The organism is Pantoea sp. PvP021 (genome assembly GCF_054056055.1).
Window position 1 is genome coordinate 56849 of sequence record NZ_JBSRXX010000007.1, and the last position, 161688, is coordinate 218536.

The 161688-nt window shown below is 56.1% G+C and carries 140 protein-coding genes, 1 tRNA gene, 1 rRNA gene and 1 riboswitch; of the genes, 60 read left to right on the forward strand and 82 right to left on the reverse strand.

Features of this window, described 5'->3' with window-relative positions; translation table 11 throughout:
* Positions 1–700 precede the first annotated feature (700 nt).
* Positions 701–3034, reverse strand: a complete 2334-nt coding sequence (arcB, locus tag ACVKSX_RS17405) for an aerobic respiration two-component sensor histidine kinase ArcB (protein WP_010251930.1) — start codon at positions 3032–3034, stop codon at positions 701–703.
* 889 nt (positions 3035–3923) lie between these two features.
* Between arcB and ACVKSX_RS17410 the strand changes: the two genes are divergently transcribed.
* Both ACVKSX_RS17410 and ACVKSX_RS17415 read left to right on the forward strand, forming a co-directional pair.
* The gene (locus ACVKSX_RS17410; protein WP_124889622.1) at positions 3924–9455 is read left to right on the forward strand and encodes a glutamate synthase-related protein; all 5532 of its coding nucleotides are present in this window, start codon (positions 3924–3926) and stop codon (positions 9453–9455) included.
* A gap of 185 nt (positions 9456–9640) precedes the next feature.
* Complete coding sequence (locus tag ACVKSX_RS17415; protein ID WP_010251935.1) at positions 9641–11398, forward strand: sulfite reductase subunit alpha; 1758 nt, start codon at positions 9641–9643, stop codon at positions 11396–11398.
* A gap of 111 nt (positions 11399–11509) precedes the next feature.
* Here ACVKSX_RS17415 and sspB read toward each other — a convergent pair whose 3' ends face one another.
* From sspB to zapE, 5 genes are all read right to left on the reverse strand, one after another.
* The gene (sspB, locus tag ACVKSX_RS17420) at positions 11510–11995 is read right to left on the reverse strand and encodes a ClpXP protease specificity-enhancing factor (protein ID WP_010251939.1); all 486 of its coding nucleotides are present in this window, start codon (positions 11993–11995) and stop codon (positions 11510–11512) included.
* 3 nt (positions 11996–11998) lie between these two features.
* A complete protein-coding gene (sspA, locus tag ACVKSX_RS17425; RefSeq protein ID WP_009092481.1) occupies positions 11999–12640 on the reverse strand; it encodes a stringent starvation protein SspA in 642 nt (213 codons plus the stop codon).
* A 331-nt stretch (positions 12641–12971) separates the two neighbouring features.
* Positions 12972–13364, reverse strand: coding sequence for a 30S ribosomal protein S9 (gene rpsI, locus ACVKSX_RS17430; RefSeq protein WP_008925401.1), 393 nt, complete (start codon positions 13362–13364; stop codon positions 12972–12974).
* A gap of 15 nt (positions 13365–13379) precedes the next feature.
* Positions 13380–13808 carry a 50S ribosomal protein L13 gene (gene rplM, locus ACVKSX_RS17435; RefSeq protein WP_008925400.1) on the reverse strand — a complete coding sequence of 143 codons (429 nt, stop codon included), beginning with the start codon at positions 13806–13808 and terminating at the stop codon, positions 13380–13382.
* A 227-nt stretch (positions 13809–14035) separates the two neighbouring features.
* Positions 14036–15163, reverse strand: a complete 1128-nt coding sequence (gene zapE / locus ACVKSX_RS17440; protein WP_022625259.1) for a cell division protein ZapE — start codon at positions 15161–15163, stop codon at positions 14036–14038.
* A gap of 178 nt (positions 15164–15341) precedes the next feature.
* Between zapE and zapG the strand changes: the two genes are divergently transcribed.
* The 3 genes from zapG (at position 15342) to degS (ending at position 18378) form a co-directional block, all read left to right on the forward strand.
* Entirely contained in the window at positions 15342–15743 is a 402-nt protein-coding gene (gene zapG, locus ACVKSX_RS17445; protein ID WP_003848291.1) for a Z-ring associated protein ZapG, read from the forward strand.
* A 110-nt stretch (positions 15744–15853) separates the two neighbouring features.
* Complete coding sequence (gene degQ, locus ACVKSX_RS17450) at positions 15854–17227, forward strand: serine endoprotease DegQ (RefSeq protein WP_010251960.1); 1374 nt, start codon at positions 15854–15856, stop codon at positions 17225–17227.
* Between the two features lie 89 nt (positions 17228–17316).
* Complete coding sequence (gene degS, locus ACVKSX_RS17455) at positions 17317–18378, forward strand: outer membrane-stress sensor serine endopeptidase DegS (RefSeq protein WP_010251964.1); 1062 nt, start codon at positions 17317–17319, stop codon at positions 18376–18378.
* A 151-nt stretch (positions 18379–18529) separates the two neighbouring features.
* Here degS and epmA read toward each other — a convergent pair whose 3' ends face one another.
* A complete protein-coding gene (epmA, locus tag ACVKSX_RS17460) occupies positions 18530–19507 on the reverse strand; it encodes an elongation factor P--(R)-beta-lysine ligase (RefSeq protein WP_354439254.1) in 978 nt (325 codons plus the stop codon).
* Between the two features lie 135 nt (positions 19508–19642).
* On the opposite strand from epmA, the gene ACVKSX_RS17465 reads away from it, so the two are divergent.
* Positions 19643–20167 carry a lipocalin family protein gene (locus ACVKSX_RS17465; RefSeq protein WP_010672015.1) on the forward strand — a complete coding sequence of 175 codons (525 nt, stop codon included), beginning with the start codon at positions 19643–19645 and terminating at the stop codon, positions 20165–20167.
* Positions 20168–20222: 55 nt separating this feature from the next.
* Here the strand turns inward: ACVKSX_RS17465 and ACVKSX_RS17470 are convergent, their stop codons facing one another.
* The 3 genes from ACVKSX_RS17470 to efp form a co-directional block, all read right to left on the reverse strand.
* Complete coding sequence (locus ACVKSX_RS17470) at positions 20223–20357, reverse strand: entericidin A/B family lipoprotein (protein ID WP_003848302.1); 135 nt, start codon at positions 20355–20357, stop codon at positions 20223–20225.
* A gap of 102 nt (positions 20358–20459) precedes the next feature.
* Positions 20460–20591, reverse strand: coding sequence for an entericidin A/B family lipoprotein (locus ACVKSX_RS17475; protein ID WP_003848306.1), 132 nt, complete (start codon positions 20589–20591; stop codon positions 20460–20462).
* A 51-nt stretch (positions 20592–20642) separates the two neighbouring features.
* Positions 20643–21209 (reverse strand): elongation factor P, encoded by a 567-nt coding sequence (efp, locus tag ACVKSX_RS17480; RefSeq protein WP_010251979.1) that lies wholly within the window; start codon positions 21207–21209, stop codon positions 20643–20645.
* 43 nt (positions 21210–21252) lie between these two features.
* On the opposite strand from efp, the gene epmB reads away from it, so the two are divergent.
* Positions 21253–22281, forward strand: a complete 1029-nt coding sequence (gene epmB, locus ACVKSX_RS17485) for an EF-P beta-lysylation protein EpmB (RefSeq protein ID WP_033770862.1) — start codon at positions 21253–21255, stop codon at positions 22279–22281.
* 53 nt (positions 22282–22334) lie between these two features.
* Here the strand turns inward: epmB and ACVKSX_RS17490 are convergent, their stop codons facing one another.
* The 5 genes from ACVKSX_RS17490 to ACVKSX_RS17510 all read right to left on the reverse strand — a co-directional run bounded on the left by ACVKSX_RS17490 (position 22335) and on the right by ACVKSX_RS17510 (position 26273).
* Entirely contained in the window at positions 22335–22682 is a 348-nt protein-coding gene (locus ACVKSX_RS17490; RefSeq protein WP_010251983.1) for a DUF4156 domain-containing protein, read from the reverse strand.
* Between the two features lie 303 nt (positions 22683–22985).
* On the reverse strand, positions 22986–23141 hold the full coding sequence (locus ACVKSX_RS17495; protein ID WP_010251985.1) for a YegP family protein: 156 nt from the start codon (positions 23139–23141) through the stop codon (positions 22986–22988).
* A gap of 217 nt (positions 23142–23358) precedes the next feature.
* Positions 23359–25008, reverse strand: a complete 1650-nt coding sequence (gene groL / locus ACVKSX_RS17500) for a chaperonin GroEL (protein ID WP_010251987.1) — start codon at positions 25006–25008, stop codon at positions 23359–23361.
* A gap of 49 nt (positions 25009–25057) precedes the next feature.
* Positions 25058–25351, reverse strand: a complete 294-nt coding sequence (locus ACVKSX_RS17505) for a co-chaperone GroES (protein WP_022625257.1) — start codon at positions 25349–25351, stop codon at positions 25058–25060.
* Positions 25352–25811: 460 nt separating this feature from the next.
* The gene (locus ACVKSX_RS17510) at positions 25812–26273 is read right to left on the reverse strand and encodes an FxsA family protein (protein ID WP_010251992.1); all 462 of its coding nucleotides are present in this window, start codon (positions 26271–26273) and stop codon (positions 25812–25814) included.
* 328 nt (positions 26274–26601) lie between these two features.
* Between ACVKSX_RS17510 and aspA the strand changes: the two genes are divergently transcribed.
* From aspA to ACVKSX_RS17540, 6 genes are all read left to right on the forward strand, one after another.
* Positions 26602–28038: an aspartate ammonia-lyase gene (gene aspA, locus ACVKSX_RS17515; protein WP_010251996.1), complete on the forward strand. Its 1437-nt coding sequence runs from the start codon at positions 26602–26604 to the stop codon at positions 28036–28038.
* 111 nt (positions 28039–28149) lie between these two features.
* Positions 28150–29451, forward strand: a complete 1302-nt coding sequence (locus ACVKSX_RS17520) for an anaerobic C4-dicarboxylate transporter (protein ID WP_010252002.1) — start codon at positions 28150–28152, stop codon at positions 29449–29451.
* 64 nt (positions 29452–29515) lie between these two features.
* Complete coding sequence (gene cutA / locus ACVKSX_RS17525; RefSeq protein WP_354439257.1) at positions 29516–29830, forward strand: divalent cation tolerance protein CutA; 315 nt, start codon at positions 29516–29518, stop codon at positions 29828–29830.
* Positions 29806–31506 carry a protein-disulfide reductase DsbD gene (locus tag ACVKSX_RS17530; RefSeq protein WP_354439258.1) on the forward strand — a complete coding sequence of 567 codons (1701 nt, stop codon included), beginning with the start codon at positions 29806–29808 and terminating at the stop codon, positions 31504–31506. The genes cutA and ACVKSX_RS17530 overlap by 25 nt, the downstream gene beginning before the upstream one ends.
* 63 nt (positions 31507–31569) lie before the next feature.
* Positions 31570–32145, forward strand: coding sequence for a division control transcriptional repressor DicD (dicD, locus tag ACVKSX_RS17535; protein ID WP_010252014.1), 576 nt, complete (start codon positions 31570–31572; stop codon positions 32143–32145).
* A 107-nt stretch (positions 32146–32252) separates the two neighbouring features.
* Positions 32253–32328 (forward strand) — tRNA-Phe (locus ACVKSX_RS17540).
* Between the two features lie 261 nt (positions 32329–32589).
* Here ACVKSX_RS17540 and ACVKSX_RS17545 read toward each other — a convergent pair.
* From ACVKSX_RS17545 to ACVKSX_RS17555, 3 genes are all read right to left on the reverse strand, one after another.
* On the reverse strand, positions 32590–33759 hold the full coding sequence (locus tag ACVKSX_RS17545; RefSeq protein ID WP_010252017.1) for a Gfo/Idh/MocA family protein: 1170 nt from the start codon (positions 33757–33759) through the stop codon (positions 32590–32592).
* Between the two features lie 10 nt (positions 33760–33769).
* Positions 33770–34687, reverse strand: a complete 918-nt coding sequence (locus ACVKSX_RS17550; protein WP_052271185.1) for a TIM barrel protein — start codon at positions 34685–34687, stop codon at positions 33770–33772.
* Positions 34688–34837: 150 nt separating this feature from the next.
* The gene (locus ACVKSX_RS17555; RefSeq protein ID WP_266093884.1) at positions 34838–35863 is read right to left on the reverse strand and encodes a LacI family DNA-binding transcriptional regulator; all 1026 of its coding nucleotides are present in this window, start codon (positions 35861–35863) and stop codon (positions 34838–34840) included.
* A gap of 330 nt (positions 35864–36193) precedes the next feature.
* Here ACVKSX_RS17555 and ACVKSX_RS17560 point away from each other — a divergent pair, with 330 nt between their 5' ends.
* The 4 genes from ACVKSX_RS17560 (at position 36194) to ACVKSX_RS17575 (ending at position 39520) form a co-directional block, all read left to right on the forward strand.
* A complete protein-coding gene (locus ACVKSX_RS17560) occupies positions 36194–37237 on the forward strand; it encodes a Gfo/Idh/MocA family protein (RefSeq protein WP_010672024.1) in 1044 nt (347 codons plus the stop codon).
* A gap of 18 nt (positions 37238–37255) precedes the next feature.
* Complete coding sequence (locus ACVKSX_RS17565) at positions 37256–38134, forward strand: sugar phosphate isomerase/epimerase family protein (RefSeq protein ID WP_354439261.1); 879 nt, start codon at positions 37256–37258, stop codon at positions 38132–38134.
* A gap of 218 nt (positions 38135–38352) precedes the next feature.
* The gene (gene yghU, locus ACVKSX_RS17570) at positions 38353–39216 is read left to right on the forward strand and encodes a glutathione-dependent disulfide-bond oxidoreductase (RefSeq protein ID WP_022625250.1); all 864 of its coding nucleotides are present in this window, start codon (positions 38353–38355) and stop codon (positions 39214–39216) included.
* 10 nt (positions 39217–39226) lie between these two features.
* A complete protein-coding gene (locus ACVKSX_RS17575; protein ID WP_010252030.1) occupies positions 39227–39520 on the forward strand; it encodes a DUF1330 domain-containing protein in 294 nt (97 codons plus the stop codon).
* A gap of 30 nt (positions 39521–39550) precedes the next feature.
* Here ACVKSX_RS17575 and ACVKSX_RS17580 read toward each other — a convergent pair whose 3' ends face one another.
* On the reverse strand, positions 39551–40645 hold the full coding sequence (locus ACVKSX_RS17580; protein WP_354439263.1) for a YncE family protein: 1095 nt from the start codon (positions 40643–40645) through the stop codon (positions 39551–39553).
* A gap of 201 nt (positions 40646–40846) precedes the next feature.
* Positions 40847–41785 carry a LysR family transcriptional regulator gene (locus ACVKSX_RS17585; RefSeq protein WP_022625248.1) on the reverse strand — a complete coding sequence of 313 codons (939 nt, stop codon included), beginning with the start codon at positions 41783–41785 and terminating at the stop codon, positions 40847–40849.
* A gap of 64 nt (positions 41786–41849) precedes the next feature.
* Here ACVKSX_RS17585 and ACVKSX_RS17590 point away from each other — a divergent pair, with 64 nt between their 5' ends.
* Positions 41850–42920, forward strand: coding sequence for a tartrate dehydrogenase (locus ACVKSX_RS17590; protein ID WP_010252034.1), 1071 nt, complete (start codon positions 41850–41852; stop codon positions 42918–42920).
* Position 42921: 1 nt separating this feature from the next.
* Here ACVKSX_RS17590 and ACVKSX_RS17595 read toward each other — a convergent pair whose 3' ends face one another.
* The 4 genes from ACVKSX_RS17595 to ACVKSX_RS17610 form a co-directional block, all read right to left on the reverse strand.
* Positions 42922–44253 carry a glycoside hydrolase family 28 protein gene (locus ACVKSX_RS17595; protein WP_182504686.1) on the reverse strand — a complete coding sequence of 444 codons (1332 nt, stop codon included), beginning with the start codon at positions 44251–44253 and terminating at the stop codon, positions 42922–42924.
* 103 nt (positions 44254–44356) lie between these two features.
* Entirely contained in the window at positions 44357–45172 is an 816-nt protein-coding gene (locus ACVKSX_RS17600) for a carbohydrate ABC transporter permease (protein ID WP_010252038.1), read from the reverse strand.
* On the reverse strand, positions 45172–46044 hold the full coding sequence (locus ACVKSX_RS17605; RefSeq protein ID WP_010252041.1) for a carbohydrate ABC transporter permease: 873 nt from the start codon (positions 46042–46044) through the stop codon (positions 45172–45174). The genes ACVKSX_RS17600 and ACVKSX_RS17605 overlap by 1 nt, the downstream gene beginning before the upstream one ends.
* Before the next feature lie 57 nt (positions 46045–46101).
* Positions 46102–47433 (reverse strand): extracellular solute-binding protein, encoded by a 1332-nt coding sequence (locus ACVKSX_RS17610; RefSeq protein ID WP_010252044.1) that lies wholly within the window; start codon positions 47431–47433, stop codon positions 46102–46104.
* Positions 47434–47983: 550 nt separating this feature from the next.
* On the opposite strand from ACVKSX_RS17610, the gene ACVKSX_RS17615 reads away from it, so the two are divergent.
* Together ACVKSX_RS17615 and ACVKSX_RS17620 are read left to right on the forward strand one after the other, a co-directional pair.
* Entirely contained in the window at positions 47984–48583 is a 600-nt protein-coding gene (locus tag ACVKSX_RS17615; protein WP_045140852.1) for a GNAT family N-acetyltransferase, read from the forward strand.
* Between the two features lie 12 nt (positions 48584–48595).
* Complete coding sequence (locus ACVKSX_RS17620) at positions 48596–49687, forward strand: ABC transporter ATP-binding protein (RefSeq protein ID WP_010252048.1); 1092 nt, start codon at positions 48596–48598, stop codon at positions 49685–49687.
* Between the two features lie 57 nt (positions 49688–49744).
* On the opposite strand, the gene ACVKSX_RS17625 is transcribed toward ACVKSX_RS17620, so the two are convergent.
* Positions 49745–50863: an ROK family transcriptional regulator gene (locus tag ACVKSX_RS17625; protein ID WP_010252050.1), complete on the reverse strand. Its 1119-nt coding sequence runs from the start codon at positions 50861–50863 to the stop codon at positions 49745–49747.
* 40 nt (positions 50864–50903) lie between these two features.
* On the reverse strand, positions 50904–51788 hold the full coding sequence (locus ACVKSX_RS17630; RefSeq protein WP_354439264.1) for a BadF/BadG/BcrA/BcrD ATPase family protein: 885 nt from the start codon (positions 51786–51788) through the stop codon (positions 50904–50906).
* Between the two features lie 270 nt (positions 51789–52058).
* On the opposite strand from ACVKSX_RS17630, the gene ACVKSX_RS17635 reads away from it, so the two are divergent.
* Entirely contained in the window at positions 52059–53216 is a 1158-nt protein-coding gene (locus ACVKSX_RS17635; RefSeq protein WP_010252054.1) for a Gfo/Idh/MocA family protein, read from the forward strand.
* A gap of 205 nt (positions 53217–53421) precedes the next feature.
* Positions 53422–53631: a hypothetical protein gene (locus ACVKSX_RS17640; RefSeq protein ID WP_124889615.1), complete on the forward strand. Its 210-nt coding sequence runs from the start codon at positions 53422–53424 to the stop codon at positions 53629–53631.
* A 323-nt stretch (positions 53632–53954) separates the two neighbouring features.
* Here the strand turns inward: ACVKSX_RS17640 and ACVKSX_RS17645 are convergent, their stop codons facing one another.
* Complete coding sequence (locus ACVKSX_RS17645; RefSeq protein ID WP_354439266.1) at positions 53955–55196, reverse strand: MFS transporter; 1242 nt, start codon at positions 55194–55196, stop codon at positions 53955–53957.
* 400 nt (positions 55197–55596) lie between these two features.
* On the opposite strand from ACVKSX_RS17645, the gene ACVKSX_RS17650 reads away from it, so the two are divergent.
* Together ACVKSX_RS17650 and ACVKSX_RS17655 are read left to right on the forward strand one after the other, a co-directional pair.
* The gene (locus ACVKSX_RS17650; RefSeq protein ID WP_064690593.1) at positions 55597–56196 is read left to right on the forward strand and encodes a hypothetical protein; all 600 of its coding nucleotides are present in this window, start codon (positions 55597–55599) and stop codon (positions 56194–56196) included.
* 275 nt (positions 56197–56471) lie between these two features.
* Positions 56472–58862, forward strand: a complete 2391-nt coding sequence (locus ACVKSX_RS17655) for a glucose/quinate/shikimate family membrane-bound PQQ-dependent dehydrogenase (RefSeq protein ID WP_010252065.1) — start codon at positions 56472–56474, stop codon at positions 58860–58862.
* A gap of 55 nt (positions 58863–58917) precedes the next feature.
* On the opposite strand, the gene ACVKSX_RS17660 is transcribed toward ACVKSX_RS17655, so the two are convergent.
* The 3 genes from ACVKSX_RS17660 to ACVKSX_RS17670 form a co-directional block, all read right to left on the reverse strand.
* Positions 58918–60123, reverse strand: a complete 1206-nt coding sequence (locus tag ACVKSX_RS17660) for an MFS transporter (protein WP_010252067.1) — start codon at positions 60121–60123, stop codon at positions 58918–58920.
* 110 nt (positions 60124–60233) lie between these two features.
* The gene (locus tag ACVKSX_RS17665) at positions 60234–61130 is read right to left on the reverse strand and encodes a LysR family transcriptional regulator (protein WP_010252069.1); all 897 of its coding nucleotides are present in this window, start codon (positions 61128–61130) and stop codon (positions 60234–60236) included.
* A gap of 170 nt (positions 61131–61300) precedes the next feature.
* The gene (locus ACVKSX_RS17670) at positions 61301–61669 is read right to left on the reverse strand and encodes a helix-turn-helix domain-containing protein (RefSeq protein ID WP_009092546.1); all 369 of its coding nucleotides are present in this window, start codon (positions 61667–61669) and stop codon (positions 61301–61303) included.
* A gap of 340 nt (positions 61670–62009) precedes the next feature.
* On the opposite strand from ACVKSX_RS17670, the gene ACVKSX_RS17675 reads away from it, so the two are divergent.
* From ACVKSX_RS17675 to ACVKSX_RS17685, 3 genes are all read left to right on the forward strand, one after another.
* Positions 62010–62669, forward strand: coding sequence for a response regulator (locus ACVKSX_RS17675; protein WP_010252086.1), 660 nt, complete (start codon positions 62010–62012; stop codon positions 62667–62669).
* Positions 62666–64021: a sensor histidine kinase gene (locus tag ACVKSX_RS17680; protein ID WP_010252088.1), complete on the forward strand. Its 1356-nt coding sequence runs from the start codon at positions 62666–62668 to the stop codon at positions 64019–64021. The genes ACVKSX_RS17675 and ACVKSX_RS17680 overlap by 4 nt, the downstream gene beginning before the upstream one ends.
* 279 nt (positions 64022–64300) lie before the next feature.
* Complete coding sequence (locus ACVKSX_RS17685) at positions 64301–65167, forward strand: nucleoside-specific channel-forming protein Tsx (RefSeq protein WP_010252090.1); 867 nt, start codon at positions 64301–64303, stop codon at positions 65165–65167.
* 96 nt (positions 65168–65263) lie between these two features.
* Here the strand turns inward: ACVKSX_RS17685 and yjdN are convergent, their stop codons facing one another.
* Both yjdN and ACVKSX_RS17695 read right to left on the reverse strand, forming a co-directional pair.
* Positions 65264–65701 carry a VOC family metalloprotein YjdN gene (gene yjdN / locus ACVKSX_RS17690; RefSeq protein ID WP_010252091.1) on the reverse strand — a complete coding sequence of 146 codons (438 nt, stop codon included), beginning with the start codon at positions 65699–65701 and terminating at the stop codon, positions 65264–65266.
* Positions 65702–65776: 75 nt separating this feature from the next.
* Positions 65777–66673 carry a LysR family transcriptional regulator gene (locus ACVKSX_RS17695; protein WP_010252093.1) on the reverse strand — a complete coding sequence of 299 codons (897 nt, stop codon included), beginning with the start codon at positions 66671–66673 and terminating at the stop codon, positions 65777–65779.
* Between the two features lie 114 nt (positions 66674–66787).
* Between ACVKSX_RS17695 and ACVKSX_RS17700 the strand changes: the two genes are divergently transcribed.
* From ACVKSX_RS17700 to ACVKSX_RS17715, 4 genes are all read left to right on the forward strand, one after another.
* On the forward strand, positions 66788–68101 hold the full coding sequence (locus ACVKSX_RS17700) for a M20 family metallo-hydrolase (RefSeq protein ID WP_346554397.1): 1314 nt from the start codon (positions 66788–66790) through the stop codon (positions 68099–68101).
* Positions 68098–69540 (forward strand): M20 family metallopeptidase, encoded by a 1443-nt coding sequence (locus tag ACVKSX_RS17705; protein WP_354439271.1) that lies wholly within the window; start codon positions 68098–68100, stop codon positions 69538–69540. Before ACVKSX_RS17700 ends, ACVKSX_RS17705 begins: the two co-directional genes overlap by 4 nt.
* 161 nt (positions 69541–69701) lie before the next feature.
* Complete coding sequence (gene abgT / locus ACVKSX_RS17710; protein WP_010252101.1) at positions 69702–71219, forward strand: p-aminobenzoyl-glutamate transporter; 1518 nt, start codon at positions 69702–69704, stop codon at positions 71217–71219.
* A 182-nt stretch (positions 71220–71401) separates the two neighbouring features.
* Entirely contained in the window at positions 71402–72811 is a 1410-nt protein-coding gene (locus ACVKSX_RS17715; protein ID WP_191921571.1) for an MFS transporter, read from the forward strand.
* A gap of 46 nt (positions 72812–72857) precedes the next feature.
* Here the strand turns inward: ACVKSX_RS17715 and ACVKSX_RS17720 are convergent, their stop codons facing one another.
* The 3 genes from ACVKSX_RS17720 to ACVKSX_RS17730 are packed head-to-tail and all read right to left on the reverse strand — an operon-like array spanning position 72858 to position 76700.
* Positions 72858–74168 carry a c-type cytochrome gene (locus tag ACVKSX_RS17720; protein WP_208002544.1) on the reverse strand — a complete coding sequence of 437 codons (1311 nt, stop codon included), beginning with the start codon at positions 74166–74168 and terminating at the stop codon, positions 72858–72860.
* 10 nt (positions 74169–74178) lie between these two features.
* On the reverse strand, positions 74179–75963 hold the full coding sequence (locus tag ACVKSX_RS17725) for a GMC family oxidoreductase (protein ID WP_154209810.1): 1785 nt from the start codon (positions 75961–75963) through the stop codon (positions 74179–74181).
* Between the two features lie 2 nt (positions 75964–75965).
* Positions 75966–76700 (reverse strand): gluconate 2-dehydrogenase subunit 3 family protein, encoded by a 735-nt coding sequence (locus ACVKSX_RS17730; protein WP_010672043.1) that lies wholly within the window; start codon positions 76698–76700, stop codon positions 75966–75968.
* A gap of 276 nt (positions 76701–76976) precedes the next feature.
* Between ACVKSX_RS17730 and sbmA the strand changes: the two genes are divergently transcribed.
* The 3 genes from sbmA to ACVKSX_RS17745 all read left to right on the forward strand — a co-directional run bounded on the left by sbmA (position 76977) and on the right by ACVKSX_RS17745 (position 79109).
* Positions 76977–78221 carry a peptide antibiotic transporter SbmA gene (sbmA, locus tag ACVKSX_RS17735; RefSeq protein WP_010252115.1) on the forward strand — a complete coding sequence of 415 codons (1245 nt, stop codon included), beginning with the start codon at positions 76977–76979 and terminating at the stop codon, positions 78219–78221.
* A gap of 234 nt (positions 78222–78455) precedes the next feature.
* Positions 78456–78806 carry a type II toxin-antitoxin system RelE/ParE family toxin gene (locus tag ACVKSX_RS17740; RefSeq protein ID WP_010252117.1) on the forward strand — a complete coding sequence of 117 codons (351 nt, stop codon included), beginning with the start codon at positions 78456–78458 and terminating at the stop codon, positions 78804–78806.
* Between the two features lie 3 nt (positions 78807–78809).
* Positions 78810–79109, forward strand: coding sequence for a helix-turn-helix domain-containing protein (locus ACVKSX_RS17745; RefSeq protein WP_010252120.1), 300 nt, complete (start codon positions 78810–78812; stop codon positions 79107–79109).
* A gap of 122 nt (positions 79110–79231) precedes the next feature.
* On the opposite strand, the gene yncE is transcribed toward ACVKSX_RS17745, so the two are convergent.
* The 3 genes from yncE to ACVKSX_RS17760 all read right to left on the reverse strand — a co-directional run bounded on the left by yncE (position 79232) and on the right by ACVKSX_RS17760 (position 82096).
* Complete coding sequence (yncE, locus tag ACVKSX_RS17750; protein ID WP_010252121.1) at positions 79232–80284, reverse strand: 7-bladed beta-propeller protein YncE; 1053 nt, start codon at positions 80282–80284, stop codon at positions 79232–79234.
* Between the two features lie 202 nt (positions 80285–80486).
* The gene (locus tag ACVKSX_RS17755) at positions 80487–80696 is read right to left on the reverse strand and encodes a YdgH/BhsA/McbA family protein (protein WP_009092571.1); all 210 of its coding nucleotides are present in this window, start codon (positions 80694–80696) and stop codon (positions 80487–80489) included.
* Positions 80697–80908: 212 nt separating this feature from the next.
* Positions 80909–82096, reverse strand: coding sequence for an MFS transporter (locus tag ACVKSX_RS17760; protein ID WP_010252123.1), 1188 nt, complete (start codon positions 82094–82096; stop codon positions 80909–80911).
* A 105-nt stretch (positions 82097–82201) separates the two neighbouring features.
* Here ACVKSX_RS17760 and ACVKSX_RS17765 point away from each other — a divergent pair, with 105 nt between their 5' ends.
* The gene (locus ACVKSX_RS17765; RefSeq protein WP_064704971.1) at positions 82202–83167 is read left to right on the forward strand and encodes an AraC family transcriptional regulator; all 966 of its coding nucleotides are present in this window, start codon (positions 82202–82204) and stop codon (positions 83165–83167) included.
* A gap of 22 nt (positions 83168–83189) precedes the next feature.
* On the opposite strand, the gene ACVKSX_RS17770 is transcribed toward ACVKSX_RS17765, so the two are convergent.
* The 6 genes from ACVKSX_RS17770 to gltP form a co-directional block, all read right to left on the reverse strand.
* Positions 83190–84734, reverse strand: coding sequence for a methyl-accepting chemotaxis protein (locus tag ACVKSX_RS17770; protein ID WP_354439276.1), 1545 nt, complete (start codon positions 84732–84734; stop codon positions 83190–83192).
* Positions 84735–84962: 228 nt separating this feature from the next.
* Positions 84963–86417, reverse strand: a complete 1455-nt coding sequence (gene murP / locus ACVKSX_RS17775; protein WP_354439278.1) for a PTS N-acetylmuramic acid transporter subunit IIBC — start codon at positions 86415–86417, stop codon at positions 84963–84965.
* Positions 86417–87328: an N-acetylmuramic acid 6-phosphate etherase gene (gene murQ, locus ACVKSX_RS17780; RefSeq protein WP_089414662.1), complete on the reverse strand. Its 912-nt coding sequence runs from the start codon at positions 87326–87328 to the stop codon at positions 86417–86419. The genes murP and murQ overlap by 1 nt, the downstream gene beginning before the upstream one ends.
* A gap of 839 nt (positions 87329–88167) precedes the next feature.
* On the reverse strand, positions 88168–88542 hold the full coding sequence (locus ACVKSX_RS17785) for a helix-turn-helix domain-containing protein (protein WP_346455516.1): 375 nt from the start codon (positions 88540–88542) through the stop codon (positions 88168–88170).
* 119 nt (positions 88543–88661) lie between these two features.
* On the reverse strand, positions 88662–88937 hold the full coding sequence (locus tag ACVKSX_RS17790; RefSeq protein WP_010252139.1) for a type II toxin-antitoxin system RelE family toxin: 276 nt from the start codon (positions 88935–88937) through the stop codon (positions 88662–88664).
* 217 nt (positions 88938–89154) lie between these two features.
* On the reverse strand, positions 89155–90456 hold the full coding sequence (gene gltP / locus ACVKSX_RS17795; protein ID WP_010252141.1) for a glutamate/aspartate:proton symporter GltP: 1302 nt from the start codon (positions 90454–90456) through the stop codon (positions 89155–89157).
* Positions 90457–91039: 583 nt separating this feature from the next.
* Between gltP and acs the strand changes: the two genes are divergently transcribed.
* The 3 genes from acs to ACVKSX_RS17810 all read left to right on the forward strand — a co-directional run bounded on the left by acs (position 91040) and on the right by ACVKSX_RS17810 (position 95117).
* Complete coding sequence (acs, locus tag ACVKSX_RS17800; protein ID WP_010252142.1) at positions 91040–92995, forward strand: acetate--CoA ligase; 1956 nt, start codon at positions 91040–91042, stop codon at positions 92993–92995.
* A 140-nt stretch (positions 92996–93135) separates the two neighbouring features.
* Entirely contained in the window at positions 93136–93465 is a 330-nt protein-coding gene (locus ACVKSX_RS17805) for a DUF485 domain-containing protein (RefSeq protein WP_010252143.1), read from the forward strand.
* Positions 93462–95117, forward strand: a complete 1656-nt coding sequence (locus tag ACVKSX_RS17810) for a cation acetate symporter (protein ID WP_022625224.1) — start codon at positions 93462–93464, stop codon at positions 95115–95117. The genes ACVKSX_RS17805 and ACVKSX_RS17810 overlap by 4 nt, the downstream gene beginning before the upstream one ends.
* An 82-nt stretch (positions 95118–95199) precedes the next feature.
* Here ACVKSX_RS17810 and ACVKSX_RS17815 read toward each other — a convergent pair whose 3' ends face one another.
* The 3 genes from ACVKSX_RS17815 to ACVKSX_RS17825 all read right to left on the reverse strand — a co-directional run bounded on the left by ACVKSX_RS17815 (position 95200) and on the right by ACVKSX_RS17825 (position 96995).
* Positions 95200–95745 carry a YfaZ family outer membrane protein gene (locus tag ACVKSX_RS17815; RefSeq protein WP_010252147.1) on the reverse strand — a complete coding sequence of 182 codons (546 nt, stop codon included), beginning with the start codon at positions 95743–95745 and terminating at the stop codon, positions 95200–95202.
* 136 nt (positions 95746–95881) lie between these two features.
* On the reverse strand, positions 95882–96577 hold the full coding sequence (locus ACVKSX_RS17820; protein ID WP_010252149.1) for an LrgB family protein: 696 nt from the start codon (positions 96575–96577) through the stop codon (positions 95882–95884).
* Positions 96570–96995 carry a CidA/LrgA family protein gene (locus tag ACVKSX_RS17825; protein ID WP_010672051.1) on the reverse strand — a complete coding sequence of 142 codons (426 nt, stop codon included), beginning with the start codon at positions 96993–96995 and terminating at the stop codon, positions 96570–96572. Before ACVKSX_RS17825 ends, ACVKSX_RS17820 begins: the two co-directional genes overlap by 8 nt.
* A gap of 103 nt (positions 96996–97098) precedes the next feature.
* On the opposite strand from ACVKSX_RS17825, the gene ACVKSX_RS17830 reads away from it, so the two are divergent.
* The gene (locus ACVKSX_RS17830) at positions 97099–98001 is read left to right on the forward strand and encodes a LysR family transcriptional regulator (protein WP_010252153.1); all 903 of its coding nucleotides are present in this window, start codon (positions 97099–97101) and stop codon (positions 97999–98001) included.
* Between the two features lie 44 nt (positions 98002–98045).
* Here the strand turns inward: ACVKSX_RS17830 and ACVKSX_RS17835 are convergent, their stop codons facing one another.
* The 4 genes from ACVKSX_RS17835 to soxR all read right to left on the reverse strand — a co-directional run bounded on the left by ACVKSX_RS17835 (position 98046) and on the right by soxR (position 102739).
* Positions 98046–99695 carry a Na+/H+ antiporter gene (locus ACVKSX_RS17835; protein ID WP_256844435.1) on the reverse strand — a complete coding sequence of 550 codons (1650 nt, stop codon included), beginning with the start codon at positions 99693–99695 and terminating at the stop codon, positions 98046–98048.
* Positions 99696–99840: 145 nt separating this feature from the next.
* The gene (locus tag ACVKSX_RS17840) at positions 99841–101190 is read right to left on the reverse strand and encodes an NCS2 family permease (protein ID WP_022625223.1); all 1350 of its coding nucleotides are present in this window, start codon (positions 101188–101190) and stop codon (positions 99841–99843) included.
* A gap of 358 nt (positions 101191–101548) precedes the next feature.
* The gene (locus ACVKSX_RS17845; protein ID WP_010252159.1) at positions 101549–102214 is read right to left on the reverse strand and encodes a glutathione S-transferase family protein; all 666 of its coding nucleotides are present in this window, start codon (positions 102212–102214) and stop codon (positions 101549–101551) included.
* Between the two features lie 39 nt (positions 102215–102253).
* The gene (gene soxR / locus ACVKSX_RS17850; RefSeq protein WP_010252161.1) at positions 102254–102739 is read right to left on the reverse strand and encodes a redox-sensitive transcriptional activator SoxR; all 486 of its coding nucleotides are present in this window, start codon (positions 102737–102739) and stop codon (positions 102254–102256) included.
* A gap of 100 nt (positions 102740–102839) precedes the next feature.
* On the opposite strand from soxR, the gene soxS reads away from it, so the two are divergent.
* Both soxS and ACVKSX_RS17860 read left to right on the forward strand, forming a co-directional pair.
* Positions 102840–103265 carry a superoxide response transcriptional regulator SoxS gene (gene soxS, locus ACVKSX_RS17855; protein WP_010252163.1) on the forward strand — a complete coding sequence of 142 codons (426 nt, stop codon included), beginning with the start codon at positions 102840–102842 and terminating at the stop codon, positions 103263–103265.
* Positions 103266–103519: 254 nt separating this feature from the next.
* Positions 103520–103801 (forward strand): YjcB family protein, encoded by a 282-nt coding sequence (locus ACVKSX_RS17860; RefSeq protein WP_031591768.1) that lies wholly within the window; start codon positions 103520–103522, stop codon positions 103799–103801.
* Between the two features lie 54 nt (positions 103802–103855).
* Here the strand turns inward: ACVKSX_RS17860 and ACVKSX_RS17865 are convergent, their stop codons facing one another.
* Positions 103856–104806, reverse strand: a complete 951-nt coding sequence (locus ACVKSX_RS17865) for an ATP-grasp fold amidoligase family protein (RefSeq protein WP_010252168.1) — start codon at positions 104804–104806, stop codon at positions 103856–103858.
* Positions 104807–104814: 8 nt separating this feature from the next.
* Entirely contained in the window at positions 104815–106071 is a 1257-nt protein-coding gene (locus ACVKSX_RS17870) for an oligosaccharide flippase family protein (protein ID WP_031591774.1), read from the reverse strand.
* Positions 106072–106596: 525 nt separating this feature from the next.
* Between ACVKSX_RS17870 and ACVKSX_RS17875 the strand changes: the two genes are divergently transcribed.
* Entirely contained in the window at positions 106597–106992 is a 396-nt protein-coding gene (locus ACVKSX_RS17875; protein WP_003855733.1) for a transposase, read from the forward strand.
* A 924-nt stretch (positions 106993–107916) separates the two neighbouring features.
* On the opposite strand, the gene ACVKSX_RS17880 is transcribed toward ACVKSX_RS17875, so the two are convergent.
* Entirely contained in the window at positions 107917–108876 is a 960-nt protein-coding gene (locus tag ACVKSX_RS17880) for a DMT family transporter (RefSeq protein ID WP_223565828.1), read from the reverse strand.
* Positions 108877–108953: 77 nt separating this feature from the next.
* Entirely contained in the window at positions 108954–109781 is an 828-nt protein-coding gene (locus tag ACVKSX_RS17885) for an AraC family transcriptional regulator (protein ID WP_010252176.1), read from the reverse strand.
* 120 nt (positions 109782–109901) lie between these two features.
* On the opposite strand from ACVKSX_RS17885, the gene ACVKSX_RS17890 reads away from it, so the two are divergent.
* Positions 109902–110423: an isochorismatase family protein gene (locus ACVKSX_RS17890; protein WP_033759724.1), complete on the forward strand. Its 522-nt coding sequence runs from the start codon at positions 109902–109904 to the stop codon at positions 110421–110423.
* 71 nt (positions 110424–110494) lie between these two features.
* Here ACVKSX_RS17890 and ssb1 read toward each other — a convergent pair whose 3' ends face one another.
* Positions 110495–111058 (reverse strand): single-stranded DNA-binding protein SSB1, encoded by a 564-nt coding sequence (gene ssb1, locus ACVKSX_RS17895; protein WP_010252180.1) that lies wholly within the window; start codon positions 111056–111058, stop codon positions 110495–110497.
* A 224-nt stretch (positions 111059–111282) separates the two neighbouring features.
* On the opposite strand from ssb1, the gene uvrA reads away from it, so the two are divergent.
* Together uvrA and ACVKSX_RS17905 are read left to right on the forward strand one after the other, a co-directional pair.
* Positions 111283–114111: an excinuclease ABC subunit UvrA gene (uvrA, locus tag ACVKSX_RS17900; protein ID WP_010252182.1), complete on the forward strand. Its 2829-nt coding sequence runs from the start codon at positions 111283–111285 to the stop codon at positions 114109–114111.
* Between the two features lie 233 nt (positions 114112–114344).
* The gene (locus tag ACVKSX_RS17905) at positions 114345–115409 is read left to right on the forward strand and encodes an NAD(P)-dependent alcohol dehydrogenase (protein ID WP_010252184.1); all 1065 of its coding nucleotides are present in this window, start codon (positions 114345–114347) and stop codon (positions 115407–115409) included.
* 52 nt (positions 115410–115461) lie between these two features.
* Here the strand turns inward: ACVKSX_RS17905 and ACVKSX_RS17910 are convergent, their stop codons facing one another.
* The 6 genes from ACVKSX_RS17910 to dnaB form a co-directional block, all read right to left on the reverse strand.
* Positions 115462–115785: an MmcQ/YjbR family DNA-binding protein gene (locus ACVKSX_RS17910; RefSeq protein WP_010252186.1), complete on the reverse strand. Its 324-nt coding sequence runs from the start codon at positions 115783–115785 to the stop codon at positions 115462–115464.
* Positions 115785–116204, reverse strand: coding sequence for a secondary thiamine-phosphate synthase enzyme YjbQ (locus ACVKSX_RS17915; protein WP_010252188.1), 420 nt, complete (start codon positions 116202–116204; stop codon positions 115785–115787). The genes ACVKSX_RS17910 and ACVKSX_RS17915 overlap by 1 nt, the downstream gene beginning before the upstream one ends.
* Before the next feature lie 121 nt (positions 116205–116325).
* Entirely contained in the window at positions 116326–117519 is a 1194-nt protein-coding gene (locus ACVKSX_RS17920) for an amino acid aminotransferase (protein WP_010252191.1), read from the reverse strand.
* Between the two features lie 40 nt (positions 117520–117559).
* Positions 117560–118174 (reverse strand): YitT family protein, encoded by a 615-nt coding sequence (locus tag ACVKSX_RS17925; protein WP_003855751.1) that lies wholly within the window; start codon positions 118172–118174, stop codon positions 117560–117562.
* Between the two features lie 240 nt (positions 118175–118414).
* The gene (locus ACVKSX_RS17930; protein ID WP_010252196.1) at positions 118415–118894 is read right to left on the reverse strand and encodes an Lrp/AsnC family transcriptional regulator; all 480 of its coding nucleotides are present in this window, start codon (positions 118892–118894) and stop codon (positions 118415–118417) included.
* A gap of 130 nt (positions 118895–119024) precedes the next feature.
* Positions 119025–120431 carry a replicative DNA helicase gene (gene dnaB, locus ACVKSX_RS17935; protein ID WP_307381189.1) on the reverse strand — a complete coding sequence of 469 codons (1407 nt, stop codon included), beginning with the start codon at positions 120429–120431 and terminating at the stop codon, positions 119025–119027.
* Positions 120432–120527: 96 nt separating this feature from the next.
* Here dnaB and ACVKSX_RS17940 point away from each other — a divergent pair, with 96 nt between their 5' ends.
* Complete coding sequence (locus ACVKSX_RS17940) at positions 120528–121511, forward strand: quinone oxidoreductase (RefSeq protein ID WP_307381191.1); 984 nt, start codon at positions 120528–120530, stop codon at positions 121509–121511.
* A 211-nt stretch (positions 121512–121722) separates the two neighbouring features.
* On the opposite strand, the gene pspG is transcribed toward ACVKSX_RS17940, so the two are convergent.
* The 3 genes from pspG to ACVKSX_RS17955 form a co-directional block, all read right to left on the reverse strand.
* Positions 121723–121989 (reverse strand): envelope stress response protein PspG, encoded by a 267-nt coding sequence (pspG, locus tag ACVKSX_RS17945; protein WP_010252199.1) that lies wholly within the window; start codon positions 121987–121989, stop codon positions 121723–121725.
* A gap of 179 nt (positions 121990–122168) precedes the next feature.
* Positions 122169–123161, reverse strand: coding sequence for a tRNA dihydrouridine(20/20a) synthase DusA (gene dusA, locus ACVKSX_RS17950; RefSeq protein WP_354439287.1), 993 nt, complete (start codon positions 123159–123161; stop codon positions 122169–122171).
* A 107-nt stretch (positions 123162–123268) separates the two neighbouring features.
* Positions 123269–124516, reverse strand: coding sequence for a conjugal transfer protein TraF (locus tag ACVKSX_RS17955; RefSeq protein WP_182504596.1), 1248 nt, complete (start codon positions 124514–124516; stop codon positions 123269–123271).
* A 449-nt stretch (positions 124517–124965) separates the two neighbouring features.
* Here ACVKSX_RS17955 and zur point away from each other — a divergent pair, with 449 nt between their 5' ends.
* Positions 124966–125487: a zinc uptake transcriptional repressor Zur gene (zur, locus tag ACVKSX_RS17960; RefSeq protein ID WP_010252202.1), complete on the forward strand. Its 522-nt coding sequence runs from the start codon at positions 124966–124968 to the stop codon at positions 125485–125487.
* A gap of 73 nt (positions 125488–125560) precedes the next feature.
* Here zur and ACVKSX_RS17965 read toward each other — a convergent pair whose 3' ends face one another.
* From ACVKSX_RS17965 to ACVKSX_RS17980, 4 genes are all read right to left on the reverse strand, one after another.
* Positions 125561–125773: a CsbD family protein gene (locus ACVKSX_RS17965; RefSeq protein WP_010672212.1), complete on the reverse strand. Its 213-nt coding sequence runs from the start codon at positions 125771–125773 to the stop codon at positions 125561–125563.
* Positions 125774–125940: 167 nt separating this feature from the next.
* Positions 125941–127263, reverse strand: a complete 1323-nt coding sequence (gene dinF / locus ACVKSX_RS17970) for an MATE family efflux transporter DinF (protein ID WP_010672211.1) — start codon at positions 127261–127263, stop codon at positions 125941–125943.
* Between the two features lie 100 nt (positions 127264–127363).
* Entirely contained in the window at positions 127364–127978 is a 615-nt protein-coding gene (lexA, locus tag ACVKSX_RS17975) for a transcriptional repressor LexA (RefSeq protein WP_010252231.1), read from the reverse strand.
* A 105-nt stretch (positions 127979–128083) separates the two neighbouring features.
* Complete coding sequence (locus ACVKSX_RS17980) at positions 128084–128452, reverse strand: diacylglycerol kinase (RefSeq protein WP_010252234.1); 369 nt, start codon at positions 128450–128452, stop codon at positions 128084–128086.
* 128 nt (positions 128453–128580) lie between these two features.
* On the opposite strand from ACVKSX_RS17980, the gene plsB reads away from it, so the two are divergent.
* Positions 128581–131004 carry a glycerol-3-phosphate 1-O-acyltransferase PlsB gene (gene plsB / locus ACVKSX_RS17985; protein WP_010252237.1) on the forward strand — a complete coding sequence of 808 codons (2424 nt, stop codon included), beginning with the start codon at positions 128581–128583 and terminating at the stop codon, positions 131002–131004.
* 63 nt (positions 131005–131067) lie between these two features.
* Here the strand turns inward: plsB and ubiA are convergent, their stop codons facing one another.
* The 4 genes from ubiA to ACVKSX_RS18005 all read right to left on the reverse strand — a co-directional run bounded on the left by ubiA (position 131068) and on the right by ACVKSX_RS18005 (position 133751).
* The gene (ubiA, locus tag ACVKSX_RS17990) at positions 131068–131952 is read right to left on the reverse strand and encodes a 4-hydroxybenzoate octaprenyltransferase (RefSeq protein WP_022625214.1); all 885 of its coding nucleotides are present in this window, start codon (positions 131950–131952) and stop codon (positions 131068–131070) included.
* Positions 131953–131962: 10 nt separating this feature from the next.
* A complete protein-coding gene (ubiC, locus tag ACVKSX_RS17995; protein ID WP_010252243.1) occupies positions 131963–132475 on the reverse strand; it encodes a chorismate lyase in 513 nt (170 codons plus the stop codon).
* 86 nt (positions 132476–132561) lie between these two features.
* Positions 132562–132972 carry a phosphate-starvation-inducible protein PsiE gene (gene psiE, locus ACVKSX_RS18000; RefSeq protein ID WP_010252246.1) on the reverse strand — a complete coding sequence of 137 codons (411 nt, stop codon included), beginning with the start codon at positions 132970–132972 and terminating at the stop codon, positions 132562–132564.
* Positions 132973–133043: 71 nt separating this feature from the next.
* On the reverse strand, positions 133044–133751 hold the full coding sequence (locus ACVKSX_RS18005; protein ID WP_022625213.1) for a UTRA domain-containing protein: 708 nt from the start codon (positions 133749–133751) through the stop codon (positions 133044–133046).
* A 206-nt stretch (positions 133752–133957) separates the two neighbouring features.
* Between ACVKSX_RS18005 and ACVKSX_RS18010 the strand changes: the two genes are divergently transcribed.
* From ACVKSX_RS18010 to ACVKSX_RS18035, 6 genes are all read left to right on the forward strand, one after another.
* On the forward strand, positions 133958–135019 hold the full coding sequence (locus tag ACVKSX_RS18010) for an ABC transporter substrate-binding protein (RefSeq protein WP_010252250.1): 1062 nt from the start codon (positions 133958–133960) through the stop codon (positions 135017–135019).
* Positions 135020–135039: 20 nt separating this feature from the next.
* Positions 135040–135852: an alkaline phosphatase family protein gene (locus ACVKSX_RS18015; RefSeq protein WP_061901858.1), complete on the forward strand. Its 813-nt coding sequence runs from the start codon at positions 135040–135042 to the stop codon at positions 135850–135852.
* Positions 135849–136694, forward strand: a complete 846-nt coding sequence (locus ACVKSX_RS18020; RefSeq protein ID WP_010252254.1) for an ABC transporter permease — start codon at positions 135849–135851, stop codon at positions 136692–136694. Before ACVKSX_RS18015 ends, ACVKSX_RS18020 begins: the two co-directional genes overlap by 4 nt.
* A gap of 11 nt (positions 136695–136705) precedes the next feature.
* Complete coding sequence (locus ACVKSX_RS18025) at positions 136706–137491, forward strand: ABC transporter permease (protein WP_010672205.1); 786 nt, start codon at positions 136706–136708, stop codon at positions 137489–137491.
* Between the two features lie 2 nt (positions 137492–137493).
* Positions 137494–138486 (forward strand): ABC transporter ATP-binding protein, encoded by a 993-nt coding sequence (locus tag ACVKSX_RS18030; protein WP_010252646.1) that lies wholly within the window; start codon positions 137494–137496, stop codon positions 138484–138486.
* A gap of 108 nt (positions 138487–138594) precedes the next feature.
* Complete coding sequence (locus ACVKSX_RS18035) at positions 138595–140220, forward strand: Na/Pi cotransporter family protein (RefSeq protein WP_010672204.1); 1626 nt, start codon at positions 138595–138597, stop codon at positions 140218–140220.
* A 95-nt stretch (positions 140221–140315) separates the two neighbouring features.
* Here ACVKSX_RS18035 and panS read toward each other — a convergent pair whose 3' ends face one another.
* The 3 genes from panS to lysC form a co-directional block, all read right to left on the reverse strand.
* Positions 140316–141233, reverse strand: coding sequence for a ketopantoate/pantoate/pantothenate transporter PanS (panS, locus tag ACVKSX_RS18040; protein WP_010252655.1), 918 nt, complete (start codon positions 141231–141233; stop codon positions 140316–140318).
* Positions 141234–141416: 183 nt separating this feature from the next.
* Positions 141417–142112, reverse strand: coding sequence for an aquaporin Z (aqpZ, locus tag ACVKSX_RS18045; RefSeq protein ID WP_304623069.1), 696 nt, complete (start codon positions 142110–142112; stop codon positions 141417–141419).
* A 238-nt stretch (positions 142113–142350) separates the two neighbouring features.
* A complete protein-coding gene (gene lysC, locus ACVKSX_RS18050) occupies positions 142351–143703 on the reverse strand; it encodes a lysine-sensitive aspartokinase 3 (RefSeq protein ID WP_022625207.1) in 1353 nt (450 codons plus the stop codon).
* Between the two features lie 113 nt (positions 143704–143816).
* Positions 143817–144009: riboswitch (Lysine riboswitch) on the reverse strand.
* 391 nt (positions 144010–144400) lie between these two features.
* Between lysC and pgi the strand changes: the two genes are divergently transcribed.
* The 5 genes from pgi (at position 144401) to ACVKSX_RS18075 (ending at position 150536) form a co-directional block, all read left to right on the forward strand.
* On the forward strand, positions 144401–146047 hold the full coding sequence (gene pgi / locus ACVKSX_RS18055) for a glucose-6-phosphate isomerase (RefSeq protein ID WP_354439293.1): 1647 nt from the start codon (positions 144401–144403) through the stop codon (positions 146045–146047).
* Positions 146048–146612: 565 nt separating this feature from the next.
* Complete coding sequence (gene yjbE, locus ACVKSX_RS18060) at positions 146613–146861, forward strand: exopolysaccharide production protein YjbE (RefSeq protein ID WP_010252668.1); 249 nt, start codon at positions 146613–146615, stop codon at positions 146859–146861.
* A 197-nt stretch (positions 146862–147058) separates the two neighbouring features.
* Complete coding sequence (locus tag ACVKSX_RS18065; protein WP_010672200.1) at positions 147059–147706, forward strand: YjbF family lipoprotein; 648 nt, start codon at positions 147059–147061, stop codon at positions 147704–147706.
* The gene (locus ACVKSX_RS18070; RefSeq protein WP_010252675.1) at positions 147703–148446 is read left to right on the forward strand and encodes a capsule biosynthesis GfcC family protein; all 744 of its coding nucleotides are present in this window, start codon (positions 147703–147705) and stop codon (positions 148444–148446) included. Before ACVKSX_RS18065 ends, ACVKSX_RS18070 begins: the two co-directional genes overlap by 4 nt.
* Positions 148446–150536 carry a YjbH domain-containing protein gene (locus ACVKSX_RS18075; protein ID WP_010672199.1) on the forward strand — a complete coding sequence of 697 codons (2091 nt, stop codon included), beginning with the start codon at positions 148446–148448 and terminating at the stop codon, positions 150534–150536. Before ACVKSX_RS18070 ends, ACVKSX_RS18075 begins: the two co-directional genes overlap by 1 nt.
* A 286-nt stretch (positions 150537–150822) precedes the next feature.
* Here ACVKSX_RS18075 and metH read toward each other — a convergent pair whose 3' ends face one another.
* Entirely contained in the window at positions 150823–154506 is a 3684-nt protein-coding gene (metH, locus tag ACVKSX_RS18080; RefSeq protein ID WP_354439304.1) for a methionine synthase, read from the reverse strand.
* Between the two features lie 194 nt (positions 154507–154700).
* Here metH and iclR point away from each other — a divergent pair, with 194 nt between their 5' ends.
* On the forward strand, positions 154701–155528 hold the full coding sequence (gene iclR, locus ACVKSX_RS18085) for a glyoxylate bypass operon transcriptional repressor IclR (protein WP_010252683.1): 828 nt from the start codon (positions 154701–154703) through the stop codon (positions 155526–155528).
* Here the strand turns inward: iclR and aceK are convergent.
* The 5 genes from aceK to rrf all read right to left on the reverse strand — a co-directional run.
* Complete coding sequence (aceK, locus tag ACVKSX_RS18090) at positions 155503–157251, reverse strand: bifunctional isocitrate dehydrogenase kinase/phosphatase (RefSeq protein WP_354439296.1); 1749 nt, start codon at positions 157249–157251, stop codon at positions 155503–155505. The two genes, iclR and aceK, sit on opposite strands and share 26 nt — an antisense overlap.
* A gap of 62 nt (positions 157252–157313) precedes the next feature.
* Positions 157314–158615 carry an isocitrate lyase gene (gene aceA, locus ACVKSX_RS18095; protein WP_354439298.1) on the reverse strand — a complete coding sequence of 434 codons (1302 nt, stop codon included), beginning with the start codon at positions 158613–158615 and terminating at the stop codon, positions 157314–157316.
* Positions 158616–158632: 17 nt separating this feature from the next.
* Complete coding sequence (gene aceB / locus ACVKSX_RS18100; protein WP_354439300.1) at positions 158633–160231, reverse strand: malate synthase A; 1599 nt, start codon at positions 160229–160231, stop codon at positions 158633–158635.
* 263 nt (positions 160232–160494) lie between these two features.
* The gene (metA, locus tag ACVKSX_RS18105; protein WP_010252696.1) at positions 160495–161424 is read right to left on the reverse strand and encodes a homoserine O-acetyltransferase MetA; all 930 of its coding nucleotides are present in this window, start codon (positions 161422–161424) and stop codon (positions 160495–160497) included.
* 179 nt (positions 161425–161603) lie between these two features.
* A 5S ribosomal RNA gene (gene rrf / locus ACVKSX_RS18110) occupies positions 161604–161688 on the reverse strand; the annotation flags it as partial.

Below are 161688 nucleotides of genomic sequence, written 5' to 3' on the forward strand. Positions count from 1 at the left end.
ATTCATTGCCATTGCTTAGCATCTTTCCAGATAAACACTTAATAATGAGTAATAAGCGCCCGCATGAATCATTTACTATGCTTAACTGTTATTATTTTCTTAATCCTGCCGCGCCCAAAGGTTAATCAGAATTATCGTTATAACGGATAAATAAGCAGCGCTTAATGGCGTCACGGGTTGCCAGAATGGCACTATTTCCTTCCAGTAATAACCCTGATAGCAGAACGACAGAAGGACAAACTTTTAGATTCTTTTTTATCATTCCAAATCGTTTTGGATAATTCGTGTCATTTCAGGCAGCGCGCTTGCAATATCAGCGCGTTAGCCTCACTCAAAAGGCACATGTTAACGGCGGCTCACTTTGGTGCTGCTCAGCCTCAGTTTCCCTGCCCGGCAGCATTAAAACTACACGAAAAAGCGTAAAACTGATTAAAATAGCAGCAACACAGCACAGAAATTAATTCCTTACTTGACTGTGTTGCCAAATTAATGTTTTCTGTATTTAAACGCTGCTCAATATCACATATTTTAATGAATCTTGTCGCATGAGAAGATGAATTTGCTAAGGTGATGACAGTGTTAACCAATACCCTGCGGCTGCATTAATTATTCAAATCATAGCGGCCGCAATGATTTCCCTGGTGTTGGCGCAGTATTTCGCGCACCCCGGCCTCGGCTGGGGTCATTTTTTTCCGGGGTATCACTTATCCTGCTCTGCCACCCAGTCGCGTAATACCTGCACATCGTGTCGCCATTCATGCTTCAGCTCATCAATCCATTCACCCACATTGTCCCACCACGCCGGTAACTCCGGACTCTGAATCTGTTTCGCCAGCATCTGCAAACGCTGCAGCCCGACCGAACCCGCCGCCCCTTTGATTTTGTGCCCCTCTTCAGCAATGCCTTTCTGATCGCGCGCCATCAGATTCGATTCCAGCACCGCAAGGTAGTCCGGCATCATCTTTTCAAACATCGTCAGGCTTTGGGTAATCAGGCTGGGACCAACCAGCTCGATATACTGTTCGAGCATCGCGACATCCAGCAGCATCCGGGTTTTGTCATCGCTGACATCAGCGATCTCCTCTTCCGGTTCTGCCTGATAATCCCAGTACTTTTTAATCATCGCAGTGAGTGCCGGCACTGCCAGCGGTTTGCTGAGCACGTCATCCATTCCCGCATCGAAGTACTCTTTTTTGTCTTTGAGAACATTGGCGGTAAGAGCAACCAGCGGGGGCAGATGCGTTCCCTGGTACTGCTGGCGAATCGCACGTGAGACATCCAGCCCGGTCATATCGGGCAGCTGAATGTCCAGCAGCACCAGGTCAAACTCCAGCGGGTCAAACATCGCCAGCGCCTCGCTGCCGGTCATGGCGACCTCTACACTGCAGCCCAGCTTCTCCAGTACCGAGCGCGCGACAATCACATTGAGCTCAATATCTTCAACCAGCAGCACGTGCAGCGCAGGCAGTGGCAGGCTGTCGTCCACGCCTTCATCCTCCACCTCTTCAGCAATGCGTGGCGCTTTAATCTCTACAGTGAAGCAGGAACCCTGTCCCGGCGCACTGTGCACCCGGATATCACCGCCCATCGCCTGCGCCAGGCGGCGTGATACTGCCAGTCCGATGCCGGTACCGGTAGCCGGTTTACCGCCATGCTGATCTTTGACCTGATAATACATAGCGAAGATCTTGTCCTGCTCCTCCTGACGGATACCCATGCCGGAGTCCTGCACCTCAAAGCGCAGCGTCTCGTCCTGCTCATAGGTTACCCGCACCACGATCTCGCCCTGCTGGGTGAACTTCACGGCGTTACCAATCAGGTTCCACAGAATCTGGCGCAGACGCGTTCCATCGGTCGAGATCATATGCGGCAGCGGCAGTTGCGGCGCGAGCACAAACTTCAGCCCTTTCGGCTGTGCCAGCAGGCCAGAGAGGTTTTCTAAATCGGCCAGGAAACCGGTGAAGTCGAGCGGCTGATTATCCAGCTGTACTTTACGGCGCTCGATTTTGTCCACCTCAATCACATCATTAAAGATGTTGCCCAGCGTGATGGCGGAGACGTGGATGGTTTTGAGATATTTCAGCTGTTCCTGATTGAGGTCGGTGTCCAGCAGGATGCGGCTCAGGCCGACAATGCCATTAAGCGGCGTACGAAGCTCGTGGCTGATCGTAGAGATAAAGGTGGTCTTCTCCCGGCTGGCGTTCTCTAACGCGTCCTGATAGCGCTTACGTTCGGTTATATCGCGACCAAAGCCCATCAATCCGCTGCGCTTACCCACGCGGTCGTAGTAAGGCACTTTACGGATCTCGAAGCAGGCTTTGCGTCCGTCGGGATATTGCAGCCACTGTTCATAGGTCAGCGAGACGTTGTGGCGGAACACCTTTTCGTCCGTTTCCAGCACCTTAGTGGCCGCTTCATCATCATAGATATCGCGCGGCGTCAGGCCAATCAGCTGCTTTTCGCTTTTGCCGGTCAGCAGCTCCATTGCACGGTTGCAGCCGGAGAACTGTTTATCGATGTTGCGATAGAACACCAGGTCAGGCGAGGCATCCAGGAAGGAGCGCAGGAAGGAGGATTGCTGTTCCAGCTCAATCTGTGCCTGCTCACGACGCGTTACCTCTTCACGCAGCTTATCCATCACCTGTTCGCGTGCCAGCTCCGCCTTTTTACGATCGCTGATCTCCTGATTCAGCTGCGTAATGGTCTCTTTCATCTGCTGATTGAGTTCCAGATCGCGGGTACGCATCTCTTCCAGCTTATCCACCAGCCGTGCCAGGCGTTGCCGTGACTCCTCCAGCTGATCGACCACCACCGAGAGGAAATAGACTGCCCAGGGCGTGATCAGCAGCCCGAAGAAGACCGAACGCACCACGTCAATACTCTCGACATGGCCCCGCAGTACCATCGTGACCGCCATCTGGACAATCATCGCCAGCACCACCAGCGCAGACGCCAGCAGCAGCGAGAACCTCACCAGTCCAAGCTTCACCATTAAATCAACGTAGTACTGCGCCAACAGACGAATTTGTTTCATAACAACTCCCTGGAAGAGAAACAGCCTCATAATAGCGCAGTTAACCCGCTGCCGTCGCAGCACGTCGCGTGGAGATAAGGGATCAAATGCGCTTTTATGGTGCAGCAGCCTCGCCGATCGGCGACGTTAAGGACAAAGCGGTTAAAACCCTTGACTGACTGTGCCAAATGAATAATCTGTAAGGCCGCCAGCGAATCACCGATTTCTCTGTACGGCCTTTTTTCAATATCCTGGCAGCGTCCTGTTGCACAGGCACACCCTTTTATATGCATAGCCATTCATCTTTAATGCTGTTTTAAGCATGCCCATGCTGATTAATTTTTCTTATAACCAACCGCGGTTTCATTCAAATAACCGGACATAAGAAAAACAGATACATGCTATGCATCATGGGTGCTGAACAGCATTTAATGCTGCTTAACACCCTGTCACCAGCATGGTGCAGAGATCTGACGCCTGCACTACAGTGAGTCAGTTCACATTTATCGGCCTGTCGCCAGGCACCAGAGTGATACATTTTAAACCTTAAAAAGCATTTAATTCATAGACTTAAGCAGATAAAACGCATGATAATCCCGTCTGACCGCCCTATTTGACCTGATTACGCTTTCCCGATAAGTTGGAAATCCGCTGAAAGCTTTCCAGACGGGCCATTGTCTCGGCATATCTATGCAACAAGAAGACTCCCGCGTGGTTTAAGTCATCTCCTTTAAGAGACCGGAAATCAGAGAGCAGCTCAATTAAGGACGTTTTACCGATGTCTGGAGAGAAATGCTCAGGGCTATGACGCGCGCTCGACAGAGCATGGCGATGAAAATGATAGCGCCCCCGTTGCGCTCAGACCCTGAAACAGTGCAGGTAATGTCAAAGCAGTTTAAGGAGACCCTCAATGTCCACTAAAAAACCTCAATCCTATGGCTTGTATGATCCGACAGCAGGCAGTGACAGCTGTGGTGTAGGTTTCATTACGCGTAAGGACGGCGAGCAGACCCACGAGATTCTGCAGATGGCGCACAGCGCCCTGTGTACGGTGCCTCACCGCGGCGGCATGTCAGCGGAAGGCGTTGGCGACGGCGCGGGGGTCAACGTTGATCTTTCGCTGCAGTTCTTCCGCAAGATTACCGGCCAGCCGCTGGAAGCGGGACGCTTTGGTGTCGGTAACTTCTTTGTGCCGAAAGATGCTGAGCTGCGCGCGAATGCCGAACGTCTGGTGGATGAAACCCTCAGCAGCTTTGGTCTGCCGGTACTTATGAAGCGTGACATGCCGCTCGACAGCAGCGTGACGCGCCCGGCAGCCGCGCAGTTCCAGTTACCGATTCTGCAGTGGATTTTCACTGCGCCACAGGATGTAGTTGATCAGAACGACTTCGAAAAACGCATCTACCGCGCCCTGTTAACCATTGAAGCCCGTGCCTTTACCGAAAGCGAATTTGGCGGCCTCTATCCGCTGTCGCTGTCGTCACGCACGCAGGTGTTCAAAGCCCGTCTGAATTCCAATGAAGTGATCCCTTACTTCAAAGATCTGACCGATCCCGATCATCAGGTGCGCGGGCTGTTTTTCCACACCCGCTTCTCCACTAACACCGATCCCCATACCACGATGGCGCAGCCGTTCCGCCTGATGGCGCACAACGGCGAGCTGAACACTGACCGTAAAAACCGCATCGCTGAGTCCGCGCTGGCACTGGCCCGTGGCAAGACCATCGTGCGGCCTAAAGGCCAGTCCGACAGTTCGCGCCTGGATCAGAGCATCCACAGCCGTCTGATGGAAGATGACCTCGATCTGATCACCGCCGTGGTGTCGATGATGCCGCCCGCCTGGGAAAACGACAGCGCGCTGTCGCCAGAAGTGCGTGACATGCTGGAGTACTTCTCGCTGTATGAAGAGAAGAACGACGGCCCTGCTGCCTTAATCTTTGGTAATGGCGAAGTAATTGGCGCGCGTCTTGATCGTCTGGGTCTGCGTCCCCTGCGTTCAGTGGAAACCGCTGACTATATCGGTGCGATGTCGGAAGCCGGCCAGATCGCCTTCCCACCTGAAAGCGTGTTGCGTCGTGGGCGTATCGAAGCGGGCGGTATGCTCTATTTCGATCACCGTGAAAAACGCAGCTATACCACGCTGCAGGCGCTGGAAAAACTGGCCGCAGAGAAAGATTATTCGGCGTTGCTGCGTGAAGCGCGCGTCGGTCTTGACGATCTGCCCGAGATCCCGGCAGAACAACAGGGTTCACCGCTGCGTTATCGTGGCGATCTGAAAACGTATCAGCGCTTTGTTGCCTACTACTACAACCAGGAAAGCTTCAAGTTTATGATGGACCCGATGCTGAATACCGGCGCAGAGAAGATCTCCGCGATGGGTTACGGCAACGCCATCAACGGCTTATCCGATCATGAAGGCGGCATGGCGCACTACTTCTCTCAGCGCTTTGCGCAGGTCACCAACCCGCCGCTGGATTCTATCCGTGAAGTGGATGGCATGACGTTGCGTGTCGCGCTGGGGGCAAAACCCCATCTGGGCCGCAGCAAAGGCCGTCAGATTGTGGTGCCGACCCCGATTCTCAGCCATCTCGATATGCTGCGTTTACGCGAGCAGACCATCGCACCTTATGCCCGCTTTGAGATGCTCTATGAGCCGGTGATCGGCAAAGATCTGCTGAGCACCACCGCGAACGCGAATGCCCTGGAAAAAGCGATTGATGACCTGGCGCAACAGGTGGTTGATTTTGCCCGTACCCAGGGTGGCATCGCCGTACTTACCGATCGCCATATCTCTTCAAAGCATGCCGCGATCCCGATGCTGCTGGTGGTTTCCGCCATCAACCAGCGCCTGATAAAGGAAGGGTTGCGTCTGGATGTTTCTCTGGTGGTTGAAAGCGGCCAGAGCATCTCGTCGCACCACATTGCCGCCACACTTGGCTTTGGGGCGTCAGCTATCTATCCGCTGGGCGTACAGATGCGCGCAGAGGAGAAATTTGGTGAAGGTGAAGAAGGTAACAAAGCCTTTAAGCGCTATGCCAAAGCGGCTGAAAAAGCACTGATGAAAACCATGGGCAAAGTGGGCCTCTGTACCGTTGAGAGCTACAGCAGCGGTGAGTTCTTTGAGCCTAACTTCCTCAACACCGATGATCCGGTGCTGAAAAAGTATTTCCCGAATATCAAAACGCCGGTGGGCGGCGCAGGCTTCGCGACGATCGCGCAGATGGCCGTTGACTGGCACCAGAGCGCACTGAAGATTCAGGGCGAATCTGAAGTTCCGTTGCTGGGCCTGTTCAAAGAGCGTGCAGAAGGCGCAGGTCACTCCTACGGCACCATCGCCGTGCGGACCTTTATCGATATGACCGAAGAACCGATTCGCTTTGCCGACAAAGCGCGCGAAGAGGACAACTTCATCCGCCTGATGACGCTGGCTAAACTGGATAATGCGTTTGGCATCAAGCCTGAGACCTTTAAAGACAGCAGCTTTGAGCGCATCCCGGATGAGGTGATCAATAATTTCGCGATTACTGCTGATTACCGTCAGTTCTCAAGCCTGATGTATGAAGAGCGTAAACGTCGCCCGGCGGCCCTGCGCGACATCCTGACATTCCCGGCTGACCTGACCCACATCGACAGCGAAGCGGAGTTCCGCCGCAAGCTGGGACGCTACTCGCTGACCAACAACGGCTTTGCCATTCGTGGCATGGAGTGTGAAGCGGTAGATGGCAGCCTGAATCACTTTATGCTGCGTCTGACCGATGCGATTGAAGGACTGAAGCCTGAGAACGAACGCCTGCAGAACCTGTCACGCGCCCTGAAATCCCGCTTCGGCGACGATATTGAAAGCAGCGAAGTGGTGACTGGCGGTCTGAAAGTGACCGCTTACGGTAAAGCGGCCGATTATCTGTCACGTATCTTCACCACCCTGCCCTCACTGCCGCTGAGCGAAGTGCAGCCAGCCTGTGAAATTACCCGTACCTTTGCCTCCGGGGCGATGAGCCACGGTGCGCTGGTGGCTCCCGCTCATGAAGCGGTCGCGCACGGTACCAATATGGTCGGCGGCATGAGTAACTGCGGTGAAGGCGGCGAGCATTACTCCCGTCACGGCACCATTCGTGCCTCACGCATCAAACAGCTGGCTTCGGGCCGTTTTGGCGTCTGGGCTGCCTATCTGGCGGATCCGATGCTGGAAGAGCTGGAGATCAAAATTGGTCAGGGTGCGAAACCTGGTGAAGGCGGCCAGCTACCGGCGGCCAAAGTTACCGTCGAGATTGCTGCCGCGCGTGGCGGTACGCCTGGCGTCGAGCTGGTCTCACCGCCGCCGCATCACGACACCTATTCCATCGAAGATCTGGCGCAGCTGATCCACGACTGCAAAGCCGCGCGGGTGCGGGTTATCGTCAAGCTGGTCTCGTCTGAAGGGATCGGCACCATCGCGGTCGGCGTGGCCAAAGCGGGTGCAGACGTGATTAACGTTGCGGGTAACACCGGTGGTACCGGCGCTGCGTCGGTGACCAGCCTGAAATATACCGGACGCGTGGCCGAAATCGGCATCGCTGAAGTCCACCAGGCGCTGTGCGCCAACGGCCTGCGTGAGAAAGTGCTGCTGCGCTGCTCTGGCGCACAGCAGACCGGCAGCGACGTGGTGAAATCTGCACTGCTTGGCGGCGACAGCTTTGAGTTCGGTACGACGGCGCTGATGATGCTGAAATGCGTGATGGCGAAGAACTGTAACGTTAAGTGCCCGGCTGGCTTAACCACGAATGCCGAAGCGTTTGATGGCGATCCGCGTCAGCTGGCGCAGTATTTCCTCAACGTGGCGCATGAAGTGCGTGAAATCCTGGCGCGTATGGGCCTGCGTTCCCTGCGTGAGGCACGCGGTCGCTCTGACCTGTTGCACCTGATGGATCACCCGCTGGAAGTGGGCAAGCTCGACTTACGCGCCATGCTTACCGTGGTGCCTGAGCTGAAAATCGACAAGCCGGTTTATCTGGAAAAAGATTTTGAGCTGGATGATGTCTGGATTGAGCAACTGAAGCTGTCGCTGGTGGATCAGGGAAATCCTGACGTCACTCTGGGCAACAACATCGTGCTGAATAACCGAAATAAAAGTGTCGGCGGCCAGCTGGCCATCGATATTGAGCGGATGCTGAACCATCAGCTGAGTTCTGAGCAGCTGCAGGCGATGCCTGCCGTAATGACTGACGATCGCGGTCGCCGCTATCTGGCCCCTGAGAGCGTAAAAATTTCCACCACCGGTTCTGCCGGTCAGTCGTTTGGCGCCTTCTGCAACGATGGCATGCAGCTGACCCATTACGGCACCTGTAACGACGGTGTCGGCAAAGGACAGTGTGGCGGCGAACTGATCGTGATGTCGCCTGGCGGCGGCGCGCAGGATGCCGATGGCAACGTGCTGATTGGTAACTTTGCGCTGTTTGGCGCGACAGGCGGACGTCTGTTCGTGCAGGGCCAGGCCGGTGACCGTTTCGCGGTGCGTAACTCCGGTGCCACCGCCGTGGTTGAAGGCGTCGGTGACTTCTGCTGCGAATATATGACCAATGGCGCCATCCTCAACCTGGGCACCTTCGGTAAAGGATTTGGCAACGGCATGAGCGGCGGCTTCGCCTACCAGTACGACCCCTATGGATCGCTGGCCAGCCATGCTGCCGGTGATTCGGTACAGTTCGGCTCGATTGCCGATCAGGATGAGATGGCCCAGGTGCATAAGCAGGCGGTGCTGACCATGCTGAACTGGCATCTGGAGGCGACCAAATCACCGCGTGCCGCCTGGCTGCTGGAGAACTGGGAAACGGAGTGTCACCACTTTGTTTACGTGATGCCGCGCTCGCTGCTGCTCTATCAGGATGGCGGCGAGATTCTGAAAGCCAAGAGCCGCAAAGATCTGCTCGAAGAGCTGTCGACGGCGCTGGCAGGCCATCAGGTGGCGAAGTTTAAAGCCGCATGGCGTCAGGGTAAAACCATCGCCAACGGTGCCGTACCGGCTTATGGCGCGACCGATACGCTGGAGATGTTTGTCCTGCTGAACAACTACACCGTGCTGAGTTTTGCCCAGCAGCTGGCGCTGGGCAAATTACCGAAAGGCACCCCGGTTGAAGATGCGGCAGTTGAAAAAGCAGTCCGTAATCTGTTGATGACGGAAGACTTTTCGCTGATAAGCAAGCTGCAGCGTCATGCCCGTTCCGCTATCGAGAGCTACAGCGATGATGAACTGGCGAGTCTGATTGGTACCAAACGCATGTCAGATTACAAAGCGGCGCTAACGCAACGTAACATCCGCTCCATGGACAGTCTGGCAACCTATGGCTGGATCATGTATCAGGATGCCTGTAACCGGGAAGTGCTGGGCCACCTGCCTGACTTTGAAGAGCTGTTTGCACGTGCGGCATTGCCGGAAATCGCCGCTGCGGTGGGTAAACTCTCCTGACAGTGATACTGATCAGGCTGAACTGAATATTATTAATTGATCATTGCCCGGATTAATCGTTGTACCGGACAGATGCAGCACCGCTCTCCCCTGTCGCACATGATGCGGCGCGGGAAAGCGGAACCGCTTTCACACCGGACAATGCCACTGATGACGGGCGAGAACGGGATTGAGTAAAAGTACCCATGAAAATTCCTTATATTCCAGAAGATGCACCTTTTAATGGCGATCAGAAGTACTGGCTGGCTGGCTTTCTTGCGGGTCTGCACTCCCGTTTGCTGGTATTAGAAGACAAGCAGCAACCCGCCGCGGGCACAAGCGCAGCCGCGACAACGCAACTGCACATTCTTTATGGCTCACAGACCGGCAATGCTGAAGCACTGGCGCAGACCGCAGCGAAATCTGCGCGCGCTAAAGGTCTGGTGCCGGTGGTTCAGGCGCTGGGCGATGTCGATCTCGACGTATTTGCCACCATGCGCCATGTACTGATCGTCACCTCGACCTATGGCGAAGGTGAAATGCCGGACAACGCGCAGCTGTTCTGGGACGCGATCTCTGCCAGTACCGCACCGCGTCTGGAGCAGATGCATTTCGCCGTGCTGGCGATTGGCGATACCGGCTACGATGGCTTCTGTCAGGCGGGTAAATTCATTGATATGCGTCTTGAGCAGTTGGGCGCGAAACGCGTGGTTGATCGTATCGATTGTGATATCGATTTTGAGGAGCCTTCCAGCGAGTGGCTGAACAGCTCAATGCCACAGTTTGCCGCCAGCGCGGGCAGCAGCGGCACCGTGCTGGAAAGCGCGCCTGAAGCGCCAGTCATTCCAGGCAGCAACAAATCCAATCCATACGCCGCCGCGCTGATCACCAACAAGCGTTTGTCAGGCGAGCAGTCAGCCAAAGATATTCGTCATTTCGAGTTCGACCTGTCTGACAGCGGCCTGAAGTATGAAGCGGGCGATGCGCTGGGCGTAATTCCGGTCAACGAGCCGTCGCTGGTCAGCCTGCTGCTGACCCAGCTTAACGCAGACTACGAGACGCCGGTGCCCGGCTTTGATCGCAGCCTTGGCGACCTGCTGACCTATCAGTTTGAGATCTCAGAGCCGTCACGCAAGTTAATCGAATGGGTCGGGCAGAACACCACCAACCAGGAGCTGCGTCATGTGTTACAGCATGATGATAAAGATGCGCTGGGCGTGTGGCTGTGGGGCAAAGATACCCTTGACCTGCTGCAGCTTGAACTGACGCGCACGCTGGCGGTACCCGAGTTTGTCGCGCTGCTGCGTCCGCTGCAGCATCGCGCTTACTCCATTTCATCCAGCTCTAAAGCCCATCCTGACCAGGTGCATCTGACCGTTGCCTCGGTACGCTATCACAGTGGTGGCCGTAATCGCGGTGGCGTCTGCTCAACCTACCTGGCCGAGCGTGTGCGTCGCGGTGAAAAGCCCGCCATCTTTATCTCACCCAATAAATCGTTCCGCGTGCCTGCCAACAACAGCGCACCGCTGATCATGGTGGGACCAGGTACCGGTATCGCACCATTCCGTGCCTTCCTGCAGGAGCGCCAGGCAACCGGCGCGCAGGGGAAAAACTGGCTGTTCTTCGGCGATCAGCATCAGGAACATGACTTTATCTATCAGGATGAATTACTTGCCTGGCGCGATAATGGCTTACTGACGCGTCTGGATCTGGCGTTCTCACGCGATCAGGAGAAGAAGATCTACGTGCAGAGCCGGATGCTTGAACAGGGCGCTGAGTTGTATGCCTGGCTGCAGGAAGGGGCTTACTTCTATGTCTGTGGCGATGCATCGCGTATGGCGAAGGATGTGGATAATGCGCTGTATGAAGTGGTTCGCCAGTTTGGTGGTCTCTCCACCGAGCGCGCTGCTGACTATGTCGATCAGCTGAAGAAAGAGAAGCGCTACCTGCGCGACGTCTATTGATCGCGATGGTTTGCTGAAAAAATCCGGCTTGCGCAGGCAGCCGGATTTTTTTATGGCCGACAGGCAAAAAAATACCCGTCGGATGGACGGGTATTCGCTGTTATGTCACTGCTATTTCACTACGCGCAGTGAAGGTCGTCCACCACGTGGCGGTGGATCGTCATCAGGCGGTGTCTCGTCATCGCTGGCATCGTCAGGACGATCACCATCAATCACCGACATCATAGTCTCTTCCTGACCCTCTGACGCCTCATGCGTGCCCAGCTCGTAGGCCGGTTCCGGTTCAAACATCGTCCCGGCACCGTTTTCACGCGCATAAATTGCCAGAATCGCCGCCATCGGCACGTTAACCTGGCGAGGAACGCCACCAAAGCGGGCGTTGAAGGACACCTGATCGTTTGCCAGATCGAGGTTACCGACAGCACGTGGCGCAATGTTCAGGACAATCTGACCATCGCGCGCATACTCCAGCGGCACCTGCACACCCGGCAGATTAATGTCGACCACCAGATGCGGCGTCAGCTGGTTGTCGAGCAACCAGTCATAAAAAGCGCGCAGCAGATAGGGACGACGTGCAGTAAGTTGCGACATTTCCATACGTTAAGCCCGGGCTTGCAGCCGCATTTCACGTTCAGCTTCGGTTAATGAAGCGAGGAAGGAGTCACGCTCAAATACGCGATTCATGTAACCTTTCAGCTCTTTTGAACCTGAACCGATCAAATCGATACCCATTGACGGCAGACGCCATAACAGCGGAGCCAGATAGCAATCAACCAGGCTGAACTCTTCGCTCATGAAATAAGGCGTACGGCCAAACAGTGGCGCGATAGCCAGCAGCTCTTCACGCAGTTGCTTGCGTGCCGCTTCCGCTTCCTGACCGCTGCTATTCTCTACTTTCCTCATCAGGCTATACCAGTCCTGCTCGATGCGGTGCATCATCAGGCGGCTATCACCACGGGCAACCGGATAAACCGGCATCAGTGGCGGATGCGGGAAGCGCTCATCTAAATATTCCATGATGATGCGTGATTCATACAGCGTCAGCTCACGATCTACCAGCGTCGGTACCGTGCGATACGGATTGAGGTCAATCAGATCCTGCGGCAGGTTATCCATTTCGACCTGCTCGATCTCTACGCTGACACCCTTCTCCGCCAGGACGATACGTACCTGATGGCTGAAAATGTCAGTAGGACCAGAAAACAGCGTCATTACCGAACGTTTGTTGGCAGCGACAGCCATGAAAACCTCCAAGTTTGTTCACAAAAAGATACTGCGAATAGCCAACCACACGGCGACTCACTTGCTTATCGAACTCGCACGCAACCTGGTTAGCTGCGTCACAGATACTGACGCCCCGACAGTGGGGAGGCGCATAACGCACCGGCCTGCGGGCGCAAAGTGACACAGAGTTTACCAGATTTTAGGCTGCTTGTGGGCGTGGAATGAATCTTTGCAGGTAAATTGAGCGCGGCGTTACGGTTTTCGCGGACAGTTTATGGGAAGGCAGAAAATAAAAAACCCGCCGAAGCGGGTTTTTTGAGCCAATTGCCGCAGCCGGAGCTGCAAACAATTAACGCTTGGAGAACTGAGGACGACGACGTGCTTTACGCAGGCCGACTTTCTTACGTTCAACCTGACGCGCATCACGCGTTACGAAGCCAGCTTTACGCAGCTCGCCACGCAGTGATTCGTCGTATTCCATCAGAGCGCGGGTGATACCGTGACGGATCGCACCAGCCTGACCAGAAATACCGCCACCTTTAACAGTGACATAGAGATCGAATTTACCAACCAGGTCCAGCAGCTCAAGCGGCTGACGAACTACCATGCGGGCAGTTTCGCGACCGAAGTACTGTTCCAGAGAACGTTGGTTAATTACGATGTTACCGCTACCCGGCTTAATGAATACGCGAGCGGTAGAGCTTTTGCGGCGACCAGTGCCGTAGTTTTGAGTTTCAGCCATTGCCTTTAATCCCGATTAAATGTCAAGAACTTGCGGTTGCTGTGCCGCATGGGTGTGCTCGTTGCCTGCGTAAACTTTCAGTTTACGGTACATAGCACGACCCAGCGGGCCCTTCGGCAGCATGCCTTTAACCGCGATCTCAATCACACGCTCAGGACGGCGAGCAATCATCTCTTCAAAGGTCGCCTGTTTGATACCACCGATGTGGCCAGTGTGGTGATAGTAGATCTTGTCAGTACGCTTGTTGCCGGTTACAGCAACTTTTTCTGCGTTCAGAACGATGATGTAATCACCCGTATCAACGTGCGGAGTGTATTCCGCTTTATGCTTACCACGCAGACGGCGCGCCAGTTCAGTCGCCAGGCGACCCAAAGTTTTGCCCGTTGCGTCAACTACAAACCAGTCACGTTGGACGGTTTCTGGTTTAGCTGTAAAAGTTTTCATCGAAAAGCTTACCCAAATTAAGTTACACGTTGGTGAAATCCCAAACGCTTAAGTAAACGAATGAGGCTCACACGACCATTTTGACCAGCAAGCCACCCCTTCGGATAGAGTTACTGGAACACAGAGGATTTGGGAAAAAAATCCTTTGCTGTAACGTGGGGTCGCAAGATTATAGAGAAGTCGGTTACAAAAATCGAACCCTATTTCGGTATTTATCCCGATTATTCTCACGGCAGGTGCGGTAAACGCAGATACTCTTCGCTCTGCATCTCCTGAAGTCGCGATAAACAGCGCTGGTATTCAAACTTCAGCCGCGTGCCCTGATAAATCTCGGTCAGTGACGTTTCTGCCGCGACCACCAGCTTCACATGCCGTTCATAGAACTCATCGACCAGTGCCAGGAAACGCCGTGCCTGATCTTCGGTTTTGTAGATCATCACCGGCACGTCATACAGCAGCACACTGTGAAAACGGCGCGACAGCGCAATATAGTCATGCTGGCTGCGCCCTTCGCCACACAGGGTGGTGAAATTAATCGCCAGCACGCCCTCGCTAACGCCCAGCGTCGGCATCTGGCGGTGATTAATTTCCAGAACTGGCGCATCTTCAGGCTGGCTGCCCGACAGCGCTTTAAACATCCGCGCCATTTCAGCGTGCGTCTCTTTGTTCAGCGGAGAGTTCCACAGGTGCGCGGAGGTCAGCGTGCGTAACCGGTAGTCGATACCGGCATCCACATTCATCACATCACAATGACGTTTGATCTGCTCGATGGCAGGCAGGAAGCGCGCGCGCTGCAGACCATTACGATAGAGATCATCAGGCGGAATGTTCGAGGTGGCCACCAGCGCAATGCCGCGTTCAAACAGCGCTTCCATCAGCGTGCCCAGCAGCATCGCATCGGTGATATCGGAGACAAAAAATTCATCAAAACAGAGGATGTCCGTTTCTGCTTTGAATCTGTCCGCAATAATCAGTAACGGATCGCTCTGCCCCTGAAGCTGCGTCAGCTCTTCATGCACCCGCAGCATAAAGCGGTGGAAGTGCAGACGCAGTTTGCGATCGCCAGGAATAGACTGAAAAAAGAGATCCATGACCCAGGTCTTACCGCGACCGACACCGCCCCACATATAGAGTCCACGTACCGGTTGTGGCGTCTCGTTTTTCTCTTTACCGATCAATTTTGACAGGCGACCCAGCAGGCCGGATGTGGCAGGCGCGGCGGATTGTTGCCGGGCAACCAGCGCCTGCTGCAGCGCGTCTAAACGGGTAATCGCTTCACGTTGTACGTCATCGGGCCTGAATTCGCCCTGCGACAGCGCCTGTTCATAGCGTGCAAGCGGAGTTGAGGTTTGCATTGTTGTTTCAAAGTCCCTGAATGGTGTCTGATTCATACCACGGTTGCTGAAAAAAAGGCCGTTCTACACTAAGCCATGCTGCTCCAGAGTTCCACATCCATAAGATTAACGGGTATAGTGACTATTATTGAAATGGTGCAATGCCCTACGGAACAATGGAAATAACACGGGAGTCATTATGACCTGGGAATACGGGCTAATTGGTTTAGTGGTTGGTATTATTGTCGGCGCAGTCGCCATGCGTTTTGGCAACAAAAAGCTGCGTGAGCAGCGCAGCATGCAGTACGAGCTGGAAAAATCGAAAGCGGAGCTGGCGGATTATCGCGAAGAGCTGACCAATCACTTCGCGCAGAGCGCGGAGCTGCTGGACAACATGGCGCGTGATTATCGTCAGCTCTATCAGCACATGGCAAAAGGCTCAAATGACCTGCTGCCGAATCTGCCTGGCCAGAAAAATCCGTTTGCCTATCAGCTGACTGAAGCCGAAGCGGACAACGATCAGGTGCCGGTGCAGATGCCGCGCGACTATTCTGAAGGCGCATCCGGTTTACTGCGTGGCGAGCGCCCTGCCCGCGACTAATCTTTTTGGGGCGCAGCCTGTCTGCGCCCGCTGTTTTTGCGAACCCTGACCGCAAACGACTGTCACACTTATTAATTCCTCCCACCTTTTGCAGCGAGAGCGTTGTAGCAATGAAAAAACAAGCACGCCTGTTTAGCGCATTAGCCCTGAGTATTGGGATGAGCCTTGCCGCCGCGCCAGACGCGATGGCAACGCTGCCAGCACAAATTGCGGGCCAGCCGCTGCCGAGTCTGGCACCGATGCTGGAGAAAGTGCTACCTGCCGTGGTCAGTGTGCATGTGGAAGGCACTGATTCGGGTGCACAGGCTCAGGATATTCCTGAACCGCTGAAGCGTTTTTTTGGTCAGATGCCTGGCGGAAATAGTCAGCCACAGCCGTTTGAAGGTTTAGGTTCTGGCGTGATCATCGATGCCGCGAAAGGCTACGTGCTCACCAACAATCACGTAGTCAACGGTGCGGATAAAATCAACGTACAGCTTGGCGACGGCAGTGAATATGAAGCCAAACTGATTGGCCATGATGAGCAGACCGATATCGCGCTGATTCAGATTCAGGGCGCAAAAAACCTCACGCAGGTGAAAGTCGCGGACTCTGACCAGCTGAAAGTGGGTGATTTCGCGGTGGCGATCGGTAACCCGTTCGGGCTGGGACAGACGGCCACCTCCGGTATTATCTCCGCACTGGGCCGTAGCGGCCTGAACCTGGAAGGGCTGGAAAACTTTATTCAGACCGATGCCGCGATCAACCGTGGCAACTCAGGCGGTGCGCTGGTCAACCTTAATGGTGAACTGATCGGTATCAACACCGCGATTCTCGCCTCCAGCGGCGGTAACATCGGTATCGGCTTTGCTATCCCGAGTGATATGGCGATGAACCTCGCGCAGCAGCTGATTAAATTTGGTGAAGTGAAGCGCGGTCAGCTCGGCATCAAAGGCACTGAAATGACAGCCGATATGGCTAAAGCATTCAATGTCGATGCGCAGCGCGGCGCCTTTGTCTCTGAAGTCTTACCGCAATCTGCCGCGCAGAAAGCGGGCGTGAAGTCAGGCGATATCATTACGTCGATCAACGACAAGCCGATTACCAGCTTCGCTGAGTTGCGCGTGAAAGTAGGAACCACGCCGCCAGGTGAACAGGTTAAACTTGGCCTGCTGCGTGAAGGTAAGCCATTAACGGTTACCGTTACGCTGGAGCAGAGCGCACAGAGCACCGCCAGCGCACAGCTGATGTCACCCGCGCTTCAGGGCGCAACCCTGAGTGATGGACAGACTAAAACCGGTGATAAAGGCGTGAAGGTCGATACCATCGAAAAAGGCACACCGGCTGAACAGGTTGGTCTGCAGAAAGATGATGTGATTATCGGCGTTAACCGCAACCGGGTTCAGACCATTGCAGAAATGCGTAAAATACTGGAAGGGAAACCGCCGGTACTGGCACTGAATGTGGTGCGCGGCGATGAAAGTATCTATCTGTTGTTGAGATAAACCTCGCATTACGGCGGACACAAGCACGTGTGTGTCCGCCGCTCTCATGCTATTCTCCCCTGCGATCTCCCCTGGCGTAATTTAACACCATGTTTCTTAAACTTTTGCGTGCCGTGGTGCTGGGCCTGATTGTGGCGGGTATTTTGCTCGCAGCACTGCCTGCACTGCGTATGGGCAGCGACGCCCTCTATAACCACGAAAATATTACAGACGAAACGCCCTTTAGCTTCAATCAAGGGGTGCGACGCGCCGTGCCTGCCGTTGTGAACGTTTACAATCGTAGCGCTCACGGCAACAACAATCGTGGCATCACGACCCTGGGTTCAGGGGTGATCATGAATGCAAAAGGCTACATCCTTACCAATAAGCATGTGATCAATAATGCCGATCAAATTATCGTGGCGCTGCAGGATGGCCGCTTCTTTGAAGCGACGCTGGTGGGTTCCGATGGCATGACCGATCTGGCGGTACTGAAGATCACGGCTTCCGGCCTGCCCGTTATCCCCATCAATCCAAATCGCCAGGCGCATATCGGGGATGTGGTGATGGCGATCGGCAACCCCTATAACCTCGGTCAGACGGTCACGCAGGGCATTATCAGCGCCACGGGCCGGGTTGGCTTAAGTTCATCAGGCCGACAGAACTTCCTGCAGACCGATGCGTCAATCAATCAGGGTAACTCCGGCGGCGCGCTGATTAACTCGCTAGGCGAGCTGATGGGCATTAACACCCTGACCTTTGATAAAAGTAGTGATGGTGAAACCCCGGAAGGGATTGGTTTCGCCATTCCAACCGTTTTAGCCTCGAAGATCATGGATAAGCTGATTCGTGATGGTCGGGTGATCCGCGGCTATATCGGCATTACCGGGCGTGAGCTGCCGCCGCTGCATGGACAGGGCAGCAATCTGGATCGGGTTCAGGGCATTATTGTCAGCGTGGTCACGCCAGATGGGCCAGCGGATAAAGCCGGGATTCAGGCCAACGATGTGCTGCTCAGCGTTAATGGCAAGCCGGCCATCTCCGCGCAGGAGACCATGGATCAGGTGGCAGAAATTCGCCCGGGTTCAGTGATTGATGTGCAGGTACTGCGAAACGATCAGAAACTGACGCTGCCGGTCACCATTCAGGAGTTTCCTGACAGCAGCAGTTAGCTGAAACCTGTGCCAGGTCAGGGATGGCCCGGCTGATCGCAAAGAAGGCCGCCATCCATGGCGGTCGGCCTCGCCATCCTGGCTCGGACGCTTTGCTCTTCATCCGGGCCAACCCTTCCCCTCTAATCCGCCATCGTTTGTGATTAACCGATTAGCAGCGATCCACCGGAAACGCGATGACATCGCTCAATGACTCCGCTTTCAACGCCAGCATGATCAGGCGATCGATACCCAGTGCGACCCCGGAACAGGCAGGCAGGCCATGCGCCAGCGCATCCAGCAGATATGTATCAATAGGATGCACAGGCAGGCCGCGCGCCGCACGGCGACGGTTATCCTGCTCAAAACGCTGACGCTGCTCACGGCTGTCGGTCAGCTCGCGGAAACCGTTCGCCAGCTCAATGCCTTTGTAATAGACCTCAAAGCGTTCGGCCACGCGGTGATCTTCGGTGCTAATCTCCGCCAGGGCTGCCTGGCTGGCCGGGAAATGATAAACGAAGCAGGGTTTATCCTGACCAATCTTCGGTTCCACACCCAGCATAAACAGCAGCATCAGTAAGGTATCGCGATCCTCTTCTGCACGCGCAAGCTCGCCTTCACCCAGTTTCTCTGCCGCTTCACGCAACTGCGCTTTATCCGCTGACAGCGGATCCAGCTCAAGATGACGGATAAACGCCTGCTGATAGGAGAGCGACTCAGCGCTGTCACACTCCAGCACCTGCTGCATCAGATCGTCGACTTCGTTCATCAGACGGTACATATCATAATGCGGCCGGTACCACTCCAGCATGGTGAATTCCGGGTTGTGGTGACGTCCCGCCTCTTCGTTGCGGAAGCTGCGCGCCATCTGATAGATCGGGCCACTGCCCGCCGCCAGCAGGCGTTTCATATGATATTCCGGGCTGGTCATCAGCCAGAGATCGCGCCCCTGCGCAGCGCCAGGCCCGACAAAACGCGTCTGGAATGGCACCAGATGGATATCGGTAATGGTGGCCTGGCTCATCGCCGGCGTATCCACTTCCAGCACGCCGCGATCGGCAAAGAAACGACGCACTTCTGCTAAAATAGCGGCGCGTTTTAACAAATTGGCGATGGATGCGCTTGGTTGCCAGCTTGCCGTTTCGCTCATGGTGATGACTCCTGATGCAAATTAGGGGGGGAAGTCTACCTGCAATGCCTGCGGCAAACAATCTCGTGCCCGTACTGCCAAAAACAGCGTTTCGGCTTCTATACTTAAGCGGTTAAATCACAAAGGAATCCCACTATGTCTCCATGGAAAACAGTTGTTGCCAGCCTGAGTGCTTTTCTCTCTGTCGCCTGCAGCACTACGCCGCCAAAGAACGTCACGGTCGTAGATAACTTTGACAGCCAGCGCTATCTCGGTCAGTGGTATGAGATCGCCCGCCTTAACCACCCTTTTGAGCGCGGCCTTGAACAGGTAACGGCAAACTACAGCCCGCGTGAAGATGGCGGCCTGAAGGTAATCAACCGTGGCTATAACGTCAAAAAGCAGCGCTGGCAGGAGAGCGTCGGCAAAGCCTACTTCACCGGTGAACCCACGCGGGCTTCTCTGAAAGTCTCTTTCTTCGGCCCCTTCTATGGCGGCTATAACGTGATTGCTCTCGATCCTGACTACCGCTATGCGCTGGTATGTGGACCGAATCGCCACTATCTCTGGATACTGTCACGCACACCACAACTGGAACCGGGCGTAAAAGAGAAACTGGTTGATCAGGCGCGTCGGGATGGTTTCCCGGTTGAAGAGTTAATCTGGGTAAAACAGAAATAGTGCAGAATCTGACAAGCCGGTACGAAAAGCATTTCGTACCGGTTGGAATAACAGGTTACTTCGTGCTGTTCTGAATCGCCTGGCCGCCCGCTTCGACATCTTCACCTACGCCACGCGTTGTATTACAAGCTGTGAGCAGGGAAGAGAGCACCAGTACAGAGAAGATTGCAGCAATACTTTTCTTTAACATAACAATGTCCTTTTTGATGGATGTAAAGTACAGCGCTTTAAGCATAGCCGGATTTCCGGCAGTTGCTGCTGGCGAGACTTTAAAAAGGACAATCAGTTAAGGTCATTTTGCTGCCCGCGAAATGGCACCACCTAAGTGAGAGACATCTTCGCCAAAACCGTGGAATGTGTTGCAGGCGCTTAACGCAGAGGAGACCAGCAACGCGAACGCGATTAGTTTTGCCAGCTTGATCATTTTTTTCTCTCAGACAAGAAAAAGGCGCACCAGAAGATGCGCCTGCGAATCTTATTTCACGCGTGACACGTATTCGCCAGAGCGGGTGTCAACTTTCACCACTTCGCCCTCTTGCACGAACAGTGGCACTTTCACCACGGCACCGGTAGAGAGTTTAGCTGGCTTGCCGCCAGTCCCTGCGGTATCACCTTTCAGGCCTGGATCGGTTTCGATAACTTCAGCTTCGATAAAGTTCGGCGGCTGAACGGCGATTGGACGACCGTTCCACAGCGTAACGATACATTCAGCGTTATCCTGCAGCCATTTCGCTGCATCGCTTACCGTCTTCTCTTCAACCTGGAACTGCTCAAAGCTTTCCGGATGCATGAAGTGGTAGAACTCACCGTCGTTGTACAGGTAGTTCAGGTTGGTATCTACTACGTCAGCGCCTTCGGCGGAGTCGGTAGATTTAAAAGTTTTCTCAACGCGAGAACCCGTCAGCAGGCGACGCATTTTAACGCGCGCGAATGCCTGACCTTTACCCGGTTTAACGAACTCACTGGATTCGATGGCATACGGCTCGCCTTCGAACATGATTTTAAGACCGGGACGGAAATCGTTGCTAGAATAAGTCGCCATGAAGGCCCTCTACGAAAATTGACACTGGTACTAAGCCAAAAAAATGGCACACATTGTAACCCTAAAAACACCTTCCAGAGAAGATTGGTTGCAGCAACTTGCGGATGTTGTCACCGAACCTGATGAATTACTGCGGATTTTAGCCCTTGATCAGCACACTGAGCTGGCTGAAGGTGCGGATGCGCGGCGTCTTTTCGCCTTACGTGTACCGCATGCGTTCATCCGCCGGATGAAAAAAGGCGATGCGCACGACCCGCTGCTGCTTCAGGTACTGACCCGCCGCCAGGAATTCACTGATGCGCCAGGTTATAGCACCGATCCGCTCGATGAACAAAGCAACGTTGTACCTGGATTGCTGCATAAATACCGAAACCGGGCTTTATTGTTGGTAAAAGGCGGCTGCGCCGTCAACTGTCGCTACTGCTTCCGTCGTCATTTCCCCTATCAGGATAATCCCGGCAATAAGCGTAGCTGGCAGGCTGCACTGGACTATATCGCCAATCATCCCGAGCTGGATGAGATCATTTTCTCCGGCGGCGATCCGCTGATGGCGAAAGATCATGAGCTCGCCTGGCTTATCGCCGCGCTGGAACAGATCCCGCATCTGAAACGTCTGCGCATCCACAGCCGTTTACCGGTGGTGATACCGGCGCGCATTACCGATCAGCTCTGTCAGATGCTCAGCGAGACGCATCTGCAGGTGGTGATGGTGACGCACATCAACCATGCGCAGGAGATTGATGATGAGCTGCGTGAGGCGATGAGCAGCCTGAAGCGTGCTGGAGTGACCCTGCTGAATCAGAGCGTCCTGTTGCGTGGCATCAACGATAATGCGCAGACGCTGGCCACCCTGAGCAATGCGCTATTTGATGCCGGCATTCTGCCCTACTATCTGCACGTGCTGGATAAGGTACAGGGTGCGGCGCATTTCTTTGTGTCAGATGACGAGGCCCGCCAGTTGGTGCGTGCATTACTGTCACAGGTCTCCGGCTATCTGGTGCCAAAGCTGGCGCGTGAAATTGGCGGAGAGCCAAGTAAAACACCGTTAGATTTACAGTTACGTCAGGAATAAAAACGGCCAGCAAAAGGCTGGCCGGTTCAATTTGGCAGACTGCCTGATTCACATTATGGGCACTTGTAGACCTGGCCGGTCATTTTGCTGTCGAGTGGCGCAAACGCGGATAACAGGTTCTGCGTCGGACTGGTTGCCCCATAAATCACGTTACCGCCCATCTCCGCTGCGCGATTGCGCAGGTCGTTTGCTGCGCCACGCAGTGCGCTGGTTTCGCCGCCCGCACCGCTCAGCCAGTTGCTCTGTGAGCCGGTAATATTGCCCAGAAGCTGACAGGTATTGCCAGGCTGCTGATCGGTGAACGTCACGCGCTGTCCTGCTGAAGAGAGTTGCGTAGAGCTGCTGCAGCCCGCCAGCAATAACGCGCCAGCCGTCAGTCCGAGCAAGAGGTTAATCCGCATTGTAATCCCCATTTATTATCATCAGAGTCGGGTGGCAGCGTAGCAGAAAAAGGATTTTTCTTTCTGCACATTCATTGCCCTTATCCCGTTATATCGTCTCAATATTTCACGCCGCTTGCAGGCTGGCAAGCGTGCCGATGCTGGTGAATAAAATGAAGCCAGTCGATCAGTCGGCGCAGCCGCAGACAGCGTGACATATCAAGAGGAAAGACGAACGATTGCGCCTTACTTATACTATTTTCCCACCCAAAAGAAAAACCCCCGACCGTTTCCGATCGGGGGTGATGTCAGAGCGTGATGCCCTTAACCGGTGTAGCCATTACGTCGTGCATTTTCGATGCAATCGGCTTTGTTAACGTAGCCCTGACTGGCGGCGCCGGTAATATTGCCGTTGGGCGCCGTTCTTCTCCAGCGCCACTTGTGTGCTTCGTCCTTATAAAATTCCCATTTATCGTGCATTTTAATTTTCCTTAATCTGTTGTTTATCCCTTTCAGAGCGCGCTATTTTGCGCCGGGCTCTAAGTTAGAGCATCCCGCCCTGACTAAACCATGATGCAGAACATAAAAAAAGTTAATGGGTTTTTCCTGCTGCTGCCAGCATTCAGACGCTGAAAAAGAAAAACCCCCGACCGTTTCCGATCGGGGGTTCTTTGATGACTTAAGCAGTCAACGGCAATTACATCATGCCGCCCATACCGCCCATGCCACCCATACCGCCAGCGCCGCCGCCTAAATCAGGTGCGTCACCTTTTGGCAGGTCAGTGACCATACATTCGGTTGTGATCATCAGACCCGCAACAGAGGCCGCGTACTGCAGAGCAGAACGGGTCACTTTGGTTGGATCCAGGATACCGAAGTCGATCATGTTGCCGTACTCTTCAGTCTGCGCGTTGTAACCGTAGTTACCGTCGCCCGCTTTCACGTTGTTAGCGACAACAGATGGCTCTTCACCGGCGTTAGAAACGATCTGACGCAGTGGAGATTCCATCGCGCGCAGCGCAACTTTGATACCGACGTTCTGATCTTCGTTCTGACCACGCAGATCAACCAGCTGTGCTGCCACGCGAACCAGCGCCACACCACCACCAGCAACCACACCTTCTTCAACGGCAGCACGGGTTGCGTGCAGCGCATCTTCAACGCGGGCTTTCTTCTCTTTCATTTCAACTTCAGTTGCTGCGCCTACTTTCAGAACGGCTACGCCGCCTGCCAGTTTCGCTACGCGTTCCTGCAGTTTTTCTTTGTCGTAGTCAGACGTTGCTTCTTCGATCTGCTGACGAATCTGGGTTACACGGCCCTGAATTGTCGCTTCTTCACCCACACCGTCGATGATGGTGGTGGTGTCTTTGTTGATCACAACGCGTTTTGCCTGGCCCAGATCTTCCAGAGCCGCTTTCTCCAGTTCCATACCGATCTCTTCAGAGATTACGGTACCACCGGTCAGGATAGCGATATCCTGCAGCATAGCTTTACGACGGTCGCCGAAGCCTGGTGCTTTAACCGCAGCCACTTTCACGATGCCGCGCATGGTGTTAACCACCAGTGTTGCCAGCGCTTCGCCTTCAACATCTTCCGCGATGATCAGCAGTGGTTTGCCGGCTTTCGCAACGGCTTCCAGCACTGGCAGCATTTCACGGATGTTAGAGATTTTCTTGTCAGCCAGCAGGATGAACGGAGATTCCAGTTCAATCGCACCGGTTTCTGGCTTGTTGATGAAGTAAGGTGACAGGTAGCCGCGATCAAACTGCATACCTTCAACCACATCCAGCTCATCCTGCAGGCCGGTGCCTTCTTCAACGGTGATCACGCCTTCTTTACCCACTTTCTCCATCGCCTGAGCAATCAACTGGCCCACGGTTTCATCGGAGTTAGCAGAGATAGTACCTACCTGCGCAATCGCTTTAGAGTCAGAGCAAGGAACAGACAGCGCTTTCAGTTTCTCAACCGCAGCGATAACAGCCTGGTCAATACCGCGCTTCAGGTCCATCGGGTTCATACCCGCTGCGACCGCTTTCAGGCCTTCGGTGATGATAGACTGTGCCAGTACGGTTGCAGTGGTGGTACCGTCGCCCGCAGCGTCGTTCGCTTTAGAGGCAACTTCTTTCACCATCTGCGCGCCCATGTTCTCGAACTTGTCTTCCAGCTCGATTTCACGTGCAACAGAAACACCATCTTTAGTGATGGTCGGTGCACCAAAAGATTTATCCAGGACTACGTTACGGCCTTTAGGACCCAGGGTAACTTTTACTGCATCTGCCAGTACGTTCACGCCACGCAGCATTTTTACGCGTGCGTCATTACCGAATTTTACGTCTTTAGCTGCCATCTTTAAATATCCCTTAAATTCGTTTCGTTCAGTGAATTACGCGTAAAAATTACGCTTCAACAACGGCCAGAATGTCGCTCTCAGAGATGATAAGCACCTCTTCGTTGTCGATTTTCTCGGTTTTCGCGCCGTAACCTTCGCTGAAGATCACGATGTCGCCAACCTTCACGTCCAGCGGCTTAACGTCGCCACTCTCAAGGATGCGGCCATTGCCGACAGCCAGTACTTCACCACGGGTGGATTTACCGGCTGCGGAACCGGTCAGCACGATGCCGCCAGCTGATTTAGCTTCAACTTCTTTACGCTTGACGATAACGCGATCGTGCAATGGACGAATTTTCATTTGATAGCTCTCCTTTGAGAAGTCCAATCATTCAGTTTTGGGGTTGAACACCGGGCTGCATGGCTTCCGGCCTCGTGACCAGAGAGATAGGGCCGCTGCCACCCACTTTCAAGGGGGCGGACAACAAATTTTTTACCTGTGAGTGATAAGTGATGGCTTTTTGAACAGATGATGGGGCAAATAAAAAACGCAACCCGAGGGTTGCGCCAGCGTGCTGACAAACTCAGTACAGGATGACCCTGGCAGCAACGGCTAAGCTCAGGGCGCAGGAAACAGGGTCAGAAGAGGAAAGCGTCCCGCGCCACGGATGGCGCGGGCCGAGCAGTCATGGATGACGATTTTGCGACTTTCCGATCTGACCCTGTTCCCTGTGCGGCTCCGGTCTCACAGCTGGCCGGGTCAGGTTTTTCAACAATCTCACGCAACCCGAGGGTTGCGCTTTCAAAGGTGACAGCTGCGGTTAACGATCCTTGTGATCGTCATGATGCTCAAGGCGATCGCTGTCTTTACGCTCGAACTCGCCATCCATGGTGTAGCCGCTGTCTGGACCGGCTCCCGGTCCCCGCCAGACGCGCAGATGAGGCATCAGCTTCAGCGTCAGATGTTTCTGCACCGGTGGCAGCAGCAGCAGCAGGCCCAGCAGGTCGGTAAAGAAACCAGGCAGCAGCAGCAGGAAACCGGCGATGATCAGCGACACGCTTTTGATCATCTCATTGGCCGGGCTTTCATTACGTGCCAGCTTCTCCTGCATCAGCATAAAGTTTTTCATGCCCTGATTTTTGACCAGCGAGACGCCGATGCACGAGGTGAAGACCACCAGCAGCATGGTAAGCAGCACGCCCATGACGTGTGCAACCTGAATGAAGAGGGAAATCTCAATCCAGGCCAGAACGAAAAAGACTAATAACGGTATCCAGCGCACCGTACTCTCCTGTAAGTAGGGGCTGAACGGCAGCGTGCCGGTCAGCAGAAAGCGTTCATCCTGAGGATGATAAGAAAAGAGATGGGCACCCGCGCCGCCATTTTCAACCGATCCTGTCAAATTTATCCTGCGGGGTTAATTTTGTAACCAACTTCACATATCGTTAACCAGGCTGCAGCATTAAGTGATCTGCATGCGTGCTTTTCATATGCATCAGAATATGATCGCACACGCCCCTATGAAGACGGATAATATGTCGGCACGGGTACACCACGACAAAATAAACACATCCTTTGTGATGGTTAGCGGCAACAACAAGAAGGTTATCATGGCGAACAACATTCGTATCGAAGAAGACCTGTTAGGTATGCGCGAAGTTCCGGCGGATGCCTATTATGGCGTTCATACTCTGCGTGCGATTGAGAATTTTTATATCAGCAACAGCAAAATCAGCGACATACCTGAATTTGTCCGCGGCATGGTGATGGTAAAAAAAGCGGCGGCGATGGCCAACAAAGAGCTGCAGACCATCCCGCGCAATATTGCCGATACCATCATTAAGGCCTGCGACGAAGTGCTCAACAACGGCCGCTGTATGGACCAGTTCCCCGTGGATGTTTATCAGGGCGGTGCCGGAACCTCGGTCAACATGAACACCAATGAAGTGCTGGCGAACATCGGCCTTGAGCTGATGGGCCACCAGAAAGGGGAATATCAGTACCTCAACCCCAACGATCATGTGAACAAATGCCAGTCCACCAACGACGCTTACCCAACCGGTTTCCGCATCGCGGTCTACAGCTCGCTACTGAAACTGCTTGATGGCATCAGCCAGCTGGCCGAAGGCTTCCAGCACAAAGCCGATGAGTTCCAGACCATCCTGAAAATGGGCCGTACCCAGTTGCAGGATGCCGTGCCGATGACCCTCGGGCAGGAATTTCACGCCTTCAGCGTACTGCTGAACGAAGAGACCAAAAGCATTCTGCGCACCGCGGAACTGCTGCTGGAAGTGAACCTGGGCGCGACCGCCATCGGCACCCGCCTCAACACGCCGGAAGGGTATCAGCACCTGGCGGTACAGCGTCTGGCGGAAGTCAGCAACCTGCCGGTGGTGCCAGCGGAAGATCTGATTGAAGCAACCTCCGACTGTGGCGCCTATGTGATGGTCCATTCATCGCTGAAACGTCTGGCGGTGAAGCTCTCTAAAATCTGTAACGATCTGCGCCTGCTCTCCTCAGGCCCGCGTGCTGGTCTGAATGAAATCAACCTGCCAGAGCTGCAGGCGGGTTCCTCTATCATGCCCGCCAAGGTCAATCCGGTTGTACCGGAGGTGGTAAACCAGGTCTGCTTCAAAGTGATTGGCAACGACATCACCGTGACGATGGCCTCTGAAGCGGGCCAGCTGCAGCTCAACGTGATGGAGCCGGTGATTGGCCAGGCGCTGTTTGAGTCGATCAGCATTCTGACTAACGCCTGCTATAACCTGCTGGAGAAGTGCATCAACGGCATTACCGCCAACCGCGCAGTGTGCGAAGCCTATGTCTTCAACTCGATTGGTATCGTGACTTACCTCAACCCTTACATCGGCCACCACAACGGCGACATCGTCGGTAAAATCTGTGCGGAAACCGGTAAAAGCGTACGTGAAGTCGTGCTGGAGCGCGGCCTGCTGACGGAAAGTGAGCTGGACGATATCTTCTCGGTGCAGAACCTGATGTACCCGGTTTATAAAGCCAAACGTTATACTGATGAAAACGAACAGTAAGGTTTAACCGACGCTGGTTAACCAAAGGCACACCGCGATCAACACGGTGTGCCTTTTTTTTTGTTAAACAGCACACCCGGCTATTACCGGTTTATCTTTCAGGAGTCATTCATGTTTGTGGTTGAGCTGCTTATCGTCTTGATGGCGATCTGGTTGGGCGCACGTCTTGGCGGCATTGGTATCGGGTTCGCAGGCGGAATGGGCGTGCTGATCCTGACGCTGGGATTTGGCATGGCACCCGGCGCTATTCCGTTCGATGTGATTGAAATCATCATGGCGGTGATCGCCGCGATAGCCGCCATGCAGGTGGCAGGCGGCATGGATTATCTGGTGAGTCTGGCGGAACGCCTGCTGCGCCGCCATCCTCGCCACGTTACGCTGCTGGCCCCACTGGTGACCTACCTGATGACGCTGCTGGCCGGTACCGGACATACCGCGTTCTCAACATTACCGGTGATTGCCGAAGTGGCGAAAGAGCAAGGCGTTCGCCCTTCCCGGCCGCTGTCGATTGCGGTAGTGGCTTCGCAGATCGCGATTACCGCATCACCCATTTCAGCCGCAGTGGTTTTCTTCGCCACTTTGCTTGAGCCGCGCGGCGTCAGCTATATCACGCTGCTGGCGATTGCCATCCCCTCGACCATGGTGGGCCTTTTCCTGGCGGCTCTGGTGACTAACTTCTTAGGCCGTGAGCTAAAGGATGATGAGGTTTATCAGGCGCGTCTCGCCAAAGGCGAAGTCACGCTGCGCGGCGCCAGCCTCTACCAGGCAAAACCGGGCGCGAAAAAATCGGTGCTGCTGTTTCTGACGGGCATTGTGGCCGTGGTGCTTTATGCCACTGCGACCAGCGCCAGCGTCGGGCTGATCGTTAATCCGCCACTGCCACGCAATGAAGCGATTGTGGTGTTTATGCTGACCATCGCCACGCTGATCAGCCTGACCTGCAAACTCGACACCAGCGAAATCCTCAGCGCCAGCACCTTTAAGTCCGGCATGAGCGCCTGTATCTGCGTGATGGGCGTCGCCTGGCTGGGCGATACCTTTGTGAAGGCACATCTGGCGGAGATTCAGATGCTGGCGGGCGACACGCTGAAAACCTATCCGTGGATGCTGGCGCTGGTGCTGTTCTTCGCCTCGATGCTGCTCTACTCGCAGGCGGCGACCACCAAAGCGCTGATGCCCGCCGCGCTGCTGCTGGGCGTTACGCCGCTTACTGCCATCGCTTCTTTCGCGGCGGTTTCAGCGCTGTTTGTGCTGCCGACCTACCCGACCCTGCTGGCCGCCGTTGAGATGGATGACACCGGCTCGACCCGTATTGGCAAGTATGTGTTTAACCATGCCTTTATCATTCCCGGCGTGATCGCCATTGCGCTGTCGGTGCTCTCTGGCTTCATTTTTGGCGGATTGCTGCTATAGCGCACGCCTCGTGTTACGGATGGAGCATGCTATCATCGGCGCTCTTTAAAACAGGAGTCACAGGATGAATGCTGTCGTTATCCTCTGCACCACGCCCGATCAGGCCACGGCGGAGCACCTTGCTGGCTTAGCGCTGGAAGCCAGGCTGGTGGCCTGTGTCACACTGCTGCCGGGCGCCACCTCCTGGTATCTCTGGCAGGGAAAAATGGAGCAGAGCAGCGAAGTCCAGATGCTGCTGAAATGCGACAGCGATCATCAGCAGGCGCTGTGTGATCTGCTCAAAGACGCTCACCCTTACGATGTGCCCGAACTGCTGGCGCTGCCGGTTCAATATGGAGACAGTGAATACTTGTCATGGCTGCACGCATCTCTCGCTTAATTACGCTTCTGCTGACGCTGTTTATCGGCCTGCAGGCGCACGCTTCACTCTTTTCAAATCCGGCGACCAGTCGCTTTGTGCCGGTCGATCAGGCCTTTACTTTTGACTTCGACCAGCAGGGCGCGCAGCTCAACCTGCACTGGAAAGTGAAATCGGGTTATTACCTCTATCGCCAGCAGATCCACATCACACCGCAGAACGCGACCATCGCGCCGTTAACGCTGCCGGCTGGTCAGCCGCATGAAGATGAATTCTTCGGCAAAAGTGAAATCTATCCGCAGGATCTGACGCTGCCGGTGACGCTGCAACAGGCGGCCAGCGGCGCCACGCTCAGTGTGACTTATCAGGGCTGTGCCGCCGCCGGATTCTGTTATCCGCCAGAAACGCGCAGCGTTCCGGTAAGTGCGGTGACCGCCAGCAGCGCACCGCCGCCGGTCAGCGCTCAGCCCGCGCCCGCCAGCCCGCTGCCTTTCTCGCCGCTCTGGGCGCTACTGATTGGTATCGGTGTCGCGTTTACGCCCTGCGTACTGCCGATGTATCCGCTGATCTCCGGCATTATCCTTGGCGGACAGCGCCACTATTCGCTGGGCCGGCTGTTCGCGCTGGCGATGGTCTATGTGCAGGGGATGGCGCTGACCTACACGCTGCTGGGAGTGGTCGTCGCGGCAGCGGGCCTGCGCTTCCAGGCCGCGTTGCAGCATCCTTATGTGCTGTTCACGCTCTCACTGCTGTTTATCGTGCTGGCGCTGTCGATGTTCGGCCTGTTTACGCTGCAACTGCCCGCCAGCCTGCAAACCCGCCTGACCCTGTGGAGTAATCGTCAGCAGGGTGGCTCGCTGCCCGGCGTCTTCCTGATGGGGGCGCTGGCGGGTTTGATCTGCTCGCCCTGCACCACGGCCCCGCTCAGCGCCATTCTGCTTTACATCGCGCAGAGCGGAAATCTGTGGGCCGGTGCCGGGACGCTGTGGCTCTATGCGGTCGGAATGGGATTACCGCTGATCGCCGTGACCCTGTTTGGTAACCGGCTGCTGCCAAAAAGCGGCCCGTGGATGCAAACCGTTAAAGAGGGCTTTGGTTTTGTCATCCTGGCGTTGCCGGTCTTCCTGCTGGAGCGGGTGCTGGGCGATGCGTGGGGATTGCGACTCTGGAGCCTGCTCGGCGTGGCGTTCTTTGGCTGGGCGTTCAGCGTCAGCCTGCGCGCCAGCAGCGGTAAGTGGCGCGTAGTGCAGATTATCATGCTGGCCGCTGCGCTGATCAGCGCACGCCCGTTGCAGGACTGGGCCTTTGGCGGATCGGCGCAGCAGCAGGCTGTGGCACCGCTGCCGTTCCATACTATCCAGACGCAGCAGCAGCTTGATAGCGCGCTGCAGCAGGCCCGCGGCCGCATCACCATGGTCGATCTCTACGCTGACTGGTGCGTCGCCTGCAAAGAGTTTGAAAAATATACCTTTAGTGACAGCGCCGTGCGCGATAGCCTGAGTCAGGTACAGCTGCTACAGGCCAACGTCACCGCCAACAACGCCAGTGATAACGCGCTGTTGCAGCACCTTCAGGTGCTGGGCTTACCGACGATTTTGTTCTTTGATGCGCAGGGCCGCGAAATCGCCGGATCGCGCATCACCGGATTTCTCAATGCCGCCGAGTTCCGGGCGCATTTGCAGAAACTTACCCCGTAAACAACACTGGAGTCAGGTCATTGCCCGGTGCATTACCGGGCCTGCATACCAGAGGAGAGTCACTTGCAGCGTGAACAGATACTCGAGCATGCATTGAATGTGCTTGAACAGAACGGCCTCGCCGCCACCCTCTCATTGGAAACCCTGGCGGGATCCGAATTAACCCGTGACCAGCTTCAGCAGTTCTGGCCCGATCGTGACGCCCTGCTCTACGATGCGCTGCGCTATCACGGGCAGCAGATTGATACCTGGCGACGCCAGATCCTGCTGGATGAATCGCTGTCGCCCGACCAGAAGCTGATGGCACGCTATGAGGTCCTGAGTGAGCAGGTCAGCAAAGGACGCTTTCCTGGCTGCCTGTTTATTGCCGCCTGTAGCTTCTACCCGCAGCCCGATCAGCCCATCCATCAACTGGCCGAACAGCAGAAACGCGGCTCATGGCAGTTCACCCACGACATTCTGGTGGAGCAGGCGCTGGACAATCCCAGCATGGTGGCCGATCAGATGGAGCTGATTCTTGAAGGCTGCCTCAGCAAGCTGCTGGTGAAGCGCAATGTGCAGGATGTCGCCACCGCACAGCGGCTGGCGGAGGATGTTTACAGCATCGCGCTATGCCGTAAAAATGGCGCGCTGGCCTGAGGTTTTACCCGCTTTGACTGAAAATCAGGCAATCAGTCACGTTTCCAGGGGTTTTTTAGTGAAAGCCGTTGACGACCCGCGGCCTTTACGGTTTAATGCGCCCCGTTGCCCGAATAGCTCAGTCGGTAGAGCAGGGGATTGAAAATCCCCGTGTCCCTGGTTCGATTCCGGGTTCGGGCACCATATTTAAAGAACCCGCCTCTGGCGGGTTTTTGCTTTTGTGGAACGAACCCGTTATCGAAGGTTCGATACACTCGCCACATCCTGTGGCTCACCCTCCGGGTCGCGCGAAGCCGCGCGATGCAAAAATGCTCCCGGCATTTTTGTCCGGGTTCGGGCACCATATTTAAAGAACCCGCCTCTGGCGGGTTTTTTGCTTTTGTGGAGCGAACCCGTTATCGAAGGTTCGATACACTCGCCACATCCTGCGGCTCACCCTCTGCTTCAGCACGCCACCCACACCGCACCGGCATCCGCCGATTTCACGCACTGCGCGACCCAGCGCACGCCCATTAATCCGGCATGCACGTCGGGATACCAGAAATCCTGCAGGAAATCGGTGTCACGGCGATCGGTGGCATCCATCGCCAGTGCGAAGCGACGATAAAGATTGGACCAGGCTTCAAACAACCCCTCGGTATGCCCTCCGCCAATGCGGTCCTCTTCCAGCGCGCGCGGATTAAGATAGCCCATGCCGCGCTCCAGAATGCGCACTGGCTCGCCCTGCACTTCATAGCGCAACTGGTTCGGCTGCTCATCCCACCACTCCAGACTGGCTTTCGATCCGACGACCCGAATCTTCTGCCCGTGCATCGATCCGGCATTCACCGCCGACGCCCATAACGTGCCGACCGCGCCGTTGTCATACTCCATCATCACAAAGGCGTTATCCTCCAGCGGCGCACGCGACGCGACAAAGCTCTGACGCGAACAGAGCAGACGTGTCACTTTCAGCTGTGGCAACATCGTTTCTGCAATAAATAACGGATGCGTCGCCAGGTCGCCTAACACGTAACTCGGGCCGACAAAGCGCGGATCGACCCGCCAGCGGGTGCTTTCACTCTGCAACTCCACCGCCTCATTATGGAAGCCGTGAGCAAACTGCATGTTAACGATGCGGATCTCACCCAAAGCCCCTTCGGCGATCATTTCCCTGGCCTGATGAACCAGCTGATGCCCGGCGTAACCGTAGGTGACGCCAACAACCTTCTGCTTCTCCCGGCTCAGCTGCTCCAGCTCATCCGCCTCTTCGACCGTAAAACAGAGGGGCTTCTCGCACACCACATGCAGCCCGGCATTAAGCGCCGCGCGGCAAATGGCGAAGTGAGTATTATTAGGCGTGGCGACAGACACCGCCTCAATGCCATCTTCACGCGCGGCTTCCCCGGCGAACAGGCTGGCATAATCGGGATAACAGCGGTCCGGTGCCACACCCAGCGCCTGACCAAACTCACGCCCGCGTGCGGCATCAATATCAAACGCCCCCGCCAGCAGCACAAAGTTTCCGTCACGCTGTGCCGCAGAGCGATGGATATAGCCAATCTGGCTGGTGCCGCCGCCGCCGATCATGCCCCAGCGCAGCGAGCGATTAGCCGCTTTTTTACCGTTAATCATGCTGTTGTCCTCAGAATCCTGTTGATCGGAGATAGTCCAGGCTGGCTTTAACATCCCGCAGACTGGTGTCGGCATGGCGCGGATCACGCTCCTGTTCGATGGTGATCCAGCCCTGATAGTTACGCTCAGTCAGCAGCGTGCGCACCGCCGGATAGTCAATTGCGCCCTGCCCCAGCGGACACATCACCCCCTGCGCGCAGGCAGTGAAAAAGTCGAGTCCGTGAGAGAGGGCGTCTCGCCAGACCCGCTGGTTAACGTCTTTGAAGTGGAGGTAATCGATGCGGGTCCAGTACTGTTGCAGCGAAGCGACCGGATCCATCCCGGCGTAATAGAGATGGCCGGTATCCAGGCATAAACCAGCCACCTGATGCGGAATATCACTGACCAGCCGCGCAAGCTCATCGGCAAACTCAATGCAGCCGCCCGCATGCGGATGGATCACCGGTCGCACGCCATACTCCTGCCAGGCAATCTCACTGAGAATGGTGATGTGTCGCATCATGCGCTGCCAGTCGTCAGCGGAGAGCCGTGGCGCTTTTTCTGACTGACCGGCATATTTCGCCCGCTCCGGATTCCCGAAGTCGATGATCACCAGATAAGGCGCGCTGGCGCCGGGCGTTTTGACGGCGGTTGGCACACTGGCCAGGGTACGGCACAGGTTGTGGGTCAGCGTCACCAGTTCAGGGAAATGCGCTTCACTGACCAAATCATCAAAAATCGTACCCGCCACCAGCGAAAGCTGATGCGCATTAAGCTGCCGGGTCAGTTCGGCTGCATCCGCTGGCAGATAGCCCCAGGGGCCAAGTTCAATACTGGGATAACCAGCCAGAGCGGCTTCAGTCAGGACTTTCTGCCATGGCGGCAGCCAGGGATTAGCGGGATCGTCCACGCCCCAGCTACAGGGCGCATTAGCAATGTGAAAGGTCATGATATCTGCCTGTGCAGTGAGAACTACTGGCAGTATCAAATGAAAATTTCATCTCAGACAACAATGAAAGTTTCATTTTTTGATAGAGATCGCGTTTAAATATTTCTTTATATGATAGGTTTCTATCAAATATCCACTAACCTGCTCTTTCTACAGGTTTTCACGCGTCACGATTTCAAAGGGTACGGTCACCTGCGCAAAATGGTCGCGCTGTTCCATCCGGCTGTTGAGGCAGGTGGCGATCACCGCCGCAGCCATGGCATCAATACGATGGCGCAACATCAGCGTAATGGTGCCATCAATCAGCGCCAGCTCATCGCCGGGCAGCGGACCGTGGCACAGCAGATCGATCTGCCTGCGTCCGCTGTCACGCAGCGCCTGCACCACGCCCTCTATGCCGCCGCAGGGCGCATAAATCATCACCAGATCATCATGGGTGTCCAGCAACTGCCGGGTCGCCTGATAGCCTCCTTCACCCGACTCATGCGTTTTTAACGGTTCCAGTACCCGCTGGCTGATGCCTGACTCGCGCAGGTAAGAGCGGAAACTGATCTCGCTGCTCTCCTGGCAGGTAAAGCGGTGATCGCCCAGCAGCACCCCAACGCATCCCGGCTGACGCAGCAGATGCTGTGCCATCCAGGCCGCCGTACGTCCCGCTTTCTGATTATCAATGCCGATAAACCCCGCGTGCTCACAGGGCGAGAAATCAGAAAAGAGCGCGTAAACCCGCACGCCCAGTCGGGACACATCCTGAATCGCGTGACGAATCAGCGGATGATCCAGCGCCACCAGCGCTATCACATCACTGCGCTGTGCCAGCAGACGCAGCGAGTGCGCCACCGCCTCCACTTCATGAATATCATGCCAGCAAAACTCAGGTTCGCTGCCCTGTGGCTGCTGCACCTTAAGCTGCTGTTTCAGCACCTCGCCCAGCTGCTGATAAAATGAATAACGGGCAGGCAGCAGGATAAAGCTCACGCGAACTGTTGCCGCAGCGAGCGGCGATGTTGTCCGGATGTGTGCCTGCGTCAGGTGATAGCCCAGCTCGCGGGCCGCAGCCAGCACTTTCTGCTCGGTCACGCTGCGCACCGGCGCGCGGCCATTCAGCACCCGATCCACGGTGGCCACGCCCACGCCCGCCGCCTGCGCAATGGCGGTCATCGTCACTTTTGACATTATCCTTCTCCCTGTTTCTGCTCTCTGTAGCGCTGGCTGACGGCTACGCCTTGATATTCTGTTATATGAAACATCAACACTCTATCGCGACCTGGCCATTTCCTCTCATTTATTTGATAGAAAGTCAGCGCCAATCTTGATCGTCCTCGCAAAATGAAACATTCATTTCTTTCTGTATTCTCTTTAAAACGCCCATTTGCTAAAACGGATAAAAATCCTGCGCCGATCGGGTTGATGGGATCACATCATTAAAAGGTTAGAGCGTCGACGGCGGGCTTTCTATAGTGGAGCCCTGAGCAGCACTTGCCTGCACGTACAAAAGGAAAAGTTATGTTCCCTTCAACGCTTCCGGTTCCACGCCTGACCGCTGCCAGCCAGGTACCACAGTTGCGCTGGGGCATTATCGGGCCGGGCTGGATCGCCGACCATTTTGCCCATGCACTGCGCAAGCATACCCACCAGCAGATCACGGCGGTGGCTGCGCGTGACCCGGCAAAAGCACAGGCCTTTGCCGACAAATGGTCAATCAGCCATGCCACGGGCAGTATCGACGTGCTGCTGGCGCGGGAGGATGTTGATGCGGTCTATATCGCTACGCCCCACAACCACCATTTTCCCGATGGTCTGCGCGCGATTGCCGCCGGAAAGCATCTGCTGATTGAAAAGCCGCTGGCGCTGAATGCTCAGCAGGCGACACAGCTTAAACTGGCCGCCGCTGCCGCGAACCTGCTCTGTATGGAGGCGATGTGGTGCAACTTCACACCGAAATATGACGTTATCCGTCAGCTGCTGGAGGATGGCGTGCTCGGCGATGTTCACACCCTGATTGCCGATCATGGCGAGTTTTTCACACCAGACCATCGCATCTTCAACGCCGATCTGGCGGGCGGCCCGATGCTGGATCTGGGCAGCTATCTGGTGGCGCTTAGCGTGTTTGTTGGCGGCGGTGCGCCTGACACGATCGTCGCCCGGGGCCAGCCCGTCCCGGCTGGGCGTGTAAACGGTCAGACGTCGATGCTGTTTACCCATCAGCACGGCATGCATTCGGTGCTGAATACCACCCTGTTCAGCAACACGCCAGGCGGCGCGGTGATCGCCGGACGCGAGGCCACGCTGGAACTGGCGGGCCAGTTCTATGCGCCTGGTAACTTCACCCTGACCTCCAGCGATCGGCGTCATCGCCTGCAGTGGCAGGAGCCTGCCAGCCGCTATGAACAGCTCTGTCATGAAATTAACCATTTCGCCTGGTGTATCGGTCAGAACCGGATCGATTCACCCATCCATTCGCTTGACCAGGCGATTACCACCCTGGCCACGATGGACAACGTCAGGCAGCAGATTGGCGTGACCTTCAATGAAGAACAGCAACCTTAATGTGCCCGGAGCAGAAAGATGAAAATCGCTTTTGATGTGGATGTGATTAAAGATTTAGGCATCACCCGTATGGTTCATCAGGTGGCCGACTGGGGATACAAATATATCGAACAGTCGCCGCATCCGCAGATCAACCCGTTTTATAAACATCCTAAAGCCAGCCGTGAAATCATCACCGAGTATAAGAATGCGTTAAACGCCACCGGGCTGGAGATCTCCTCGTTTATCGTGGTCTATCGCTGGTCCGGCCCGGATGAGCTGCGTCGGCAGGCGGCGGTGAAGAACTGGAAGCGGATGATCGAGATCGCGGTTGAGATGGGTGTGCAGGTGATCAACACCGAGCTCTCCGGCACGCCTAACGAGCCGGAAATCTGTGAAGAGATGTTCTATCGCTCCATGGAAGAGCTGCTGCCAATCATCGAACGTGAAGGCATCCGCGTCGAAATCCAGGCGCATCCATGGGATTTCTGCGAAGAGAACAACGAAACCGTGGATATCGTGAAGTCGTTTCGCAGCGATAACGTGAAGTATGTTTATAGCGCACCACACACTTTCTTTTATGACAAAGGCAAAGGTGATGTGAAACCGATGCTGGAGTATGCCGGTGACGATCTGTCACACATGCTGATCGCCGACACCATGAACCATACAAAACACTGTCGCTACATCGTTAACCCGCCAGGGGTGGATGCCACCATTCACCAGCATGTCGGCGTGGGCGAAGGCGAAGTGGACTTCGACACCCTGTTTAAAACGCTGCGCGACACCGGCTTTGCCACCCGCAGTTATAAAGTCGGCGGTGAACCGATCATCGCGGCGTCTCTGTTTGGCTACCCGGAAAAGATGAAGGTTCAGGCGGTAGAAACCCGCGAACTGATTGAGCGTGAACTGCTGTAACCCTGCCTGCCGTGCAGTCGCTGCTGACTGCACGGCCACCTCCGCTCAGGATAACGAACCACCTGCCTGACACACTTTTATTCACTTTTCTCCTGTGCCGCTGCCCGCCTGACATCAGCCCCCTGCAGCACGGCCTTGCGCAGCCAGCAGAGTTAAACCCCCTTCGCAGCACCTGCTACACTCCAGACCAATACCACACCATAAGGCGAACTTTCATTATGTCGGAAAATGCATATCAGCCCGCAAAAGTCTGGACCTGGGACCCTGAAGCCAAAGGTAACGGCGCTAAAACTAATCGTCCGTTCGCTGGTCCCACCCATGAAAAAGCGTTGCCGGTCGGCAAGCATCCTTTACAGCTCTATTCGCTTGGCACGCCTAACGGCCAGAAGGTGACCATCCTGCTGGAAGAGCTGCTGGCGCTTAACGTCAACGATGCGGAATATGATGCCTGGCTGATCCGTATCGGCGAAGGCGATCAGTTCTCCAGCGGTTTTGTCGACGTAAACCCGAACTCGAAAATCCCGGCGCTGAGCGACCACTCGGCAACGCCGCCGATTCGGGTATTTGAATCGGGCAATATCCTGCTCTATCTGGCGGAGAAGTATGGCTACTTCCTGCCGAAAGATATCGCTGGCCGCACCGAAACCCTGAACTGGCTCTTCTGGTTACAGGGCTCAGCGCCTTACCTGGGCGGTGGTTTCGGTCATTTCTATCACTACGCGCCAGAAAAAATTGAGTACGCCATTAACCGCTTCACGCTGGAAGCGAAGCGTCAGCTCGACGTGCTGGATCGTCAGCTGGCAGATAACCGCTATCTGGCCGGTGATGACTACACCATCGCTGATATCGCCACCTGGCCGTGGTACGGCAACATGGTGCTGAATGACCAGTATGGCGGTGCCGAATTCCTGGATGTGCACTCCTATAAAAATGTGGTGCGCTGGGCGAAAGAGATCGCGCTGCGACCTGCTGTAATTCGTGGCCGCAAGGTCAACCGTGTCATGGGCGACCCGGCCGATCAGCTGCACGAGCGTCATGATGCCGCTGACTTCGATACCAAAACCCAGGATAAAAAAGCTTAAGGAGAGATCTGTGAGTGCATATGTTGTATTTATTCGTGATAACACCCTGAACCAGGACGAAATGGCGATCTATGCCGAGAAAGCGGGCGAGGCTCGCGGCGATCATCAGATCAATCCTCTCGCCTTTTATGGCGAACTTGAAACGCTGGAAGGACAGGAAGCGGAAGGCGTGGTGATTCTGGAATTCGCGAGCCGCGAAGCCGCACATGCCTGGTATGACAGCCCGGAATATCAGGCTGCCAAAGCGCACCGTCTGAAAGGCGCGAACTATCGCGTGGTGCTGGTAGAAGGTGTGGCTAAGTAAAGATGCAGGCGGCAGCGATGCCGCCTTTTCTTATTGCAGTGTGATACACGCCACGCCATCCAGCCCCTGACTGCTGTGATCGTCATTGAAGCCCTGCTTCAGGGTGACGAACAGGGTCTGCCCGTCCGGTGAGACCAGCAGACTGTTGGGGTGGCTATCAAATGACCAGCTGTTTTTCACCTCATAGGTGGTGCCATCCAGCTGCAGCACCTTCTTCGATTCGCGCTGGCTGATATAAATCTCATTGCGCTTGCCATTAAACTTAATCCCCAGTGAGTCGCCCGGATTCAGACGCTTAATGACCTTGCCGCTGCGCTCATCAAACACCAGCGTATTTTTCGCTTTTGAATTATCCGTAACAAACAGGCGACCGGTTGCCGGATCCTCGGCCATATTCAGGAACAGATACTCCTGCCCGTCACCCGCCGTCAGGCGCTGCTCGATTTTGTTATTGCGCGGATTGATCACCAGGATTTCTCCGCTGCCGTTCGCCGCATAAATCCGGTCGCTGACCGGCGAGAAGATGATGCCTGTGACCCACTTCCCGGCATTTTTTATCCGGGTTTTCAGCGTCAGGGTTTTGGCATCAACCACCCAGATCACGCCCGGATCACCCACGCCGCCGACATAGAGCAGCCCGTCATGCAGAAAGATTTCACGCGTGCCATAGGGCATGCCTTTCTCGTTTTTCTCGTCAAACATCAGGCGCTTCAGCACCTTACCGTTATCAGGATCGATTTTAGAGATACCGCCATCCAGCGAGTTGGTGGCGTAGAGTGCGCTGCCGTCAGGCGCACTGATCAGACCAAAGTTTTTCAGGTCGAAGTGTCCCGCGCCGGTGCTCTGCAGCGTGGAAGCATCAAGACGGTAGATCATGCCGCCGCTGATATCTTTAAATCCCTGCGCGCTGGCGACATAGAGGGCATTTTTTGCTGGCAGATAGGCCATTTCGTACAAACCTTCACCCAGCTCGCGCTGAATCAGGTTATCCGGGCTGGAGGGCTGCATCACCACCGGCGCACTGGCATCCACTTTTTTCGCCGGCATCTGGCACGCCGTCAGGCTGAAGGTGGTCACCATCGCCAGTGTAAGTGCCGCTGTACGCGGACTGAACAACGCTTTCATACTTAACTCCCCTATCTGCCTGCTGCTCCCGGCTGGCCACAACGCAGAGGACAGGCAGGAAATAAAAAGAATAAGAATCATACGCAGCCGCTAAAACGCTGTAAACGCAGCGGCATGATGACGCAACCGAATCAGCTTAATGCGGTATGTTTATTGTACGCAGGCGTCTGGCCGCGCCAGAAACTGCCTTTAAAAGCCTGGCTAATCAACCGATTGCAGATTGCTCTGCAGAAACGCCACAAATGCGGTAATACGCGCCGGAAGCTGACGCTGCGCCTGCCAGACCGCAAAAATATCGCCATCCGGTGCCTGCCAGTCGGGTAACACCGGCAGCAGTTCGCCCGTCGCCAGACTGTGCTGCGCATCCCACCAGGAACGCAGCAAGATGCCATGCCCATCCATCGCCAGCCGCATCGCCACTTCGCCATCGTTGGTGATAAGACTGCCGCGCACTTTCTGATTGATGCTCTGTTCGCCGCTGGTCAGTCGCCACAGGGTAAAATCGCTGTCGTGCTGGCGCAGTAAAATGCAGTTGTGTTGTGCCAGATCGCGCACTGTCTCCGGCAGACCGTGCCGGGCGGCATAGGCGGGTGAGCAGCAGAGAATGCGCGGATTGGTACGCAGTTTGCGCGCCACCAGCCGTGAGTCGGGCGGTTCTCCGACGCGGATATCAATATCCATGTGGGCATCAAGAAAATTAAGTGGCTGGCTGCTGAGCTGCAGCGACAGCGAGAGTTCCGGGTGCAGCGCGGCAAAAGCCGAGACGCAGGGCGCAATATGCCGACGGCCAAAGCCAAATGAGGCGTTGATGTTAAGTGTGCCGCGCAGCTGGGCGGTTTCGCCGCTGACCGCCTCTTCCAGCGCCGCCAGCTGATCCAGCAACGGACGCGCACCCGCCAGATATCGGCGCCCTTCCGGCGTCAGCTCCAGTCGTCGCGTGGTGCGGCGCAGGAGTTGCACACCAAGCCGCTGTTCCAGCTGGCTCAGACGTTTGCTGACCGCCGCCAGCGACAGTCCCAGTTCGCGCGCCGCCGCAGTCAGGCTATCCAGCGCAGCCAGGCGAACAAAGAAGGCTAAATCATCGGTGGAGGTGCGGGATTCTCTACTTTTATTCAACACTGGATTGCCTTTCAGGCTCATTATTTCCCCGTAAGCGACAGTTATACTGCGTACACAATTCGAACATCAACCGGAAAGGTACCCTGTGACTGACAAAATTCACTCTGTTGCCGTGATCCCTGGCGACGGCATCGGCAAAGAAGTGATGCCGGAAGGCGTCCGTGTAATGAATGCGGCCGCAGAGAAATTTAACATTCCGCTGCGCTGGGAGTGGTTCGATTACGCCAGTGCCGACTACTGGCAGCAGCATGGCAAAATGTTGCCTGACGACTGGTTTCCACAGCTGAAAACCTTTGATGCAATCTATTTTGGCGCGGTCGGCTGGCCCGATGTGGTGCCCGACCACGTTTCACTGTGGGGCTCGCTGCTGCAGTTCCGCCGGGAGTTCGATCAATATGTGAATCTGCGTCCGGTGCGACTGATGCCAGGCGTCAAAGCGCCGCTGGCGAATCGTCAGCCCGGCGATATCGACTTCTATGTGGTACGCGAAAACACTGAGGGTGAATACTCCAGCGTCGGCGGCACCATGTTCCCCGGCACCGAACGTGAAGTGGTGATTCAGGAGACGGTGATGACGCGCACCGGCGTCGATCGCATCCTGAAGTTTGCCTATCAGCTGGCGCAGAGTCGGCCGAAGAAACACCTGACCTCCGCCACCAAATCGAACGGCATTGCCATCACCATGCCCTACTGGGATAGTCGCGTTGAAGCCATGGCCGGTCAGTTCCCCGAGGTTCGCGTCGATAAGTATCACATCGATATTCTCACCGCTAACTTCGTGCTGCATCCGGACTGGTTTGATGTGGTGGTCGCCAGCAATCTGTTTGGCGATATCCTCTCCGATCTCGGCCCGGCCTGTACCGGCACCATCGGCATCGCCCCTTCGGCCAATATCAATCCGGAAGGCCTGTTCCCCAGCCTGTTTGAACCGGTTCACGGTTCTGCGCCCGATATCGCCGGTAAAGGCGTCGCCAATCCCATCGGACAGATCTGGTGTGGCGCGATGATGCTGGAGCACCTCGGCTACAAAGCGGCAGGTGATGCGGTGTTAGACGCGATTGAACGCACGCTGGCAGCGGGTGAGCACCTGACGCGCGATCTCGGCGGCAGCGCCAGCACCGAACAGCTCGGTATGGCCATCGCCGCCGCGCTGTGATTTAGTCCGGCAACTGCACCACGCACTCGGGGTGCCAGCCTGGCGGTAACGGTTCCGGCCGTATTATCGCCAGGCTGTGCAGTTGCAGGTTCTCCACCCCGCGTGCAAACAGGCCCGGCAGCCCGCCGGGATAGCGCTCTACGCCAAAAGCTTCGCCGGTTTTCGGGTCAAGTTTGTAGGCGTTATCCAGCCCCATGCCGGTCGGGGAGTCCGGGTTACAGGGCGGCCGTACGTCATAGTGTCCCTGTGCAACCGGTGCCACGGTCTGCCGCATCTGCAGCTGGCTGATGACCACATCGCGTATCCAGCCCGGTTCTGCGGCATGCAGGTTAATCGCCCCTTCCGCCACGCCCGTAACGTTACTGAACTGCACCTGCTCTACGATGCCGGGCGTAATGGCGGGATCGCGCCTGCGCACCGAAATATGCAGCGGATCGGCTTTTCCCCAGTGACAGGGCGGCGCATGGTGACAGGCAAAAGTCAGATTACTGAACAGCAGACGCCGCATCGCGCCGCCGTCACGCGACAGAATGCCAATGCCACGGTTGGAATCAAAAATGGTGCAGCCGGTCACCGTGACATCTTCCACATCATCCCAGGTTTCAGTGCCGATTTTAAAGGCGCAGCTGTAGCTACGCAGCAGGCAGTTGGTGATCATAATCTGCCGCGCCGGACGCCGCAGCGCGGCCGGTTTATGGGTGGTTTTGATGCAGATGGCATCATCGGCGGCACTGAGATAGCTATTGCTGACAAACACCGCTTCGCAGCTGTCGATATCGAGCGCATCGGTATTCGGCATGGTCATGGCATTGTCGATGGTGAGGTGGTCGATATGCACATGGCGACAGCTCACCAGATGCACCGTCCACATCGGCGCCTGCACGATGGTAAAAGCGGTCAGCGTTACCTGCTCACAATCTTCAAACACAATGATCCGCGGCCGGTCCGCACGCGGCAGGCGATAGCCCTGCTCGTCACGCTCAGCGGCAAACCAGGCTTCACCGTCACCGTCTATACGGCCGGTGCCGCTGATGGTGATATTGCGCTGGCCCAGCGCATAGAGCAGCACATTGTGGGACTTCTCAGCACAGCTCAGCGCCTGTACCGCCTGGTAATCAGCCAGCCGCTGACTGGCGATCAGCACCGCGCCCGCTTCAAGATGGAGTTCAAAATCAGAGGGCAGATTCAGGCAGCCGCTGCGATAACGCCCGGCAGGCAGGGTCAGACGGCCACCGCCCGCCGCCGCAATCTGATCCATAGCGCGTTGCAGCACGGCCGTGTCCGGGGTTTCGCCATCGGCGACAGGGTGAAAATCAGCAAGGGAAAGGTGCATCATGCGTCTCCCGCAGGATTGAGGAGGAGGAATTGCAGCACGATACGACGCGGCAAACCTTTGTCTGGCCGCCAGTGCGCCGTTTCGTGCGGGCTATCACAGATTACTTCACGGCCCCTTCGGTGACGCCGCTGATGAACTTGCGCTGGAAAATCAGGAACACCACGATCAGCGGCATAATCACAATCATCGCGCCCGCCATCAGCACCGGAATGTCGATGGTGTTTTTGTTCTGGAAAAACATCATGCCAATTGGCAGTGTGCGTAACTCATCCTTGTTGACCAGAATCAGCGGGATCAGGAACTCATTCCAGGTCCAGATAAACAGCAGCAGCCCCAGCGTTGAGAGGGTCGGCCAGATAGCGGGCACCAGAATGCCCCACAGAATTTTGACCCGCGATGCCCCATCCATTACCGCCGCTTCCACCAGTTCTTTCGGCACCTGCTGGAAAGCACTGGCGATCATCAGCGTGGTAAAGGGCAGCGACAGGGCGATTTGCGGCAGGATCAGCGCCAGATAGGTGTTGGTCAGCCCCATCCAGCGCAGCTCGTGATAGAGCGGAATGATAAAGGCTTCACTCGGCAATACCATCCCCAGCGCCAGCATCGCTCCGATGACTTTTTTACCAGGGATTTTCAGCCACGCGAAACCGAACCCGGCCAGAATGCCCAGCAGCACGCTGAACAGCACCACCGGAATCACCACCAGCACCGAGTTGAGGAAGTAGACGTTGAAGTGTCCCTGTTGCCACGCGGTCAGGTAGTTTTTGAAATTCAGCGAGGCGGGCAGCGTGAAGACCCCCTGAAACAGCTCCATCTGGGTTTTGAACGACGTCATCAGCGCCATCAGGAACGGCAGAATCGTCATCAGCGCCACGATCCAGATCAGCGCGCGTGAAATCACCGGCGTGCTTCGCATCAGTAACGCTCCTTTAAGGCCAGATGGATCAGATAGTTAATCCCTAAAACAATGACCATGCTGAACACCGCTACCGACGAGGCGTAGCCAAAGTAGTGCAGATCAAAGCCCTGCTTATACATAAAGATGTTGGTCACCATGGTGGAGGTGCCCGGGCCGCCCTGCGTCATCACATAGACCAGGTCAAAGGCTTTCAGGCTGGCGATCACCGTCAGCAGCAGGGCAATCCGCAGCTCGGGTCGCAGGCCTGGCAGCGTAATGCGCATAAACTTCTGGCGACGCGACGAGCCATCGAGATCGGCCGCTTCCAGCAGTGACGGATCCATGCGCTGCAGGCCCGCCATAAACAGCACCAGACAGAAACCGAAGAAGTACCAGGTGGCGACCAGACCCACGGCGGGCAGCGCCCAGGTAAAATCACCCAGCCAGGAGAGCGCCAGCTGGGGCAATCCGATTGCGCGTAATATCTGGTCGATCGGACCAAACGCCGGGTTATAGAGCCAGCGCCACACCACGCCCAGCACCGCCATCGGCATGATGTAGGGCAGGAAAAAGAGAATGCGCAGCACGCTGCGTTCGCTGTTGTTGCGCGTGTCATACAGAAAGCTGCAGAGCAGCAGGCCGACGCCAATCGGCAACAGGGTATAGAACAGCATCAGGATGGCGTTATTGCCCAGCGCAATCCAGAACACCGGATCGCTGAACATCCGCAGATAGTTGCTGACGCCGCTAAACACCGGCAGCGAGGTGCCGTCCCATTCGGTAAAACTGATGCCCAGCGAGGCCAGTAGCGGGAACAGCAGAAACACCGCATAGACCAGCACCGCAGGCAGAACATAGAGAAAATTACGCCAGCCACTTAAATTCAACATAACTCTACTCGTGGTTCAGAACGAGGCTCAGGCCCGGCTGTTCGCCGGGCCTCCGGCTTAATGCTTCAGTGTTTTCAGGTAACGCTGATAGTTGTTATCAAAATTAACTACCATCTGATCGGGTGTCTGACGGCCCGCCAGCAGCAGCTGAACGTTCTGATTCAGCTCGGCGTTCATGGTGGGTGTCGCCCAGTCCACGTAGTGGCCTAAACCGTCGTAATCATTGAGTGTCAGCCAGACCTGATACGCCTCGGCCAGCAGCGGATTGTCCGCTGGCATTTTCGCCGCTTTGTTGGTGCTGGCAGGCAGGAAGCCCACCTTCAGCCAGCGGTTCGCCATGGCATCAGAGACCATATAGTTGATGAACTTCGCCGCACCTTCCTGCTGGTCTTTGCCTTTGGCAGTGCTGGTGATGGAGAACGCCAGATCGGTACCGCCCACCATCAGCGGTTGCTTCACGCCTTCACCGGCAGGCATCGCGGCAAAGTGAATATCTTTGTTGTCTTTAAACTGGCCGAGATACCAGGTGCCGCTGACCAGGAACGCAGCCTGGCCGTTCTGGAACAGCGTCGCCGCATCGTCGTGACCGATGCCCTGGAAGCCAGGGAAGAAGTACCCTTTGTCGGTCCAGCTCTTCATCATAGAGGCGGCATTGACCAGCTTGCTGTCTTTGAAGGTGCCGCCCACATCGTAAATCAGATTATCCAGCGTCTTGCGGTCGTGGCTCTCAATCTGCGCCTGCCACAGGGTGCTGAGCAGCTGCTGGCCCATGTTGCCATCCAGCAGACCGAGCATCATCGGTGCGGTGCCCTGCTGCTTCAGTTTCGCCATCGCGCTTTCCAGCTCAGCCAGCGTTTTCGGCACGGCAATACCTGCTTTATCCAGCAGCGCTTTGTTGTAATAGAGCCCGACCATCTCGCCCAGGCTGGCGACGCCATAGAGTTTGCCGCTGCCAAACTCGCCGCTGTCTGACCAGCGGTTACGTTTCAGAATCGAGTCCGGGAAGCGTGTGGTCCAGCCGTTGCTGGCGGCGTAGCTGTCGAGCGGCAGCAGCAGCTTATCTTTAACCAGCGAGCCCATATCGCCGCCGCCCTGGTTGACCTGAGCGATCTGCGGGCCATCACCGGCGGTCAGCGCCAGCTTCAGGGGAATACGGGTATCTTCAAAGGAGTGAACCGAGCGGTTAATCACAATGCCGGGATTCTGCTGGGAAAACTCTTTAATCCCTTCATCTACCGCGGCAGTCTGCTCCGGGTAGTTGTAGATATCCCACTCATTCAGGGTAACGGCGGCGTGGGCGGCATGCGAGACGCTGCCCGCCAGCAGGCCCGCTGCCAGCAGCCGACCCACATTGCGAATTCGGAACGAACGAACGGAGGAAACAGACATTATGCTCACCTTCTTCAGACCAGGATCGGCATCCTTTCATCTCACCGCCTGACATCCTGCAGGCTGCAGCCGCACACAAACGCACTCACTCATACTTACTTTAATAAAAAAATAAAGTCAAACAGCCTGCGCGGGGAATTGCAACGCTGTGAGCACGCGCAAATAAACAGCGACATGGCGTGAAATTCAGCACACTGCGCTGGCATTTACGCGATTAACCGTGGCGGTGCGTCGCCAGCTACTTTTTCTGCAGCAGGAGATGCCAGTGCAATCATTGCAAAATAACATCCTGATAAAACATACGAAAATCCTATCACGCTCACACTTTTCCCCTTTCACTGGCCGTGAATCTGCTGCCAGCCGCCACGATCCGGGCGTGTTGGCGATCACAGTTGTGCATCCCGATGCCGGTAAACATTGCCGAAGCGCCCGTGTTAGTGAGATAAGGTAATTATTCTATCTTGAAAACTAAGTCCACTTTCATTAACGTAACTTTTATCTGCGGATCTGTTCAATCCCTGACCGATTCACTCACTCACGAGAATTCACCATGGCGAATCAAGGTGTCATTCGTCCGGCCACCCCGGCGGACTACCCGGCGCTCTACCGCATCTGCCTGGAAACAGCCGATGCAGGTGGCGATGCCCGCGCGCTCTATTCCGATCCTGACTATCCCGGCCAGCGTTTTGCTGTGCCTTATGCGCGTTTCGCGCCTGACTTTGCTTTTGTGCTGGAGCGGGACGGTGAGGTGCAGGGTTATGTGGTCGCCGCGCCCGATACCCGCGCGTTTGAAGCGCAGCTACAGGCCGAATGGTGGCCGCAGCTGCAGGAGAAATATCGTGATCGCAGCGCCAGCGCGCCGCTCGACAGCAAAGTGCTCGACGCAATACGCCATCCTGACCAGGCCGCTGACACGCTGGTGACGCAGTGGCCCGCTCATCTGCATATCAACCTGCTGCCCCCGGCACAGAAAGGCGGCTGGGGTCGCCGGATGATTGAGCATGAGCTGGCGGCGCTGCGCGCTGCCGGTGTCAGCGGTGTCCATCTTGGCGTCAGCCTGCAGAATGAGCAGGTCTGTGCCTTTTATCAGCGCATGGGGTTCACCCCAATCCTGCGCAGCAATGCCATCTACATGGGCCAGTTACTCTGAGTGAGGTAGCCGATGACCAGCCTGCGCTTGCAGAATGTGAAGAAGTCTTATGAACACGTTAATGTCATTCATGGCATCGATCTGACGATCAACAGCGGCGAATTTGTGGTGTTTGTCGGGCCATCCGGCTGCGGCAAATCGACGCTGCTGCGGATGATCGCCGGGCTGGAGGAGATCAGCAGCGGTCAGTTGCTGATTGAGGAGCAGGACATGACGCAGCAGCCCGCCACCGAGCGCGGCATTGCTATGGTGTTTCAGTCTTATGCGCTCTACCCCAACATGACGGTGCGCGGCAACCTGGCCTATCCGCTGGAGGTAATGAAGAAGTCTAAGGCGGAGATCAATGAGGCGATTGCCCGGACGGCCGCCCGCCTGCATCTCACCGAACTGCTCGACCGCCTGCCGCGCGCGCTCTCTGGCGGACAGCGGCAGCGCGTGGCGATTGGCCGGGCAATTATCCGTCATCCGCGTATCTTCCTGTTCGATGAGCCGCTCTCTAACCTCGATGCCGAGCTGCGTTTGCAGATGCGGATTGAGATTGCGCGGCTGCACGCCTCGCTCGGCAACACCATGATTTATGTCACCCACGATCAACTGGAAGCGATGACGCTGGCTGACCGCATCGTCGTGCTGCGTCAGGGCCGCATTGAGCAGGTCGGCGCACCGCTGACGCTCTATCACGACCCGGATAACCTGTTTGTCGCCGGTTTTATCGGCTCGCCAAAAATGAACTTCCTGCGGGCGGAAATCAGCGCCACGGGCGAGGGTGAAGTGCAGCTGCGGGTGCCGGAACTGAAGATTGAGGGGCTGGTGCTGAAAATCGCCGCCGACTGCCGCGAGGGGCAAACCGTGACGCTGGGAATTCGTCCCGAGCATTTTCAGCCTGCCGCGCAGACGCCGGAGGCATTGCGCTTTCACGGCGAGCTGGCCTATGGCGAAATGCTGGGCCACACCAACTATCTCTACCTGGATATCGGGCGTGAAGAGATGCTGGTGGTGGAAGAGCGCGAAGCAACCACGCGCGATCTGGGAACCCAGGTTGAACTGGGCTTTTCTGCCGCGCACTGCCTGCTGTTTGATGAGCAGGGAATGCGCCTGCGCTAAGGGAAGCGCGGAAACAAAAACGGGCGCCGCGGCGCCCGTTTTTATTCGAGGGATAACTCAGGTGACCGGCTCTTCATCGGCCTGCGCCGCCAGCAGATCAAGCAGCCGGTTGACAGCAAAACCCGCCGCGCCCAGCGCCCACATGCGGTTCGACTCAGTCAGGAACTGCAGCGGCGTCATGTGCGGCGTCAGTTTAAGCCGGTAGGCCTGGAAGCTCTGGGTGATGTGATCGAGCAGAATGCGTGACGCCATGTGCGGCTCCATCGCCAGATAAACCACATCCGGATCGTAAGCCACCGACAGGTTCGCCAGTGAAATTCCCAGCTCGCGTCCTGCCTCTTCCAGCACCGCCAGCACCTCGGGTGTTGGCCGCTGATCCAGCGCCTGCAACGTGAGGCCTTCCACCGGTTCCTGCTCAGCAAGCCGTTGCAGAATGGCGCGCGATGAGGCGACATCTTCCAGCAGACGCAGTGAGCCGTCGCCCACCAGCCCGTTGCCAATCTCCCCCGCCTTGCCGTGACGACCGCGGTAGAGCTGACGATTCAGGATGATGCCCGCCCCGATCCCTTTGCCGTAGGTGGCGATCACCGCCGACTGCGCGTTGCCGAGCTGACCAAACACCAGCGCCGCCATTGCCATGGCGTTGGCGTCATTCTCGATAAACACCGGCAGCGAAAAACGCTCTTCCAGCAGGCGCGCAATCGGGACGTTGTCCCAGTCGAGCACTTTGGATCGGATACAGTAGCCGTTTTCGGCATCGACCAGTCCCGACAGGGCCAGGCCAATGGCGCCCACCCGCTTCTCCTCAACGCCGCGCAGGAATTTCGCCAGCGCATCGCCGAGCTGGCGCGGCGTCAGCGTGCCTTTCGGCATCTGCTGCTCGCCCAGCAGATTGCCGCTGAGATCGGTCATGACGATCAGGTTGCGTTCCGCATTGAGCTGAATGCCAATCACGCTGGCGCGATCGGGATTGAGCCCAAGCAGCGTTTTTGGCCGCCCCATCGACACGCGACGCAGCCCCAGCTCCTGCACGATTTCCTGCGCCAGCAGGCGATTAGTCGCCTGCGACACGGTCGACATGCTCAGTCCGCTACGAACTTTCAGGTCTGACTGGCTGATCGGCGCATTTTCAACAATCAACCGCAGAATGCGCGCGGTTACGTTGGGAGCGGTCATAAATTCCTCGGGTTATCCGGCTGAGGATGCTCAGCCAGCTTCAGATCGGTAATCGGGCAGGCGTCAGCTGCTGCGCCAGTATCAGCGCCCCGCTCAGGGCATCGCCCTGCGGCGTCACCAGCAGGGTCTGAATATCGTCATCCAGCCAGCGCTGAATCGGCGTGGCCAGTCCCCCCATCAGCGCCACGGGTCCGCTGCTCAGGGCAGTCAGACGGCGGACCATCAGGCCGATATCGGCTGCGGTCTGATGCAGCAGATCCTGTGCATGACCATCGCCCGCGTCGGCGGCCGCAAAAATCTGTGGCACCACGCGAGCCCAGTCTGCAGGCGTCGCTGAGCGCGTCCAGAGCAGCATGGTTTCCGGGCCGTGGTCGAACTGCGCCATCAGCTGCCGGGTAAGAGCGCTCGGGGTAATAATCGCTTCATGGGCCAGCAGCGCCAGCCGCAGCGCACGACGGCCCAGCTCAGCGCCCGATCCCTGGTCAGACAAGGCAAAGCCCCAGCCGCCAAGCAGCGTAAACTGTTCGCCATCCCACGCGGCTCCCTGACTGCCGGTGCCGATAATAAAGACGGCGCCAGGTGCGCCGCCATGGGCGCCCGCACAGGCGATCTCCACATCGCTGACCACCTGTAACGCCGCGCAGGCAGGTTGCCAGCTGGCGAGCCGCGCCTGTACCGAGGTGACGTTCGCACCGGCTAATCCGGCCACCAGCGCGGTTTGCGTCAGCGCCTCCGGGGCTAATCCCGCCTGTGACAATACCCGTTCGATCAGCTGCCCGACGCAGGTCAGTGCCGCGTCATAGTCTGACCAGACGTTGGCAGGCCCGCCGGTGGCTTCAGCCAGGATGCGACCCTGCAGGTCGGTTAACCGCGCGCGACACTGTGTACCGCCGCCATCAATGCCCAGAAGATAGTGTGGTTGCACGCGCTTCCTTCCCTGATTAAGGGTTATAGCCATAATGAGCGAACGATAGGATAAAAAAACTTAAATCGCAATAACAAATAAATATAGCAAAATCATATCTGAATTTTCTTCTTATTTTACACCATCATAACAAAAAGCCCCTCGCAAAACGCGCAGTGCGTTATTGACATTAGTTTTTCTGTCGTAATAAGTTGGTGGTCAGATTATCAACAGGCGCGCCCGATCACAGGCGGGCTATGCATCATGCGATTTCAGGAGCAGGGGTTTAACATGAAAGTAGGCATTATCGGTCTCGGCTTTCGACTGTCCCACGTGATCAAAGAGTTCAGCAAAGCCGACGACGCCTTTTCGGTAGTGGGTTATTACGATCCGGCACCCGCCGGACTGCCTAATCTGCACAGCTTTGGTATCGCGCCCGGCCAGGCCTTTGCGTCAATCGATGCTCTGCTGGAACATGGCGGAATGGATGTCGTGCTGGTTGGCTCTCCCAACTTTCTGCATCTGGAGCATGTGGGTCAGGCGCTGGCAGCGGGTTACACGGTGTTTACCGAAAAGCCGGTGGTGATCAATGAAGAGCAGACCATGGAGATGGCGAAGCTGGTACGTCAGTATGGCGAAGCGCGCATTCTGGTCGGCCTGGTACTGCGCTATTCCCCGCTCTATCACGATCTGCTGGCGGCACGCGATGCGGGTCAGTTGGGTGAGATCACCTCGATTGAGGCGACAGAACATATCAAGCCTTATCACGGCGCATTCTTTCAGCGCGACTGGCGCCGTCTGGAGAAATATGCCGGTCCGTACATTCTGGAAAAATGCTGTCACGACATCGATCTCTATCAGGGGCTGTTGCAGGAGCGCCCGATCCGCGTCGCCAGCTTTGGTGGCCGGAAATCCTTTACTCCCGCTCATGCGCCGCAGGGAGCTATCACCGCTGACTCAGAACTTTATCACGTGAAGCCCAGCGGCTGGTCGAGCACCGATGCGGTGTTCGACAGCGATGCCGATATTGTCGACTACCAGACTGCCCTGATTGAGTACGAAGGCGGCGCGACGCTGGCCTTCCACGCCAATCTGAATGTGCCGGATGAGTTCCGCCGTTTCTGTGTCATGGGCACCGACGGCATGGCGGAAGGCGACTTCGTGCGCAACTACTTCCGCGTACACAACGCGCGCAGCGGCGAGAAAGAGGTCGATACCGCCTACAGCGGCAATGCGTATGATGGCCATTACGGCGCAGATGCGTTGATGGCTGAAGAGATCGTTAAACATATTAAACAGGGAACACCGCTGAAAGTTTCAGTAGTGGACGCGCTGGAAGCGGGCCTCACGGCAATTAAAATCGATGAGGCTCGTAAAACCCGCAGCGTAGTGGACATGCGTGAAAGCTGGCTAACATTTGACGCCAACCTGGGAAAAACCGGGGCCTGATGGCCCCAGCCTGCGGGTCGGCCTCCCCCTCTGACCCCAGGATTTTAATGGCAGTATGACTGGTAACTTCCTGTACTGGCCTTCGGGCCAGTGACAATATTGAGGTTGAGCTGGCTCGGGAAACCGTTGCCAGCGACAACTCAACCGCCCCCTCTCCAGCCCTCTTCTCCGAAGGCGTATTTGATTAAGCTGAAGGCAGCTCTTAATGAAGGTTTTTTTCATTCCGGGCGCAGACCGAGGGGCGCTGGCAGTGAAGATACTCATACAGCAGCAGCATTCCTACCGGGTTATCCTCCAGATTTTCGAAATCAACGTGAGTTTTTTCCAGAAGATATTTTCTCAGGGCGCTAACCGGGATGTTTTTATGGGAAGCCAGCGCCCGGCACAGCTGCGCCACGATCTCGCACTTTACTGAATACGGCACATCAGGATTATAAATTTCCGGAATGGAGTGAGTCTGATTCATAACGGTACCCTCTATAAGCGCTTAAGCTGACTGAGGAGGCCACAGGCCTGCCGATGAGAGATAAGTTATAGCAAGGAACGCGTTTTCGTGTAAATCAGGAACGTTTTGAAAGGCGTCACGGAGCTTTGCGTTCGTCCGGTTTGCGTTTCAGTCAGAGGCAACTTACATACTCACAGCGAATGGATGGCGCTTTTGCGTTTTTGCGCAAGGCTCATGCTCCCTGAACCTGCACACAATTCTACAACCGCATCTGCCTTACCAGCATCGGTTGTTCAAACCGGATCCACCTCATTCTCCAGCTTCTGACGCCGTCGCAGATGCGGAAACAACTTCATCCACAGCGCCACCACCACCAGCGTACCGATGCCGCCAATCGCCGCCGCCGGTGCCGCACCCATCCAGGCCGCCAGCAACCCCGACTCAAACTCGCCCAGCTGATTCGACGTATTAATGAAAATCGCGTTAACCGCATTCACCCGACCGCGCATGGTATCCGGCGTATCCAGCTGCACCAGCGCACCCCGGATCACCATACTCACCATATCAAAGCCACCCAATGCACAGAGCGCCACCAGCGACAGCCATAACTGCGTGGAAAGCGCGAACACCAGCGTCGCAACGCCAAAGCCCGCCACCGAGCCAAACATAATCATCCCGACATGCTTCTCCAGCTTGTGACGGCTCAGCCAGATGCCCACCAGCAATGCTCCCACCGACGGCGCGCCGCGCAACATCCCCAACCCCCACGGTCCGGTATGCAGAATATCTTTGGCAAAAATCGGCAGCAGCGCCGTTGCCCCGCCCAAAAGCACCGCAAACAGATCGAGCGAAATTACCCCAAGCACATCTTTGCGCTCACGGATAAAGTGAATCCCGGCAAAAAGATTCTTCATATTCATCGGCAGACGAGCCTGCACCGGGCGTTCATAACGCAACAGACTCACCAGCGCCAGCGAAACCAGATAAAATAGCCCGGAAGCGCCATACACCACATGCGGCCCGGCGACATAAAGCAGCCCGCCAATCGTCGGCCCAACGATAACCGCTGCCTGACCGCCCACGGAGTTCATCGCCATCGCACGCGCCAGAATTGAAGGCGGCACCAGCGACGGCAGCATCGAAGACATCGCAGGCCACTCCAGCGCTTTCGCCACCGCAATCATAAACACCAGCCCCCACAACGCGGTCTTATCGGGGGTATGGAATAAGGTAAGCACCACTAATGCCAGCAGTGCGGCAAATTCCACCAACTGACCCAACAGCACGATCCGCCGCCGGTCATATTGATCCGCCAGATGACCCGCTGGCAGCGCCAGCAACACCGACGGCAGAAACTGCATTAAGCCAATCATCCCTAACGCCATTGCGCTGTTGGTCAGCGCATAGATCTGCCAGCTGATTGCGACCGAGAACATCTGAAAACCAAATGATGAGCAGGTACGCGCCACCCAGAAGGCGACAAATGTCCGATGTCGCCACAGCGACTCTTCCGCTGCCGATGCCATAAATCCCATGTCTTATCCCAAATCAGGTGAGGAAACCCGCGTCGTTGCGCGGTGTTATTGGTGTGGTGATTGTCGGCTTCACGATAGCAGACCGGATGCGAGCAGAAGGCCTGCGGCTCCAGCTCTGCCTCCCTGCGCGATAAGCAGCGTCCCTGTCCGGCCGAGGCGCGTCAGACCCCTCATGATTATTACCAGCCTATTGGTCCCGACTATTGAATATATTCCAGCACATCATCAGACGCCAAAGGAATTATCGTTTCTTTGCTAACAGGTTTATTTACTTTCTCAGGCAACAAAAGGATGATTTGGATTAAGCATGTGATCTATATTTATTCACGCGTTTAGAAAAATGCGACTTTTTATATGCTTAATTAACAACAAATCCTTTCTATTGAATTTCATAGAGATAATGAAAAACAGTTTATATAACCCTTATGTTACTGAACCAATCCATCACGTTAAGCGTAATGTCACTGGCATTTGCTATAGCGTGCCTTATCTTCAGCAAAACCAGGATAGCGGCAATATACTTAATACAAACAACATTATTTCATTACACAATCAAATTGCTACTGAAGCAGCATTAATGGTTGTGCCGGTGGAAGATATTCGATTACGGGGAATGATCGCGGTTCCGGATGCCTATACGCATTTACAAAATGCGCGTGTCCGGATTGGAATTAATTATTCCAGTCTGGCAGCACACAGTACGTCACTGCTTGAATTAACAAAGAAATTTGATTTCTGGCTTTATGATTTTGCGCCACTGGGTGCAGACTGGCGACTGCTGGAATCATTTCCTTTTTCAGGAATTGTTTTAACCGAATCTTTCTTTAATGATAATTATGAGAAGTTTACCTTTCCCTTTTTTATGGCGACGTTTCGTGAAAAAGGGGCAGAGGTAATCGTACGAAGTCATACGCCGCCCTTAACCGCTGAGCAGTTTGCTGAGATAAATATCAGCGGCTGGCAACAGCAACGCTCGGACGGCGATCTTATTAGCTGCTGATTCACAAATCCTGCCTTCCGGCGTTAAGGGCACACGGCGGTGCGCTTAACGTCCTTTAATCCCCCATAAAATGTCGTTTTATTCCAGTTGTTAAGCGGTTTAAGCCAAAAAAATCAAACCTCGATCTGATTTTGCTATAACATTTAACACAAAGGGATCGTCTGTCTTAACGGAAGAGATACTTCAGAACACCCTAATCATTTGTACTTGATAACTGGAAACAGCCTATCTGGTTGTTTTCGTGTGTTTTATGGCAACGAAACGAGGTCGATATTATGGGGAAAAACTCCTCATCTTTTGGCGTAATTCGTTTCCTGACGGTGCTGTTCGCAGTGCTGACGGGCGCGTTTATGCTGATTGGCGGTGGCTGGTTAGCCGCCATTGGTGGTTCCTGGTATTACGTTTTTGGCGGTGTGGTGATGCTTATCACCGCTTATCTGCTTTCCCGTCGTAAAAGCACTGCGCTGGTTCTTTATGCGCTGCTGCTGATCGGCACCCTAATCTGGGGTGTATGGGAAGTGGGCACCGACTTCTGGGCACTGGCACCACGCACCGATGTGCTGGTGATCTTCGGTGTCTGGCTGATCCTGCCGTTTGTTTATCGCAGCTTCAACGCGGGCAGCAAAGCCGCGCTGGGTACCATGGCTGTGGCGCTGATTGCCAGTGCCATTGTGCTGGCCTATGCGGTATTCAACGATCCGCAGGTCATCAACGGGTCAGTACCAGAAACCGCTGACAACGCCCCGCAGGCTGCGCCGCTGAGCAACATCCCGGACGCTGACTGGCCCGCTTATGCGCGTGATCAGCAGGGAACCCGTTTCTCTCCGCTGAAGCAGATTAATCATCAGAACGTGAAAGAGTTGCAGGTTGCCTGGCAGTTCCAGACTGGCGACATGAAAACCCCTAACGATCCGGGTGAAATTACCGACGAAGTCACGCCGATTAAAATCCGCGACACGCTTTATCTCTGTTCGCCACACCAGATCCTGTTTGCACTGGATGCGGCCACCGGTAAGCAGAAGTGGAAATTTGATCCGGGCATGAAGGTCAACCCGACCTTCCAGCACGTGACCTGTCGCGGTGTTTCTTACCACGAAGTGCCGGCAGCCGCCGATGCAGCGAACACTCAGCCTGCGCTGTGTTCACGTCGTATCTATCTGCCGGTCAACGATGGTCGTCTGTTTGCACTGGACGCAGAGACCGGCGAACGCTGCCCGGCATTTGGCGTCAACGGCGAGCTGGATCTGCAACACAAACAGCCTGTCACCACTGCGGGTCAGTATGAGCCGACCTCACCGCCGGTGATTACTAACACCACCATCGTGATGGCGGGTGCGGTTACCGATAACTACTCAACCCGCGAGCCGTCAGGCGTGATTCGTGGCTTTGATGTGAATACCGGCAAACTGCTGTGGGTGTTTGATCCAGGCGCAAAAGATCCTAATGCCATTCCGGCTGATGAACACACCTTCACCATGAACTCTCCGAACTCATGGGCACCGGCAGTTTACGATCCGAAACTGGATACCGTTTACCTGCCGATGGGCGTGAGCACACCGGATATCTGGGGCGGTAACCGCACACCAGAGCAGGAGCGTTATGCGAGCAGCGTGCTGGCCCTGAACGCCACCACCGGTAAGCTGGTCTGGTCTTATCAGACTGTGCATCACGATCTGTGGGATATGGACCTGCCGTCGCAGCCTACGCTGGCTGACATCACCGACAAAGATGGCAACACCGTACCGGTTGTCTACGCGCCAGCGAAAACCGGCAACATCTTTGTACTGGATCGCCGTACCGGCAAGCCAGTCGTGCCTGCGCCAGAAACGCCAGTGCCACAGGGTGCTGCTAAAGGCGATCACGTTGCCGCCACTCAGCCCTACTCTGAGCTGACCTTCCGTCCGAAACAGAATCTCACGGACAAGGATATGTGGGGCGCAACGATGTTTGACCAGCTGGTGTGCCGCGTGATCTTCAAGCGCCTGCGCTATGAAGGTCCGTTCACCCCGCCATCTGAGCAGGGTACGCTGGTGTTCCCGGGTAACCTCGGTATGTTCGAATGGGGCGGCATCGCAGTCGATCCTCATCGTCAGATCGCGATTGCTAACCCAATGGCGCTGCCGTTTGTCTCTAAGCTGATTCCACGTGGCCCAGGCAACCCGATTGAGCCGCCGAAAGGCGCTGAAGGTGGTTCAGGTACCGAAACCGGTATTCAGCCTCAGTATGGCGTGCCGTATGGCGTCGAGCTGAACCCGTTCCTGTCACCGTTTGGTCTGCCATGCAAACAGCCTGCCTGGGGTTACATCTCCGCGGTGGATCTGAAGACCAACAACGTGGTGTGGAAACAGCGTATCGGTACCGTTCGCGATAGCGCACCGGTTCCGCTGCCGTTCAAAATGGGTATGCCGATGCTGGGTGGTCCTATCACCACCGCAGGTAAGGTGTTCTTCATTGGTGCGACTGCAGATAACTACCTGCGTGCTTTCAGCACTGATACCGGCGAACTGTTATGGCAGGCACGTCTGCCAGCAGGCGGCCAGGCGACACCAATGACCTATGAAGTGGATGGCAAGCAGTACGTTGTCATCGCGGCAGGGGGTCACGGCTCGTTTGGTACCAGGCTGGGCGATTATGTCATTGCCTACGCGCTGCCAGACCAGAAGTAATTCACGCAGCTGTGAATAAACTAAGGCGGACTCCGGTCCGCCTTTTTTGATCGCGCTACTTTTTCATCCCACGCCAGTTGAGCCAGGCGCAAAACAGCATCACCACGCAGGTTGCCAGAAACACCGGCCGCATCCCGAATGCACCGCCCACCAGCCCACCGAACAGCGGCCCGCTGACCTGGCCGATATATTGTGCCGATGTCGAATATCCCAGCATCCGCCCAACCTGTGAGCCCGGCACGTTATGACGAATAATCGCCGTGATGCACGGCATCAACCCGCCCAGCGCCATCCCCATCAGAAAACGCAGCAGCACCAGTTGCCAGGCCGCCGTGATAAATGCCTGGGGTATCAGCAGCAGCCCGCTAACGACTAAACCGCCGGTCAGCACCCGCCAGTGCCCTACCCGATCGGCCAGCCGACCCAGTCGTGGTGCCGCCAGGACCGTGCCCAGCGCCGCCGCGGACATCACCAGTCCGGCTATCAGGGTGATCTGGTGGTCGCCCTGCACAAACTCGCCCACGTAAAGCGTAATAATCGGCTCAATCGACATGCTGGCGAAGATCAGCAACATGCCAGAGAGCCACATCAGCCGTATCAGGCTGTGATTAACCGGCCCGGCTTCAGGATGCGGTTGCTGGCTGGCGCGCGATGTCGCGGGAGCACGTGGCTGCTCTTTGAGTAAAAAGGTAGTGGCGAGGAAGGCGAGAAAAATCACGGCGCCGGTCAGCCAGAAAGTCTGACGAATCCCGATCAGTGGCGGTAGCACACCGCCCAGCAGCGGTCCGACCACGTTGCCGGCCATAATGCCGGAAGACAACACCCCCAGCGCCCAGCCAGTCTGCGCTTTCGGCGTTTGTGCCGCCACCAGAATGGTCGATCCCGATGCGTAGCCGCCCAGCAGCCCCGCCAGCAGGCGCAGCGCCACCAGTTGCCACGGCGCGGTCGCCATGCCAATCAGCGACATCGCAATCGCCATCCCGAGACTGGCCCGAATCAGCATCAGCTTACGACCATAGCGGTCAGCCAGCCTGCCCCACAACGGCGCAGTCAGTGCGGCGCTGAAAAAGGTCGCGCCGTAGGCAAGGCCGGACCAGCGGGCGATAGCGGCAGGCTGCTCAACGCCGAGTTGCTGCACATAGAGCGGCAGGAACGGCAGCAGCAGCGTCATCGCCACGATAGTGGTAAAGGAGCCGACGACGCAGACCCCTAAGTTACGTCGCCAGTGCTGAAACTCTGCAGTTTCGGGTGACTGTTGCATGATGATATCCGGTGAGTGAACAGGGATACAGGCTAACCGGCGTAGCGGAGTAACAACAGTCGCGGCGGGATAGTTACTCTGTGGCGCTGATTGTTGTCAGCAGGCAACAATCAGCCTGTATTCAGCGCCGCAACCAGGGCATCGCACAGCAGCGTTACGGGCGACGCCGGTTCAGGCGTGTCGTGCAGCAGCAGATAACTTTGCAGACGATCCATCTGCCACTCCGGCAGCAGTTGCTGAATATCCCCGCGCGCCATCGCCTCCTGGGCCATGTAGGAGGGCAGATAGGCGATGCCGCTCCCTGCCAGTGCCGCATTGAGCAGCGCCATACTGTTATTGGCGCGAAAACGGCTGCGTACATCCAGTGCCAGCCGCTGTTTATCACGGCGGAACGGCAGTGCGGCGGTGTGCGCCGGACCATGAAACAGCAGCAGGTCGTGCCGTGGCAGCATCTCAGGATGCGTGATGGCGGGTCGCTGCGCCAGGTAGGCAGGCGCGGCATAGAGCCCCCACTCGATTTCGCTCAGTACCCGAAAATTGCCCTGCTGTGGCGATCGGGATCGGATCACAATCGCCAGATCCGCCTGATCATCCAGCCGATCGTGACTGCGATCGGTCAGATCAAGATCGACATTGATATGCAGATGCCGACGCAGAAAGCGATTAAGAACAGGGACTACGCACTGGCAGCCGAACGTGACGGGTGCCTGCAGCCTGACATGGCCGGCGGGCTGCTGATGCACCTGCTGTACAAAGGCTTCGGCGCGCTGCACTTCGGCCAGCATCCGCACACAGTAGGGATAGTACGCCTGGCCCAGCTCGGTCAGCGCCAGCCGCCGGGTGGTGCGTTGCAGCAGCCGGATACCGAGCCGCAGCTCCAGACGGGCGATCTCCCGGCTGACATGGGATTTGGACAAGCCGAGTGCGCGTGCCGCCTCACTGAAACTCTGTAATTCCACAACCCGTGCAAATACCAACATGGCGGTTAAATTCGCGCCGTTTTCCATGTTTCCCGACTCCGACAGTAAAGGGATGCTGGCAACAAACTAACACGTTCGGGCGGGGTCACTGTGGCTGATGGGTAAAAAAAGGCGAGGCGAAGAACAAGTGGAGAGAAGCGCAAAGCGCGGGCCGACCTTCCCGTCCGCAGGCTGTGACGGGAAGGTCTTATCAGGCATCAGCTGGCCATCGCCAGAGGGAATAGCAGCCGATCCGGCTCGACGCGACGCTGACGGCGCAACTGGCCAGGCGTCACCATAAAGTAGTTTTTAAACGTGCGGGTATAGGCCTGCTGGGTATCAAAGCCATAGTTCATCGCCACCTGCAGTATCGCTTCGTTGCTGCTCAGCAACGTGAGCGCAGACTCGGTTAAACGGCGCTGACGGATATATTCTGCCAGTGAAAAGCCGGTATGCTGGCGAAACAGCCGTTGCAGATGCCAGCGCGAATAGCCCGAGCGGCGCGCCACCTCATCCAGATGCAGATCGTGTCCTAAGTTGTTCTCAATCCAGTCCAGCAAACTCCGAATAAACTCGCGCTGATTCATGGTTCCTCCTGTTGATGCTGATGTGCAGTGGAGCCACTCTACCCGCTAAAATTTATCCCTTAATTAGCAGAAAATTAGCGCAGAATTAGCAACGGCTGAAACGGAAGCGGGATCGCGCGGCCAGCGGGGCTTTAGTGTGAAGTATGACGGCAGAAGTCCGCCAAAATAATCCGTGCTGTGGCAAGGCGGCAAATGCGCGAGTCCCCAGTCACTGACATCAGTCAGTGACTGGGGTGAGCAAAAGCAGCCAACGCCGCCACAGCGCGAAGTATGACGGCGGATAATTCTGGCCTAACAATTGGTGAGTAAACTCCCCTCATCTTTCTGAAGGAGATCAGCCATGCGCGTGTTACTGGTTGAAGATGATGAAATGATCGGCGCGAACCTGCAGCAGGCATTGGAGGGGGCGGGCTGGTCGGTGGACTGGGTGCGTGATGGCATCTATGCCCAGAATGCCTGGAGCGAAGGCGGCTACAGCTGCGTGCTGCTCGATCTCGGCTTACCGCGCGATGATGGCCTGCAGGTACTGCGCCGGGCGCGCGGGCGTGGCGACGCCACGCCGGTGCTGATTCTTACCGCACGCGACACGGTGGCGCAGCGGATTCAGGGACTCGACAGCGGCGCTGACGACTACCTGCTTAAACCGTTCGATTTACAGGAAGTCATGGCCCGGATGCGCGCGATTACCCGACGCAGCCACGGCGCAGCAGACTCAGTGCTGGGCAGCGGCGATGTGCAGCTGGATATGATGACCCGCGAAGTGCTCTACAAAGGACAGCGCGAGCAGCTTACGGCGCGCGAATATGCCCTGCTCTACGCCCTGCTGGAGCGGCCAGGCGCTATTCTGTCGCGCGAGCAGCTGGAAAATCGCATCTATGGCTGGGGCGATGAAGTCAGCAGCAACGCGGTGGATGTCCTGATCCACGGGATGCGCCGCAAGCTGGATAACGACGTGATCCGCAACGTGCGCGGGCTGGGCTGGCGGGTACCGGCAATATGAAACCCTTCACCTTTATGCGTTCATTACGCAACAAATTACTCTCTACGCTGCTGATTATTCATCTGCTGATGATCGGCGGCGTCACCTGGTATTTCTTCAGCTGCTACGGCGATATGGTCGGCACCATGAAGGACGATCAGCTGGCAAAAATCGCTGATGCCTGGTCCACTAATAAACAGATGCCCGCCCTGATGCCGATGCTTATTGCGCCTGACAAGGCGAAGAGCGCCTTTGTGGTGCAACTGTGGGACGATCGGGGTCAGTTACGGGCCAGCTCATGGCCGGAGCTGCAGGCTCCGCTGCAAAATCAACGGGGCTATCGCGACGTGCATGTGGGTCAGTGCGACGACTGCGAATGGCGCATCTATACCCGGCCCGGCTTACCTGGCAGCGAGATAAAAACTATCCAGGTGATGCACAACCTCAGCTACATGAAGGCATTGATGGTCAAGCGGGCGCTGTCAGCGATCATTCCGTTGATCCTGATGATGCCGCTTTCACTGCTGGTGATCTGGCTGGTGGTGCGCAAGATCACCCGGGATCTGCAGGTCGCTTCGCGTCAGATTGCCGCGCAGGAGACGCATCATCCGCACAATGTCTCACCCGAAGGCTTGCCGGATGAGATCCTGCCGCTGGTGGCCGCCTACAACTCGCTGCTGAGTAAGCTGCGTGAGGCCTGGTCGTCGCAGCGTCAGTTCCTGGAAGATGCGGCGCATGAGCTGCGCACGCCGGTAACGGCGGTGACCTTGCAGCTGGAAAATCTGCGTCAGCACATCCAGCCAGGCGAAGCGAGCCGACAGTTCAGCCAGCTGGAAGCGGGCGTCACACGCACCCGTCATCTGGTCACGCAGTTACTCAATGTCTCGCGTCAGGATGACCAGAGCGTGGTCGCCAGCGTCGAGCATATCGAACTGGACGATCTGCTGAAAGAGAGCATTGAGCAGCTGATGGTAGTGGCAGATAAACGCGGCATCGATATCGGCTTTAATGGCTCCACGCAGTATCGTCTGCAGGCCAGCCGTTCCGAGCTGCGCAGCCTGTTCGACAATCTGATTGGTAACGCCATGTTGCACACGCCGGAGGGCAGCCTGGTCGATGTGCTGCTGCATCGGGTCGCAGGTAAAACAGTGGTCGATATTGTCGATAACGGGCCAGGCATGCCGGAATCCTTTATCGAACGCGCGTTTGACCGTTTTACCCGTTCGCCTGACGTTAAAGCCCAGGGCAGCGGACTGGGATTATCCATTGTGCGCAACGTCGCACAGAAGCATCAGATTCACGTCGCCCTTTCCAATTGCCTGACGCCACAGGGTGCCATTTGTGGTTTGCAGGTTCGCGTCACCCTTCCCTGATCCCGCCCGTTTGATCACGAACCAGACAACGTAAACGGTTGCCTGGTTCCGTTCGATCCTGGTCATTATTGTGAAGTGCATCACATTTTAGCTGAATTGTAATGCAACACTTTTTGACAAACGTGAGCAAAATCTATTTTCTATCGATCTGTTACAGGCACGCTACGCGGGCTGAAGAACTGGCTGTTATTTGCTGTGAAACCCTCATTCCCATCAAGGGACCGATTTCTCTCTGACTGCGTCTGCTGTGCGGCGGTCAAAAGCATGTGGCTGATAATAATGAAATTTAAAACGTTGATAGCAGGTGCCGTGCTGGCATGTTCATTGAGTGGCGCTGCGCAGGCCGCTGAAAGCGATCCGCAGTATGTCTCCGACTGGTGGCATCAGAGCGTTAACGTGGTAGGCAGCTACCACACCCGTTTCGGACCGCAGTTTAACAACGACGTTTATCTGGAATATGAAGCGTTTGCGAAAAAGGACTGGTTCGATTTTTATGGCTACCTCGACCTGACCAACTTCTTCGGCGCAGGCAACAGCAACGCCAACGGCATTTTTGATCACGGTTCACCGATGTTTATGGAGATTGAGCCGCGCTTCTCTATCGACAAACTGACCGGCACCAGCCTGGCGTTTGGTCCGTTCAAAGAGTGGTATTTCGCTAACAACTACATCTACGACATGGGCCGCAACAGCGATAGCCGCCAGAACACCTGGTATATGGGTCTGGGCACCGATATCGATACGCACAGCGATGTCGGCCTGTCGCTGAACGTCTACGCCAAATATCAGTGGGAAAACTACGGTGCGGCGAATGAAAACAGCTGGGATGGCTATCGCTTCAAGGTGAAATACTTTGTGCCAATCACCACGCTGTGGGGCGGTAATCTGGGCTATGTGGGCTTCACCAACTTCGACTGGGGTTCCGATCTCCGCGATAAAGGCGGTTCATCACGCACCAGCAACTCAATCGCCTCCAGTCACATTCTGTCACTGGGTTACGATCACTGGCACTTCTCTGCGGTGGCGCGTTACTTCCACAACGGCGGACAGTGGGCGGATGGTCAGGAACTGAACTTCGGCAACGGGCCGTTTGAAGTGAAATCGACTGGCTGGGGTTACTACCTGGTGGCGGGTTATAACTTCTGATTACGTGCGGCGGCCTGAATAGCGCCGCCGCGCATTAATCCGGGCAGTTGCCATTAATTAATACGGCGCCGCAAATTACGACGCCGGCTGGCCCGATTATTCCTGCGGCTTCTCGACGTTGATGCGCCATGGAATGTTGAACTTATCAATGAACATCGCGAATCCGTTCGACCAGAACGTCTCCTGCCACTCAGTTGTCACCTTACCGCCTGCCGACAGTTTCTCAAACCAGGCTTTACCCTTTTCGACATCGGTAGTTGAGAGACTGACCGCGTAACCGGCATGCTCAGACGCTGGCGGCTGATCGGTGTTGCCATCGCTCAGCATCAGCTCACCGTCACCAATACGCAGCTGGGCATGCATGATCTTTTCTGGCGGCTGCGGCGCGGCAGACTGATCGCCGACCTGCTCACCCTGATCCGGCATATCACCGAATTTCATTTTAGAGAGCAACTCTCCCCCGGTCGCCTGCAGGTAAAAGTCGATAGCCTCTTCGCAACGGCCATAGAGAAACAGATAAGGACTGACTTGCATCGTAACCTCTATATTTGTCGGGTGGATTTTTTTCAGTACCTTAACAGTGTAGACGATCGACTTTACTCGCTGATTTTACTGGCAATAACGGCGAAAGAGTTGTGCCATATAACTGCTCATTGGGGTCAGCGTCGTGTCTTTGCGCTGGATCAGATAGAAGATCGCTTTCGGCAGGGGTTCGTCGAGCGTCAGCGCCACCAGCGACCGACCCAGAATCGGGTCGTCAATGACGTCGACCGACAGAATACTGATGAAATCGCTTTGCGCGACCAGGCTGGTGCAGGCCATAAAGGTTTCACAGGTCACCACAATTTTCGGGGCCATGCCGCGCTCGCCAAACAGATCGTGCAACAAGCGGTAGTAACTGCCTTTAGGCGTTGGCATCGTCCAGTCCGCCTGCTGTAACTCCGCCAGAGAACGCGCCTTTTCCAGCGGATGGCCTTTGCGCACCACCACCTTGTACTCGCGCTCCATCATCCGCTCATACATCAGCTCCTGATCGAGATGGCTCTGATCGTAGGTATTAATGGTGAAATCGAGCGCGCCCTGGCGCAGTTCATGCACCATCGACACCAGCTGGCCTTCGACGATGCGCACCTTCACCAGCGGGTATTCGCGATGAAACTGGTTAATCACCTGCGGCATAATGGTGCGCGCCACGCTGCCACCGACGCCGATATTCACCTGACCGCCACCCAGTCCCAGCCGCTGCTGGATATCCTCTTCGGCGACCCGCAGTTCTGCCAGCACCAGGCTGGCATGCCGAAAAAAGTTATCACCGATATCGGTTAACACCACGCCCTGCTGACGGCGGATAAACAGCTTTGCCCCCAGCTCGCGCTCCAGTTCCTGAATCGCTTTGGTTAACGCCGGTTGTGACAGCCCGGAAAGACGGCTTGCCGCCCGGATACTGCCCTGTCGCGCCACGTCAACGAAGGCGCGCAGCTGATGGAGCTTGAGATTGGCAGACATAATTTTGCGATAACCGTTGTTTATCAGTCACAAGATATTCGCATCTTATGCCGGTCAATACCATTGTGTAGATTCGGAGCAATGCATAAAAAATCAACAACGAGGAGAGAGCCGATGAACCCCCTTTCAGACCACGTCAGCGCCCGGCTGCCACAGCTGCAACAGTGGCGTCGCGACTTCCATCACTATGCCGAATCGGGCTGGCTGGAGTTCCGCACCGCCACCTTCGTCGCTGAAGAGCTGCATAAGCTCGGTTATCAACTGAAGCTGGGCCGTGAGGTCATCGACGCCGACGCGCGGATGGGCTTGCCCGACGAGGCGGTGCTGAAGCAGCAGGAAGCGCGCGCGCTGCAACAGGGCGCGCTGCCGCAGTGGATCAGCCACTTCTCCGGCGGATTCTGCGGCATCGTGGCAACGCTTGAGACCGGCCTTCCTGGCCCGGTGATGGGCTTCCGCGTCGATATGGATGCCCTGGATCTCAACGAGAGCCAGGCTGACGATCATCTGCCGCAGCGTGAAGGGTTCGCTTCCTGCAACGCAGGCATGATGCACGCCTGCGGACATGACGGCCACACCACCATCGGGCTGGGTCTCGCCTCGGTGCTGATGGCGATGAAAGATCAGCTCAGCGGCACGATTAAACTGATCTTCCAGCCCGCCGAAGAGGGTGTGCGCGGCGCAAAAGCGATGGTGGCGGCGGGCGTGGTCGATGACGTTGATCGCTTCACCGCCATTCATATCGGCACCGGCGTGCCGGCAGGCGAAGTGGTGTGCGGCAGCGACAGCTTCCTCGCCACTACCAAGCTGGATGTTCACTTTACCGGCGTCGGTGCCCATGCGGGCGGTCGTCCTGAAGAGGGGCGCAATGCCCTGCTGGCCGCCGCACAGGCAACGCTGGCGCTGCATGGTTTAACCCAGCACAGCGGCGGCGTGGCACGGGTCAACGTGGGCGTGCTGCAGGCGGGAACCGGCCGCAACGTGGTAGCCGACTGCGCCCTGCTGAAAGTCGAAACCCGTGGCGTGACCAATCAGGTCAACGACGACATCTATCAGCAGGCGCTGCGGGTGATTGCCGGTGCGGCGGCGATGTATGGCGTTGAGCAGCAGGTCTCGCTGATGGGGGCCGCGCGCAGCTGTACCCCGACGCAGCCATGGGTTGATTTCATCCATCAGCAGGCGGACGCGCTCGGTATCTTCAACTCCGTGGTCGATCGTAAAGCGCAGGCGGCGGGTTCGGAAGATGCGACCTACATGATGGAACGGGTAAAGCAGCGCGGCGGTCAGGCCTCTTACGTCATTTTTGGCTGTGAGCTGGCGGCAGGTCACCACAATGCGAAATTCGACTTTGATGAGCGGGTGATGCCGGACGCCATCACGCTGCTGGCGACGCTGGCGCTGAACCAGGCGCAGTATGGGGGCTCACGATGATGGAAGACTTTATTGCCGACTATATCGCTCGTCATCAGCTTCGTTTCAGCACGCTCAGTGACGCCATCTGGGACACACCGGAGACCCGCTTTGCTGAAACCCGCTCGTCAGCCCTGCTTTCTGATGCGCTGGCAGAAGAGGGATTCAGAGTGGAACGCGGCGTGGGTGGCATCGATACAGCGTTTATCGCCAGTGCGGGCAGCGGCAAGCCGGTGATTGCCATCCTTGGCGAGTTCGATGCGCTGGCGGGCCTGAGTCAGCAGGCGGGCTGCGCCCGGCCACAACCTCTGGAAGCCAACGGCAACGGACACGGCTGCGGTCACAACCTGCTCGGCACGGCAGGTGTTGCGGCGGCCTGCGCCGTGAAAGCCTGGATGGAACAGCATCACACGGGTGGCACGGTTCGCTTTTACGGCTGCCCTGGCGAAGAAGGCGGTTCGGGCAAGACTTTTATGGTGCGCGAAGGGCTGTTTGACGACGTTGATGCCGCCGTGACCTGGCATCCGGAGGGGTTCAGCGGCATGTTCAATCTGCGCACCCTCGCCAATATTCAGGCGGCGTTCAGCTTCAAAGGGGTTGCGGCGCACGCGGCCAATTCTCCCCATCTGGGCCGAAGCGCCCTGGATGCCGTCACGCTGATGAATACCGGGGCCAACTTTCTGCGCGAGCATATTGTTCAGGAGGCACGTCTGCACTACGCCATCACCAACAGCGGCGGTGTATCGCCAAACGTGGTGCAGGCGGATGCGGAGGTGCTCTACCTGATCCGCGCCCCGGAACTGCCACAGGCGCAGGCGATTTATGAACGGGTGATCAATATCGCCAGGGGTGCAGCACTGATGACCGACACCAGGCTGACCGTACGTTTTGACAAAGCCTGCTCGGATTACGTCCCGAATCGCGCGCTGGAAGCGGTCATGGAGCGTTATTTGCATCAGTTTGGTTTGCCCGACTACAGCGACGAAGAACGCGCGTTTGCGGCTGAACTGCGTGCCACGCTCACTGATGACGATCTGCGCAATGCCCGGCTCAATGCCGCCCGAACCGGTGGTGAAGCCGGTCACGCCTGGGCTGAACAACTGGGTGACAAGCTGTTTATGGATGAGGTCGCGCCCTATGCGGTCACACGTGATCTGCTTTATGGCTCCACCGACGTCGGCGATGTCAGCTGGGTGACGCCGACTGCACAGTGTTTTGCGCCCTGTTTTACCTTCGGCACGCCGCTGCACACCTGGCAACTGGTGGCGCAGGGCCGCACCAGTATCGGGCATAAGGGGATGTTTCTGGCGGGCAAAGTGATGGCGGCCACGGTGCTAACGCTGTTAACGGATCAGCAGGCGCTGGCTGGCTGCCGGGCCGAGTTTGATCGGCTACGCGCCACGCAGCCCTATCACTGCCCGATCCCGGCGGGGATCACACCAACAAAACTGGCCGAATGAGCCAACGGCCGTGTCTCTGACGCGGACCACTATAAAAAAATATTGCAAACACTTCCCCGATTCAGCGGTGCCGGAACTGAACTCACCGCCTGTCGCACAACGCGACCGGCGTCAGGCCTTGCTACCGCCGATAAAAGGGACACAAGACGAGAACCAATACCATGGAAGCAACATCCGAGAACCGCAGTCCTGGCCGGCTCTTCAGCTGGATCGAGCGCGTGGGGAATAAAGTCCCCAACCCGTTTTTACTGTTTGTCTATCTGATCGTGGTGCTGATGGTGGCGACCGCCATTATCAGCGCGCTGGATCTGGCGGTGAAGAACCCGAGCAACGGCGAAATCGTGCGGGTGAATAACCTGCTGAGCGTCGCAGGCATTCAGTGGATCCTGCCAAATATCATCAAAAATTTCAGCAGCTTTACCCCGCTGGGATCGATTCTGGCGCTGGTGATTGGTGCCGGACTGGCGGAAAAGGTCGGCCTGCTCCAGTCGCTGATGGTGAAGATGGCGTCACGCGTCAGCCGCCGTTATGCCAGCTACATGGTGCTGTTTATCGCCTTTTTCAGCCATATCTCCTCGGATGCCGCGCTGGTAGTGATGCCGCCGCTGGGCGCACTTATCTTTCTGGCGGTGGGCCGTCATCCGGTGGCGGGCCTGCTGGCCGCCATTGCCGGTGTGGCCTCCGGCTTTACCGCCAACCTGCTGATTGTCACCACCGATGTGCTGCTCTCGGGCATCAGCACTGAAGCGGCTAAAGCGGTCAGCGACACGGTGCATGTCAGCGTCATCGATAACTGGTTCTTTATGGCCACGTCGGTGATTGTGCTGACGATTGTGGGCGCGCTGCTGACCGATAAATTTGTCGAGCCGCGACTGCCAAAGTGGCAGGGCAACGGCGAGAAGCTGGCGGCGCTGACGCCGCTTGAAAACCGCGGTCTGCGGGCTGCCGGGATCGCCGCGCTGCTGTTTATCGCCCTGATGGCGCTGCTGGTGGTGCCGGAAAATGCACCGCTGCGCAATCCCGCCACCGGCGCCATTATTCCCTCGCCTTTTATTCAGGGCATTGTGCCAATCATCATTCTGTTTTTCTTTGTGGTGGCGATTGCTTATGGCGTGGTCACCCGACAGATCCGCCGTCCGGATGATATCCCGCAGCTGCTGGTCGATCCGATGAAGGGCATGGCGGGTTTTATCGTGATGGTGTTTCCGCTGTCGCAGTTCGTGGCGTTCTTCAACTGGAGCAACATGGGCAAATTCATGGCGATCGGGCTGACTGATGTGCTGGAGAGCGCAGGCGTCAGCGGCGCGCCCGCTTTTCTCGGCCTGATGTTCCTGTCGGCGTTTCTCTGCATGTTTATCGCCAGCGGTTCAGCCATCTGGTCGATTCTGGCGCCGGTCTTTGTGCCGATGTTTATGCTGCTCGGCTTCCATCCCGCCTTTGCCCAGATGATTTTCCGCATCGCCGACTCCGCCGTGCTGCCGCTGGCACCGATGTCGCCGTTTCTGCCGCTGTTTCTCGCCTTTTTGCAGCGTTACCAGAAAGATGCGCAGCTCGGCACCTATTACGTGCTGATCTTCCCCTATCCGCTGGTGTTCTTTATCAGCTGGATAGCGCTGCTGCTGGTGTGGTATCTGCTGGGTCTGCCGATCGGGCCAGGCGTCTGGCCGAAACTGCCGTAAAGCACAGTGCCACGGATGGCAAAACCTGCAACGTACGTTGCTAAATAGTCAGCAACGACCCTCTCGGCAACGGCGGATGAATTGACTATTCTGCTATTTCTTCGCTTGCTAACGGTTAACTATTTTAATAAGCCTCCGACCGGCTGCGAGTCGTCTCCACACTGCCTGAGGTTCACGCTGACATGACCACCTCCTCCACCAGCCTGCCGCCGATGCACGCTTCATCGGCGGCCCGTAACAGCTTAGCCGCTCGGGTTGATGCGCTGCCCTCCTCCGCCGGATTGTGGCGCTTTATAACGCTGCTGGCGCTGGGCGGCTTTTTTGAGCTTTATGACCTGTTTGAAACCGGCTATATCAGTACCGGCCTGCTGTCGGCGGGCGTATTTCACACGGGTGCGGCAGGCGTGCTGGGCTTCTCCGATCAGGCGGCCTTCGCCTCGGCCACTTTTCTCGGTCTGTTTTTCGGTGCCAGCCTGCTGGCGCCCTACGCTGACCGCTTTGGTCGCCGTCTCACCTTTATGTGTGCGCTGCTGTGGTACGGGCTGTTTTCGCTGCTGATGGCGTTCCAGCAGAGCGCGGAGATGATTATTCTGTTCCGCTTTCTGGTGGGGATCGGGCTGGGCGTCGAGCTGGTGACCATCGACACCTATCTGTCGGAATGGGTGCCGACCCATCTGCGCAGCCGCGCCTTTGCCTTCTCCTTTTTCGTGCAGTTTTTATCGGTGCCGGCCGTGGCGCTGATGTCGTGGTGGCTGATTCCGCAAACGCTGTTCAGCCTTGAAGGCTGGCGCTGGGTGGTCATTGCGGGCGCGGTCTGCTCGCTGGTGATCTGGCTGGTGCGCAGGAACCTGCCGGAGTCGGCGCGCTGGCTGGCGCAGCAGGGTCGTCATCAGGAGGCGCATCAGGTGTTGTCCACGATGGAGCAACGCTGCGGCATCCCGGCAGGACCCGCTTTTTCAGCCGACGACGCCGCGGCGCAGCTGCCAAAACGGGGGCGCTTCAGCGAGATCTGGTCACCCTCTTACCGCAAGCGCACCCTGATGCTGGTGGTGATGAATTTTTTCCAGGCGATCGGCTTTTTCGGCTTTGGTAACTGGCTGCCTGCGCTGCTGTCAGGCCGCGGTGCCACGGTGACGCACAGTTTGCTTTATGCCTTCTTCATCACGCTGGCCTATCCGCTGGGATCGCTGATCTGTAGCCGCTACGCCGATAAGCTGGAAAATAAGTGGCAGATTGTCCTTTCGTCGCTGATGACGGTGGTGTTCGGCACGTTGTTCGCCTTCCAGACGCAGCCGGTATTGCTGATTCTCTGCGGCTTCCTGATCACCTGGTCCAACGCCTGGCTGACCTTCAGCTTCCACGCCTATCAGACCGAGATTTTCCCGACCCATATTCGTGCGCGGGCGGTCGGCTTCTGCTACTCCTTCAGCCGTCTCTCTACGGTATTCAGCAGTATTTTGATTGGGGTGATCCTGCAGTATGCCGGTACGCCAGGCGTGATTACCTTTATCGTGCTGAGCATGGTGATGGTGATGCTGTCGGTAGGGATTTATGGGCCGAAAACGCGCGGTATCGATCTGGAGAATATCTAAAAGAAAAGGCCGTCATCCTGATGATGACGGCCTTTTTTACTGCCGATTATTTGCCTTCCAGTACCCGGATATCTGCACTGCCCAGCCGATCTTTCTCATCTTTACGCAGCTCAGCGACCTGTTTCGCGCTGACCGGCTCCGACGCCTTGTTGCCCCAGCTGTTACGCACGAAGTTGACCACGTCCGCCACCTGCTGATCGTCAAGACGCCAGCCAAATGCTGGCATGGTAATCGTCGACGGCGCGCCATTAACGCCAGGCAACTGTCCGCCCACCAGCACGATATGAATCAGTGAGGTCGGATCGTCCGCCAGTACTACCGGATTACCGCGCAGCGCCGGATAGAAACGTTTATAGCCGCTGCCATCGGTTTTATGGCACGCCGCACAGCTGTCGACGTAGGTGGCTGCCCCCGTCGCACTGTCGTCACCTTTCCACAATGCTTTGGCGGTGGCGTCATCGACGCTGAAGGCTGCCTGATGCGGATCTTTCGCGCCCAGCGACTTCAGATAGCGCGCAATCGCCGTGATATCGGACGCGCTCAGGTGCTGCAGGCTGTGTTCCACCACGTCGGTCATGCCACCAAAAGCTGCGGTCTGATCGTTGCGGCCATAACGCAGGAACTGACGCAGGTCCTCTTCGCTCCAGCGACCCAGTCCATCACGGTTGTCGCCACGCAGATTGCTGGCGGTCCAGCCATCAATCGGTGCGCTGCTGCCCGCCAGATAGTCGCTGCCCTCATTGTTGGTCAGCGCCTTCTCCTGCATCGTGATGCTGCGCGGCGTGTGACAGGCCCCGCAGTGACCCAGTCCTTCTACCAGATAGCGACCACGTGCCAGCACCGGATCTTCCTGGGCTGCAGGCTGGAACGCTTTCACGTCGGGCGCAAAAATTCCGCGCCAGATCGCCAGCGGCCAGCGCATCGACAGCGGCCAGGGAATGTCGCTCTCCCGGTTTGGCTGCCCGACCGGCGCGACGCCATGCATGAAGTAGGCGTAAAGCGCCTTCATGTCTTCATCGCTGACCACTGCATAAGAGGGATATGGCATCGCCGGATAGAGCGTATCGCCATTTTTCGCCACGCCCTGACGCACCGCTTTCTGGAAGTCGTCGTAGCTGTATTCGCCAATGCCAGTCGCGGGATCGGGCGTAATGTTGGTGGAGTAGATGGTGCCAATCGGTGTTGCCATCGGCAGCCCACCGGCAAAGGCCGCGCCGCCTTTGCTGGTGTGGCAGGCCACACAGTCACCGGCTCGCGCCAGATACTCACCCCGTTTAACCAGATCGTCCTGGCTGCTCTCCGCCAGGGCGGCGAACGTCAGGGAGCCAAGAATCAGAGCCAGAATGCCATTTTTCATCGCCATGTCCTTATGCCTGCACCAGTGGGCCTGGGTTTTTCAGGTAGTGTTCGCGAATCGCTTTAGCTGACCAGTAGGTCAGCGCCGCCACCATGCCGGTCGGGTTGTAGCCCAGTCCCTGCGGGAAAGCCGATGCGCCCGGTACAAACACATTCGGCACATCCCAGCTTTGCAGATAACGGTTAACCGCACTGGTTTTTGGATCGTCGCCCATGATCGCCCCGCCACTGATGTGGGTAGTCTGATAAACCGTGGAGTCGAAATGGGTGCCAGGCTTTTTCGCGCCGCCGATGATCATCTTCGGATTCATCGCTTCCGCGATATTGCGCATCTTGCCGACCATGAACTGCGCCATTTTGATGTCGTTCTCCTGCCAGTCAAAGGTCATGCGCAGCAGCGGCTGTCCATAGGCATCTTTGTAGTTGGGATCGAGATCAAGGTAGTTGGCGCGATAAGACTGGTGGGCGCCGTGCGCATCCATCGACAGATGATGGGTGTAGGTATCCGCCACCGCCGCTTTCCATTTGCTGCCCCAGTTGGGCGTACCCGCCGGCACCGGCAGGCCGGAGATCGGTTTGGTGCCCGCCTGGTTAACCCAGAATGGCGAACCACCAACAAAGCCCAGCGGCCCATGGTCGAAGTTATCCGCGTTGAAATCATCAACCGCAACGCCTGCGCCACCCGCACCGATAAACGGATTAGTGGTGGTGTTCTTATCAAACAGCGCCTTCAGCGTAGAGAGGTTCTGATAGGCGAAGTTGCGGCCTACGGTCCCTTCGTTGGTAATCGGGTTGTAGGGTTTGCCGATGCCCGACAGCAGCATCAGGTGAACATTGTGGAACTGGAAGGCGGAGAGGATCACCAGGTCAGCGGGCTGAACCTGCTCGCGGCCCTGCCCATCCACATAGGTCACGCCGGTCGCACGCGTTTTGTCATCGCTGAGATTGACCCGCAGCACATAAGAGTTATTGCGCAGCTCAAACTTCGGCTCCTGACGCAGCGCAGGCAGGATATTGACGTTAGGCGACGCCTTGGAATACATGTAGCAGGCGTAGCCGCTGCAATAACCGCAGAAGTTGCACGGCCCCATCTGTGCGCCGTAGGTGTTGGTATACGGACCCGAGGTATTGGCGGACGGCAGATCGTAAGGGTGATAGCCGACCGACTCTGCCGCCTGAGCAAACAGCTGCGCCGAGTAAGTGCGCTTCTGCGCGGGCAGCGGGAAGTTATCTGAGCGATCGGGTGCAAACGGGTTGCCGCCTGTATCTTTGCCGACCACTTTGCCTTTGATACTCCAGGCGCTGCCTGAGGTGCCAAAAACTTTTTCCGCTTTGTCGAAGAACGGCTCCAGCTCATCGTAGCTGACGCCAAAATCCTGAATCGTCATGCCTTCCGGAATGAAGTTCTTGCCGTAGCGCTCTTCGTAATGGCTGCGCATCCGCAACTCAACCGGATCGACACGGAAATGGACGCCGGACCAGTGAAGACCCGCGCCACCGGTACCGGTGCCGGGCAGAAATGCCGCCAGCTGACGATAGGGCACTGCGGTCTGCGACGCATCATGACGAATGGTCACGGTGCTTTTGGAGAGATCCTGGAAAAGCTTTTTGCGGACGTTATAGGTCAGCTCATCAATGGACTGCGGATAGGAGCCATCAGGATAGGTATCACGATGCGGTCCGCGCTCCAGCGCCAGCACGTTCAGGCCCGCTTCGGTCAGCTCTTTCGCCATAATGGCACCCGCCCAGCCGAAGCCGACAATCACCGCATCCACTTTTTTCATTTCGTTTGCCATGCTTAGCTTCTCTCCCCGCGAATCGACACTGACGGGAACGGATAACGTTCGCCGCGCTCTACCCAGTCCATAAAGTCGGCGCGTGCGCCAGGGAAGTTAATCAGCTTCCAGCCGACCATGCCCTGATTCCCGCCGTGTATAGGATCGCTGAAGAAGCCTTCGCGGGTATTCTGCAACAGGAAGCTAAAGAAGACTTTTGCTGGCAGCTGGCTGAATTCAGCACTGCCATTTTCCATCGCCTGCAGTAAGGCATCCTGCTGCTCGCCACTGAGCTGGGCGAACACCTTGCCGTGCTGCTTTTTGCTGTAATTATCGGCATCGGCCAGACCGAGGCGGTAGATCTGCTGTGGCACCAGCGGCAGCTGATAGCCCAGCTCTTTCGGCAGGTCGGGGTTAAACGGCCCCTGCATATACCAGTTCGACCCCGTGGCATACGGCGTATTCATCTGACGATCGATAAACTCAGGCACGCCCGCTTCCAGCGCACCAGGCCCGCGTTCATCGCTGGGGATAAGCCGTGCCACGGCGGCGGTAATAAAAGCAAACTCTTCGGCGGTGAACCAGTTCGGCTGGTAGTCGCGCGCCTGCTGTGGCGTGGCCGGGGTTTCAGCCGCCTGTGTGGCCAGCGGCAGGGAGAGTGCACCCATCGCTGTGGAACCTACCGCCATTGCAGGCGCCAGGGTGATTGTCTTCAGCAAAAAATCCCTGCGTGAATGACCCTTTTTTTGTTCTGACATGACATTGCCTCATTCCCGCGCTGACCGGCGGTATGAAAAAAATAGGTGGTTGCGTTGTAATGGTTTTTATCAGCAGATACAGGCCAGGAGCCTGTTTGTTACCGGTAACAAACAACCTATTGTAACACTGCCATTCACAAAGATTTAGTTCCAGGAAACAAAACCGCACAATTTCATTAACATCTATCCCCCTCCTGTCATTAGCAGAAACAACAGACTACAGACAGCGACCCGTCAAAAACGTTATAACAGGCAACACACAACAGCGGAGTGCCTATGTTTAAGTCTTTTTTTCCGCGGCCAGCGCTGTTTTTCAGCTCTGCGGCTGTCTGGAGCTTAGTAGCGATTTTTGCCTGGTTCGGCTTTGCCAGCGATTTACCTGCTCATTTTTGGCCTGCTTTTCAGGCTGCGATAAAGCAGCCTTTGCCCACGACAGTGATGCGCTTCATTGCACCAGGTGAGTTATGGTTTTATGCCTATTACTGGATAATGGTTGCCCTGTTCGCACTTGCCTGGCGAGTGATTGATAACCACCCCTGGCAGCGTTGGTCAGTGTGGGGCTCTGCGCTAATTATTTTTGTTACCTGGTTTGGGGTTCAGGTCGGCGTAGCAATTAACGCCTGGTATCAACCCTTTTACGACTTGATACAAAAGGCAATAACAAAAGCCGGTTCTGTATCAATTAGCCAGCTCTATTCTGAAATTGTGGGCGTAGCAGGCATTGTTATGGTTGCTGTGACTATTGGCGTAATAAATGCCTTTTTTATTAGCCACTGGGTATTCCGCTGGCGTACCGCGATGAATAATTATTATATGCACCACTGGCAGCGATTACGTCATATTGAAGGCGCAGCGCAGCGTGTGCAGGAAGATACGATGCGCTTTGCTCTCACACTGGAGGGATGGGGAGTCAGTTTCATACAGGCTATCATGACGCTCATCGCTTTTTTGCCAGTACTGGTTCAGCTGTCACACCATGTAAAAAGCGTACCGATTCTTGGCGCCATACCTTATGCATTGGTCATTGCCGCCGTTGTCTGGTCTGTACTGGGAACAGGACTGTTAGCAGTAGTCGGATTAAAATTACCAGGCCTGGAGTTTCGTAACCAGCGAGTAGAAGCAGCTTATCGTAAAGAACTGGTTTACGGCGAAGACAATGCTGACCGCGCTACACCGCCGACGGTAAGAGTGCTTTTTGACAACGTCAGACTGAATTACTTTCGTCTCTATTTTCATTATCTGTACTTCAATATCGCCAGAATGTTCTATTTACAGATAGATAATCTCTTTGGCCTGGTCATGTTGTTCCCATCAATCGCCGCAGGAACGATAACACTGGGTCTGCTCAATCAAATTAGCAACGTGTTCGATCAGGTTCGCGGTTCTTTCCAGTATCTGATCACCTCGTGGTCAACGCTGGTTGAACTGATGTCGATTTACAAGCGTCTGCGCAGCTTTGAGCAGATTCTGGATGATGTTCCGCACGATGAGATGATGCGCGAAGCGTCGGAAGAGGTGTAACTACTTAAGGATGGCGGCACGGGTCGATTGCCACCCCACTCTCCTCAGCCACGGATCATCCCGCAAAGAACCTGCAGGACTCCTGTAACAGCAGAGATGTGCTGCTCCTGGCCCGCGAAAGCGGGCTTTTTTAATGCTTAAATCAGCCGTCATGCGTGTTCTCTGGCTTGAATTTATAAGCTGTAGCTTATAATCTGTACCCTGTATGACGGAATATATACAAGGAAGTATGTCATGTGGACCGTACTCCTGAGCCCGCGCTTTGAAAGCTGGCTAAGTGAGCAGGAAGAAGCCCTGCAGGAAAAAATGTTAGCGGATCTGGGAAAGTTAAAAGTATACGGCCCTGATTTGCCTCGCCCTTATGCTGATACTCTCAAGGGCTCGCAGTACAGGAATATGAAAGAACTCCGCGTACAGTTTTCAGGAAAGCCAATTCGGGCATTTTATGCATTTGACCCTGTCCGCCAGGCTATTGTGTTATGTGCCGGAGATAAGAGTCATGACAAACGTTTTTATATCCGAATGATACGCATCGCTGACGATGAATTTTCAGCCTGGCTGGCTGAACAGGAGAAAGGGAAATAATTAATGAGAACCCTGGATGATGTTATCGCCGACTTCTCCCCTGAGAGTCAGGCGCGAATCAAAAAAATGTCTGATGAAATGATTCTGGAAGTCGGGCTTCAGATGATTCGCGAAGAGCTTCAGTTATCACAAAAGACGCTCGCCGAGGCCATGGGCGTGCGTCAGCCTGCCGTTGCTCAGATTGAGCAACGCGGAAATGAGATTAAGGTTGCCACGCTGAAACGCTATGTCGAAGCAATGGGCGGAAAACTCAGTCTTGATGTGGAACTTCCGACCGGAAAAAGAGTGGCCTTTCGCATCTGAACCCTCAAAACGGCGAAAGCGATTCTGTTTAAATAAAAAAGCCACTCGTCAGAGTGGCTTTCTCGTTTACAAAGACCGGATGTAAAACAGCTTCAACACAGCAGTGTCAGGGACGTCACGCCTTACAGTGCAATACGCATCACGCTGTCAGGATTTTTTGGCGGCGCCTTACGCGAGCCAGGCTGCTTCACGCTGACATAAAGCACCTTGCCGTCTGCCGAGAGTGCCAGACTGTTAGGCAGCGCCGGGGTTTTCACCGTGCGCTTCACCTTATAGCTGCTGGCGTCGATGATGCTGACTTCACCCGCTTTGCGATGGGTGACATAAAGCTCATCGCGATCACCATTAAACAGCACCGCCAGCGATTCCGGCACATCAATCCGCTGAATCACCTGCTGATTACGCAGATCAACCACCAGCACCTGCGCCTGCTTTGAATCTGTCAGGAAGGCGCGCTGACCGCGCGTATCCAGCGCGATGTTCAGGAAGAAGTGCTCTTTATCTCCGTCAATCTTCTGCTTTTTCTCAATGGCATTGGTGCGCGCATTGATCGTCACCAGTTCACCATCACCGTTGGTGACGTAGACCTTTTGCGCGTCTGAATCTACCGCCAGGCCGGTGCCCATTTTACCGGTATTCGGGATGGTACTGACAAGCTTCAGCGTGCTGCCATCCACCACCCAGACCACGCTTTGCGGTCCCAGGCCGGTGATATAAACCCGGTTAGTTTTAGCATTAACCGCCACCTGACGCGGCTGCAATGGGCGCACTGTCTCACTGCGCTTACGGCTATCCAGCACCAGCGTGTTGAGCACTTTGCCGCTGCTGGCGTCAATGGCCGTAACCGAGCCGTTTACGGTGTTGCCGATGTAGAGCACGTTGGTTTGCGGGTTGATCGCCGCGCCGAAAGATTTCAGCTCCGTATTGATCGACTGCTGTACCGCCAGCGTCGCCGGGTCGAGACGGAAAACTGTGCCGCCGTCACCGCTGCTGTTCTGCGCTGTCGCCACGAACAGCGCGTTATCTTTCGGGCTGACTGCCAGTTCATAGACGCCTTTACCCACAGCCTGATTGAGATCTTCAGCCTGCACCGCCAGCCATCCTGAGGCAGAGAACAGGGCCGTAGCCAGTAACAGCGGACGCAGGGTCCGGCACGTATTGGTAATCGCTTTCATAACTTCTCCATAGTTAATCCACTGCAGACGCAGTGAAAAGAAAGCCCGACATTGCAACCAGAAACAGCTGACCAGCAGTCAGATGCAGAATTGTTTTTGAGAATAATAATTATTTCGGGGGGAAAGGGACAGGATTATTAGCGGATAAACGCCGCCAGGACGCCCAAAGGCGTCCTGTCAGCACAAGAGGGTAAAACTTAACTTATTTCAGCAGCTCAGCGGTCATGTGAACGCCGTTGTTAGTGTAAGCTTCAGTGATTTTATATGAAGCACCAGCTTCCTGAGCCTGCGCAGCGATTTTCGCTTCAGCACCATCCAGCGTAGAGTCGATGGCGGTCACAGATTGTGCGAAGCTGGCAAATGGCAGAACAGAAAGCGCGATAACAGCTGCAAAAGTTTTGATAGATTTCATGGTCAATTCCTCGGTTAATTTTTATCAGGTAAGGCGTGCTGCCTTGTTGATAGATATATTAGTCCGGAAGTTGATCAGTAAAAAGCGGAGGGTTTTGCTTAACTCGTTCAGTAAAATTGATGATAAAAAGCATATTTCGCACAGTTATCACTCAAAAGGTTAATAATCTACCCCCATAAAAAAAGGCAGCATATATTGCTGCCCTTGAGGATTTAACCGTGATGTCGTACCCGGGTGAAGATGGTCAGCGCGGCCAGCAGCATCAGCACTCCGCTGGCAACGAACACACCGCCTGCGCCGCGCAGGTCAAACATCCAGCCGCCCGCCGCCGCGCCGACAGTAATCGCCAGCTGGATGGTGGCAACCAGTAAACCGCCGCCTGACTCCGCATCATCCGGCACCGCGCGCGAAATCCAGGTTGACCAGCCGGTTGGCATCGAACCAAACGCCATACCCCAGATCGCCACGCCTGCACCTACCATCCAGCTGACATCGCCAAAGCTCACCAGCAGCAGCGCGGTGACACTCATCAACAGCGCCATGCCACTCAGGGTCAGTGATACGCTGCGGGTGACCAGGAAACCGGCCAGCGAGGTGCCAAAGAAGTTCGCCACACCAAAGGCCAGCAGCACCAGCGACAGCTGATTGAGGTTGAGCTGCGCAACGCTTTCCAGAAATGGACGCAGATAGGTGAAGAAGGCGAAGTGACCGGTAAACATCATGATTACCGCCAGCATTCCCCAGCGCATCACACCAATTCGCAGCAGCGCCAGCACCCCGCCGTTGCGGGCTTTGTTCTCTGCTGGCATGGCGGGCAGGGTAAAGAACTGCCACAGCAGCGCCACCGCACCCAGTCCGGCAGTCAGCATAAAGATGTTGCGCCAGCCCACCAGTCCGCCGAGATAGCTGCCCAGTGGCGTAGCGATAATCGTCGCCAGCGAGATACCGCTGAAGACGATAGAGAGCGCACGCGGCACCTGATCGGTGGGAACCAGGCGCATGGTGATGGCGGTTGAGAGTGTCCAGAAGCCGCCAATGGCCATACCCAGCAGCACCCGCGCCAGCAGGATCACCGTCAGGTCAGCCGCAAACGCCACCATCAGTGCCGACGCGATCAGCAACAACGAAAATACCAGCATGACGATGCGGCGGTCGATGCGCCGCGTGACGCTGCCGGTGACCAGACTGGTAAACAGCGCCACCAGCGCGGTGATGGTGACGGTCTGTCCCGCCTGGCCTTCGGATACGCCCAGGCTGTGAGCCATCGGCGTCAGCAGACTCACGGGTAAAAATTCGGCGGTGATGAGGCTGAACACCCCAAATGCCATAGCAAATACCGCGCCCCACGCGGGACGGGTCGGCGAGGAAACCTCATCAGCCACTTCGGTTGTCAGACTCATGCTGCTTCTCCGGAAGATAAAAAAAGTGAGTGTGAGCATAGAGCGACGCGTCAGGACGATCTATGATGCTTACACCTTCATTTTTGATAATTCGTCTGGAATCACATGAGCCACTATGGAGATCTGACCAGCGAGCTGCTGATGGGGATGCGCCTCTATGGCGTGAACTATCAGCGTATCGCAGTGAGCGCGCCGTTCGGGCTGCGTTATGAGCACGCGCCGGGCCGGGCGCAGTTCCACTTTGTCGGACGCGGCTCACTGATGGTGCGCAGCGCCTCCGGCGAGGTGTTTCAGCTCAACAGCGGCGATGCGCTGCTGGTGCCGCACGGCAAACCCCACAGCCTGATCTCCAGTGAGGAGGCGAGCTGCCAGTGTATTAAGAACATGGCGAGCAAGCCGCTCTGCGACAGCGTCTGCGCCATTGCAGCCCCGGAAGATGCCTGTGATGACGAGCACAGTGTGCTGCTGTTCAGCGCCTGCATGGCGTTTGAGCTCGGCGGCATGCAGCCGCTGATCAACACCATGCCCGATGTGATGCTGGTGAGTACTCTGCTGTCGCAATACCCGGAGATTCAGCCGATTCTGGCGGCGATGGAACGGGAGTCTCGCACCCGCCAGGCGGGATTCGCCGGGATTCTGTCGCGTCTGGCAGATGTGGTTGCCGCGCTGATTGTGCGCGGCTGGGTAGAGAACGGCTGCGGCGAGCGCAGTGGGCTGGTGCAGGCGATGCGCGATCCACGTCTGAGTCAGGCGATTGCTGCGATGCATCGGGAGCCAGGCGAAAACTGGACGGTGGCGCGGCTGGCCAGCGTGGCAGGCTGTTCGCGCTCAGTGTTTGCCGGACGGTTTCTCAATGCCACCGGCATGACGCCGCTGCGCTATCTGACGGAGTTGCGGATGCGGCTGGCGGTGCAGCGGATTGTGAACAACGGTGAAGCGGTGGAAGCCGTGGCTTATCATCTCGGCTACGGCTCGATTGCGGCATTCAGTCGCGCCTTTAAACGGATTGTCGGTCAGTCACCAGGCGCACTGCGTGCCGGACGCGACGGCACGCAGGCGCTGGCCTCTTAACCGGGCCGCTTAATCTCTTCTCTTAACGAAAGACGCTGATCGCTTCGACCAGACGGTTAGCCTGATGAGTCATGCGGCCTGAAGCCTCGGCGCTTTCTATCACGCGGTCGGCGTTCTGGTGGGTAATATCATCAAGATCTTCCACCGCTGAACTGACTTCGCTGAGCGCGGTCGCCTGTTCGGCCGTGGCGGCGCTGATCTGGGCGATCAGTGCGGTGACATTCTGCACCTGCGACACGATATCCTGCATCGTGCGGCCTGCCGCGCTGGCGTGCTCATTGCCCGAGTTGACCCGGCTGGCGCTGGTTTCAACCAGCATTTTGATTTCGCTCGCGGCTTTGGCGCTGCGCTGCGCCAGGCTGCGCACTTCTCCGGCAACCACCGCAAAGCCTTTGCCCTGCTCACCGGCCCGCGCCGCTTCCACGGCGGCGTTCAGTGCCAGGATATTGGTCTGGAACGCAATCCCGTCAATGACGCTGGTAATATTGGCAATCCGCTTTGAACTGTCAGCAATTTCGCCCATCATGCCCATCATTTCGGTCATCACCTCACCGCCTTTGCTGGCAGCGTGGCTGGTGCCGGCTGAGAGGGTATTCGCCTCATGTGCAGTTTCAGTGTTGCTCTTCACCGTGGCGGTCATTTCGTTCATGGTGGCCGCAGTCTGCTGCACGTTGGCAGCCGCCTGTTCGGTACGGCGGCTGAGTTCGTTATTGCTGCGGGCGATGGCGTCGCTGGCGCTCAGCACGTTGATCGCCTGGCCGCTGACATCATCCACCAGCCAGCGGAACATCAATCCGAGCTGACCGATGGCGCGCAGCGTCACACCCACCTCATCAACGCGGTCCATCTGCTCCACTTTATGGCTGGCACCGGTTGCCACGCTCAGCGCCTGTTTGCACATCCGCTCAATAGGGCGTGAAATCTGCTGCTCCAGCCACAGGCTGCAGAGCAGAAGCAGCGCAACCATTCCCGCGGTAAAGCCTGCCAGTGCCGTGGGCGTCATGCCCAGCGCCCAGACCCCTGCCACCGAGAGGGGCAGTAACGTCAGCAGCGTTGTGCGGATCCGCCAGCGAAGGGGCAGCGTCTTCAGGATTGAGGCGGGACGACGCCAGCCGCTGCGAACCAGCAGGCCTTTGTGAAAACGTCGCCCTCTGGCGCGGCCTTCACGAAAATCCTGATAGAGCACCTCAGTCTGACGCACTTCCTCTGCCGTGGGTTTGGTGCGCACCGACATGTAGCCCTGCACTTTACCGTCGCGGACTACCGGAATGGCGTTGGCCCGCACCCAGTAGTGATCGCCATTTTTACGGCGATTCTTGACCAGTGCCGTCCAGGGCTCACCCTGTTTCAGCGTCGCCCACATGTCGGCAAACGCTTCTGATGGCATATCGGGATGACGCACCATGTTATGCGGCTGGCCGTTGATCTCGTCGGCGGTGAAGCCGCTCGCCTCGATAAACGCGTCGTTAGCGTAGGTGATGTGGCTGTTAAGATCGGTGGTCGACATCAGTGTCGCATTATCGTCGAACAGATATTCACGCTGAGAGACAGGCTGGTTGTTACGCATCAAAAGTCCTTGGAGACCCGACGTCCTGCACGCGACGGTCTGAGTGTCGGCATGAAAACTGTGGGCTGAGAGATAACGATTACCTTTTTTTATGTTTTCGGCATGCTTCTGCCTACTCTTTAGCGTTTAAGTTAAATTAGTGGCAATAATAAAGCCGCTTTGTAGCGGCTTTCACATTTTTGGTTGATTATCCATCCGTTAGCCGGACTGGAGAATTCCGGCAGCGGGTCAGCTGAGGTCGACATTACGGGTGCCAAACCACCAGGTGAGCAGGAATCCGCCGATCCAGGCCACCATCAGCCCGGCCAGATAGACCGCCATGCCAGCGAAGATCCCCTGGCTGGAGGTCATCAGTGGCAGCGTGACCAGGCCGGAGGGTCCGAATACCGTGTTCATCCCGACCGGCAAACCCAGCCACGCCACCAGCCCGATAAAGAACCCGCCCAGCGCACCACCGCCGCAGGCGGTGATAAAAGGCTTGAGGCGCGGCAAAGTGACGCCGTAGATCAGCGGTTCACCGACGCCAAGCAGCCCCGGCACGATAGCGCCTTTGATCTGCGCCCGCAGCAGCGCCCCTTTTTCTGCTTTGCACCACAATGCCAGTGATGCGCCGACCTGGCCTGCTCCCGCCATCGCCAGAATCGGGAAGAGCGAGTTAAACCCCTGGGTTTCCATCAGCGCAAAGTAGACCGGAATAAAGCCCTGATGGATGCCGAACATCACCGCGATCAGGAACAGCCCGGCCAGCAGCGCACAGCCAAAGGGATTGTTATTGAGATGGATAAACAGCCACGACATCCCTTTAAACAGTTCGCCGCCCAGCGGCATGATCAACAGATAGGTGATGGCGCCGGTGATCAACAGCGTAAACAGCGAGGTGAGGATCATATCGAGATTGTCGGGAATGATTTTGCGCAGCTGTTTTTCAATCCACGCCCCGATAATCGCCGCCATCAGCACGCCAATAATGTTGCCGCGCGGGTCGATCGCCAGGCCAAAGAAGTTTTCCATGCCGCTGTAGTAGCCGGTGGTGGCCGTGGGCACATAGCCGAGCACAAACAGCGAGGCGATGATTGCGCCATTGACGCCGCTGCCGCCAAACGCTTTTTGCGCGTTGTAGCCAATGAGGATGCTGAGAAAGGTGAACAGCCCTTTACCGAAGACTTTCATGTACGCCACGGTATGCAGCAGCCAGGGCGCGTGGTCACCGGGTGCGTTGAGGTGGAGACTCTGTTCAATCAGCGTGGCAAATCCCAGCAGCAGCCCCGCGCCGATAAAGCCCGGAATCAGCGGAGTGAAGATGGTGGCGAAGCGCGACAGGAACTGATGCACGCCGCTGGTCTGTTTCGCCTTTAGCTGCTGCTTCTGCTGCTGCGCCAGCACGCGAAGTTCCGCTGTTTCGCCCTGCGGTACCAGCGCGGTATCACCCTGAGCCAGCAGGTTCTGCATCCCCTCGGCGGCGGTTTGCGCCTTGCCAGGCCCCAGCACAATCTGCAACTGTGCCTCGCTGTCGATAACGCCTAAGACACCCGGCAGGCTTTTTAACCGTGCCAGATCACTCTCTCCCGGCTGATTGAGCGTCAGGCGGAGCCGCGTCATGCAGTGACCACAGGCCGCGATATTTTGCGCGCCACCGACCGCCTGCAGGATGTCGCGCAACAGTGCCTCGGTGATTCTGGCCATTAGCGTGCTCCCGCTGCCTGTAAAGCCTGACGGATAAAGCCCTGATGCTGACTGAGCAGCGCTTTCGCCTCATCGGCAGCCAGGTCAGCCAGCACCATCAGGATGGCGGTTTTGCAGTGTCCGCCACAGGCGGTGAGCGCGGCGCTGGCCGTCGCCTCATCACAGTCAGTGGCCTGCATGACGATGTTAACCTGACGCTGCACCAGTTTCTGATTGGTGGCTTCCACATCGACCATCAGGTTGCCGTACACTTTTCCGCTGCGGATCATCGACCCGGTAGTGAGCATGTTGAGCACCAGTTTTTGTGCCGTGCCCGCTTTCATACGGGAAGACCCGGTGATCACTTCGGGGCCGACCACCGGCGTGAGCGCAATCGCGGCAACCTGCGACATGGCGCTGCCTGGATTACAGGTGAGCGATACAGTGGTTGCGCCAAGTTCGTTCGCGTAAGCCAGCGCGCCCAGTACGTAGGGTGTGCGACCGCTGGCGGCGATGCCAACCAGCACATCGTGGCGGCTGAAGTGGATATCTTTCAGATCCTGCGCGCCCTGCTCCCGGTTGTCTTCCGCGTTTTCTACCGCCTGGAGTATGGCGGTATGGCCTCCTGCAATCAGGCCGATAACCTGCTCGCGGGGTGTGCCAAAGGTAGGTGGGCATTCGCTGGCATCCAGTATGCCAAGTCGACCGGAGGTGCCTGCGCCGCAATAGATCAGTCGTCCACCGGCCTGGAAGGCGGCGCAGATGGCGTCAACGGCGGCGGCAATCTGCGGCATGATGGCCTCTACCGCCAGCGCCACCTTTTTATCTTCATCATTGATGACGCGAAGCATCGCTTCGGTGGAGAGTTCGTCAATATTCTGGCTGGCCGGGTTGCGGCCTTCGGTGATCATCTGGCTGAGGTCGAGTTTCATGGCGGGCTCCGCAAAGGAATAAATTATTCAAATTACTAACTATCATAACGAATGATTAATTCATTGGGTGAGATCTTTTTTCGATGGATGTGGGGTGAGTCATGTTGCGGGGGATCAGGTTGGGTGAGTGATGAGTATAAGCATTACGACCTGGGTTCGGTGCATGTGAGTGCAATCGCTGGGAGACCGGTGCCGGTCAGAAAAGGTTCACCTGATCGTAAAGACGCATTCGTCATCCATGACGCTCGGCCCACGCCGTCCCTGGCGTGGGACGCTTTACTCTTCAGGTGAACCTTTTCTTCCTTCAAGCTTTTTTATTGCTGTTTGAATGATGGAACGCGGCCTCAGGCACACTGACGCTAAGCCCACGCCGTCCCTGCCGTGGGACGCTTTACTCTTCAGGTGAACCTTTTCTTCCCTCAGGCTTTTTTATGGCTGCTTGAAAAGAGGCTTGAGTCGGACATAAACGTTGAAAAAGGCCTGCTGGAGTAAGATGTCCTTTCCTGGTTTTTGTCCTTCTGACAATCTGTACCCGAGGTGGATGAGAAGGCGGATACCAGCATTGACGGAGTTAAGCGTCCGCCGCATTGTTCAAAAACGTCGGGAGCGTTTTTGAACAATGCAAAGCGTTGGCCCGCTTGCGGGCGAGCCTCATGGATGAGGTGAGTGAACCGGCGGCCGAGGCCCCAGGGATGGGTTTTCGACGACTTTACGCAGTCACTGCTGGTATCCGACTGAACGGAGCACTGTTTTCCCTGCAAAGACCTCGCCTCCCATCCTATGTCACTCATCCAAAAGACAATTAAAACCCACCAATCGCAGGTTAAACGCGCAACCATTTAATCAATATAAAGTTGTGACGTTCTGCAGCCATATAAAACAGCCAGCTTCTCAAGCGTTTGTTTTTGAGGTTTCTTTCTCGACTCTAACTTCGACACGCCAGCCTGCGTGATGCCCAGTTTATTCGCCACCTCTTCCTGTGACATGTGACGATGCAAACGCCAGGCAACATGCAAAGGAACGGATTGCCGTCGGCTGATTTTCATTACATCGTGAGGAATCGTTTCATCATCGTCTGGACCCACTTCATAAGGGACAGACTCAAACACATCATCTAAATGACGTTCAGCCATGAGCTTATTAAACAGCTCTATAGGGATGACAGCACCAGTGCGGTTCCCGCGCTCGTCCGTCAGAAACTGTATAGCATTCATGGGTAATCACTCCTTACTGGTACGGCAGGCAACACTGTCTGATCGTCTGCCTGTGCTGCGGAACGCTAAACCCGGCTGCACAGAACTTATTGATGACGCACATTGCTCCTGCCACACTGCTAGCGCTTTTTGTACGTGGTCGATGTTCTTCTTACGACTTCAAGTATATCTATCACTACTGGCTGACCTTTCTCTATCTTCCAGAGTACGCGGTAGTGACCTACTACCAGCTTCATTCGCTTCTGTTTATCATCAGTCAGCTTTTCGACTTTCAGATGGGGAATATCCGGCCATTTAGCCAGCGCCTCTACAGCATCTTCAATAGCGTTGCCCTCTTTCTGAGGCAGCCCATAAAGCTGTTTCAATGCCTTTTTCGTCCAGTTAATTTCTGGCATCCGTCAACACTCCATGTTGTCAAAGAAGACAGTCAACTCACCGCAACGGAATATAACTATAATCAATCATAATCACAATATCCCTGTCGTATAAACATGGTTTTTAGTTATAAAATTATAACCTTTTAATTTTCAGTCAACCTGTATATCTGCCATGAAAAATCTCATAAAAAAAGGCCCAACTTTCGTTGAGCCCATTCTTACGTTAATGCCGTGTTCAGCTTGCGGTCTGTGTCCGCAGCTCCAGCTCATACTCTTTCGCCTTTTCGACGTCGAACTGGTTTTCCCAGCGGGCAATCACCAGCACCGCCAGCGCATTACCAACCACGTTCAGCGCGGTACGCGCCATATCCATGATGCGGTCAACACCGGCGATAAACGCCAGACCTTCCAGAGGAATGCCGACGCTGCCCAGTGTGGCCAGCAGCACCACGAAGGAGACGCCTGGCACGCCAGCGATACCTTTAGAGGTCACCATCAGCGTTATTACCAGCACAATCTCGTCGGTCAGCGACAGGTCAATGCCATACAGCTGCGCAATAAAGATCGCTGCGATACTCTGATAAAGCGTTGAACCATCCAGATTAAACGAGTAACCGGTCGGCACCACGAAGCTGGTGATCGCTTTCGGCGCGCCGTAGGCTTCCATCTTCTCCATGATACGCGGCAGCACCGTTTCCGAACTGGAAGTGGAGTAAGAGAGAATCAGCTCATCCTTCAGGATACGCATCAGCGTGGTAATCCGCAGCTTACAGAAGCGCGCCACTCCGCCCAGCACCACAAAGGCGAAGAACAGAATTGCCGCGTAAACCAGCAACACCAGCTTAGCCAGCGGCCAGAGCGAGGCAAAGCCGAAGTTAGCAATCGTCACTGCAATCAGCGCAAACACACCCACCGGGGCATAGCGCATGATCATGTGCGTCACTTTAAACATCGCTTCCGAAATGCCACGGAACAGGTTCACCAGCGGATCGCGCTGTTCTGACGGCAGTGACGACAGGCCTAAACCAAACAGCACCGAGAAAAAGATAATCGGCAGCATGTCGCCCTTCGCCATTGAGGCGAAAATATTCTGCGGGATCAGCGACAGAATGGTGGTCACCAGGCTGTGCGGACCGCCCTGTACCTCTGCCGTTGTCGCTTCATATTTAGAGATGTCCACCGTTGCCAGCGTTGACATATCAATGCCGGTGCCGGGTTGAAATACGTTGGCCAGCGTAATACCGACCACAATGGCAATGGTGGTGATCACTTCAAAGTAGAGAATCGTTTTGACGCCGATGCGTCCCAGCTTCTTTGCATCACCCACGCCAGCGATGCCGACAATCAGGGATGAAATCACAATCGGTACCACAATCATCTTGATAAGATGAATAAAGATATCGCCTGCCGGGCTGAGAATGTTGGTGACTAACCATTCACGATTGTCTGGCTGATTATGCAACACAGCACCCACAACGATGCCAAGCACCAGGGCTGTCAGAATCTGCCAGGCCAGGCTGATTTTAAAACCTTTCATAACGTGTAATTTCCTCAGTCAAAACCCGTTTCTCTCTACTGCGAAGGTGCAGAAGACAATACACACAGGGAGTGAGCAAAAAGCCCGGTAAATTAGAGGGTGTCTTGAAACAGCGCCTCGTATGAAAATCTGATGATTCCCATACCCATTTTCAGACGCGGTCTGAGTTGATACCTGCAGAACAGGGGCGAGATAAGTACCATTTTCACTGTGGTAAATGCAACCCCTGGCGGATCCGATTAAAAGTTCACCATCTAAGCAGCATAAAGTGCTGCTGGAGCTGAAAAACCCTAACCTGCTGTTATGAAAAGTATTACTTCGATGAATTTACGCATAGCTATGCAGAAACGCTTAAAAACTGATCCGACGCGTTTGCTCGCTTTTTATTCAGGATAAAAGCGTAAAAGCGATGCCTGACTTCTCCAGCGCCGCCAGAGCGTTAACCTGATAGATCAGAATGGCTTAACGCTTCTTGGGGGATGTGTATCACGTGATCTGTGGCGCAAAAAAGAAACAAAGCTTTGGCGCAGGCTTTAATTAACCATTGATTGACATATCATTAACATCTTCAAGGAGATCCGCCATGAGCCAAATACACAAACATCCCGTTCCAGAGAATATTGCAGCAAACACCCTGATTACTGCAGAACAGTATCAGGCGATGTATCAGCAATCTGTCGACGATCCAGACAGTTTCTGGGGCGAACAGGGCAAAATCCTTGACTGGATCAAGCCTTACAGCAAAGTGAAAAACTGCTCGTTTGCACCAGGTAACATTAACATTCGCTGGTACGAAGATGGCACGCTCAACCTGGCGGCAAACTGCCTTGACCGTCATTTAGCCACGCGCGGCGATCACCCGGCGATTATCTGGGAAGGCGACGACGCCAGCGAAAGCAAAACCCTGACTTTCCGCCAGCTGCATGCCGAAGTCTGTCGCTTCGCCAACGTGCTGGAACTGCTGGAAGTGAAAAAAGGCGACGTGGTGGCGATCTATATGCCGATGGTGCCGGAAGCCGCAGTAGCGATGCTGGCCTGTGCGCGTATCGGTGCCGTTCACTCGGTGATCTTTGGCGGTTTCTCACCAGAGGCGGTCGCGGGCCGCATCGTCGATTCCAGCGCCTCGCTGGTAATCACGGCCGATGAAGGGATCCGCGCCGGTCGCAGCATTCCGCTGAAGAAAAATGTCGATGACGCGTTAAAAAATCCCAATGTCACCAGCGTGAAAAACGTGGTGGTGTTCCAGCGCACTGGTAAAGATGTGGGCTGGGTTGAAGGCCGCGATCAGTGGTGGCACGACCTGATGCTGAACGCGAGCACCAACCACGCTGCCGCAGAAGTCGGCGCAGAAGATCCGCTGTTTATCCTTTATACCTCCGGTTCAACCGGCAAACCCAAAGGCGTGTTGCACTCCACCGGCGGGTATCTGGTCTATGCCGCGACCACCTTTAAGTTCGTCTTTGATTACCATCAGGATGATATCTACTGGTGCACCGCTGATGTTGGCTGGGTGACGGGCCACAGCTATCTGGTTTATGGCCCGCTGGCCTGTGGCGCCACCACACTGATGTTTGAAGGGGTGCCAAACTGGCCAACGCCGAGCCGTATGGCGGAAGTGGTCGATAAACATAAAGTCACGCTGCTCTACACCGCGCCCACTGCAATCCGTGCGCTGATGGCGGAAGGTGATAAGGCGATTGCCGGCACCGACCGCAGCAGCCTGCGCATTATGGGATCGGTCGGTGAGCCAATTAACCCGGAAGCCTGGGAGTGGTACTACAAGAAAATCGGCAACAGCCGCTGCCCGATTGTTGATACCTGGTGGCAGACCGAAACCGGCGGCTTCATGATCACGCCGCTGCCGGGTGCGACCGAACTGAAAGCGGGTTCCGCCACCCGACCGTTCTTTGGCGTGCAGCCCGCGCTGGTGGATAACGAAGGTCAGCCACAGGAAGGCGCCTGTGAAGGCAATCTGGTGATCACCGAGTCGTGGCCGGGTCAGGCACGTACCCTCTATGGCGATCACGACCGTTTCGAGCAGACTTACTTCTCTACCTTTAAAAATGTCTACTTCAGTGGTGATGGTGCCCGTCGTGATGAAGATGGCTACTACTGGATCACCGGACGCGTCGATGACGTACTCAATGTTTCCGGTCATCGACTCGGCACCGCCGAAATTGAATCGGCGCTGGTCTCGCACCCTAAAATTGCCGAAGCGGCGGTAGTGGGGATTCCGCACAGCATCAAAGGCCAGGCGATTTATGCCTATATCACGCTGAATCATGGCGAAGAGCCGTCGCCGGAGTTGTATACCGAAGTGCGCCAGTGGGTCCGTAAAGAGATTGGCCCGATAGCCACACCGGATGTGCTGCACTGGACCGACTCACTGCCGAAAACCCGCTCCGGCAAAATCATGCGGCGTATTCTGCGCAAAATTGCCACCGGAGATACCAGTAATCTTGGTGATACTTCTACGCTCGCCGATCCTGGCGTAGTAGAAAAACTGCTTGAGGAGAAACAGTCGATCAAAATGCCTTAAGCGCACGCTGTCCGGCGGGAAGATCGCTTCCCGCCACACCCGCCCTACGCAGTCTGTTTCGGTAGTCACAAATATTATAACCAGCTGAATCCGCGCCCTGTCGCGAGGTTCTCGCCTGCAAGCCCTCTGGAGAAAATGTGATGAATGACGCCCTTTCGAATCAGGATGCCATCAATCAACAGATTGAGCGTAATCCCCTTTTTCATGAGTTAGTCCGTAAGCGTCAGGCGTTCGCGACGCTGCTGTCGCTGATCATGCTGGTGCTCTATGTCGGCTTTATCCTGCTGATCGCGTTTGCCCCCGGCTGGCTCGGTACGCCGCTGCATGCCGGCACCAACGTCACGCGCGGTATCCCGATTGGGGTCGGGCTGATTGTGATGTCGTTTGTGCTGACCGGCGTCTATGTCTGGCGTGCCAACGGTGAGTTTGACCGTTTAACGAAAGCGATCCTCAGCGAGGTGAAATCATGACTCGTCTCACCTTATGGCTGCTGGCCTTAATGCTGCCGTTTTCAGCGCTGGCTGCCGATGCGATAACCGGTGCCGTGCAGCGCCAGGCGACCAACTACCAGGCGATTATCATGTTTACGATTTTCGTCGGGGCCACGCTGGGAATTACTTACTGGGCCTCAAAGCGCACCCGATCACGTAATGACTACTACACCGCGGGCGGCAATATCACTGGCTTCCAGAATGGCCTGGCGATGGCGGGTGACTTCATGTCGGCCGCCTCGTTCCTGGGCATTTCGGCGCTGGTTTACACCTCCGGTTATGACGGGCTGATCTACTCGCTCGGCTTCCTGGTCGGCTGGCCGATGATTCTGTTTTTAATCGCTGAGCGACTGCGTAACCTGGGTCGCTACACGTTTGCCGATGTCGCCTCATATCGTCTGAAGCAGATGCCGATCCGCACGCTGTCAGCCTGCGGCTCACTGGTGGTCGTGGCGCTCTACCTGATCGCGCAGATGGTCGGGGCCGGTAAACTGATCCAGTTGCTGTTTGGCCTTAACTACCATGTTGCGGTAGTCCTGGTCGGCATTCTGATGGTGATGTATGTGCTGTTTGGCGGCATGCTGGCCACCACCTGGGTGCAGATCATCAAAGCCGTGCTGCTGCTGTTTGGTGCCACCTTCATGGCGGTCATGGTAATGAAGGCGACCGGTTTCAGTTTTAATACGCTGTTCACCGAAGCGATGGCGGTCCATCCAAAAGGCATCGCGATTATGCAGCCTGGCGGATTGGTCAAAGATCCTATCTCCGCGCTGTCGCTGGGGCTGGGGCTGATGTTTGGTACGGCCGGATTGCCGCATATTCTGATGCGCTTCTTTACCGTAGCGGATGCTAAAGAGGCACGTAAAAGCGTCTTCTGGGCCACCGGCTTTATGGGTTACTTCTACTTCCTGACCTTTATTATCGGCTTCGGTGCCATCCTGCTGGTGGGGGCTAACCCGGCCTTTAAAGATGCCAGCGGCGCGCTGATTGGCGGCACCAATATGGCGGCGGTGCATCTGGCGAACGCCGTGGGCGGCAGCACCTTCCTGGGCTTTATCTCTGCGGTTGCCTTCGCCACGATTCTGGCCGTTGTCGCAGGCTTAACCCTGGCAGGTGCGTCGGCGGTGTCTCACGACCTCTACGCCAGCGTGTATCGTAAAGGCCAGGCGAGCGAGAAAGATGAGCTGCGGGTTTCAAAAATTACCGTGCTGGCGCTGGGCGTGGTGGCGATTGCGCTGGGTATTCTGTTTGAGAAACAGAACATCGCCTTTATGGTCGGGCTGGCCTTCTCGATTGCGGCCAGCTGTAACTTCCCGATCATCCTGCTGTCGATGTACTGGTCAAAACTCACGACGCGCGGCGCGATGGTGGGCGGCTGGCTCGGTCTGCTGACCGCCGTCATCCTGATGATCCTCGGCCCGACGGTGTGGGTACAGGTGCTGGGCAACGCGAAGGCGATTTTCCCCTATGAGTATCCGGCGCTGTTCTCCATGGCGGTGGCCTTCGTGGGCATCTGGCTCTTCTCCATTACCGACCATTCGCAGCAGGGCGCAGAAGAACGTTCACGCTTCCGTGCACAGTTTATCCGCTCGCAGACCGGCACCGGCATCGAACAGGGCAAAGCGCACTGATCGTGGCTTTTCGTTCATAACGAGCAGGCAATAAAAAAGGGCGGCTACCGAAGTAGTCGCCCTCTTCTTTTGCGCAGCAGAATCAGAAGCGCAGCGATGCACCCACGTACGGGCCATCGACCAGCACGTTATCTTTGCGTCCATCTTTGTTGTTCAGTTCGATGTACTGATAACCCACACGCAGGTTAAGCAGTGAAACCGGCGTGAAGCTCAGGCCGCCACCGGCTTCCTGATAGCTGTCGAGCTGATCGGTGAAAGACTCTGGCGCGTAATAATATTCGCCATACAGGCCCCACATGCTGTTGAAGCTGTAGTGTGCTGCACCACCCAGCGCCACCGCAAATCCATCTTTTCCATCTTCAGGATGGGTGAAGATCGCTTTTGCGGTCGGCGCCAGACGTAGCGGCCCGAAATCAACGTTGTAACCCAGACCGGCACCGTAGGTGCTGCCGTCATGGTCGCTACGCAGCCAGTTACCTTTCAGAAACAGACCGGGTGTTGTGGTGCCCAGACCCACATTCAGGTTGGTGTTATGTTCGCTGACATCAACACTGCCTTCAATCGCCTGAGCGGCACCGCTCATTAAAACCAGCCCGAGGGCGCTCCCGGCAACAAGTTGCTTAAACATGATTCCACTCCGTGAAAGGACAATTAATTCGGCCGCAAGGTTAACAGCCTGAAATGGGGAGACAACAAAATCTGGAAAACTTTACGTAAAAATACGTGTCTCAGCGCAGACCAGCCCCTGAGCGACGGAGTGTAGCCTATATTGTCCACATCAGGTGCCCAATCAGCGGGGCCAGCACCACGGTCACCACGCCAGAGAGCATCATCACCAGGCTGGCGACCACGCCCTCCTGCTCGCCAATCTGATAGGCGCGTGCCGTGCCGGCACCGTGTGACGCCGCACCGAATCCCGCGCCTTTCGCCACGCCCTGCTTAATGGCGAGCCGCAGAAACAGCACGTCGCCGATTGCCATGCCAAACACGCCCGTGATCACCACGAACAGCGCCACCAGATCGGGCTGCCCGCCAATCGGACCCGCCGCAGCCAGCGCAAACGGCGTGGTGATAGAGCGCACGGCCAGGCTGCGCTGAATCGACTCCGGCAGGGTTAACAGCCGCGCCAGCCAGACGGAACTGCAGACGGCGACCAGCGTCGCGGTCACTACGCCCGCGCTCAGCGACAGCCAGTGGCGCTTAATAATTTCCACGTTCTCATAGACCGGCACCGCAAACGCCAGCGTCGCTGGCCCCAGCAGCCAGAGCAGCCAGTGGTTTTCGGCGATGTAATCCTGCCAGCTGATATGCGTCAGCAGCAGCAATGCCACCAGCACCAGCGGCGTCATCACCAGTGGCATCAGCAGCAGCGTCCGCCAGCGGCGATAAAGCCGTTTATTCAGCGCATAAACCAGCAGCGTAACGGCTACACACAGCAGGCTGAGAAGAAAATCACGCATGCGGATCCTGCTTACGCGCGGCGCGCGCGACTTCATACTGATAAAGCCGGTCCACCACCCAGGCAGTCGAGGCCAGCACCAGCAGCGTACTGACGCCAATCACCACACAGATGCGCCAGCCATCAACCCGCAGCAGATCGCCATAGTTCACCACCGCCACCACCGCCGGAATAAAGAACAGCAGCATCTCGGCCAGCAGCCAGCGTGATCCGGCTTTCACCCAGTTCAGCGGCACAATCCGCGTCACGATTAACGCCAGCAGCAGCAGCATCCCGACGATATTGGCGGGCAGCGGCAGATGCAGCCAGCTCACCAGCCGGTCGCAGGCGATAAACAGGCCGATATAGAAACCCAGCTGGAGCGGCAGGCTGAGCCATTGCACTGCGCGGTTGCTGCGTAAAGTGAGCGCTAACGCCATCACCTTGTCTCCCCGATTAAATTGATGTCACCAGTATAAATCGTCAACAGTAGGTGAAAAAAATGAATTAAAATTATCGAAATCATGCCTGAAAGGAATAGTTATGGATGTCCGCGCCCTGCGTTACTTTACTGAAGTCGTACGCCAGCAAAGCTTTACCCGTGCGGCGCAGAAGCTGTTTGTGACGCAACCGACCATCAGCAAAATGTTGCGCCAGCTGGAGGAGGAGCTGGGCTGCACGCTGATCCTGCGCGATGGTCGTCGTCTGCACCTCACCGACAGCGGCCAGGCGGTCTATCAGCGCGGCCTGGCGATCCTGCAGGAGTTTCATCAGCTGGAAGCGGAGATTGGTGACATCAACCAGCTCAAAACCGGTGAGCTGCGACTGGGTATTCCGCCGATGGTCGGTATGCAGATCGCCGGTTCGATTTCCGCGTTTCGCCGCCGCTATCCCGGTGTGAAGCTGAAAATCTCTGAATTCGGCGGTCTGACCGTCCAGCAGGCGGTGCTGGCGGGCAGTCTGGATATCGCCCTGACCGCGCTACCGGTCGATGCCGAGCTGCCGCTGAACACCCTGCCCCTGATGCATCATCCGCTCTGCGTACTGCTGCCGCGTCGCCCGGAGTGGCTCAGCCGCCAGCAGATTGGACTGGCAGAACTGGCAGAGCATCCACTGCTGATTTTTAATGAGGAGTTCTCGCTGAATCGTCAGCTGATGCAGGCGTTTCAGCGGCTCAACCTGACGCCAACGGTGGCGGTTCGCAGCGGACAGTGGGATTTTCTGGCGGCGATGGTGCAGGCGGAGATGGGGCTGGCGATTCTGCCGGAGCCGATCTGTCAGCGGCTGGATAAGCAGTCGCTGCTGTGGCTGCCGCTGGAATCGGAGCTGAAGTGGAGTCTGGGATTGATCTGGCGGGAAGGGAGTTATCTGTCGCGCAGTGCGCAGGCGTGGATAGCCTGTTGTCGCGAGCATTGGCCGGATGAGCCGCCGCGCCTGTCGGTGTGAAAGGCTGGCACGCCGCATTAACGCGCAGGCGTGCCAGTCAGGACTTACTCCTCTTTTTCGATCAGCAGCGCTTCCAGCAGATCCAGGTCGTGCAGTAACTTCTGCATCGTCTCATTGGAGATTTGCTGGGTGGCGCGCAGATGATAGACCTCAGCACGTTCGGCACGCAGTCCGGTCAGGCGGAAGCGACGCTCCAGGTTCTCGGCGAACAGCGCGTGTTCAAGGTCATTCTTCCCTTCAGCGCGACGACGTAAGTTGCCAATCACCCGCAGACTCACCTCTTTAAGCAGCTCCGGATCGATGTTCTCTTCCGACTCATTCTCCAGCCGCTCTTCCATCTTGTGCAGGCTCTCAATGGCTGCACCTGCCATTACCGCACGCGCATTCTGCAACTCGCGACGGTGTGCGCCTTTATCAATAGTATCAATGCCGCGCAGCAGAATCGGCAGAATCACTACCCCTACCAACAGCGAGAAGAGAATCACGCCGGTGGCGATAAAGACCAGTTCATAACGCGCCGGGAAAGGCTCGCCGCTGGTCAGGAACAGCGGAATCGACAGGACACCGGCCAGGGTAATCGCGCCGCGCACACCCGCAAAGGAGGCGATCAGCAGTTCACGCAACGAGTAGTTGGAGAACTCCAGCGGCTTCTTCTTCAGCAGGCGTTTGCTGAAGCGCTGCATAATCCACAGCCAGCCAAAACGCACGATCATCAGCGCGGCATAGACCAGCCCGATATCGGCAAACAGCATCCAGAGCTCGACGTTCGGATCGGCCTGCGCCTGATCGACAGAGGTCTGCAGAATATCCGGCAACTGCAGGCCCAGCATCAGGAAGACCATGCCGTTAAAGACGAATTCCAGCATCTGCCAGACGCTGTTGGCACGCAGGCGCATCGCCAGCGGTGCCTGACGAATAATACCGGAACGGGTGATGGTCATACCGGCCGCCACGGCCGCCAGGATGCCTGAGACACCCAGATGTTCAGCAATCAGGTAAGAAGCGAACGGCAGCAGCAGCAGCAGTACGGTCTGGGTAGCCGGATCGTCACCGCTCCAGCGGCTGAGCAGGCGCAGTGACTTACCGTAGAGCCAGCAGATCGCGACACCCGCAATCAGACCACCCACCGCCACTTTCAGGAACTCAACGCTGGCACCACCCCAGGTAAACACCATGGTACCCATGGCGACTGCCACGGCAAATTTCAGCGATACCAGGCCCGAAGCGTCATTCATCAGGGCTTCGCCCTGCACGATCGACATAATCTTCTTGGGAATACGGCCTTCACCGACAATGCCTGAGAGCGCCACGGCATCGGTCGGTGACAGCACCGCCGCCAGCGCAAAGGCAGGGATCAGCGGGATACCTGGTACCAGCCAGTAGATCAGATAGCCGATGCCGATCACGGTAATCAGGACCAGCGCCAGTGCTAAGCCAATTATCTCGCGACCATGATGCAGGAACTCACTGATCGGCGTCTTCCAGCCATCCGCGAACAGCAGCGGCGGAATAAAGAGCACCAGAAACAGCTCCGGGTCAAAGTCGACATGCAGACCAAAAGTTGGCCAGGCCAGCATCGCACCCACGGCGATCTGAACCAGCGGCAACGGGATCTGAAAAGGGAGGATACGAGCCGCAACGCCAGAGAGCGACACGACCAGCGTCATGATGAGAATTGTAAAAAAGATTTCCATGCTTTCCTTAGGCGTCGTTTCTTTCAATCATTGGTTAAGCGCTAAAGTGTAAAACAAACTGCGGTGAAGATTGTCAGCTACGCGTGCGCCGGGCGGGAAAATAGTGGAAAATTCCGGACGTGCAGCCGCACGCCCGGTTGTACAGTCAGATCGCCCAGCCACCGGCGTAAAACGCCACCAGCGCGATAGCAATAATGACGGTGCCGACGTTGAGCTTGCGCCATTCCCCCGCGAAGAGACGCCCCACGACCAGGCTGGCGAAACCGATCATAATGCCCGTGACGATGTTACAGGTGAGCACGATAATCACCGCCGTTAACAGGCCCGACATCGCATCGACAAAATCATTAAAGTCGACTTTCGCCACATTACTGAGCATCAGCAGACCCACATACATTAATGCAGGCGCGGTGGCGTAAGCCGGCACCAGATACGCCAGCGGTGACATAAACAGAATGGCAAGGAACAGCAGGCCGACCACAATCGCGGTAAGACCGGTTTTACCCCCCGCCGCCGTTCCTGCCGCCGATTCGATATAAACCGCAGCCGGTGACGCGCCCACCAGACCCGCGAACAGGCTGCTGACGGAGTCGCTAGTCAGCGCACGGCCACCATTGATAATCTGGCCCTGTTTATCCAGCAGATTTGCCTGACCCGCGACCGCGCGAATGGTGCCGGTCGCGTCAAAGACCGCCGTCATCACCAGTGCCAGCACGCTTGGCAGCACGACCGGCTGCATCGCGCCCATAATGTCGAGGCTGAACAGCAGCGACTCACCGCTGGCATCACGCAGGCTCGGCAGCGCAAACAATCCTTTGTAGCTCACCGCCGGATCGAAAATCAGCCCCAACAGCGAAATGGCGATAATTGTCATGAGAATACCGCCGGGCATCCGGCGCTTCTCCAGTCCAATAATTGCTGCCAGTCCCAGCAGCGTCATCATTACCGGAAAAGTGGTGAAGTGCCCCAGCGCCACCGGCAGGCCCGGTGCCGGGTTTTTCACTACCAGGCCTACACCGTCAGCCGCAATCAGCAGCAAAAACAGGCCAATTCCGACGCCAGTGCCGTGCGCCACGCCCATCGGCAGGTTACGCAGGATCCAGGCTCGAATGCCGGTCACTGAGATCAGGGTAAACAGCAGGCCCATCAGGAACACCGCGCCCAGCGCAACCGGCACGCTGATGTGCTGGCCCAGCACGAGGCTGAAAGCGGTAAAGGCGGTTAAGGAGATTGCACAGCCAATCGCCATCGGCAGATTGGCCCACAGTCCCATAATGATGGAACCAAAGCTGGCAACCAGGCAGGTGGCGACAAACACGGCAGTAGGGGGAAAACCGGCCTTGCCCAGCATTCCTGGCACCACGATAACGGAGTAGACCATCGCCAGGAAGGTGGTAAGTCCGGCCAGAATTTCCTGGCGCACGCTGCTGCCGCGCGCCGAGATCGAGAACCAGGCGTCCAGTTTTCCACTGGCCGGGCGTGATTCAGTTGACATAGTTGAGCCTCAAAAATTTTTGTTGTGTGGATCGCTCTGCGACCATCGCTGTCCCTGGAATAAGCGGGTAGACGGCGTCACTGTCGGGTTTTACCCGGCAGGCAAACGTTTACCTTGCCGCAGATAGTTGGCCGCCAGAAGCGGCCAGATAAAAAGGCATGCGATTATCCGGCGTTTAGCGGCACATTTTCAACTGTCAGAGGGAGATTCTTCAGCATAAAGATCAGGCTTAAGTCGCCAGCAGCCACGTGGCCCAGGCCGACGTCAAACGCTGACGCCCTGAAGTTAACGCGATTTTCAGGGGGATGCGCACTGGCGCAGCAGTGATGAGACACGACCCGCCAGTGGAAGAGGGGAATTAACCTGGCAGCGAAAGCTCGCCGCCCTGATCGATCGCGCGCTGCCAGGCGGCACGCTGTTGCACAGTCTGCAGCCATTTCTGGCTGGCGGGCATCTGCTCCAGTCCGGCACGTCGCGCAAGCGCCAGCAGCGGAAAGCTCATCTGGATATCAGCGATACTGAAGCGCTGACCGGCGAACCAGGGATTTGCAGCCAGATGCTGTTCGATCATCTGCATGTGTGGCTTAAGCTGTTTATCCAGGAACGCTTTCTGCACGCCTTTACCGAATGCCGCCCCGACCGGGCGCAGCAGCCACGGCACCGGTGCTTTACCCATCTGACCGAAGATCAGCTTCATCACCAGCAGCGGCATCAGCGAGCCTTCGGCATAGTGCAGCCAGTAGCGGCACTGCAGCCGCGACGCCTCATCACTCACTTTGAGCCGGAACTCGTGATCATATTTCTCTTCAAGATATTCGAGAATGGCACCTGACTCTGCCACTACCTGGTTCCCGTCGGTAATGACCGGTGATTTTCCCAGCGGATGCACTTTTTTCAGCGCCTCCGGGGCCAGCATGGTCGGTTCGCGTTGATAGCGTTTAATCTGGTACGGCACTTCCAGCTCTTCCAGCAGCCACAGCACCCGATGCGAGCGCGATTTCTCAAGATGGTGAACGGTGATCATCATGATTCCCTGTGTTTTGACCTTCACCAAGTATAGACGTCACTCCACATCCGGATGTTTATCATCCTGTTCCGGGTCAAGCAGCACCGCACCCGAGCCCTGCTGACCCAGCCGGTCGCCGGGATTGCGCAGCGGGCAGTCGCGCATCGACAAACAGCCGCAGCCGATACAGCCATCCAGGTCATTACGCAGGCGGGTCAGGGTTTCAATGCGCTTATCCAGCTCTTCGCGCCAGTGCTGCGTCAGCGCATCCCACTCCGGTGTCGACATGCGCTTGTCAGGCGGAATGTGATCCAGGCTGTCACTGACCGTTGCCAGCGGAATGCCGATACGCTGCGCAATCTTGATAATCGCGACGCGTCGCAGCACGTCACGGCTGTATCGCCGCTGATTGCCGCTGTTGCGGGTGCTGAAAATAAGTCCTTTTGTCTCATAAAAGTGCAGTGCCGAAACCGCCACACCGCTGCGGCGCGCCACTTCACCCGGTGTTAAGACCGGTTTCGGATAGTTGCGTTCTTTTTTCATCAGGCTCTTTACCTCAAGTTAACTTGAGGAATTATACTCGCTCTCCATCAAAACCACTAAACTCCCATTACCGCTTATTAAGCACCAGAAGGATGAGACCATGATGCAAGAAGAGATCATTCATTCCCTGACGCACTGGATTGACCAGAACCTGGATAAGAGCCTGTCGATCGATGAGGTTGCCGCAAAATCGGGCTATTCGAAATGGCATCTGCAGCGTATGTTCCGTTCGGTAACGAAACAGACGCTGGGTGGCTATATTCGCGAGCGCCGTCTGACGCTGGCAGCGGAAGCGCTGTCACAGACACAGCGGCCGGTTTTTGATATTGCGATGCAGTATGGCTATGACTCGCAGCAGACCTTCTCCCGCGTGTTTCGTCGTCAGTTTTCACAGACGCCTACCGCTTACCGCCATACCATGCGCCGCCAGGCGATTCAGCGCCCTCGCCTGCTGAGTTTTGGCTGCAATGACGGTATCAGTAGCTTCACCCAGCGCACGACCGGCGAGTGCTGTCCGGTTCGTTGACCCCTCAGATGCGCCCGCCCGGGCGCATCTGACTGATTTCCCCACCGTTCTTCTGCTACTACTCGCTATTCCCTCACGCCGCTACCATACCAGAGTCAAATTTTGTTCAAAATTTAAAATCGGGTGATATAATGTGACCCAAGTCACACTTTGAACCTGGGTTGACGGCGAAAAAGCACCCCCTGACACACTTTTCCGCCGCCGGTGATGTCCGCAGATTGTCAGGAATACTTACTGATATTGAGGTCCGGCCGATGGCTACGTTAACCGCCAGTTTACTTGTTATGCGTTGGGAATTGCTGAGCGCAGTCATGATGTTTTTTGCCAGCACCCTGAAAACCAAACTTCGTCAGGATAGCCGTCACGTGATGGCATTTATGTGTGGCGGGATTGGTTTAGGCATGACCTGCTGGTTTGTTACCGGTCTGATGGGCATTACCCTGAGCATGGATAACGTGCATAACTTTCTGGAAATCTCAAAGCATGCCTTTATCGATGTGATGAGCCAGGCGCCTGCTGACTGGCCGATGCCCTGATTTTTGCGCATAAAAAACCCCGCTAAGCGGGGTTTTTTATATTGCTGTGTGTGCTTAAATTTTCTTCAACATGGCAGGGATATTAACATCCTGCACTGTAACGCCCGGGCTCTGCGTTCCGCGGCGGTCCTGAATCCACATATCTCCCATCATCTGATTTAAACCACGATCTAATCCGGTGACCAGTCCTGCACCTGGGGTGAAGGTCAGTTCGCCAAAGTAGATCCGCTCATCATGGATATACCAGTCCACACGCACGTAGTCGAAGTCACTGGCCAGCTTCTTGCTCAGTTCGAGCGCATGTTCCAGTGACGGCATAATCGGTGAGACATCCAGACCGGTATCGCGAATCTTGTGATAGGCCTCATTGAGGTTATTCACGTAGAAATTCATCGACAGCAGCGGCTGGCAGCGGTTGTAGATCACCTGCAGCACATATTCGAACTTGCCATCACGCTTGTTGAACATATGAAACTTGTAATCAATCGGCGCGCTTTTGCCATCACCAATGTACTTCTCAACCAGGATACGTGGCTTGATGTAGCGATAGTGAATCTCACGCGCTTCGTTGGCGAAGTCGGTCTTCAGCCAGCGATAGCAGTCATGAATGATCTGCTGCTTGCGCAGTGCGTCCGGCTCCTCCAGCAGAATCTCTACCATGTTGGAGGCGTGGTTCGGCTTGATCACCGTCCCCTTCCAGCAGGGTAAGCTGTTCAGCGTGGTCGGGTCAGTGGTTTCGTGTACCAGCGGGATCAGGTATTCATTACCGATTTTTTCAGCAATGAATTCGCGCACCGAGTACTTATCTGACAGACGACCATAGCTCTGGTAATCGCCGAAGATAAACTTACGGTACAACACCTTCTCGTTGAACACTTTTGGCTGACGCAGATTGGGCAGCTTTCTGAACTTATGGAAGTAGTAGATGCGGTCCTGATAAGCCCAGGGCATCTTCTTAATAAAATACTGCACACTTCTTCTGAGTTCTTCTTTCAACTTGAGCATATCTGACCTCATTTGTATGTTTTGTAGTTGAGTGAGGAAACCTGAATCTTTTGAATGACGCCGTTTTTAAAGAAGTAATTCATTACGGTCAGGGACAAAAGTTCTGAAAGGAAAACGCTCCACGCGGCCCCCATGATGCCGTGACCCTGGATCAACCACCAGGAGAGCGGCAAACTGATGACCATCAGGCAGATGATTTTCCTCAGCAAGTAGTTAAATCCTCCCTCTTTGACCATGTAGCGATACGCTACGGTCCCCATTGCCGAAAAGCTGGTCGCTATCGACAGCAACGTAATGAGACTTCCTGACTGAGTGAATTCCGGGCCGTACAACGCAATGATGATCCGCTCGCCGTAAAGCGAAATGACCAGCAGCATCAGCAATGAAACCGCCATAACATAGCCATTGAGCCGCGCAGCCAGCTTAATGGCGACCTCGCCCCGCTCCCTGAAGATTTCAGTGAAGCAGGAGGTGATGAGCGCCACCGGGATAAAAATCCATGAGGCGGAAATGGTATTCGCCGCCGCAAACAGCCCGAGGTCGCGCGCGGGTGCCGTGCCTGCCAGGAACATCTGCGCCGCTTTTACCTGCACAGAGATAAAGATGCTGGAGATCGCCAGCGGCAGACCGGCATACATCAGATAACGCAGATAGGCCGTGCGCTTTTCGCGCGGTGGCATCTGATCCTGATGGTCCTGATAGAAGTTGTGACGCTTAATCAGGTAAGGCACCAGAGTCACTGCGACAATCGACAGCGTCAGCCAGAGCGGATTAAGACGCAGCCAGGCGACGGTGAAGCTGATGCCGAAACTCAGCAGCATGCCCACGGCGTTGGCGATGGTGTTAAGACGCGAGGCAAGACGCGCGTTGTTATAAACGCTGAAGGTGTCCTGGGTGACAAAAACCGAGGCAACAAATGAGGCCAGTGCAAACGCCAGGAAATTTTCCTGCATGTTGTACCAGACCCAGATTAAGACTGGCACCGAAGTGACCAGCAACAGCACCATTCTCATCGTGCGGGCGATGGTCATCAGGCGCAGGCCTTTTGACGCATTTTTGCTGACGCGTTTAAACAGAATGGTTTCGGTGCCAAAGATTGCAACGGTTTGCACCATCGCAAATAGTGAAGTAGAAAACGCCATCTGGCCAAACACCGTTGGGCCAAAGGATTTCGCCACGTAAGACGTCACAAAAATGACGCCAAAAACGGAGATGATCTTCTCAGACATCATCCAGGCGGCATTAGACATTACGCTCAATTTCATCGACTCTTCCTTAGTATTACTCAACTACAACCGCTTCGGTACAACATCCCTGTAACGAATTAATAAGCGCTCAGTGGGCCTGGCGAAAATGTAAGACTTCAGACCAAGCTGGTCCGAAAATTGAGATGTAAATCATGATCCGGAGTGTTAATTCAGGATAATTCTTATTATAAATGGCGCGAATCACTTCAGATGGAAACGATTTCAGGCTGAAAATAAAACAACCTTTAAGAGCCCTTCCCGCCATATTAATCAAGTCGGTCAGGCTAAATATCCAATGTACGTAGAATTTTTTCGTATTTTGGATGCGATGAATTTATAACAAAAATCCCCCTCCAGGAAGGCACGCCCACCGGATAAGAATAAAATAAGATTTATCCCATGATGATATTTATTCTAAATATCTTAATTTAGGCTTCGCAATTCAATTCGCGCACTTTAATACTGCCTTAATAGAATCTTACAGTGCCAGAAATTATTAAAGTCATTCTCATCCATTAATCGATAAGAAAGGTAAGAGCATTTATGAGAAAGTCACGATACAGCGAAGATCAAATCACAAATGCCATTAAAGCTTCTGAATCGGGCGTGAAAGTCAGAGAGATTTGTGAAGAGTTAGGCATCTCTGAAGCCACGTTCTACAGCTGGAAGAAGAAGTTTTCTGGGTTATCTTCGGAAGAAGGCAGAAAAATCAAAGAGCTGGAAGAAAAACTGCAGAACATCACGCGTGAACTGCAGACGCTCAACTCGGACAAAGAGATGCTGCAGAGTGTTCTGAAGCACTTCTTTACCACTAATGAAAAACGTCAGGCTGTGGATTTCCTGCAGGCCACCTTTGACATCGGCACCCGTCGCAGCTGCCGCTTATTAGATATCAGTCGCAGCGTATACCATTATCCGTCAGGCACGGAGAACCGCTAAACCCCAATGCTACCGCGCTTTTTAGACTTAACGCTGAGATTTGTTCTTACCAGAAGAGATGAAGATCATTTAACAGGACAATTGCGGCACCCTTTTCCGCTCCATTTATAACTAATGAATGGCTTCACGGCTAAGCTTCTTTTTTTGCGGTAAAATTGATTCACAACAGCAAACGTCTCGCATTCTACGGCTATTCTTCCCTTCCCAATCTCGTTTACGCGGGATTGGGCCCTCCCTTTCTTACGTAAGCCCAGCTAATCGTCGGAACTAAATCGTCTCAATATCATTAAGCCAATTTAAACATCGCGCAAAAAACAATCACCGTATATTTGAGTTAATGCTGGACCTGACTCAAATTTTTGCGGCTGCGTTTAATTCCGGGGAATGGGTTAATGGCATATACTTTCTCCAGGATTAATCCAGGATAAATAGTTTATTGCTCCTTATCACTAACGTTATGTGTCTATCTTTTCGCTCTCTTCATTGCGCATCATTGATGCCAGAGATTAATCTTTAATTATTAACGCAGCGGCGGAGTTTTCTTACTCATTCATCACTGAGTGAAGTTAATAGTGGTTTTCAGCCTCCCTTTCTCAGGACCATACCGCAATAAAAAGCCGCTGATAAAAGCATAACGTCCATAATGCTGCGCGATTTTTCCTGATTAATGACCGATATCTGAACAGTTCCTCCCTGGCAACGCTAAACATGGCTATGTTCAGGAGACCATCAGTCCCGTTTTTTCACTGACAAACAGGGGATGAAAGAGGCTTTCGGGGGTAAAGGCACGATTACGCAGAGGCATGAAATCGATTTCGCGGCACAAATCTGCCGGAGAGCGAGCAAATCGGGGTAGGGTTTAATCTTAAAAAGCCGCGCGGCGTGTTATCCGCGCGGCAGAGGTCTTTTGGCAATCTTCGCGGTTTACTCTTTAACCGCGACGACGAGAGGCTGCGGTTTAATGCGCATTGCCCACAGGACACCAGCCATCAGACAAATAATCCCCGTCACGGTGAGCAGGGGTGGCCAGCTTTGATACCAGAGAAAAGTCCACAACAGGCCGAAAAGGATCTCAAAAACAATCAGTGGCCCCATCAGTACGGTGGGAAGACGCTGGCTGGCAGCGTTCCAGCATAAGGTCCCGAGCCAGGAACAGAGCAGACCAATCGCCAGCATCAGGGAGATAAACACTGCAGGACGCGGCCCAAACGGCAGTGCAAAAGCCGGCTGTTGCCAGGCAAGCTGCGCGCTGACCAGCGCGTACATGATTAGCGCCATCGGCAGCGTCACGACTCCCTGCGCTGTTGCCCAGGTCGAGGGCCGCAGTTCGGGATGGGTACGCAGCCAGCGGGCATTGCGCAGCGGATACCAGGTCCAGCAGACCACAGCCAGCAGCGCCAGCGCGATACCGGTCAGATAACGGCTGAGATCAAGCGTGTGGCCCTGACTCTGTAGCTCCGCCGCATTCACGCAGAGTAATCCGGCCGCCATCATGACCAGTGCCGGAAACAGCCGCCGCCACGGCAGGCGTCCTTCAAGATGGCCGTAACAGAGATTGGCCGTCACAGCGATCACCACCGGCAGCGTGCCGATAATCATGGTGGAGACCGGTCCGCCAGTGCGCTGAATGGCGTTCGCCAGAAACGCATAGTAGAAGAGGTTTCCCACCAGCGAGAGCTTTACCGCCTCACGCCAGTCAGTCCGGGCCAGCTTGCGCAGGCGATGACGACCGTGCCAGGCCAGCGGCAGCGCAATCAGCCCAAACGCCACATAACGTCCCGCCGATTGCAGCGCGCCAGGATAGTCAGGCACCAGCAGCGGCCCGACAAAGATCAGCCCCCACAGCAGTCCGGCGGTGACGGCAAACATGACACCAGCAAACATAATTTCTTCCTTATATAGCTTTTTCGTTCAGTGTGGCGGGTTCGGGCGGGGAATGCTTGTAGCAGATTGCGGTGGTATCAGGGCTGGCGCACCTGCTTTTGATAGCGGCCCGGCGTGATGCCATAACGGTTTGCAAAGGCGCGGGTCAGATGGGCCTGATCGGTTAATCCCACCGCCGCCGCAACGCTGGCAGCCGCTTCACCCTGTGCCAGCCTTTGCTTGGCGTCGTAAAGCCGGAAAGCCATCAGCATCTGATGCGGCGTAACGTGATAGTGCTGACGAAAGGCGCGTAAGAAGTGCCACGGCGAAAGCGAGGCCAGCGCCGCCAGCTCATCCAGCCGCACCGGTTCTGCGAGGTTTGCGCGCAGAAAGTCTCTTACCTGATCAAAACGATGCCGTGCATCCGGTCTGCCCTGTGAGGACATGCGTGCCAGCGGACGAATCTGCAACAGCAGTTCAGCCAGCAGGCTCTGGCGCGCCAGTGGTGATTCCGCCTGCCAGAGTGTCGCCAGCGTGCGGGAGAGCGGCCGCGCCACGCGCGGATCGGTCAACAGCGCCTCGTTGAACCACCAGCCGCGATCGCCGGTCAGTTCATCCATCAGCTGCGGCTGAATGTAGATCATCTGGTAGCGCCAGCCCTCTTCACACGCTGACTCACCGGTATGCAGCTCATCCGGATTCATCATGACCAGCGAGTTCTCCGGCGCAGTATATTCGGTGCCGCGGTAGCGAAAGCGTTGCGCGCCCGCTTCAATGGTGCCGATACCAAAGGCTTCATGGGTATGGGGTTCAAATGCGTAGCGGGAGATGTGGGCCTGATAGAGTTCCACACCGGGCAGCTCGGCGAGTTGCTGAAACCGGGCGCGGTCTTTCTCACAGGGAAAACTCGCCGGAACACCTTCCACTTCTCTCTCCTTATTTAACCAGTCGGTTTAGCATGCCTGTGACAGGGGGGAAAATGCAAAAGATTGCTTTCCGCAATGCCTCAGGTAACACTGCTTTTTTCAAACCAGATGGGATTAAGCATGGCACAGCGGGTAGTCGTGGTCATTGATATGCAGAATGGCGTCTTCAGCACGCCACGCTTCGACACAGCGGGAAGGATTGCACAGATTAACCGGCTGACCGAACGCGCCGATATCACAATATTTATCCAGCACCGCGAAGGCGAGATGTGCGAGGGTAATGCGGCTTTCGAGCTGCTGCCAGAAATCGCTCAGCCTGCTGGCGCACACTATGTGACCAAAACTGCCTGCGACAGCTTCTGGCACACCGACCTGGCCACGCTGTTAAAGAGGCTGGCGGTAGAGGAATTTGTGGTGTGCGGTTGTGCCACTGACTACTGCCTGGATACCACGATAAAAGTCGGTGCCAGTGCGGGCTATGCGATTACCGTTGCCGCCGATGCGCACACCACGGCAGATCGCCGCTGGGTCAGCGCCGAAGCACTGATTAACCAGCACAATGATGTGTGGGCCTCACTGCTGATCCCCGGCAACGTGCCACGTGTGCTGAGCACGGAGGCGATTCTGGCGGAATGGTCGTAGCTGGCCGCCAGACGCCGCGCATAAAAAAAGCCCGCAAAGCGGGCTTTTTTTGTACTCTCTGGCCAACGGAATCAGAACGGAATATCGTCGTCGAAATCCATTGGTGGTTCGTTGTTGTTGCTGGCCGGCGCGCTCTGTGGCTGCGGCTGCGGACGGGACTGCGCGCCGCCACTGAACTGGTTATTGTTGCCCTGCGGCTGCTGCGGCTGACCCCAGCCATTGTTGTTGCCACCGCCCTGCGCGCCACCACCGGCTGGAGCGCCTGCACCGGCATTACCGCCCTGCTGACGGCCACCCAGCATCTGCATGGTACCACCAACGTTAACCACGACTTCGGTGGTGTAACGCTCCTGGCCACCCTGATCCTGCCATTTACGGGTGCGCAGCTGGCCTTCGATATAGACCTGCGATCCTTTTTTCAGGTATTCACCCGCGACTTCAGCCAGTTTGCCAAACAGCACCACACGGTGCCACTCAGTGATCTCTTTGTTTTCACCGGTCTGCTTGTCGCGCCAGCTTTCCGACGTAGCCAGCGTAATGTTGGCAACAGCGCCACCATTTGGCATATAACGTACTTCCGGATCCTGACCCAGATTCCCGACAAGAATCACTTTGTTAACGCCACGACTGGCCATGTTGCTGTCTCCCGATGAGTTAATGCATACAGTCTAATCTATCAATTCTAACACGTCCTGCGGTCTGTTTCCCACTTTCGAGCGGGGTTCCAGTTTTAATACTCTGCGCGCCAGAGGCTAAGAGTACTGGATATTTATTCAGTCTATTTTTTGTGCCATAATGACACGTTTATTCTGGCCGTGTCGGCAAGGCGCGGTGAGTGCTGCTAATCCGGGAAAGGTGAATGGATAAGATCGAAGTTCGTGGTGCCCGCACCCATAATTTGAAAAACATCAACCTGACCATCCCACGCGACAAACTCATTGTGGTAACCGGCCTGTCAGGTTCCGGTAAATCCTCACTGGCGTTTGATACGCTGTATGCGGAAGGTCAGCGCCGCTATGTGGAGTCGCTCTCTGCGTATGCGCGCCAGTTTCTTTCGTTAATGGAGAAGCCGGACGTCGATCATATCGAAGGTTTGTCGCCCGCCATTTCCATTGAACAGAAATCCACCTCGCACAACCCACGCTCGACCGTGGGAACCATCACCGAGATCCATGATTACCTGCGTCTGCTGTTTGCCCGCGTTGGCGAACCGCGCTGCCCGGATCATGATGTGCCGCTGGCGGCGCAGACCGTCAGCCAGATGGTCGATCAGGTGCTCTCCCAGCCGGAAGGCCGTCGCCTGATGCTGCTGGCGCCGGTGGTGAAAGATCGTAAGGGTGAGCACACCAAAACGCTGGAGAATCTGGCGACGCAAGGTTATATCCGTGCGCGTATTGATGGCGAAGTGTGTGACCTCTCCGATCCGCCAAAACTCGAGCTGCAGAAGAAGCACACCATTGAAGTGGTGATTGACCGCTTTAAAGTACGTGAAGATCTCGCAACCCGCCTGGCGGAATCGTTTGAGACCACGCTGGAGCTCTCCGGCGGGACGGCCATCGTGGCGGACATGGATGACAGCGCCGCAGAAGAGCTGCTCTTCTCGGCTAACTTCGCCTGCCCGATCTGTGGTTACAGCATGAGCGAGCTGGAGCCGCGCCTGTTCTCGTTTAACAATCCGGCGGGCGCCTGTCCGACCTGTGACGGCCTTGGCGTACAGCAATATTTTGATCCTGACCGCGTGGTGCAGAATCCTGAACTCTCGCTGGCGGGCGGTGCAATCCGCGGCTGGGATCGCCGCAATTTCTACTACTTCCAGATGCTGCGTTCGCTGGCGGAACACCTCGATTTTGATATCGAAGCGTCGTTCGGCAGCCTGCCAGAAAACGTACAGAAAGTGATTCTGTACGGATCAGGCAAAGAGAGCATCGAATTTAAGTACATCAACGATCGCGGCGACACCTCGGTGCGCCGTCATCCATTTGAAGGGGTGCTCAATAACATGGAGCGCCGCTACAAAGAGACCGAGTCCTCAGCGGTACGCGAAGAGCTGGCGAAATTTATCAGCAACCGCGCCTGTGCCAGCTGTGAAGGAACCCGTCTGCGTCGTGAAGCGCGTCATGTCTTCGTGGAGAACACCACGCTGCCGACCATCTCTGAGATGAGCATCGGCCATGCGATGTCCTTCTTTGAAAACATGAAACTCAGCGGCCAGCGTGCGCAGATCGCCGAGAAAATTTTGAAAGAGATTGGCGATCGCCTGAGCTTCCTGGTCAACGTCGGCCTGAACTATCTTTCGATGTCGCGTTCCGCCGAGACCCTGTCCGGTGGTGAAGCACAGCGTATCCGTCTGGCCAGCCAGATCGGTGCCGGTCTGGTCGGCGTGATGTATGTGCTGGATGAGCCTTCAATCGGCCTGCACCAGCGCGACAACGAACGCCTGCTCGGCACCCTGATTCATCTGCGCGACCTCGGTAACACGGTGATCGTGGTTGAGCATGATGAAGATGCGATTCGTGCCGCTGACCATGTGATCGATATCGGTCCGGGTGCGGGCGTACATGGCGGCCAGGTGGTGGCTGAAGGCACGGTTGATCAGATCATGGCGCAGGAAGCGTCACTGACCGGCCAGTTCCTGAGCGGCAAGCGTGGCATTGCAGTGCCAGAGGAGCGCGTCAAAGGCGACCCGGCCAAAGTACTGAAGATTACCGGCGCACGCGGCAACAACCTCAAGGATGTCACGCTGACGCTGCCGGTCGGGCTGTTCACCTGTATTACCGGTGTTTCCGGCTCGGGTAAATCGACCCTGATCAACGATACGCTCTTCCCGATTGCCCAGCGGGCGCTGAACGGCGCGACCATCGCCGAACCGGCACCTTACCGTGACGTGGCGGGACTGGAGCACTTCGACAAAGTAATCGACATCGACCAGAGCCCGATTGGTCGTACACCGCGCTCCAACCCGGCCACCTACACCGGCATCTTCACCCCGGTGCGTGAACTGTTTGCGGGCGTGCCGGAAGCGCGTTCACGCGGCTATAATCCGGGCCGCTTCAGCTTTAACGTGCGTGGCGGTCGCTGTGAAGCCTGTCAGGGCGATGGCGTGCTGAAAGTCGAAATGCACTTCCTGCCGGACATTTATGTGCCGTGCGATCAGTGCAAAGGCAAACGCTATAACCGTGAAACGCTGGAAGTGAAGTACAAAGGCAAGAGCATTCACGAAGTGCTGGAGATGACCATCGAAGAGGCACGTGAGTTCTTCGATGCGGTGCCGGCGCTGGCGCGTAAGTTGCAGACGCTGATCGATGTGGGCCTCACCTACATCCGCCTCGGTCAGTCCGCGACCACCCTTTCCGGCGGTGAAGCCCAGCGCGTGAAGCTGGCGCGTGAGCTGTCGAAGCGTGGCACCGGTCAGACGCTCTACATTCTGGATGAACCGACCACCGGCCTGCACTTTGCCGATATCCAGCAGCTGCTGGAAGTGCTGCATAAGCTGCGCGATCAGGGCAACACCATCGTGGTGATTGAGCACAACCTGGATGTGGTCAAAACTGCAGACTGGATTGTCGACCTGGGTCCGGAAGGCGGCAGCGGCGGCGGTGAAATCCTGGTGGCTGGTACGCCAGAAACCGTGGCGGAGTGTGAGAAATCACATACCGCGCGCTTCCTGAAGCCACTGTTACAGAAGTAATTCTGTCAGGCCCGCCGCGTGCGGGCCTTTTACTCTCCCCTGTCGATTCAGCCAGAAAATTGCAGAATCAGGCAAGATTCAGACATGTATAGGCATATACGCTTTTCCCCACGCTGACTATCCTTAAGCGGTTCCTCTTTGGCACGCCCCTGGCGTCGCCCTGTTTTCGCAGCACATCAACGCTGCTGCACTTCATCGAATAACACTCACGACACATCGAAACTGGAGACACCATGAATATTACGCATGCGTATGCTGCTCAGGATGCAAAATCCAAACTGGCACCGTTCGATTTTAAGCCGCGTGAGCTGCGCGCCCATGACGTTCAGCTTGAGGTGCTGTTCTGTGGCGTCTGCCACTCAGACCTGCATCAGGCCCGTAATGAGTGGAAAAACACCATTTTTCCCGTGGTTCCGGGCCATGAAATTGTCGGTCGCGTCACGGCCGTTGGCCCGCAGACGCAGAAATACAAAGTCGGCGATCTGGTCGGCGTAGGCTGCATGGTCGATTCGTGCCGCAGCTGTCCGAGCTGTCAGCAGGGTCTGGAGCAGTATTGTGAAAACGGCTTTGTTGGCACCTATAACGGTGAAGATCGTGAAACCGGCGCCATTACTTACGGCGGTTACTCAACGTCGATGGTGGTTGATGAGAGCTTTGTGCTGCGCATTCCCGAGAACCTGGAGCTGGCGGGCGTGGCACCGCTGCTGTGTGCCGGTATCACCACTTACTCGCCGCTGCGCCACTGGAATGTCGGCCCGGGCAAGAAAGTGGGTATTGTAGGCTTAGGCGGCCTGGGCCATATGGGCGTGAAAATTGCCCATGCCATGGGCGCGCATGTGGTGCTGTTCACCACTTCGCCTTCCAAAATTGAAGATGGCAAACGTCTGGGTGCCGATGAAGTCGTGATCTCCAAAGATGCGGAGCAGATGGCGCAGCACGCCAACAGCTTCGACTTCATTCTGAATACCGTGGCGGCTCAGCACGATCTCAACCCCTTCATCACCCTGCTGAAGCTGGATGGCAACATGACGCTGGTGGGTGCACCGGAGCACGATCACCCGGCACCGCAGGTATTTAACCTGATCTTCAAGCGTCGCAGCATCGCCGGTTCACTCATTGGCGGCATCGCAGAGACCCAGGAGATGCTCGATTTCTGTGGTGAGCACGGCATTACGTCAGACATTGAACTGATCGCGATGGACCAGATCAATGAAGCCTATGAGCGCATGCTGAAAAGCGATGTGAAATACCGCTTCGTTATCGACATTAATACCCTGCGCGAGCAGCCTGCCGCGTAACCCGCGGTCTCTGAAACCCTCTTGCTCAGGTAAGAGGGTTTTTTATTGCCGTTTAGCGGGCCGTTGCAACCTGCTGGAATGAGGCATCGACCAGATAGTAGATCTGCGAATCTTTCAGCGAACCGTCCAGGAACAGCGTGCTCCAGTGTGACTTGTTCAGATGCTCGCTGGGAATAATATCGCTATGCTCTTCGCGCAGTAATTCGGCCAGCGCAGGCGTCGATTTCAGCGAGACCGCTGGCCGCCCTTTCGCCTCATGTACCATCGCAAACAGCACGCCGTTGCTTTTAATCTGCGTGGCTTTCCAGTCACTGTGGACGCTCTGCTCCGCGCCCGGCTTGCTCATGCAATAGGTCAGTAAGTCTGAGTTATTCATTACGATTCCCCTTGTAAAGTGGCGACAATCCGCCTGGCACCGCCCTCAATGCGATGCTCGCCCAGCCAGATACCCTGCCAGGTGCCCAGCACCAGACGTCCCCGCTGAACCGGTAATAACAACGAAACCCCTAAGATCGACGATTTGATGTGCGCCGGCATATCATCACGCCCTTCGTAATCGTGCTGATAAGGCGCATTCTCCGGCACGTGCCGCATGAAATGCTGCTCCATGTCGCTGCGCACCGTCGGGTCGCAATTCTCATTTAAGGTTAACGACGCCGAAGTGTGCTGCAACAGCAGATGCAGCAGACCGGTTTTGATATCACGCAGTCCGGAGAGCGAGTTCACGATCTCATCGGTGACCAGATGAAACCCGCGCGGCTTCGCGCTCAGCGTAATAGTTTGTTGATGCCACATAGCTTATTCCTGAAACGGTTACCCCGTTTAAGTGTGCAGCATGTCGCCGAAAGGTAAACCCTGACCCATAAAAAAACCGCCAGAGAGCACCCTGACGGTTTTTTTTACAGCCTGGCGGCCGTTACATCACGGCGGCAAACGCTTCAGCCACCTGATGCACATTTTTGCTGTTCAGACCGGCCACACACATGCGGCCGCTGCCCACCAGATAGATGCCAAATTCGTTGCGCAGACGATCGACCTGCTGCGCACTCAGGCCGGTGTAGCTGAACATGCCACGCTGCTTCAGCAGGTAGTCGAAGTTTTTACCTGGCAGTGCAGTGCTCAGCACGTCCACCAGCGACTGACGCATGTCCAGAATGCGTAAGCGCATCGCTTCCACTTCAGCCAGCCAGCTGGCTTTCAACTCGTCATCGTTGAGTACGCGCGCGACAACCTGCGCACCGAAATTCGGCGGGCTGGAGTAGTTGCGGCGAACCGTGGCTTTTAACTGGCCCAGCACACGCGCTGACTCTTCGGCGCTGTCACAGACGATAGAGAGACCGCCCACGCGCTCGCCATAGAGCGAGAAAATTTTGGAGAAGGAGTTGCTCACCAGGGCTGGCAGGCCCGCCGCCGCGACCGCGCGCAACGCATAGGCATCCTGCTGCATGCCGGCCCCAAAGCCCTGATAGGCGATATCCAGGAATGGAATCAGCTGCTGTGCTTTCAGCACCTCAACGGTCTGATCCCACTGCGCATCAGTCAGGTCAGCGCCGGTCGGGTTATGACAGCAGGGATGCAGCAGCACGACGCTCTGCGCTGGCAGGGTTTTCAGGGTGCTGATAAAGGCATCAAACCGCACGCCGTGGGTCTCTGCGTCATACCAGGGATAGGTATTTACCTCAAAACCTGCACCATTAAAAATCGCGACGTGGTTCTCCCAGGTCGGATCGCTGACCCAGACCGCAGACTGCGGGAAGTAGCGCTTAAGGAAATCCGCGCCCACTTTCAGCGCGCCAGAACCGCCCAGCGTCTGAATAGAGGCGATACGGCCCGCGTTTAACACCGGATGATCGGCACCAAACAGCAGCGGTGCAATCGCACTACGGTAGCTGTTCAGTCCTTCCATTGGCAGATAGAGCGATGCCTGATGCGGCTCAGCATAGATCTGCTCTTCGGCAGCGGCTACAGCCTTCAGCTGCGGGATGATGCCCTTTTCGTCGTAATAGAGGCCGATACTCAGGTTAACTTTGTGTTCGCGTGGGTCTTGTTTGAAGGCTTCCATCAACGACAGAATCGGATCGCCAGCATAGGCATCAACGTTTTGAAACACGGTGTAGGTCTCCATGATTGGTCCAGAGGGAAGATGCGGATTAAACCCGATAGCGTCCCGGACGGTGGTTCATTGCAATAATCAGATTCAGGATCACCGCACCCGCAATCGACGCGAGCAGGATGGGGCCACTCACCACAAAGAGTGACGCCAGCACGACGCAGGTATCGACGGCCATTTGCAGTTTCCCCGCGCGGATCCCAAAGCGATCCTGTAGCCACAGCGCCAGAATATTGATGCCGCCCAGGCTCGCCTTATGACGAAATAACACTATAAACCCGATTCCCATGATGACGTTACCGAACAGTGTCGCATAGAAGGGGTTAAGGTCAGAAAAGTGGACGAACAGCGGGTGCAGCTGGGTGAACAGCGACACCAGACCGACGGCGCAGAAGGTTTTCAGCGTAAACTCCCAGCCCATGCGTTTTACCGCCAGCCAGTAAAAAGGGATGTTGATCAGGAAAAACGCGCTGCCGAACGAAAGCGGCGACAGGTAGCTGATCAGAAAGGCGATGCCTGCGGTGCTGCCGGTCAGCGCCCCCGCCTGTTTCAGCATAATGACGCCGAACGAGACCATCAGGGTGCCAAGCACCATCGCCAGCGCATCTTCAATGCGCGAATGCGGGACGCGGGAGGGTTCTGCGATGTTATCCATGGGGTTTTCTCAGTGCAAAGGATGCGGTTTCGATGCAAAAAACGCACCATCGCCACAGCACTGAACTGCTGTAAACCGGGTGCCAGCGATATCCCATTGATATCTAAGGCGCTTTAAAACAGAACTTTGTGCATAAATTCCGGCTGATACCGTCAACCTATGCGTTAAAGTCCGACTCTATGCGCGCTATTCGCATTAATTGCCGCAAGTGTGCACCAAAAGCGCACAGCGCGCACCTTTTTAGCGCGTCTTCTGCTCAGGCAGCATCATCAGCCCGTTCTCTTTCATGCGTCCCAGCACTACCGAGGTTTTCACATGGGAAACGCTCTGGTGGCCCGCGACTAACTGGCTGATTAACGCACTAAGGGAATTAAGATCGGCCACCGCCACTTTGAGCAGATAGTCCGCATCGCCGGTGGTTTTATAGGCATCCACGATCGCCTGTTCCTGCTCCACCATCCGGTGAAAGCTCTCAACATATTCTGCGGTGTGGTTAATTAAACGCACCTCAATCAATCCCACCATGCCAAGCCCGATGGCATCGGGCGACAGCCGGGCATGATAACCCAGGATCAGATTAGCCTGTTCCAGATTGATACGACGGCGGGAACATTGTGAGGCGGAAAGGCCGACCAGATCGCTGAGTTCCTGATTGGTCAGACGGCCGTTGGATTGTAATAAAGTCAGGATTTTAAGGTCGTAATCGTCTACGTGAGTCATTCCGTTTCCACATCGGTGCCAGGCGTCGCTTTGTTACAGATAACCCGATAACCCGAGAGGTTGTCCAACACTATTTTGTGATGATGGGGGCTGTCATGCACAGATCGTGCATGACAGCACAAACCGGGGATTATTCGTCGTCGTATTGCGGGCCAGCGTAGTTGTCGAAGCGTGACCACTGACCGTTAAAGGTCAGGCGTACTGTACCGATCGGGCCGTTACGCTGTTTACCCAGAATGATCTCCGCGATCCCTTTAAGATCGCTGTTTTCGTGGTAAACCTCATCGCGATAGATAAACATGATCAAATCCGCATCCTGCTCGATCGAGCCCGATTCACGCAGATCCGAGTTGACCGGACGTTTATCGGCTCGCTGCTCCAGCGAGCGGTTAAGCTGCGACAGCGCTACAACCGGCACGTTCAGCTCTTTGGCCAGCGCTTTCAGCGAGCGGGAGATCTCAGCAATTTCCAGCGTACGGTTGTCCGACAGTGACGGCACGCGCATCAGCTGCAGATAGTCGATCATGATCATGCTTAATCCACCGTTTTCACGGTAGATGCGTCGGGAGCGCGAACGCACTTCGGTGGGCGTCAGGCCGGAAGAGTCATCAATGTACATGTTCTTCTTCTCCAGCAGGATGCCCATGGTGCCGGAAATACGCGCCCAGTCCTCATCATCCAGCTGCCCGGTACGAATGCGGGTCTGATCGACGCGGGAGAGTGACGCCAGCATACGCATCATGATCTGCTCGCTGGGCATCTCCAGACTGAAGATCAGCACTGGTTTTTCCTGCAGCATGGCGGCGTTTTCGCACAGGTTCATCGCAAAGGTGGTTTTACCCATCGAAGGACGTGCTGCGACAATAATCAGATCAGAACCCTGCAGGCCCGCGGTCTTTTTATTCAGATCCTGATAGCCGGTATCGACGCCGGTGACGCCATCGTGCGGTGTCTGATAGAGCGATTCGATACGCGAAACGGTCGATTCCAGAATCTGCTCGATGTTTTTCGGACCAGCATCCTTATCCGCGCGCGCTTCCGCAATTTTAAAGACGTTCGACTCCGCGAAGTCGAGCAGCTCTTCGCTGTTACGCCCCTGCGGATCATAACCGGCATCGGCAATCTGGTTAGCGACGGCGATCATCTCGCGCACCACCGCACGTTCACGCACGATGTCAGCATAGGCGCCGATGTTCGCCGCGCTCGGGGTGTTTTTCGCCAGTTCCGCCAGATAGGCGAAGCCGCCCGCCATCTCCAGCTCGCCACGGGTTTCCAGCGATTCGGAGAGCGTAATCAGGTCAATAGGTTTGCTGTTTTCCAGCAGCCGCTGCATCTCTGAAAAAATCAGCCGATGCGAGCGGTTGAAAAAATCATTCGCGACGACGCGCTCAGAGACATTGTCCCAGCGCTCGTTATCCAGCATTAACCCACCGAGCACCGACTGCTCCGCTTCCAGCGAATGCGGGGGCATTTTCACGCCTGCGAGCTGGCGATCCTGCGTTTCGTTCGATTTGTTGGTGGGTTTATTTCCTGCCATAGTGAATGCATTACCGATCTTCTGTGGGGACGCGCAAGTATACCTTAGTTGGGGTGCGTGCCTCACCCTCATGATGAAACAATCACAGGAGTCAGAATGGCAAAGCGTATTCAGTTCAGCGCACATGGCGGCCCGGACGTTTTAGAGTGGACAGATTTTGAACCTGCTGACCCGGCCGAACATGAAGTGCAGGTAGAACATCGCGCTATCGGGATTAATTACATCGATACCTATGTTCGCAGCGGGCTTTATCCGGTCGCCGCTTTTCCCTCTGGCCTGGGTACAGAAGCCGCAGGCGTGGTGTCGCGGGTTGGACGTGGCGTGACATTATTTAAGCCCGGCGATCGCGTGGTCTACTGTCTGGCGTCGATGGGGGCCTATAGCGAAGTGCACAACGTGGCGGAAGATCGCCTGATGCATCTCCCGGAGGCGATCAGCTTTGAGCAGGGCGCAGCCAGCTACCTGAAAGGGCTGACCACACAATATCTGCTGCGCCAGACCTATAAAATCAGCGCCGGTGAGACCTTTCTGTTTCATGCCGCAGCGGGCGGCGTCGGGTTAATTGCCTGTCAGTGGGCAAAAGCGCTGGGTGCCCATTTGATTGGCACAGTCGGGTCAGCAGAAAAGGCAGCGATGGCGAAAAAGGCCGGCGCCTGGGCGACGATTAACTACCGCGAAGAGAATATTGCGCAAAGCGTCAGCGAACTGACCGATGGGAAAAAAGTGGGCGTAGTTTATGACTCCGTGGGCAAAGATACCTGGGAAGCATCGCTGGACTCATTGCGCCGTCATGGGCTGATGGTCAGTTTTGGCAATGCTTCGGGTCCGGTGACCGGGATTGATCTCGGCATTCTGAATAAGAAAGGCTCGCTGTTTGTGACCCGCCCTTCACTGTTTGGCTATATCACCAACCGTCAGGAGCTGGAAACCGCCAGTGCCGAGCTTTTCTCGCTGCTGGCGAGCGGCGCAATTAAAGTTGATGTGCCGGAGCAGCAGAAGTTTGCGCTGAAAGAGGCCAGCAAAGCGCACCAGATGCTGGAGAGCCGCGCCACGCAGGGATCCTGTCTCTTAATTCCATAATAGTGAGCAACAAAAAGGGCTTCCCGCGGGAAGCCCTTCTCTTTTTTTTATTTTTTGTTCGCGCTGGTGTAGGGACAGCGGCGATGAATTCGTGTCGAGTCGATGGCACATCGATTTGACGACAGGCATCCTGCCAGAAAACATAAGTAAAAAATATGTTTAATTGCAGATCAGCCCCGACCAATCTCTCACACTGTGATCTTCACCGCATTTAGCGCCAGCCTTTGCGGTCTAACCTGTTGATCTTACGCCGCAGCTTGCGACGTGCTCGCTCATCGCTGTCGCCAAAAAAGGCACGATGCAGCCAGACCGCAATCACCGCCAGCACCAGCCACGGCAACACTTTAATAACAATTGCAAACAGTCCACCGACAAACATCACGATGGTTGCGACCACCAGTGCCGCCAGCACGCCTAACAGCGAAACGCCGGTCAGCAACAGCATCAGGAAAAACCCTAATACGAATAAAATTTCCACGTCAGCGCTCCTTTTTGAGATTGATTGTTATAGCTATTACAAAAAACGTGCCAACAGTTAACTCATTGATTTTATTCTGATAAGAGATAAACAGAAGAGCGCAACCTGGTGAGAAAAACCACATAGTGGCGTAAAAAAACCAGCAAACAGAGCTGGTTTTTTCGGGTTCAGATGAGGCGTCAGGCTGCCTGCGGGATTTTATCGGCGACCAGCGCAAGCGCCGCCTCCAGCACACGGACATCGGCACCGGGTTTGTGGGCATTTTCACTCAGGTGGCGTCGCCACTGGCGGGCGCCCGGAATCCCCTGGAACAGACCCAGCATATGGCGCGTGACATGTCCCAGATACGTCCCCTTCGCCAGTTCCGCTTCAATATAGGGATACATGGCGCGCACCACTTCAACCGGGTTCGCCGCCGGATGCTGACGACCAAACAATGTCTGATCGACCTGCGCCAGAATGCCGGGGTTTTGGTAGGCTTCACGTCCCATCATCACGCCGTCAAGGTGTTGCAGATGGGTCAGTGCCTCTTCCAGCGTTTTCACGCCGCCATTGAGGGCAATGGTCAGTTGCGGAAAATCGCGTTTCAGCTGATAGACGCGGGGATAATCCAGCGGTGGAATCTCGCGGTTCTCTTTCGGGCTGAGGCCGGAGAGCCAGGCTTTACGCGCATGAATGATAAATGTCTCACACTCACCGCGTCCCGCCACCGTGCCAATAAAATCGGTCAGGAATTCATAGCTGTCCAGCTCATCGATACCAATGCGGGTTTTCACAGTGACCGGAATTGAAACCACGTCGCGCATCGCTTTAACGGCATCTGCGACCAGATTCGCCTCGGCCATCAGGCAGGCGCCGAAACGGCCATTCTGCACCCGATCAGAGGGACAGCCGACATTAAGATTCACTTCATCGTAGCCGCGCTGCTCTGCCAGCTTCGCGCACTGCGCCAGTGCCGCCGGATCGCTACCGCCAAGCTGCAACGCGACCGGATGCTCAGCCTCACTGTAAGCCAGGTAATCCCCTTTGCCATGAATGATTGCGCCCGTGGTCACCATTTCGGTGTAGAGCAGCGTGTCACCGGTCAGCTGGCGATGAAAATAGCGACAGTGACGATCGGTCCAGTCGAGCATAGGGGCGATAGAGAAACGTTGCGAAGAGAAATTAGGCATGAAGCGCAGGCAATCCGGTAATTAAGGGGTGATGGAATTCTGTGCAAGGATAACACAAGGGCGGGCGATAGTGCATCGCCCGCCCCCGAACAGTCTGAATAACGCGCTTAGAAGTTAAAGCCCAGCTGCATCATCGCGCCCCAGGTGTTGTTAGCACCTACAGAGCCCGCCAGATCCAGATGTACGGCTTTGTTAAACGGTGACAGACCAAAACCGGCCGTAGCGACATTTTCGTCGTTAGAACGCATGTCCGCACGATAACCTGCACGCAGCTGCAGCCAGTCAAGTACGCGGTATTCCGCGCCCACTGCCGCATACTGGCTGTTATCCTGAGTTTTGAAGCGTTTGGTTTCAGTCAGATCCACATCGCCCGTCACGGTAAACGGACCTTTATCCCAGGCCAGACCGGTGGTGACCAGCGGGCGGATCTGGTAGGTGTCGCGGAAACCATTGACCTCTTTGGTCTGCAGATCGCGTGAAACCAGGTTCTGTCCGGTTACACCCAGCGTCCAGTTTTCAGCAAAGGTGGTCGCCAGACCGGCATCAACGTTAAAGCCGGTGTCGGTGCTGCGATACTGGCTGTTATTGATGTCACTTTTGTCGTAGTTGTAAATACTGGCGGTGTAGTTATAGAGCCAGGTTTTCTGCACTTTCGGTGTAACGCCTACCGATACTGGCTGACCAGCGATGGTGAACTCATGCGCCACCGCAACACCATAATCGGTGACCAGCGCCGCTAAGCCATTCGCGCTGGAGCGCAGGTTATTTTGATCGCCAGGACGAGGAAACGCCCCGTTTTCTATACTGCGCAGGTAGTCAATATCACTCTGTACCACGTTAGCGCGGACGTGCGCTGTACCGTAGGCCTTAGTAATAAAGGCGAAAGGCAGAGTGTCGTTGGGGATGGTAACGGCCACGGCCGCGCCGGCAGAACCGTCTGCTTTGTTACCGCGCAAATCGCTTAGCTTATTTGCCACATCACCTGAGGCCGCGCGCAATTCAGAGTTAGCACGGAAGAAATCTGCTGGTGTGAGGTTACCCAGCACCGTGCGGTAACGGTCCACGGTGTCGGTAATATCATCCACTTTATCTATCAGCTTATCTTTGTCAGTCACCTGAATGCCCGCTGAGGGAAAAATAATGCTGACGCTATCGTCGGGTTTGGCGCGCGTCATTAATGCCGGGTTCGCCAGCACTGCGGAGCCATAAAGAGAAGATGCTACGCCGGTGCCGCCCATGGCGTCATTACGTGCATCATACCAGGTCCCTGCCGCCATGGCGGAAGAAGAAAGGAAAAGCGCGGTCGTTACAGCTGTGTAGATTAGCGCTGAACGTTGAGCGGATTTTTTCACCATTTGCCTGCCATCACCTGAGAAATTGCCATTGAAACATTCAATGACTGAATAGTTTGTTAGCCCTATTGTGAACCCTGGCTAACGCGTTATTGCTGTGAATTCAAAGGAAACAGTGTCTTAATTCAAAGGATTGGACGTTTTCCAATCAAAAAACCGTTGTAATTGTTCAAACTGCATTGGGATATTTCAAATAATGCCAGACTTTTCTTAAGTCTTTCTGAACATTACTTCTTAACTCAGTGAGATGCAAAGCAAAATGCCAACAAATTCCGCTTCAGGTTGATTCGGAATGGATCTGATTTGTCGTCAGATTTGAGATAGAAGACGGCTTAAATTCTGATTCTGCTGCTTTATCAGGCAAATGATGCTGTTTTTCAGACGAAAACCAACCTCAGCGCCGCGAAACTATGTGTGATAAAATAACATCACTTATCCAGCGGAGAATTTTCATGACAAACATGACGTCGCAGCAAATTTTGATTCAGGCCGAAAAGATGTGCCTGCAGCGCGGTGTGCGTCTGACTTCGCAGCGTGCTGAAGTGTTGCGCCTGATGGCCGAGCAGCCTGGCTCGATCAGCGCCTACGATCTGCTGGATCAACTCCGGGTCAGCGAGCCGCAGGCCAAGCCTCCCACGGTTTACCGGGCGCTCGATTTCCTGCTGGAGCAGGGTTTCATTCATCGGGTGGAATCCAACAACAGCTACGTCATGTGTCACCATTTTGAGGCACCAGCACATACATCGGTGATGCTGGTCTGTGACCGCTGTGCCGCCGTTACAGAGAAGCAGGCGCAGGGCGTAGAGAAGATTATTGCTGGTCTGGCAGGTGAAGCGCAGTTTGCATTACGCCACAGCGTGATTGAAGCGCATGGTTTATGTGAAAATTGTGCTGCGGTTGAAGCCTGTACGCACCATGAAAGCTGCGAGCATGACCATCAGGATGAGGGTAAAAAGCGGGGGAAACGCGGGTAATCGGCACATCCTTGTGCGGTTCCGGTGAGGGCCCACCGGAACGCATTCAGCTGATTATCAAGCTATTGTCTGATTACCAGCGGTGATCTTTGTTCTGACCTTCCCAGGCGGTTACTTCGCGCTCGGCTTCATCTTTCGTAGAGCCGTAACGCTCCTGGATTTTGCCGACCAGCTGATCGCGTTTACCTTCGATAACCTGCATATCATCGTCGGTCAGCTTGCCCCATTTCTCTTTCATTTTGCCTTTGAACTGCTTCCAGTTGCCGCTTGCTTCGTCTTTATTCATGGCAGACCTCCAATCCTCGGGTTTTAATGATTATCTTGCTACTTAACAAAATAACGATACAAAGCGCTGGTTAACTGCGCTGCATAGAGTTAATTGTAGTAGCCAATTTATTAACCGTGGAATAATACAGAATAATCCGTATCGGCTTGCGTGCAGCCACTGCTGACTCATGCATCAAACCAGCTGTTCTGACGCCAGTGCTTACGCCAGATGAGCCACAGCGACAGGCCGCGCAGCGCCAGGAAAACCGTGACCGCCAGCCACAGACCATGGTTACCTAACACCGGTACGCTAAGCAGCGTCAGAAAATAGCCTGCTGCGGCAACTACCATGCTGTTACGCATCTCACGCCCGCGCGTCGCTCCGATGAACATGCCATCCAGCAGATAACACCAGACGCCGATCAGCGGCATTATCATCTGCCAGACCAGATAGCGGTCCGCTGTCTGCTGGAGTGACTGAAGAGAGGTCAGCAGGGTAACGATCTGCGGGCCAAAAATGGCATAGATTAGCGAGAAGAATAGCGCCACCACCACCGCCTGCCGACAGGCAGAGTGCCAGACGCGCAGGAGCTTGCTGCCATCTTTTGCACCATGCGCCTCACCCGCAAAAGCTTCAACCGCATAGGCAAAGCCATCCAGCGCGTAAGCCGTAAAAGTGATGAACATCAGTAATACTGCGTTAACCGCCACCACATCCGGACCCAGCCGGGCACCCAGTACGGTCAGCGAGGCGAAGCAGAGCTGCAGCATCAGAGAGCGCAGCATGATGTCCCGGTTCAGTCGCAGCAGCCGGCCGCTGTCACCGCGCCAACTCTGCTTCAACAGGCTAAGCGTAATTCCGCGCAGTTTTAACACCCGCCAGACCATGATGCTGCCGACAACCAGCGTAATGTATTCCGCCAGCGCCGTGGCGGTTGCCGCCCCCGCGACACCCCAGTGCAGCCCCATCACCAGCCAGAGATCGAGCACGATGTTAACCAGGTTGCCCACCACCAGCAGGATCACCGGCGCGCGTGCATACTGCACGCCCAGCAGCCAGCCCAGAATGACCAGGTTTGCCAGCGTGGCAGGCGCACTGAGCCAGCGAATCTGAATAAACAGTGCCGCCTGTTCGAGTACATCGGGATTGCCGCCAACCAGATGGGTCGACAGCTGAATAATCGGATAACGCAAAGCGATGAACAGTACGCCCGCCAGCAGCGCAATGATCAGCGGCTGAGTCAGCGCGCGTGCCAGCGCCATTTTATCGCCAGCGCCAAATGCCTGCGCCGTAAGGCCAGTGGTACTCATTCGAAGGAAAAGCAGCAGCATAAAGAGGAAGCTGGTCACTGTAGTCCCGACCGCAACCCCGCCAAGATAGACAGGGCTGTCGAGATGACCAATTACTGCAGTATCGACCACTCCCAGTAAGGGAACGGTGATATTTGAAAGGATCATCGGCAGCGCAAGCCGCCAGAGATTTTTATCGGTTGCCGTAATAAAGCGCATTCGCCGTTCCGTGCTCAGTGTCGCTGCGCAAAAGAGGCAGCGACAAAATTAGGGCAGACAGAATAGCATCAGAGAAGGCGAATGCACGCTGGCAGAAGAATCAGAGCCACTCGCCGTTGCGCACCACGCCAACAGCCAGACCTTCTATGGTCAGTGACTGCGCACGGGTATCGACGACAATCGGGTCAAAATCGCTGTTTTCCGGCAGCAGATGCACGATAGCACCCTGCTTTTTCCAGCGCTTAACGGTGACTTCATCATCAATGCGGGCAACCACAACCTGGCCGTTACGCACATCCTGGGTTTTATGCACCGCGAGCAGGTCGCCATCCATAATCCCGATATCTTTCATCGACATTCCGCTGACGCGCAGCAGGAAGTCAGCAGACGGCTTAAACAGGCCCGGATCGACCTTGTAGTGGGTTTCGATATGTTCCTGCGCCATGATCGGCTCACCGGCAGCAACCCGGCCAATCAGCGGTAGCCCTTCTGAGGCTTCTTCTTCCATTAACAGTCGAATGCCGCGCGATGCACCGGAAACGATCTCGATGACGCCTTTGCGCGCCAGCGCTTTCAGATGCTCTTCTGCCGCGTTCGGCGAACGGAAGCCCAGCTGCGCGGCGATTTCGGCACGCGTAGGCGGCATGCCCGTTGAAGAAATATGGTCGCGAATCAGGTCATAGACCTGCTGCTGCCTGCTGGTTAATGCTTTCATCCCGCCCCCTGGTTGTTTATACAGTCGCTGTGAGTATATACAGGTATTGGTGAAATGGAAACCGATTGTCAGGGAAAACGCGCCCTCAGACGCGTTATGGAAGGCTTATCGCAAATGTGTCCAGAGCAGCGCGATCCAGACGAAGAGTGCCAGTAAGATGCTGATCAACACCGCCGCCGAGCCCATGTCTTTTGCCCGGCCCGCCAGCGGATGATGCTCCTGACCGATGCGGTCGACCACTGCTTCAATGGCGCTATTGAGGATTTCAACAATGACCACCAGCACCACCGCCCCAATCATGAGGATGCGGGAGACCACATCGACATCCAGCCAGCACGCGATAACAATAGCAGCCAGCGCAGCCAGCGCTTCCTGCCGAAACGCCGCTTCATGTTGCCAGGCGGCACGCAGTCCCTGCCATGAGTAACCTGCAGCTTTTACTATTCTGATAAGTCCGGTGGCATTATTTGCCATGATGTGGGAACCCTTTCATCGGATTGACGTCAATGTCTGGGCTGCGTGCAATTGGCACCACCACAGATCTTCGCTGCGCTTTCTGGTATGCTTGCGGCGCTTTGCTAACAAGAGGCTTCATGTTGTCTATGTCAGGTTGGCGTAAACTCTATTACAAACTGCTTAATTTACCACTGTCGTTTTTGGTAAAAAGTAAGGCCATTCCGGCCGATCCCGTGTCTGAACATGGTCTGGATCCGACCCGACCTATTATGTATGTTTTGCCTTACGATTCGAAGGCCGACTTACTGACTTTACGCGCACAGTGTCTGCGGCATCATCTGCCCGACCCGCTCACTCCGCTGGAGATTGATGGTTCTCTGCTGCCGCGCCATGTCTTTATCCACAATGGCCCTCGCGTCTTCCCCTATTTTGTGCCCAGCGTTGAATCCGTGAAAATTTTTCACGATTACCTGGACCTGCATCGCAATAACCCTAAGCTGGATATTCAGATGCTGCCGGTCACGGTGATGTTTGGCCGCGCACCAGGACGTGAAGTCCAGGGCGAAGCAACGCCACACCTGCGGGTGCTGAACGGGGTGCAGAAGTTTTTTGCGGTGATCTGGCACGGGCGCGACAGTTTTGTCCGCTTCTCGCCGACAGTGTCGCTGCGCCGCATGGCAACTGAACACGGTACGGATCAGTCGATCGCCCAGAAGCTGGCTCGTGTGGCGCGCATTCATTTTGCCCGCCAGCGGCTGGCGGCGATTGGCCCGCGCTTGCCGGCGCGTCAGGATCTGTTTACTCGTCTGCTGCAATCCAAAGCGATTGAAAAAGCAGTAGAAGATGAAGCTCGCAGCAAAAAAATCTCCCATGAGAAAGCGCAGCAGAATGCCGTCGAGATGATGGAGGAGATTGCGGCAAACTTCTCCTATGAAGCCATCCGCGTAACTGACCGCGTGATGGGCTGGCTCTGGAGTCGGCTCTATCAGGGCATCAACGTCAATGGCGGAGAAAAAGTTCGCCAGCTGGCGCAGGATGGCCACGAGATTGTCTATGTGCCGTGCCATCGCAGCCACATGGATTATCTGCTGCTCTCCTATGTGCTCTATCATCAGGGTCTGGTGCCGCCGCACATCGCAGCCGGTATCAATCTCAACTTCTGGCCAGCCGGCCCGATTTTCCGTCGCCTGGGCGCTTTCTTTATTCGTCGTACCTTTAAAGGCAACAAGCTCTACGCCACGGTATTCCGCGAATATCTCGGCGAGCTGTTCACCCGCGGCTATTCGGTTGAGTACTTTGTCGAAGGAGGCCGTTCACGAACCGGTCGCCTGCTGGACCCTAAAACCGGCACCTTAGCCATGACGCTGCAGGCGATGCTGCGCGGCGGAAATCGCCCCATCACGCTGGTGCCGATTTACATCGGCTATGAGCACGTGATGGAAGTGGGCACTTACGCTAAAGAACTGCGCGGCGCGGCGAAAGAGAAAGAGGGCTTCATGCAGATGGTGCGCGGCTTACGCAAGCTGCGCAATCTCGGTCAGGGTTACGTGAACTTTGGCGAACCCCTGCCGCTGGTCAACTATCTCAACAAGCGGGTGCCGGAATGGCGCGATGCCATCGATCCGATTGAGCCGCAGCGTCCCAGTTGGTTAACACCGACCGTCAACGATATTGCTGCCAGCCTGATGGTGCGTATCAATGAAGCGGGCGCGGCTAACGCCATGAACCTCTGTGTCACCGCCCTGCTGGCGTCACGTCAGCGCTCACTAACCCGTGAACAGCTGATTGAACAACTGGAGTGCTACACCCAGTTGCTGCGCAACGTACCTTACTCGCCAAATGCGACCGTACCCGATCTTTCAGCGGAAGCGCTGCTGGATCACGCCATGGGTATGAATAAGTTTGAGAGTGAAAAGGACAGCATTGGCGACATCATCATTCTGCCGCGTGAGCAGGCGGTACTGATGACCTACTATCGCAACAATATTCATCACATGCTGGTGATGCCGTCGCTGATTGCCGCCATTGTTCAGCAACATCAGACGCTGAGCGAAGCAGAACTGCTGCGTCAGGTGAGCCTGATCTACCCAATGCTGAAGAGTGAGCTGTTCCTGCGCTGGCAGACCGATGAACTGCCGCAACTGCTGACCGAACTGAGTCAGGAGCTGGCGCGTCAGGGCCTGATTACGCTCGAAGCCGGCGAATTGCGCTTTTCCTCAGCGCGCTATCGCACACTGCAACTGCTGGCCGCCGGTGTGCGTGAAACACTGCAGCGCTATGCCATTACGTTCTCCATTCTCAGCGCCAAGCCGACGATTAACCGCGGCACGCTGGAGAAAGAGAGCCGGACGCTGGCACAGCGTCTGTCGGTGCTGCACGGTATCAATGCTCCGGAATTCTTCGACAAAGCGGTCTTTACCTCACTGGTCCTGACCCTGCGCGATGAAGGGTATATCAGCGACAGCGGTGATGCCGATGTTGCGCAGACTCTGGCGACCTGGCATATGCTGGCAGACCTGGTCACCAGCGATGTCCGTATGACGATTGAAACCGCTGTGGCGCACGACTGACCCCAACGCGCATAGTAAAAAGGCGACCTCATGAGGTCGCCTTTTTTGTGCCTGAATCCCCTGTCAGAACAGCTGGCTGAACGGCGGAGTATTCATCAGCACACCGAGGAACAGCACCATCCCGACATAGTTATTATTGAGAAAAGCCTGGAAACAGGGTTGCCGCTCGCGTCCGGCGATCAGCTTCTGTTGATAAACAAACAGCGCGGCGGCCAGTAATAGCGTCCAGTAGAAGGCGCTGTTCAGATGCAGCATGAGGCCAACCAGCGCCATCAGTAGCAGCGTCGCCAGTTGCAGCAGACCAATGATCAGCTTGTCGAAACGGCCAAAGAGAATCGCGGTCGACTTCACGCCAATCTTCAGGTCATCATCCCGATCCACCATCGCATACTGAGTGTCATAGGCGACTGTCCAGCAGATGTTGGCGATGAATACCAGCCAGCAGACCAGAGGTAAGGACTCACTAACTGCGGACCATGCCATGGGAATGGCCCAGCCAAAGGCGGCACCCAGCACTACCTGCGGCAGGTGGGTATAGCGCTTCATAAAGGGATAGACCCAGGCCAGCGCCAGCCCTACCACGGAGAGCATAATCGTCATCATGTTCATAGTCAGCACCAGCGCAAAAGCCGCCAGAGCCAGTATCACGAACAGCAGCTTAGCCTCTTTTGCACTCACCGCGCCGCTGGCCAGTGGCCGATGTTTCGTGCGTTCGACATGACCGTCTACTTTGCGATCGGCATAGTCATTGATCACACAACCGGCTGCACGCATCACGATGACCCCGGCAACAAACACCGCCAGCACCGGCAGCGGCGGGATCGCCATGTCAGCCAGCCATAATGCCCAGAGCGTTGGCCACATCAGCAGCAGCGTACCGATAGGCTTATCGATACGCATCAGGCGCGTGTAGGCCCGCCATTTATTTATACTTAAGCTATTTTGCACCACAGGATCCTCAGACCAGATCGCGATAGAGCGGCGATGCCGGTAAAAACAGTTCAGTCAGCAGCAGCGGTTTGCCGGAGAGACGCAGGCGTGAACGTCGTCCCCACAATCCCTCCACCTGCCCCGGCTCAATAAAATCGCGGGTCAGCGTTGAAGAGGAGAAGAGATAGCGACCCAGCGGCCGGGTGCCCAGCTGCTGCAGCATCGCTTCTGGCCCGTTAAGGGTGCTTTCCGGCACCAGCGTACGGCCAGCCAGCCAGGGCTGATCGTCGCCGAACAGCAACACTTCACGCAGCCAGAAGCGTTGATCGTCTGGCAACAAGCCCTTTTCATCACCCAACTCGCTGGCGTCGATAAAGCCTTCACGCAGCGGCTGAACCGTGACCCGCTGACAATGTTGTTCAAAACGGCGCGTCATTGAATCCTCCTCCATCAGCCAGTCGAGCAATGGCGGCGCAAGGGTTGCCTGCGACGGAGAAAGCCAGTTGAGTGCACGTAATAAGCTGAGCGCGTCTTGCGACATAGCACCACTCCCAATAATTTTCAGGACGCTAGTTTAGCGCAGAGACGCGATGCGAACACCTGCCGTCATGACAGACGGCAGGAGGATTACTCGCGTTTCAGGCGGTTGCTGTTTGCCAGCCACAGAGTGATTACCAGAATCAGAATCGCCGCAGAGTAACAGAGCGTATCGAAGGGGTTTTTATGGTCGACGATAATCAGGCGGATAATTGCCGTGATACCGATATAGACAAAATAGCGCAGCGGAAAGTGATATCCCGACTGAAAGTACTTAACAATCAAAGCAATAAATTCGAAGTAGAGGAAATAAATGACAATCCCCTCAATCAACAGATAGGAGGATGACTGCTCGCTGGTGTTAAACAGCACGTTTGCCAGATGGATAGTTTCTTTGCCTAAAAAGACGATCAGGATGATCGCCAGACTCAGCAGACCCAGATTCAGCACCCATTGCAGTACCGTTGCAAGGTGGCGGGCCAAAGGATTTTTGTCACTCATGTTGCGCCTTAAAAAAGGAGTTGTTAGCGCGCGGTATCATGCGCGAGTGTGACGCAAATCACAATAACTCCTCAGGCCTCCACATCAACACAGAGCGCATCATAACGCCAGTATTCACAGTCGCAATCAATCACCTCTTTTTGCTGGTTGCGATTGATGCGGGTGATCAACAAACCAGGGCTGCCCGGTGCCACATTCAGCATGGGTGCGGCGACCTCCGGCAGCGGGCCGGGCAGGATGGTGAAGCGCGCGCCGCCGTAACGAATGCCGTAGCGCTGGTCATAGAGATCGGTCAGTGAGCGGGTCAAATCTTCATCAAGCAGACCTGGAAAAAAACGCGGATTGAGGTAGTGTTCAACATAGAGCACCGCGCGCCCGTCGATGCGCCGCAGGCGGCGGATGCAGTAAACCGACGAACCGGAGGCCAGCCGCAGCGCTGTCGCCACGCTGTCGTGTGCCGCGACCTGTTCGGCGGCGATGACCTCGGTAGCCGCCTGCCGTCCCTGCTCCATTGCCATGGCATGAAAGTGGCTGTGATGCAGCGGGTTATAGATCAGCCGCGGCGGTGCGATAAACCAGCCGCGACGCAGTTCCCGGTAGATCATCCCCTGGGCTTCCAGCTTGCCCAATGCTTCCCGAAGGGTAATCCGGGTCGTGCTGAACGCTTCGCTTAAGGCACGCTCCGCCGGCAGTCGCCCGGCGCTGAACTCTCCGGCCTGAATACGCGTCAGCAGGACGCTGGCGATCGCATCCGCCGTTTTGAGTGCTATCGACTCCACAACAGTAGCCTCATTTTGGTGCGACTCCGCACTCTTACTGTTCAGGTAAACGCGCCTGTGACAGGCGAACGGGTCACATCTTTCATCGCCCATCCCCCGCACAGCGCCGCCCTGTCATAAATCGTTCATATACAGGGGCTACATTGGCTCGGTTCTTGCTGGACTAGACCAGCCAGGCCCATCAACTTACACCCGGAGCAACTGAGATGAAAGCGTTTATCGCCTCTGTAGTAGCCAGTGCTGTAGTGCTCACCCTGCCCGTTGCGCAGGCCGCCGATAACGACCTTGCCGCACTGGAAAAAGCGGCACGCAGTGAAGGCCAGGTCAACAGCGTCGGGATGCCGGATAGCTGGGCTAACTGGAAAGATACCTGGAACGACATCAGCAGCAAATATGGCCTTAAGCACAGCGATACTGATATGTCATCGGCGCAGGAGCTGGCGAAATTCGATGCAGAGAAAGAGAACGCCAGCGCTGACATCGGTGACGTGGGTGCCGCCTTTGGCCCGATCGCTGTCGCTAAAGGTGTGACCCAGCCCTATAAACCCACTCACTGGGATCAGATTCCGGCCTGGGCTAAAGATAAAGATGGCCACTGGGCGCTGGCCTATACCGGCACCATCGCCTTTCTGATCGACAAGCAGCAGGTTAAAGATATCCCCCATAGCTGGGCCGATCTGAAAAAAGGTAAGTATGTGGTTACTATCGGTGACGTCGGCGTGGCAGCTCAGGCGGCTAACGGCGTACTGGCGGCAAACTATGCCTTAGGTGGCGATGAGAAGAACCTGAAACCGGCGCTGGCTTTCTTTGCCGATCTGGCTAAACAGGGTCGTCTTGGCGTTACCGATCCGGTGATTGCCAATATCGAAAAAGGCGAAGTGCAGATGGCGGTGGTGTGGGACTTTAACGCCCTTAACTACCGGGACCAGATCGACAAAAACCGCTACGAAGTGGTGATCCCGTCTGATGGCTCCGTGACCTCCGGCTACACCACCGTCATCAACAAATATGCGAAACACCCTAACGCCGCAAAACTGACGCGCGAATATATCTTCTCAGACCAGGGACAGATCAATCTGGCGAAGGGCTATGCCCGTCCGATTCGTGCCGAGCATCTGACGCTGCCAGCGGACGTTCAGGCTCGCCTGCTGCCGCAATCTGAATATAAAAATGCCCGTCCGGTTAAGGATCAGGCTGCCTGGGATAAATCGTCGAAAATGCTGCCGCGCCTGTGGCAGGAAAACGTCATCATCAACATGCAGCAGTAATTCGCGGCAGGGAGAACGGAATGAAGACCATTCTGGTAGTGCTGGACGGCCTGAGCAATCAGGTCGCACAACATGCAATGGGTTACCTGCATGCCGAATGTTCGCAGGGCAACGGATTTTATTACCGTATGACCTGTGAGTTACCCTCGCTGTCACGCCCGCTTTATGAGTGCATTCTGACCGGTGTTCCGCCGGTCAGAAGCGGCATTATTCATAATGGCGTCAGCCGGTTAAGCCGCGAGCGTAGCATCTTTCACTTTGCGCGATCGGCGGGACTGACGACTGCGGCGGCGGCTTACCACTGGGTGAGTGAGCTTTATAACCGAACGCCGTTCGTTCCGGCGCGCGATCGTCACACTGACGCGCCGGACCTGCCCATTCAGTATGGCCATTTTTATTCTGATGATAGCTATCCCGACTCGCATCTGTTTGAAGATGCAGAGAGCCTGCGGCTGCGTCACGATCCCGATTTTCTGCTAATCCACCCGATGAACATCGACGATGCCGGTCATAAATCGGGCCTCTCCTCACCACAGTACCGCAACCGGGCACGCATCGCCGACGGCCTGCTGTCGCAGTGGATGCCCTTGTGGCTGGCTGAGGGCTATCAGGTGATGGTGACCGCCGATCACGGCATGAATGACGATCGCTCCCACGGCGGTATTCTGCCGGAAGAGACCACGGTGCCGCTGTTTGTCTTTGGCCGGGCTTTCTCGCTGCAGCCTGACCTGGCACCGCAGCAGACCGATCTGTGCGGCACGCTGTGTGAACTGCTTGAGGTGGCGCATGACAAGCCGGTTTGTCGCGGGCTGCTGGCGGAGCCGAAGAGATGAGAGGAAAAGGAGTCGCGCTGCTGCTGCTGTTACCGTTCACCCTGTTCTGGGTCGCCTTTCAGCTGGCACCGCTGTTGTGGATCGCCATTAACAGCTTCTGGAGTGAGATGAACAGCCAGTGGGGCTGGGATAACTATCAGGACATTCTCACCTCGCCCTTCTACCAGCAGGCGTTTCGTTTTTCGCTGGATATCTCACTCTGGTCAAGCGTCTACGGCTTACTGATTGCACTGGTCACCGGCTATTCACTGCATCAGCTCGGCGGCGGGCGACTGCAGCGCTTTCTCATCGCTTTTACCAATATGACCAGCAACTTTGCGGGTGTCCCGCTGGCGTTTGCCTTTGTGATTCTGCTGGGGCTGAACGGCTGCCTGACATTGCTGTTGCGCCATTATGGTCTGGTTGAGAGCTTCAGACTCTTCTCGCGCAACGGCATGGTGCTGGTCTACACCTGGTTCCAGATCCCGCTGGGCGTGCTGCTGCTCTACCCGGCGTTCGACGGGCTGAAAAAAGAGTGGCAGGAGTCCGCTGCGCTGCTGGGTGCCAGCCGCTGGCACTACTGGTGGCATATCGGCCTGCCGATTCTGTTTCCGGCGCTGCTCGGGACCTTTGTGATCCTGCTGGCAAATGCACTGGGCGCTTACGCCACGATTTATGCCCTGACCACGGGTAATTTCAACGTAGTACCGGTGCGTATTGCCGCGCTGGTCTCCGGCGATATCTCGCTGGATCCCAACACCGGTAGTGCGCTGGCGATGCTGCTGGTGGCGATTATGGCGCTGATCACCCTGGTGCAGCAATATCTGGTGCGCCGTAGCTATCTCAATGCGAAACAGCCATGAAAGGAGCCGCCATGTCACGTGCTGAGCACCTCTATCACCGGATAATGGTCGGGTTACTCTTTACCCTGCTGGCACTGCCTTTACTGGCCACACTGCTTTATGCACTGTCGTCCGACTGGAGTAACACCATTCTGCCACAGGGCTATAGCCTGAAGTGGTTCATCCAGCTCTGGAGCGACCCGCGATTTCTGACGGCGCTGAGCCATTCGCTGCTGATTTGCCTGGGTGCGCTGCTGTTCTCGCTGGTGCTGGTGCTGCCTGCCATGTTTGTAATCGCTTACTATTTTCCTCGACTGGATGCGGTGATGAACGTCCTGATCCTGATGCCTTTCGCCGTGCCGCCGGTGGTGTCGTCAGTGGGATTACTGCAACTCTACTCTTCGTCACCGCTGATGCTGACCGGCACGCCGTGGATCTTAATCGGCTGTTATTTCACTATCGCGTTGCCCTTTATCTACCGGGCGCTGGCGAACAATATGCAGGCGATCAACCTCAAAGAGCTGATTGATGCCGCGCAGTTGCTGGGTGCCAGTACCTGGCAGGCGGCGCTGTGGGTCGTGCTGCCCAACCTGCGCAAAGGGATGCTGATTGCCGTGCTGCTCTCTTTCTCCTTCCTGATTGGCGAATTTGTCTTCGCTAACCTGCTGGTCGGCAACCGCTATGAAACCCTGCAGGTTTACCTCTTCAACATGCGTAACGGCAGCGGTCATTTCACCAGCGCGCTGGTGATCTCCTACTTCTTTGTGGTGCTGCTGGTTACCTGGCTGGCCAACGCCCTGAATCCCGAACGAGGCTGAATATGAGTTACCTTGAGGTCAGAGAGCTGAACAAGTCCTATGGACCCACGCCCATTTTTGAGCAGATCGATTTCAGCGCCGCTGAAGGGGAATTTGTCACCCTGCTCGGCCCCAGCGGCTGCGGTAAATCGACGCTGCTGCGTTGTCTGGCGGGATTAACCGGCGTCGACAGCGGTGAAATCAGGCTGGAGGGCAAAGATATCGTGCCGCTGGCCCCGCAGAAGCGCGCCATCGGTATGGTGTTTCAGAGCTATGCGCTGTTTCCCAACATGACGGTAGAGAAGAACGTCGCATTTGGCCTGAAGATGCAGAAACTGCCCGAAGCGCAGATTCGCCAGCGGGTGCTGGAGGTGCTGGAGCTGGTTGAACTCAATGATTATGCACGCCGTTATCCGCACCAGTTGTCAGGCGGGCAGTGTCAGCGCGTGGCACTGGCACGTTCGCTGGTGACGCGTCCGCGTCTGCTGCTGCTGGATGAACCGCTGTCGGCGCTGGATGCGCGTATTCGCCGCCATCTGCGCGATCAAATCCGGCGCATCCAGCGCGAGCTGAATCTCACCACCCTGTTCGTCACCCACGATCAGGAGGAGGCGCTGACGCTATCCGATCGTATCGTGCTGATGAACCGGGGCAAAATCGTGCAGAATGGCGATGCCGAAGCGCTCTATACCCAACCGGTCGATCTCTTCGCCGCCGGATTTATTGGCAACTACAACCTGCTGAGCGCTGAGCAGGCGACGCGACTGACCGGTCAGCCTTTCCACAGCCAGGTGGCCATTCGCCCGGAATCAATGCTGTTCACCGCGCCGGGCCAGGGCATTCCTGCGGAAATCCTCAGCCACAGCCTGCTGGGCAACGTGATCCGCTATCGTATCCGGGCGCATGATGTGGAACTTTCGGTTGATGTGCTTAACCGATCGGCGGCGGATTTGCATCCCGCTGGCAGGAAGATTGGTCTACAATTGGAGATGTCGACTTTGCGCCAGGTGGCTTAAAACACAGGAAAAAATCACGCATAGCACGGCAATCCCCTTCACAGATTGCTCTCTTCCGTCAGGCTGGCAGTCTGTGCTTTAAGCCTGACATTCGAGGAGCGACACCACGTGTTAACCCTGCTTAATTTACTCTCTGCGGTGGCCCTGCTGGTCTGGGGCACGCATATCGTACGAACCGGCATCATGCGGGTCTACGGTGCCGATCTGCGCCGCGTCCTGAGTCGCAGCATAGAAAAAAAACCGATGGCGTTTCTGGCGGGCATTGGCGTGACCACGCTGGTGCAGAGCAGCAACGCCACCACGCTGCTGGTAACCTCTTTTGTGGCGCAGAATCTGGTCAGCCTGACGCCCGCGCTGGTGGTGATTCTTGGCGCGGATGTCGGCACCGCGATTATGGCGCGTATCCTGACGTTTGATCTCTCCTGGCTCTCACCGCTGTTTATCTTCTTTGGCGTGGTGTTCTTCCTCAGCCGCAAGCAGACCCGTGCGGGTCAGTTAGGCCGGGCCAGTATCGGCCTGGGCCTGATATTGCTGGCGCTGCAGCTGATTGTCGAAGCGGCTCGCCCGATTACCCAGGCCGCCGGTGTCCAGGTGCTTTTCTCCAGCCTGACCGGCGACGTGATGCTCGATGCGCTGCTGGGTGCGGTGTTCGCCATCATCAGTTACTCCAGCCTGGCCGCGGTGCTGATCACCGCGACGCTCACCGCCACCGGCGTGATTTCGTTCAAGGTGGCGCTCTGTCTGGTGATTGGTGCCAATCTCGGTAGCGGCCTGCTGGCGATGATCAACGCCAGCGGCTCGAATGCCGCGGGCAAGCGCGTGGCGCTCGGCAGCCTGCTGTTCAAGCTGATCGGCTGCGTGTTCATCCTGCCGTTTGTCGATATTGTGGCGGAGTGGCTGGATAAGCTGCCGGTCAACGATGAAGAGTTAGTGATTTTCTTCCATGTGTTTTACAACCTGATCCGCTGCGTGGCGATGGTGCCGTTTGCTGACCTGATGGCGCGCCTCTGTCGCCGTATGATTGCCGACGATGTGGATAACGCGCTGCACCTCAAGCCGAAGCACCTCGATCGCAGCGCGCTGGATACGCCGGCGCTGGCGCTGGTGAATGCCGCCCGCGAAGCGTTGCGCATGGGTGACGTGCTGGAGCAGATGCTGGAGGCGTTTAATAAGGTGGTGCATGGCGAATCCCGCGAGGAACGCACGGTGCGCAGGCTGGATGATGATGTCGATGTGCTCTATACCGCCATCAAACTCTATCTGGCGCGGATGCCAAAAGAGGATCTCCCCGAAGAGGACTCGCGTCGCTGGGGTGAAATCATTGAAATGTCACTAAATCTGGAGCAGGCCGGGGACATCATTGAGCGGATGAGCGGCGATGTCGCTGACAAGTCACTGGCAGCGGGCCGCGCGTTCTCTGCCGAGGGATTAAAAGAGCTGCAGGAGCTGCATGAGCTGCTGATCGCTAACCTCAGAATGAGTCTGTCGGTGTTTCTGTCACACGATATCACCAGCGCTAAACGTCTGCGTCGCGCTAAACATCGCTTCCGTCTGATGATCCGCCGCTACTCTCATGCGCATGTTGACCGCCTGCACCAGAAGAACGTGCAGAGTATTGAGACCAGTTCGCTGCATCTCGGTTTACTGGGCGACATGAAGCGCCTGAATTCACTGTTTTGTAGTGTGGCCTACACGGTGCTGGAACAGCCCGACGATGAACGTGACTATGAATAAAACTGAGCGGAGTGAATAACCTGCCGCGCCGGAGCGGCGATCGTCCGGCGCGGCAGCAGTGAGATGCGGCGCAGTGCAATAATGCGCCGCCACTGTTACTTCTTCTTAATCGGCTTTCCTGACCAGTAACCCGCCAGCAGTGAACCTGACAGGTTGTGCCAAACCGAGAACAGCGCGCCTGGCAATGCCGCCAGCGGTGAGAAGTAGAGTTTGCCCAGCGTCGCCGCCAGACCGGAATTTTGCATGCCGACCTCAAGCGCCAGGGTACGGCAGGTTGACTCATCGAAGCCAAACAGCTTACCGCCCCAGTAGCCGCCAAGCAGGCCAATCGCGTTATGCAGGATCACCGCCGCGATCACCATCAGACCCACCGATCCAATAAAGGCCTGACTGCCCGCCACCACCGCACTGATGATCAGCAGAATACAGACCATCGAAAACGCAGGCAGCCAGGGTTCCACCCGGCGAACCACGCTGTTCATGCTGTGATGAATGATCAGTCCCAGGGAGATGGGGATCACGACGATCTTCACGATGCTCAGCAGCATGCCAGCCACATCAACCTGAATGTGGGTATCAACATAAAAGCGGGTTAACAGCGGCGTGGCGAATACACCCACCAGCGCAGAGACTGACGAAATGGTCACCGACAGCGCCACATCCCCCTTCGCCAGATAGATCATGACGTTGCTGGCGGTGCCGCTGGCAACTGAGCCGACCAGAATCATACCGGCAGCCAGATCGGGCGGCATATGAAACAGTTTTGCCAGTCCCCAGGCGGCTAACGGCATCACCAGATAGTGCAGAAAGGTTCCGGCAATCACCGGCGCAGGTCGGGTCAGGACCCGTTTAAAATCGTCGATATTCAGGGTCACACCCATGCCGAACATAATCAGCATCAGCAGATAAGTGACCCAGGGTCCGATGCCGAGAAACGTACCTGGAGAGTAATAAGCGGCGACAGACAACAGCACGGCCCAGAGCGGGAACAGGCGGGTTAACGTGGCGAGCATAGCCAGACTTCCTTATAAGAATGTTATGTTTTATGCAGATTTGCCATAGAGAGTCATCATGCAGGAACGACTGCCGTGACGAAGGCGGGATCATAACATTTCATTATCATGGCGTAAGGCGAAGATGGGGCGAGGCGGCAAAATGCGGATCGACTGCTGCCGATCCGCTGCACATCGAAGAAATTACGCTGCTTTTTCCTCTAAACCGCGGTAGATCAAACCACCAATCACGGCACCGATAATCGGCATTAACCAGAACATCCACAGCTGAGAGATCGCCCAGTCACCCTGGAACAGGGCTGCCGCGGTGCTGCGTGCCGGGTTAACCGAGGTATTGGTTACCGGAATGCTGATCAGGTGGATCAGGGTTAACGCCAGGCCGATCGCAATAGGTGCAAAGCCTTTCGGCGCGCGTTCGCTGGTGGCGCCCATAATCACAATCAGGAAGATAGCGGTCATCACCCCTTCGGCGATCATGCCTGCCTGCAGGCTGAAGCCGCCTGGCGAGTGTTCGCCGTAGCCATTCGCCGCAAAGCCGCTGGCCGCTGCACTGAAGTCGCCTTTACCGCTGGCGATCAGATAGAGCACCGCGCCAGCGGCAATGCCGCCTGCCAGTTGCGCGATGATGTAAGGAATGGCCTGAGACGCGGGAAAACGTCCGCCTGCCACTAATCCCAGGGTCACCGCCGGGTTAAAGTGCCCGCCTGAGATGTGACCGACCGCATACGCCATGACCAGCACGCTCAGCCCGAAAGCCAGCGCCACGCCCATGAAGCCAATGCCCAGCTCCGGGAACGCAGCTGACAGCACGGCACTTCCACAACCGCCGGCCACCAGCACGAAGGTACCCAGCGCCTCTGCGACTAACCTTTTCATGATATTTCCTAAATTTGGGTGAATTGATTCAGCGGCGGGATTATAAATCTGCGGAAAGGGAGCGCAATGCAGGTGCACGAAATGCGCAGAGAAAGGGGTTGCCATTTGGCAATAACAGAATGTAACTTTATGTATTAACAGGTTTTATCGGAAGTCGCGTGCCGGGGGAGTAATGAGGGAGATATGAACCTTTTTTGCCGTTTTTCAGGCCGCGCTGACGCGGCCTGAATGGCAGAGAAGTTTACTCGAACAGATTACGATGCAGCGTACGTACCACGCTTTCCGCATCGTTGCCCGGTACCAGGAAGCAGAGGTTGTAGCTGCTGGCACCGTAGCAAATCATCCGCAGGTTGAACGGGTCGAGCACACCAAACACCTCTTTGCCGACGCCGCACGCTTTTGACAGCTGGTTACCGATAATCGCCACCAGCGCCAGATCTTCTTCCACTTCAACCCGGCACAGCGACGAGAGTTCAGTCAGTAAAGCCTGGGTCAGCAGGCTGGCACTGGTTGAGGTCGATCCGGTGGTGTCGAGCGTCAGTGCCACGCTCACTTCGGAGGTGGTGATCAGGTCAACCGAGACGTTATGACGCGCCAGAATATTGAAGAGTTCGGCAAGGAAACCAAACGTATGCAGCATGTTAAGGCTGTGCAGCGTTAACAGCGTCTGCTTACGGCGTAGCGCCAGCGCCCGAAACAGCGGCGGGTTGCGGGTTTCATTGCAGACGCGGGTCCCACCGGCTGCCGGATCCTTACTGGAACCGACAAATACCGGAATACCCCGGCGTACAGCGGGAAGCAGCGTCGCCGGGTGCAGCACTTTCGCACCGAACGTCGCCATTTCAGCGGCTTCTTCAAAAGTAATTTCATCAATACGCTTCGCCGTCGGCACCACGCGCGGGTCGGTGGTGTAGATGCCCGGTACATCCGTCCAGATATCCACACGCGCCGCGTTCAGCGCTTCGCCCAGCAGCGCGGCGGTGTAATCACTGCCGCCGCGACCCAGGGTGGTGGTGCGCCCTTCGCTTTCACTGCCGATGAAACCCTGAGTAATGACCAATGCCTGCTCAATGCGCGGCTGTAACTGCGCCGTCGCCTGCTCCGCCAGCACCTGTACATCCGGTACTGCCCGGCCAAAATGATCGTCGGTACGCATTACCTTGCGGACATCGAACCACTCCGCATTAACCTGGCGTTCACGCAGAATTTCCACAAACAGCAGTGATGACATCAGCTCACCGTGGCTGACCAGTTCATCGGTCAGGGCATTCGAGGTGGCCAGTGAGGCGGCTTCGGAAAGCATGCTGATATTGTCGATCATCCGATCGATTTCATCGCGGATCACTTCCGGACGCTGCAGGCGATCAACAATGGCGTACTGGATACGGCGGATATCATCAAGCAGCACAGCGCGCTGGGGAGCCTGCTGGCCTTCAGCCAGCGCAACCAGCAGATTAGTAATGCCCGCCGAAGCAGAGAGCACCACCAGACGCGTGCTGGCGTCCTGCAACACCACATCGGCGCTGCGGTTCATCGCTTCAAAATCGGCTACGCTGGTGCCGCCGAATTTTGCCACTATCAGTGTTTGAGACATGTAGGACCTCGTGTCAGGTTATCTTGTTCTCGCCGATGAAAGGGTCGAGAAACATTCTTTCAGCCAGGCACAAGGAAAGAGCAGAAACGGGCGGACAAGATCGGATAGACGAGTCACCCAGAAGCGCCCCACCTTGCGAAACGTCGACTGCAGACGTTTCTGGTGACAACCCAGAGGATTCAGCCCCTGTAGCCGACAGGCAGCACACCGCGTGCTGACCCACCTCGGCGTCGCTCCCCATCATGTGTTTTCACCGGATACGGTTCCTCCAACACACTGCCTGGGCGACGCGCCTCTTCTGGCTTGCGCACAGGTGCGCAAGTAGGCGCATAGATCTAGCCTTTTCTGGACCTGCTGTCAATGTCAGCGATGCCCGGAGCGCCGCATCAGAAAACAAATGACTCTGCGTCGCAGCGGCTACAGTGCTTAATGGGTTCAGCCCATGCAGCAATCCCTGATACGGCACAACGTTTTGCGCAGACTTTCGCGTCACACTTTACCGCGCGTTGCCTCTGCGGTCCGCTGGCTGTTCGCGCCAGTGAATGCTGGCGATAAACAGCGGCGTTCAGATCGCCTGTCCGGCGCGCGCTGACAAAATTTTTCCTTTCAGTTACAACTGTGGTCATACTGAAACGCTAAACGGGCATGATGTGCCTCCGATGGAATGACGGTTCTTAATATCAACAAGAGTGTTGCCATGAAAAATATCAATCCGACACAAACCGCAGCCTGGAAAGCGCTGCAACAGCATTTTGAGCAGATGAAGTCGGTAGAAATTGCCGATCTGTTCGCCCAGGATGCCGATCGTTTTGCCAAATTCTCTGCCACCTTTGATGATCAGATGCTGGTGGATTTCTCCAAAAACCGCATCACCCAGGAAACCCTCGATAAGTTACAGGCGCTGGCCAAAGAGACCGACCTGAGCGGTGCCATTAAGTCTATGTTCTCGGGTGAGAAGATTAACCGCACCGAAGATCGTGCGGTGCTGCACGTCGCGCTGCGTAACCGCAGTAACACGCCGATTCTGGTGGATGGCAAAGATGTGATGCCAGAGGTCAACGCGGTGCTGGATAAGATGAAAGGCTTCTCTGAGCGCATCATCAGCGGCGAATGGAAAGGCTATACCGGTAAAGCGATCACCGACGTGGTGAATATCGGTATCGGCGGCTCTGACCTCGGCCCGTTTATGGTGACTGAAGCGCTGCGCCCGTACAAAAACCATCTGAACATGCATTTTGTCTCTAACGTTGACGGCACCCACATCGCCGAAACGCTGAAAGACCTCAGCCCGGAAACCACCCTGTTCCTGGTGGCATCGAAAACCTTCACCACCCAGGAAACCATGACCAACGCCCACTGCGCGCGCGACTGGTTCCTGAAAACGGCAGGCGACCAGCAGCACGTAGCGAAACACTTTGCTGCGCTGTCGACCAACGCCAAAGCGGTGGGCGAATTTGGTATCGACACCAACAACATGTTTGAATTCTGGGACTGGGTTGGCGGCCGCTATTCACTGTGGTCAGCGATCGGCCTGTCGATCATTCTCTCGATTGGTTTCGATAACTTCGAGCAGCTGCTGAGCGGCGCACATGCCATGGACCAGCACTTCGCCTCTGCGCCGGCTGAGCAGAACCTGCCGGTGCTGCTGGCACTGATTGGCATCTGGTACAACAATTTCTTTGGTGCTGAAACCGAAGCGATTCTGCCTTACGACCAGTACATGCACCGCTTTGCCGCCTATTTCCAGCAGGGCAATATGGAGTCAAACGGCAAGTATGTGGATCGTGCCGGTCATCCGGTGGACTACCAGACTGGCCCAATCATCTGGGGCGAACCTGGCACCAACGGTCAGCACGCGTTTTATCAGCTGATCCACCAGGGTACCAAGCTGGTTCCGTGCGACTTTATTGCGCCGGCCATTACCCATAATGCGCTCGCGGATCACCATCCGAAGCTGCTCTCTAACTTCTTTGCCCAGACTGAAGCGCTGGCGTTTGGTAAGTCACGCGACGTCGTAGAGAAAGAGTTTACCGATGCCGGTAAATCTGCAGAGTCTGTAGCCCATATCGTGCCGTTCAAGGTGTTTGAAGGTAACCGCCCGACTAACTCCATCCTGCTGCGTGAGATTACCCCTTACAGCCTGGGCGCGCTGATTGCCCTGTATGAGCACAAAATCTTCACTCAGGGTGCCATCCTGAATATCTTCACTTTCGATCAGTGGGGTGTGGAATTAGGTAAGCAGCTGGCGAACCGTATTCTGCCGGAACTGGAAAACGAGGACGAAGTTACCACTCACGACAGCTCCACTAATGCCTTAATTAACCGCTATAAATCCTGGCGTTAATCGGCGTTAATTTCATCGGGCGGCCACTTTGCCGCCCTTTTTTTGACTGTTTTTACATCTGAATGGGCTGTTTATATCGTTGGAGATCATGGGTTGTCAGGGAAAAGTCTTAAAATAACCTAAGATAATTCTGAACATCGATGCGCTGAACGGGCCAGCATAAAGTATAAAATGGTCCTGAAATCGGGTAATCTCTATTGTTAGCTATTGATTCATAATCATATTCAGTTTCAGCAATCCTGAGTAAATTCTGATTATTCTTATTCCGTACCAGATATTAATAAAAAAGAACATTACGCTTTGCAATTGATTCGCCAGCAGCGAAATATCTGGCATCAGCCCGAAATATTCCGATATAAAAAGTAGTTATCCCCAATCCAGCTAATTAAATCACGCGCCCACCCCGTTATTCACCCTGGTTTTTCCGGTGCTGAACTCTGGTATTTTGTTGCCCTATACTGAACGCGCCCGCAATGGGACTGTCTGTCGATTTTGCCGCAGTCTGACTGCGTTGCAACCTCAGCGGACAGAGATCCTTCATTCACTCAATGCAGGAAACGCTGTTATGAAAAAAACTATGGTTGCCGGTGCAGCCTTGATCTTCGTTGCCGTCTCTTCCAGCGCATTTGCTGCGCCGGAAGAAGCTGGTACCGCAGCTGGCGCGCAGGCGGGAGCAATCTCTGCTGGCACGTCGACCGCTGTGGGTATCGGTGCACTTGGCGCGCTGGTCGGGCTCGGCATTGCCGCTTCTGGCGGTGGTGACGGTGCAAATACCGGTACAACAACCACGACCACGACGAGCACCACTCGTTGATGGATGCCCGACCCCCGTCTGATTGCTGATCTGCAGCAAACGGGCAGAGGCTGAACCACTGACTTCGGTGAGTGAGGACGCTGAGCCACGTAACCTGTATTTCTGCAGCCGGAACGGGACGGGCAGAGCACCTTTAAACATAACCACACGCCTGTGTGGTTATTTTTTACTTTGGCATGACTTATCAGGGACACACAGTGCGCCAACTTCCTCTGCTGCTCGCTTGCCTGCTGCTGCAGGCCTGTACACAAACGCAAAAAGGTCTTGAACAGACTCTGCTGCTTGCGGTTAACGGTCCGGACGACGTGACCGTTACCGATCAACAGGTCAACAATCTTCCCTATGCCAGTCTCTATGCTCGCCTGAATGAAGGTCCGCGCATTTTTGTAGTGCTCGGCTACAACGAGAAAGGTCAGCAGAAATGGGTGACACAGGATCAGGCGATGCTGGTGACACAGCATGGCCGCCTGGTTAAAACCCTGGGCTTGCCGGATAACCTGCTGAGCGTCAGCAATCTGCAACAGGATCCGCTCGCTGACAGCCTGCATATCAGCAACGGTGCAGGCTGGACCCGCATCGTGCAGTGGACCGAACAGGGCAAGGTTCGCGGCGCGACTGTGCGTTCAACCTTCCAGCGCGGCACCGACGAAGTCCTGACCGTGGCGGGTAACCGCATTCCGTGCCGCGTCTGGCATGAGCAGGTGAGCATCGACAGCAGTAACCGCGAGTGGGAAAACACCTTCTGGATCGATAACAGCAGCGGCGATGTGGTGCAGGCCCATCAGATGCTGGCGGCAGACGCCTTCCCTGTAGATATCACTATTCTGAAGCCGGCGAAATCATGAAAAAAATCACTTTTTTGCTGGCCGGGCTGAGCCTGTTCAGCGCCGCAGAAGCGCAGGCAACTGCGCAGGTTATCGTTCATGCACCGCACAACGGCGGTCAGGCTGAGCTGAGCCAGGTCGCGGATCTCTCCCAGCTGGTGACTCTGCCTCCACTGCAGGTCAACACTGACTGGCGTGCGACCTTTATTGCCGAGCGCGGCGCCAGCGCAGTGGCACAGCAGCACTATCAACAGACGCTGGGCGCGTTACGTGCCTGGCGTGCCGACAGCAGCGGCGATCGGGCGGCGGCCATTGATGAGGTGATCCGCCAGCTGAGCGCCATCAAAGTAGCAGGTCGCCAGTTCACGTCGCTCGACCCGGACTGGATCCGTCTGCATCCGGCTGACAACCGTCGGCTGGAAGGCAGCTATGACCTCTATCTGCAGGCCCCCTCAGATTCTGTACTGCTGCTCGGCGCGCTGAGCGGCGCAGGCAAAGTGAGCTGGCAGCCGGGTAAATCAGTACGCGACTATCTGGATGGTCATGACGCACTCTCCGGGGCAGAACGCAATTTTGTCACCGTGATTGCACCTTCAGGCGCCACACAGCAGGTGCCGGTTGCCTACTGGAATCATCGCCACGCGGAAGTGGAGCCAGGCAGCATTATCTGGCTCGGCTTTTCGTCATGGAGCCTGCCAGGCAGCTATGAAGATCTTAATGAACGCATCCTTTCCGTACTGACTCACCGGATACCAGACTGATGAAAAAACGTTATCTCTTCAGCCTGTTGGCTGTTTCAGTGGCAGCAGCCTGTCAGGCGCAGGCTGACACCTGGCCCGAGCCGGTGGGCCCTTCACAATCCGATTTCGGCGGCGTGGGTCTGATGCAGGTGCCGACGGCGCGCATGGCCAAAGAGGGCGAGTTCAGCCTCAACGCACGCGACAACGATCAGTACCGATACTACTCCGCGTCACTGCAGCTCTTTCCCTGGCTGGAGACCACGGTGCGGTATACCGACGTGCGCACCCGTCAGTACAGTGCGGTCTCAGAATTCAGCGGCACGCAGAGCTATAAAGATAAAGCCTTCGACCTGAAACTCCGTCTGTGGCAGGAGGGCTTCTGGCTGCCGGAAGTGGCGGTGGGCACCCGCGATCTGGGCGGTACCGGTCTGTTCGACAGCGAATACCTGGTGGCGACCAAAGCATGGGGACCGTTCGACTTTACCCTGGGGCTTGGCTGGGGCTATCTCGGCAACAGCGGCACCGTGAAGAACCCGTTCTGCTCATACAGCGACAGCTATTGCCAGCGTCCGCAGGTGGGCGAAGCGGGTTCAATCAACGGCTCGCAGATGTTCCACGGTCCGACGGCGCTGTTTGGCGGCGTGGAGTATCAGACGCCCTGGCAGCCGCTGCGCCTGAAAATGGAGTATGAGGGCAACGACTACCAGAATGACTTTGCTGGTCGCCTTGAGCAGCGCAGCAAGCTCAACGTCGGCGCGATTTATCGCGTGACCGACTGGGCTGACATCAACGCCAGCTACGAACGCGGTAACACCTTTATGTTTGGTGTCACCATTCGCACCAACTTCAACGATCTGCGTCAGGCGCACATCGACAGCGAGAAGCCTTCCTACAATCCGCAGCCGCAACCTAAGTTGCTGGAGCCGACGGTGGTGGGCACTCAGTTGACCGATCTGAAATACAATGCCGGTCTCGATGGTCCGCGTATTCAGACTCAGGGTCACACGATCTATGTGTCAGGCGAGCAGACGAAGTATCGCGATACCCGTGAAGGGGTGGATCGCGCGAACCGCATCATCATGAACCACCTGCCTGACGGCATCGACACTATCAATGTCACCGAGTCGCGCTTTAACATGCCACAGGTGACGACTGAGACACAGGTCGCCAGCCTGCGTAACAATCTGGAAGGCTATCCGCTGGGCCATGAGCAGCCACTGCAACAGACCCGCAAAGAACCGGTCGATCCGGGTACCACTGAGCAGGGGATGTTTATCCGTCAGGATCGCCTGAACTACAGCCTGTCGCCGGTGCTGAATCAGTCGGTGGGCGGCCCGGAAAGCTTCTATATGTATCAGGTCGGCGTGATGGCCAGCGCTGATTACTGGCTGACGGATCACCTGCTGGTGGGTGGTAGTCTGTTTGGTAACCTCGCCAACAACTACGACAAGTTCAACTACAACGGCGCACCGGCGGACTCTTCGCTGCCGCGCGTGCGTACCCATATCCGCGACTACGTTGAGAACAACGTCTACGTCAACGATCTGCAGGCAAACTATATGGGCCACCTCGGTAACGGCTTCTATGGTCAGGTTTACGGCGGGTACCTGGAGACGATGTATGGCGGCGTGGGTGGCGAGCTGCTCTATCGTCCGGTCGATGCGAACTGGGCGGTGGGCGTCGATGCCAACTATGTCCGTCAGCGTGACTGGGACAACATGATGCAGTTCAATCGCTATAAAGCCTCAACCGGCAACCTGACGGGTTACTGGCGTCCATGGTTCATGCAGGATGTGCTGGTGAAAACCAGCGTCGGTCAGTATCTGGCGAAAGATAAAGGTGTGACGGTCGATGTGTCGAAGCGCTTCGACAGCGGCGTGATGGTGGGTGTCTATGCCACCAAAACCAACGTCTCGTCTGAAGAGTATGGCGAAGGCGACTTCACCAAAGGCTTCTATATCTCCATCCCAATGGATCTGTTCACTGTGACGCCAACGCGCGGTCGCGCGCAGGTGAACTGGGTGCCGCTGACGCGTGATGGCGGTCAGATGCTGGGTCGCAAGTACCAGCTATATGATCTGACGTCCGATCGTGACGCGCGCTTTAACTAAGCAGATGGCGGCCTCAGGGCCGTTTCATGCGGTTAACAGAAAGCAGGCTCAGGGAGCATACGCCTGAAGCAAAGCATAGCAATGAGATCGCGCCTGCTCAGGGAACCCGGTCAGATCGGAAAGGCGCTAATGCCATCCCTGGCCGCTCGTCCCGCGCTGTCCCTGGCGCGGGACGCTTTCCTCCTCTGACCGGGTTACCTGCGCGTTGAGTTTCTTCATTGCTGCCAGATTTAACCGGAGCTGAATTTGTCAGCAGTCTGAAGCGGCCCTCAGGCCGCTTTTTTATTTAGTCCGCGTCGTAGCCGAGATTCGGCGCCAGCCAGCGCTCAACTTCCGTGACCGACATCCCTTTGCGTGCCGCATAATCTTCCACCTGATCACGCTGGATCTGCGCCACGGCGAAATAGCGGCTGTCAGGATGGCTGAAGTACCAGCCAGAGACTGACGCGCCCGGCCACATGGCAAAGGATTCGGTGAGCTTCATGCCGGTCTGTTCTTCCACCGCCAGCAGACGCCAGATGGCGGCTTTCTCAGTGTGCTCCGGGCAGGCCGGATAGCCTGGCGCCGGACGTATCCCCTGATAATTTTCCCGAATCAGCTCTTCATTGCTGAGATTTTCGTTAGGCGCGAAGCCCCAGATCACCTTACGTACCCGCTCGTGCAGGTATTCGGCAAAGGCTTCCGCCAGACGGTCAGCCAGCGCTTTCACCATGATCTTGTTGTAGTCATCATGCTGACGATCGTACGCGTCCGCCAGCGCATCTTCTTCCAGCCCGCCGGTCACCGCAAAGGCACCGAGATAGTCCGCTTTGCCGCTCGATTTCGGGGCCACAAAATCCGCCAGACAGTAGTTGGCGAAGTCGGTTTTTTCGGTCTGCTGGCGTAAGTGATGACTCACACACAAAATCTCATCACGCCGCTCATCACTGTAGAGATGAATATCATCGCCGACCCGGTTAGCCGGAAAAATACCGACCACGCCACGTGGCTTCAGCAGCGACTGCTGGCTTAATCTGTCGAGCATCGCATTGGCATCGGCAAACAGACGCTGCGCCTCTTCACCCACCACCTCATCCTCCATGATGCGGGGATATTTGCCCGCCAGCGACCAGGTCATAAAGAACGGCGTCCAGTCGATGTAGTTGCGCAGCGTTTCAATGCTGGCCTCCACCTGGCTGACCCCGGGACGATGCGGCACGGGTGGCGTGTAACTCTCCCAGTCAATTGAGGTGGCGTTATCGCGCGCCGCCTGCAGCGAGACCGGCGGCGTGCGCGGCTTTTTGCGTGCATGCTGAATGCGCACGGTCTCGTACTCTTTGCGGGTTCGGGCGACGAAATCCTCTTTTAAGGTAGCGGAAAGCAGCGACGACACCACGCCAACGGTTCGTGAGGCGTTCTGCACGTAGACCGTCGGGCCGCTGTAATGCTGCTCAATTTTGACAGCGGTATGCGCCTTCGAGGTGGTCGCGCCGCCAATCAGCAGCGGTAAGGTAAAGCCCTGACGCTCCATCTCTTTCGCCATGTTGACCATCTCATCCAGCGACGGCGTAATCAGGCCTGATAAGCCGATGATGTCCGCATTCACTTCGCGCGCCGTTTTGAGAATTTTTTCGCCCGGCACCATCACGCCAAGGTCAATGATTTCGTAGTTATTACACTGCAGCACCACGCCGACAATATTTTTGCCGATGTCGTGCACGTCGCCTTTGACCGTGGCCAGCACGATTTTACCGTTGCTGCGCCCCGCCTCTTTACTGGCTTCGATAAAGGGCTCCAGATACGCCACCGCCTGCTTCATCACGCGCGCCGATTTCACCACCTGCGGCAGGAACATTTTGCCCTCACCGAACAGGTCACCGACGACGTTCATGCCGGACATCAGCGGGCCTTCAATCACCTCTATCGGCCGTGGTACCTGCTGGCGCGCCTCTTCGGTATCCTGCTCGATAAACTCGGTGATCCCCTTGACCAGCGAATACTCCAGCCGTTTCACCACGTCCCAGCTGCGCCATTCCGCGAGCTGTTTTTCCTGCGAGCCATCGCTTTTGCCGCCACGGTATTTCTCCGCCAGCGCCAGCAGCTGCTCGGTGCCATCATCCCGCCGGTTAAGAATCACATCCTCTACCGCCTCGCGCAGTTCTGCCGGCAAATCATCATAAATTGCCAGCTGGCCTGCGTTGACGATGCCCATATCCATGCCTTTACGGATGGCGTAATAGAGAAAGACGGCATGTATCGCTTCACGCACCGGATCGTTGCCACGGAATGAAAACGATACGTTGGAGACGCCGCCGGAGATCATCGCATGGGGCAGCTCGCGCTTGATATCTTCGCAGGCACCAATGAAATCCATGGCGTAGTTGTTGTGTTCGTCGATGCCGGTGGCGACCGCAAAGATGTTGGGGTCGAAGATTATATCTTCTGGCGGGAAGCCGACCTGTTCGGTGAGGATCCGGTAAGCACGGCGGCAGATCTCAATTTTTCGGGCGCGGGTATCCGCCTGACCGACTTCGTCAAACGCCATGACCACCATCGCCGCGCCGTAACGCCGGACCTGACGCGCATGATGAATAAAGGCCGCTTCACCCTCTTTCATCGAAATTGAGTTCACGATCCCTTTGCCCTGAATGCACTGCAACCCTTTCTCAATCACCTCCCATTTTGAGGAGTCGATCATGATCGGCACGCGAGCGATATCGGGTTCGCCAGCAATCAGATTCAGAAAGCGTACCATCGCCGCCTCGGCGTCGAGCATGCCTTCATCCATGTTGATGTCGATGATCTGCGCGCCGCTCTGCACCTGCTGCAGCGCCACTTCCAGCGCTTCGTTATACTTCTCTTCTTTGATCAGCCGTTTAAATTTTGCTGAGCCGGTGACGTTGGTGCGCTCACCGACGTTAACAAACAGTGACTCTGCGGTGATGTTAAGCGGCTCCAGACCGGAGAGACGGCAGGCCACCGGGATCGTCGGCAACTGACGCGGTGCGACGCCTTCAACCGCCGCCACCATGGCAGCGATATGTTGCGGTGTGGTGCCACAGCAGCCGCCAATAATGTTCAGGAATCCGGCGGTGGCCCATTCACCAATCTGCTGCGCCATCAGTTCCGCATCCAGATCGTATTCGCCAAAGGCATTGGGCAGACCGGCGTTGGGATGGGCGGTCACGTAGCCTTCAGCGATGCGCGACAGTTCCGCCACATACTGACGAAGTTCGTCGGGTCCCAGCGCGCAGTTCAGGCCAAAAGAGAGCGGTTCGGCGTGACGCAGCGAGTTGTAAAAAGCTTCGGTGGTCTGGCCGGAGAGCGTTCGGCCGGAGGCGTCGGTGATAGTGCCGGAGATCATCAGCGGCAGCGCAACGCCAAGCGCTTCCATCTCGGTCTGCACCGCATAGACGGCTGCTTTGGCATTCAGCGTATCGAACACCGTTTCAATCATGATGATGTCGGAACCGCCCTCCACCAGCGCGCGGGTCGATTCGCGGTACGCCTCCACCAGCTGATTAAAAGTGACGTTACGGTAGGCAGGATCGTTGACGTCGGGTGAGATCGAGCAGGTGCGGTTGGTCGGGCCGAGCACACCCGCAACATAACGCGGACGATCCGGCGTTTTCGCCGTCCACGCATCGGCGCAGGCTCGCGCCAGGCGGGCCGCTTCAAAATTGATCTCCGCCGATAAACTTTCCATCTGGTAGTCCGACATCGCAATCGACGTGGCGTTAAAGGTGTTGGTTTCGAGGATATCCGCACCCGCCGCCAGATAGACGTCGTGGATCTCGCGGATCACTGCCGGTTTACTCAGCACCAGCAGATCGTTATTGCCTTTGAGATCGCAAGGCCAGTCAGCAAAACGGCTGCCGCGATAATCCTCTTCTTCCAGCTTATAGCTCTGGATCATGGTGCCCATACCACCATCCAGCACCATAATGCGTTGTGCGAGCTGCTGTTTTAACGCGTCGATTTTATTGCTCACTGTTGCCCCATTCACGTCAGTCTGCTGGCGGAAAAGCCCGTTTTTCATTCTGGCACAAGCTGGTCAGGCGACAAAGTAACCTCGACTGAGAGATTTTCAGGTCACGGCTGTACAGGTCTGACCAGAAAACCAGCGTTTGCAAAGTGCGTGATTAAAACGAAAATGATTTCCACAATGTAAAAGGAGAAACAATGATGGCAACGCCGGTTCCTGTTAAGCGCGGCAAGAAACCCCGTGGCACCCCTGTCGCCGCACCCGCGGGCGGTCAGGTGCAATCGCTGACCCGCGGCCTGACGCTGCTGGAGCTGATTGCTGACTCACATGGCAGCGTAGCGCTGACCGAGCTGGCTCAGCAGGCGGGTTTGCCTAACTCCACCACGCATCGCCTGCTCAGCACCATGCAGCAGCAGGGTTTTGTCCGGCAGGTGGGCGATCTTGGGCTGTGGACGATCGGCGCACACGCCTTCGTGGTCGGCAGCAGTTTCCTGCAGAGCCGTAACCTGCTGGCGCTGGTACACCCGGTGCTGCGTAGCCTGATGGAGCAGTCCGGTGAAACGGTGAATCTGGCGGTGCTGGATCTCAGCGATCACCAGGCGGTGATCATTGATCAGGTACAGTGTACCCAGCTGATGCGAATGTCCGCGCCGATTGGCGGCAAGCTGCCGATGCATGCGTCTGGCGCAGGTAAGGCGTTTCTGGCCCACCTGGGCGATGAGCAGGTCACCGCCCTGCTCCATCAGAAAGGATTACATTACTACACGCCGAAAACCCTGATGTCGCCGCAGAGTCTGAAAGAGAATCTGGCGCTGGTGCGCAAAGCGGGCTTCTCGTTTGATGATGAAGAGCATGCGCTTGGACTACGCTGTGTCGCCGCGCCGATCTATGACGAACATGGCGAGGCGTTTGCCGCGCTCTCCATCTCCGGCCCCATCGCCCGCATGACAGACGATCGGATTACTGAATTAGGTGCACTGGTCATCCGCGAAGCGCGCCAGGTTACGCTGGCGTACAGCGGTCGTTAACTTTATCTGCGCCGTAGCAGACGCTGAAACGCTGCGTCTGCCGCCAGGCGATCACCTCTTCCACATGCCCCTGGGCGATGCGCTGCTGCTGCGCGCGCCACCAGCGGGCGTCGAATATCTCCGCATGCAGTTGCAACAGCAATGCGCCGGTAGCGGCTTCACTGCATAACGCATAGCGGAAGGTTTCCGGGAAGACATCGTCCGGCCCGACGCTGTACCAGGGCTCGGCGCTGAGTTCATCCTCCTCATAGCGCGCCGCGGGCACCTCCCGGAAGTGCAGCTCCTGCATCGGGCGAATCTCATCGTAATCGTAAAAAATCACCCGGCCATGGCGGGTGATGCCGAAGTTTTTAAACAGCATGTCTCCGGGAAAGATATTGGCCGCCGCCAGCTGTCGGATGGCATTGCCATACTCCTCAATCGCGTGACGCCGCTCTGCGTCATTCGCCTGGGCCAGGTAGAGATTAAGCGGCTGCATACGGCGCTCCAGCCACAGGTGACGAATAATCAGGCGATCGCCTTCGATATGCAGCTTCTCAGCCACGCAGGCGTGGAGTTCTGCCAGCAGCGCCGGTGAGATGCGCGACAGCGGCAGCGCAAACTGCTCGAACTCCTGCGTATCTGCCATACGTCCCACGCGATCGTGCTCTTTGACCTGCTGATAACAGGCGCGGACCTGCGCTTCCGTCACCTCTTTTTGCGGCGCGAAGCGATCCCTGATGACCTTGAACACCCAGTCAAAGCCCGGCAGCGTGAAGACCAGCATCACCATGCCGCGCACGCCGGGTGCGATCTCAAAGGCCGTCTCATTCTCTGCCAGCGCCTGAAGATACTCGCGATAGCTCTCGGTTTTACCGTGCTTCTGGCAGCCAATCGCCATATAGCGCTCCGCCAGGGTTTTGCCAGGCAGAATCGGTTGCAGCCAGGCGACCAGCGCCGCAGGCACCGGCGCATAAACCATGAAATAGGCGCGGGCAAAACCAAAGACAATGCTGGCGTCATTCACATCGGTCAGACAGGTGTCGATCCACAGTTCGCCCGTTTCACTGCGCTGGATCGGCAGCAGACAGGGCAAGATGCCCTCCGGCAGATGCAGGCGCGCCACCAGCCAGGCAGTTTTGTTACGATAGAAGAGTTCACTGTTAACCTCGAGCCAGCCCTGGTTCAGCCGGGGAAAATGCGACTGCAGGTGGCGGACAATCCAGCCGACGTCGCGAGCGCGCTGCTGCCACGGCAACGTCAGCGGTAAATCGCTCAACACCTGATCCACCAGTGCCAGCCAGCCCCGCTCCGGCTGATAACGGCGCGATAACGGGCGCAAAGGTGTGACCGGTGCGGTCAGGGATTGAGAGCTGAAGATAAACAGCCGGTCAGGCTGCAGATCGGCATGTCCATGTAACCGGCAGTAGACAGAATTAAAGAAGCTTTCGGCAATTTCATGCCGTGGATAGCCGGGCAGCAGGCTTTGATAGTGGTCCTTAACCCGCAGCCAGAACATCTCATCCCAGCTGGCCGCACCGTTCAACACCCGCAGTTGATCGGCAACCAGGCTGACGTGATGGTCATAGAGATGAATACGGGCCTTCATGGCATGTTGCACCGCCTGCCATTCCGCCTGCTCAAACCGCTGCTGTGCGCCAGCAGTGATGTCGAGAAAGCGACCATACTGTGCATCAAAACCCTGCAGGATAGTGTGGGCGATCAATGATTCGCGTGGCGGCATAATCAGCTCCGGTAAACGCCCGCCCGCGGTTTGCGGACGGGGAATCAGTCAGAGGAAAAGGGTCAGAACTGATGCTCTTCGGTCGAACCGGTGAGCGCGGTGACCGAGGACTTACCGCCCTGAATGATATTGGTTACCTGATCAAAATAGCCGGTTCCCACCTCCTGCTGATGCGAAGAGAAGCTGTAACCGCGATCGCGGGCAGCGAACTCAGGCTGCTGAACCTTTTCAACATAGTGACGCATCCCTTCGCCCTGGGCGTAGGCGTGGGCCAGATCAAACATGTTGAACCACATGCTGTGGATGCCCGCCAGCGTGATGAACTGGAAGCGATAGCCCATGTCGCTGAGCGCCTGCTGAAACTTCGCGATGGTGCGATCGTCGAGGTTCTTCTTCCAGTTGAACGACGGTGAACAGTTGTAGGCCAGCAGCTTGCCGGGGAAACGGGCATGAATGGCGTCGGCAAAGCGCTGCGCCATCACCAGATCCGGCGTTGAGGTTTCACACCACAGGATGTCAGCATAAGGTGCATAGGCCAGCCCGCGACTGATCGCCTGTTCAATGCCGGCGTGGGTGCGGAAGAAGCCTTCTGCCGTCCGGTCGCCCTGGATAAAGGGACGATCGTATTCATCGCAGTCTGAGGTAATCAGATCGGCGGCGTCGGCATCAGTTCGTGCCAGCAGCACGGTTGGCACGCCCATCACATCGGCAGCCAGCCGTGCCGCCACCAGTTTCTGAATGGCTTCCTGAGTCGGCACCAGAACTTTGCCGCCCATGTGACCGCATTTTTTTACCGCTGCCAGCTGATCTTCGAAGTGGACCGCCGCCGCGCCCGCCTGAATCATCGCCTTCATCAGCTCATACGCATTCAGCACGCCGCCAAAACCAGCTTCAGCATCGGCCACAATTGGCAGGAAGAAATCGGTGTGGCGGCTGTCCCCCGCTTCAATGCCGCTGGACCACTGAATCTGATCGGCGCGCTGAAAGGTCTGATTAATGCGCGTCACCACTTCCGGCACCGAGTTCACCGGGTAGAGGGACTGATCGGGATACATCTGCCCCGCCACGTTGGCATCCGCCGCTACCTGCCAGCCAGAAAGGTAGATCGCTTCGATGCCCGCTTTGGCCTGCTGCAGTGCCTGCCCGCCGCTCAGCGCACCCAGGCTATTGATATACCCTTTCTTCGCCTCGCCATTCAGCAACGCCCATAATTTTTCCGCACCGCGCTCTGCCAGCGTACAGGCGGGCAAGACCGAGCCGCGCAGATTGACGACCTCTGCTGCGCTGTAAGGGCGGGTAATGCCCTGCCAGCGTGCGGTCTGCCAGAGTTGTTCCAGTTGATCGATCTGTTGAGTACGTGTCATGGCAATAACTCCTCTGTTCAGGGGATCAGGCGATAGCCTGGCAGGGTAAGAAAGGAAACCAGCTCGCGCTCGGTGGTGATCTGAGCCATCAGCTGCGCCGCGTCGTCATAGCGACCGGCGCTGAAGTGGGCTTCGCCCAGCGCGTTTTGCAGCAGATGCAGCTCTTCGTTAAGCCAGCGCAGAAACAGTTCAGCTGTGACCTGCTGGCCGTTGTTCAGCATTTGCTGATGACGAATCCATTGCCAGATTGAGGTGCGTGCGATCTCAGCGGTGGCGGCATCCTCCATCAGTCCGTCAATCGGGACACAGCCGTTACCGCTGATCCACGCTTCCAGATATTGCAGCGCAACACGGATGTTGGCGCGCATACCGGCTTCGGTGCGCTCACCCTGACAGGGCGCCAGCAGCTGCTCCGCTGTGATCGGCGCATCATCTTCCCGCATGACCTGCAGCTGGTTTGGCCGGTCGCCCAGCGCAGCGTTGAAGACCGCCATCGCGGTATCTGCCAGACCAGGATGAGCAATCCAGGTGCCGTCATGCCCGTTACCTGCCTCCCGCTGCTTATCTTCCGTCACGCGCTGCAGTACCCAGGCATTGCGCGTGGGATCTTTAGCGGGGATGAGCGCTGACATCCCGCCCATCGCAAAAGCCCCCCGCCGATGACAGGTTTTAATCAGCAGTCGCGAATAAGCGTCCAGGAACGGCTGAGACATGGTGACGGACTGGCGATCCGGCAGAACGCGATCCGCATGCTGTTTCAGGGTTTTGATATAGCTGAAGATGTAATCCCAGCGGCCACAGTTGAGGCCAACAATGTGATCGCGCAGATTCCACAGGATCTCATCCATCTGAAACACGGCGGGTAAGGTTTCGATCAGGACAGTGGCTTTGATCGTGCCACGCGGCAGATCGAACTGATCCTCGCTGAAACTGAAGATCTCACGCCACCAGGCGATCTCCTGCCAACTCTCGGTTTTCGGCAGATAGAAATAAGGCCCGCTTCCTTTGGCCAGTAATGGCCGGACGTTGTGGAAGAAATAGAGCGCGAAATCAAACAGCCCGCCCGGAATTGCCTTCCCCTGCCAGCTGACATGTTTTTCTGACAGATGCAGACCGCGCACCCGGCACATCAGTACCGCAGGGGTAGCGCCGAGCTGATAAATTTTGCCCTTGTCGCTGGTATAACTCAGGGTGCCCTGTACTGCTTCGCGCAGTGTCAACTGCCCTTCAATCAACGTTGACCACTCCGGAGACAGCGAATCCTCAAAGTCGGCCATAAAGACTTTAACGTTTGAGTTCAGGGCGTTAATCACCATTTTCCGATCGGGTGGGCCGGTGATCTCGACCCGACGATCTTCTAAATCTGCCGGAATAGATTGAATACGCCATTCACTGGCTCTTATGGAAGCCGTTTCCATATCGAAGTCTGGCAGATAGCCCTGGTCATATTGCTGCTGACGCTGCTGGCGAGCCGATAACAGCTCTTCGCGTTGCGGTGCAAAGCGTGCGACCAGAGACTCTAAAAAAGAAACAGCCTCGGGCGTTAACAGTTGCTGTTCTGCATGGCTAAAGGGCTGGCTGAAAATCAGGGTATGGCTGATCACTGAGTCTGTCATGCTGGCGTTCTCCTGTATTCAAAGGATCGAAAGCAGCGGATCCACACGGTGTTTATTTTGTGAGCTACAGGATCAGAGCATAAGCATTTATTTTTTTAAATCAAAAACTATTTCCATTTTTAAATACAAATTAATCTATCCTGATGTTTTATCTGCAATAAAACTTTAATCCATTAAAGGAATTGGTTTCATTTAACGTTTTACAGGCGAAAAAAAACCGTGTTGCCATCGGCTAACACGGTTCAGTTGATCTTCAGCCGGGACTATTCCAGCGTTGGGTTCATGTGACGCAGATCGAACGGCGTGATCTGGTAAACGTAGTAGTTGAGCCAGTTCGAGAACAGCAGATTACCGTGACTGCGCCAGGTGGCGCGGGGTGGCAATACCGGATTATCCTGCGGGAAATAGTTATAAGGGACTTCCGGATTCACTCCCGCTTCATAATCGCGATGATACTCACCAGACAACGTCAGGGCATCATATTCCGGGTGACCGGTAACAAACACCAGACGTTTGTCTTTACTCGCCATCAGATAGGCACCGGTTTGTTCCGATTCAGCAAACAGCTCAAGATCGGTGTAATCCGTTATCAAATGAGTGGGAAAATCAGCATAGCGTGAGTGCGGTGCGAGGAAATTATCATCAAAACCGCGGGTCAGTAACGCATGGGGATGCAGTATCTGATGCTCATAGACGCCAGACAGTTTGTTATGCCGGGTTTGCTTGGGAATGCCATACAGAATGTTAAGCGCAGCCTGAACCGCCCAACAGACAAACAGGGTTGAGGTGACATGCTCATTGGCCCAGTGCAGAACGCGCTGAATCTGTGGCCAGTAAGCGACATCATTAAAATCAACCAGCCCGAGTGGCGCACCTGTCACGATTAAGCCATCGTAGTTATCATGCTGGATATCTTCAAAATTGCAGTAGAAGTTGTTGAGGTGCTCAGTGGGCGTATTGCGTGACTCGCGGCTGTCGATGCGCAGCAGCTGAATATCGATCTGTAAGGGCGAGTTGGAAAGCAGACGCAGAAACTGATTCTCCGTTTCGATCTTTTTCGGCATCAGATTCAGTATGAGCACTTTAAGCGGGCGGATCTCCTGAACACTGGCGCGCGACGATGTCATCACAAAGACATTTTCGTCACGCAAAAAATTCACTGCCGGTAATTCGTCGGGAACCCTGATTGGCATAACCTGCTCACCTCTTACAACCATATAAACGTTTAGACATCTGGATGCCCAACATTAGCCTGATCGTTGTAAGATGTCGAGGTTTGATGCAGAAAATGAAAATGTTTCAGCTTAACGTGGCAAAGTGCGGACGTAAAAAAGCCCCGCACTTTCGTGCGGGGCTTCTTCACTTATTTGATGCCTGGCAGTTCCCTACTCTCGCATGGGGAGACCCCACACTACCATCGGCGCTACGGCGTTTCACTTCTGAGTTCGGCATGGGGT

Coding starts and splice junctions, on each gene's coding strand:
- murQ (WP_089414662.1), bottom strand. CDS start 87,328: ATGAAACTCGACCTCAGCCAGATGATCACCGAAGGCCGCAACCCGGCC.
- uvrA (WP_010252182.1), top strand. CDS start 111,283: ATGGATAAGATCGAAGTTCGTGGTGCCCGCACCCATAATTTGAAAAAC.
- ACVKSX_RS17810 (WP_022625224.1), top strand. CDS start 93,462: ATGACTCGTCTCACCTTATGGCTGCTGGCCTTAATGCTGCCGTTTTCA.
- ACVKSX_RS17830 (WP_010252153.1), top strand. CDS start 97,099: ATGGATGTCCGCGCCCTGCGTTACTTTACTGAAGTCGTACGCCAGCAA.
- ACVKSX_RS17635 (WP_010252054.1), top strand. CDS start 52,059: ATGAAAGTAGGCATTATCGGTCTCGGCTTTCGACTGTCCCACGTGATC.
- ACVKSX_RS17740 (WP_010252117.1), top strand. CDS start 78,456: ATGTGGACCGTACTCCTGAGCCCGCGCTTTGAAAGCTGGCTAAGTGAG.
- degS (WP_010251964.1), top strand. CDS start 17,317: ATGTTTCTTAAACTTTTGCGTGCCGTGGTGCTGGGCCTGATTGTGGCG.
- ACVKSX_RS17835 (WP_256844435.1), bottom strand. CDS start 99,695: ATGGAAATCTTTTTTACAATTCTCATCATGACGCTGGTCGTGTCGCTC.
- zapG (WP_003848291.1), top strand. CDS start 15,342: ATGACCTGGGAATACGGGCTAATTGGTTTAGTGGTTGGTATTATTGTC.
- ACVKSX_RS17840 (WP_022625223.1), bottom strand. CDS start 101,190: ATGTCAACTGAATCACGCCCGGCCAGTGGAAAACTGGACGCCTGGTTC.
- gltP (WP_010252141.1), bottom strand. CDS start 90,456: ATGAAAGGTTTTAAAATCAGCCTGGCCTGGCAGATTCTGACAGCCCTG.
- dinF (WP_010672211.1), bottom strand. CDS start 127,263: ATGCGCTTTATTACGGCAACCGATAAAAATCTCTGGCGGCTTGCGCTG.
- aspA (WP_010251996.1), top strand. CDS start 26,602: ATGGCGAACAACATTCGTATCGAAGAAGACCTGTTAGGTATGCGCGAA.
- ACVKSX_RS17670 (WP_009092546.1), bottom strand. CDS start 61,669: ATGAATCAGCGCGAGTTTATTCGGAGTTTGCTGGACTGGATTGAGAAC.
- plsB (WP_010252237.1), top strand. CDS start 128,581: ATGTCAGGTTGGCGTAAACTCTATTACAAACTGCTTAATTTACCACTG.
- ACVKSX_RS17875 (WP_003855733.1), top strand. CDS start 106,597: ATGAGAAAGTCACGATACAGCGAAGATCAAATCACAAATGCCATTAAA.
- murP (WP_354439278.1), bottom strand. CDS start 86,417: ATGGCCAGAATCACCGAGGCACTGTTGCGCGACATCCTGCAGGCGGTC.
- ACVKSX_RS17605 (WP_010252041.1), bottom strand. CDS start 46,044: ATGTTGAATTTAAGTGGCTGGCGTAATTTTCTCTATGTTCTGCCTGCG.
- ACVKSX_RS17585 (WP_022625248.1), bottom strand. CDS start 41,785: ATGAGCCTGAAAGGCAATCCAGTGTTGAATAAAAGTAGAGAATCCCGC.
- ACVKSX_RS17705 (WP_354439271.1), top strand. CDS start 68,098: ATGATGGAAGACTTTATTGCCGACTATATCGCTCGTCATCAGCTTCGT.
- ACVKSX_RS17595 (WP_182504686.1), bottom strand. CDS start 44,253: ATGCACCTTTCCCTTGCTGATTTTCACCCTGTCGCCGATGGCGAAACC.
- ACVKSX_RS17765 (WP_064704971.1), top strand. CDS start 82,202: ATGAGCCACTATGGAGATCTGACCAGCGAGCTGCTGATGGGGATGCGC.
- ACVKSX_RS18070 (WP_010252675.1), top strand. CDS start 147,703: ATGAAAAAAATCACTTTTTTGCTGGCCGGGCTGAGCCTGTTCAGCGCC.
- groL (WP_010251987.1), bottom strand. CDS start 25,008: ATGGCAGCTAAAGACGTAAAATTCGGTAATGACGCACGCGTAAAAATG.
- ACVKSX_RS18075 (WP_010672199.1), top strand. CDS start 148,446: ATGAAAAAACGTTATCTCTTCAGCCTGTTGGCTGTTTCAGTGGCAGCA.
- ACVKSX_RS18010 (WP_010252250.1), top strand. CDS start 133,958: ATGAAAGCGTTTATCGCCTCTGTAGTAGCCAGTGCTGTAGTGCTCACC.
- ACVKSX_RS17820 (WP_010252149.1), bottom strand. CDS start 96,577: ATGCGTGATTTTCTTCTCAGCCTGCTGTGTGTAGCCGTTACGCTGCTG.
- iclR (WP_010252683.1), top strand. CDS start 154,701: ATGGCAACGCCGGTTCCTGTTAAGCGCGGCAAGAAACCCCGTGGCACC.
- ACVKSX_RS17495 (WP_010251985.1), bottom strand. CDS start 23,141: ATGCACGATAAATGGGAATTTTATAAGGACGAAGCACACAAGTGGCGC.
- ACVKSX_RS17925 (WP_003855751.1), bottom strand. CDS start 118,174: ATGGATAACATCGCAGAACCCTCCCGCGTCCCGCATTCGCGCATTGAA.
- ACVKSX_RS17410 (WP_124889622.1), top strand. CDS start 3,924: ATGTCCACTAAAAAACCTCAATCCTATGGCTTGTATGATCCGACAGCA.
- psiE (WP_010252246.1), bottom strand. CDS start 132,972: ATGAGTGACAAAAATCCTTTGGCCCGCCACCTTGCAACGGTACTGCAA.
- ACVKSX_RS17625 (WP_010252050.1), bottom strand. CDS start 50,863: ATGACCGCTCCCAACGTAACCGCGCGCATTCTGCGGTTGATTGTTGAA.
- ACVKSX_RS17880 (WP_223565828.1), bottom strand. CDS start 108,876: ATGTTTGCTGGTGTCATGTTTGCCGTCACCGCCGGACTGCTGTGGGGG.
- acs (WP_010252142.1), top strand. CDS start 91,040: ATGAGCCAAATACACAAACATCCCGTTCCAGAGAATATTGCAGCAAAC.
- ACVKSX_RS17905 (WP_010252184.1), top strand. CDS start 114,345: ATGAATATTACGCATGCGTATGCTGCTCAGGATGCAAAATCCAAACTG.
- ACVKSX_RS17815 (WP_010252147.1), bottom strand. CDS start 95,745: ATGTTTAAGCAACTTGTTGCCGGGAGCGCCCTCGGGCTGGTTTTAATG.
- panS (WP_010252655.1), bottom strand. CDS start 141,233: ATGCTCGCCACGTTAACCCGCCTGTTCCCGCTCTGGGCCGTGCTGTTG.
- ssb1 (WP_010252180.1), bottom strand. CDS start 111,058: ATGGCCAGTCGTGGCGTTAACAAAGTGATTCTTGTCGGGAATCTGGGT.
- aceB (WP_354439300.1), bottom strand. CDS start 160,231: ATGACAGACTCAGTGATCAGCCATACCCTGATTTTCAGCCAGCCCTTT.
- ACVKSX_RS17655 (WP_010252065.1), top strand. CDS start 56,472: ATGGGGAAAAACTCCTCATCTTTTGGCGTAATTCGTTTCCTGACGGTG.
- ACVKSX_RS17505 (WP_022625257.1), bottom strand. CDS start 25,351: ATGAAAATTCGTCCATTGCACGATCGCGTTATCGTCAAGCGTAAAGAA.
- ACVKSX_RS17665 (WP_010252069.1), bottom strand. CDS start 61,130: ATGGAAAACGGCGCGAATTTAACCGCCATGTTGGTATTTGCACGGGTT.
- ACVKSX_RS17470 (WP_003848302.1), bottom strand. CDS start 20,357: ATGTTAAAGAAAAGTATTGCTGCAATCTTCTCTGTACTGGTGCTCTCT.
- arcB (WP_010251930.1), bottom strand. CDS start 3,034: ATGAAACAAATTCGTCTGTTGGCGCAGTACTACGTTGATTTAATGGTG.
- yjbE (WP_010252668.1), top strand. CDS start 146,613: ATGAAAAAAACTATGGTTGCCGGTGCAGCCTTGATCTTCGTTGCCGTC.
- ACVKSX_RS17720 (WP_208002544.1), bottom strand. CDS start 74,168: ATGAAAAATGGCATTCTGGCTCTGATTCTTGGCTCCCTGACGTTCGCC.
- soxS (WP_010252163.1), top strand. CDS start 102,840: ATGATGCAAGAAGAGATCATTCATTCCCTGACGCACTGGATTGACCAG.
- ACVKSX_RS17530 (WP_354439258.1), top strand. CDS start 29,806: ATGGCTGCACGCATCTCTCGCTTAATTACGCTTCTGCTGACGCTGTTT.
- ACVKSX_RS17620 (WP_010252048.1), top strand. CDS start 48,596: ATGACCAGCCTGCGCTTGCAGAATGTGAAGAAGTCTTATGAACACGTT.
- ACVKSX_RS17560 (WP_010672024.1), top strand. CDS start 36,194: ATGTTCCCTTCAACGCTTCCGGTTCCACGCCTGACCGCTGCCAGCCAG.
- ACVKSX_RS17650 (WP_064690593.1), top strand. CDS start 55,597: ATGAAAAACAGTTTATATAACCCTTATGTTACTGAACCAATCCATCAC.
- ACVKSX_RS17865 (WP_010252168.1), bottom strand. CDS start 104,806: ATGCTCAAGTTGAAAGAAGAACTCAGAAGAAGTGTGCAGTATTTTATT.
- ACVKSX_RS17930 (WP_010252196.1), bottom strand. CDS start 118,894: ATGACTCACGTAGACGATTACGACCTTAAAATCCTGACTTTATTACAA.
- ACVKSX_RS17565 (WP_354439261.1), top strand. CDS start 37,256: ATGAAAATCGCTTTTGATGTGGATGTGATTAAAGATTTAGGCATCACC.
- ACVKSX_RS17760 (WP_010252123.1), bottom strand. CDS start 82,096: ATGAGTCTGACAACCGAAGTGGCTGATGAGGTTTCCTCGCCGACCCGT.
- ACVKSX_RS17965 (WP_010672212.1), bottom strand. CDS start 125,773: ATGAATAAAGACGAAGCAAGCGGCAACTGGAAGCAGTTCAAAGGCAAA.
- ACVKSX_RS17660 (WP_010252067.1), bottom strand. CDS start 60,123: ATGCAACAGTCACCCGAAACTGCAGAGTTTCAGCACTGGCGACGTAAC.
- ACVKSX_RS17770 (WP_354439276.1), bottom strand. CDS start 84,734: ATGCGTAACAACCAGCCTGTCTCTCAGCGTGAATATCTGTTCGACGAT.
- ACVKSX_RS17680 (WP_010252088.1), top strand. CDS start 62,666: ATGAAACCCTTCACCTTTATGCGTTCATTACGCAACAAATTACTCTCT.
- ACVKSX_RS17790 (WP_010252139.1), bottom strand. CDS start 88,937: ATGCCAGAAATTAACTGGACGAAAAAGGCATTGAAACAGCTTTATGGG.
- pgi (WP_354439293.1), top strand. CDS start 144,401: ATGAAAAATATCAATCCGACACAAACCGCAGCCTGGAAAGCGCTGCAA.
- ACVKSX_RS17910 (WP_010252186.1), bottom strand. CDS start 115,785: ATGAATAACTCAGACTTACTGACCTATTGCATGAGCAAGCCGGGCGCG.
- yjdN (WP_010252091.1), bottom strand. CDS start 65,701: ATGCAAGTCAGTCCTTATCTGTTTCTCTATGGCCGTTGCGAAGAGGCT.
- ACVKSX_RS18030 (WP_010252646.1), top strand. CDS start 137,494: ATGAGTTACCTTGAGGTCAGAGAGCTGAACAAGTCCTATGGACCCACG.
- ACVKSX_RS17980 (WP_010252234.1), bottom strand. CDS start 128,452: ATGGCAAATAATGCCACCGGACTTATCAGAATAGTAAAAGCTGCAGGT.
- ACVKSX_RS17715 (WP_191921571.1), top strand. CDS start 71,402: ATGACCACCTCCTCCACCAGCCTGCCGCCGATGCACGCTTCATCGGCG.
- ubiC (WP_010252243.1), bottom strand. CDS start 132,475: ATGTCGCAAGACGCGCTCAGCTTATTACGTGCACTCAACTGGCTTTCT.
- ACVKSX_RS17805 (WP_010252143.1), top strand. CDS start 93,136: ATGAATGACGCCCTTTCGAATCAGGATGCCATCAATCAACAGATTGAG.
- cutA (WP_354439257.1), top strand. CDS start 29,516: ATGAATGCTGTCGTTATCCTCTGCACCACGCCCGATCAGGCCACGGCG.
- ACVKSX_RS17490 (WP_010251983.1), bottom strand. CDS start 22,682: ATGCGGATTAACCTCTTGCTCGGACTGACGGCTGGCGCGTTATTGCTG.
- rplM (WP_008925400.1), bottom strand. CDS start 13,808: ATGAAAACTTTTACAGCTAAACCAGAAACCGTCCAACGTGACTGGTTT.
- metA (WP_010252696.1), bottom strand. CDS start 161,424: ATGCCAATCAGGGTTCCCGACGAATTACCGGCAGTGAATTTTTTGCGT.
- epmA (WP_354439254.1), bottom strand. CDS start 19,507: ATGAGCGAAACGGCAAGCTGGCAACCAAGCGCATCCATCGCCAATTTG.
- ACVKSX_RS17890 (WP_033759724.1), top strand. CDS start 109,902: ATGGCACAGCGGGTAGTCGTGGTCATTGATATGCAGAATGGCGTCTTC.
- aceA (WP_354439298.1), bottom strand. CDS start 158,615: ATGACACGTACTCAACAGATCGATCAACTGGAACAACTCTGGCAGACC.
- rpsI (WP_008925401.1), bottom strand. CDS start 13,364: ATGGCTGAAACTCAAAACTACGGCACTGGTCGCCGCAAAAGCTCTACC.
- ACVKSX_RS17725 (WP_154209810.1), bottom strand. CDS start 75,963: ATGGCAAACGAAATGAAAAAAGTGGATGCGGTGATTGTCGGCTTCGGC.
- ACVKSX_RS17915 (WP_010252188.1), bottom strand. CDS start 116,204: ATGTGGCATCAACAAACTATTACGCTGAGCGCGAAGCCGCGCGGGTTT.
- zur (WP_010252202.1), top strand. CDS start 124,966: ATGACAAACATGACGTCGCAGCAAATTTTGATTCAGGCCGAAAAGATG.
- ACVKSX_RS18015 (WP_061901858.1), top strand. CDS start 135,040: ATGAAGACCATTCTGGTAGTGCTGGACGGCCTGAGCAATCAGGTCGCA.
- ACVKSX_RS17610 (WP_010252044.1), bottom strand. CDS start 47,433: ATGTCTGTTTCCTCCGTTCGTTCGTTCCGAATTCGCAATGTGGGTCGG.
- zapE (WP_022625259.1), bottom strand. CDS start 15,163: ATGCAAACCTCAACTCCGCTTGCACGCTATGAACAGGCGCTGTCGCAG.
- ACVKSX_RS17940 (WP_307381191.1), top strand. CDS start 120,528: ATGGCAAAGCGTATTCAGTTCAGCGCACATGGCGGCCCGGACGTTTTA.
- ACVKSX_RS17640 (WP_124889615.1), top strand. CDS start 53,422: ATGAAGGTTTTTTTCATTCCGGGCGCAGACCGAGGGGCGCTGGCAGTG.
- ACVKSX_RS17645 (WP_354439266.1), bottom strand. CDS start 55,196: ATGGGATTTATGGCATCGGCAGCGGAAGAGTCGCTGTGGCGACATCGG.
- ACVKSX_RS17700 (WP_346554397.1), top strand. CDS start 66,788: ATGAACCCCCTTTCAGACCACGTCAGCGCCCGGCTGCCACAGCTGCAA.
- ACVKSX_RS17550 (WP_052271185.1), bottom strand. CDS start 34,687: ATGACCTTTCACATTGCTAATGCGCCCTGTAGCTGGGGCGTGGACGAT.
- lysC (WP_022625207.1), bottom strand. CDS start 143,703: ATGTCTCAAACACTGATAGTGGCAAAATTCGGCGGCACCAGCGTAGCC.
- ACVKSX_RS18020 (WP_010252254.1), top strand. CDS start 135,849: ATGAGAGGAAAAGGAGTCGCGCTGCTGCTGCTGTTACCGTTCACCCTG.
- ACVKSX_RS17785 (WP_346455516.1), bottom strand. CDS start 88,542: ATGAATGCTATACAGTTTCTGACGGACGAGCGCGGGAACCGCACTGGT.
- efp (WP_010251979.1), bottom strand. CDS start 21,209: ATGGCGACTTATTCTAGCAACGATTTCCGTCCCGGTCTTAAAATCATG.
- abgT (WP_010252101.1), top strand. CDS start 69,702: ATGGAAGCAACATCCGAGAACCGCAGTCCTGGCCGGCTCTTCAGCTGG.
- ACVKSX_RS17475 (WP_003848306.1), bottom strand. CDS start 20,591: ATGATCAAGCTGGCAAAACTAATCGCGTTCGCGTTGCTGGTCTCCTCT.
- ACVKSX_RS18025 (WP_010672205.1), top strand. CDS start 136,706: ATGTCACGTGCTGAGCACCTCTATCACCGGATAATGGTCGGGTTACTC.
- sspA (WP_009092481.1), bottom strand. CDS start 12,640: ATGGCTGTCGCTGCCAACAAACGTTCGGTAATGACGCTGTTTTCTGGT.
- ACVKSX_RS17870 (WP_031591774.1), bottom strand. CDS start 106,071: ATGAAATTGAGCGTAATGTCTAATGCCGCCTGGATGATGTCTGAGAAG.
- epmB (WP_033770862.1), top strand. CDS start 21,253: ATGGCACACATTGTAACCCTAAAAACACCTTCCAGAGAAGATTGGTTG.
- ACVKSX_RS17555 (WP_266093884.1), bottom strand. CDS start 35,863: ATGTCAAAAGTGACGATGACCGCCATTGCGCAGGCGGCGGGCGTGGGC.
- dusA (WP_354439287.1), bottom strand. CDS start 123,161: ATGCCTAATTTCTCTTCGCAACGTTTCTCTATCGCCCCTATGCTCGAC.
- degQ (WP_010251960.1), top strand. CDS start 15,854: ATGAAAAAACAAGCACGCCTGTTTAGCGCATTAGCCCTGAGTATTGGG.
- ACVKSX_RS17465 (WP_010672015.1), top strand. CDS start 19,643: ATGTCTCCATGGAAAACAGTTGTTGCCAGCCTGAGTGCTTTTCTCTCT.
- ACVKSX_RS17730 (WP_010672043.1), bottom strand. CDS start 76,700: ATGTCAGAACAAAAAAAGGGTCATTCACGCAGGGATTTTTTGCTGAAG.
- ACVKSX_RS17415 (WP_010251935.1), top strand. CDS start 9,641: ATGAAAATTCCTTATATTCCAGAAGATGCACCTTTTAATGGCGATCAG.
- ACVKSX_RS17520 (WP_010252002.1), top strand. CDS start 28,150: ATGTTTGTGGTTGAGCTGCTTATCGTCTTGATGGCGATCTGGTTGGGC.
- aceK (WP_354439296.1), bottom strand. CDS start 157,251: ATGCCGCCACGCGAATCATTGATCGCCCACACTATCCTGCAGGGTTTT.
- ACVKSX_RS17755 (WP_009092571.1), bottom strand. CDS start 80,696: ATGAAATCTATCAAAACTTTTGCAGCTGTTATCGCGCTTTCTGTTCTG.
- sbmA (WP_010252115.1), top strand. CDS start 76,977: ATGTTTAAGTCTTTTTTTCCGCGGCCAGCGCTGTTTTTCAGCTCTGCG.
- ACVKSX_RS17745 (WP_010252120.1), top strand. CDS start 78,810: ATGAGAACCCTGGATGATGTTATCGCCGACTTCTCCCCTGAGAGTCAG.
- ACVKSX_RS17615 (WP_045140852.1), top strand. CDS start 47,984: ATGGCGAATCAAGGTGTCATTCGTCCGGCCACCCCGGCGGACTACCCG.
- sspB (WP_010251939.1), bottom strand. CDS start 11,995: ATGGAAATGTCGCAACTTACTGCACGTCGTCCCTATCTGCTGCGCGCT.
- ACVKSX_RS17580 (WP_354439263.1), bottom strand. CDS start 40,645: ATGAAAGCGTTGTTCAGTCCGCGTACAGCGGCACTTACACTGGCGATG.
- ACVKSX_RS17860 (WP_031591768.1), top strand. CDS start 103,520: ATGGCTACGTTAACCGCCAGTTTACTTGTTATGCGTTGGGAATTGCTG.
- ACVKSX_RS17600 (WP_010252038.1), bottom strand. CDS start 45,172: ATGCGAAGCACGCCGGTGATTTCACGCGCGCTGATCTGGATCGTGGCG.
- yncE (WP_010252121.1), bottom strand. CDS start 80,284: ATGAAAGCGATTACCAATACGTGCCGGACCCTGCGTCCGCTGTTACTG.
- ACVKSX_RS17825 (WP_010672051.1), bottom strand. CDS start 96,995: ATGGCGTTAGCGCTCACTTTACGCAGCAACCGCGCAGTGCAATGGCTC.
- ACVKSX_RS17695 (WP_010252093.1), bottom strand. CDS start 66,673: ATGTCTGCCAATCTCAAGCTCCATCAGCTGCGCGCCTTCGTTGACGTG.
- lexA (WP_010252231.1), bottom strand. CDS start 127,978: ATGAAAGCATTAACCAGCAGGCAGCAGCAGGTCTATGACCTGATTCGC.
- dnaB (WP_307381189.1), bottom strand. CDS start 120,431: ATGGCAGGAAATAAACCCACCAACAAATCGAACGAAACGCAGGATCGC.
- ACVKSX_RS17545 (WP_010252017.1), bottom strand. CDS start 33,759: ATGATTAACGGTAAAAAAGCGGCTAATCGCTCGCTGCGCTGGGGCATG.
- ACVKSX_RS17845 (WP_010252159.1), bottom strand. CDS start 102,214: ATGATCACCGTTCACCATCTTGAGAAATCGCGCTCGCATCGGGTGCTG.
- ACVKSX_RS17685 (WP_010252090.1), top strand. CDS start 64,301: ATGAAATTTAAAACGTTGATAGCAGGTGCCGTGCTGGCATGTTCATTG.
- ACVKSX_RS17675 (WP_010252086.1), top strand. CDS start 62,010: ATGCGCGTGTTACTGGTTGAAGATGATGAAATGATCGGCGCGAACCTG.
- ACVKSX_RS17955 (WP_182504596.1), bottom strand. CDS start 124,516: ATGGTGAAAAAATCCGCTCAACGTTCAGCGCTAATCTACACAGCTGTA.
- yghU (WP_022625250.1), top strand. CDS start 38,353: ATGTCGGAAAATGCATATCAGCCCGCAAAAGTCTGGACCTGGGACCCT.
- soxR (WP_010252161.1), bottom strand. CDS start 102,739: ATGAAAAAAGAACGCAACTATCCGAAACCGGTCTTAACACCGGGTGAA.